Here is a 230,686-nt window from a genome sequence, read left to right as displayed (position 1 = left end):
CAGACTGAAGGAGAGATGAAGGGAGCACTTGATAAACTACAAAAGCTATTGAGCGAGAAATTAGATCGTGAAGTAAAAATTACGTCATACCCTGATTACAATGGTGTGGTTGAAGCGATGAATTACGAAAAAATTGATATGGCTTATTTCGGTCCGCTTACATATGTGGTCGCTCATGAAGAAAGTGGAGCAGAAGCTATCGTAACTCAGTTAATAAAAGGAGAACCTTTTTATTACTCTTACTTGATTACTCATCGTGACAATAAATACGAAACAATTGAAGATATGATATCTGATATAAAAAATGTTAAGTTTGCGTTTGGTGATCCTTCTTCAACATCCGGTTCGTTAATTCCGTCTATAACATTAAAAGATAAAGGCGTGTATAAAAGCGAATCCGAAAATGATTTTAATAATGTAAGATTTACGGGTTCACATGATGCAACAGCACTTGCTGTTCAAAACAAACAAGTTGATGTAGGTGCAATCGACAGTGCGATCTTTGACAAGCTTGTGGAAGAAAAGTCGATCGATGGAGATCAGTTTAAAGTGATATGGAAATCAGAGAAGCTTTTCCAATACCCATGGGCTGTTGCCAAGAAAACAGATAAAGAAACAAGAAAACAGCTTCAAGACATCTTTTTAGGAATTAAAGATAAAGAGATTTTAGATGCTTTTGGTGCGACTGCCTTTACGAAGGCAGAGAACAAAGATTATGAAAGTATTCGTGAAGCAGCAGTTAAAGAAGGTATGATCCAAGAATAGAGGGAAATAATGGTTTGGTTTAAAAAGGGCCAGTTTTTTGTCTTCTTAACCTTAATCGTTCTTGTTGGATTCAGCTTAAGAATGACGGAGTTTGATCTTTCAAAGTTTCAAGACTTTGAAAACATGGGTGATTTTTTAGCAAAATGGTTTCCGATGAACACGGAGAGTCTTCCATATTTGTTTCAGGAGAGCTTATTAACCATTGCAATCGCCTTTTTGGGGAGTTTATTCGGTCTATTATTTGCACTTCCATTAAGTTTTTTTGCGGCACGGAATACGAGCGGGCATCGCTTTATTTTTACGATAACCCGCTTCTTTCTTAGTTTTTTACGATCGGTGCCTGAATTTGTGTTTGGTTTAATCTTGTTGACTACACTAGGTCTAGGCCCTTTTCCCGCGGTGATTGCCATTGTGCTTCATAATATCGGGGTGCTTGGGAAATTGATCTCAGAACTGATAGAAGCTGCAGATAAGGGTCCTATGGAGGCGATGTCAGCAGTTGGGGCACAACGCTGGATTGGCAACTTATTTGCGATCCTGCCTCAAATTTGGCCAAATGTGCTCTCTCAATTTTTTTATCGATTCGAAGTAGCCATACGTACATCTCTCATTTTAGGATTGATTGGCGGAGGCGGAATCGGTCAACAGTTATTTATTCATTTTAAAACATTCCAATATCAACTTGTTTCCGTTGATGTCCTGCTTATCATGCTGATGGTCATTATCATCGACTACATGGGCGGAAAAATTAGGGAAAAGGTTATTTAGGTGGTAAAATGATAAAATTTGAAAATGTATCTGTAAAATATCCTGGTGCGGCAGAACCTGCCATAAAAGATTTAAATCTCTCTTTTGAAAGAGGAGAGTTTGTTTGTGTTCTTGGACGAAGCGGTGCCGGGAAATCTACGTTTATTCGTTGTATAAACGGACTTCAGCCTGTATCTGAGGGAACGGTAAAATGGAACGAAAAATCGTTATCGGATATGACTCATAAAGAGAATTTAGAGATTCGCCGGAAAACAGGTATGATATTTCAGCAATTTAATTTAATCCCAAGGATGAGCGTTGTTCAGAACATATTAACGGGGTTATTCGGTTATAAGAAATCCTATCAAAACCTTTTAGGTTTGTTTAGTTCTTCTGAAAGGATGACAGCTATAGAAGCGATCCAACAAGTTGAATTAACAGTTGAACCCACGAGAAGAGTTGAGAATTTGAGTGGGGGCCAAAAACAAAGGGTAGCCATTGCTAGAGCTCTTATTCAGAACCCGAAAGTGTTTTTAGGAGATGAACCTGTTGCAAGTTTAGACCCCGGAACAGCTGAAAGAATTTTTTCCCTTCTTAAAGAGACGCATAGTAAGCGGAATTTAGTGTCCATTATTAATGTTCATGATGTAGGTCTTGCAAAAAAGTTTGCGACAAGGATTATCGCATTAAGAGAAGGAAAGCTCATCTTTGATGGACTGCCTGAACAATTTAATGAAGAAATGTATGCGGCAATTTATAATCAATAAGTAAAAAACTCCGGAAAGTTCCCGGAGTTTTTTTAGTTCGCCATAATTGGCTTATGAGTAAGTTTTGTTACTTCCCCAATAATTGCAGCGGTGTGAATCCCTTTTTCATTTAATCTTGTAACGTATTCTTCCGCTTCTATTTTGGAGAGGCTGACTAAGAGACCTCCAGAAGTTACAGCATCACAGTAGATAAGCTGCTGCCATTCCTGTAAGTGATCATTATACGCTACGTCGTCTTGTATCCATCTGAGGTTAGCTTTTGATCCTCCGGGAACAATTCCTTCTTTAGCGAGTTCTTCTGTTCCAGGCAAGAGAGGTACCTTTTCAAAATCAAGATGAATGGTAATACCGCCTGTTCCTTTTGCCATTTCCGTTGCGTGTCCAAGCAATCCGAAACCTGTTACATCTGTAACAGCATTCGGAGAAAGTCCTGCAAGACACTCAGCAGCGGTTTTGTTTAACTGTGCCATCGTTTCACTTACAAGCTCAAGCTGCTCTTTGGTGAGTTTATCTTTTTTTATGGCCGTTGTTTGAATGCCCACACCGATTGGTTTTGTTAAAACGATAGCATCTCCAGGTTTTGCTCCTACGTTTTTAAAGACTTTTGAAGGATGCACAAGTCCAGTTACAGATAAGCCAAATTTCGGCTCAGCATCATCGATAGAGTGACCACCGACAAGCACAGCACCAGATTCTTTTACTTTATCAGCAGCACCTTTAAGTATTTCAGCAAGCACATCATGACCTAATGTAGCGATAGGAAACCCTACAATGTTCATGACAGTAGTTGGTCGACCGCCCATCGCATAAACATCACTTAATGAATTTGCTGCTGCGATCTGTCCGAACATATATGGGTCATCCACGATAGGTGTGAAGAAATCCACTGTTTGAATCATAGCAAGATCTTCTGTTAATTTGTAAACTCCGGCATCATCTGATGTATCTAAGCCGACTAACAGGTTGGGATCATGTTCTCCTTTTGGTAAATGACGCAAAACTTGCGCCAGGTCTTCTGGACCAATTTTGCATCCTCAACCACCTTTTGTTGATAAGTGGGTCAGACGTACTTTTTCTTTACTTGTCATATGCTTTAAGCACCTCCTATATGTAGTATAAACATTATTTTTGTTTCTTGGCTAAGGATATACTAAAATAAGCTTAAAAAGGAGGATGAAGAATGATGAAAGTAAGTATCGAATTTTGCATGATGTGAAACTTTGCACCAAAAGCCGCGGGTCTCGCGGAAGATATTTTTAATCATTATCGTACTCAAGTATCGTCTCTTGAACTTATTCCAAGTTCTGGCGGTGTGTTTGAAGTAACGGTGAATGGTCATAACATTTATTCAAAGAAAGAAACCGGCGAATTTCCGGAACACGAATTAATCATTAACGAACTTGAAAAATTTAAGGCATAAAAAGATGATCCTCCTTTAAGGTCATCTCTGTTTTTGCCTTTTAGGAGGAACTACATCTTGCTAAAATCAAAGCTTTTAAGGCAGCTTCCTGCTGTTCATGAATTAGTTAAAGAAATCAGTCTTGAAGTGAATGATAAACCTGAGAGGGAAATAACACGTGCTGTTCAAGACTCTATTTACACTTGGCGAAATACGATTCTTGCATCACCGAATAGCATTGACTTGAATACTGACTTGAAGACATTGATCAAAGAGACGGTCGTTACAAAGCTTAATAAGCCAGCAAACCGAATTACATCTTTAATAAATGCAAGTGGTGTAGTCATACATACCAACTTAGGTCGTTCAAGGTTAAGTGAACGTGCAGTTAAAAGAATGACGGAAACGGCCCTAATGTACTCAAACTTGGAATACAACCTTGAAGAAGGTAAAAGAGGATCAAGACATGATTTAACCGAAGACCTCATAAAACGGGTTTCGGGAGCAGAAGCTGCAATGGTCGTTAATAATAACGCTGCTGCTGTTTATCTTATCTTAAAAGCTCTTGCTAAAGATAAGGAAGTAATTGTATCCAGAGGGGAACTTGTAGAAATAGGAGGTTCATTTCGAGTATCTTCTATAATGGAAGAAAGTGGCGCGGTTTTAAAAGAAGTTGGAACAACGAACAAAACACATTATTCCGATTATGAGAACGCTATAAATGAAAACACCTCATTGGTTATGAAAGTTCATACAAGCAACTTTAAAATAGTTGGTTTTACAAAATCTATTTCTTCGAATGAGCTTATGACATTAAAAAAGAATGCTCCAGACCTTATCGTCTATGAAGATCTTGGCAGTGGTGCACTGTATCCCTTTGATCAGCATGGAATCGGAGAGGAACCTTTAGTATCTGCAGTTATTCGTCAAGGTGTAGACCTAATCACATTCAGTGGTGACAAGCTGCTTGGAGGACCCCAGGCGGGCATTATAGCCGGAAAGAAGGAGTTAATACAAAAATTAAAGAAACATCAGCTTGCACGTGTTTTAAGAGTAGATAAGTTTACAATCGCAGCGTTAAACGAAACATTAAATAGCTATTTAAATGAAGAATATCATTCGATCCCAACTGTTCGCGATATCTTAAAAACACCTGAAGAAATTAAGGCGAGAGCCATCCAGTTAAAGGAAAAAATAAAAGAAAACGCTTCTCTTACTTTAGACATTGTAGCTGATTATTCCCAAGTAGGCGGGGGAACGATGCCGGAGGTGAAGTTACCGACATATTGCCTTGGATTAAAGCATGATAAGGGTGCTGAATTTTTATCAAAAGCTTTTCGAAATTACAAAGTACCAATTATTGTGAGAATAAAAGATGACGAAATACTTTTGGATCTAAGAACGGTTACTTCCGACGAGGAAAAGGTTATAATCGAAGCAATACAAACGATTTTTACAACTTAATAAAAGTGCAAAACAAATTGAAGAGGCTGATCCCAATTTAGAATCAGCCTTTCTCCTTGCTATGGCTGTAAGTTACATCCTTATATCATATTGCTTAATGGCCTTCACCATGATTTTGCCTCGTATGATTACGTTGTTTCACTTTTTTTGAACCACTCATAGGAGCAGGTTGTCCAGGATTTTCTCCTTTAGGGGCGTTTTTTCGTATGTCCTTAAACGTGTTGCTTTCTCCCATAAAAATTACCTCCCACCTGAATAATTATTTTTTAAAATGGAAGCTTAAAGGTATATCAAACCAGAAAAGGAAGGATACCACTATGCCATATCATAAAGACAAACAACAAGCCTATCAGGCAGCTGAACAAGGGTACCATTATGCGGTCGAAGTCTCAAAAAAGCTAAATTCTTCAGATAGTGAATATGGTGTTAATTATTCACATTTTATGACTGAGAATGAAAAGGCTCGCCAACAAATCGAAAATGCATTAGAAACGGCATCTGAACATCAACATTCACAATTAAAAGATTATTTGAACGACCTTGAACAGTTAGGCACTCAATTTCCAAAGCCTTAGTGGCGTTTTTTCGTTTTTTTATTGTTTTGTCGTTCTGCTTCACTCAGTTTTTCGTTAGGTAGCGTGAGGGCTTCGTTTCCAAATTCTGTTTCATAACCGGCACCGTTCCCTTGTGCTTTTGCAGCATTCATTCCAGGACGAATATGATTTGCTTTATTTCTTCCCATGGATCATCTCACCTCCGTAATATTAGTGTGTACAATCAAAAAAAGAAGAAGCACTCCAAAAAAAGGAGTGCTTCTCTTACTTCATGATCTATATTTCGTTAAAAGCATCCACAGTCCTGATAAACCAATCAGGCTGTAAAGTACTTTTGTAATAGTGGTAGCGCTACCAAAAACTTCCGTAACAATGTTTAAATTAAAAAGACCGATGAATCCCCAGTTTAACGCTCCGACTAGCACTAGTAATGCTGCTAACTTTTTTAACCAATCCATCGTTTTCCCTCCAATCATTATTAGACGTGATTAATGAAAAATAAAGTGAAAACAAAATGATATTTCGTCATTTACTATATGATTTTTTTATTCTAATGGTGATTTACTTTTCATAAGAAAAACTTATGTCGTTTGATAACGATTTACTATTTTACTTATGAAAGGGTTTTACATATGATAAGAGAGGGAAAAAAAGATTTTGTGTGGTTTAACTGGGATATATGCACATTTTTTCGACAATTTTTCTCATAATCGTGTATGATTGTTACTGAAGGGAGAGAGTGGAACATGAAAAAGAATGATGTGTTTAAAGCCCGTTCTACCTTTGATGTTAACGGTAAGCAATATAGCTACTACCGTTTAGGAGCGTTAGAAGAAGCGGGAATCGGTAACGTATCGAAGTTGCCCTACTCTGTAAAAGTATTATTGGAGTCTGTTTTAAGACAATTTGATGGAAAAGTAATTACGAAAGAGCATGTTGAAAACCTTGCGAAATGGGGTACGGATGATCTGAAGGAAATTGATGTTCCGTTCAAGCCATCTCGCGTTATTCTTCAAGACTTTACTGGTGTTCCAGCCGTTGTTGACTTGGCATCTTTACGTAAAGCAATGAAGGATATGGGTGGAGATCCTTCCCAAATCAATCCGGATATTCCGGTTGACCTTGTAGTTGACCATTCTGTTCAGGTTGATAAAGCAGGGACTCAAGATTCATTAGCTTTTAATATGGACCTTGAATTTGCCCGTAACGAAGAACGTTACAAGCTTTTAAGCTGGGCTCAGTCTGCATTTGATAACTACCGTGCGGTTCCTCCAGCAACAGGTATCGTTCACCAGGTTAACTTAGAATACTTAGCACCCGTTGTGCTAACAAGTGAATCTGAAGGTGAGACAGTTGCTTATCCTGACTCATTAGTAGGTACTGATTCACATACGACAATGATTAATGGTCTTGGCGTACTTGGATGGGGCGTAGGAGGAATTGAAGCAGAAGCAGGAATGTTGGGACAGCCTTCTTATTTCCCAGTACCTGAAGTAATTGGTGTTAAGCTAACAGGTTCACTTCCAAATGGAACAACAGCTACAGACCTTGCACTTAAAGTTACCCAAGTGCTTCGTGAAAAGAAGGTTGTTGGTAAGTTTGTAGAATTCTTTGGACCTGGTCTTCCCCAGATGCCGCTTGCTGACCGTGCTACTATATCAAACATGGCACCAGAATATGGTGCAACATGTGGTTTCTTCCCTGTAGACAAAGAAGCATTAAACTATCTTCGTTTAACAGGAAGAACAGAAGAACAGATCGAGCTTGTAGAAGCATATTGCAAAGAGAATGGATTGTTCTACACGGCTGGTGATGCAGATCCAGAATTTACAGATGTGGTTGAGATCAATCTTTCTGAGATCGAACCAAACTTGTCAGGACCTAAACGTCCACAAGATTTGATTCCGTTATCTCAAATGAAAGACAGTTTTAATAAAGCTCTTGTTGCTCCTCAAGGAAATGCAGGTTTTGGTTTAACTGCCGATGAGATCAACAAAGAAGTAGTTGTAAAACATCCTGGTAACGAAACATCTACAATGAAAACAGGTGCTGTTGCGATCGCTGCAATCACAAGTTGTACAAACACATCCAATCCTTATGTAATGCTAGGTGCTGGATTAGTGGCTAAAAAAGCAGTTGAAAAGGGATTGAAAGTTCCTGGTTATGTGAAAACATCATTAGCACCAGGATCTAAAGTGGTTACCCGCTATTTAGAAGAAGCAGGTTTGATGAGTTACATGGATCAGCTAGGATTTAACCTAGTAGGTTATGGCTGTACAACATGCATCGGTAACTCAGGACCGTTATCTCTTGAAGTTGAAAATGCGATCTCTAAAAATGATCTAACTGTAACATCTGTCCTATCAGGTAACAGAAACTTTGAAGGTCGTATTCACCCGCTTGTAAAAGCAAACTATTTAGCATCTCCACCACTTGTAGTTGCTTATGCACTTGCTGGAACTGTCAATTTCAACCTTCAATCCGACTCGTTCGGAACAGATAAAGACGGCAATGAAGTTTACTTTAAAGATATCTGGCCGTCTACAGAAGAAATTAATGAAGCAATGAACAAAGCAGTTACTCCAGAATTGTTCAAAAAAGAGTACGAGCGTGTATTTGATGAGAACGAACGCTGGAACGAACTGAAGACTTCAGCAGATCAGCTATATGGTTTTGATGCTGCTTCAACTTACATTCAAAACCCGCCGTTCTTCGAAGAGCTTTCTGCAGAACTTAAGGAGATTCAACCTCTTAAAGATCTAAAGTTAATCGCGAAGTTTGGTGACTCTGTAACAACTGACCACATTTCTCCAGCAGGAGCCATTGGTAAAGATACGCCAGCAGGAAGATACCTTATTCAAAATGGTGTTGAGCCACGTGACTTTAACTCTTACGGATCACGACGTGGTAACCATGAAGTAATGATGCGTGGTACATTTGCAAATATCCGTATTCGTAACGGTGTTGCTCCTGGTACTGAGGGCGGATGGACAACGTATTGGCCAACAAACGAAGTAATGAGCATTTATGATGCTGCTATGAAATACAAAGAAAATGGCACTGGCCTGATGGTAATTGCAGGAAAAGATTACGGAATGGGATCATCCCGTGACTGGGCTGCAAAAGGTACTACTTTGCTGGGTATTCAAACTGTACTGGCTGAAAGTTTCGAACGAATTCACCGCAGCAACCTTGTGTTGATGGGTGTACTTCCTCTTCAATTTAAAGACGGAGAAACAGCAGAAACGCTTGGTTTGACAGGAAAAGAAGCATTTACTGTTGAAGTAGATGAAACAGTAAAACCTCGTGATCATGTTAAAGTAACAGCTGTATTTGAAGACGGAACAGAAAAGTCATTTGAAGTTGTTGCACGATTTGATAGCGAAATAGAGATCGAATATTACCGCCACGGTGGTATACTACCAATGGTTCTTCGAAATAAATTGGCTCATTCATCTCAAACTCAAAATTAATTAATTCAACAAAAATCCTTTGCCTGCAATCGGCAAAGGATTTTTTTGAACTCATATTTCTAACATTGAGATATTAGCTAGCCATTAGCCATTTTTTGTATGTTTCTCATCCAGTTTTTTTTCAAGCTGCTCGATGTAAGATTCATCTTTTAACAGTTGTCGTTTGTTCTCATTTACGAGTTCGCGAAAGTTCATTTTTCTGTTTTTTCTCATACAAGACACCTCTTATTTGGAATACTACCAATATTGCCCATTTAATTTACGAATAATCAAATAATATAAAATATCTTCCAACGTGTTCTTGAATAGAGACTTTTAATTAAAGGAAAAGTAAAAAGAAGACGAAAGGAGGTTAGACCTTTGAGTAATCCAAAACGCTTCCCAGAAGAATTTGTTCCGAACCATATTGGAACACAGCCAAGAGAGAGCAACAGCAACAAGGGTAAGAAGATGGCGAATAAATCACATGATCATGCAGATTATGTTCCTCCAAAAGGATAATACACGTAAATGAAAATATTACCTGCTCCTAATTTTCACTTTGACTCCCATAATTTTTAGATTTTGTCGAAAAAATGTATGTAGTGAAAGAATTAGGAGGGGTACGTTTGATTACGGCATCTGTCAAACCATTACCTGTATCACATAACAAAGATGATCAGGATTACTTATATCGACAACTTGAGATTGAAATGCAAAGGCTAGGCCATCTAGTCCCATTTCGTGAAGAATTAAATTGGGAAAAAGAAATTGTTTCCGTTGAACTTGGAAATGAAGACACGTTGGAAAAACTGAAAAGAGCAGCTGCTAAAAATGATGGTGTCTTTTTATTTTATGCGAAGCTTTTTAAAGGTACCGTTTACCAGCATATAATTTTACATCCAAACACAGAAGGGTTTTATTTGCCTTTTCGGTTTGAAGAACCTTTCCAGATTACAGTAAAAAATAAAAAATATTGGATCGGATCTTCTATAAGACTTGCTGAAGAACTTGCCTGGCTTGAGATAACAATGAAAAACTGTGAGGACGAAAGTATAGTTGAATATTGGAAATACCTTACTGATCTTTGTCATACCAGTATTGAAAACATGAGTCCAATATTGTTGCAAAAAAATTAAACGAATAAGATTTTTGGGTTTTTGCACACACTAGGATGAATTCAATTTTTATCTTAAAAGGAGAATGCATCATGCAAAAACAACCAAACAGAGATGACCGCAGCAATAATGTTGAGCGTTTAGAGCAGATGGTAGAAAATACTGAACACAATATGCAAGAAGCAAACGAAACGATGAATGATTCTGAACTTACAGCGAGTCAAAAAGAGCAGATCAAAGAAAAGAACCAGCATAGAGAAGAATCCATCGAACAGTTTAAAATTGAAATTCAAGAAGAAAAAGCATATCGAGAAGGAAACGATCTTCAATAAAAAAAGACCGGCATAATGCTGGTCTTTTTTTTTATTTTCTACTAAAGTGAAAGAAAACATCAAAAAGGATGATCTAAAAACTTATGAATTTTATTGAAACAATCATCGATGTACGATACGCAGAAACGGATCAAATGGGTGTTGTCTATCATGCCAATTACTTTGTTTGGTTTGAAATCGGAAGAACCAAACTGATTGAATCACTCGGGTTTAAATATGCAGACATGGAAGCAGAAGGAATACTTTCACCCGTAACAGATATCCAAGCTTCTTATAAAAAACCTTTAACGTATGGGCAGCAAGCTATAATTAGAACAGCGATCAAAGAATACTCAGGCATAAAAGTTGTCTATGCTTATGAAATCTACAACGAGAAAGAAGAGTTATGTGTAACGGGGACGTCCATTCATGTATGTGTAAAAAAAGAAAATTTCCGTCCTATATCGATTAAAAAATATTTTCCAGAATGGCATTTAGCCTATATTAACGCGATGAGTGAAGAATAATGGCGTTTGGAATTAAAAGAGTTCAATTAAAAGCATGGAAGGAAAGTGTCATTGCAGGTGAAATTGCGTTTATTACTCATTTTTGGTATGATCCACGTTTTCCAAATGAAAAGAGCGTTACAAAAGTAGGCTGCAGCAATTTGGAAACATTAATAAAGTGGGGCAGTAAATACGGCTTAAAACCGGAGTGGATTCACGAAAGAGAAGCTTATCCCCATTATGATCTTATCGGGGATAAGCAAAGAGCAATTATGGAATGTGAAGGGAGAAGTGAAGAGCTCAACAAATTTCTTTAGGTTCTTTATTCACCTTTAGAAAATTCGTACTGAATTTCTCCGTTAACGATAGAAACGTTCAAGTCGTTTTTATCAAAGAACCACTCATCTTCTTCCTCAATAAAAAACAAGTGATCCTGAAGTTTTAATGTTGCAGCCGGATGTTTAGGAGTGTCTTTTATAACTCCTAAAGAAAAACCTTGCTGAATAGAACTCGATCCACCTAATCGTGCAAAGAAACGGATGCTCTCACCTTTATCTTCCTTCAGATCTTTTATGATATGATCTGCAGTTTCTTTACTCATTTGTATATTCATATCGGTTTTCTCCTTCAGTTTTAGTTTTAGATATTGTGGCATATGGTTATTTAATAAACAATAAAAATGCCTTTTCATCTATGTTAAAATGGTTATAATAAGAATAAGCAATTCCATTTGGAAGGATTTATCAGCAAAAGGGGAAATTAAATGAGACAGCGAGTTGCACGATTAGTATTAACGTTACTGCCACAAAACAAAATATCATCGATCATTGGTAAAGCAGGACGTTCAAAATTGAGTAAACGTTATGTGAAGAGATATGCGAAACATTATAAAATTAATTTATCTGAAATTGAAAAACCGATTCATGAATATGCCCATCTTACAGAGTTCTTCTCAAGAAAACTAAAAGAAGATGCAAGACCGATCTGCGGAGATGAAATGCAAGTCATCTCACCAGTAGATGGACTTGTTACACAAATGGGACGTATTGATAAAGGGACGATTATTCAGGCGAAAGGCATCTCCTATCCTGTTCAGAAACTCCTTGCTGAGGAAAATAAGACGGGATTCGAGAGCGGCCATTTTATTACTATTTATTTAAGTCCAAAGGATTATCATCGCATCCATATGCCAATTAAAGGTGAGGTATACAGCAGCACGTATATACCTGGCCGGTTATTCCCGGTTAACGATATTGGAGTAAACCACGTTAAAGGACTTTTCACTAAAAACGAGCGGGTAGTTACGTTTGCTGAGACAGACTTCGGCAAATTAGCAATCGTTAAGGTAGGCGCATTCATCGTCGGCAGTGTTAAAGTGAAATACGATGAAAAAGTTCGGCGATGGAAAAAAATCATGAAAACTTCTGTCTCACCGGTAGTATATGAAAAAGGTGAAGAAGTAGGTCATTTCGAGTTTGGTTCAACAGTAATCCTTTTATTTGAAGATCGTGATTTTTCATTCAAACCTTCATTACAAGTTGGATCACCTTTACAGATGGGCGAAATAATCGGACAACACCCAGCTTCATCAAAAAAGGGAAAATACTCAGCTACCATATAACATTGATCCGGCAGACATCCGTTTGCCGGATTTTTCCTATATTAAATAAAAAGGAGCAACGATTTGGAAAAGATAACATTATTTTTTGAAAAAGCAAAAGAGAACTACGCTGTAGAAGATATCACAACAGAAGATACTAAAATGTTGTTTATACTTGAATCACCACATAAAGAAGAACTGAAAGCAGGCGTACCACTAGCAGGGCTATCCGGCAGGTCGATGGCGAAAGAGCTTTTTATGGAACAAAGCATAGATCCGTTTGGGAAACATTTAAAACAGCTTATTGAAAAAAACAAGCCAACGATATACGGAATCTTGAATGTATGTTCATTTCCACTCCAGTCATCTGCTTACCCAGATCAAGATTTTGTAAAAGAGTTTCAAAAGGAACTGAAAATTGCAGAAGCTTTAAGAATAAGCTCTGCAAAGCGTTTTTCCGAGCAGGAAAAAGCAATGCTTCATTCGATGATAACAGACAATTTTCAAAGCAGACTCCTAGCTGCGATAAAGGAAGATACGATCATCGTACCTTGCGGCAAGTTTGCAGAAAAATATGTAACAGCTTTATCTGACCAAATTTCACTTACTATCATAGGTGGCGTACCGCATCCTTCTTATAATTCATGGGCAAGAGAACGTTATAAGGAACTAATTCATAAAATAAGAGAGGAAGGTAAAAAACGAACCTCCTAATCAGGAGGTTAAAAGAAAAATACGGTTATACCGTACAAAAAAGCAGTAATAGCTGCAGCGATAAGAGCTGGTTTTAGTTTGTAACGAGCGTACTTTATGACGGATAGATTTAATATACGGGCAATTGTGTTAGTGTCATCACTTAAAGGAGAGGCAAATGCGCCAAATGTTCCACTAGCAAAAACGGCACCGATTACAAGAGGCAAAGATATTTCAGAAACAACCGCCATGGACACACCGAGTGGCATTAAAATACCCCATGTACCCCAAGCAGAACCAATAAAATAAGAAACAGCACAGCCGAATAAGAATAACAGGGGGACAATGACAGAAGGAGGTATCCACTCAGCATATTTTGTTACAAATGCTGAGAATCCGAGTTCTTCAGTAACGGAAGACAATCCCCATACAACAGCAAGGAGGACAATTACTCCCATCAGTTCATTGCCGCCAAAAATAAAGCCATTTAATAAATCTCCCGTTTTCATATGCTGAACCCTTAGAAAGATAAATGTAAAAATGGTAGTGAAAAGAAGTGCGATAAGCATCGCATCCATAACATCCGCAGAAATAAAGGCTTTTATAAATCCACCCGTTTTCTTGTAGCCATCCCACCAAGTTAATAAGAGAGTAAGGGCTACAACCAAGATTAAAGGAATCAATAAATTCCAAGGTTTATTAGGAAGGTCTTTTCCCACTGCAGGATCACAATTATGCCAGTCATCGTCTTCTTTTTCACCCACATCATTTGGGTCTGTTTCTTCTGTAGATTTAGAGTGGTGAAAAAAGCTTAAATACACACCCACGATGATCATAACAAAAGAAAAGAAATTAAAGGGAATGCTTTTAATAAATAGTGTATAAGGGTCACCGACTACATTTTCATTCTTTAAAGATATATCTACAATAGATGTCATATACCCAACAAATGCCGTTGCTATTGGAATTAGGACAATAATAGGGGTAGCGGTTGTTTCAATTACAAACCCAAGTTCCTGTGTAGACATTTTTACTTTTTTTAAAAGTGCTCTCATGATGGGTGCAATTGTGACAAATCTAAAACTTGGTGCAGCAAATGTTCCGATCGTTGAAACGTACGTAAGAAATAAGGCTCCCCTTTTTGTTTGTATCCTGTTAGAAGCTTCTTCAACAAATCCTCTTATTCCACCTGACAGTTTTATCATCGAAATCAGGCCGGAAAAAGCATATAAAAAGACGATAATTTTTATATTTTTAGGATCGACTAAACCTTTTACGAGGAACTGAACCATTCTCTCAAGACCTCCTACAATAGAGGGCTGAAGCAAATATGACCCGACTAATAGTCCGGCAAATAAACCGGGCAATACTTGTTTTGTTTTAATCGCGATCGGAATGACAACCAAAAACGGTATAATTGAAACCCAATTGTTTTCCATCGAAGTCCTTCTTTCCTAACAAAGTCATAATGTTAGCGTGTGATGGATTATAAAAAATATTCTTTATGATGTGTTTGATGAGAAAGATTTTTAAAGTTAATTCATGTTTCATTTCATTGAGGATTGGTTAAAATATTATCGTTATTGCTATTAATCAAAGCGTTTAAACACTAAATCACGAAAATAAAACATTTCAAAAACTTCTTCATGTATTGGAAAGAGTTGCATTTATTAGTGTTACGTGATAAGTTAAACAACGGAATATATATGGACGGAACAAGTTTGAATTACGGATAGCCTTGTAACTTTTAACTTTTAACTTTTACGCATATTCGCATGGCTAAGCATTTCCAGTCAAAAATAAGAAGGAAATGCTATTTTATGTGCAAATCATGATGTATTTTGAAAACAAATTGGCTGACATCATATAAAGATTTTTAATCTGTCAGATCCACGAGGTTATCGTAAAAACCTTTTTCGTCACAGAAAAGGAGATAGAACATTGACAACATTTCAAGAACTGGGACTAAGTCCCGAGTTGCTTCAATCCATTAATAACATGGGATTTGAGGAAGCAACACCGATTCAGCGTGACACAATTCCAACAGCATTAAAAGGTACTGACTTAATTGGTCAGGCTCAAACCGGAACAGGTAAAACAGCAGCGTTTGGTATCCCGCTAATCCAAAAAATGGACACAAAATCAAAATTAGTACAAGGGATTGTACTAGCTCCTACAAGAGAGTTAGCTGTTCAGGTTGCTGAAGAGCTTAACAAGATTGGTCAATTCAAAGGAATTAAAACGTTGCCGATTTACGGTGGACAATCCATCGTTCGTCAAATAAAAGCCCTAAAAAATGGTCCTCACATTATTGTTGGTACGCCTGGACGTGTTCAAGACCATATCAATCGAAAAACATTAAAGCTTGAAAGCGTGCATACTGTAGTGCTTGATGAAGCTGATGAAATGTTAAACATGGGGTTTGTTGAAGACATTGAAAAGATTTTAGAAAACGTTCCTACAGAACGTCATACAATGCTTTTCTCTGCAACTATGCCTAAACAAATTCAAAACCTTGCAGCGAAGTTCATGAAAGATGTGTTGATCATTAAAGTGAAAGCATCAGAAATGACTGTTCGCAGCATTGAACAAGAATATGTTGAAGTTAAGGAACGTCAAAAGTTTGATGCACTTTGCCGTTTAATGGATATTCACTCTCCAGAGCTTGCGATTGTATTTGGTCGTACGAAGCGTCGTGTAGATGAATTATCTGAAGCGTTAAACAAACGTGGTTATTCTGCAGAAGGTATCCATGGTGACCTTCCTCAAGCTAAACGTGATAAAGTATTGCGTGCATTTAAAAACAATACGATCGAAGTATTGGTGGCAACAGATGTAGCTGCACGTGGACTTGACATCTCTGGCGTATCACACGTTTATAACTTTGATATCCCACAAGACCCTGAAAGCTATGTTCACCGTATTGGACGTACAGGACGTGCTGGGAAAACTGGTTATGCTGTAACGTTTATTACACCTCGTGAGATTGACCATCTTCATACGATCGAAAAGATTACGAAACGTAAGATTGAAAAGCGTGCCATTCCTTCCGTTTCAGAAGCGATGGAAGGCCAACAGCAAATGGCTCTTGAAAAGCTAATGGAAGTTGTTCAAGAAGATGCTTTTGGTGGATATAAGCAAACAGCTGTTGAGTTATTGGAAGATAACGATTCAGTTACGTTATTGGCTGCAGCATTAAAGCTGTTAACAAAAGAACCAGACACAACGCCAATTAACTTAACAGATGAGCCGCCACTTTCATCTAAGAAGAGACGTCCTAACTCTAACCGTTTCTCAGATCGCAGACGCTCTGGCGGAACAGGGAAAAGAGAAGGCGGAAGAGACAATCGCCGTACTGGATATTCAAGAGGTGACAGACCAAACTCCTCAAGAGATGGTGCATCGAACCGCAGTGCCGGACGCCCAGATCAATCTTTCCGTTCCCAAAAACGTGTTCGTGAAGATCATAAAAACAGATAAACAATAAATAAAAAGCAAGGGGAGACCAATAGGTTTCCTTTTGCTTTTTTTTGGCTGTTTTAAAAATTTTTGCTTATGGTGATTTTTTCTCATCTTTGAAAAGTTGATTGGAGTGCAAGGTGCGAGACTCCTTGAAAATGAAAATCACATTTTCTTCGTGCGATGTGATGGTGCATAAGCCTTCCTTGTCCTGCGGAATATGAGGCTCACCGCTGCTTTCTAAAACAACTAAGGTTACGAAAAGAGCATATATTTTTCATTTAAAAGAGGTGTAGACTTTGAAGAGAGTTTTAATTATTGCCGACACTCACATGCCAAAAAAGAAGAAAGAATGGCCTTTGCCCATCATAGAAGTACTCGAAGAAGGTGTGGATATCATCATTCATGCAGGAGATTGGAGTGAAAAATCGGTTTATGACGAGTTAAAGCAATGGGCACCCGTTCACGGAGTAAGGGGTAATGTAGATAAGGATGACTGGGGTGAAAAACTGCCTGAACATCTGATCATAACGATAGAACATTTAAAGATTGGGGTTGTACATGGTCATCTTGGAAAAGGAAGAACCACACCAGAGCGAGCATTGAGATCGTTTAAGGAAGAATCTGTAGATCTCATCGTATTTGGACATTCACATATTCCATATCTAGAAAAGGAAGAGGACGTGATTTTATTTAATCCGGGCTCACCTACAGATAAAAGAAGACAAAAACAATTTTCATATGGGCTATTAACCATTCAACATAATAATGAAAAGCTCGAACATCATTATTTTTAACGTGCATGCCGAAAGTGCATTTAGACATAATAAGAAAATAATATGAAGGGAGGGAGACATAGTTGGATAGTGGGGAAGTTTTTTCGTTCAAGGCAAAAAATGAAGAGGAAATCATATTACGACCGGTAGAAGAAAAGGATGCAGAGGATATTATTAAACATGTTGAGGCGATTTTAAAGGCAGGACGATATCTTCAAAAGGAAGAACCCCGTTCATTGCAAGAAGAAATACAGTTTATCCATGACGTGAAAAGACTCGGAAACATGTATACAGCAGTTGAACGAGAGGGAAAGGTTGTGGGTATCGCACGAGTTTTAAGAGGGGAACTAGCAATGAAGAAGCATACAGGTGTGTTTAGAACATGGATTCACCCTAGCAGTCAAGGGATAGGCATAGGTAAAGAAGTCATGAACTACACCTTAAGATGGGGTAAAAAGAATAACTTACATAAATTATGGCTTACGGTCTTCTCAGGTAATGAAAAGGCGACAATGGTCTATTCTAAAGCAGGTTTTATTATAGAAGGAAAGCAACGTGATCAAGTATACATAGACAAGCGTTATGAAGATGAAATCTATATGGCTTATTTTTTTCATTGATTGTTAAATTCAAAGCTGCAGAATGACTCTGCAGTTTTTTGTTTTAGGTAAAGGGCAACTTTTAATTGGTAAAACAAAGATGAAATCGCTATCATATATATGGTAAAGTGAATAAAGATAGTTTAGATTTTAGACAGGTGGATCAAGATGAAATCAACAGAAAAAAAATTATTAGGAACTGAAAAACAACGCTTAATCGCTTTGTGTGAAGCGTTTCATAAATGGAATAACGTGCATGAAGAAGAACAGGTGAGTGAACTGTTTCTGAAGGTCGCAAAGGAAGAGTATGCCATAGCGTTTTGCGGTCATTTTTCTGCAGGGAAATCAAGTTTGATCAATACTCTTTCCAATACAGGGATATTGCCTGCTAGCCCAATCCCAACAAGTGCTAATATTGTAAAGATGAAAAAGGGGAAACCGAGAGCAGTAGTTACCTTGAAGAATAAAAAGGTCATCACTTTTCCTCACCCCTATGATGTAGAAGAAATTAAATCACTTTGTAAAGACAGTGAACATGTTAATAATATTGAAATTTATATCGAATCAGATGAAAATGCTCAGAATATTACTTTTTACGATACTCCAGGTATTGATTCAACTGATCCAGCTCATAAAAAGGCAACAGAGAATGTGGTTTACTTAGCGGATCTCATTTTCTATGTCATGGACTATAACCATATTCTCTCAGAAACAAATGTAGCGTTCATACAATCATTGCTAGAAAAAGGGAAAACGGTCCGATTGATCGTCAATCAGATCGATAAACACCGAGATGAAGAGCTTACTTTTAAAGCGTTTAAAGAAAATGTTTTCGAAAGTTTTAGATCCTATGGTATTAATAAAGAGCAGATTTTTTTTACGAGTGTAAAAGATCCTTCTCTTCCTCATAATGATATTTCAGCACTCATTGCTTATTTTAAAAAAATAGAGATGAATAAAGACCAGCTTTTATTAGATGAAACAAATCGGCAAATCAACCATCTCGTAACAGAATTTATTGAAAAAGAAGAAGAAGATAAAAATCATCATTCAAACATATCAACAATGCTTGAAGATTTAGTAAAAGAAAAGCAATTCCTTCTTTCACAAATAAACCAAGCAGAGATTACTAAAAAAGAAAGAGAAGAATCGTTACGTAGTGGTTTTGTTAAAATTGTTGAATCTGCTCAGCTCATGCCTTATGAAACGAGAGAGAAAGCAGGTTTATTTATTGAGTCTGCAAAAAAAGATTTTAAAGTAGGTTTGCTTTTTTCAAAACAAAAAACGGAGAATGAGCGAACTGTAAGAAAAGCCACTTTTCAAGAAAAACTTCAAGAATCTATCGATGCTCATATTAACTGGCATGCAGAAAACTATATAAACGATATGCAAAAACAGTTTTCAGTCGAACTGCCACATTGGGAGCCTGTAAAGCTTAAGGAAGAAATTCTTTATTCACATGTACAATCCGGACTATCAGCCCAAGGGCAAGGACTGATCAATTATTGCGATAATATTGCGGGAGAAGTGAAGAAGCTAGCTAGAAAACAAATAAGCGAATGTATGGCTGCGGCAATGTCACTCTTAAACGATGAACAAGACCAGCAATTTCGAGCGAATGAGGCTATTGAGACCGAATTGAATGAAACGATCAATAGGTTAAAGAAAGAAAAAGAAAAGGCGTTAGTTTGGGAACAACAAAAAACAGATCTTTTACATGTGGTATCTCTAGATACGACTCTTGACTATTCAGTAGATAAGTATGAAAAAAAGTACATGGCCCACTATAAGCCAATTACCATTGAAGAATTTAAAAACATGTATATAGATGAAAACAAAATGGCTCATCCGCAAAATGAGATACAAGAGGAAATCGAGAAAGAAAAAGATGTTCCAAAACCTGTACTTTCACTTCAAAAAGAGACTGAAAAACTCTATAAGACTGCGTCATTGCTTAAGCCTTTATCAGGATTTTACCATATGGCAGATGAGTTGAATGAAATGGCGAACCGACTGCAAAATCGTTCATTTACGATGGTTCTGTTCGGAGCTTTTTCTGCTGGAAAGTCGTCTTTTGCAAATGCGCTCTTTGGAGAATCGATTCTGCCATCTTCACCAAATCCGACAACGGCAGCTATAAACAAAGTATGTAAACCAGATGAAGCCCATCCACATGGTACAGTGGTTATCATGATGAAAACGGAAGAAGAAATTTTAGGTGAGATCAATCCTCTAATTCAATCTGATAGTAATGAGCTTTCAGTAATAATGAATAACTTGTTAGAAGAAAAAGAGGTTGTAAGTAATCATTTAGAAGCTTTTAAAGAAGGGTATCAGTGGGCAAAAAACCATGTGAATCAATCGATCACAACCGATTTATCAGAAATCGGAAACTATGCTGCAATAGAATCAAAAGCTTGTTATGTGAAAGAGATAACGATCTATTATAGTTGCCCATTAACAGAGAAAGGACTCGTTCTAGTAGATACACCAGGTGCGAACTCGATACATTCTCGTCATACGGATGTTGCTTTTGAATATATGAAACATGCAGACATCATCATTTATCTCACCTATTTTAATCATGCCTTTTCTTATGCAGACAGAGAGTTTTTAATTCAATTAGGAAGAATAAAAGACACCTTCGAGTCTGATAAGATGTTCTTTTCGATTAATGCAGCTGACCTTGCAAATAGTGAAGAAGACAAAATGGCGGTTGTAGATCATGTTAAAAGCAACCTCCAATCGTTCGGTATCCGGAACCCAAGATTGTTTCCTGTTTCAAGTAAAAACGAGCTTATAGAATCAAAACGTGTAAACAGCGGATTTAATATCTTTACTCAAAGTTTGTTTCATTATTTAGAGAATGAATTGGAGCAAACGATGATCTTGAGGGCTGCAGCATCACAGCGTCATGCCCAAAATGTTGTCCAACATATGCTGGATGAAACGAGAATGCGTCTTCAACAAGAAGATGACTATTTATCGGCCGTCGAAAAGAGGGAAGATGTATTGTTAGCTGCATGCAGCGAGCGAATCACTTTACCAAAGAAACAGTTAAAACAAGAAATGAAAGAACTTCTATATTATGTTAAACAAAGAGTGTTGATCCGTTATCATGATTTTTATAAAGAGACGATTCATCCAGCGGCCGTTCAATCTTCTAAAAATGAGCTTCTTGAAAGTATGAAAGAGCTATATGCAAAACTGGCTCATGATCTTCAACAAGAGTATAGAGCCTGTTCGCTGCGGTTAGACAAGTGGATCCAAATTCGCATGAAAGAAAGAGAAGAGGGTCTTATCGAGATAGCAAGTGAACAGCAAGTAAGTCTCAATCAACCTAACAATCACAAAAATCTTTATCATACTCCTATAATTCCTTCACGTTTTGACGAAAGAGCTGGTACAGATATTAAAGTCTGGGCATCTTATTTCAAGAATGCTAAACAATTTTTTGAACAAGGTGGATCAAACGATTTAAAGAATGACCTTTCTAAAAGGGTGGAGTCCGAAGTGGAAATGTGGATGGAAGATGTAAATAAAGTTCTTAATGATCATTATGAGAACCTTGCTAAGGAAGTCATAGATTACTCAAGAACGGAATTGTCCAAACAAGTTGTTCACTATTTTGCAGAACTTAAAAAACCGGGTAATCTTGAAAATCGAATTTCGGAATTAGAAGAATGCCTGAACAAATTGAAAAAAGGATAAACAAAAGACAGCACCGCCTAAGTGATTGGCGATGCTGTCTTCTTTTATAGAACAGCTTGATTTAAAGACTGAAAATATTCCACTGTTGATAAGTCTGAATCTGTTCCATATCGGTAAGTTTCTTTATACGACTCGGGGCCTTTACCTGTTATAATAACAACACTTTTTGGAGGGGCCTTTTTTAAAGCGTAAAATATGGCTTCGGTCCTGTCAGCAATTATTGTTGGGGAATTGGCTCTAACGGGAATCGCTTCTTTTGTTTCTTCAATCAACTGTTCTTGTGTAATACCATTTAGATCGTCTACAGTTAGGATTGTATGATCGCTGTATTCTAAAGAAAGGCTGATCATTTCAGTCCTTTTTGAAAGGTCTCTTTTCCCTCTGAATCCAAAAACATGGAAAAACGGACGACTTTCTGCTTTTTTTCTAGCTGCTTCTAAAACTTGAAGAACACCATCAGGCGTATGGGCATAGTCGATGATGACTTCTGTTCCATTGAAAAGCATCATTTCTTCGAATCGTCCAGGGATTCCATGAAAACTGCTCAAGTACGCTACAGAGCTCTTAATTGGAATACCATAATCAAGTGCTGCAGCAATAGCAGCTGTTGTATTCATTGCGTTATATTCTCCTGGTAAAGGAAGTGGTACGGTTACTTGAAGTGTCTCATGAACGAGGTTAAAGAAGTTTTTCCCAACATCTTCAATATAAAAATGATCCGTTTTTCTTTTCCCGTATGTCCACACTTGCAGATTATTTTTACTAGACAGGTCTGTAATTAATCTCTTTCCATATGTTCCCTCACTGCAGATAATGGCTGTGCCCTTAGGCTTTATATAAGTAAACAGCTTCGCTTTACACTGAAAGTACGATTCCATCGTTCCATGATAATCCAAGTGGTCATGCGTTAAATTTAAAAAGATGGCTTGATCGTACGTGATTCCTTCGATTCTTTTTTGTTCCAGTCCATGTGAACTCACTTCCATCACAACTGCTTCATCTTGACTCTCGTTTAACATCTTTTGCAATGTGACTGGATCAGGTGTTGTATGAGAGCTGTTTATAATGCTGGAATTGATGTAGTGATGAACCGTGCCAAATAAAGAAGAAGTGATTCCATGTGATACGAGAATGTGCTGCAGCAAAAAGGAAGTCGTTGTTTTACCGTTTGTTCCGGTTATACCTGTCATCTTATGCTTTTTATAAGGTTCTCCATAATAATAAGATGCAGCGCGACTTAATAGCCTTTTCGTATCTTCCGCATAAAAGTATAAATCATTGTTTTGGGCATTTGGATACTCACCGAATACTGCCAGAGCGCCATTCTGAAATGCTTCTTGTATGTATTGATGCCCATCTTTTTGCACACCAGAAATGGCAAAGAATAAATAACCCGGTTTTACTTTTTTAGAATGAGAAGTAATACCGGTAATCATTAGATCTTCTTCTATTTTGGCTGATATGTGCAAGTGGTTTAATAATGCTTTTAACTTCACGGAAACGTCATCCTTTAATTAAAGTATTTTTAGTGTTTTGCAAATTGTATTTCTTATGCACGGACTACAATCAACCGTAATATATTTATGTAAACTATTCGAAAAAACTGCCCAGTTTAGGGCAGTTAAGTCATACTTTTAATAAAACTTTCAATTTTGTTCATTCCGATCTCAAGCTGAGAAAGGGAAGCAGCATAAGAAATTCTAATATAACCCTCTCCAAGAGAGGAGAAAGCATCACCAGGTACAACTGCAACGCCTTCTTGCTTTAAAAGCTTTAAGGAAAAATCATAGGAAGTTAACCCGAACTGTTTAATGCTGATAAAAAGGTAAAATGCTCCGTTTGGTTTTTCAAACTTCAATCCCATCTTTTGAAGTCTGTCGTAGCAATAATCTAATCGTCTCTTATACTCTCTGGCCATGGGAAGGGCATCATCCTTACCATTTACTAATGCTTCAAGGGCGGCAGCCTGAGAGATAGTAGAGGCACAAGTCACGTTATATTGATGTATTTTTAAGACATGTTGAAGAATTTCTTTCGGTGCGAACAATAAACCGATCCTCCAACCTGTCATGCTATGTGATTTGGAGAGGCCGTTAATGACAAATGTTTTTTCTCTCATCCCTTCAAATGACGCGATTGACCGGTGCACTCCGTTATATCGAAGTTCGCTATATATTTCATCTGATAGTACAAAAATATCCTTTTTGCACAAATAATCAGCAAGCCTTGTTAATTCAGCATCTTCAAGTACTACACCTGTAGGATTAGAAGGGAATGGAAGTATGATGGCCTTTGTTTTATTTGTAATGGATTGTTCGATCTGTTCAGGAGTGACCTTGAATCCGGTGCTTGTTGTATCGATATATAGAGGTTTCGCACCGCATAACGTAATTACGGGTTCATATCCAGGATATACGGGTGAAGGAAGTAATACTTCATCGCCTTCCGACAAAATAGCTCTTAAAGAAATATCGATCGCTTCACTTGCTCCAGTTGTTACGATTACTTCATCTGCAAAATCATATTGTAAGTCATATTTTTCAAAAACATATGTACAAGCAGCTTTTCTTAAATCTTCATATCCCGCATTATGTGAATAGACCGTTTGATTATTATGTATTGCCTGAATCGCAGCTTCTTTAACATGAATAGGAGTTGGAAAATCGGGTTGTCCAAGTGTAAGAGAGATTGCATTTGGGTATTTCGCTACTTCATTAAAAAATTTGCGAATACCTGATATTTGAATGGATCTTGCTCGGCTGTTCAATAAATGTTCCAAAGAATGACTTCCTTTCTTCTTTCATTAGAGTGTATATGAACGGGAACTTTTCCACTTAGTGTAGCTTTAAATGCTTTCTGCAGTCAATGGGTGGATTTTCTCCGTATGGTTTGATTACTTTATACAATACTAAAGAATGTAATAGTACGCTTGTGGAGGAAATTATGGAAGCAAAGAAAAAGTGGGACCTACTCGCACTGGCATCAATTCCACTTGTCATGACATTGGGGAATTCAATGCTTATACCCGTACTTCCTGAAATTGAAAAGGAACTTAATATTACTTCTTTTCAAGTTTCAATGATCATTACGGTGTATTCCATTGTCGCCATTTTATTAATACCTATCGCCGGCTACCTTTCAGATCGATTTGGCCGAAAAAAAGTAATTATACCAAGTCTTTTCATTGCTGGGATAGGTGGATTGATATCAGGTTGGGCAGCTTGGCAAGCTGATAACGCCTTTATGATTATTCTTGTTGGAAGATTTCTACAAGGGGTAGGTTCATCAGGAGCTGCACCTGTTGTTCTGCCTCTTGTAGGGGATATGTTTAATAATGAGGAAGAAGTTAGTTCCGGACTTGGTCTTATTGAGACCTCTAACACGATAGGGAAGGTTATAAGTCCCATTTTAGGGGCGTTTTTAGCGACGATTATTTGGTTTTTACCTTTTTGGTTAATCCCTGTTTTTAGTTTACTTTCTATCATATTGGTTATGTTTTTGGTAAAAGTGCCAAAAAAGGAACAAGAAAAGCAGCCATTTAAAGAATTCTTAAAGAACATTAAACAAATATTTCATAATGAAGGCAGATGGCTGATGGCTATTTTTTTTATTGGTGGAATAATTATGTTTGTTCTTTTCGGCATATTGTTTTATCTCTCAACGATCCTAGAAGAAAAATACGGTATTAAAGGCATCATGAAAGGGCTGGTCTTAGCCGTTCCGCTATTAGCTTTATCCATTTCCTCTTATATAGCAGGAAAAAGGATTAAACAAAATAAAGTCGTTATGAAATGGTGTACCTTTATATCAATGGTTATATTAGGTGGATCTGTGTTTTTAATCACATTTACAGAGAACGTCTATTTTTTGTTAGGCTCGTTATTTATTGCTGGAATCGGGATTGGAGCGGCACTACCAAGTTTAGATGCCTTAATTACTGAGGGAATAGAAAAAGAAGCGAGAGGAACGATTACATCTATCTATAGCTCCATGAGATTTGTAGGGGTAGCTTTAGGACCGCCGATCTATGCTATATTAATGCGTTCTTCACATGAAATGGTCTTTTTTACATCAGCAGGGGTCAGTGTCCTAGCTGCAATTGCAGCCTTTTTTGCGATAAAGCCTGAAAAAGAAAAGGACGGGGGAGAGAAGGGGAATAAAGATAAAAAACCTTCAAGTAAGTTTAAACCAGCCCTTGATTAATGAAATGAAAAACAGCGAGGGAAGATTCCCACGCTGTTTTTTTTACTCTTGTATTAAAACGATTCGTGCAGGTGAAGCATCAAGTCCTCTTATCTTTAGGGGTGCTGCTACCATCAAATATTCACCTTCTGGAACATCCTTTAATTGCAGCCCTTCAATAATAATACAATCGTTTTGGAATAATTGTTTGTGCGTTGGGTGATTTTCCTGTGCACGTTCTACACCAAGTGCATCGATTCCTACACCTGCAACTCCGATCTCAGTAAGTGTTTTAGCTGCTTCATGATTTACATAAATAAAATCAAAATTAAATTCAGAATCCCATGAATTTTTTGTTTTAAACAATACAAAATCATCTTTTTGAATATCCTTACCGGATAAATCCGTAGCTTTTATGGAATCGACAGCACTTGTGAGGTCGATCACTTTAGCTTTTCGAACTAGTTTTTCTAACGGAAGAGTCTCGATTGTATCTCCGCCAGGCACCATATGAAGAGGTGCGTCAACATGCGTTCCGGTATGAACATCCATGGCAATTCTCGTTTCTGTCACATGTGCGTTCTGTGAGGTAGAGAATGAAGGCTGCTTTTCAGGTTTGTTTTTGTAAACGGGCATTCCCTCAAAAATAGGTAAAGATACATCATATACTTTCATTCTTATACGTCCTCTCTAACTTTTGTCGGTTCCCACCAGGAAAGTCCATCTGTATTCAAAAGATTATCTGACTCTGCTGGACCCATGCTTCCGGAAGGATAGAAAGTAATCGGTGCTCCAGTTCCATTTTGCCAAGCTGAAGTGATCCGATCAATGAATTCCCAGCTAAGTGCTACTTCATCCCAACGGGTAAAATACGTTGAATTTCCTAACAAACAATCATGCAGCAGCTTTTCATAAGCTTCAGGTGAGTTCATGTCAGTCGTCGATTTATTGTTATAAGTCATATCAATCGGCAATAGATCAGAAGTATCTCCTTTTGGTTTAGCATTTAGCGTTAAACTTACTCCTTCATCTGGCTGAACATGAATTCTGAGCAGGTTAGGCTGGTATTTTTCGGTTTTCGCATGATAGAGAGCCATTGGCCCTTGCTTAAATTGAATAACAATCTCAGTCGATTTTACTGCCATGCGTTTTCCAGTGCGAATATAAAAGGGGACACCTGTCCATCTAAAGTTATCAATAAAAAGTTTGGCTGCAACAAATGTTTCTGTTTCCGATTGTGGGTCAACATTATCTTCTTGGAGATAGCTTGGAACGTCTTCACCCTTTAATGAACCCGCTGAATATTGAGCACGAATCACATTCTTTCTAACTTCCTCTTCGTTAAAAAACCGTAATGAGCGAAGAACTTTTACTTTCTCATCACGTATATGCTCAGGTTTTAATTCTCCTGGCGGCTCCATTGCAATCATCATAACCATCTGCAACATATGGTTCTGAACCATATCTAGCAGAGCACCAGATTTTTCATAATAGGCGGCTCTGTCTTCAACTCCTAGTGTTTCACTTGAAGTAATTTGAACCGAGTCGATGTATTTATTGTTCCAGATTGACTCGAAAATGGCATTGCCAAACCTGATTACTTGTATATTTTGCACCATCTCTTTTCCAAGGTAATGATCGATGCGATAGATATCGTTTTCGCCAAAGCTCTGCTGAATTTCTTCATTCAACTTAGTAGCGGATGGTAGATCGTGTCCGAACGGCTTTTCGATTACGATACGCTGCCAGCCATCCGTATTTGTAATTCCTTCAGATTTTAAGAAAGTAGGGATGGTTCCAAAGAATCGGGGTGCCATCGCCAAATAATAGAGGCGGTTTCCGTTTGTATGGTAATCTCTGTCAAGTACATTTAAAAGTTCTTCAAGTTCGTGATAGCTTGATTCGCTCGTAACATCCATCTTAAGATAATAAAAATGGGATGCGAATGTTTTTACTTTTTCATTATCAGTCCCTGGAGTGTGCTCACTGATCGCTTCAGCAACATCTTGTTGAAATTTATCATGTGAAAAATCTTTTCTGGAAACACCTACTACAGAAAAGTTCTCTTTCATTAGTCCCTTTTGATACAATTGATATAGAGCAGGGAAGAGTTTTCGGTGAGCAAGATCACCGGTTGCTCCAAAAATAACAATAGAGGCATTAGGAATGCTATGTATCATTTTGTCAGTCACTTCTTTCTATCTGTTCTTATGATTATAAGTTTTCCCTACATGATGATAAATTAACGTTAATACATCACGATAAGGAGGTTTTATTATGTCCAATTTAGTAAGCCCTGAATGGGTGAACACTAAACTTAATGATGATCATGTTGTCATCTTGGATTGCCGCTTTTCTCTTGCCGATCCAGCAAAAGGGTACGAACAATACAAACAAGATCATATAACAGGGGCTTATTATGCTGATCTTGAAAAGCATCTATCAGGACCTGTCTTATCTCATGGTGGACGTCATCCATTACCTTCCGTAAACATACTATCACAATTTTTAAGCCGTTGTGGAGTAGACTCAGAAAAAATTATTGTCGCGTATGATGATCAATCAGGCGCATTTGCCTCTCGATTGTGGTGGCTGTTGAAATATCTTGGACATGATCAAGTGTTCGTTATGCAAGGTGGCTACACACACTATAAGGAAAAAGGGTATGCTACCTCAAGTAAAATGCCTAAGGAACGAGATGCTGAATTCATACCGAATGTAAATGATCAAATGGTGGCTTTTAAAGATAGTGTAATGAGCGTAATGAATCAAGTAAAAACGGAGATTATAGATGCAAGAGAACCAATTCGATATAAAGGGATTAAAGAACCGATCGATCATAAAGCAGGGCATATTCCAACAGCAATAAATATCCCCTGGGAATCACATTTTGTTTCTCCCGGTTGGTGGAAAGAGAAAAATGAGTTAGAGAAAATGTATAAAGATCTCATGAACCATTCTCACCATATTGTTTATTGCGGGTCTGGAGTAACAGCTTGTGTAAATGTATTGGCGATGCATGAGCTAGGCATGAAAAAAACGGTATTGTATGCAGGTAGTTGGAGCGATTGGATTAGTCATAAAGAACATGAAATCGAAACAAATTAACTACGAATAATTTCACGTACCGTACTTATTCTTTAAAAAGGAGTTATACATTTGAAACAAGTCGATCTGCATACCCACACAACCGCATCAGATGGGACGTTTTCCCCTTCAGAAAACATACAGCGAGCCATTGCAAAGGGTCTGAATGGCATTGCTATCACGGATCACGATACGATAGATGGAATTGAGGAAGCTTTGTTTGAAGCAAACAAACATGAAGGCTTTGAATGCGTTCCAGGAATTGAGATTAGTACCTTGTACAATGGCCAAGATATCCATGTGTTAGGGTTTTATATTGATTACAAAAATCAAGCGTTCTTATCCAAATTAAAAGAACTTGCGTCTGTAAGAAATAAGAGAAATAAGATGATCCTTCAAAAATTAAATGAGTTAGGGATCCACATTCATGAATCAGAGCTGGAAGATAAAAGACATGGGGAAGGTAACGTCGGAAGAGGGCATATTGCTGAAATCTTGATGGAAAAAGGTGTTGTTAACTCACTGCCTGAAGCATTTGATAAGTACTTAGGAAAAGGGAAAGCGGCTTTTGCTATTACTGAACGTATCTCACCTATTGAAGCTATTCAGATCATTCGTGATGCAAATGGAGTACCTGTTTTAGCACACCCTGGCATTTATGACGCAGATGAATTGATTCCCGAGTTATGCGAAAATGGCTTAGTTGGTCTGGAATGTTGTCATCCAGATCATACGATTGAACAAGTGACCCATTACAAAAAATTAGCAGAAGATTATTCACTAATCAAAACAGCAGGAAGTGATTTTCACGGTTTTCGAAATGGAGAAGTATTTCATGGTGATCTTGGAAGCTGCAGCGTTCCAATCAATGTTTTAGAAAAACTTAAGAATAAACGCAAATAATGCTTGCCAGGTGACTCATAACCTTATAAGATTCAATACGGAGAATGATTGAATCAAGAGAGGAAGTTACGAGTTTGACTTGGGATTTATTAAACATTATTGGTACGATCGCTTTTGCCATCTCAGGTGCTTTAGTTGCAATGGAAGAAGATTATGATTTGCTTGGCGTTTTTATATTAGGATTAGTAACCGCGTTTGGCGGAGGAATAATACGAAATGTTTTGATCGGCCTTCCTGTAGATACGATTTGGGAACAAGGCATGCTGCTGAAATCAGCTCTTGTAGCGATGGGAATCGTGTTCTTCATGCCAGAACACTTTATTCAATATTCAAAAAGAAGTTTACATTTCTTTGATGCCATAGGCCTTTCTGCATTTGCTATTCAGGGAGCAATCGCAGCATCAAATATGAATCATCCAATGAGCGCTATCATTGTTGCGGCTATTTTAACAGGAATAGGCGGCGGAATGATTCGGGATATTCTTGCTGGAAGGAAGCCTGTCGTGTTACGAGAAGAAATTTATGCAGTTTGGGCTCTTCTCGGCGGACTGATTGTAGGTCTCAACATGGTAAGCGGTACATTACAATACATGATTTTATTTGTGTGTCTCGTCTTATTCAGGATGTTATCTGTTAAATTTAATTGGAAGCTTCCGCATAGAGCATTATAAAGAGCCATCCTACGGGGTGGTTTTTTTTGTGCAGGAATAAATTGCATTCGTATGGAAGATATGTAGTTAGAGACAGGAGGGATTAACACATGCATACCACTTATTATGAAAACCATAAAATTCAGCAACCACAATTCACAGCAGAGGTTTGTTTCGACTATTACAGCGAACGTCTCCGAATTGATGATTATCGCGGGAATGCTGAAGTTTTAGAGAAATGGATGAAGGATGTTATATCAAAAAACACCTTTCATAAAGTGATTATTAAATCCCGTCAAGAAGACTATTTATATTGGCTCCAAAAAGGCTTCCATTACGAAGGTGAGTTCACGGGATACTTCAATGGTGCATCGGCTGTCGCTATGTGCAAGTATTATAGCAACGAAAGAAGAAACAGCAATTACTGGATCGAAGAAGATAAAATCTTAAATGATGTAACGAATTTATCAAAACCCACACTGTACCAGCCACTTCCTAATGGGTATTCTATGAGACTGGCTGATGAACAAGATGCAAAAGGGCTAGCAGATTTGTATGGGCATGTGTTTGAAGTATATCCGACACCGATGGATGACCCTCAATATGTCTTAAAAATGATTAGAACAGGCACTTTGTATTGTTTGATTACTCATGAAAATAAAATCGTAAGTGCGGCATCAGCAGATGTAAATGAAACCTATCACAATGCTGAATTGACTGATTGTGCAACTTTAATTGAACATCGTAAGTACGGTCTCATGAAGCACCTTATAGATCAACTGGAAAAGGAACTCTTCAATAGGGGTATTTATTGTTCGTATTCTATTGCACGCGCTTTGTCTTTCGGCATGAATGCTGTATTTTATCAAAAAGAGTATCAATATAAAGGACGATTAACAAATAATTGTAAGATCTTTAATAAATATGAAGATATGAATATCTGGGTGAAGGACTTATCAAGAACGATGTAAATGTAATGCCGATTTTTCGGCGCATAATGACAATTATTCAGCATCAAAAGGGGTGAGGCTTTATGATTTCTGGATCACTGGAAACAGCTGAAACATTAAAAGCAATATTAAGTACTATAGATGAAGGTATTCATGTTGTAGATGCAAATGGAATGACTATATTTTATAACACAATTGCTGCCTCACTTGATGGTTTAACACCTGATGAAGTTCATAATTATCATGTATTAGATGCATTTCCATCTTTGACGAAAGAAACTAGCACTTTGTTAAAAGTGATCCAAACCGGAAAACCGATTTACGATCAGCACCAATCCTACACGAATCGAAAAGGTATAAAGATTGATACCGTAAATTCAACCTTACCTCTTTGGCTGGATGGCGAACTGATTGGAGCTGTTGAAGTAGCAAAAGATATTTCCAAGATCAGAAACCTTTCACATCAGTTACTCGATTTGCAAGCGAGAATGAAAAGCACAAAAAAGAATGCAGCAAAACACACGTTTGCGTCTTATAATTTTTCGGACATCCTCACAAATGACCATGAGTTCGTTCAGTTAAAGGAACATTGTTTAAAAGCTTCTAAAACTAGCTCTCCGATCATGATTTATGGTGAGACTGGAACGGGTAAAGAAATGTTTGTCCAAGCCATTCATAATGCATCCACAAGGAAAGTAAATCCTTTTGTAGTTCAAAACTGTGCAGCTATACCTGGTCCTTTACTTGAAGGCATTCTATTCGGCACCACAAAAGGCAGTTTTACAGGAGCAGTTGACAGAGCAGGAGTATTTGAACTTGCAGATGGCGGGACCTTATTTTTAGATGAGATCAACTCCATGCCGATCGACTTACAGGCAAAACTGCTTCGTGTTGTTCAGGAAGGGGAAGTGCAAAGAATCGGAAGTGCGGCATCTCGCAAAGTTGATGTGCGTATTATATCCGCTCTTAACGAAGAACCTGAGACATGTATCGCAAAAGGAATGTTAAGACAGGACTTATTTTATAGATTAAATGTTGTATTTCTAGAGCTGCCTCCTTTGCGAATGAGAAAAAGTGATATCCTGTTTTTAACAGAACATTTTATTAACGAATTGAACGCGTCTTTTCATAAAAATATTAAAGGGCTGTCCGTTGAAACCGAGCAGGTTCTCACTGGCTATGAGTGGCCAGGCAATATACGGGAACTAAAACATGCCATCGAACATTGTATGAATTTTGCTGAAAACGACAGGTTGATAGAAGTTCATTTGTTACCAAAGCATGTGTTACGTTCACATAAATCTCTTCTACAACATACACCTCCTGAACACGTTACCGTCCCACCATTACGAAAAGCGATTGGAGAGTATGAACAACAAATTATTCAAATGGCCTTGAAACAGACGTCAGGCAACATTCAACAAGCTGCGAAAATATTACAAGTACCGAGGCAAACCCTACAATATAAAATAAAACAAAAATAAGCCGCCTAATATTGGGCGGTTTTTCTTATACCAATTTATTGAGAGAGGCTCGAAAACAACAAAGGATGCATAAACTAAAGGGCAAACACACATATTCGGAAATTTCAGTTAATTTGGCATGAAACTTGCAAGTTAGTAAAGATGTAGAAATAAAGGAGGTCATCAAAAATGCCGGTAGTTAATGGATTATTTAAACCAAAGAAACATTGGAAAGAATTTGAGTTGTGGAAAGACGTAACCGAGGATCAATGGAATGATTGGCTATGGCAGCTTACAAACACGATTAGAAACTTAAAAGACTTAAAGAAAATTATTAATCTAACCCCAGAAGAAGAGGAAGGCGTAAAAATTTCAACAATGACGATTCCGTTGAACATTACTCCTTATTATGCCTGGCTGATGGATCAAGATGATGCTAGATGCCCAATCAGAATGCAGTCCGTCCCAATCGGAAAAGAGATATTAAAAACAAAATATGATTTAGAAGATCCATTGCATGAAGATGAAGATTCTCCAGTACCAGGGCTTACTCATCGTTATCCGGACCGTGTTTTGTTTCTGGTAACTAACCAATGCTCGATGTACTGCAGATATTGTACGCGAAGAAGGTTTTCCGGCCAAATCGGAATGGGTGTTCCCAAAAAGCAGCTTGACAGAGCCATTGATTATATTCGTAATAACCCTCAAGTGAGGGATTGCCTGATATCAGGTGGCGACGGACTATTAATTAATGACAACATTTTAGAATATATATTAAAGAATCTAAGAGAAATTCCTCACCTAGAGATTATCCGCATCGGGACACGAGCACCAGTTGTGTTTCCGCAGAGAATTACTGAAAACTTGTGCAATATTTTAAAGAAATATCATCCTGTATGGTTAAATACACATTTCAATACATCCATTGAAATAACAGAAGAGTCAAAAAGAGCTTGCGAAATGCTCGCAAACGCTGGTGTTCCTGTAGGAAATCAGTCTGTCATACTAGCAGGCATCAACGATAGCGTTCCTATAATGAAAAAATTAATGCACGACTTGGTGAAGATCAGAGTACGTCCTTATTACATCTATCAATGTGATCTATCAGAAGGAATCGGACATTTCCGTGCCCCGGTTTCAAAAGGACTGGAGATTATTGAAGGATTAAGAGGCCATACCTCTGGTTATGCAGTTCCTACTTTTGTAGTCGATGCACCAGGCGGAGGAGGAAAAATAGCTGTTCAGCCAAATTATTTAATCTCTCAATCTCCTGAGAAAGTTGTACTGCGAAACTTTGAGGGAGTGATCACTTCCTATCCGGAACCGCAAAACTATCAAGCAGGAAGAGCAGATGCCTACTTTAATGAAGTGATGGGCACAGGTCATATTAAACCGGCAATCGGTGTTTCTGCTCTTATGCGGGATGAAGCATTCAACTTGGTACCACAAGGGTTGAAACGATTGGAAAGAAGAGAAGATTATGACTCTAACCCAGAACATAGTTCGTTAAAAGATAAACGAGACAAACGTGATGAGCTTAAAGAGAAAAAATATAAATTTGAACAAGAGAAAGTCGAAGGAGTTTCAGTGTCTGCTGAAGAACAAAAGAATGCATAAGGAAGGAGGATAACATGAAGTGTTTATGGTGTGAGAATGAGAAAGCAGAGCAAACTGGCTTAACAGGTTATTGGGAATTACCAGATGGATCCAGGGCCGTAGAAATAACCGTAATACCTTCTGTTTCCTGCTCTTCTTGTGGGATGGAATATCAAGAAGACCATATAGTAGATGAAATTGAAGATCAGCTTATGCTAATAGATACCAAGAAAATCGATTCAACGATATCCTACACTGAACTAATGAACATACCCAGATTTTTAAAGAAAAATTATTTTAAGCTATAACAACACTTAAGTGGAGGAAATGTCTTGTTCTTAGACATTTCCTTTCTAACCCCATGAGGAAGGAGCCTTTTTATGAGAAAGTCACATCTCATTAAACCGGTTCTCGGTAATGAATATCCCGTTATTAGCCATGGTAAAGGAATTTATTTATACGATAAAAATGGGAAGCAATATATTGACGGTTCATCAGGTGCCATTACTGCCAATATTGGTCATGGTGTTGATGAAATTGCGGAAGCGATGTGGAATCAAGCAAAGCATGTATCTTTCGTGTATCGGTCACAATTTACAAGTGATGCTGCAGAACTTCTCGCTGAAAAATTAGCTGAGAGTGCTCCTGGAGATTTAAATTCTGTCTTCTTTGTAAATAGTGGTTCAGAAGCTACAGAAACTGCTTTGAAAATTGCGATTCAATATTTTCAAGAACAAGGTACCTTTACGAAAACAAAGGTTTTATCAAGATGGACCAGTTACCATGGAATAACTTTAGGAGCATTATCCATGTCAGGCCATCAGCTAAGGAGACAGCGATTCACTCCGCTTCTACAGGATTTACCTGTAGCTCCAGCACCATATTGCTATCAATGCCCGTTAAAAGATGCTTATCCAGGCTGCAAAGTCAGATGTGCCGATGAATTGGAAAGTATTATTCAAGCTTTAGGCCCTGATCAAATCGCGGCTTTTATTGTGGAACCGGTCATCGGAGCATCAGGCGGCGCAATCGTTCCACCAGATGAATATTATCCAAAAATCAGAGCGATTTGTGACAAATATAACATTCTAATGATCGCTGATGAAGTTATGACGGGAATGGGTAGAACAGGAAAAATGTTCGCAATGGAACATTGGAATGTCGTGCCTGACATTATCGCGCTTGGAAAAGGGATGAGCGCAGGGTATACCCCTATGGCTGCGACACTTGTTTCAGACCGTATTATGAACGTAATTGAGTCTGGAAGCAAAATTGTAATGAGTGGCCATACATTTAGTGCTAATCCTCAGTCCGCAGCAGCATGTCTAGCCGTACTGCATTATATGGAAAAAAATAACTTACAAGAAAATGCAGCTATAATGGGAGACCATTTACTCGTTCAATTACAACGCTTGCAATGGAAATATTCATTAATTGGGGACGTTAGAGGCAAAGGTTTATTATGTGGGATTGAACTCGTAAAAGACCCCATGACAAGGGAACCTTTTGAACTGGCAAGCAAGATAACGGAGCGGCTCTTAGCCATTTGCTTTGAAAAAGGATTGCTCGTTTATCCGGCAGTCGGCGGTGTAACAGGTTTTTCAGGAGATTCTATACTTGTTTCTCCACCTTTGACTGTAACGAAAGAACAAATTAGTGACATGATAGATATTCTTGATCAAGCGATTAATGAATTAACGAATCAATTAATCTCTGAGGGTTTATATATAACTGAAGCCACGAGTTGAAAGAGGTGTGGAATATGCTGCAAACCGTAAATAAACAAATTTCCTTAGAGAGTGCTTCTCAATATTTTTTTAACGGAATGTCACTGATGATTGGCGGTTTTGGAGGAGTAGGTGCTCCTCCAACCCTAGTCAATCTTATATTGGAAAAAAATATACACGATATCTTTCTAATAAGCAATGACACGGGTTTTCCTTGGATAGGACCAGGAAAACTGATCACAGAAAAACGTGTAAAAAAACTCATTGCATCACATATTGGATCAAATCCTGAGGCAGGTAAACAAATGCAGGATGGATCTCTAGACGTTGAATTTGTCCCTCAAGGAACTCTTGCTGAGAAGATTAGAGCAGGAGGTATGGGACTTGGCGGCATTTTAGTTGATGTTGGATTAGGTACTGTTGTAGAAGCCAACAAACAGAAAGTTCAAGTGAATCAAAAAGAATATATGATTGAGACTGCTTTAACGGCTGATGTTTCAATTGTTTATGCAAAAAAAGCAGATTTGTATGGAAACCTTGTGTATGACAAGAGTGCGAGAAACACAAATCCATTAGTCGCTACTGCGGGACAGATCACGATTGCTGAAGTAGAAGAGATTGTGCCTGTAGGTTCTTTAAATCCTGAGGAAGTCATAACACCAGGAGTTTTTGTAGATTACATCATTCAAAGTAAAGGGGTGGACTGGAAATGGGTTTGGGAATTGAAACCAGGCACAGAATCGCGAGAAGGGCAGCACTCGAAATAAAGAATGGGATGACTGTTAATCTTGGAATCGGAATCCCGACACTAGTGGCTGATTACATTCCTCAAGAACTACATATTATGCTCCATACTGAAAATGGAATTTTAGGCATGGGCGGATCTCCCAAGAATGGAGAAGAAGATGGGAACTTGTCAAATGCTGGGGGCTATCCGGTTACCATCCAGCCAGGTGCTTCTTATTTTGACAGTGCTACCGCTTTCGGCATCATCAGAAAGGGCCTTCTTGATGTCACCATTCTAGGTGCTTTAGAAGTAAGTGAGACAGGAGACATCGCAAACTGGATCGTTCCAGGGAAAAGAGTACCTGGAATGGGCGGGGCAATTGATCTTGCTCAAAAAGCAAAAAAAGTCATCATACTGATGAACCATACGGATAAGTTCGGTAACCCAAAAATCGTTAAGGAATGCTCACTGCCTCTTACGGTAAAGAAAGGTGCACATATGATCATTACCGAAAAAGCCGTGTTTCAATGTAAGGATGGCCAATTGATCTTACGGGAAATTATGAATCCTTATACGGTTAATGATGTGGTAAACACAACAGGTGCACACATAATTGTGGATGAAAAGATTTCTGTTTTTAAATAGCAAAAAGGAGGGTTAGGAATGCTTGTAAAAGAAAAACTCTCGAATTGGCTTTTAAAAGAAAAAGAAAATGCTTTGGCTTTTTTACAAAAAACCGTCCAGGAAGCAAGTACAACAGGCAATGAATCTGGTGTTCAAAAGATTGTAGCTCAAAAGCTGGAAGAAATCGGTCTTGAGGTGGATCTATGGTATCCGGACGGTGAAGAGTTAGCGGGTCACCCAAACTTCTGTGCTAGCCGAACCGACTTTAGCCAAAGTCCTAATGTAGTAGGAATATGGCGTGGCTCGGGAAAGGGACGTTCACTCGTTTTGAACGGACATGTAGATGTTGTACCGGAAGGAGATTTAAAGCAATGGGACGATCATCCTTTTAGCGGTAAGATCATCGACGGAAAATTGTACGGTCGGGGTTCCACCGACATGAAGGGTGGTAACTTGTCACTGCTTCTTGCGATTCAAGCGTTAAAAGCAACGGGCACAACACTTAAAGGTGACTTATTTTTTCACAGTGTAATAGAAGAAGAAAGTGGAGGTGCAGGTACGCTTGCGGCAATATTAAGAGGTTATAAGGCAGACGCTGCAATTATTCCCGAACCTACGAATATGAAGATTTTCCCTGCTCAACAAGGTTCTATGTGGTTTAAGCTAACGATAAAAGGGAAAGCGGCTCATGGAGGAACACGTTATGAAGGTGTTAGTGCTATCGAAAAGGCAGCAGTCGTGCTAGAAGCAATAAAAGAACTTGAGAGTAAACGGAACAATAGAATTACCGATCCTTTATATAAAGACATACCTATTCCTGTTCCTATTAATATAGGTAAAATGGGTGGCGGAAATTGGCCTTCAAGTGTTCCCGACTTGGTCTATCTCGAAGGACGCATTGGTGTTGCACCACATGAAACACTAGAAGAGGTAAAGAAAGAACTAGAACAATATGTAATGAGAATTCAAGATCCCTGGTTAAACGAACATCCTGTATCAGTGGAATGGTTCGGAGCACAATGGCTGCCTGGTTCGATTGATCCTGAGCATCCACTGATGAACATATTAATCAGAAACTATGAACACGTTCGACGGGAAAAACCAGTAATAGAAGCTTCTCCATGGGGAACAGACGGAGGTCTCTTATCACAGGTAGGAGATACGCCTTCTATTGTTTTCGGACCAGGCGTTACAGCAGTCGCTCACTATCCGAATGAATACATTGAAATTGAAAAGATACTGGAGGCAGCGGAAATCATTGCCTTAACGATTTATGATTGGTGTGGAGGGAGCAGCGAATGAAAAAGTCGGATGAACTATTAAAAAAGAAAGAACTTAATGTGCCAAGAGGACCATTCAATACGGTATTAAATTTTGTAGATAATGCGAGCGGAAGCACAATGACAGACGTTGACGGTAAAGAGTATATTGATTTTGCCAGTGCGATTGGTACGTTAAACGTTGGACATTGTCCGCCTAGAATAGTAGAAGCTTTAAAAAATCAAATCGATAAATACATTCATCCTTGTTTTCATGTCATGATGTATGAACCTTATATCCAGTTAGCTGAAAAGCTAAACGAAATTACTCCGGGAGATCACCATAAAAAAACGTTTTTTTTAAACAGTGGGGCTGAAGCAGTAGAAAATGCAGTCAAAATTGCGCGTAAATTTACTGGCCGAAAAGCAATCATATCATTTGAAAGAGGATTTCATGGCAGAACATTGCTTGCGATGTCTCTTACGAGCAAGGTGAAACCATATAAATTTGAGTTTGGACCGTTTGCTCCTGAAACGTATAAGATGCCTTATCCTTATTATTATAGAGAAGACCGAAATGTTGAAGAAACGGATGCTGCCATTTTAAAGAAATTTGAAGATTTCTTTTTGGGAGAAGTACCTCCAGAAGAAATCGCCGCAATCATTTTAGAACCCGTCCAAGGTGAAGGTGGTTTCGTCATTCCTTCTAAAACTTTTGTTAAAGGTCTGCGAAAGATTTGTGATCAATATAACATTTTACTCATCGCTGATGAAATTCAAACCGGATTTGGCCGGACGGGGAAAATGTTTGCGATGGAACATTTTGATGTTGTTCCTGATTTGATGACCATGTCCAAATCGATTGCTGCAGGTCTCCCTATTTCAGCTGTAACGGGAAAGGCTGAGATTATGGATGCTCCTTCCCCTGGAGAGATTGGTGGAACGTATGGCGGTAGTCCTCTTGGTTGTGTGGCTGCTTTAGAAGTCATCTCAATGATAGAAGACGAACAACTTTTGAAGAGAGCCAATGAAATAGGAGACATCATCCTGAACACGTTCAAGAAATGGAAAGAGCAATATGATTTTATTGGAGATGTACGTGGAATTGGTGCTATGTGTGCACTAGAAATCGTTATCGACAAAACCTCTAAAACACCTGATGCAAATAAAGCAAAGAAAATCATTTCTCTTTGCAATCAAAATGGAGTCGCTATCATGGGAGCAGGGTTATACAGCAATGTTATTCGTATACTCTCACCACTTGTTATATCAAATGAACAACTTGAAAAGGGACTTGGCATTATGAAGAAGCAATTAACTCAAATAAGTGAAACTGTCTCTTTGTAATATTTAAAACCTTGTCAACTCGGCAAGGTTTTTTTATTCCATATTTTAGGTTGTTTTTCATGAATTTTCATAATATTGTGGTATTATTTTTTTATACAGAAAGAAAAGGGGATGTAATTCTTGCATAAATGGAAAAAGGCAATGGTGGGTGTCCTATTATTAGCTGGTTTTGCTATGTACACACAATTTAAGAAAAGTGCGGAACCTGTTTGGAAAGTTGATGAAAAGGAATTTACGATCGTACAGACACTGCAAGAAGGAATGGAAAGAGAGTACAGAAAGTTTGAAGAACTAGAAATAATAGATAACTTTGGTTTGTTACAAAATGGAAATAAAACATTGCAATTAGAAGAAATTTACCGCACCTTGAAAATTGAAAAAATATGGAATGCTGAAGGAAGGTTATATTTCTTATATAGCATCGATCTTAAAGAAAGGGATAAGGATGAACATACTGTTCCGAGACTTACTATTAAAAAGATAAAATTATCTACACCTGATGGGAAAGAAGAGGTTTTTTCAGCCAGAGAAAATACAGGAGTGCAGGGAATGATAGATGACGGGTTTGTTTATAAACATAGACTTTATCGCTCGATGATGGTATCTCCAATGATTGTAAACAATGAACAAATGGACTGGAACCTTTTAATTGATGCAAATCGTATTGAATTACAAGAATTAGAACTTGCAAATAAAGAAGGAACACGTCCTATTAAAAATATAGCCCTCAAAGTATCATCAGAAAATGTTTATGAAAAAGTATTACTATCTTCTCCAATAAACAATACGTTTACTTATGGAACTAACAAAAAAGCCGTAATACATTCATATAACATTCTTTTGTACAATAGGCAATTGTCTTTAACTATACCAAATGATGATAAAGAACTTGTAGGCTTTTCAGTCTCTTCAAATGATCAACCTAGTCCCTATTACTTGGATATTGTGGGAACTAAGGAAAAGGGATATCATCTTCCGTTTTATGAAGAAGCTACTGGAATAAGTACTGGAACAATAGAAAAATCCCTTACGTTTCATTCATCTATACATAAAAATAATCAATTGTACAGCTGGACAATTCCGAAAGAAGATATAGATAAGTTCAGTAAGAATTCAGCTCAGCCTCTAATAAAAAGTGAACTAATCGTGAATAAAAACAATACTAAAATTGTCTATGAAGGCTTATCATTGTTTAACGGAGGACCTTCTGTAAAAATTAGCATGTTAATAACTAATGATGAAACCAGGGATAGTGTAAGACTTACTCCGGAAAATTATTACTCAAACGACTCGATTCCAGAAGAATATTCCAGAAGCTATAAAAAAAATCTTGTTAGCGTTACAAATGAAAAGAAGGATAAGTTAAAAAACTTTGATATTCTTACCGACTATTCTGAGACTAAAATAACTTATTATATTACTTTTTATAACCCAGAAGAGTTAAATATAGGAGAGGGAAAACCCATTTCAATTCCGAACGAGAATTTAACGATAAGCTTATCTGACCTTGTATATTCAACACCACTATCCTCACCTGTGACCATAAGCTATGTAGTTCCAGATATGAATAAAATCAAAGAGTGAGAAAAAGGGACACGGTTCGGACAAGAAATAATAAAGCTGGAGTATTATTACGTTTTAGAACTTTATGAATAAGAGAAACCCGCATATATCATTCATTTTATTGAGGAAATGCCGGTAGAAGACCTTACAATCACATTCTCTCATTTAACACATATTGAACCATTGAAAAACGAAGTGACTGTTCCTCTATTACTGCCTCCATTAAACAAAGAGTGATAAAAAAAGCAAAGACTGACTAGCAGTCTTTGCCTTTTTTTACTGTCGAGGGTTGCTTTGAGCACGCTTAATGTACATCTCTTCTTCACCAACAACACCGCAAGCTCCACATTGAATCAATCTTTCAGAACCGTTATAAGGGAGATGAAACATATCTAATTGACCCTCTTCATACTGCTGGACTACATCTCCTGTGGCGGGATCTAGTTTTACTGAAACAGGATTTTGTTCAATTACATTGAAACGTGTACGGTTTGTTTTACAATTTGGACATAAATAAGGATTTGCCAAAGAATAGACCTCCTTTTTAGTATTAGCTTGACCAACTAAGGAAAAATTATGTAAGTTTTATTTGCAAACGTTTAAGCCATAGTAAGAAAAAGGAGGGAATAACTTTGGGTAGACAGAAAAAAGGAAATGCAAATGCACAGCGCAATAATAATGCCAAGCAGCAGGAAAACAACCATCAAGAAGAGTTTGCTTCTTATGCAGAATTGGAAGTAGAAAAAATGCGTCACGGCAAAAAAACAAAATAATTTTACTTCTGCTACAAGAGAGAGTATAATAAAAATCTGCGATGTTAGTGGCTTTCCAATGTCTTTAACCTATGTGCTAATGACGGGAATCCAATATGATCTGTCAGGCAGCCATGCCTTGCATTCGGCTTGGAAGGCTGTAACGACAGCTGCGGATACCCACCTGAGAGATCAGGTTCCAAAGGCATATAAAGTCACGGCAGAGCGGATTTTACTTAACTTTTAACAAGCGTATTTTACTTCACTGTAAAATGCGCTTTTTTCATAACTTTAGTGAACAGATACTATACCGGGGGATAACGAATAAAATGGAAAAGAAAGAAGTCTTATTATTAATTGATGGTTTTAACTTGTTAAGCCGTTGTTATTTTGCTACAGCATATGGAAAAGAAATGCATGATCTGCCTCGAAATTCGAAAGGACAGTTCACAAATGCGATTAGGGTTACCATCCAAAAATTATTAATGCTTGTTAGAGAGCATCAGCCTTCACATATTGCCGTTGCCTGGGATGTGAAACGTGATGAAACATTAAGACGAGAAAAATTTGCAGATTATAAAGGAACTCGAAATGAGCTACCTGAGCCTCTTATTCAACAGTATGAAACGCTTGTTGAATTGTTTGAGACGATCGGGGTCACGCAACTGACCATTCCAAGATACGAAGCAGACGATATCATCGGAACTCTCGTTAACCGTTGGCGCAATGAACGAAACGGGGAGTGTATTATATATAGCAACGATCGTGATCTTTTACAGTTGTTATGTGATAAGACATCTCAGCTTATTTCTGTGAAACGTGATGAATTAAAGTACACGCTGACTCATTTTCAAGAGGACTATGGCATTACACCTGCCCAATGGATAGATGTTAAAGCACTATTAGGTGACAAGAGTGATAACATTCCAGGCGTTGCTGGTGTAGGTGATAAAGCCGCTTTACCACTCATCCAGCAATACGGTGCCGTTGAATTTATTTATGAGAACTTTGAAAATCTCGATCCGAAATTTAAAAGGTATTTTAAAAAGCTAGAAGCTGGAAGAGACATGGCGATTTTAAGTAAAGATCTTTGTACGATTTTTACAGATGTACCTGACGTTATCGATAGAGATCTTGAAGAATGCAGATACGAATTGGACAAACAAGCAGTAAAAGAAGCATTACAAGCATTAGAGATACAAATAAGAGTGGGTTAATGTGCATCCCACTCTTTTTGTTTACGCCGAAAAGGCATATGACTGATTTTTAATTCAGATAGAATCATTCCAAGTAATATGAATATACAGCCCATTATGGCTTTTGACCCTAGACGTTCATCAAGCATAACGTAGGCTGTAACAGCTGCAAACACAGGCTCCATCGCAAAAATTAACGCTACTCTTGCAGGTGTTGTAAAGGACTGAAAATAGGTTTGTGCTAAAAACGCTAATGCTGTCGCAAATAAGGAAGTAATAATGAGAGCCGAAATCACTTCTTGTTTGAAGACCATTTGGGTAACAAACATCTCTTTCCAATTTTCTGTAGCAAGTGCTGTGAAAAAACTTAAAAAAGAAACAGTAGATAACTGAATGACAGTAAGACATAAAGCATCAAAATTTCTGGCAAACTTACCTGTAAAAACGATATGCAGTGCAAAAGATATGGCACACAAAAGCACATAAGCATCACCTAAATTTAAAGTGAAACTGTTATGAATGGTTAAAAAGTAAAGTCCAACTACAGCAACACCCGAACTTAATCCTATTTGCCAATTTAATTTTTGTTTTAATACGATATAGCTTAATAAGGGAACAAGTACAACACTTAAACCCGTAATAAAACCTGCTTTAGAAGAGGTAGTATATAAAAGACCAACCGTTTGAAACCCATATCCTAAAAATAGCCAAAAACCTAATAAAATTCCACTCTTCAACAAATCTCTATTTTTAAATTTTGTTAGTGAAGTGCGTTTAAAGAAGAGGATAATACATAATAAGATGGCAGCAGCAACACTAAATCGAATGGTGTTAAATGAATAAGGTTCTAAGAAAGCGTTAGCACGTTGAACAATCACAAATGTTGTTCCCCAAACAAATGCAACCATCAACAAGTTGAAGTCAGCAAACCATGATTTCTTAATCATCGAGCTGAACCTTGTTTAATTGGATGGCTTGTCTCGCCAGTTCGTCAGCTTTTTTATTTTGTTTGGATGGAATCCATTTAATAAAAAACAAATCTAGTTGATCCGCAAGGGATAATGCTTTTTCTAACAATGGTGTATACCTCTTATCCTTTGCATATCGTTTGTCTACTGCACTTTCAACAGCTTGTGAGTCTGTTCGAAATGAAACGATTCTCCAGTTATGTGTAACACAAAGCTCTAAAGCATGTATGAGGGCATTAAATTCAGCTTCATGGTTAGACATGCTGCCTATTGGGAAACGATAAGAATGAGTTGTTCCATCGCCCATTTTTACATACACACCTGCTCCAGATATTCCCGGATCACCGGCACTTGCACCATCTATGTAAACTTCAATCAATTCTTGTCTCTCCTCTATGTAAGATTATAAACGTATTATAATGTACTTTAATAAAATGAAAAAGGAGATTGCCATGAACTTCTCCATTGAATACATTTACAAACATCCAAAATCACAATTGAAAATTCGATTTGTTTCAGATCCCATATCGCTTAATGAAGCTTTATTTACGGCAATAGACCTTGAAAAAACAGGAAGAATTTCTTCTATCACTTTCATAGACAGCAAAGGAGTATCCTGGTCAAAAAAAGAGCTTTTAAAACTGACAGAAGTTAAGAAAGAAGAGCCGCAAAATATCACGATATACTTTGATGGCGGATTTAAAGCAGATAGAGGAACGAGCGGCCAAGGAATTGTAATCCACTATTCACAAAATGGGATAACATACCGAATGAAGAAAAACACAAGCTATACAAATATCGAATCCAATAATGAAGCAGAATATGCAGCCCTTTGGATAGCTGCGAGAGAATTAGAAGAGCTTGGTGTCCAATATGAAGAAGTAATAATTATGGGAGACTCCAAAGTGGTTATTGAGCAGATGAAAGGGGAATGGCCTGTTTATGAATCAAACCTCCAAACCTGGGCAGACAAAATCGAAGCACTATTTAAGAAACATCAAATCGATCCTATCTACACCTGGATTCCTAGAAACGAAAACAAAGTTGCAGATCAATTGGTGCAGCAAGCCCTTCAGGGAAAAATAATTAAAGCCAAAAAAGAAGTGATTGATAATTTCTAGCCTCAACTGGTACAATTTACTAGAATCTTTTGATTTTGGGGTTGAGTAAATGGACGAAAATAGTTTAGAGAATTATGTAACATTGCTAGCTTCCAAAGGCTTCCGTCTCTCGGATGGAGATCTTCATTTTATCTACTTTGGAAGACACTATACAGAAGCTTCAGAATCGCAGGTTATCATCGCCTTAGAAATAACACTTATCAAACAGTTAGCTTTTGATGGAAGCTATTTTATTGCATTATTAGAATCATTTGTAAAAGAAAATGTCCAATCCAAGAAAAAAGCGTATGAATTGCTTGATCAATTACAATCAAACAGAGAAAACAGCCATTCTTGTTCAGTGGGGTAAAAAGAATATATGAAACAAAGCATGATAGAGAAGACGGAGAACTTCGTAAAAGAACAGTTACAACATGAAAGCAGCGGACACGATTGGTATCATATTTATCGTGTGAGAAAATTGGCAGAAAACATCGCTGTTCAAGAAGGAGCAGATCGCTTTATCTGTGTCATGGCCGCATTGTTGCATGACATCGCCGATGAGAAAATTGCCGGCAGTGAAGAAAAAGGGATGAATGAAGTTTTACAATGGCTTCAGTCCATTGAAGTGGAGTCAGAGTACATAGAACATATACTGTCAATTATCGGTTCCATGTCATATAAGGGCGGAAATCAGACAGGAATGAAAACGATTGAAGGAAAAGTCGTTCAAGATGCTGACCGTCTAGATGCGATTGGTGCGATTGGAATTGGGAGGACTTTTGCTTATTCTGGCGCAAAAGGACAGTTGATGTACGACCCGGAAATACCTGTTCGAGAATTCATGACAAAAGATCAATATCGTAACGAAAAGAGTACTGCTGTTAACCACTTTTATGAAAAACTATTAAAATTAAAAAATACAATGAATACTTCATATGCAAAAAAGCTTGCAGATGAGCGTCATGCCTTCTTAGAGAGCTTTTTAGACCAGTTTTTTGCAGAATGGGAAGTCAATGAATCCCAATCATGAAAAATTCTTAGGTGAATCCGAAAGTTTTGTACCTTAATCCAAAAGTTTTGCACGTGAATCCAAAAATTTTCAGCATATATCCACGAGTTGTCAAATATCGACAAATTCCGACTATTAAAATAAAGAAAAAAGGGCCTACTAGAAGGCCCTTTTTTACTCACATTCTTCAGAGGGACGTGGACCAGCGTCTAATCCTTCTGAACTCACGGTTAGAACAGGTTTAATCGCTGCATCTTCAGTTACGCAGATCTGACAAGACAGTCTAACGTTTCCTGACAAACCTTTTGTCTCGATGATATTTGCTTCTTTTTCCCCGATCGGACCTAAATCTCCCGAAAGCACCTCAACACGGCAAGTTGTACATTTTGCTTTACCGCCACAACGATGGAGGATATCAATTCCATTGTCTTCTAATGCGTTCACTAGTCTTGTTCCGTTTTCAATCGAATACGTTCCATAGCCTTGTACTTCAATCTTTGCCATTAAACTACCTCCTTGGGAATATCTTACCATTCCTATTATACGATATCCTACTTGCAAGTAAACTAAACCAATGTTTTATGTAATAGAAAAACTCTTCGCATCACATACTTTTTTCATATACAATAAAAGGTGAGACAATTTTATATGATGGAGGGTTTAATCAATATGCTAGAAAAGGTTACGTTAAAAAGTGATATCGAGATTGCCCAATCAGCAAAGATGCTGCGAATTGAAGAGATTGTAGGACAACTAGGGATTGATGAAGATGATTGGGAACCTTATGGAAGATATAAAGGGAAGCTTTCATTAGATCTTTTTCAAAAGCTTCAAAATGTTGAAGATGGAAAAGTAGTCTTAGTTACTGCTATTAGTCCAACACCTGCTGGTGAAGGTAAATCTACTGTAACAGTTGGTCTTGGACAAGCACTTAATCGCGTTGGTAAGAAAACGATTATCGCTTTACGAGAACCTTCTTTAGGTCCTAGTATGGGGATTAAAGGCGGAGCTGCAGGAGGCGGGTATTCACAAGTAATGCCAATGGAGGACATTAACCTTCATTTTACAGGTGATCTCCACGCTATAACGACTGCTAACAACGCTTTAGCTGCCCTGATTGATAATCATATCCATCAAGGGAACGAATTGAATATAGACCCTCGTCGTATCGTATGGAAACGTGCGTTGGACATGAATGACCGGTCTCTAAGGAAAATTGTAATCGGTTTAGGCGGACCCGTACAAGGTGTTCCGCGTGAAGACGGATTTGACATAACGGTTGCTTCAGAAATCATGGCCATTTTCTGTTTGGCAAATAACTTAGAAGATTTAAAGCTGCGATTATCAAAAATGGTTGTTGCATTCGATTATGAAAACGAACCGGTTACGGCAGGAGACCTAAATGCACACGGAGCACTTACACTTCTCTTAAAAGACGCGATTCGGCCAAATATCGTTCAAACTTTAGAAAACACTCCTGCACTTGTTCATGGTGGTCCATTTGCAAATATCGCCCATGGATGCAACAGTGTTATTGCCACTAAGCTTGCTTCAAAACTTGGTGAAATGGTTGTAACAGAAGCTGGATTCGGTGCAGATTTAGGAGCTGAAAAGTTTTTAGATATTAAAGCGAGGTACGCAGGTATCAACCCTAGTGCTGTAGTGATAGTAGCTACAGTCAGAGCACTTAAGATGCATGGCGGGCTTTCAAAGGAATATTTAAAAACACCAGATGTTAAAGCACTTGAAAAAGGGATGCCAAACCTTGAGAAACACCTTGAAACATTGAAGCAATTTGGAGTACCAGTAGTTGTAGCCATCAATAAGTTTGTTACAGATACCGAAGAAGAAGTAGCTTTCATTAAAGATTGGTGTCAGGAAAAAGGTGTTGCAGCTGAAGTAGCTGATGTTTGGGCAAAAGGTGGAGAAGGCGGAGAAGAGCTTGCAAATAAAGTGTTAAACGTCATTGAAAACGAAAAGAATGACTATAAACCTTTATATGATCTTGACCAGTCGATACAAGACAAGATAGAAACGATCTGCAAAAAAGTATATGGTGCTGGCGAAATTCAATATTCACCAAAAACGTTAAAACAAATTAAACAATATAGTGAGTTCGGTTGGGACAAACTCCCTATCTGTATGGCAAAAACTCAGTATTCTTTTTCAGATGATCCCAAAAAACTGGGCAGACCAGAGAACTTCACCATTACGATTAGAGAACTTAAACCATCTATTGGAGCTGGCTTTTTAGTAGCTCTTACAGGAGATGTTATGACGATGCCAGGTTTACCAAAAGTTCCGGCTGCTAATAAAATGGATGTTAGTGAGGATGGCAAGGCGATTGGACTCTTTTAAAGAAAACTAGACAGGATATTCTTATCGTGTAAAATAAGAATTTCACTGTTATAATTTCTAATGGAGGGATTGCTATGAAACCTTTACAATTATCTGCTGAAACTGCTGTTAAATTAGCAAAAGAATTAAATGTTCCTCTAGAGCAGTTGATGCATATGCCACAGCATATTCTAGTTAAAAAACTAATGGAGCTAGAGGCAGCTAAAGAAAATAACGATGAATAATTAAGAACAAGAAGGCGAAAACCTACTATGTAGGTTTTTCTTTTTGTTTAATTAGGAATCTTTAAAGAAAAGGAATGAAATTATGGAATCAAAAAAACCCGGATTAGTTTATACGCTTAAAGTTAAAAGAGATTCAGATTTAGGCTATATTTTAGATCTAGAGGATGGCAAAGAAGTACTTTTGCATCGATCTGAAGCTAAGAATAAATATGAAGAAGGAAGTATGGTGGAAGTATTTTTATACCAAGACCATGAAGGAAGACTAGCTGCTACTGAAACGATTCCTAAAGTTAGATTAGATTCGCTTGCTTGGCTAGAAGTAGCAGGTGTAAATCATAAGCTAGGTGTATTTTTGAATATAGGAATCAAAAAAGATGTTCTTTTGTCAAAAGACGACCTTCCGCAATCGTGGGAAGAATGGCCACATATTGGAGACAAATTGTATTCAGGCTTAAAGCTAGATAAAAAGGGAAGAATTTTTGCCGATCTAGCCACAGAGGAAGAGATGGTGGAACAAGCAGAAGCTGCTCCTCAAGAAGCATTTAATGAACAAACTTCAGGCCATGTGTATAAAATCAATGAGGCAGGCGTATTGTTATTTACGGAATCACAATACATTGGATTTATTCACAATGACGAATTAAAAGTTAAGCCTCGTCTTGGTCAAAAGTTAGGCGCACGTGTTGCATTCGTTCGAGAAGATGGAAGAATCAATCTATCGATGAGAGCAAGAAAAGAACTAGCTTATGCTGAAGACTCTGAACGCATTTATCAATATTTACGTGAAAACAAAGGTCAGATGCCTCTAACCGATAAATCTTCTCCAGAAGAAATCAAAGAAACCTTTCAAATGAGTAAAGCTGCATTTAAACGGGCACTTGGAAAGCTCATGAAAGAAGAAAAGATTATTCAAGAAAACGGAAAAACGTATCTTCAAATATAGTTACAAAAGGGGACCTATTTTTTAGGTTTCTTTTTTTATGAAAAGGATAAAGGATTTCAATACCACACTTTGGGCAAAATATGTACTGTGAAAGGTGGTATTTCATTGAATAAGAGAAACTTTGGATTTTGGGTCTTAACAGCACTTGTAGTCGGAAACATGGTAGGTTCAGGAATTTTTATGCTTCCAAGATCTTTAGCAGAAGTAGCGAGTCCTGCTGGAGTTCTTTCCGCATGGATCATTACTGGCTTTGGAGTACTCATGACTGCTTTAGTTTTTGGTAATCTCTCTCTTATTAAGCCAGAATTAAACGGTGGACCACAAAACTATGCGAAAGCATTGTTTAAAGAAAATACACAATCTTCGTTACTCAGCGGCTATCTTGTAAGCTGGGGTTATTGGGTGGCTAACTGGTCAGGAAACGTTGCAATCATTACAACTTTTGCAAGTTATTTATCTACATTCTTTCCATTCATGACAAACCAGAAGCCCTTATTCAGTATGGCAGGGACTACGATAACAATCGGGGGCATCATTACGTTTATCGTGTGTACCATTTTGCTATGGGGGGTTCATGCATTAATTCTAAATGGAATTGAAGGTGCAGGAAAAGTAAACTTTATCGCAACCGCTGCTAAAGTTTTAGGCTTTTTATTATTCATCTTTGCTTGTTTATATGCTTTTGAGAAAAGTAACCTTATTCCTTTTTATGAACCAATAGAAGGTGAAGGTGGTGTGACTGCCGGATACTTTAATCAAATCAATCATGCTGCAATCGCAACACTTTGGGCATTTGTTGGTGTCGAGTCAGCTGTAGTCTTCTCAACCCGTGCAAAGAAAAAGAGTGACGTAAAAAAAGCTACAATACTCGGACTATTAATTGCATTAGCACTATATTTAAGTATCACATTATTGGTTATGGGAACATTGACACAGAATGAACTCGTTTCTTCTCAAAAACCGTTAGTTGATGCGTTAATGGTATCCATCGGCCCTTCAGGCAGTAAGATTATGGCTTTATTAGGAGTGATATCTCTTTTCGGTGCTACAATCGGATGGGTTCTTCTGTCAGCTGAAGTGCCGTTTCAAGCAGCCAAACAAAAAATGTTCATCCCTGCTTTTTTAAAAGAAAACAACAAAGGAGCACCTGTTTTTTCTTTGTGGGTTACAAATTTATGCACACAGCTCTTTTTATTGTCAGTCGTCTCACAATCCATGGCACAAGCATTTGATTTCATGATTTTCATTGCAACTCTTGCCTTTTTAGTTCCGTATATCGTTGCATCGCTATATCAATTAAAGCTCGTCATCAATGGCGAGACGTATAAAGGAGCTAAGAATAAACGAATAACGGATGCGATAATAGCTGCACTCGCTGCACTTTATTCAATTTGGGTTATTTACGCAGGAACCGCTGACATGAAAACCTTTTTGTTTGGAATCGCACTTCTTAGTTCAGGCATCTTATTCTATCCCTTTGTTCGTAAAAATGAGCAAAAAACAAAACCGGCTGATGAATAGCCGGTTTTTCCGTCCGTTTTCTTATGCACCTTTTCGGAGGCCTGAACCCGTATTTGCTTTCACTAATATTTCATTGTACTTTTCAACGTCAGAAGGTTTGGACACCATTGTTCCGATAAATGCTCCTAAAAATCCGAGTGGAATGGAAACAATCCCTGGATTCGCGAGGGGGAAGATTGGGTCTCCAGTTAAGATGGCCGCTCCTTCAATTGGAGACCAGACGCTCGGTGAGATCCCTACTAAAATCAGAGAACTTAAAAGTCCTACAAGCATTCCAGTAACCGCTCCAGCAGTATTAAAACGTTTCCAAAAAATGGTCAACAAAATAATGGGAAGGTTTGCGCTTGCGGCAACAGCAAATGCAAGAGAAACTAAAAAGGCAACGTTTAGTTTTTGTGCAAATAAAGCGAAAAGGATGGATACGACCGCTACACCGACAGAAGCCCATTTAGCGGCCTTCATCTGTTCCTTTTCCGAAGCATTTCCTTTTCTTACGATATGGGTATAAAAGTCATGCGCAAATGCTGATGCCGCTGATAAAACAAGACCCGCAACAACAGCTAAAATAGTGGCAAAGGCAACTGCGGAAACAAAAGCAAAAAGAAATTCTCCACCTAGAACTTGAGCTAATAGGGGAGCAGCCATATTACCTGCTGCGTTCGCAGCTACGATGTTATCTTGTCCAACAAATGCAGCAGCACCGAATCCTAAGAAAATAGTCATGATATAGAAAGCGCCAATCAACCATGTTGCGTAAACGACAGATTTTCTTGCAGTTGGGGCATCTTTAACAGTAAAGAAACGGATCAATATATGTGGAAGTCCAGCTGTGCCTAGTACAAGGGCCAGATTTAATGAAAGGGTATCAAGCGGATCCTTAAACTTATTTCCTGGATTTAAGAAAGATTCTCCAAGTGGAGTTGATGTCTTTACTTGTTGGAACATTTCTGTGAAACTAAATCCAAATTTTGCAAAGACCATAACCGAAATGATAAACGTTCCAACCATCAACAATACTGCTTTTACAATTTGTACCCATGAGGTTGCAGTCATACCTCCAAAAACAACATAAACCGTCATAAGTACACCAACGATTAATACCGAATAAAGGTAATCAATGCCAAGCAATAATTTAATTAGTGCTCCAGCTCCAACGAGTTGTGCGACCATATAGAAGGTTGATATGGCCATCGTATTTAATGCGGCAACTCCACGGACTTTTTTGTCATTAAAACGGGCTGCAATCATATCTGCCATCGTATATTTACCTAAATTCCGAAGAGGTTCAGCAACTAAATAAAGGACAACAAGATAAGCGACGAGGAAACCGATGCTATAAAAGAATCCATCAAACCCTGCTAATGCGATCGATCCTGCAATACCCAAGAAAGACGCAGCAGACATATAGTCACCGGCAATCGCTAGTCCATTCTGCATACCGGTCAGTCCGCCATCAGCTGTATAAAAATCACTCGTCGTTTTCGTCCGTTTGGATGCAAAATATGTAATTCCCAATGTCAACGCAACGATTGCAAGAAATAACGAAAATGCTGTACCATTCATGAAGAGGCCTCCTTATCCATTTCATTTACAACTTTTTCTGCTAATTCATCAAATCGTTTAGCTTTTTTCGAATAGATCATACATAACGACCATGTCATAATAAATTGACCAAAAGCAAAAATCCATGCCCACGAAATATCACCAATAGCTTTTGTGTTTAAAACTTTTGAATAAGCTGTCAGTACGGGAAGACTAAAATAAAAAACTAGAAAAAACAAGGTCATTGGCAGTATAAAACGTTTTTTCTCTTCCATTAGCTGCTTGAAATAACGGGATTTAACGACTTCACTATACCTTGTATGATCGAATTTCTGCTGTTTTTTAGGTAACAAAGGTTTCATCCTCCTTTAATGTAGTAAGTTAGGAAAATTGTAAACCTACCTCCTTTGCTGAATAGTTTTTATTTTCAGAATTTAACATTCTTTATTATAAACGGAAAACCTTTTCCATTTCAATTTAATCAACTTATGGTTTAGAAGGATTTTATGATGTCTTTTGCGTATTATTAGATAAGGGCAAAAACAGGAGAGAGGTGCAAACATCATGAGTGTTGTCTTAGTAAAACTTGGAATATCTGCATTTTTCGGTTTAATTATCGGGATAGAACGTGAGCTAAAAAACAAACCAGTAGGATTAAAAACGAGCCTTGTTATCTCCATCAGCAGTTGTTTGCTCACGATTGTAAGTATTGAATCAGCTGAACAATTTTCTTTAGCTACAGGTCAAACGGTGATGGATCCCATGCGACTTGCTGCTCAAATAGTTAGCGGAATTGGTTTTTTAGGCGCAGGTGTGATTTTGAGACGCAGCAACGATGTCATATCAGGACTTACAACAGCTGCCATGATTTGGGGAGCTTCTGGGTTAGGAATTGCAGCCGGAGCAGGCTTTTTTAAAGAAGCAGCAGCAGGGGCTTTATTAATTCTGATCAGCGTAGAATTAATTCCTCTCATCATGAAATGGATTGGTCCAAAAGCGTTAAGACAGATTGATGTTAAATTAAAGCTGATTGTAGAACCAGAAACGAACATGAGTGATGTTATGAAACAAATAAACGAACTAAAGGTCAGAATTGTTAATGTAAGAATAAAAGATCTGGAAAATAATAACCGAAAAATGGAGATGGCTGCCTCCATTTATGAAAAGCGATATACAACAGACCTTTATGATGATGTGAAAAAAATTGACGGAATAAGAAGTGTTGAGATAGAAACACTTGACTAAAGGGAGGATAATATGAAAGCGTTAGTTGTCATTGATTACACGAATGATTTCGTTGCAGATGAAGGAAAACTTACATGCGGAAAGCCTGGACAACAAATTGAAGATAGAATGGCTAACATTACAGAAGATTTTATTAAAAATGGGGAATTTGTTGTCTTTGCTGTTGATGTACATGATAAGAACGATCCTTATCACCCTGAAAGCAATTTGTTCCCTCCACATAACATCAGGCATACAGAGGGCAGAGATCTGTATGGCAGATTGAAAGATGTTTACGAGAATCACATAGATAAATTGAATAAACAGGTGATGTGGATGGATAAAACACGTTACAGTGCTTTTGCGGGAACAGACCTCGAGATCAAATTAAGAGAAAGAAAGATTACGGAAGTGCATCTAGCTGGAGTATGCACAGACATCTGCGTACTACATACAGCTGTTGATGCCTACAACAGGGGCTTTTCAATCGTAATTCATGAGGATGCTGTTCAAAGCTTTGATCAGGCAGGGCACGAATGGGCATTGTCACATTTTAAAAACACACTTGGTGCAACGATTGTCCATCAAAAAGATAGTTTAGTCTAATAAAGCATTTCAGAGGGTCTCTGAATGCTTTTTCTTTTAGGATTTAACAGAGAAGCTTCACATCTATAATTACAAAAGATACAGTGATAAGATAAAGATATTCAAGTGGTAATGTATAAGAAGCGGAAAGGACCATTGGTATGCATAAGAAAAAAGTAATTGTAGCTGGATCAAGCGGGTTGATTGGCAGAGAAGTAATAAAGCAGCTCATAATAAACCCGGCATATGAAGAAATAATTGTACTCGTAAGAAAGCCCAGTTCATTAAAGAGTTCTAAAGTAAGAGAAATCATATTTGATTTTTCCAGCGCAGAATACGAACTGGAGCCTATTCAAGCCGAAAGCATGTTAATTTGTATCGGAACAACAATGAAAAAAGCAAAAACAAAAGAAGCGTTTAAAGAAGTCGATCTTCACATACCAGTTAAACTGGCAAAATTGGCGAAGAAGCTTAACATTCATAATGTCTCAGTCATATCTGCCCTAGGCGCTCATTCACAATCTTCCTTTTTTTACAATCGAGTAAAAGGGGAAATGGAATCACAATTAATCTCAGTGAACCTGCCTAGCCTATCAATATTAAGACCTTCATTATTGATGGGTGATCGAGAGGAATTTAGACTAGGTGAAAAACTAGCAGAAAAACTGTATCAGACACTTCCTTTTGTTTATCCTAAAAAATATCAGCCGATAGAGGCAAGTCATGTAGCGAAAGTCATGATAAAGGAAAGCTCGAGACATCAAAAAAATAATATCAACATCATAGAAAATCCTATGATTCGTGAACTGAGCAGAAACAGTTAAAAAATAGTCTTGTTTACGTTATAATGTTTGTGTATGCTAATGAATCGTTATTTTGGGAGGAACCTTTATGAATGCCTATGAAGAATATATGAAGCAAATGGCACAACCTATGAGAGATGAATTGACTTCCGCTGGATTTGAAGAATTGAAAACACCAGAAGAAGTAAATTACTTTATGCAAGAAACAGAAGGTACTGCATTGGTTGTAATCAATTCGGTTTGTGGATGTGCAGCAGGACTGGCTCGTCCAGTCGCTATAGCTTCCTTAAATCACACGGTAAAGCCAAACCAATATGTAACTGTGTTCGCTGGTCAGGATAAGGATGCAACCGCAAAAATCAGAGAATACTTTGGCGAAATTCCGCCATCTTCTCCATCGATGGCTCTTTTGAAAGATGGTAAAGTAGTCCATTTTATTCACCGACATAACATTGAAAACCACGCACCTGAAGAAATATTAGAAAATCTAATTGGGGCATATGATCAGCATTGTTAAAAAACCAGCGATGCTGGTTTTTTTTGCATTTTCATTTACAACATTAGCACATGGCTATCCAGAACACCTTCCTCCTGTTTATTATAAAAAAGCTTAATAATAAACAACAAAAAAAGAGAAGCGTTTATCACTTCTCTTTTTTTGAATAATATAATTACATTAATGAGAAGAGGATGATGAAGATTCATCGTCACAGTCGTCTTTGCAATGGAATGCAGTTGCACCGATAATGATTAATAGAATAAACAGAACAACGATGATTAGGAATCCGCACCCATACCCATATCCACCATCATAACCGTGCTTATAACCTCCACCGTATCCGTGCACAGGCATGTTTGCAATTGGTTTCATATTTTCACCATAAGGCATATTCATTTTCTTATTTTCCATTTCAGTCCCTCCCAAAATTTAAGTATAGGTCAACGTCACATTACACCATATGACCGAACCACCTAAACGGACACGGACAAATGCGGAGTTTTTAATGAAATCGCCTGTACTTTTTTAGGAGAAGAGCCTATTTTCCTAAATAATTAGAAAAACCGTTCTAAAAATTTCTAGAACGGTCATTAAATCCATTTCACTTTTGGTTCTGTCTTGTTTGCAATTCTAACGATATTTTGTCTATGCCTATACACTAAGAAGAGGGTAAATCCTGCTAATATATAAGTTGTGAGTAGATCATCTGGCGGAAGAAACAGACTTATGATGATGGATCCTACTCCTGCCATAATGGAGGATAGTGATACATACTTACTTATGTATAAAGTTAAAAAGAAGGTAAGCACTACCAATATAAACAATATTGGCTCTGCAAATAACAAAACTCCTCCTGAAGTAGCAACAGCTTTCCCGCCCTTGAACTTAGCAAACAACGGATATCCATGTCCGATTACAGCAGGAATTCCGGCTATTAACGGGTGTAGATCTACACTGAACAAAAAGGGTAAGCTTGCGGCTAATGTTCCTTTTAGTACATCTGCTGCAGATACAAGAAACCCAGCCTTTTTACCTAATGTTCGAAACGTATTTGTACCGCCTAAGTTTCCGCTTCCGTGTTGTCGTATGTCTATCCCGTACCCAATTTTTCCAACTAAAAGTGCAAAGGGGATAGAGCCGAGTAAATAAGAGAAAAGCAAGATGATAATAGTTTCTGCCATATATACACCCCTAAAATAAAGACTAGCTACTACTTATTATAGGATATAATGTTTTGTTTTCCCACTATTGTTTTTCCAAAAGAAAGACACCTTTATTATCAGGTGCCTCTTTTCATTCTATTTCTTTTTGAAAAAGGCATCCACCAGTTCCAATGCCCAAGCAATTTCATTAAAGATGGGACTAAGATCATTCGGACAATGGTGGCATCAATAAAGATAGCTAATGCGATGGCAATACCTATTTGTTTAACCGGCATCACGTCTGTAAATGCAAAAGAGCCGGTAATCACGATCATTATTGCAGCTGCTGAAGTGATAATTTTGGAGGTCGACGTTAGTCCAAGTAATGTAGCATGATTATTATCTCCTGTCTCCTCATAAATCTCCTGAATTCTAGAGATAAGAAACACTTCATAATCCATACTTAATCCAAAAACGATACCGAAAGTGAATACAGGAATCATTAATCCAATCTCTACAGGATCCATTATCGTACCACTTTGAAAAATCCAGACAAGAATACCGAAAGTAGCTGCTAAACTCAGCATGTTCATAAAAATAGCTTTTAACGGAATGAGAACAGATCGAAAAGCAATCATGAGAATGAACAAAGTGGTTACAAGTACGATTGCTAAACCATAAGGTGCTTTATCGATAATCTCATCAAATATTTCTTGATTGAATTTAGTAGCACCTCCGATCGTTAAGGAAAGTCCTTCAAATTCCTTTTCCCATTCCTTCACAAATTGTTTAGCTTTTTGACCGGTCACATCTACGGAAAGATAGGCACGAATAACAGCTGTATTCTCATTTATGAATGGTTCAAGAGCGGGAGTGAGTTGCTTTTTCCCTTGCTCAGTCTGCAAGACTTGAAATAGCTCTTTGCCACTGAGTTTGTTCGTGTAATCAAAAAAGGACTCCGTTTTTATTATTTCTTTTTCATTTTCTAATTCTTTAACTAAGTCTTCTAATGAACTTAATGATTCTTCTTCGAGTAAAAAGGAATCATTGGATTCTGCAACAATTAATACAGGGTATAGTTCATCTTCTCCAAATGTTTTTTCAAACTTTTCAAATGCTGTTCGTGATTCATAATTAGGTGGAAGCGCTTCAGCTTCTGGAATTGAAAGTTTCATATCCTTAATAGGCGTAAGAGCAAAAGCTAAAAGTAGTGCTGCAAAGATTGCCATGATGACAGGGCGTCTCATTACGAAAGATGCAAAAGAATGCCAAATGGAACGGCTATTTTTTTTAGGTTTAAATAAAGTTAATGAATTTACTCGATGACCGAGCATTCCGAGCATGGCTGGTAAAAAGGTAAGAGCATTCAAAACGGATAATACGACAACAACCATTCCGCCAATTGCCACCGTTTTAAAAATATCTATATTGATAAGAAGCATGCCTGATAATCCTAAGAAAACACATAATCCTGAAAAAGCGATGGATCGCCCGGCGGTTTGAACAGAAATAACGGTCGCTTTTTCAATACCTAGGTGCAGTTCTTCACGAAACCGATTTACGAGCAATAACGCAAAGTCTATACCTAATGCCAGCCCGATCATCGGGACCACATTCAAAAGAAAAATACTAAGGTTGGCCTGCGTCCCGTAAAAGTATAACAGACCAAGAGAACTTACCACGCTAATCAAACCTACAATAATTGGCAAGCCTGCAGCAATGAGACCTCCAAATGCAAGCAAAAGAATTAGGAGAGCAGCCGGAATACCAATAGCTTCTGCTCGTGCAAGGTCTTGCTGACTGGCTGTATTCATATCTTCTGCGATTACAGGTCCACCTGTTAAGGAGACCTCTATATCACCGTCTTTGGGTAATCGTTCTCTAATTTGTTCGATTGATTCCTTCAGATCTCCAAAGCTTTTATCAAAGCGGACTGATGCAAATGAAACATTTTCTTTCACCATTTTTTCAGGTGCATCATAAGGACTTTGAACACCTACTGTATCTTTAACCCCTTCCATAGATGAAAGTGTTTCTTTTACAAATTGTTCGTAAACTTCATCACTTGGGTTATATTTTTTTGAATCAAATACTAACATAACAGATGACTTTGGCTGGTTAAATTTATCTTGAAGTATATTTTCAACCTTTGAAAAAGAACCGTCCATTTCGAATCCGCTTCCATTTAAACTGGCAGGAAGCTTAACAGCAAAAAAACCTAATAGAATGGTAGTCAGCACCCAGAATGCTATAATGTAAATACGGAATCGAAACGTGATTTTTCCTAAAAGAAGGAAAGGGGAGCTTTTCTTCATTATGTGGCCTCCTCATATGTATCTTCCCATATTTTAGGTTTGTTCCAAGAGTTATGCAAATAATACGTTATTTGTTAAAAAGCAAGTGATTAAGATAGGTGGATACTATGATTGTTACAACAGCGGGTAAAAATGCAAGTAAAATACGAAACAAAGCGAAAGGAATCGCTGAATCTTTAGGATTCCCTTTTCTGGAAAGAGGTAGCCATTCCATTGACTCAATCATTGATTATTATCAAGACGATGTATTAATGATCGGCATCGAAAAGATCTCTTTTCACCGTAAGGATAAAAGCACTCCTTTTTTCTTCCATCCTAATTCTTCTATGTTCAGAGTTAAACAGCTTCTAAGGGGTGAAGAGGATCCGTTCATTCAAGCGGCACAATTAAAAGAAGGGATGTCACTTCTAGATTGCACACTTGGATTGGGATCAGATGCCATTGTCGCAAGTTTAGTAACAGGTAAAAAGGGAGACGTGACAGGAATTGAGAGCTCAAAAGCCATTTCATTTGTTGTACAAAGCGGACTAAAGGTTTGGGAGAGCCGTCTTGAAGAGATGAATGATGCGATGCGCCGTATTTCTGTTATTCATGCTAACCACTTTGAATATTTAAAGAGTATTGATGCTAACAGCTATGATGTCGTTTATTTCGATCCTATGTTCGAGTCGAGTATAAATTCACCTGGCATAGAAGGATTAAAAGGAAGCGCAGATTATCACGTCATTACACCTGAAATCATAAATGAAGCTCTTAGAGTTGCTTCACATCGTGTCGTAATGAAAGATAACAAATCAAGCAGCAAATTTAACGAACTTGGTTTTTCTATCATAAGACGGAATGCAAGTTTTTTATATGGGGTAATTGAAAAGTAACGACAACTAACCATGAGGTGATAAAATGATTGATTTACGAAGTGATACATTGACACAACCCACCAAAAAGATGCGAGAGGCTATTTTCGAGGCAACAGTAGGGGATGATGTCTACGGAGAAGATCCTACTATTAACAGATTGGAAGAATTAGCTGCAGAAATGCTAGGAAAAGAAGCAGCACTATTCGTTACGAGCGGAACACAAGGAAATCAACTAGCTGTACTCTCCTACTGTTCTCCTGGTGATGAAATTATCGTAGAATCAGAATCGCACATCTTCTTTTATGAAGGCGGAGCCATTTCTGCATTAGCTGGTGTTCAGCCACGTGTTGTAAGGGGGATAAAAGGAGAGATGAATCCAATTGACGTGAGAAATGCAATTCGCTCACAGGACATTCACTTTCCTGACACATCCTTAATATGTCTTGAAAACACACATAATCGTTCAGGTGGGTCTATTGTTTCCTTAAATAATATGGAAGCCATTTATCAACTCGCTCAAACTTCTTCCATTCCAGTACATATAGACGGAGCACGTTTATTTAATGCGGTTGTAGCTTCTAATAAAAAAGTAAAGGACTATACACAGTTCTGTGACTCCGTTCAGATTTGTTTGTCAAAGGGACTTGGTTCTCCAGTTGGCTCCATTTTGGCAGGAAAAAAAGAAGTTATACAAAAAGCCAGAAAATGGAGAAAGCGGCTTGGCGGGGGCATGAGACAGGCAGGTTTCCTTGCAGCTAGCGGAATTGTTTCATTAACAGAAATGGTCGAAAGATTGTCAGAAGATCATGAAAAGGCAAGAAGGTTAGCCGACGCCATTGAAGATATTTCAGGACTTACTTTAGTTAACCAGCCAGAAACGAATATCGTGATTGTTAACATTGAACAAACGTATAAAACAAACGATGAATTTTTAGACCTTCTTAAAAAGGAAGGCATTCTTGCCGTTTCATTTGGAGAAGGACAAATCAGATTAACCACTCATTACGATGTAAGTTCCAACGATATTGAACAGGCCATACAAGTTTTAAAAAGAATCATTTAATGAATAAGAACCGGGAGCATCATCCCGGTTCTTATTATTTCAGTTCTACTGGCATCCTATGTTGGGTGATTTGTTCATATACATATGCCATTTCAATCAGGTTTTTTTCTGAAAATGCATTACCTGTTAGTACAATGCTTAAAGGTAAGCCATCCGTATCAAATCCGGAAGGTACAGAAACGGAAGGATAGCCTGCTTTTGCAGGAATACCATACCATACGTCATTTGGACTTATTAATGCATCTAATTGGTTTTCTTTCATTACAAGATCAATTCCTTGATCCTGCGTTTTTTGAAGATCATTTAGCCTGCTATTCAAATAATCAGGGTTTGTTAAGGTGCCGTCTGTATTGTTGCTCTCTACCAATAATTCTTGATCATATTTTAGACAATCCTTATCAAATTTCATGTTGTAAGCAATAATATCGGAAAGAGATTTTAATCCTAGGGCAGGAGAGACGGTCTTTAAATAATGATTTATTCCAGATTTAAATTCGTAAATTAAAACGTTATAATCAAAAGTTTCATTCTCTAACGGCGAAATGCATTCGACATACACTATTTCAGTACCTTCATTTTTTAATACAGAAAGTGCTTCGTCGAAAACGTTCTTTTGTACACCCGTTAATTTTTTAACACAAAACTCATAAGAAACACCGATTCGTTTCCCTTTAAGAGATGCACTCCCCAAACCGTCTATATAGGATGAAGGAAGAGAAGTGGAAAGCGTTGCAGAATCATCTGGGTCATGACCCGCTAAAGTCTCCAGTAAAATAGCAGCATCTTTCACGTTTCTAGCCATCGGACCTGCAGTATCCTGACTGATTGAAATTGGAATAATACCACTTCTTGATACAAGCCCCACTGTCGGTTTAATGCCCACTATATTATTATTTCCTGCTGGACATAAAATGGACCCCGATGTTTCTGTTCCAACAGCCAGCATTGTGAAATTACAGCTAACAGAAGCGGCAGATCCTGAGCTTGAGCCGCTAACATCGAGTTTGCCTGGACCATACGGATTTAACACTTGACCTCCTCTCGAGCTAAAGCCATTTGGCATATTGTATGCCATAAAGTTTGCCCATTCCGTCATATTTGCCTTCCCAAGAATAACAGCTCCAGCGTTTCTAAGCTTTTGAACGATGAAAGCATCTTTTGTAGCATAGTGATCTTGAAGTGCCAATGACCCTGCACTTGTATGCATCTGGTCAGCTGTGTCAATATTGTCTTTTATAATGACTGGAACACCATGTAACGCGCCGCGGATTCTTCCTGCTTTCCGCTCTTCATCAAGTTTTCGTGCAATGAATAATGCTTCAGGATTAATTTCAAGAACTGAATTAATAAGAGGACCTGATTTATCATACGTTGCTATACGTTCTAAATACTTTTTCACAAGATCAAAAGATGTCAGGTCTTCATTTTCTAAATAGGTTTGAAGTTCTTGAACCGTCAATTCTTCAATTTGTAACAGGTTAATTTGTTTCATTTTGCCGCTTCCTCTCTTATTTGCTCAATACTTATTATATAAAACTGTCGCAAAAAAAGGAATTTTCATATTATTCCTAGAATACATAATAAAAGGCCCGCATCTTGCAGACCTTTAAGGTATACTTCATTCATTTTCGACTATAATTTTGATTGGTGTCCATTCGCCAATAATGCCTTGTCCATGAAGAGAGGTACTTCCGTTTGGTGATATATCCTTCTCTGTCATTAATCCAAGTGCAACGGTGAATTCGTTAAATTTAATCGGTACATTGGACTCTCTACGTACTTCTACACCATTTACTAAAAAACGAACTTCATCATCGCGGCGATTGTATGAAATCTGGTATTCGTTCCATTCTCTTTGGTAGAAAGCTGTTTCTTCTTTAAAGATACAAAAGTATCTCGTTTTTCCCGTTTCGGGAACGTGAACACCTGGAAAAGGAAGGACCGCATACACACTTGCATATTGATCATCACCAGCAAAAAAATCTAGTGCTGCACCTGTAGAAAAATCTAACAAATTGACTGAAACAAATCCATCATATAGATCATTAGGAGTTGTACCGATCGGACGAGAACGCATTTTCCATGTAAACGATATATTTCCTTCTTCCGGGACTTTAATCGAATCGTTCGAATAATACATGTGTTTAGCATTATCCAAAAATTGAACTGAAGGGTGGGATTTTGTAAATGGATTGACTCTCACATATAGCTCATCTTTTCGAACAATTACTACTGCTTCAGGTTCTCTGAATTCATGGAACGATCCGTCTGGAAGGGGAAATCCTCCCATTTTCCAGGAGCCTGATTCCGACAGAATGGATTGAAAATTACCCAATACTATTTCTTTTTGTAGCTTTTTCATTAAACACAGCTCCCTAGTTATTTGCTTATAAAGCCATTTAATCAAATAAAAAGTATTGAGGCAAATATTGACTGTTCTACTAATACCCGTCCAATAAAACTAGATTTCTTTCTTGGACAAGTATATTTCAGAAAAAACTGAATAATAATGGTATTAAGAGCTCGCAAATTAAAGGAGGGTGTTTCTCTATGAAAACGGTATCTGATATTAATTTACGAAAAGAAAAAGAAAAAGTTTTTTCAAGTGATGATAGAATCATGCTGTTTATTACTAAATTTCATTTGAAAGCCAAAAGGGATAAATGGTTAACGCTGCGCCTGCTTTTAAGAAAAGGGTCAACAGATCTCGTTGAACAAATATTAATCAGTTCAGAATACAGAAGAGATTTCCCTGAATTACTTGAAGACGAAACCGTTAGAGCATTTTATTTAGATCTTAAGAATCCAAAAAAAGAGATGTGCCTTACCATTTAACCTTTTGGGAAACCAAAAGGTTTTCTTCTTGTCGTATGGATGTGCAACACATCTTTCTTTTGTTATAATACTGACAAGAATGTGAAGGAGCATGTGTAATGAAACGTTATACTTTAGAAGAAGCGAATCAACTGCTGCCAGTAATCACGAAAGAAATCGATTCCTTATACAATTTACAACGAGAATTTGATCTTTGGTATGAATCCTTTCAACAGGTAGAACCTCATTTAAATGCAGAAGAAAAGAAAAATTGGGAAAAAAGAATTCAGCATATGGAGTTGGAAGCAGAAATCTTCATTTCAAATATTCTGTCTCATGGAGTATGGTTTGAAGATGCTTTTTCATCTACACTTCATTTTCCGGCCATATTAAATGGTGAAAAAGGAATCTTTAAGTGGCATCCTGAAGAACCAGTAATTACAAAATATGAAAGTATTGAAGAAAAGATCATTCCACTTAATTTAGTAAATTAAGGAACCGTTATATAAATGTTGTAAAAAAGACTTGTTTTATTTTAGTTTTTTGTTTATGATATTAATCGTGACGGTAATTAGCGCCTATAGTGAAATGGATATCACACGAGATTTCGGCTCTCGTATTCTGGGTTCGAATCCTGGTGGGCGCGCCACTTTCCAATTTAATATTTCGAATATCGGTTAAATCCGGTACTCACCACGGGGATTAGGTAATTGGGACCGGTGGTTTTTTATTTGGCGTCATAAAAAAACTAACGTTGCAGGTTGGTGATTAATCATGTCAGAGAAAATGAGAGTACTTTTGTATTATAAGTATGTTTCTATTGAAGATCCTGAAAGCTTTAAAGAAGAACATTTAAAGTTTTGTAAGGAATTAGGACTTTTAGGGCGTATTATTGTTGCTCCAGAAGGAATAAACGGAACTGTTTCAGGAACATATGAGCAAACGGAGATGTACATGGATCATCTCAAGAAAGATCCTCGATTCGCAGATATCGTTTTTAAAATAGATGAAGTAGAAGAACATACTTTCAAAAAAATGTTCGTTCGTCATAAAAAAGAATTGGTAACATGGCGTTTTGATGAAGATGTTAACCCAAATCAACTTTCAGGAAGACGTCTTTCACCAAAAGAATTTTACGAAGCTCTTCAAGATGAAGATGTAATTGTCATCGACGGACGTAACGACTATGAGTATGAGATTGGCCACTTTAGAGGTGCCATCAAACCTGATGTTAAAGCTTCAAGAGATTTTCCTAAATGGGTGCGTGAAAACTTAAGCGAATTTAAAGACAAAAAGGTATTAACGTATTGCACAGGTGGAATCAGATGTGAAAAGTTTTCTGGTTTCCTTATGCAAGAAGGCTTTAAAGATGTTTCACAGCTTGAAGGCGGAATTGTCACGTATGGGAAGGACCCAGAAGTGCAAGGACGTTTATGGGATGGAAAATGTTATGTGTTCGATGAACGTATTGCAGTCCCAATCAATCGTACAGAAGAAGATACCGTTGTTTCTAAATGTTATTATTGCGGTAAACTTGAAGATCGATATGTGAATTGTGCCAATCCAGAATGTAATAAACAGCATGTTTGCTGTACGGAATGTGAAATCAAGCATAAACGTTCTTGCTCGAAAGAATGTTTAGACCATCCACGTAATCGGTACGAAACAGAGAGTAAAGAACAGCACAGCATATAATTAACAAACAAAGCCAGTGATATTTGCTGGCTTTTTCTTTTGCCCTGTTTTAAAGTAAACTTTAACTACTAGAAATTAGGGGGGACATATTTATGAGCCGTACAAATGAAATATCCGAAAAAGTAATCAGTAATTACCAAAAAGACGAGGGCATGATGATTATTATATATGCTCAATGGTGTGTAAATAATGGTTTAGACCCCAAAGCTGTATACATAAAAGCTTATCCCGATCAATTAAATAATGAGTACGTGATGCATATGCTCGAACAGACTGTTCCAAAAGAGGAAGCTGAATTCATTGCAAACGAAACATTGCTGCAAGTCTTATCCATCTTCGGGAATGAAGACCTTGCATTTGTTGTCTCAAAAGAGATTGAGGCTTTGGAGGCGAAAGAATGACAGATCAGAAATTAGTAGTTGCAAGTTATAAAACGGGGCATTATATAGGCGAGACTGAAATGGAAAGAAATGAAATGGTCCTTGTTAAAGTTCTTGCCGTTCTAACCCATCCATGGCAAGGTGATCTGCATAACCCGAAACAAGCAAACGTCCCTTTTTTTCAGGAAAGAAGAGCATTAAGCAATGGTGAACGTGCCTGGATGCCTGTACATACGGTAAAAAAATATAACGGATATCTTCCTGAATATAAGGAATCCTTAAAAACCGCACTAGAGCAATACATACAAACCCTTAAAGAAGACGAAAGTGAATGGGCAAAACGTTCATTGGACTGTTTATATCAGTTAGAAAAGGATTACAACTTAGGTTAACTGTTTAATTTTCGTGGAAAACAAATTACATCACATATTAAGGTGGCGATTATTTTGGAATTACAACAAACAATTATAAATGAATTACTTGTAAATCCCGAAATAGAACCTAAGACAGAAATTGAAAACAGGGTTCAATTCTTAAAAGATTATGTAACAAAAACAGGGATGAATGGATATGTGTTGGGAATTAGCGGCGGTCAGGATTCGAGTTTGGCTGGGAAATTAGCTCAAATGGCTATGAGCCAACTCAGAGAAGAAACAGGGGATGATTATACCTTTGTAGCTGTACGACTCCCTTATGGTGTTCAAAAGGATGAAGAAGATGCTGAGCGTGCTTTATCATTTATAAAGCCTGATGTTTCACTTACAGTAAATATAAAATCAGCAGTTGATGCATCTGTAAAAAGTTTCAATGAAGCAACAGATAAAGAGCTTTCCAACTTTTTAAAAGGCAATACAAAGGCACGTGAACGAATGAAGGTACAATATGATATCGCCGGAGCGTATCATTGCCTTGTGATCGGAACTGACCATGCAGCTGAAGCCATTACAGGTTTTTTTACAAAGCACGGAGATGGAGCATGTGATATCGTTCCTTTATTTGGTCTCAATAAACGTCAAGGAAGAGCCCTTCTTAAAGAGTTAGGAGCCGAAGAACGCATTTATTTAAAAGTCCCTACAGCTGATTTAGAAGATGACAAACCTCTTATTCCTGATGAAACAGCATTAGGTGTCACTTATGAAGAAATCGACGATTACTTAGAGGGTAAAGAAGTGTCTCGTCAAACGAAAGATAAAATAGAAAAAAGATATCTTCAAACGATGCACAAAAGGCACCTTCCTGCTTCTATTCATGATGATTGGTGGAAGTGACACGAAAGCACCTGGTAAAAAACCAGGTGTTTTTGCTTTGTCAGTAGGTTATACTAGTTTTTGGAGAAAAGGGGAAGGAGATAGGATTTTGAGTAAAACAGCAAAAACGATCATTGTATTAGGTGTTTTGTTCTTAGCTTATTTTGTATTCGATAGTATTAATCGTGAGAATACGCGTAAAGACAGATTAAACGTTATTGATGCACATTTTAATAAACCGTTTAAAATTGAGGAAGAATTGAAAGAACAATATGACGAGGATTTTCTTATTGAGATGGATAATGAATTATACATCGTTACAGTAGAAAACAACAAAGTCGTAAAGACAATTAAACAATAACCTATGGAAAAAGAACAACCGCTCATTGAGCGGTTATTTTATTGTCTACATCCAATTATCTAGGTAAATTTCCTTATAATTCTATACAAAACTTTTATAAGCCAAGTTCTTTAGTCGCAATTTTGTTAACAATGCAAATTAAGCACTTATTTCATCCATTTCCTATGCTATGATTCTTTTGGCTTCACCAAATCATTGCAAAAAAGGGGTTTGTTTTATGAAATGGAAAAATAGTTTAACAGCTTTAGCCTTGGTTACATCCGTTTTTTCTGTACAATCACCATTAAGTACTCATGTTGAAGCAGCTGCTGGGGCAGTTGAAGGTCCAGTCATTTCAGAAATAGCGTGGATGGGAACGACCGTTGATGCAAATGATGAATGGATTGAACTGTATAATCCTACTAGCCAAGCCATTTCATTAAATGGATGGACACTTAAAGCACAAGATGGAACACCAAGCATTCCACTTCAAGGTTCAATCAATCCTGGAGATACTTTTTTACTAGAACGCACGGATGATTCTACAGTACCAGGCATCGCGGCAGACCAGCTGTATTCCGGAGCGCTTTCTAATAGTGGAGAAGTTCTTGAACTTGTAAATGCAGCAAATCAAGCAAGTGATTCTATCTCGAAATGGTATGCAGGCGATTCGACATCAAGAGCTACAATGGAAAGAAAAAACACTCTAACAGCTGGAGATGATCCGCAAAATTGGAAGACTGCATCAACAAGTTATGATGCAGGATTTGGAACACCAGGTACGGTTAGCGGAACGTCAAATGGTCAACCTGAACAACTAAATAACGTAAGCAATGATGTAGGAGCCATAAACGTTTATTTTAACAAAACCGCTTTGTCGCAATTTGCAACCCCAGGAAATGTTGCTAATTACAACGTAAACTTAGAAAACAGATTATTAAATCGTATAAATGCAGCAACAAAATCGATTGACATTGCTACATATGAAATTAATTTACCGAACATTGTAGATGCTCTAATCGAAAAAGCTTCAACAGGCGTTACTGTTCGAATGATCGCAGATGCTAAGCCTCTCAGTGATCCAGAACATGATGCTAGATACGAGCTTATGAAACTTTACTTAGAAAAATTAGCAAGAGGAAAAGATGGACAAGTAAATACTTCAGATGATGTTCACATTTTTTCAGATTCCATTATATTTGCCGTTGAAAATCAAACAAAACGAGCAGAATATAATCTTCCGCAAACTGGATATCAAGACTTTACACAAAGAACAGTTACTGTCGGCAGCGGTCCTCAAACTGGGCACATGCTAGTAGAAGGGGAATCAAAGAGTACCGATGCGTACTATTCTCCTGATGATCAAATGCATAATAAATTTCTTATTATTGATGGAAAGTGGGTATTTACTGGAAGTTGGAACTTTACGACGACAGGTCTTTATGGGACTGACGAGAACAGAGCGAACGGAATTTTAGACGGCAACTCTAATCATTCTATAGAGCTACATTCTAGTGAATTGTCGACCATCTATAAAACGGAATTTGATGAGATGTGGGGTAGTGCTAGTATTACACCAAACGCAAATGTATCGAATTACGGATCTCGCAAAACAGATAACACAGCTCATCAAGTAACCGTTGGCGGTAAAATGATTCAGGTCTACTTCTCACCTGGAGATAATGCTGTGCCGAAAATGAATGAGACGATAGAGACATCTGCAGATCAAAATACGTATTTTAGCATTTTCGCCTGGTCTGATCAGTCTCTAGTCGATACTCTAAAAATGAAATGGGAAGGGTCTCGAAATGATATGGAGGGCACTCTTACCGGTTTTGATGTAAAAGGAGTATTTGATGATTCATTCTGGAATATGTGGTGGTCAGCTTCTGTTGACATGACAGGGAGAACGGCTACACAAACGAGTGTAAACAACCCAAATACTCGCTGGAAGAACCCGGCTCCTGTTTACATGGATAAAGAATCAAGAAAACTTCACCATAAATATTTTATTATTGACGCAGATACATCAAGTGATCCCCTTGTGATAACTGGTTCTACTAACTGGAGCACGAACGGAAATGACGTCAATGATGAAAATGCATTATGGATACACGATCTTTCCATAACGAATCAGTTTAAGCAAGAATTTATGGCAAGATATCAACAAGCAGGCGGAAATATTCAATAAAAAAATAGCAACGATCTAAAGTGACTCTTGAATGGAGTCACTTTTTCATTTACATTAGATGAAAGCTTAATTGACTACATACACTAAATATAGAGGTGGTAAAACAATGGGAGATTCTTATGTACTTTATCACGACCAGATTATTAAGAACGGAGCACTATCTGTTGATTTTGAAGACAGAGGATATTTATTTGGTGACGGTATTTATGAGGTCGTTTTTGTATACGATCAAAAGCCGTTCGCTTTAAATGAACATTTTGAGCGATTTATTCAAAGTGCTGCAAAATTAGAACTTGTTCTTCCTTATGACCTTCAAACCTTCAAGGAGCTAACCCAACAATTAATAAGTAAAAACAAGGTGCACGACGGTATGGTATATATTCAGATGACTAGAGGTGTCGCACCACGAAATCACTTATATGAGCGTGATATGCAGAGTGTTGTCACCGGGTTTACAAAATCAGTTTCTCTAAATACGATAGCAGAATCGCAATCAAACGGCGTTCAAACCTACTTAACAGAGGATATTCGGTGGCTGCGTTGTGATATAAAAAGTTTGAACTTGCTCGGAAATGTTATGGCAAAAAGGAAAGCAGCTGATTTTGATTGTCAAGAAGCGATTCAGCATCGAGATGGGACCGTTACGGAGGGTTCATCTTCAAACGTATTTATCGTTAAAAATGGAGTTTTACAAACGCATCCTGCCAATAACCTTATCTTAAACGGTATTACAAGACAGATTGTCCTAAAGATCGCTGATAAACTTCAAATCCCTGTATTGGAAGAATCGTTTTCTGTGGATGATTTACTCCGTGCAGATGAAGTGTTCATCACGAGTACGACGATGGAAATTACACCCGTAATCAAGCTAAAAGGTGCAAGTGATCAAACATATAAGATAGGATCTTTAACAAAACAATTACAAAAACAGTTTAAAGAACAGATCGTCACGAGTACTTCTGCTATGAAGTCATAACCAATTTAAAAAGAGGTACACATGAGAACTTTAGTAAAGTATTTTCTTAATGGCTTGTTAACCATTCTGCCGATTGTATTAGCCGTTTATATCATTTATAAAATTTTTGGGTTTTTGGACAGCATTCTTGGAAACTTATTGAGAAATGTTCTAGAAGAGGACTATATTCCAGGTATCGGTATCGTCACGACGATTATTATTATTACCGTGCTAGGGTGGATGTCTACACAATATATTTCAAGTAGAATCTTTAAACTTATCGATCGTATTCTTGAAAGGACACCGCTTGTAAAGACTGTTTATACGGTGATAAAGGAAACAATTCACTCACTTTTAGGAGAAAAAAAATCATTTTCAACCGTCGTCCTCATTGAATATCCAGAGTTAGATATGAAAAGTATAGGCTTTGTGACTACAGATCAGGTAGGCAGTCTCGGGCAAGAATTAAATGGCCATGTAGCTGTTTATATTCCTCAAACTTTTCAAATTGCAGGTTTCACATTTTTAGTACCAAAAGAAAGAGTGAAAATTCTTGATGTTAAACCCGAAGAAGCTATGAAGTTTTTGTTATCAGGTGGAGTGGCAACTAAATAGATTCCTTAAAAAGCATCCAACATGAAATGGATGCTTTCTTGTGTTATTACCGTTAACTCTTCATACATTGAGAGTAAAGGAAGGTGTTACACATTGAATCAATCAACAAGAATTCTAACAAAGTTAACACTCATTCCATTAAATTTTTTATATCGTGCCACATTTTTATTTACAAAAGAAAAAACCGTATGGGAAATTAAGAAAGAACAACAGCAAGCACTTAGTATTAAATGGGGTGCAATACAAAGTAAAACAAATGGTCCATATATAAACTTTCAGAAAGAAAAGGAACTCATCCACCGGATAAGAAAAGAAACAGAAGAAAAAAACAAAAACAATATAACGAGAACTTCAGCATATCTTTCATTTTTTAAAAAACATCCGGAGATTCATTGGTCCTTCTTAGCCCATATGGTATCAAGAAACGCTGGCTATTTCATGACAGATTTAAAAGGCGAATTTTTATCACATATCCTTGAAGAGGGGTTTTCGAGGCAGCTTTACGACGTGATTGAAAAAGGAAACAGTATCATTTTTCAAGATGCATACCCGCAATTACTTATCTATGAAGAAAGTAAAAAGAGACAAAAACCCCTGTTTTTCTTATGTAAATATTTTAATATCTCACCATTTATGGAGGGAGTATGGGATCTTTTTTTTCAAAGTGACAGGAGTCCGCTTTTACAGACAGCACTAATCATTAATGAACAAAGTCATATTGAAGAACTACTGATTAAAACAGATGAATTTCAAGCTTTAATCCGTCAACTATCTTATCGCTTGCAACAATGGCTGCACTTATCTCAAATTCTTTTTCCAGTATTTCCTTTTAAAAAAACGACAGGAAAAACCATGCAGAACTTCGAAAAGCTAGAGAAACGAATTGCATTAGGACAGAATTTATATATTCTCCTCTTTCATTCAGACCATTTTGATTCCGTTTTTCAATTTGCTTGCGATTTTCCTCACACGGGCTCACGATCGGACTACGATCCGGAGGTTTTTACCCATCAACCACTAACAAAAGCTATTTTTAAAGAAAAGCTGTCCTTATTTAAAACTAAAAATCATCAAAAACTCTATAGTCCTAGTTGGAAAGATGCGTGGGATCAAACGTATGACGGACCTTTTTCCCCCTCGAATTGGTTTACTGAAGAAAGCAAAGTATGGCCAAAAATCAGATTGGTTAAAAAAACGAGTTCTCACGTTTGGATGGCTTATTGGGCAGGTCTTCATAAAATGGAAACAGCATACCTTTTAAAGCATTATAGCCGTTTATTCAAAAAAAAATAGAAGCCTCCAAAAAAGCTTCTACTTAAAGAATGAAAGGATGTTACCCATCTGCTGCGCAAGCCCCATTACCTGATTGGCGCCGCCCATAGCTTTACTAAATGTAAATCCAGTTCCTTGGTTATTGTTTGTTTGCATAGAAGCATTTTGATTTCCTTGTTGCTGTTGTTGACCAAAAGGCATTCCCTGCATTCCTGGCATTCCGGGCATACCTTGCATCATTGGATGCGGAGCAACGCCAGGTGGCATCATTGGCGGCATATATGGCATATACGGCTGATTAAATCCTTGTGCATATGCTTGTTGAGGATTTTGAACTGGAGCTTGAGAATAAGGGGGTCTGTCTGGTGGGGTATGGGTTTGTGAAAAAACCTTGGCAGAAGGAGTGGAAAATGGATCGTACCCTCCATATGGAAACATTCTTACAGAATTGTCTTTCAAAAAAAATCACCTCATAATAGTTTCATTATAAGTATATTCATCTTTTAAAAAAGGGACATAACCAGAAGAGGGAAGTGATGAAAACGCCCTGTCCAATTTTGAGATTTTATTGTAAATTGGACATTAACAGGTGACTAGTGAAGTAAAACAAATTTATAAAAATATTAAAAAACGCACGAGCAAAAATACTCATGCGTTCTTCTCTTCCTCTTAAATTAAACCACAGGGACTTTTTCATATTCTTTTCTTAATGTTTTTGATCGCTTGGCAGCATTTTCTACTGCGGCTTCAATCGCTCTGCCACCACCATATTTATCGAGGGCATGAAGTCCTGCAGCAGTCGTTCCATTGGGAGATGTTACCTTTTTCCTAAGTTCTGCAGGGGAATCACTTGATTCCATTACCATCTTACTTGCACCATATAAGGTTTGTGCAGCAATCTCTCTTGCAAGTTCTCGGTCAAGTCCATTTTGGACAGCTACATCTTCCATATGCTCGAGAAGATAATAAAAATAAGCTGGACCACTTCCTGCGATTCCAGTGAAAACGTCCATTTGTTTCTCGGAAATGATTTTCACTCTACCGATTGCCTTCGATAATTCTTGAGCTAAATCCAAATCATCATTTCTGACAAACTTCCCAGCACTAATACCTGTTATGGATTCACCAATCATACTTGATGTATTTGGCATAATACGTATTACGGGAAGTTCTTTGCTAATTATTTCTTCAATAAATCGTGTAGAGATACCAGCAAGGACAGATAAAATGATGTGATGATTTCGCAGATGAGGACGTAACTGTTGTAATACCTCTTCTGCTTGTTTTGGTTTTACCGCAAGAATAATCACATCTGAATGTTGAAACGATACATCCTCAATTGATTCTGCACAAATTTGATACTTATCAATTAATTCAATTCTTCTTTTAACATTTGTATGGTTCGCTGCAGTAATTCTGTCTGGTGAGATTCCAGCTTTATAAATGAAACCAGAAATCATAGCTTCAGCCATTGAACCTGCGCCAATAAAAGTAATATGTTTGTATTTAAGCATGCAACCCCTCTTTCAAAATATAAGTATTATTTATAAAGTACTATGTTAACATGTTCACAAAAAGATGCAAGTTTATCTATTCTTTATTTCAAGATTGTAATATGCTTTTTACATTAACATTGAAAAGATCCTATATGGAGGGGAATTATGAAATTTTATATGGCATCAGGTTTTCAAAATAAAGAATTAGTAAAAGAAATGAGTTTACGTATTGAGGAAACATTGGGGTGGAAACTAACCTATGACTGGACTCAAAATTCAAGGGCGCAAACGGTTGAAGATCTTGCTGATATTGGTGCAAAAGAATTTAAAGCGGTCATGGAATCCAATGTTGTGATTGTGATTCTGCCCGGTGGAAAAGGGTGTCATACAGAGCTTGGAATCGCACTTGGCAATCAAAAGCATGTTTTCTTATATGACCCGAACAGAATCCTCAATCAGCTTAGCGAGGCTACTACCTTTTATTTTTTACCAGAAGTTAAACATTGGAACGGCAAACTAGATGAGTTAAAAACATTATTATGATCATTGGGCCTCTACAAAAGAATTATTTTTAAATGTGGTTATCGTCTTTTGTGCAATTCTTGTATATCCTTCATCATTGGGATGGATGGAGTCATGTAACCATTTTTCCATATCTTCCGTTAAAAGAGCATCACTGACAGGTACGACTAGTGCAGGTTTATGAGATAATGCTGTCTCATAAGCGATTAAATTCCAATCATTTAATAACTTTTCTGTGGCAGGATAGTACTTTTGCTCAGAATTAACTACATTGTATAACTCGTTTAAAACAAGAATGGCATCAGGGTTAAGTGACCGTATTTTCTTGAAGATATCTTGCAAATTTTCTTCATAATTACTCTTAACATCATCATAGCTTTGAATGGCTTTTAAAGGACCTTCTTTTTTTGCAATCTGAACAAGATCATTGCCGCCAATGTTTATTGAGATAATATCAGCTTTTTGTACTGATTCTTGAACAGCTGGTATTTGGAGCTGGTTTAATAACCCTTGACTAGTTGCTCCAGAAACACCTTGATTTTCAAGAATAAATTTCTTTGTTGTTAAATTTTCAAGGTTTGAGTTCACTCTAATGGCAAACCCGCCTTTGTCAGAACCTCTTCCTTGTGCAACAGAATCACCTAAAACTAGATGATAATAGGAGGACTTCGAACTTTCTTTTAAATAATCAATATACGTAATCTGCTTTACTTTTGTATTTTTACTTTTAACAACTACAGATTCTTTTTTAATCTGATTTATTTTATACTGTGGATAGTAATACCATCCGGCTGTGCCAATTGAAAGGAATAATAGCAACAAGAGAACAATATACCTTTTTTTCATCATTTTCTCCTCCATGATCACAATCTTATCTGTTTTTTAGGCTCTTTTCTAAAAAATTGTAGCTAATGGTCATTTTCATCTCTTCTTTGATAGTTGATTGGAGTGCAAGGTGAAAGACTCATCAAAAAGAAAAGCCGCTTGCTCACCGCTCGCCCCGGTGGAAAGCGAGCAACCTGGAGCGGAAATTAACAACTTTCAAAAACAACAAAATTTACGAAAATAGCCTTTTATTAAGAAAAGATCATCTAATTAAAATAGATAATATCATACAAAAAGAGAATAGGGTGACTATTTGGAAAACAATTCGCTTAAAATACCCATTATCATACCGATGGTCATTGGAATCATCGCCATTTCATTTTCTTCTATATTTGTAAAGTGGTCGGAGGCACCAGTTTCTGTTCAAGGCATGTATCGATTGTTATTTACGCTAATTCTCATGCTTCCATTTGTCTGGAAACACTTTGGAGCTATTAAAAGGATATCATTAAAAGAATACATATGGTTGTTTTGGTCTGGGACCTTTTTGGCACTTCATTTTTTATTCTGGATGGGATCGTTAAAATTAACGACAGTTGCAAGTTCTACGATATTACTGTCATTGCAGCCTGTTTTTGTAATGCTTGGTGCTTATATTGCCTTTCGTGAAAAAACTACAAAATCAGCGATAATTGGAATGATGGTTGCCATAATAGGAGCTATCATGATCGGTTGGGGGGATATCGGTATCTCCATGCAGCATATTCAAGGTGACATGTTATCTATATTGGGAACAGTCGTTGTCGCTGTTCATATGCTCATCGGTCAAAAGCTATTAAAGTCAATCCCTGCAACCGTATATAGTTTTATTGTCTTTTTAACTGCTGTTTTCGTTTTTGCCATGTATAATTTGCTTTTTTCGATACAGATGACAGGATACTCAGGAAGGGAGTGGGGTATATTTGTATTGCTTGCACTTGTTCCAACCCTTTTTGGACACGTATTATTTAATTGGCTCTTAAAATACGTAACAGCCGCCACCATTTCAATGGCTATTTTAGGAGAACCTGTTGGTGCAACTTTACTCGCCTATTTGTTTTTAAGTGAAGCATTAACCGCAACGCAATGGATAGGCGGTGCCATCGTCCTTTCGGGATTATATTACTTTTTACAGAATACCCGAAAACAAAAGAAGGATAAACCTCCAGCTCCAATAAAAAACCCAGTAACACCTGGTCCAATAGTAAAAAGAGGATAAAACACCTATTAAAGTTTCTTTTTCTGTTCTTTTTCATCTCGTTCTTATATGATGAAACAAATATATTATAAGGAGTTTGATTTTATGAAAAAGCCGTACGAAATTGCCACGTTCGCGGGAGGCTGTTTCTGGTGTATGGTTACACCCTTCGAGGAATGGCCAGGCATTGTTAAAGTAGAATCAGGCTATACTGGCGGTCATAAAGACAACCCTACGTACAAAGAAGTATGCAGTGAAACGACAGGACACTTCGAAGCGGTACAAATCACATTTGACCCTTCAGTGATTTCTTATGAAAAAATTGTGTCTGTTTTTTGGAAGCAGATTGATCCAACGGATGAAGGCGGCCAGTTTTACGATCGTGGAGACTCTTATCGAACAGCTATTTTTTATCATGATGAAGAACAAAAGTCGATTGCAGAGCGAACTAAAAAAGAAATAGAGGACAGTGGCCGGTTTAATAAACCCATTGCCACTTTAATACTGCCTTCTAAAAGGTTTTATAAAGCAGAAGAATATCACCAAGAGTATCATAAGAAAAATCCATTCCATTACAAACGTTATCGACAAGGTTCAGGACGCGACAAATTTATAAAATCACATTGGGTCGATAAAGAAAAAAAGGAAGAGATCCTAAAAACATTGAGTCCTGTTCAATATAACGTGACACAAAATGATGCAACAGAACCTCCTTTTCAGAATGAGTACTGGAACCATAATGAAGAAGGGATTTATGTGGATATTGTTTCAGGGGAACCCCTGTTTAGCTCTATTGATAAGTTTGACAGCAGCTGCGGTTGGCCAAGTTTTACAAGACCTGTACGTTCTTCTACTGTCGACGAAAAAGAGGACCTTTCTCACGGTATGATTCGAACAGAAGTAAGGAGTAAAGAGGCCGATTCTCATCTCGGCCATGTTTTTACAGATGGACCTAAAGACAAAGGTGGATTGCGTTATTGCATTAACTCAGCTTCCATCCGTTTCATTCCGAAAGAACAACTAAAAGAAAAGGGTTATTCTGAATATTTGACTCTATTTGAAAACAAATAAACCAGCCAATTGGCTGGTTTTATTTTTCATTTTCTGTGGAAAAGGAATGAGATTGTATAAATTTTAAACGGGTGAATAAGAAGACAGCTCCTGCTGATAATCCAGAAATGAGACCGATCCAATAACCGAATGCACCAAAAGAAGTAAAATTAGCTAAATAATATCCCACTGGCAAACCTAGAACCCAATAGGAGATAAAAGATAGCATGAATGTCACATTTACGTCTTTGTATCCACGCAAAGCTCCTTGTATAGGAGCTCCTATCGCATCAGCAAGCTGGAAAAAGACTGCGTACCATAAAAAAGAAGTCGTTAACTGAATCACTTCACGTTCATTTGAATAAATTCGTGCAACTTGTTCATCAAATATCATTAACAAGGCAGAGAGGAAAACGGCAAAGCCAATAGCTGTAAAAATACCAATATAACTATATTGAGCTGCGTCTTTGTAACGTCTCGCTCCAACTTCAAACCCAACGGCTATCGTTAATGCAAAAGAGATACTCAATGGAAGCATATATAAAAAGGATGCAAAGTTTAACGCAGCTTGATGCGCAGCAATCGTTACGGTATTAAAATCACTCATGAGTAACGTTACAGCGGCAAAAATACTCACTTCAAAAAAGATGGCGAGACCTATCGGGACTCCGATTTTTAATTGTTCTTTCCATGCTTTTAATGAGGGCTTATAAAAGGTATGAAAAATGTTGTAGTTTTTGAACGGACTCACTTTTACAACGATGATGAATGTCACAAGTGCCGTTATCCAATAGGTAATCGTTGATGCAACACCAGCACCAATCCCACCAAGTTCAGGAAAACCCCATTTTCCGAAAATGAATAAGTAGTTAAAAAAGGCATTTACGGGCAGTGCAAAAAGGGTAACGAACATCGTAATCCTTGTTTGTCCTAAGGCATCCATGAAGGATCGGAGTGCACCGTACAAAAACAGAGGCAAAATCCCAAAAGAAAGAGCAACTAAATACCCTTTAGCCACTCGGGCTACTTCTTGTTCAAGTGACATTGCTTGCAAGATGGGATCTAATACGACTGAACCAATGATGATTACAATAATTGAAATTACGACAGATAAATAAACAGCTTGAAGCACTGCTTTTGGTACAGTTTTATTATTTTTAGCGCCTTCAAGTTGAGATACAATAGGTGTAAGAGCCATTAAGATGCCGTTTAATCCCGTAAAAATGGGAACCCAAAGACTTGTTCCGATGGCAACACCTGCAAGCTGTTTAGCACCAGCATGACCACTCATTACAGTGTCAAAAAAATTCATTGCGTATAACCCGAGCTGGGTTATGAGAACCGGTATAACTAACATTAGGAAATATTTGTATTTATCTTTTAATGTATGAGTTTGGAACATGAGCATACTTCCTTTATCGTTTTGACTGACAAATCAAGCTAATGCATTATATCATAAAAAATAACGAGACGAACCTTAAGGAGTAGTTATGAGTGTACAATTTTTATTTGAAGTTCAATCGGTATCACCAGGAGCTCAAGATGATGAGAAAATAGTACTTGTTTCAACAGAACTATTATATAAAAGCAGCGGTGAAACCATTTTTACAGGTATTATTCCTGTCAGAGTTACAGAACATGGTGTCTTTGTTTCCATAAGTGCTGTATCTTCAGCTTTTACATCGAAATATTTACGGACAGAGACATTGTTCAGGCTTAAGCGTTACATCAAAAGAATGAAAGATTACTTAGATTTAGATGAAATGGAATAAGTTGACTTTTCAGTATATGCTTCATATAATATGAAAAACTAAAGAAAAGAACATTAATGAAAAAGAGAGTACTCTGTTTTGTTAGGTATAGCGAGCCAGGGACGGTGAAAGCCTGGTCCAACTTTTCAGAAGAAACGCACTTTGGAAATGTTTGCTTGAACTAAAACGTAGAGCAAACCGGGACAACCCGTTATCAATTAAAGCGGCCTTTTTAAGGCAATCAGAGTGGTACCGCGGTAAATATCCGTCTCTTCTATTATAGAAGAGGCGGTTTTTTTATTAGGAGGGAATTTTAATGAATGAGAAAAATGAATTTGCAAATTATCTAAAAAACGCCATTGGAGATGGTCTGTCCACTGAGCAAATCGAAGCAATGATTGAAAAACCAAAACAGATTCATCAAGGTGACCTTGCATTTCCATGCTTTCCATTAGCTAAAATCTACAAAGCTGCACCTCATCAAATTGCAAATACGTTGATAACAGGTAAACTGCCGACTCTTTTTGAAAAAGTGGAGACGGCTGGCGGCTATGTAAATGTCTTTTTAAATAAGAAATTAGCAGCTTTCCAGCTTTTATCAACAATATTAAAAGATAAAGAGACTTACGGAAGTCATTCATTTGGTAAGGGAAAAAGGATTGTGCTTGACTTATCCTCTCCAAATATCGCAAAACCCTTTTCGATGGGTCATCTGCGCTCTACCGTAATAGGTTCTTCCATTGCCGCGATAAGTGAAAAATGCGGTTATGACACTGTGAAGATTAACTATATTGGCGATTGGGGAACACAGTTTGGAAAATTAATATCTGCTTATTTAAGATGGGGAGAAGAAGACAAAGTAAAAGTCAATCCTATTCCAGAACTTTCAGCAATATACGTCCGCTTTCATGAGGAAGCAGAAATGAACCCATCTTTAAACGATGAAGGAAGACAATGGTTCAAGAAATTAGAGGATGGGGACCCACAAGCTACACATCTATGGATTTGGTTTAAAGACGTTTCATTAAAAGCCTTTCAAAAAATCTATGAACTTTTAGGAGTGAATTTTGATTCATACAACGGTGAAGCCTTCTTTAACGATAAGATGGATCAAACCGTAAAAGAGCTTCAAGAGAAAAATCTACTAGAACATTCCGACGGGGCATTGATTGTAAAGGTAGGCGAAGACCTTCCTCCTTGTTTAATTAAAAAATCTGATGGGGCAACTCTTTATGCAACCCGTGATTTAACAGCTGCCATCTTTAGAAAAAATGAATATGATTTTGATCAAGCTTTTTATGTAGTTGGACATGAACAATCACTCCATTTTGAACAAGTGAAACGATCGTTATGTAAAATGGGTTATGGCTGGTCAGATGACATGCATCATGTCCCTTTCGGACTGATCTTACAGAATGGTAAAAAGATGAGCACAAGGAAAGGCCGAACTGTCCTTCTTGAATCTGTTCTTTTAGATGCCATTCATTTAGCAAGAACAAACATACAAGAAAAAAATCCTGACTTAGTGGAAGTAGATGAAGTAGCGAGACAAGTGGGGGTAGGTGCAGTTATTTTTCATGACTTAAAGAATGAAAAAGGAAACGATGTGGAATTTTCTCTAGAGCAAATGTTAAAGTTCGAGGGAGACACAGGACCCTATGTTCAATATACAGCAGCAAGAATCCAAACCTTATTAGGAAAAGGAAACTTTAAGGGACATATACCTGACGACATTACAATTGAAGAAGAAAGCTGGGAGATTTTTTCTACATTAAATGAATTTCCTAACGTTATTCTCCTTGCTTTTAATCGAAAAGAACCATCTATTCTATCTAAATATCTTTTGAAGCTTTCTCATAAATTCAATCATTATTACGGAAATGTGAAAATATTAAACAGCCCAGAGACATTAGAAAGACTAGCTTTATGCGCCTGCATTCACATCGTTTTAAAAGAAGGGCTTCGTTTATTAGGAATGCAAACGCCAAATCGAATGTAGCTGGGAGTGTGAGAAATGATTGAATGGTCAGCTAGTTTAAAGGATTGGGTAATTCGAAATAGTGAACTCGATAATCTTTTTGAAGTGCAAGAGTTAAAAGGAGCTACATCTTCACTTCTCTATCTCTTGAGTGATTCCGGTCAAAAGAAAGCGGTAATTCGTTTTTATACGAACCATGAATGGCTGAAAGAGGAACCTGATCTTGCCAAACATGAAGCCTCTTCATTGATCCAAGCAGACACAAGTGAGATTAACACTCCAAAGCTGTACGCATATACTTTTAAGAAAGAGATTTCACCGTATCCAGCAGTCTTAATGAGTTATATCCCAGGGGAAGTAATGTTACCAAAACACCCTAAACAAAAGTGGTTAAAAGGTTTAGCTACATTACTTGGAACGTTTCATAGAACGGAAATAAACGATCCATTTCCTTGGCATCATAAGACTTATAACGACATTCATCTCATAACAAATCCAACATGGTCAAAGTATGAATCTTTGTTTATAGAGGCGATACAGTTTGCTAAAAACTATCATCCCAGTTCAAATATCGGGTTTATCCACCGTGACTTCCATCCTGTAAATGTTTTATGGGAAAAAGGAGAGGCTACAGGAATTGTAGATTGGCCAAATGCATGCTGGGGTCCTAAAGAAGTAGATGTCGGTCACTGCCGATTAAACCTTGCTCTTTTGTATGGGATAGAAGCTGCAGATCATTTTTTAAAGTTTTATATAGAGGAAACAAAAACACTGACTGCAGATCAACCTTACTGGGATTTGATCACTATGTTTGATTTTCTACCTGAGCCGAACGTTTATCCTCCTTGGCTTGAGTTAGGAATGAATCACTTAACTGAAGGGTTGATAAAGAGCAGGTATGATTCATATTTTTTGAGCATTCACCGATCGATTGTAAAGAAATAAAAAATGGAGTTAACTTACTGGCAAAACTTCTCGATTCCGTTATATAATCTTATAACTTAAACTCATTTGGAATCGAGGAATTCTTCATGAAAACGTACAGTGAACAAACAAAGGGTGTCTGGTATGCAGCCTTAGCATATTTGATTTGGGGAGTTCTTCCTTTATATTGGAAGCCATTAGATCAGGTGGGCTCTGCTGAAATTTTAGCTCATCGAATATTTTGGTCATTTGTTCTTATGCTAGCCGTTTTATTTTTATTAAAACGAAAAAATGATCTTAGTCGAGATGTGAGAATTCTTTTTTCAAGTAAGAAGCAATTTTTATCCGTATTCATCGCATCATTATTAATCAGCGGAAACTGGTTAATGTACATTTGGGCGGTAAATAATGATCATGTTGTGCAAGCAAGTCTAGGTTATTATATCAATCCACTTGTTAATGTTGTTTTAGGAATATTAGTGTTAAAAGAAAAGTTAAACAGTTGGCAGATTGTTTCCTTTATTATTGCGGCTTGTGGTGTTTTTTTATTAACTTTCCAATACGGAAAATTCCCCTGGGTCGCTCTAATTCTTGCGCTATCCTTTGGTCTTTACGGACTTGCTAAGAAACTTGGCAGTTTTGACTCGTTAACAGGGCTAACGTTTGAAACGATGTTTGTCGTTCCGGTCGCATTTATATATTTATCCTATCTTCAATTTAACGGGATTGGTTCTTTTATTTCTGGCGGGACAGTGACTTCTGTTCTCTTATGGGGAGCAGGACTTGTTACAGCCGTTCCGCTCGTATGTTTTGCGCTCGGTGTTAAGCGAATAACCATGACGATGACAGGTTTCTTACAATATATTGCACCCACGATCATGTTGCTGCTAGGTGTGTTCTTGTATGAAGAAACGTTTACGCCCATTCATTTACTTTCTTTTACATTGATCTGGCTTGCCCTTCTAATTTTCACCATAAGTAAAACAAAATGGGCAAATTATCTCATCAATCGTAAAAAACAAAATTCACTTTCCGCAAAAATATAGTATAATGGCAATGACCATTGCTTACAGTTGAAACCTTATCAATGATAAGGTTCTTTTCATTCATCGTTTGAGAGCGCTTTAAATAGGGAAAAATCTATTGCGAGAAATGATGAATCACCTGTTAACAGCAACAGCACAATACTTACAAAGGGAAGCAGGAGGGAACAAAAGATGAGTCATCAACGTTCCAAATCAGAAAATCCTTGGCAAGGGCTAAATGGACCAAACTTGGCCTATGTCCTTGAACTATATGATCAATATAGAGTGGATCCGGAATCTGTTGACAGTTCATTCAAAGAAAAATTTGATGCATGGGGTCCACCAAGTGAGGGACCTGCAACAAATGAACGTACTGGACAGAGTTTTGATGGAATGGATTTAGAGAAGCTTGCAGCTGCACTGAAACTAGCTGAAAATATTCGCACTTATGGGCATTTAGCAGCCAACCTATATCCAGTAGGAGAATTTCCTAAGGACACTCACCACATTGACCCGAAAGAATTTAACTTATCAATTGAAGATTTGAAAGCGATACCACCATCTTTTATTTGGAAAGAAGCTCCATCAAACGTTAAGAACGGTTGGGAAGCCATCCAAATGTTACAAGAGGTGTATACAAAAAACATTGCTTATGAATTTAGTCACGTACATGAAACAGAAGAGCGTCAATGGTTAAACACGATGGTAGAAACAAGCCAGCATTATCCTGATTTTTCGGCTAAAGATAAAAAAAATCTTTTATACCGTCTTTCAGAAGTAGAAGGCTTTGAAAAATTCCTTCACAAAACGTTTGTTGGACAAAAGCGTTTTTCCATTGAAGGGGTAGACATGCTTGTCCCAATGCTTGATGAAGCAGCTAAAGAAGGAAGCCGAGATGGTGCTGAACATGCTTTAATCGGTATGGCACACAGAGGTCGTCTGAATGTTCTTGCTCATGTATTAGGGAAGCCATATGAATTAATTTTCTCTGAGTTTCATCACTCACCAAACAAAGAATTAATTCCTTCAGAAGGGTCTAGAGGCATTAACTTTGGTTGGACAGGTGATGTAAAGTATCACTTGGGAGCTAGCCGATTGTTCGAAGCAGATCAAACGCACAAAATCAAAGTTTCATTAGCTAATAACCCAAGTCATCTGGAATATGTTGATCCTGTAGTTGAAGGGTATACAAGAGCTGCTCAAGAAACAAGGAACAGCAAAGGTTATCCAAAACAAGATACGTCAAAAGCCTTTGCAATATTGATTCATGGGGATGCTGCTTTTCCTGGAGAAGGGATTGTAGCCGAAACACTGAACTTAAGCCGTTTAAGAGGTTACCAAACAGGTGGAACACTTCATATCATAGCAAATAACTTAGTAGGTTTCACAACTGACAGTAGTGATTCTCGTTCTACAAAGTATGCGAGTGATCTTGCTAAAGGGTTTGAGATTCCAATTATTCACGTGAATGCAGATGATCCTGAAGCTTGTATAGCCGCTGTTCATCTCGCTTATGAATATCGTAAGAAGTTTCAAAAGGATGTTCTTATCGACCTTATTGGATACCGTCGATTCGGACATAACGAAATGGATGATCCTTCTGCAACACAGCCTAAATTATACAAACAAGTAAACAGTCATCCAACAGTTCGTGACGCTTATGCGAAGCAGCTCGTTAAAGAGGGTGTACTATCAGAAGAAGATGTAAAAGGAATGGAAGAAGAAGTTTTAGCAAAGCACCAAACAGAGTATGAAAAAGTACAAGGACGCAAAGAAAAATTCAAACTGGAAGACACTCGGCTTCCGGATCCATTATCGAAAGCACTTCCTGATATCGATACCACAATTTCGGTAACAGAACTGCAAGAGTTAACGGAAAAGATGCTTCAATGGCCAGAAGACTTTAACGTATATCCTAAGATCAAACGAATCCTAGAACGCAGACGCAAAGCATTCCAAGGTGAAAAAATCGATTGGGGTATGGCAGAAACACTTGCTTTTGCTTCCATTCTAAAAGAAGGTACTCCTATTCGAATCACAGGGCAAGACTCAGAGCGTGGAACATTTGCGCAAAGACATCTTGTATTGAATGATAGTGAAAATGGCAAGAAATTTTCACCTCTGCATGGGATGGATGATATCAACGTTTCATTTGCTATTCATAACAGTCCATTATCAGAATCATCGGTTGTAGGATTTGAGTATGGATACAATGTTTTCGCACCAGAAACACTTGTCATTTGGGAAGCTCAGTATGGAGACTTTGCAAACGTTGCACAAGTTCTATTTGATCAGTTCCTGTCAGCAGGTCGTGCGAAATGGGGACAAAAATCAGGTATGGTTCTTCTTCTCCCTCACGGATATGAAGGACAAGGACCTGAGCACTCCAGTGCACGATTAGAGCGTTTCTTGCAGCTTGGTGCTGAAAACAACTGGACGGTGGCCAACGTCACTACGGCAGCGCAATATTTCCACTTATTAAGACGTCAAGCTAAGCTTCTTTCGATGGATGAGGTTCGTCCTTTAGTCGTAATGACACCGAAGAGCTTGCTTCGTGATACAAAAGTGGCTTCTGTTGCGGAAAGTTTCGAGACAGATCATTTCCAGCCTTTACTTGAACAGAGTGGGCTTGGCAAGGAAAAAGAGAAAGTGAAAAAGATTCTCTTATGTTCAGGTAAAATTGCCATTGATCTAGAAAAAGCTCTAGAGCAAGATCAAGTTTCAAGAACGGAATTCCATATTGTACGCGTAGAACAAATCTACCCGTTCCCGGAAGAAGAGATGACAGCTCTATTAAAGCAATATCCAAACGTTGAAGATCTGATTTGGGTTCAAGAAGAACCGAAAAACATGGGATCATGGCTGTATATCGAACCGAAGTTGCGTTCCGTTGCACCTAAAGGAGCTCACGTATCATACATCGGCAGACAAGAACGCTCTAGTACCGCTGGTGGGGAACCAGATATCTATAAAAAAGAACAAGAACAAATCATACAAACATCGTTAGCACTTGACATACAAACGCGAGAGGGAGGCCGTGAACATGTTTGAAGTTAAAGTTCCGGAGTTAGCCGAATCAATTTCAGAAGGTACAGTTGCACAATGGCTTAAAAAAGAAGGCGAAGCAGTCGTTAAAGGTGAAGACATCGTTGAATTAGAAACAGATAAAGTCAACATTGAAATCAGTGCTGAACGTGATGGCATTTTAAAAAATATTAAAGTAGAGCCAGGTGATACGGTTTCAGTTGGCGACGTAATTGCTTCTATCGTTGAAGGTGATGCTTCATCTGAAACGAGTGAGAAACAAGAAGAAAAACCTGCTTCTGAAGCAAAAGCCGAATCTGTGCCAAAACAAGAGAAGTCTTCTGAAAAAGAAGAAACAAAAGCGGCAGACCGCCCAATCGCATCACCGGCAGCTCGCAAACTCGCGCGAGAAAAAGGCATCGATCTTTCTGAAGTAAGCTCTCGTGATCCTCTTGGGAGAGTCCGTACAGAAGATGTAAAACGTCATTCTGAAAACGGAAGCGAAAAAGCAGCAAGCACTAGCTCATCTAAGGCACCAACACAAGAAAACAAAGCGGTAGAAGCGGTAAATCCAGAAAAGCCTGTGGAACGTGTTAAAATGTCCCGCAGACGTCAGACCATCGCAAAGCGCCTTGTTGAAGCTCAACAAACGGCAGCGATGCTAACCACATTTAACGAAGTCGACATGACTGCGATTAATGAAGTCCGTGCTCGCCGTAAAGACAAGTTCTTCGAGCAAAATGGGGTTAAATTAGGCTACATGTCGTTCTTTACAAAAGCAGTAATAGGAGCTCTTAAAAAGTTCCCGGCAGTAAATGCTGAAATTCAAGGCGACGAAATGATCCTGAAGAAATTTTACGATATCGGTATCGCAGTTGGAGCAGAAGAAGGACTAGTTGTACCGGTTGTACGCAATGCAGATCGTCTAAGCTTTGCAGGTATTGAAAAAGAGATTGGTAACTTAGCTGAGAAGGCGCGTTCTAAGAAGTTATCATTAGAAGACCTTCAAGGCGGGTCATTCACGATCACAAACGGAGGGATTTTCGGTTCCATGCTTTCGACACCGATCCTTAACGCTCCTCAAGTCGGTATTCTAGGGATGCACACGATTCAATGGAGACCAGTTGCAATCGATAAAGAGAGAATGGAAAACCGTCCAATGATGTATATTGCTCTTTCATACGATCACCGAATCGTAGATGGAAAAGAGGCAGTAAGCTTCCTGACTACAGTTAAGCAATTGCTCGAAGATCCAGAGTCATTGCTTCTAGAAGGATAATTCAATGATTGAAAACACCTCTTGCTGCGGCAGGAGGTGTTTTTTGATGAATTGTAAGTTTTTAATTTGGAAACTTGGCGTACGCCAAGGGACATCATTTTTTAAGAGGGGGTTTTGGATACCATTTTCATTTGTTTGGGAGATGAATTTTGTCGAAAAGCCTATAAATATATTTGAAGGACCATAATTTTTTTATGGGCCAATAAATTTTTTTGAAGGCTCATAAACTTTTTTGAAGGCTCATAAATGGCACCAAAGGGCTCATAAATTTTCTTCATAACTCTGAATTACAGAAAAAAAGATTCATCCATTTATCAATAAGACATGGGCAAATTCCACACAACACCATCACTTGCAATCTACAAGTAACAACATTTGCAGGTTACAAGTATACTGTAGAATTTTAGTTGAACTATGCAACTATCAGCGCACTAAAAAAGCGGCTAAAGCTAGCCGCCAGATCCGTTCTATAATAAAGAGACGTTTTAAGGAATTAACAAAATTTTGCCGGTGCTTTTTCTGCTTTCAAGCATTTCGTGTGCCCTTGCTCCTTCGCTCAAAGGATATTCGGTTTGTGATAATTTTAGATTTCCATCTTTGATCCATTGAAATAACTCTTTAGAGCGGGTTACTCGTTCTTTGTGAGTCGTCAGTACGTTCCATAAGTCGCCGCCCGTTAACGTTTTCGAAGTATCCATAAGCATGCGAGGGTCAATCTTGACAGGATCACCGCCAGCCATTCCAAAGAACACAACGGTTCCTCCGATTCTAGTAACCTCAAAACTCTCCATTATCGTAGAGCCAACTGATTCATAAACAACGTCTACACCTTTTCCTGATGTCAGATCCATAATTTCGCTTTTCCAATCTTCTTTATATAGAATAACTGAATCAGCTCCAACAGAAAGAGCAGCTTGACGTTTTTCATCAGAAGAGGTTAAACCGATTGCTATTCCGCCTAACAATTTTATCATTTGGATCAATAACTGTCCCACACCGCCTGCAGCTGCATGAACTAATGCGACATCACCTTTTTTAATGGTGAAGCTGTCTTTTGTTAAATAATGAGCTGTAAGACCTTGCAGCAATAGGCTAGCTGCAGATTCGAATGAGACACCGTCTGGAATGGGTATTGCTTTTTCACATGACACAGCAACGAATTCAGCATTAGCAGCGGGTACATCTGCGAATGCCATGTGATCTCCTACTTTTATTCCTTTTACATCACTTCCTACTTCTTTAACAATTCCTGCTCCTTCATAGCCTAATATATAAGGTGGTTTGCCTTCTAAATGATAATTTCCTTTTCTTCTATATACGTCTGCAAAATTCAATCCAATTGCTTTCATTTCTAACAAAATATCATTTGGTTCGATCGTTGGAGGGGTTATTTCGCGATATTCTAGAACCTCAGGACCGCCAAAAGTATTAAATACAAGTGCTTTCATATTCATTCTCCTTTTCTTTTGATGATCTTTTCCCATTGCTATTGTAACGATATACGAGTTTAATGACTAGGGAAGAGCCTACAGAAAGCTCGGATTGACATTCGGCATACTCCACCATTATCATTTAGTGAAGAGAATGACATACTAAAAGAAACCATTTTTACAGGGGAGAGAATGCTTTGATTCATTTAGACTGGGCAAAAAGACAAACATTGCGTGAGATTAAATGCGTACATACTAACGCAAAGAAGTATATGGTAGATCGTGCATTAACAGAAGGTAAGATGTACGAGTTAAAAAACGAAACAGAAGAATTTTATTTTGTCATTGATAATACAGGTAAAATAGGAGGGTACTATAAAGAGTACTTTGAAGGATAAAACCAAAAGAAAGCCTGTCTCAGTGAGTCAGGCTTTTATCGTATCTTGGTATTAATTATGGATGTATTTAAGCTTTTTTTTATTTAACAATGAGTCCATGAAATCATCAAATTCAGGGAAATTCATTTGCTGAGCCGAGTCTGATAACGCTACAGCAGGATCAGGGTGGACTTCTGCCATGATGGCATCTGCACCAATTGCCATCGCAGCTTTAGCAGCAGGCAGGAGCAGATCTTTTCTTCCTGTTGAATGAGTGACATCTACAACTACAGGCAGATGGGTTTCTTTCTTTAAGATTGGTACAGCGGAAATATCAAGCGTATTTCGAGTAGCTCTTTCATAAGTACGAATACCTCGTTCACACAGAATAACCTGAGAGTTCCCTTGAGCTAAAATGTATTCTGCAGCATACATGAATTCTTCTATCGTTGCTGCTAAACCACGCTTGAGGAGGACTGGTTTATTAACAGATCCTGCAGCTTTTAATAAGTCAAAGTTCTGCATATTCCGAGCACCAATTTGGATCACATCAACATAATCAAGCGCCATCTCAATATCATTTGGATTTAAAATTTCACTGACAACAGCTAGTTGATGTTCATCGGCTACTTTCCTTAATATTTTTAGACCTTCAAAACCAAGCCCTTGAAAATCGTATGGAGAGGTACGCGGTTTAAAGGCACCTCCGCGAATCAAGGTTAGACCTTTAGCGGAAATGACTTCAGCTACTTGCTTTACTTGTTCATAACTTTCTACCGCACAAGGTCCCATAATGAAATGAGGATTTCCATCTCCAATCATTTCACCTTTCACATTAACAATCGTATCTTCTGGTTTCTTTTTACGGGATACTAATAATGCTTTTCGGTTATCATCTTTTTGAAGTTCTAAGCTCGCTTTGAAAATTTGTTTGAATATATGGTGCAAGGTAGAGGTTTCAAAAGGACCATCATTATGAGAAGCGATCAAATCCAGTAAATTTCTTTCTCTTACTGGGTCAAACCTTTTAACCCCTTGCATTTCTTTTAATTTGCCGATTTGTTGAGCAACATTTCCACGTTCGTTTAAAAGCTCCAAGATTTTTAAAGTAACATCATCCATCTGTTTACGTAATACTTCCAATTCGTTTGACACGTTGTTTCCTCCTCTAAATTTTCAATAGTTATCATTTCCTACAAAGCGGCCGCTAATAGGCTTTTTTATTAATCATAATCACACCGGACACTTTCGCGCTTTAAAGCGTGTGTCTCATAAAGTATTGTTTGTAACTTTAAATGGATTTTAGAATAAAGTCAATAGAAATACCTAAAAAATATTATTTTCTTTTTTGTGACCATTTCATCTCTATTGACGAATAGATGAGGGTATTGTAAATTTTAAGAAAAATGAATGAATTTTCTTTACAACAGCGCTTCAACGTGTTAAAACTGTCTATAACTTTATATTTCAAACGCTATGAAAGAACAGAAGTAATGATGGGGTTCCCTGTTGCAGAGAGCTGATGGTGGTGGAAATCAGTACACAGCCCGTCATGAATTACAATTCTTGAGCTGCTTTTTATATAAAAAGCCGGATTCTCCGTTATGACAATGAAGGTGGCAGAGCACTAGCTTTGCTGTCAGGGTGGTACCGCGAATATTTCGTCCCTGCTTATTAGCAGGGATTTTTTTGTACTTTCAAACAGGAGGAATGTGAAATGAGATACTTAACAGCAGGCGAGTCACACGGACCGCAATTAACGACTATCATTGAAGGGGTACCAGCAGGTCTGCCGCTAGTTGCAGAAGACATAAATAATGAACTTGCAAGAAGGCAAAAAGGACATGGCAGAGGCCGTCGTATGCAGATTGAAACCGATCAGGTTCAGATCCTAAGCGGTGTTAGACATGGTGTTACGTTAGGATCGCCTATCACTCTGGTAGTTGAAAACAAGGATTTTGCTCACTGGACGAAGATTATGGGTGCTGAACCACTTGAGGATGATAACGCTGAAGTGAAACGTGTCATTTCAAGACCACGTCCAGGGCATGCAGATTTAAATGGTGCGATAAAGTACAATCATCGAGATATGAGAAATGTTCTAGAACGATCTTCTGCAAGAGAGACTACCGTACGTGTAGCAGCAGGTGCAGTTGCTAAAAAAGTGTTAAAAGAACTTGGGATAGAAGTTGGCGGTCATGTGCTTGAGATCGGTGGAGTGAAAGCAGAACAAACCACTTATGAAACGTTGACTGAGCTAAGAAAAAAAACAGAGAAATCTCCCGTTAGATGCCTAGACGAAAACGCAGAAAAACAGATGATGGAAGCCATTGATCATGCAAAAGAAAACGGTGATTCAATCGGAGGAATAGTAGAAGTCATTGTAGAAGGAATGCCAGTCGCTGTTGGAAGTTACACACATTATGACAACAAATTGGATGCCAAACTTGCTGCTGCTATTATGAGCATTAATGCGTTTAAAGGTGCTGAAATAGGAATAGGATTTGACGCAGCCAGAAAACCAGGCAGTGAAGTACATGATGAAATACAATGGGATATTGAAAATGGGTACACAAGAAAAACAAATAACGCAGGTGGCTTTGAAGGTGGAATGACTACTGGCATGCCAGTTGTTGTTCGTGGAGTTATGAAGCCGATCCCCACTTTATATAAGCCTCTTCAAAGCGTTGATATTGAAACAAAAGAAGCCTTTGCAGCAAGTATTGAACGTTCTGACAGCTGTGCTGTTCCAGCTGCGAGCGTAGTAGCGGAAGCTGTTGTTGCATGGGAGTTAGCAAGTGCGCTTGTTCAGCAGTTCGGTCAAGATAACATGAATGTAATTAAAAATAACATCGTTCGGCACCAAGAGCAGGCAAGGGTGTTTTAAATGGAATACTTGAAGATTACTACACCTTCAAAAAACTATCCGGTTTATGTTGGTGAAGAGGCTATTTCAAAGTTGGTTCCAATCTTGCAGTCTTTAAAACCATCACCTAAGAACGTATTAATTATTACAGATGAAAATGTGGGGAAGCTTTATCTACGTCTTATTCAAGAGACGATTGGCAAGTCTTTCTCATATGTAACTTTTCAAATAAAAGCCGGTGATAGTCAAAAATCGTTTGAAAATTATTATGCCTGCCAAAGCTTTGCACTAGAAAAAGGACTTGATCGCTCGTCTGTCGTTTTAGCTTTAGGAGGCGGCATGATAGGGGATCTTGCAGGCTTTGTGGCCGGCACATATATGAGAGGAATTCGATTCATCCAGATCCCAACTACCATCCTTGCTCATGATAGTGCAGTAGGCGGCAAGACGGGAATAAACCATCCAGCAGGCAAGAATATGATTGGTGTTTTTCATCAGCCTGAAGCAGTAATCTATTCGACTGAATTTTTATCAACTCTCCCGGAAAATGAGATTAGATCTGGATTCGCTGAAGTGATTAAACATGCACTAATTGCAGATAAAGACTTTTATCTCTATCTGCGTAAAAACATTCAATCCTTACATGATTTAAGAGATGATCATCTGCTTTATGCACTAAAAAAAGGAATACAAATTAAAAACAGTGTAGTAACACAGGATGAAACGGAAACAGGAATAAGAGCGTATTTGAACTTTGGTCATACACTTGGCCACGCCATAGAATCAGAACTTCTCTACAAAGATATAACTCATGGTGAAGCGGTTGTCCACGGCATGATATTCGCGTTATCGCTTCACTCTGAAACGAAAGAATTAGCATGTGAATTAATGGAGTGGTTAGAAAGCTTAGGGTATCCACAACTACCAAAAGGGTTATCCGCACCTTCATTAATTAATCGGATGAAAAAAGACAAAAAAGCCTCACATGGTTCCATCCAAATGGTACTTTTACACGAAATAGGCCGGGCATTTCTATCTCCCTTCAACACTTCTGATTTAGAGGAGAAATTAACGGAGTTCTTGCAGGCCAAGTAAAAAAAGGAGCTTTTCACATGAAACACGTCTTACTGATTGGAGTTGGATTAATCGGGGGATCCATCGCTCTAACAATAAAAAAAGAGCATGAAGCCGTTATTATCGGCTATGACATCAAGGCTTCCAATTGTGATACAGCTTTAAAGCTGGGAGTAATTGATAAAATCTCAACCAATTTTGTACAAGATGCAGGAGATGCCGATCTTATCATAATCGCTACTCCTGTAGAAGAAACGTTACATGTTATGGATACTTTGTCTTCTATTCAGCCTGCCATCCAAGCTTTGGTTATGGATGTAGGAAGCACAAAGAATACCATCATGGCTAAAGCAGAAAAACTAGGTGAGAATGGAATTGTTTTTATCGGAGGACACCCCATGGCTGGTTCTCACAAAACAGGAGTGGAAAGTGCTAAACCACATCTTTTTGAAAATGCTTTTTATATGCTCACACCAAGCTCCTATACACCTGAAAATAAAATAGAGGAAGCAAAAGAATGGTTAAAAGGCACTCATGCGAAGTTTATTGTCGTACAAGCTGATGAACATGATTTCCTGACAGGTATCGTGAGTCATTTCCCGCATTTAATTGCTTCAAGTCTTGTAAGAGTCGCACAAAACCATGCTCAGGATAATCCTTTAATCCAACAGTTGGCAGCGGGTGGGTTTCGTGACATCACACGTATCGCTTCTAGCTCACCAAACATGTGGAGTGACATTGTAAGCCAAAACAAATCACATCTCCTTTCTCTTTTAACAGAATGGAAAGAAGAAATGGAAACAGTGATTGGTTTTGTGAAAAATGGAGATAAGAATGAGTTATTTCATTTCTTCGACGGTGCAAAATCGTTTCGTGATGGTTTACCAATAAAATCAAAAGGGGCGATACCACCATTTTCAGATCTTTATGTAGATGTTCTAGACAAAGTGGGAGCTTTATCAAAAGTAACAACACTTCTTGCCGATTCAAAAATCAGTATTATCAATCTCTCAATTCTTGAAGTAAGAGAAGGTTTAGATGGGGTACTGCGCGTCAGCTTTCAAAATGAAGAAGATCGGGACAAAGCAAGAGATCTATTGCAACAAGAAAACTACTTAACTCACATTACGTTGTAGAGGAGGCACTTATTATGGTTAAAAGACTTACACCCATTAAAAGCTTGAATGGAACGATTAAAGTGCCAGGAGATAAATCCATTTCCCACCGAGCCGTTATGTTTGGCTCAATTGCAGAAGGGACAACTTCAATAAATGGTTTTTTAACCGGAGAAGATTGTTTAAGTACGATATCTTGTTTTCAAAAACTAGGCGTTGCCATAAAACAAGAAAACGAACACGTCATTGTTGAAGGTAAAGGAATAAAAGGTCTACAGCCACCTTCATCAGATCTCGATGTTGGAAATTCCGGGACAACCATTCGTTTAATGTTAGGTATTTTAGCCAATACACCATTTACTTCTGTTTTAACCGGAGATGACTCTATTGCCAAGCGACCTATGAATCGCGTCACACAGCCCTTAAAACAAATGGGCGCGCGGATTGAAGGAAGAGACTCAGGAAATAAAGTGCCCCTACAAATAGAAGGCGGTACTGCAAAAGGAATCCACTATCACTCTCCAATTGCAAGTGCACAAGTGAAATCCGCCATTTTACTTGCCGGATTGGAAGGAGAAGGAACAACTTCTGTTACCGAACCGGTAAAATCAAGAGATCATACTGAACGAATGCTTGAAGCGTTTGGAGCGAATATAAAAAATGATGGATTAACAGTTTCCTTAAATGGGGGACAGCAACTCAAGGGAACGCATATTGAAGTTCCTGGCGATATTTCATCCGCAGCCTTTTTTCTAGTAGCTGGAGCCATCATTCCAGACAGTTTAATCACATTAAAAAAGGTAGGACTCAACCCAACACGAACGGGAATATTAGACGTTTTACAAGACATGGGAGCGCAAATTACGTATCAAGATGTGAATGAGGAAAGTTCAGAACCATACGGTGACCTTGTTATACACACCTCACGATTGAAGGGCACAATTATAAAAGGGAATTTAATACCAAGGCTGATTGACGAAATTCCAATCATTGCTTTGGCCGCCACCCAAGCAGAAGGTCAAACCATCATTCAAGATGCACAAGAGTTACGTGTAAAGGAAACGGACAGAATTGAGACTGTCGTAAATCAATTAAAAAAAATGGGTGCCGATATACAAGCTACTGAAGATGGCATGATTATTCATGGAAAGACACCTTTAAAAGGAGCTAACGTCGATAGTTATGGAGATCACCGCATCGGCATGATGTTAAGCGTGGCTTCATGTATTGCAGAGGGTGACACATTCCTGTCAAATAGTGAAGCCGTAGCCGTTTCGTATCCTGCATTCTTTGATCAGCTAAACGCGATTACTAAAAACAATTAATTTGGGAGGGATAAGTGTGAAAAAAGTTCATCTATATCAACAACAAAATCCACTACAAGAGGGAGTGATGGACTTTTTTAGCACCATTCCATTTCATTTAAGCTTTACACATAAACCTATATCTAAACTTGATTCCATTTTGCAAAAGGGCATTATCCGTATTGGAACGACAGGTGATTATAAGCCTTTTACTTATTACAATCCAGAAACGAATTGTTTTGAAGGATATGATATTGTTATGGGAAAAAAAATAGCCAAAGATTTAGGAGTAGAAGTAAGGTTTGTTCCTACTTCCTGGACTGATTTGATGAATGATTTAATGGCAGATCGTTTTGATATCGCTATGGGCGGAATTAGTCGAAATCTTGATCGACAAAAGCGTGCACACCTGACAGCTCCCTATTTTTCAGATGGCAAAACTCCCCTAATCAGACGGGAAGACAAAGATCGTTTCAACTCTCTTCAAGACATCGATCGCCCTGAAGTTACAATCGGTTTAAATCCAGGTGGAACAAATGAAAAATACGTAAAAGCACATATTAATAATGCTGTGATCAAGATGGTGCCTCATAATCTTGATATTCCCCAAAAAGTGGCCAGCAAAGAAGTGGATGTTATGATAACAGACTCTATTGAAGCTCTTTATTACGAAAAACAAAACCCTGTGTTATATGCAGCAATGGTAGATAAGCCTTTCATTAAGAGTCAAAAAGTATATATGATTCCGCGTGGCGATTTAGATTTCCAAAACTGGATTACCTTGTGGATGGAAGAAAACGAAATGTCCGATTTCAGTGTGAAAGAAAAGAGATTATGGGGATTAGCTCAAGCTAAATAAGTAAAACAAGGATGACACCAAAGAGATAAATCTTTAGTGTCATCTTTTTTGTACAAAACTCTTTCTAAAAGATTGTTGCTGATGGTCAAATTTTTATCTTATGTTTACAAGGGATTGAATACAACGTGCGAGACTTCGGCTAGGCTTACCGCACTAGCATCCTGAAACGGAAAACAGCTACTTTTTAAAGATTAAATGCTAAATATTAATTAAATATTCGACAAATTAAAACATATTTCACATTAGAATTATTATAAAAAAGTATTGATTATCCATTGAGAAGTGATATCATTGATAATGTGAGTACAACCATTAAACTTTTGAGGTGATATTGTATGAGTAACGATAAAAAGCATCTTACAACAAGCTGGGGTGCACCTGTTGGAGATAACCAGAATTCCATGACAGCCGGATCACGTGGTCCAACATTAATTCAGGATGTTCATCTTTTGGAAAAATTAGCGCATTTTAACAGAGAACGAGTTCCTGAAAGAGTCGTTCATGCAAAAGGAGCTGGAGCTCACGGATATTTCGAAGTAACAAACGATGTTAAGAAGTACACAAAAGCTGATTTTTTATCAGAGGTCGGAAAACGTACACCACTTTTTGTTCGATTCTCTACCGTTGCTGGTGAAAATGGTTCTTCAGATACGGTACGTGATCCGCGTGGATTTGCTGTTAAGTTTTATACAGAAGAAGGGAACTACGATTTAGTCGGAAACAATACGCCCGTTTTCTTTATTCGTGATGCTATAAAGTTTCCCGACTTTATTCATACACAAAAACGCCATCCTCAAACTCATTTGAAAAATCCAAATGCTATATGGGATTTTTGGTCGTTATCACCAGAATCACTTCATCAAGTAAGCATACTTATGTCCGACCGTGGAATACCAGCAACATTCCGTCATATGCATGGATTCGGCAGCCATACCTTTAAATGGATAAATGCTGAAGGTGATGGAGTATGGATAAAGTACCACTTCAAAACAGAGCAAGGTGTGAAAAATCTATCAAATGAGGTTGCTGCTAAACTAGCAGGAGAGAACCCTGATTATCATACTGAGGATCTTTTTAATGCGATCGAGAAGGGTGATTTTCCAGCCTGGAAAGTATATGTACAAATCATGCCTTTAGAGGACGCAGATACTTACCGTTTCGATCCATTTGATGTTACAAAAGTGTGGTCACAAAAAGATTATCCACTAATTGAAGTAGGACGCATGGTTTTAAACAAAAACCCTGAAAATTATTTTGCAGAGGTTGAGCAAGCCACTTTTTCTCCAGGTACATTAGTTCCAGGAATTGATGTATCTCCGGACAAAATGCTTCAAGGACGACTTTTCGCCTATCATGATGCACATCGGTACAGAGTAGGTGCAAATCACCAAGCACTTCCTATTAATCGTCCAAAAAAAGAAGTGAACAACTATCAGCGCGATGGCCAGATGCGATTTGACAATAACGGAGGGAGCTCTGTCTATTATGAGCCAAATAGCTATAGTGGACCTGTAGAATCCCCTGAAAACAAACAAGCTGCATATCCAGTTACAGGTATTGCAGACAGTGTTGGATATGATCATCACGACCACTATACTCAGCCCGGAGATTTATATCGTCTGTTAAGTGAAGAAGAACGACATAGACTTGTAGAAACAATAGTAGGTGCAATGAGTCCAGTTGAAAGTGACGAGATTAAATTACGACAAATTCAACACTTCTATAAAGCGGATCCAGACTATGGTATGCGTGTGGCAAAAGGACTTGGATTATCTATTACACAGGAAGTAAAATAATCTATCAAAAAAATACGTTCCCATAAAGCTTGGGAACGTTTTTCTTATTTATCGTTTTAAACACTCGCGAAAGTTCGTAAGTCCTCGATATCTGCTACTTTAAATCCATTTGCCTCAATTCGATGAACCAATTCATCAATTTCTTTACGTGAGACACACTCATTGAATGTGATAACGACTCGACGCAAGAATTGTTTCCCAGCATCTTGTGTAAAAACACCTTCAATATTGTAATCTTCATGAATTGCTGTGAACAGTTTGCGTAAGGATCCTTTGCCTTCTGTAGTAGAGACCGTTAGAGAATATCCACCTTTTTTAATTCCATATGAATCTTCTAAAATATCCATTACTTTAGAATGTGTAATAATGCCCAAGAAATTGTGATTATCGTCCACAACAGCCATAAATGGCAGTCTGCGAATGGTAAACAACACTTTGAAATAGGCAGTATTCTCATGAATAAATGCATCTTTTTCTTCAATTACTCTGCTCACTTTATCTTGAACTGAACCTACATTGTCGATGATATAGTCAGAGGTAGTCTCCTTAAACAGCAGTCCTACAAACTTTTCCTCTTTTTCATCAAGAACAGGGATACAGCGATACCCAGATTGAATGATCGTAAATCGGGCTTCACTTATTGACATATTTTCTGTGACATACGTTACTTTAGATTTACTGAGATAATTAGATTTTACTTTCATAGGACACACCCTTTTCAGAATTTTAAAATATTTAAAACTATTTCGACAAAAAATACAAAATACCTGCTTTTTCACTGCATTTACTCCAACTTTTTTCCTGGTTTGCAGAACTGAATTTTCTGTCATATAATTAAATTAGAAATTACTGAATTCGTCATGTTAAAGGAGGTGTAAGGAATGCTTGAAGGTGTACAAATATTTAGCTGGTTAGTCGTTTTCCGTTCGATTACTTACGTATTATCTCGTAATTGGTGGAGTCTGTCTAATTCTAGCTTTTCAAATATTGTACATCGATAAGTAACCTTACCCTTTCCTTTTTTCTGTTTACCGTTAAACCCATGGGCAGGTACTTTTGCTCATGGGTTTTTCTATGAAAAAGGAACAGTGATCTTACAAATTAAAGGAGATAATTACAATGATACTATGCACTGTTCAACATGCAAAAAAAATGTACGGCGGAAATGAAATTTTAAAAAATATATCATTAGAAATACATGAACAAGACCGAGTAGGTATAGTGGGCAGGAACGGGAGCGGCAAATCAACTCTGTTCAAGTTGTTGAGTGGTATAGAGCACGTCGACTCCGGTTCGATATTTATAAAAAAAGAAGCTGAAGTTGGATATCTGGCTCAGCTGGCCCAAGAAGACGATCAAAAAAGTGTGTATGAAGTCATATCTTCAACCTTTAAAGAAATTAAAGAAATCGAGAGGAACATACAAGAGATAAATCTCTTAATCAGTGACCCATCCCAATCCCATCGTCTCGAAAAGAACTTAAATAAATTATATAAGCTACAAGAATCCTATGAAGATTTGAATGGTTATTCTATAGAATCTAAAATTAATGGGGTTTTGGCTGGATTGGGTATTTCTCATCTCTCTAATCAACCTTTTTCGCACATTAGTGGGGGCGAACAAACAAAAGTTGGATTAGCCTGCTTATTACTAAAAGAGCCTGAACTGCTTTTGTTGGATGAACCGACAAACCATTTGGACATTGACACGATGAATTGGCTGGAGAATTACTTACAGAAATATAAAGGCGCTGTTTTAGTTGTTAGTCATGATCGCTATTTTTTAGACAAGGTCACAACTAAAACCATAGAAATTGAAGATGGGGAATGTACTGCCTATAATTGTCCTTACTCTTTATTTGTAAAAGAAAAAGAAAATAATCTATTATTGGAATTTGAGAAGTATCAGGAACAACAAAAGAAAGTTCGTAAAATTAAGGAATCCATCAAACAATTAAGAGAATGGGGCGCACGTTCTGGAAATGAAAAATTCTTTAGAAGGGCACGGAATATGGAAAAGGCTCTATTTCGCATCCAAAATATGAAACGACCGCAGCTTGAACGGAAAAAGGCCGCATTTGAGTTTACTATTAATAAAAGAAGCGGCCAGGACGTTGTTGTTTTTGAAAAAGTCAGGAAATCAATAGAAGACCGATTAATTTTAGACAACATTGATCTGCAGGTAAGATACGGCGAAAAGATTGCACTTGTTGGAAAGAATGGATCTGGAAAATCGACTCTTATCACTATCATTCAAAATAAAACTTATGAGAGCGGAAATATTAACCTTGGCCCCTCCGTTTCCGTTGGGTATTTATCTCAAAAAGGACTTGAGGCCGATCCAAAGCTAACTGTTCTTGATATCTTTAAAGAAAGAGTACAGATGGAAGACGGTGAAGCCAGAAATCATTTGGCAAAGTTTTTATTCTATGGTCCTTCTGTTTATAAGAAAGCGTCAGAACTTAGCGGTGGAGAACGTACACGTTTACGGCTCGCGCAACTGGTATATGAAGGATTTAATTTTCTAATACTTGATGAACCTACCAATCATTTAGACATTGATTCACGTGAAGCTTTAGAACTTGCATTAGAAGAATTTGAAGGTACGATATTGGCCGTTACACATGACCGGTATTTTATGAATAAGCTTTTTGAGCGCACTATCTGGTTAGAATCAGGCAAATTAGAAAGCTATTCTGGAAACTACAATTATGCGGTTGAAAAAAAGAACAGATAATTAAAATAGAGAACAGGCTGTTTTTTCAGCCTGTTTTTTTACTTTGTTTGATTGGTCAGTGATTATCCGGGTAATACTGACTTTTATATAACTGTTAATTAATAGGAGGTACTCTGTGAATAATCCTGAACATGATTTACCACGATTCCCAGAACCACTGTGGAGAAAAAATATTGACTTGCCAAAATATCCTTCTCTAAATGGAAATGAAAAAACAGATGCAGTTGTTGTAGGTGCAGGTATAACCGGAATCACGACAGCTTATTTACTTGCCAAAGAGGGGATGCAAGTCACGTTAATAGAAGCTGGAAAAGTGATAAACGGTACTACAGGTCATACGACAGCAAAGATAACCTCTCAACATGGCGTGATTTATGATCGCCTTATTTCACATTTAGGATTAGAACGAGCCAAACAATACTATCGGTCTAATGAAGAAGCAGGGCAATTTATTCATGATATTGTTCAACAACATCACATTCATTGTAACTATGAACCTCATGACGCTTATTTGTATGCAAGTACTGAGCAAGGAATAAAAAAACTTGAAAAGGAAGCACAGGCATATGAACAATTAGAGATTAATGGCGAATTATTAGATAAACTGCCATTTACTATCTCTCACAAAAAAGGACTTGTCATGAGAAAACAAGCTCATTTCCATCCTGTTAAATATTTAATAGCATTGTTAAAAGAGCTGGATAATCTCGGTGTTAAAATCTATGAAAATACAACAGCTACTGATATTCAAGAAGATAAAAGTGACAAGAAAGCCGTTGTAATAACCAGCGAAGGACATGAAGTAACAGCGAACAATGTAGCATGCTGTACCCATTTTCCGTTTTTTGACGGGCTTGGCTTTTATTTTACAAGAATGATGGCTGAACGTTCTTATGTCATAGCGGTTAAAACAAACGATACATTTCCTGAAGGCATGTATTTATGTGTAGATGAAACGGTTCGATCTTACAGATCCATACTTCAAGATGGAGAGAAAATCGTACTTGTTGGAGGAGAAAGTCATCAAACAGGACAGGGAATTCCAACCCATCAACATTATGAAGCATTATTAAAAGAAGCAAAAAAATCGCTGAATGTTGACAGAGTCATGTACCGTTGGTCTGCGCAAGACCTTATTACATTAGACAAAGTTCCTTTCATTGGAAAGCTAACACATAAACACGACCATATTTTTGTTGCGACAGGGTTCCGAAAATGGGGAATGACAACTGGAACACTTGCTGCCCATATTATTAAAGATCATATCCTAAATCGTGAAAATGAATATGCGGATTTGTATAAACCTCAACGTTTTCAAGCAGATCCATCTGATATTAAACAATTTGTAAAAGAAAACTCAGATGTTGCGAAGCATTTTGTCTCTGGAAAATTAGACAAACCATCTAAGAATCCACGCAGTTTAAAGAAAGATGAAGGTGGAGCTGTTACAGTTAATGGAGAACGCTGTGGAGGCTACCGTGATAATAACGGTGAACTGCATGTAATTGATACAACTTGTACCCATTTAGGATGTGAAGTGGAATGGAACAGCGGTGACAGAACTTGGGATTGCCCATGTCACGGTTCCCGATTTACGTTTGATGGCAGCGTTATAGAGGGACCAGCTACACAACCGCTAAAAAAAATGAACCCATAAACTAAGTTGTAGGGATACTAAAATGGGTTGACTAAGCCGCTAATCATGCACATAAGACATTTATATAGGGTAATTAAGAAGCTTATCATTGAATAAGCTTCTTTTTTATTTACTATTTTTATATGGTTGTGGTCAATTTAGTTCTGTCCTTATGAAACAGCCTTTCCATTTGATAATTTTTTCTTATTTTGAAAAAAATAACAAGTAAAAATAATGATAATTTTTAGAAAATGGTTTAAAATAAAGTGCTTAGGCGTGAGAGGGGGAACAAAAAATGAAGCTTTTAACAGAAACACTTAAGCACTTTAAGCCATATTGGAAAGGCTTGCTGCTAGCTTTTGCTTGCTCTTTAGTCGGAGGAGCATTTACGGTAATACCACCCATTTTAGCCGGAAAGTTAGTAGACGAAATACTTCCAAATAAGATGACAGAGATGATCGGATGGCTGGTAGCAGGAGTACTTTTTGCCTTTCTATTTAAAATTGTCTTTGAATCACTGCAAGAATTTATTCAAGTTCAAATCGGTCTGGATGTTATTACAGATATGCAGATGAGAGCTTTTGGAAGACTGCACAGGACACCGATGTCATTCTTCACAACAACCCCTCGGGGAGATATGTTATATAGGCTTACACATGATGTGGAAGCTGTTCAGAATTTGAATAACACAGTCGTTCCTCGTTTTATCCAACAAGTTGTAAGTGCAGTAGCTGCTTTTATTGCTGTGTTTGCTTTATACTGGCCAGTCGCAATCGTCATGTTTGTTGTGTTTGCCATTTATTTGTATCCTTCTTTTAAACTTGGACATACGATGAGAAAGATGAGTGCTGTTCAGCGTGACATGCGTGCTGATATCTATCATCATCTTCAAGAGAGCATTGAATCAACGAGACTCGTACGTACCTTTCAAACACAAGAGAGGGAAATACATACACAGGATGCAAAGTTAACGTCGTGGAAGAATTATTCAATCCGGGCGGCACTTATCGGTAAAGTAAACTGGCGTCTAGGAAACATGTTTAACATTGCAACACCTGGTGTGGTGATGCTCGTTGGCGGAATCGCTGTTTGGAACAATACAATCTCAGTAGGAACGTTGGTTGCTTGTCTAGGATTCATTCCAACCATGTTTTATCCCATCCGTTCCCTTGCAGAGAATGCTTTAATTATTCAGCAGGCCATTCCTGCTCTTCAACGAATCTATGAATACTTTGATTTACCTGTTGAACATGAAGAGGATCTACCTGTAATGAGACCTATTCGAGGAGATATTGATGTTCAGAATCTATGGTTCCGCTATCCTCGTAATGAAGAGTATGTTCTTAAAGGAGTTTCCCTGAACATGAAAGCTGGAGAGCATATCGGGATTGTCGGTACGAGTGGAGGCGGAAAGTCTACTCTCATCCAATTACTTATTGGACTATATGAACCTGAAGCAGGATCGATTGAGGTCGATCAGCAAAATTTGTTTGCTTATAACCGCAATTCTTTTCGTCAACAGGTTGGTGTCGTTTCGCAGGAAACCTTCCTATTAAATAATACGCTTCGTATGAATCTCTTATATGGAAGAAAAGATGCCTCTCAAGAAGACTTAGATGCAGCTTGTGCCGCTTCAGGACTGACAGAATTTATTGAAGCGTTGCCAGATGGTTATGAAACGATTGTAGGTGAGAGAGGCTTAAAATTGTCAGGAGGTCAAAGACAACGAGTCGCTCTTGCAAGAGCCATTCTACGCCATCCAGCTCTCTTAATCTTTGATGAAGCTACGTCTTCACTTGATGGCGAAACAGAAGAACGTGTTCAGGCTGCCCTGGAAACTCTCATACCTGGACGCACCACCATTACGATTGCTCATAGACTCATCACGGTAAGAGATGCTGATAAAATATTGCTTCTAGATAAAGGAATCGTTGCAGAAGAAGGAACACACGAGGAACTTCTTGCCCGTAAAGGACGTTATTTCGAACTATATATGGCGCAATACAGTGAATTGGAAAAGGAGAGAGCGATATGAGCCAACTTGCAGCTAAGCATAAAAACCGTGACGGCAGACGCGTTCTTGCCTTTTTAAAACCACATAAGAATTGGGTTTTCGCTGATGCATTCGTTATCGCCATCAGCCAGGTGTTCTCTGCGTTAATTCCCACTCTTGCGATTGGCTGGTTAGTCGATACGATTCTTCCCGGTGAATCCAACAAGCTTCTCTGGGGATTAATGTGGTTGCTCATATTTGCCGGTATTGCGGATTTAATTTTAATGGTAATCGATGAATATTTTTGTCATCAAGTCGCCAAAACGGTGACCAACTGGCAAAAACTACGGTTATTTAAACATCTTCAACTATTGCCATTCTCGTTTTACCAAAATAATCAGTCTGGTGAAATGATGGCGAGGGTATCGGATGATCCGGATACATTACATAACTTCCTTGCGTGGGAAGGTTCTACATTTATGGCATCTGTTCAGGGCGTCATCTTATATAGTATCGTTTTACTTTGGATCCATCCATACTTAATGATTACAAGTGTTGTATTAGGTATTATTTTTTACGTAACATCAAATGCAGTCGGCCAAAGAACACGTCAAGCCTCTGCTAATGCAAGAAAAGAAGCATCTCGGTACTTAGAAAGACTCCGCGAGTCAGTGACTGGCATCCACCTATCCAGGGTTCTCGGCGTTTCTGAAGGAGAAGTATCAAGCGTTGCTGAAATAAGAAAATCGTTCATTAAAGAATCACGTTACGAACTAAAAGCTCGTATGCAGTCTATTGTTGTAATTGGCAGCTACAATGGTCTTGCTTTAGCTGTTGTGTACGGTTTAAGTGCGTATTTAATATGGAATAACCATTTAACAACTGGAGAGATGCTTACCGCAGCAGGCCTTGTTGCAATAGCCGCGAATGAAATGCAGCGCATGCTTCGAAATTGGCTTTCTGTCAGAAGAACAGGACCTGCACTTGATCGTTCAGAAATTCTGTTACGTGAGAAAACATCTACAGCAGAAACTGAAAAGGGCATGGTATTACCCACAGTAGAGGGATCTATTGAATTCCGTGATGTGGTCTTCACATATCCCGAAAAAGAGGAACAAGTTTTAAAAGGATTGTCATTTTCAGTTAAACCTGGTGAAGCTATTGCATTAGTAGGTCCTAGCGGATCTGGAAAGTCTACAATTGTCGATCTTTTACTTCGTCTTTATGAACCAGAACAGGGATCCATCTACATAGATGGAAACGACATTTCAACCATTGATGCAGGGTGGCTGCGTTCACAAATTGCTATCGTATCTCAGGATGTTCAGCTTCGTAATGGCTCGCTTGCAGATAATTTACGAATCGCCAAACCTGAGGCTACTGATGAAGATTTGATAAGCGCGATTTATGATAGTGGCTTAGGTGAGTTTATTCAAACGCTTCCAGATGGACTAAACACACTTGTAGGTGAAAGAGGAAGCCTGTTGTCTGGTGGCCAAAAGCAAAGGTTATCCTTAGCTAGAGCTCTTGTTAAAGATGCTTCGATCCTTGTTTTAGATGAGGCAAGTTCTGCACTCGATCCGATTACAGAAGTTCAAGTGAACGAAGCCATTAACAAACGTAAGTCTCAACAAACGGTTTTTATCATCTCTCATCGATTATCAACTGTTTTAGCAGCCAATCGAATAATCGTTATTGAAAATGGAAGAATGATTGAGCAAGGAAGCCATGAAGTGCTTTTAGCATCTGAAAACGGAGTATACAGCCGATTGTTTAAGCGCGAAGCAGAAATCGGAACTCAAGCTTTCAGTAATTAACTCACAAAGAAGGCAGTCCACTTAGGATTGCCTTTTCTCATAATTAATCTCTAAAATTGGGTATATATGATACAAGATGTCCAAAAAGGAGGTATTTTTAATGGTAGAAAAAACGAGACCTTATTTGAATATCCTTTCATTAGCTGCTGTAATATTTGTTAATTATCTAGCCAATGCTTTACCCCTGAACGGAAATACAACAGGTGAATTATCAGCCAAGTATAACGTCCTCATCACACCAGCAGGATATGCGTTTTCAATATGGGGACTTATCTATACGATGTTAGTGATTTGGGTGATCTATCAAGCATCCCCGAGGCATATCCATAATCCCATGTTTCAAAAATTAGGTTATTGGTTTGTAGTCAATTGCATGTTGAATATAATATGGATTTTTGTATGGCATTATGAAAAGCTTTATTTATCATTGATTGTAATGATTGGTTTATTGATTTCGCTAATTGTCATTTATACCAAACTTCAGGGCAAAGACCTTCATCCTTGGTTTGTTAGAATACCATTTTCGATATATTTAGGATGGGTATCTGTCGCAACAATTGTTAACACGGCAGTTGTACTGAACTATTCAGGCTGGGACGGTTTTGGATTATCATCAGAGACATGGACATTCATTATGCTAATTGTTGCAGTTATCATCTCACTACTATTCACCGTAAAAAATGATGACTTAGCTTATCCTCTTGTTTTCGTTTGGGCATTAGTCGGGATAGGTATTAGACATATGAATAGCATGGATATACTTGCAAACACCAGCTTTTCACTTGCTGCATTCCTTTTGTTGTTTATTATTTGGAGAGGTTCAAAACGCAAAAACATTTTGCAGCCGATGAGGACATAATTTTAATTGAAGAATGTGGGGAGATAAGAAATGACTAAATTATCCATGCCAACAGGATTATTATTGGAAGCAGCTATTTCAGGTGGAGTAGCTGGAGACAAATTGGTGGAGGTTCTTTTAAAAAAAGATTTAGAATCCTTAAAACACATCGGGAAAGAAGAGACGAGCTGGAGAAACTTATTTCAATTCGCAGAGAACAACTGGGAATCAATTGTCGATGCAATTCAAAATGGGTATTCGTTTAAGTTTATTACCGTTAGAGGTTTACAAAACTTGTTACAAACCCGCTTCGCATTTATTGAAAACCAAGACTTTCAATTAAATGAATCAGGTATTAACCTTGAACTGAAAAACGATCAGCTGGAATTCCTGCGTTCACGTGTACCCACTCAATGGCAATTTATAAAACATGAACATGAAAACGGTAAATATAATTATCGAGCCGTTCTTTCTCAAACTCAGCACATTATATCTTGAATGAAACTTTGGCATCTGTATAAGGGGGCTACCCTTACATAGATGCCTTTTTAATCCTTATATGTGTTTTTTGTTCTCAACCAAGCCGTAATTCCGATCGCTTTACATACTGAAAAATAATGCAAAAGCATTAACAGAACCGAGCCTGCGTTCATTCCAATGATAATACCATGCATACCCAATGATGGCTGTGACCCGAGAATATACATAAGAGAAAAAGAGATAACCGTTGCCCAAACTGATTGGAAAAAGGCAGTAGTGATTAATCCTAATCCAATTAAATAGGCCTGAAGCGGGATTAAAAAAAAGGTGAACAAAAAACTAGGCCATAAAAGCTCTAGGTACGTTGCAGCTGAAGCTGAGTGAAAGAACCTCATAGTGAGATGCTCCGAAAAAATCAAAAAAACGATCACAGCAGGGAATCCATAAGCTGCTGTAACTCCCATTACTCTTACAAGTAGCTTTTTTAACTTTCCTCTATTTTTTTTCGCTGTCGCTTCTGAGACGGTAGGAATTAAAACGATTAATAATGAATGAGCAATAAAGGCCGGGAAAAACCCGATAGAAATTGCCACACCAGCAAGCAGTCCAAATTGCTCTGTGGCTGCAATACTTGATAGCCCTGTAAAGGAAAGGGAATATTTTATTAGGAATGGCTGAACAGCATTTGTCACAGCATGAAATAGGCGTAAACCAGTAGTTGGAATCGTTACAGCAAGTAAGCTCTTCGTGACTTCACCTGCACTCAAAAATTGATTAGATGATGCAGACTTCATTTTGCGGTATTGAATCAAATAGGCTGTAAATAGATAGACAAATACGATGAGTTCACTTCCAACAAACGTTGCTAAAGCCACGAGGATTGCTGTTTCATTATCAAATGAAAACATTTGATAGATGCCTATTAATAAAATTAATTGTGCCATCTTACGAAATAGATTTGAAAAAGCGAGTTTCCCCATCTGCTGTTTTCCCATAAAAAAACCTCGTGCGATAGAGGTTAAAGAAATAAGCGGGATCAATACGACCATTAACCATCTTATAAGAGGGTGGTAGCTGTTGAATACAGGGACAAATGGGAGTACGAATACGGCAATAATAATCATGGCAAACGTCATGATTATGGTTAATTTTGTTGCATGCTTTAACATGCTATAATGTTGGTTTTCCTCTTTTTCTGCTACAAATTTTGAGATGGAAATCGGAAGCTCCAGGCTAGCGATAATAATAATTAAAATGACGGTTGGAAAAATCGACATATAATGTCCTAAACCAAGTTCTCCTAATTCTCTTGCTAAAATCATATTTACGATGAATTCCAAACTTTCACCCACGAGGGCAGCAACCGCTAGCAACAATACTCCTCGAAAAAAGATTTTCATTTCATGCTGCATCTCCTTGTACACTTTGTCCTCCTATTCATATGCGATGATGAAACAAACAAGACCTGAAAGGACTTCTTACAAAAAAAGAGAAGAATAAGATAACGATGAAAGAGAGGACGAACATTATTTATGACCATTTATGCAGATAATCACCCATTATTGATAAAGACCTTAAAAGAAAGAGAAAGAATTTCAGATGAGTGGCTTCTGAATAGACTTCACCATTTACTGCCAGCTCTTATGAACAAATACAACATGGACATGTGGATAATTGTGGGAAGAGAATATAACGAAGATCCAATCAGTTATACTTTGTTACCTTCAGTCATTGATAGTTCTAGAAGAATTACAATTTTCGCTTTTGTTAAAGGTGAAGATGATCAATTAAACAGGTTTGTAATCCACCCCAATAAGCAATTTGAACCTTTTTATACGTGTTACGAGAATTTAAATGGAGACAGTCCCTTTGATACATTAAGAAATCTAATCAATACGTATCATCCACAAACAATTGGTATCAATAAATCCGCTCATTTTGCATTTTGTGATGGTCTAAGTCATTCATATTATAGGGAATTAGTTGATTCGATTGGCGAAAAACATTCCTCAAAGCTAATTTCATCTCAAGAACTTGCACTGGATTGGCTGCAGCTGCGTACAGAATCAGAACTAGATACTTATAAGGAATTAGCTGCTATCACGAGAGAAATTGTAAAACGAGCGTTCTCAAATGAGGTTATTTCGCCATATGTAACAACAACTCAAGATGTTGTCGATTGGGTGAGGCAATATGTTTTAGATCTAGGCTTGAAAACATCCTTTTATCCAACTGTAGATATTCAGAGGAAAGGGGCATTGTCCGATCGCTTGGAAGGAACCATTTTACCTGGAGATATTGTACACCTTGATTTTGGCATAGAATATTTAGGTCTTTGTACAGATACTCAGCAGCTTGCTTATGTTTTACATTCTGAAGAAAAAGAAGTACCTGTTGGTTTAGCTGACGCACTGAATACAGCAAATCTTTTTGAAGATATCTTTTTTTACACTTGTAATCATGGTATGACTGGTAATGAGATTTTCACAAAAGTAATGAGCAAAGCAAAGAGTGAGGGGATAAAAGCTATGCTTTACTCCCATCCAATAGGAAATCATTGTCATGCTGCTGGTCCATTAATTGGGTTATATGATAAACAAGAACCCCTTCCAGTTCGCGGTGAGCTACCGGTTCAAAATAATACGTGTTACGCTTTGGAGTTTAACATCAGACATTATATACCTGAATGGAATCAAGATATCCCTATCTATCTTGAAGAATCGATCTGTTTTAGGGAGAATAAAATGCAATATTTAACAAACAGACAAACAGAATTTTTCTTGATTGAAAATAAAAAGTAGGATTTGCCATTTGAAATCTTCTCAATCCTTTAGTAAAATGGGAAACTGTGTGTTTCTAAGAGAATTTATTAAGGGAGGGGAAGGTCATTGTTATTACTAGGAATTGAAAACGAAAACGAAAAAAAGCTCGATAGAGAAGAACTAGAATTTCAAATCCTCCGCTTACAAAATGATATGAGACATATAGCAAAAAACTATGATGTAATCGGAGTCGATCAAACAAAAGAAGACAACCTCGTTATCGTGTACAAATCTGAAGAACTAGATCAATGTAAAGTCATGTTACATGACTGTGAAACCAGATATGAGGGATGGGATTTTGCCATCGATGCTGTTTATGAAAATGATCAAACACTTCATATCGGTGATATTAAAGGTCCTGCTAATAAGGGATATGGAACCATTTGTATGCATTATTTAAAGGAAATCGCTTCAGATAATAATGTGCCTGTCATTAAAGGTGATATTGCACAAAGAGACTGGGATCATGTGGAACGTCTTATTCATTTTTATGAAAAACATGATTTTGATATCGAATTGGATTCAGAAAACAAGTGCGGAAAAATTGAATGGAAAGATTATTAAACAAGAAGATGTGTGTCATAGATACGCGTCTTTTTTTACGGGCAAAAATGCGTTTTAAAATTAACATATGAACTTTGGCTCACTTTTTTGTTTATACGCTCTCTATTATTGGGTAGATAAGGTGTATTGAATGAACAAGGAGAGATAATGCATGACTGTGACTCATTTAAAGACCAATAAGGAAAACAGTTTATCAGAACGGTTTGAAATTGCATTTAATCAGATTCACAAATGTCTCATTGATAAAGTAAAAGATACAAATGATGACCGGTTTAAAAATTTAGTTGAAGTTGGGATGAAAAAGCATTCCCTTATCAGGTCTTTTTATAATGAGCTTTGTCAGTTCGCCAAATTGAGAAATGCAATTGTTCATGAAAAAGTGGACTATGATTTTTATATTGCTGAGCCTCATTTAGAAATTGTAGAACGTATTGAGAAGATATCCGCTTATTTTATGAAACCAGAAACAGCTCTTAGTATCGCTACTAAGGAAGTACACCATTTTAAAGAAGATGATTGTTTAGCAGATGTGTTAAGTTGTATCCGTGAAACCTCTTACTCTCGATTTCCCATTTATAATGATAAAGGTGAATTCCTTTGGTTGCTAACAGCCACATATATCCTGAACTGGCTGACAGACCGTCTTGCGGATCAAGTAATTGATTTAAACAATGCAAAAATATCTGATATCGCGAACAAGAAGGAAAAACAACTGGTTGCTTTCATCTCAAAAACTTCTAGTATCTTTAAGGCAGAACAAATCTTTGAATCGTTCCATAAAGAAGGAAAAAAACTAGAAGCCATCATCATTACATTGGATGGGAGCGAAAATGAAAAACCGCTAGGAATTGTAACCTCATACGATTTGATTGAAATTGATTTGGATACTTAAAAAGACACTTTAATGAAGTGTCTTTTTTTGAAAGCACATCATTGAGGCCATTGCAGTTCTATTGATATTGCTCCAATACAGAAAAGAAATTAATAATAAACTCATAAAACACTTGTTCTGCAGGTGCAAGATCTCGACCTCGTGGTGTAATTATGCCAACGGTTCGCTTAACGTCAGGAATTTCGATAGGAATCTTAACCGTAAAGCGCTGTTTCGTTTCATAAAAGGAACTATCGGGTAAGAGTGTTACACCCATTCCTGCTGTAACTAAGCCTTTTATCGCATCCAGATCCTCACCTTCACAAGCGATTTTAGGTATGAAGCCAGATTCTTTACAAGCATTGACTACTACTTCACGTAATATATACCCATCAGGAAATAGTACGAAATGATCATTTCTTAAATCGCTTAATAAAAGGCTTCTTTTTTCAGATAAAGGGTGCTGATCAGGCAATAAAGCGGATATTTTTTCTGTAAACAAAATATGACCTTCAAGATCAGGATCATTTGTAGGGACTGGACCGAGAAACGCAAGATCAATATCGCCACTTTTGACGCTCTCCGTTAAAAACCGATAAGATCCTTGTCTTAGATGAAACGCAATATTTGGATGCTCTCTTTTAAAAGCAGATACAACTGTGGGCAGCAGGTGACTGGCAAGACTCGTAGGAAACCCGATTTTAATCGTACCTCGCTCAGGATCCAAATATTCTTCGATCTGCTTTTTAGCGTGTTCGATCGCTTTCATTGCCGTTTTAGCATGTAACAAGAACATACGTCCAACTGATGATAATTTAATATTTCTTCCTTCTCGTTCGAACAATTCTACACCTAATTCGGCTTCAAGATTTGCAATCTGACGGCTTACTGCTGATTGTGCAACATGAAGGGCAAGGGCAGCTTCAGATACATGTTCTCGCTCTGCTACTTCTATAAAATAGTGCAACTGTCGAATTTCCATCACTTATCACAACCAATCATTCTCATTTCGAGATCATTTTAATCTAAATTATATATTGTTTCGATTAATTATCCAACTTAAACTAAAAGAAAGAAAGTTTTGAACATTAAGTTTAAAACGTGAAGGGGGAGTAACCGATGACCTACAGTCATTTACCAAAACCTCAAGGGTTATATAGTCCGCAATTTGAACATGACGCTTGTGGAATTGGTCTTTACGCTCATCTAAAAGGGCATGCTACCCATCAGATTGTAAAAAAAGGACTTCATATGCTATGCCAGCTTGATCATCGGGGAGGACAAGGAAGTGATCCTCTAACAGGTGACGGAGCAGGCTTGATGACTAAAATACCACACAAATTCTTTAAAAAAGTGTTGAATTTCGAATTACCAGGGAACGGACAATATGGTGTTGGAATGGTCTTTTTCCCAAATGATAAAGAAGCACAGCAAAAACTTGAAAATAAGATTAACTACTTTATTAAAACAGAAAAACAAACGTTGTTAGGATGGAGAGAAGTACCGGTTGATACGGCATCTATCGGTAAAAAAGCCCAAGATACTTGCCCGGTCGTTAAGCAAGTATTCATTGCTTCTAATTCATCCATCACTAACAATCTTGATTTTGAACGCAAACTTTTTATCATTCGCAAACAATCTGAACATTGGGCGAGAGAGAATGGTTTGCAAACTTATTTTACGAGCCTTTCCTCTCAAACGATTGTTTACAAGGGGCTTTTGACACCTCAACAAGTTGATGCCTTTTATACAGATCTGCAGGATGAGGATTTTGTGTCCCCATTCGCTTTAGTGCATTCCCGTTTTAGTACAAATACGTTTCCGACATGGGAACGTGCACATCCGAACCGCTATTTAATTCATAATGGTGAAATCAATACTCTCCAAGGAAATATGAACTGGATGAATGCTAGAGAAAAACAGTTTGTTTCTGAAGCATTTGGTGAGGATATGGAAAAGTTACTTCCCATTCTAGATGCAGATGGCAGTGACTCCTCCATATTAGATCAAGCATTTGAGTTTTTTGTATTAGCAGGAAGAAAGCCGTCACATACTGCCATGATGATGATTCCAGAACCTTGGGATGAAAATCAGCATTTAGAAAAAGAAAGACGTGCTTTTTATGAATATCATAGCTGTCTAATGGAGCCGTGGGACGGTCCTACCGCAATCTCATTTACGGACGGAAAACAGATTGGTGCAATTTTAGACAGAAATGGATTACGTCCTGCAAGATATTACGTCACGAAAGACGATTATATTATCTTTTCTTCAGAAGTAGGGGTCATAGAGGTTCCTGAGGAGAACATCTTGTACAAAGAGCGCCTAAGTCCTGGCCGCATGTTGCTCATTGATCTAGAAGAAGGACGAATTATTACTGACAATGAAATTAAAACAGAAATGGCTAACGAGAATCCTTATGAAGAATGGCTGCAGAATGGCATTCTTCGTTTACATGACTCACAAACAGAACCTGCTGTTCAAATTGAGGATATAAGAAAAAGACAAAAAGCTTTCGGTTTTACGTATGAAGATATCCATAAATACTTGCTGCCCATTATTACAGAAGGAAAAGACCCAATAGGATCAATGGGGAATGATACACCTTTAGCTGTGTTATCAGACCGCCCTCAATCTTTATTTAACTATTTTAAGCAATTGTTTGCCCAGGTGACGAATCCGCCAATAGATGCGATTCGTGAAAAAATCGTGACCTCAACATCGACACTTTTAGGCAGTGAAGGAAATCTACTTCACCCTGGTCCAGAGAATGCAGAGAGAATTCAATTAGTTTCTCCAGTTTTAACAACTAATGAATTTAATCAAATCATTGGAAGCGAAATACCTAACTTTAAGCCAGTAACATTAAACACGATTTTCTCTAACAATCTGGGTTCAGCATTGATTACTTTGTGCAGCGAAGCCGAAAAGAGTATCGCAGAAGGCGCGTCACTCCTCATTTTATCTGATCGCAGTATGAATAAAGATCAAACGCCGATTCCTGTACTACTAGCAGTAAGTGCATTGCACCATCATCTCGTTCAAAAAGGGATGAGAACAAAAGTAAGTCTTATTGTTGATTCGGGCGAAGTAAGAGAAGTGCACCATTTTGCAGCGTTAATTGGGTACGGTGCCGATGCCATTCATCCCTATTTAACGTACAAAACTTATGAACAAGCTATTGAAGACGGTCATATCCAGCTATCATTTCAAGAAACGATAAGGACATATAAAAAAGGGGTAACAGACGGCATAGTCAAAGTTATGTCTAAAATGGGAATTTCAACGGTCCAAAGTTATCGCGGTGCTCAAATCTTTGAAGCTATTGGGATCGGTAAAGACGTAATTGACCGCTTCTTCCCAGCTACAGCTTCACAAATAGATGGAATCTCATTAAAAGAGATTGAAAGAGAAGCCCGATTACGACACGACCAAGGGTTTACAGAAACCATCGAAGACACGCTAGAACCAGGCAGTGATTTTCAATGGAGAAGCTCCGGTGAGCACCATGCCTTTAATCCAAAGACGATTCATACGTTGCAATGGGCATGCCGCAAGAATGACTATACGCTTTTTAAAACCTTTTCCAAACTTGCAGATGATGAACGAACAACTTTCTTACGTAATTTATTTACGTTTAAAAAAGAAAAAAGCATTCCACTTCAGGATGTTGAACCTGTTGATTCTATCGTTAAACGCTTTAAAACAGGTGCGATGTCATTTGGTTCACTCAGTCAAGAAGCCCATGAATCCCTTGCAATTGCCATGAACCGACTCGGTGGTAAGAGCAACAGTGGCGAAGGCGGAGAGGATCCTGACCGCTTTACTCCAGATGTCAATGGAAACAACAGACGAAGCAGCATTAAGCAAGTTGCGTCTGGACGATTCGGGGTAAAAAGTCATTACTTGGTAAATGCTGAAGAACTTCAGATTAAGATGGCACAAGGAGCTAAGCCAGGTGAGGGTGGTCAGCTGCCTGGCAATAAAGTATATCCATGGGTAGCAGATGTAAGAGGCTCAACACCAGGAGTCGGACTGATTTCACCACCTCCGCATCATGATATATATTCAATAGAAGATATGGCTCAGTTGATTCATGATCTAAAAAACGCAAATCGTCATGCAAGAATCAGCGTGAAGCTCGTAGCAAAATCAGGTGTGGGAACCATTGCGGCTGGTGTTGCAAAGGGTGCAGCCGATGTGATCGTAATTAGCGGGTATGATGGTGGAACAGGCGCATCTCCAAAAACAAGTATTAAACATACTGGGCTTCCATGGGAGCTTGGACTTGCTGAAACACATCAGACATTAATGCTGAATGGTCTTAGAGAACGAGTGACGCTAGAAACCGACGGGAAATTGATGACAGGTAAAGACGTAGTGCTCGCGGCTCTCTTAGGAGCTGAAGAATACGGTTTTGCAACAGCACCCCTCATCGTTTTAGGCTGTGTAATGATGCGCGCTTGTCATTTAGATACTTGTCCGGTAGGGATTGCTACACAAAATCCTGAACTGAGGAAAAAATATACAGGCGATCCTGACCATGTCGTGAACTATATGAGGTTTGTTGCGGAAGAGATACGCGAGATTATGGCACAGCTAGGTTTTAGAACGATGGATGAGATGGTAGGGCGTACTGATGTATTAACAGTAGGCGAACACGCTAAAAATCATTGGAAAGCGAAACATTTAGATTTGTCTAAGCTTCTTTACCAGCCTGAAGGAATTCGTACGAAACAAACGCCGCAAGATCATAAGATTGATCAAACATTAGATGTAAGAGAAATACTTCCTATATTAAGTCCAGCTTTAGATGCCAATAAATCTGTATCGATTGATCTTGCAATAAAGAATACAAACCGTGTAGTTGGTACGATTGCTGGCAGTGAGATCACAAAACGATTCGGAGAAGAAGGGCTGCCTGAAGACTCAGTGACGCTCACTTTCTCTGGATCAGCAGGGCAGAGCTTCGGTGCATTTATTCCAAAAGGAATGAGCCTTTATTTGAACGGTGATAGCAATGATTATTTAGGTAAAGGCCTTTCAGGTGGAAAAATAATCGTTTCCCCTCCAAAAACCGCTGAATACTTGGCAGATGATAATGTTATCGTTGGAAATGTTGCGTTTTATGGAGCTACAAGTGGTGAAGCTTTCATAAATGGAATAGCTGGAGAACGATTTGCAGTTAGAAACAGTGGTGCAAACATAGTTGTAGAAGGGATTGGAGATCATGGCTGTGAGTATATGACAGGTGGGCGTGTCGTCGTTTTAGGCGATGTTGGAAAGAACTTTGCTGCCGGAATGAGTGGCGGCACCGCCTATATTCATACTCATCAACCATTGCTGTTCAAAAGACTCTGCAACAATGATGGCCTTGAGCTTGAAAGATTAAGTGATTATGAGGAAACAGAATCTCTTAAACAACTTATTGAAAAGCATTTTGTTTATACAAGAAGTATAAAGGCCGCTGCTGTTTTGAAAAACTGGAAAGCAGAACAATCCTTTTTTATTAAAGTAATTCCAAAGGATTATAAAGAAATGATACAGAGGATTAATGATGAAAAGGAAGCGGGATTATCAGATGACGAAGCAATCATGAGTGCGTTTGAAGCGAGAAAATCCCCAAAAAGAAAAGCCGGCAGACCAGGTCCAACGCAAGTAATTTTAAAATAACGGCACGAAAGGAGAGATGAAAATGGGAAAGCCTACTGGATTTCTAGAATTTCCACGTGAAGAAACGAAAGACAGAAAACCACTCAAACGGCTTAACGATTGGAATGAGTATTCCGAAACACAATCAGACGAAACCCTTAAACGTCAAAGTGCACGTTGTATGGATTGTGGAACACCTTTCTGTCATATCGGTATTGAGATTAATGGGGCAGCAGCTGGTTGTCCCATTAATAATCTAATTCCTGAGTGGAATGATCTCGTTTACCGTGGAAAATGGAAAGAAGCGCTTGAGCGTCTTCTAAAAACGAACAATTTTCCTGAATTTACTGGAAGAGTTTGTCCGGCTCCTTGTGAAGGATCTTGTACCTTGGAACTAGCCGGACCGTCTGTAACGATTAAAAATATTGAACGAGCAATCATTGATAAAGGTTTTGAAAATGGCTGGATCGTCCCCCGTATTCCACAAAACCGGACGGGTAAGAAAGTAGCAATCGTAGGTTCTGGTCCTGCCGGTCTTGCTGCTGCTGATCAATTAAATCAAGCAGGACATTCGGTAACGATTTATGAGAGAGACGACCGTCCTGGCGGGTTACTGACTTACGGAATCCCAAATATGAAGCTCGATAAAGAAATTATAATGAGACGCATCCGTCTTTTAAGACAAGAAGGAATCGATTTTGTTTTGAACACAGAAATCGGAAAAGATATCGAGGCTGATGAATTAAAGAGACAGTTTGACTCTGTTATTTTATGTACTGGAGCTCAAAAACAAAGAGACCTTGTCTTAGAAGGCAGAGAGTCTCTAGGTGTTCATTATGCTATGCCTTACTTGACTCAATCAACAAAACGGTTGCTGGGAACAGATGTTTCTAACGAACAAATGATTGACGCAGGAGGAAAGAACGTTATTGTCATTGGTGGCGGGGATACAGGGGCTGACTGTGTAGCTACTGCTCTCCGTCAAAAGTGTAAAAGCGTTGTTCAGTTTGGCAAGCATGCAAGATTACCTAAAGCCCGTATCTCTTCTAACATGTGGCCAGAGCAGCCTAACATTTTTACGATGGATTATGCCTATGAAGAGGCCACTGCTCAATTTGGTTCAGACCCTAGAGAGTATTCTGTACAAACGAAGAGGATCGTCGCAGATGATTACGGCAATGTAAAAGAACTTCATACGATTCAAATGAAAAAAACATCTGATGAAAATGGAAATATCGTTTTTGAAGAAATTCCTGGTACAGAGAAAATATGGCCAGCGGATCTAGTATTTATCGCGATTGGTTTTGAAGGTCCGGAGCAGCCGGTTTTGAATAAATTTGGAGTGGATCTACACGAACGTAAAGTAAATGCGGAACATGGTAATTACAAAACGAACATAGATCGAGTGTTTGCTGCAGGGGATACGAGACGCGGACAAAGTTTAATCGTTTGGGCGATACAAGAAGGTCGTGAATGTGCTAGAGAGGTTGACAACTATTTGATGGGGAGCTCCGTTTTGCCTTAACGCTTTTTTCCATGCTACAATTAAATCCGAAAGCCAGATCTCTTCACGATGTGATAAAATAAGGGCTGGCGATGAAAATATTTTATTTATAAATAAGGAGTAGAAGCATGGAAAAAGTACTCATTTTTGGTCATAAAAATCCTGATACTGACACAATTACTTCTGCGATCGTATATGCAGACTTAAAATCAAAATTAGGGCAAAATGTGGAACCTGTAAGACTTGGCGAGATTAACGGAGAAACTCAATTTGCTCTCGACTACTTTAAGGCAGAACTTCCTCGTTTGGTAGAAACGGTTTCTAATGAAGCAGAATCTGTCATTTTAGTAGACCATAACGAACGACAACAAAGTGCTAATGACATTGATCAAGTCCGTGTTCTTGAGGTAATTGATCACCACCGAATCGCAAACTTTGAAACAAGTGATCCTTTATATTATCGTGCTGAGCCTGTTGGTTGTACAGCAACCATTTTAAACAAAATGTACAAAGAAAAAGGAATCACTGTCGAAAAGAATATAGCCGGATTGATGCTGTCTGCAATCATCTCGGATTCTCTTTTATTTAAATCCCCAACATGCACAGATGAAGATGTAGAAGCAGCTCGTGAACTCGCTGAAATTGCAGGAGTTGATTCAAAAACATATGGTCTTGATATGTTAAAAGCAGGTGCTGATCTTAGTGATAAATCAGTAGAAGAACTGATCTCACTTGATGCAAAAGAATTTAATATTGGTGCAAGCAAAGTAGAAGTAGCCCAAGTTAACACAGTGGATGCGAGTGATGTTTTAACACATCAAAATGATTTAGAAGCTGCTATCTCAAAAGTAATAAATGAAAAGGATTTAGATCTTTTCATGTTTGTGGTCACTGACATTTTAACAAATGACTCAACAGTACTAGCACTTGGAAAAAAAGCACAATCTGTCGAAGATGCTTACAATGTTAAGCTGGAAGACAACACTGCCCTATTAAAAGGTGTTGTTTCACGAAAAAAACAAATTGTTCCTGTACTAACAGAAGCAATGAGCAAATAACACTTAAAAAAGATGGAGTAATCCATCTTTTTTCTTTTCTGGAAATTTATAAAAGAATTGACAATTTCATTTTGCCTGCTATTATAAAAAGCAGATACCAACTCAATATCGAACAAAACCGCTAGGGGTGCCTTCAATAAGGCTGAGATCGAAGTGTGACTTTGAGACTCTTAGAACCTGATCTGGATTATACCAGCGTAGGGAAGTGGTGTTACGAAAACTGATGTCTGTTTAATATGTTTTCAAACAACCACTTTCCTATGTTGAAAGTGGTTTTTTTGTTGGATTAATACAAAAAACAGGAGGATTCACATGAAAGCATTTACTGAAATTTTACGGGAGAAAGCAGATCTAATCTGGGAAGCGAATTTAGAGCATCCCTTTGTTAAAGGTATAGCAAACGGTGACTTATCTCTTGAATGTTTCAAATACTATGTTTTGCAAGATTCTTACTATTTGTCACATTTTGCAAGAATACAAGCCCTCGGAGCCGCTAGAGCACATGATTTATTTACAACATCCAGATTGGCTGCACATGCACAAGGAACGAACGATGCTGAATTAGCACTTCATGAAACGTTTATTAGACAGCTAAATATCTCAGAAGAAGAATTATCAGCCTTCATGCCATCTCCTACTGCGTACAACTACACGTCACATCTATATCGCGTCGGCGAATCTGGTAGTTTAGGAGAGATTATTAGCGCAATCCTTCCATGTTATTGGATTTATTATGAAATTGGCCAAAGATTTAAAGTAGCTGTTCCTGCTGAACCGATTTACCGAGAGTGGATTGCCGCTTATGGAGGAGAGTGGTTCGGACAACTTGTTCAAGAACAAATAAATAGGCTGGATGTTTTGGCTGAAGATGCTAGTGACGAAGAGCTTAGAAGAATGACGAATCATTTTTTACTTAGCTGTCAATATGAATACCTCTTTTGGGAAATGGCTTTTACTTTAGAAAAATGGCCAATACCCATGAAAACAGTGGCAAATGACTTAAGAATTGAAAGAGGAAAGCAAAATGCGTAAAGGATTAAAGTTAACAGATATATTAGTAACGATTGTTGTTTCAATTGGCTTTGGAATCCTATATAAGTTATGGGGACCGCTCTATTACGCAGTAAAACCTTTCGGGCTGCATGTTGATCAACTCATTTATGGAATGTGGTTTATAGCTGCAACAGTAGCCTTTTTAATCATTCGCAAACCGGGTGTAGCTCTACTCGCTGAAATTGCAGCTTCATCTGGAGAATTTTTAATGGGATCTGAGTTTGGAATTGAAGTTTTAGTATACGGTATCGTTCAAGGGGTATTTGCAGAAATCATACTGATGGCTTTCAGATACAAACGTACTGACTTAATGGTTATTTCTTTGGCAGGGATAAGCTCTTGTATAGGATCATTGATTCTAGATTTTTATAAAGGATACATCGGAGATCTAGAAACATGGAACCTAGCACTTTATATAGGATTCAGATTTATAGGCGCGATACTGTTCACGGGTGTTTTAGCCATTATGATTAATAAAGCACTTGAAAGAACCGGCGTTACAAGCTTATTACGTCCAGGATCTAAAGATGATTTCGATGCATTAAATCAATAATCGAGGTGTAGAGGATGGATAATGTTTCTTTCGTTGATCATTTAAGATTGAAGTTCCCTCATGAAAAGAGTTTATTGTTTAAGGATTTGAGCCTTTCTTTTCATAAGGGTGAAAAGGTATTATTGCTTGGTCCATCAGGATGTGGAAAATCCACACTTCTGCAGGTTCTTTCTGGACTTATTCCAAAGGCGATCGAAGTCCCAATCAAACACGAGAAAATACAAATCCCCGAAGCATGGGGGTTTGTATTTCAGGATCCTGACTCACAATTTTGTATGCCATATGTTGATGAGGAGATTGCGTTTGTACTAGAAAACCTTCAAGTCCAACGAGACGAGATGATCGAAAAAATTCAGGAATTGTTAAACACAGTAGGACTACAAATAGATAACATTCATACTCCCATACAATCACTCTCCGGGGGTATGAAACAGCGATTGGCTATTGCCTCTGTTTTGGCACTTAACCCAGAAGTGCTTTTTCTAGATGAACCAACCGCTCTTTTAGATGAGCAGGGGACTGCACAAATATGGGATACGATTAAAAATATTTCTGAACATAAAACCGTAATTATAGTTGAGCATAAAGTAGATCAGATTCTGGATTTTATTGACCGTGTTATCGTATTTACCCCTGATGGAAAAATTTTGGCTGATGGTGATGTTTCTTATGTTTTTTCTAATTATCAAGAAGAACTTGATCATTATGGAATCTGGTATCCTGGGGTTTGGGACAGTTATCTGATGAGGAATAAATTAAATAAACACTACAAAAAAGACGGGAATAAGCATTCCTTGCGTCTTAAAAATTTTAAAGGTTTTCGAAATAAGGAAGTGATGATTGCCGTAGAGGATGCTGAAATATATCCAGGTGAATGGATTTCGGTTATCGGAAAAAATGGATCAGGAAAAAGCACGCTATTATTATCACTAATGCAACTATTACGTACAACAGGAACTTATACAATCCATAATCAATGCATTCATAAGATTGAAGATTTACAAGATAAAGCCTATTTTGTATTTCAGAATCCTGAATATCAGTTTATTACCAATACAGTCTATGATGAAATTACATATGCCCATCAGATTAAAAAAGCAGATCAGCAAGCAATCCGTAATAATGCAGATGAAATTCTATCCATATTTGGTCTTAAAGATAAAATTAAGCATCATCCATACCAACTCTCACATGGACAGAAACGACGGCTGAGTGTTGCTACAGCTTTCGTACAAAGTCCTAAACTATTATTATTAGATGAACCGACATTTGGACAAGATTCAAAAAACACATTTAAGCTTCTTGAAATGTTGGAGAATCAACGAAAAACCGGGACGATCATTATTATGGTTACACATGATCAACAAGTGATAAAGCATTTTGGTACAAGGGTATGGGAAGTTCAAGGAGGTAAGGTGATAAAAGATTGGAAAAACAATCAAAGAAGCAAGGAGGATAAGAATGCATACAGCTTTTCACAGTAAAGAGAACTGGCTGCATAAAGTAAACCCTTCTTTTAAATTGATTTGTATAACACTATTATTTCTTTTTGTTCTCACCATTCATAATTTGAACTTCATGATAATGTTCACGATTGCAATCGCCCTTTTATTCATACTCTTTACTGGTCAATCACTTAAGCGGATCTTATTGTTTTTGTTGCCATTTATGCTCATTTTTCTTTCTACCGCTTTATCTATGATTTTTTTCGGAAAAGGAGAAACGACACTTTTTAAGTGGGGACTCGTACATGTTACGGAAGAAAGTCTTTTTCGAGGTATTCATATAGGGTTTCGTGCTTTATCGTTTGCTCTGATGGGGTTAACATTTGCCCTTACAACGAGACCCGTCCTGCTGTTCTATTCACTCATGCAACAATTGAAGCTCCCTCCAAAATATGCCTATAGTTTTATGGCGGCTATCCGTTTAATACCGATCATGATTGAAGAGTTTCAAACCATCCGATATGCCCGTAAAGTAAGAGGATTGCAATCAACAAAAGGGATGAACAATATTTTAAAATTGTCGATATCAATACCCATTCCATTGCTCTCACAAAGCATTCGTAGAGCTTTCCGGATCGCAGTTGCGATGGAAGCTAAAAGGTTCGATTCCTCTGTAAAAAGGACATTTTATTATAAAATGAGAATTTCACCGTATGACTTTATCTTTTTATTTTATTTTATTTTGTTGATTGGTTTGGCGTATTTTATCGCATTTAATCACCCCCTTATCCCTGTAACGGATGTTCGTTATTAACCTCAAAAAAGAGCTGGCTCAAGGTAATATACACCTTTAGGAGCACGCTCTTTTTATTTGATAATAATAAGATTCTCTTTTTGTTTTATTAAAACTTTATGGTCACCTTTATGTAACTGTTTATAAATTGCATACGGGACAGATAATTCTTTTCCGTTTGAAAAAACGACCTTATATAGAGGTTGAGTTATTATGGATGACCCCACCTCAATGACTTGATCTGATTGCACTTTGTTAATGATATATCCTTTGTACTCTGTGTAGGTAAACTCTTTTTCTACAAAACCAGCCCACGCAGAGTACAGTAAAAACCCCGCTAAAAAAGGAATTAGAATGGTAATCATTCGCTTCATAAAAACACCTCTTTCTATTGTTCGTTAAAATCCTAAAAAATATAGAAAGAGGGAAGAGACTTCATAAAAAAGGGTTTATCGCTTTTTTCCATAATAATAAAAAGGAGCTATAACCTTCACGACCATTCATTATTCTTTGATTGATTCAGAAGATGGTTATGCCATCTTGTCAACAAAAGTAAAGTTAAAATTGCTCCCAACAATGTCAATGACATATCCCATTGAGCATCCCATATATCACCTTGTGCGCCCATGAAGTTTTTTGAAGTTCTATCTGATACCTTACCTGCAAGCCATTCAATTATTTCGTAAAAAGCAGACATGGCCAGGGTTATACTAATAGCAATAAACTGTAGCCACTTGCTTATAGGTAAAGACGTTTTTAAGATCAGTATCTCTCGAATCACGATAAAAGATAAACCTTTAATAAAATGCCCAAACCGATCATAGTGGTTTCTTTTCATATCATAGTTATCCTGAAGCCAATCAAATAACGGTACATCATCATACGTAAAATGACCACCAATAAACGTTAAAATGGTTAATAGGGCAATGATGGAGTAAGAAAAGGATGTAAGCCTCACCTTGTTATAAAAATAAAGAAGGACGAGGACGACAATGACAGAAGGTCCTACTTCTAAAAACCATATTCCATATCCAGCCGGTTTAATAGCAGACCAGATGAAAAAAGCAATAACGATCAGTAATAGAGTTAAATGAAATTTGTTTTTGTTCATCATATATCCCTCACAATCTACCTATAGTATTGAATTTCTTCGGTATCCATATACTTGTTTTCAGCAAATTGACCATTAAAACCTATAAAAGGATGTGTATCATCATGACGAAGAAAATTGCTGTAGCTATTCTTCACGGAATTGGAGATCAAAAAGAAGATTTTTCTGATGTGTTTTCGGAAGAGATAACAAAACGATTTTCACAAAATTTAAAACCATACTTTCCTTCACCAGAAAGTGAACTCGTTATTCAACCTATCTATTGGGGAATTGTTTTCAATGAAAGAGAAAATGAGATGTGGAGAAAGCTCTCTGCGGATTCAAGACTTGATTTTGCAAAGTTAAGGAAATTTGTTATCCACTTTTTCGGAGATGCCATCGCCTATCAGCCATCAGCAAATCATAATCCCAATTACATAAAAGTTCATGAAACGTATGCGCGAGGTCTTCAAGAATTAAGTGAGGCTGCAGGATCTGATGCACCACTTTTCGTAGTTGCTCATAGTTTAGGAACTGTAATTACGAGTAATTATTTTTACGATTTACAATATATACCATATAGAATTCCAGACAGTATAAAACAAAATATGCGTGACACTCCGTTAGAAAAGGGGGATACGTTAACAGGGTTTTATTCAGCGGGAAGTCCCCTTGCCTTATGGAGTCTCAGATTTGCGGATTTTGATTTGCCCATCCAAGTTCCATCCCCCCAATTAGGAAAGATACATACTGGACTGAGCGGAAAATGGTTAAATATGTACGATAAAGATGACGTATTCGGTTATCCGTTAAAACCACTAAATGACGCTTATGATAAAGCCGTTCATCAAGACATGGAAATCAATAGCGGTAATTGGATTAACAGTTGGACGCCATTATCGCATATGTATTATTTCACAACAAATGAGATTATTAACACGATTGGAGATGACCTAGCAGAAACTTGGAAAAAGATCAATCTAAAGAATAAGTGATTTAACATCTATTTGAGTTCAAGAATACACTAGAAAATGATCTTATGAATTGGACGGTTCTCAAATGGATAATCAGCAAAAACAACAAGTCGGATCTGTCATTCAAGCCATTGGAACAGTCATTTCAGCAATAGCTAATACTCCTAGCAGGTATTTAAATAAGGGATTACAAGATGGCTTAGATTTGATCGGAAACGCACTTCAGGCTACTGGAAATGCTTTAATCGCAGATGGACAACAACCATTAACACTGACTCGGATCGGGAATGAAGTACAAGCCCTCGGAAACACAACCGTTATAGCAGGAATGGTGATTCAATTTGAAGATACCACAAAACAAATATTGAATATAAAGGGAAACTTACTCCAAGCCTTTGGAGCAACCATAGAACTCGGAGATGAATTAGACGGAGAACCTTCATTAGAACAGTCACTTACTATCATTTCAAACTTGCTTCAGGCAGCTGGTAATTCGTTGCAAGCTTTAGGTGGAAGGTATGCTTTAGAATTTCCAGAAGGCGATGGAGCATACAGCCAATCTTTACAAGTGGCAGGAAGCTGGATTCAGGCTGCAGGAGCCGTCCTATCAGCTTTAATTGAAACTAAATGTACAGATTAATCGCTATCTTTTTTAAAAGGAGGACTTCTTAAGTGAATGAATATGATACAAAAATAACGAAAGAAATTAACAGGTTAGGAATTCACGCTCAGCACTATATTCTTAATGACTCTTGCCATTCTGTAGAAGAAGCAGCAAATGAAATGAATGTTTCTCCAAACTTGTTTGTTAAAAACATTTGTATGATTGGTGAGAAGGATGAAATAATCATAGCAATTGTAAAAGGACAAGACATGGCAAGCACTTCACACGTAGGCAAAGTCTTAAACACCATTCGTCCAAGACTTGCAAATGAAGCGGAAATCTTAGAAAAGACGGGTTTTCCTGCTGGTGGAGTTCCTTCATTTGGTTTTCCGGCTCTTTTTTTAATTGATCAGAAGGTAACAGAACTTACATACATATACACGGGTGGCGGCACCCCATATTCTTTAGTAAAAATAGCTGTAGCAGATATGATTAAAGTGAATAACGGCAGGGTGGCAAGAGTGAGGAGATAGGATTCATCTATAAACAAAAAAAGGAGTAAAAAAAATGGGATTAATCATTGCAGCAAAGGAAATGCATCTAAATAACCTTACAAAAATGGGGAAGGAATTATGGCCTGAAAATGACTTTAATGAACTGAAAAGTGAGTTTTTGAACCTTCTACATTCGGATAAGGATAAATTGTTTTTATTTTTAAAGAATGAAGAGCCTATTGGATTTATTCATGTTTCCATTAGAAGTGACTATGTAGAAGGTGCTATATCGAACCCAACCGGCTTTGTTGAAGGAGTATACGTAAGGCCAGATCTTAGAAGAAAGGGAGTTTCAAAAAAACTGCTAAAAGAAGGAGAGGAATGGCTTAAGACAAAAGGATGTAAACAGATTGGTTCAGATATCGAACTAGAAAATGAAGCGAGCTACAAGTTCCATACGAACGTTGGCTTTAAAGAAGTCAATCGAATAATCGCGTTCATTAAAGATATCCATTAAATAGTAATTATTCAGTTCGCTTGAGGTCTCTAGATTAAAGAGAAGCACTTTCAGTATGAAGAAAACATTCATGTTCTTTACCAGCGATTAATAAAATCATAAAAAACAGCAACTTTATTTTATCCATGAATGTTGATAAAGCACTGAAAGGGGCATTAATCTTATGGCGATCTTAGTGACAGGCGGAGCTGGTTATATTGGGAGTCATACTGTTTTATATTTAACACAGCAAAATGAAAAGGTAATCGTTCTTGATAGTCTCCAAACTGGCCATAAGGAAGCCATTTTGGAGACTTCCTTTTATAAAGGATCGATAGCTGATGGTTCTATCCTTGATGAGATTTTTTCGAATCATACAATAGATGCTGTTATTCACTTTGCAGCTGATTCCCTTGTTGGTGAGAGTATGAAGGATCCACTCCTATATTATGAAAACAACGTTATGGGTACCTTTACTCTTATTAAAAAAATGATGGAGTTTGATATAAAGAAAATCGTATTTTCTTCTTCTGCAGCAGTTTACGGTAATCCAGAAAAGGTTCCAATCGATGAGGAAGATTCAACCAATCCGACGAATCCTTATGGAGAGACAAAACTGGTTATTGAAAACTTTTTAAAATGGTGTGATACGAGCTACGGATTAAAAACTATCAGTCTTCGATATTTCAATGCAGCTGGGGCAGATCCAGAAGGCAGGATTGGTGAGGACCATACACCTGAATCACACCTTATACCAATCGTATTGCAAGCTGCTCTTGGTAAGAGGGAAAAGGTTGTAATCTTTGGAGATGACTATAATACGCATGATGGTACTTGTGTACGTGATTTTGTTCATGTATTGGATTTAGCGAGTGCTCATTACTTGGCGCTTATGCGATTACGAAATGGACACCCGAGTTCCATTTTAAATCTAGGCAACGGTACAGGATTTTCAGTAAACCAAGTAGTTGAAGCTTGCAGGAAAATAACAGGGAAGAACATTTTCACAGAAGTCATGTCTAGAAGACCTGGAGATCCCGCTAGGCTTATTGCTAATTCAGAAAAAGCAATAAAGGAACTGGGCTGGAAACCTGTCTATTCCACTTTGGAAACCATTGTTGAGCATGCTTGGAACTGGCATAGATTATTTCCTAATGGATTTTCACCTGTAAAAAAAAATAAAATAAAACATTGAACATAACATCATTAATGGAACGAGTTATTCAGGCACATATGTGTCTATTTTTTTTGGATTTATACAGGTGTATACATTGGTTCCATTATGTGTAACCTTATAAACGACTCTATTTAAAGATGGGGTGTTCTTATTGTCTTTTAATAAATTTGAATGGGAAGAACGAAAATTACTATACATAGCTATCTCAATGATTCTTCTCTATTTAGCCCCATTATACATTTTGGGTGAAAACGCACATATTCGTGTTCACGATAATCTCGATTCAAATCTTGCTTGGTACAAAGTGCTTAAAGAAAGCGGGCAATTATTTGGAGGCGTGGATTCAACCATCCCCCAGATCATAAATGGACTCCCTCGAAATGCGATGGGTACAGAATTTAGCGGTATCGTATGGTTATACACACTTTTCCCGACGATGACTGCTTATATGATCAACCAAACAATCACCAGATTATTCGCTTTTTTGGGAATGTATTTACTTTTAAAACAGCATTTGTTACCTCAAAAACAGCATCGTTTCATCATTATTGGTACAGCCCTTGCATTTGCACTGACTCCATTTTGGCCATCAGGAATGTTAAGTACTCTTGGTATGCCATTAGCTCTATGGGCTTTCTTACATATACGCAGTGGGAAAAAGGATTGGAAAAATTATCTCGTTCTTACACTGCTTCCTTTTTATTCAAGCTTTGTTTTAGGCTTTTTCTTCTTTTTGTTTGCAATGGGCATTTTTTGGCTAACGGATGTAATTCGAGGAAAAGGTTGGAATTTGCGCTTTTTTCTATCGATTGCCTTTATGACCTCTATTTTTCTTCTCATTGAATATCGTTTAGTTTATTCATTTATTTTTGACGACGAACCCAATACGAGAGACGAATATTTTCATGCCCGGTTGCCTTTATGGTGGGTTACAAGACTTACTTTTAAAAATTTTGTACTTGGTCATACCCATGTTATGACTGTACATGGACTATTTGTGTTGCTGACAACTTTGTTGGCTTTATTTTTAATTATTTGGAATCGACTTTGGAAACAAGAGAAAGTATTTGTTTTTCTGTTCATCCTTAACTTTTCCTTATCAGCATGGTATGCGTTTTGGTTTTTTGAAGGCTGGCTTCCTCTAACAGAACGTTTTCATTTTATGGACACATTCAATTTTGCACGTTTCCACTTTTTACGTCCGTTAGTCATATACGTTGGGTTTGCACTAGGCTTAAACATCATTTGGAACTATAGTAAAACTCTTAAAAATATTGTTCCATTCCTTTTGATTGGTCAGGTAGCTCTATTAGTTTTGTTTAATGATGAGATTATTTATCGAAAAAAACCAAGTGTTAAGGAGTTCTACGCAGAAGAACTTTTTCAAAGCATCGAAGAACATATCGGCCGTCCCTTAGAAGATTATCGAGTCGCAAGTATAGGGATCCATCCTGCAATCGCTCAGTATAACGGTTTTTATACACTTGATACGTATAACAATTTCTATCCGTTAACATACAAATATGCTTTTCGGGAAATAATGGATAAAGAATTAGCAAAAAACAAACGCATACGGACGTATTTTGATGAATGGGGAGGGCGCTGTTATCTGTTTACCGACCAATTAGGCAAGCACTATATGATTAAAAAGAACTCCAATGAACGCTTAAAAGAGGTCCAGCTAAAAATGGAACCGTTTAAAAAGCTTGGAGGAGAGTACATATTTTCAGCGCTTCCTATTGATAATGCAAAACACATGAAACTCCAGTTGGTCAATGTGTTTGAGTCAAAATCTTCTGTATGGAAAATTTACTTATACAAAGCAATGTAAACAACCAGGAGGTACTTTACATGAAACAGCCCATTTTGACGATTGTTGTACCTTGTTACAACGAAGAAGAAGTATTACCCATTACAATCGAAAGTCTGCATCTATTACTTAAACGAATGATAGCAGAAGATCTCATATCAAAAGAGAGTAAGCTGTTATTTGTTGATGATGGCAGCAAGGATCAAACATGGTCCATTATCCATAAGGAAAGTGTAAAATCTGAACAAATTAGAGGACTTAAGTTATCTCGAAATGTAGGTCATCAAAATGCTCTGCTTGCAGGCCTCTTTACAGCTAAAGAGTCTTCAGATTGTGTGTTATCTATTGATGCTGATCTGCAAGATGATATTACGGTAATTCCTCGGTTTATAGAAAAGTTCAGCAATGGCTATGACATTGTTTACGGTGTTCGAAAAAAGCGGGATTGCGATACATTCTTTAAACGCCATACAGCTGAATTCTTCTATAAATTTATGAGTAAAATGGGGGTTAACTTAATCTATAACCATGCTGATTTCCGTTTAATGAGCAAAAGAGCGTTAAGTGAACTAGAGAATTTTAAGGAAGTTAACATGTTTTTACGAGGTGTAGTGCCACTTATTGGGTTCAAATCCACTTCGGTTTATTATGATCGAAAAGAGAGATTAGCGGGTGAAACGAAATATCCGCTTAAGAAGATGCTTTATTTTGCCTTTGATGGTATTACTTCCTTTTCCGTTACTCCCATCCGGTTTGTGTTATTAACAGGGCTCATTTCATTTTTTGTCAGTCTTTTATTCGGTGTCTACTTTTTAACGTTAAAAATGACTGGCAATACAGAAACAGGCTGGACTTCACTGATTACTTCAATATGGTTGATCGGCGGTCTTCAGCTCATTGGAATTGGCTTGATCGGTGAATATATAGGAAAAATTTATAAAGAATCTAAACGACGCCCAAAATTTATTGTAGACATAGATTCAATCACTTTTCCAAAGCCGCTTCCCTTAAAAAATACACAAAGAGCTAAAGATGAGTCATATAATCTCAATCTTCGAAAACTACCTGAAACCAACTAATTCGTTTGTCCGTTTTCTATTAGTCGGAGTCGTGAATACGGCGATTGGGCTTTCGGTAATTTTTATCTTGATGAACGGTTTCCTGCTTAGCTACTGGGTATCAACCTTTACTGGCAACCTGATTGGTGCTGCTGCGAGCTTTATATTAAACCGTAACTACACCTTCAAGAGTAATACTTCTATTTTTAAGGGCAGTTTACGCTTTGGTGCAGTTGTTCTGATCTGTTATTTTCTGTCTTATCGTCTTAGTGTTCAACTTGTAAATGTACATTTATCTTCGCAAGATTTACTGTTAATTTCACAAAATGACGTATCTGTAATTCTAGGTTCGATTCTTTACACCTTGTCTAACTATGCAGGGCAAAGGTACTTTGTTTTTAAGAAATGATGTCGATGAAATTTGTTTCGTAGTTAAATCATAACTCCCTTGAAAATGGAGAGGTCCTTCATGAAAAGAAAAATACTTCTATTTCTAAGCTTGATTTACGCCATCTTTATGGCCATCCTATTCTTTATATATTTTACAAAAGGTGAAACTCATAGCTATCAAGTCGCTTTCGGAGGCATTCTTTGCGGTCTCGTACCTTTAATTCTCATTCTTTTTACAAAGATCAAATTCAATATGCCTATAATGCTTTCTTATTTTGCTTTTCTTTTTGCTTCACAGTATCTTGGTTCGATTTTAGGATTTTATCATCTTGGGTGGTGGGACACTTTTTTACATCTTCTTAGTGGAGCACTCCTGGCTTTTGTAGGCATAGCACTTTATGAACGGATGACACATCAACATGCTCGCAAGGATATATCCTATTGGCTCGTTTTTTTCTTCGTTCTGTCATTCTCGGTCTTTGGAGGGGTAGTCTGGGAAATATATGAGTTCAGTATGGATCAATTTTTTAATATGACCTTACAAGGCGGAGGAAATGTTGATACGATGGTAGACCTGCTTGCAGATACAGCAGGTGGAAGTTTAATCGCCATTATCGCCTCAATAAAAACAAAAAGAAAGTTTAACATGTCATAACAATAATTTGAATTCAATTAAAAAAATTCATGAATAGAGAATGGAGCGTTTTGCTGAGACAAGGCAAAACGTTTTTTATTTTTCTCGTTAGTTTTAAGCTCGGTAAAGGATTCTTTACAAATACATAACGTCATTCTTACTTTAACTTAATAACTCTTTAGTATGTTGAAGTAGATACATACATAAAGGGGGCAACCATGAATTTATCCGTTCATTCAACAAAGAAAAAAGGAATGAAAAAGACTGGTGTGATTACTCTTACTTCATTCCTATTTCTTACGCTGTCATCTTACTCTTATCATTCCGCTTCAAAAGCTAAAACTGTAGAAGCAGCATCACCGTCATACTTTTCAAATGTGAAATACAGAGAATCACAAATATTACAAGAAGGTGTAACGTTCTCTAGACTCGTTTTCGGGAAAGCCAATCGGTTAGATGCCTACATGGTGAACGTAGATTTTCTTACTTCCTATCATGAAGCTTTAAAACTAAAAGAAAAGCTAGCTTCAGAAGGGTATGAATCGTTTATAAAAACGATAAAAGAGAGAGCACAAGACGATCAAGAACAACAGCCTCTTGGGTATTTAGTAAGAATAGGTCCATACCAGGATGAGTCACAGGCTAAGGTGTTAAAAGACGAACTAGTTACTAAAGGATACAACGATTCTAAAGCAGTTTTTACTGGGGAAGATGGAGAAACCACTACAGGGCCTTGGGTTGTTCATGTTCTTGAGATAAATCCTAAAACGTTTAAAGGGCAAATATTACCTGTAATCGCTAATGACCAAATCCAAGGAAAAGAAAAGCTGACTGACATGTCAAAAAGGATGAATGCAATAGGCGGAATAAATGGCGGGTATTTTGTAGTGGGTACGAAAGATGGAACTGAAGGTGACCTTGCAGGTGTTTCTATGCAAGATGGTGAGCTTACTAGTGAAGCTGTAAATGGCCGGACAAGCCTTATTTTAAATGAGAGAAATGATGGCTCCATTTCCACTGTTCATACAAAACTCAATATACAAGCCTCTGATGGTAGCAAACAAGAAATGGATGGATTAAACCGGGTACCTGGCCTTATTCGTGGATGCGGGGGTATTGGAGATCAAGAAACAGATAAACCAAAACACGATTTCACTTGTACAGATTCAAGTGAATTGATTCAATATTCTGCTCACTATGGAACAAATACTCCTTCTGGTGATGGAGCTGAAGCGATAATTAACGGCAAAGGGATCATTACTGAGATTAGAGAAAGACGAGGAGGCACAATACCTGAAGGAAGTACAGTATTAGCGGGTACGAATGAATCGGCTCGTTGGATTCTTGACCATCTGCATGATGGAGAAAAAGTAAAAATTAAGAAAAAGGTGTTTGCAGAAGAACGCACAATTCCTTCACATCCAGGCACTGGAATCATTAATGGTGGGCCAAGACTTTTACTGGATGGAAAAATAAACATTCCTTCGACTGCCGAAGGATTTCACCAGCCTGATAATCCTGAGTTCTTTTACCAGTTCGGTCAGCGACGTCATCCTCGCACCATTGCAGGGATAAAAGCCGATGGTACCATTCTTTTGGCCACAATCGACGGGAGAAAAACAGGGTATAGTGTTGGAGCTAATTTTATAGAAAGTGCACAGCTATTAAAATCTTTAGGTGCTGTTGAAGGGCTAAATCTAGACGGAGGCGGCTCTACAACCATGACAGTAAATAAGAACATGATAAACACTCCTTCTGATGCGACTGGAGAACGCCCTGTTGGTGACGCGATATTAGTGTTACCTCAATAATTTTTAATAGTATAAAAAAATAATAAGAAGTTATAGGAGGATTTTATGATGAAAAAAATGATGCTGACACTAGCGGCAGCTGCCACAATCGGTTCAGTTACTACGGCTTTTGCAAATTCAGAAAATGTGCAGTTAGGGAAAGACGGAGAGCAACTTACTGAAAAATTTCAAGAACTGTCACGTAACACAGAATGGGAGCAAAAAGAAAAAATAGATCTTCAATTTAATTCCTATCATCCACAAGGAATGACTAAAATAGGGGACTTGTATTATATGTCTTCGGTACAGATTATTGAAAAACCAGTAAAATATGAAAAGCCTCGTGACGGCTACGATCGTACAACTGGTAAGGGAGTCGGCCACCTCTTTGTTTTCAATAAAGATGGAAAACTCTTAAAGGATATAGAGCTTGGCGAAGGTGATATGTATCATCCTGGAGGAATTGCATTTGATGGAAAAGCGATTTGGGTTTCCGTTGCTGAATATCGACCAAACAGTAAGTCAATCATTTATAAAGTAGATCCAAAAAAGATGGTACCTCAGGAAATGTTTAGAACGAATGATCATATCGGCGGAATTTTGAGTGATCGTAAAAAAGGAAACTTGAAAGCCGTAAGCTGGGGTTCAAGAATATTTTATGAGTTTAATCAAAAGGGTAAAATAGTAAGCAAATCAAAAAATCCAAGTCACTTTATTGATTACCAGGACTGCGAGGGTGCGGGAAAAGAGTATATGATTTGCAGCGGAATTACTGAACTTCCACAACACGGAAGTCATTCTGCAAAATATGAATTAGGCGGGCTAGCACTATTGGATATGAAAACGATGGATATGATTCATGAGTTGCCGATCTCTTTGTTTTCTTCTCAAGGACACACGATTACACGGAATCCAGTATATCTTGAAAATACGGATAGCGGAATAAACTTATATTCAGTACCTGATGATGACAAATCATCGATGCTAGTCTTTGAATCGAAAAAGAAAACAAAATAATACGTTTTTTATTTAAACACTTTGATTTGACATCAAAGTGTTTTTTCTATTTTGAAGATAAGTGTCCTATACCTACAATAAAATCAGGAAATTTTTTTAAAAAACCCATTGACCTTCACGTTGCGTAAAGGTGTAAAGTGAAATTGTCAGGAGGTGATTAACATGGAATATACCGTGCAGAAGCTCGCTCTTTTAGCTGGAGTCAGCACGAGAACGCTCCGTTATTACGATACTATTGGCATTCTTAAGCCAGCAAAAATGAATTCGTCCGGATATCGGATCTATGGTCAGGCAGAAGTTGACAGGCTGCAGCAGATTTTATTCTACAAAGAGCTCGGATTCAATCTAGTCAAAATAAAGGAAATAATAACTTCACCAGCCTTCAACGCTGTTATTGCTTTAAAAGAGCACCGGGAACAACTCCTCAGCAAACGATCACAGATAGATCAGTTAATCCACAATGTAGAAAAAACGATTGCCTCTAACGAAGGGAGAATGAAAATGACGAACCAGGAAAAATTCGAAGGTTTTAAACAAAAGCTGATAAGAGATAATGAGAAAAAGTACGGTAACGAAATTCGTGAAAAATATGGAGACGATATCGTAGACCAATCCAATCAAAAATTCTTGGATATGACAAAAGAAAAACATGATGAATTGTCTAAGCTTACCGAAGAACTCAACACCACATTAGAAGCTGCTTACAAAACTGGTGATCCTTCAAGTGATATAGCTCAAAAAACAGCAGACTTGCATAAACAATGGTTAATGTATTATTGGAAAGAATATAATGAAGAGGCACATAGTGGACTTGCAGATATGTATGTTGATGATGATCGGTTTACTGCCTATTATGATAAAAATCAACCAGGAACAGCAAAGTTCTTACGTGATGCCATTCATATTTATACAGGAAAGAAACAATAGTAGAATTTACTGAATACTTTTTAAGAGATAACGAGTGTTATCTCTTTCTTCTTTTGTTCTCCTTTAAAGATGGTTTACACTAGGATAGAAAGGGATGATTGTTATGACGCAAAAAATATACTATCACTTACCATACACTACAGACTGGGGAACGAATATCAAAAAAGCAATTGAACACGAAAAGAATTACTTTGTGATTTTAGAAGATACCGCTTTTTATCCTACTGGAGGTGGACAGCCTTGTGATACTGGTACAATAGACGGAATAGAAGTACTAGATGTTTTTATAGAAAATAACGAGGTTGTACATAAGTTGAAACGGCTGCCTGAAAGCACGAATGTCCAATGTAAGCTTAACTGGAGTAGAAGGTTTGATCATATGCAGCATCATAGTGGACAGCATCTGTTGTCTGCCGTTTGTTATTCACTTTATCAAGTACGTACTGTCAACTTTCACCTTGGTGCAGAAGATGTAACGATTGATGTAGAAACCTCTGATCTAACACGTGCACAAATAGAGAGAATTGAACAAGAAGTGAATAATGAAATATATAAAAACCGCAAAATCCATCAATATTTCGTTACCAATCAAGAGTTAAAGAACATTGATCTTCTAAAAATGCCAAAAGTGACAGAGAATATTCGCATTGTAGAAATTGAAGGGATTGAACATAATGCATGCGGGGGGACCCATGTATCAAGAACGGGTGAGATAGGATTAATTAAGGTGTTTAAAACCGAAAAACAAAAAGGATTGATACGAATTTATTTCAAGTGTGGTTCACGCGCTCTACAGGAACTCAATGAAAGTTTGAGTATTTTAAATCATATATCTGCGAAATTCAACACTAGCCGAAGAGAAGTTCTTCATCGTATAGAAAAATGGGAACAAGAACAATGGGAATTAGAAACACGATTGAACGTTCTTAAAGAGAAGAATTTTACATTTCTAGCAAATGAAATGCTAGCGCAAACTAAAGATGATAATCTATTTCATATTTTTGACGACATTTCATTTCATGATATGAAAGATCTTGCCATCAAACTTGCAAATGAAAATAGTTTGTTTATTTTGTTTGCTACAACTAGTGAAAATAAAATCGTACTTGCACATAATGAAACAAAATCCATCGCTTGTGGGAAATTCTTGACAGAACATCTTTCATCCTTTAACGGTAAAGGCGGAGGCAATGATAAAACAGCTCAAGCAGGTTTTCCATCTACTGATGATATGTTGGCTTTTTTCAAGTTTGCTTGCACTAAACTAGTAGACGTCTAGGGACAAAATTCTAATACCAAAGTTACCCAGCCTATGTAAAAGCGGAGTGAGGCACATGCATTCGCCTAAACTCCGCATTTTTTAGATTAAAAATATCGCTACAATGGTGGTTACGATTAAACCAATGGTAACGGGCTTTAGATTTCTTCTTGCAAGCTCAAATGGATCAACTCCGCAAATGGCAGCTGCTGGTATTAACGCCCAAGGGACTAGAGTTCCACCACCGACCCAAATCGCTGCAATTTGACCTAACGCAGTAAGAGTAGCTGCACCTGCACCAATTGCCGTTCCAAAAATATTGGCAACTGAACCGGCCAATGAAATACCGGAAAACCCTGACCCATCAAGTCCTGTTATTGCACCAACCGCAGTTAATGTTACAGCACCGATCTCCTTACTTAACGGGACAGCAGAAGCAAGTGCGACACCTAGATCGTTTACGATACCCATGGAAGTCTTCGGTAAAAATTCCCCAATAATCTTCGTAAAACCTGCATCACCTAAATAAAAGAAAGCGGCTATTGGAATAACAGGACCGAACACTTTAAAACCAAACTGAAAACCGTCGATCATATAGGAGGTTGCTTTTTCAAGCCCATTATTTTTATGACTGATCATGGTAATTAAAAGGAGAATAAAAACTGAGGTTCCCCCAATTAAAGCTGTTGCATCTCCGCCCTGAAGATTTAAAATAGACATTGCTGCTACGTCAAGAGCAAACATCAATGGAATAAATAGAGCAAAAAAGCGCTTTTGACCTGATGAAAGCAGCTGTGAATCAAGCTCTGTTGTTTCCTTCGGACGCTCAGCTGCAATCCCTGTTGTGGCCGTCATTTTACCCGATTTCAGATCTCGTTTTAAAAAGTAAAAAGCTGCCACTGTTGTCACTAAGCCCATAACGAATACGAGTGGAATACTGGCATCAATAACTTCACTGACAGATAGTCCAGCCGCATCTGCTGTTAATTTCGGAGCAGCTTGAATGATAAAATCACCTGATAATGCAATACCATGCCCAAAAAGGTTCATCGCCATCGCAACACCAAGTGCAGGCAGTCCCACACGAATGGCTACCGGGAGAAGGACAGCACCCATCAACGCAACAGCTGGTGAAGGCCAGAAAAACCAAGAAATTACCATCATTAAGATTCCTATCGTCCAATAAGCGAGTGCAGGTGTACGAATAAGCTTCGAAAATGGTGAGATCATAACATCATTAATTCCGGTAGTTGTTAACGTTCTACTCATCGCTACAATGATTGAAATAACAAGGATTGTAGGAAGAAGCTCTGTAATAGCATATATAAAACTATTAAAAATACTGCTGACAGAACCGCTCAAAGAACCAGTAGCGGTAATCGCTATTAAAAAGATTCCAATAACACAAATTAACGTAGTATCCCGTCTTTTTACCATAAATCCGATAATTAATCCTATAAACACAATATAAAGCCAATGCAGCGCTGTAAGTTCAACGCCCATTCCAATTCCTCCCCTGTGAAATGGGTAGTTACCCCTTTCGTAATGTAATACAGAATATGTGGGGAAGGGGAAGTGGTGAGAGGATCTATGGCTGCTTTACACGGAATTTAATTTTTTGCAGAACATGATACGTTTTATAAGAAGCAGTGAAAATAAATAACGTGTAACAGATGTTCCAAATTGCAAGATCAGATAAGTATTCTAAACCTAGATATTTAATCATCCGATTGAATACATCTAATAACAAAACATGAGTGATATAGATACCAAGTGCATTGCCACCGACTTTTGTAATCCATAACCCTTTACCCAACTTTTTATTATTCAGGGCATAGAAAAAAAGAAACGTGGTTAATAGAGTAGTGGATAAGAAGTATTCTCCATGACTTCCGGTTAACACTTTATCTAAAACATAAGCCTCAATCACTTGAAAAAGAGAAAAGAAAATAGCAAGTGCTAAAGAAGTAAACCTGCTTATTTTCCTGAATGTATCAAAATGTGTGTTTAGTTTGAAGATAACACCTAAAGTGGTATAAAACAAACCAAAGAAAAGAGCATCTCGTGTTGTGTTTACTGGAAGTTTAAAGACAAAGGTATAAGATTGCCCTAAAAGACCGATTACATTTAATACGAAACTGATTCCAAAAAGTGTATTCATTTTCTTGATTTGAAAAAACAAGAAGATGGTGACCGTACTCCATATTAATGCAGTCAAAAACCATAATTGGTATCCACTTGTTCCTTTTCCGTAATAGATCAGGTTTAATAAAGTAAAAGGTTTAAAGTATTCAATGAGTTGGTCACTAACATCATTTCCATTTAGAAAAATGAGCATCACGTCATAAAAGGTGTAGAAAATAAGCCAGCTCAAATAAATTTTAATGAGTTTCAATACGTATGTCTTAAAATATCGAAAAGAACTTTTTTGCTTGCTCATGTTTTGAGCGAAAAAATAGCCGGATGCAACAAAGAAAAAAGGAACAGCAAACCTCGCAACGTTATCAATCACGTAATAGCCCATGAAACCGTCTAAAGGAAACACATGAATGACGACTACAGCAAAAATCGCAAAAAATTTAATAAAGTCTATTGAATAGATTCTTTCCATTAGCACCCTCCCCCTAAAAACCTTAAGACTTTTAACAGTATTGACCAAGATCTGCTCATTCAACAGATCGATTAGATAGTAGTGACACGTTTTAGTAAATACTGTAAAATCATTACTGTAGAACGAAGATTCAGTTAATCAGAAAGACATAACCGGTGTTATCTCTTTCATTTTACTGGCGTAATCGTCTTGCTAGTAAATGTCTTCATTCAGACAAGACCTTATTGGGGGAATATGCCATGGTGGGTATACTTACTGCTGACAGGAATATTACTTATCGGATTTGCAAGTTATAATGAATATAAAAAGCAAAAAGGAATTGAAACACCACCTTTAAAGGAATTAGCTTTAAGAGGATGGAAAAAGTGGTTTGGAGAATGGAATTAATTTTATACTGGTCATCAAGAATGAGGAGGAGTTTTCGTGAACGCGGAGCAAGTTAAACCCAAAATTTCGATGGGTATGCTTTTTCAAAACAAGGTTATTCGAACCATTTTATTTTCAGTATTTTTCCTTCAAATCGGAATATGGGTACGGAACTATTCCATACTTTTATATGTTATCGAAAAAACGAATGAAAACCCAATAGCTGTTTCAATGATTTCTGTTGCTGAGTTTGCTCCCATCTTTTTGTTTTCTTTTATTGGGGGAACGTTCGCTGATCGATGGAAACCGAAAAAGACAATGATATGGTGCGATTTATTAAGTGCTGCATCCATTTTTGTCGTATTGCTGACTCTTTTATTTGGAAGCTGGAAAATCATATTTTTTGCTACTCTCGTTTCATCCATCTTGTCTCAATTTTCACAGCCATCAGGTATGAAGCTGTTCAAGGTTCATGTTCCAGAAGAGATGGTACAAATGGGTATGTCCATGTATCAAACACTTTTCGCCTTGTTTATGATTATAGGTCCCATTCTAGGAACATACGTTTTTCAACAATTTGGAATCTCAATGGCAATCGGAATCATGGGAGTAGCATTCATTCTATCTGCTGTTATTCTTACACTGCTGCCTCCTGATCAAGAAGTTGAAAAGAAAGAGAGTAAAACTTCCATTTTCCTTGAGATGAAAGACGGATTCAGTTATGTATGGAGCAGGCAGACACTTACGCTTTTAGGTGCTTGCTTTGCGATAGCTGGTCTTGCATTAGGGCTAACACAGCCCCTAACCGTCTTTTTGATAACAGAGCAATTAGGACTTCCTAAAGAACAACTGCAATGGCTGATGGCTGCTTTTGGTGCAGGAATGATTTTGGGAGGCGGAGTAACGATTGGGATTGCCAGCAAAGTAAAACCACAAGTACTATTGTCTTTAGGCATGGGTGCTAGTGCGCTAGGTTTTCTCATAATGGGACTCTCGACCGAATTCTGGCTGACACTTACAGCCGAGTTTATTAGCGGGTTATTTATGCCTTGTATTCATATTGGAATCAATACATTAATATTGAAAAATACCGAGTCTAATTTTATTGGACGTGTAAATGGTATTTTAAACCCATTATTTATGGGAGCGATGGTAATAACCATGTCTATCAGTGGCTGGTTAAAGGAAACTTTCTCTTTAGTACTATTGTTCGAAGGTGCTGCTTTCTTGTTTATAGTAGGAATATTAACGATGGTTCCTTTAATGAAAAAGAATAAAATGATGGTTAATACAGAATTACAAAAATTATAAATGGATAAGTAATTTAATTAAGGAGTGATTATTGTATGTGTGGGATTTGACACAAATCAAAAAGAAAGAGATAAAAGCTTAACGTCAAGATTAAATACTCTTTGTGAGAACATTCAAAATGATTTATCGACTGACCCTGATGTACTTGCCTTATTTTATGGAGGTTCAATCGGAAAAGGGAATCAAGATCTGTATTCAGACATAGATTTGCGTATTGTTGTGAAAGCAGAAGTGTTTGAAACGTTTAGAAAAAAGAAAAAAGAAAGGGCTGAAAACTGGGGAGACGTCCTTTTTTATGAAGATTACCCTTGGGCTTCTCATTCGGTTGCTCACTTTAGAAACTTTATCAAAGTGGATTCATTTTATTACACGCCAAAAGATCTTCAACCATCTCTTTATTTAAAACAAGGAACAATGATTGTTTATGATCCATTACATATCGTAAAAGAAGTAGTGAAACGATCGAATGACATTCACTATAAGTTAACTCAAGAAGAATTTGAAATATGGCGAGGCAAGTTCTTCGCTCATCTGCACGAAGTTTATAGAAGAATGAATCGAGGCGAAATGTATTATGCCTTAAGCTCTCTTGATATGTTAAGATGGTCCATTGCAGCGGGTTGGGACATGGAAAAAGACAGACTTCCTAATCAAATGAGAGAATGGTCAAAATACGAGGGCAAGAGAAGTCCCTTTGAAGAATGGCAATTATCTCTACTGGAAAATTGGGATTGTGACCGGAATCCTGAAAAAATAGCAATCGTTATGAAATCCATTTGTTCGGAATTTAAGACCATACACAAAAATCTTAGTGAAAAACTTTTCATAAAAGAAGAGCCTGAATGGGTAGATGAGATTATGAAGATGGTTCTATAAGAGTTGTTAAACGAAGACGATGAAGGATAAACCCTACGGTTCATCCTTCTTTTTGTATTGTTAAACGGAACTACGGTTTTCCATTGTAGGTAAATGGGTACTATAAAGATATTTACTATTTATCACATACACCCGAAGTAATCGAATCAAAACATAAGGGGAATCAAACAATATGAAAAACTCTCATGATCAGCACATTACTCTGCACGGCTTCAACAACCTTACGAAATCCTTAAGTTTTAATATGTATGATATTTGTTATACAAAAACGAAAGAGGAACGTGAGGCATACATAGAATATATCGATGAACAGTACAATGCAGAAAGGTTAACAAACATTCTGCAGACCGTCTCCGATACGATTGGAGCGCATGTATTAAATGTTGCAAAACAAGATTATGTTCCTCAAGGTGCAAGCGTAACATTACTTGTTTCAGAAGGACCTATTGTTGAGGTGCCTACTGATTCATTTGAAGAAACACCCACTGCAATGCCAGAATCAGTTGTCATGCAACTGGATAAAAGCCATCTAACCGTTCATACTTATCCTGAATTTCATCCTGAAGAAGGAATCAGCACATTTCGTGCAGATATTGATGTTTCCACTTGCGGAGAAATATCACCATTAAAGGCTTTGAACCATCTTATTAATTCTTTTGACACAGATATTGTTACGATGGACTATCGTGTACGTGGTTTTACAAGAGACATTAAAGGTCATAAATTATTTATTGACCACGATATTAGCTCTATACAAAATTATCTCTCTGACGATATTAAGAACACTTATCACATGATTGATACAAACATCTATCAAGAAAATATTTTCCACACCAAATGTAAGCTAAAAGAATTTAACCTAAATAATTATTTGTTTGGCTATACAAAAGATACGTTAGATTCTGAAAGCGTGGACCAGATCGCACAACGTTTGAATTTGGAAATGGATGAAATTTTTTATGGAAGAAACATGAACAAACCATTCTAATAATCAATGATAAAGCAATTCTTCAAAAGGAGAATTGCTTTTCATTTTGTTCCATAAACTCGAAACGTAAGGTGGAGTTGATGTATAATAAGTTTTATAGATTCAAAGTTGAAAGAGAGTGAACAGAATGGGTCGTAAATGGAATAACATTAAAGAAAAAAAAGCATCAAAAGACGCTAATACAAGCCGTATTTATGCAAAATTCGGAAGAGAAATATATGTAGCAGCAAAGCAGGGAGAACCAGATCCAGAATCCAATCAGTCATTAAAAGTTGTATTAGAACGAGCAAAAACATATAGCGTTCCTAAAACAATTATTGATCGAGCCATTGAAAAAGCTAAGGGTGGTTCAGATGAAAACTATGATGAGCTTCGATATGAAGGATTCGGACCAAATGGTTCCATGGTCATCGTTGACACACTGACGAATAACGTGAATCGAACGGTTGCCGAAGTTCGGTCCGCTTTTAACAAGAATGGTGGCAACATGGGAGTTTCAGGTGCTGTCGCTTATATGTTTGATGCAACAGCTGTTATCGGCCTTGAAGGCAAAACATCTGAAGAGGTGCTCGAGTTATTAATGGAAGCAGATTTGGACGTGCGTGATGTATTAGAAGAAGAGGATGCAGTAATTGTTTATGCTGAACCGGACCAATTTCATGCTGTCCAAGAAGTGTTTAAAAACGAAGGCATTACTGAATTTTCAGTAGCTGAACTTACCATGCTTGCACAAAGTGATCTTATCCTTCCGGGCGATGCTCTTATACAATTTGAAAAGTTAATTGATGCATTAGAAGATTTAGAAGATGTACAGCAAGTCTACCACAATGTAGATTTAGGAGATTAATACGAAAAAGAGCAGACCATTTAAAAGGTCTGCTTCTTTTTTGCTGACTCTTACTTTTTAATGTACAACATACAGAAAGTAATGAGTGAAAACCCAATGAACGCTACTAGTATCGTAGCTAATGTCTTCTTTATTTACAACAATCAATTGATGATATTACTCTTATTTTAATAAAGTAACATTTTACAAAAGAATAAAAAAGATGGTAAAAGAAACCTGTATCCAAAAGAATATTTTGGAAGTATAATTTTCTAGAAATTATTTTATTATACCTTTGGGGGTCAGGGATGAAACACTTATTAGCATTACTATTAGCATTTAGCATCAGCATTGGAATGATGCCTCTATCAGCTCTTGCAATTGAGCAAGATGATCCAGAATTTAAAGCATACTTAAAAGAAATTGGTTGGGAATCACAAGATTTTATCGATTTCATTGAAAGCAAAGATTGGTACTTAGAAGACTTTGAATCCATTGATGAATTTGGGACACCTCTCACAGAAGAAGGGGTTCAATCCATCCTGCAAGAATTTGAGTTAACTCGTAATGAATTAAACGATTTACTTGTGGAAAATGGTGACATAGAACAAGGAGAAGACGTATTAGATAGTGCATGGTTTTTGTTTGAAGAAGAGCTCTATGACTCAGTCGATTTCTACCTAAATGGGTGGGAAGGTACACTTATTAATGATGAAAATCTTCAACAGTTGCTTGAAGACTATGATTTTGAATCAAAAGAAGTGCTAGAAAAGTTTTTAAATGAAAATGATGACTCAATTGAAAACTATGAGTATATAGAAGATCTTGAAATGAGCGTTGATTATTATATAAACGGAGATTCATTCGAAGATATTTCAAATCTTTTTGCTGAGATTGATTTAACAGACGCAGAAATGGAGAAGCTTTTCACTCATTTTGAAACACTAAATTGGGAAGATCCTGCTTTTCTAGACAGTATGTTAGAGCTTAGTGAGAGAATGATGGCATTTGAAGATTTTGAAACAGCGGAAGAGTTATCCTCCGAACAAATTGCCGAGCTATTACAGATTTTCTCAGAAATGAAGCAGCTTTTACAGATTGAAACGAAATATTTTCTTGTAGTTGACGGAAAAAAACAACCCATTTCTTTTGACTCATTAATGACAATGGATTCAACAAACGGTCATGATTTAATCATGGAGATCTATAGCACAAATGGCGAATTCCTTGCAGATATAAAACTAACTGCTGACATGTTTGGCTCTGAACTTATTCAAGAAACAGGGAAGGATATTCAAGACGCAGAAAAAATTCTAACTGAATCTCCTTCAGCTGTGAAGCCTCCCGTTAAAACGGTTAAAGGTGGAAAACTTCCAAAAACGGCATCAAACTATGTTGCAAACACTTTAGGTGGATTAGCATTTGCCGCAGCCGGAATTCTATTGTATAGACGTATCCGAGTAAAAGGGATCTAAGGATGAAGAATACAAACAAAAAGCGAAATAAACTAAAGTTACCTCTACTTATGTTATCTATCGCATTCATTTTGTTTGGACTTTGGTTTAGCACGACTAACGCCTATAAGTTTGCTAAAGGCTATCTTATCTTTAAAACAAATCATGTTGAAGCTGTTAACGAACAGAAAAGCGACGTTCAAAAGGTTCAGACTTCTGAAGTCGAAGACGATGTACGATATCCAGTTCGTCCTAAACCGGGTGAGAATATCGGAGAGCTTATTATCCCTAAATTAGATGCATCATTACCTATATACCATGGTACAGATGAGGAAGAGTTGGAAAAAGGAGTAGGGCACTTTTCAAAGAGTGTTTTGCCTGGTGAAAAAGACAATTCCGTATTATCTGGACATCGAGACACCGTATTTCGTAAATTAGGTGAAGTGGGCAAAGGAGACATTCTAATTGTTGAAACTGCTGCAGGAAAATTTACGTACAAGGTAAAAAATGTTCGCATTGTCGATGAAGATGATCGGACTGTAATCGTACCAAAACCAAGAGCTACATTAACAATTTCAACCTGTTATCCGTTCGACTTTATTGGAGCATCACCAGAGCGCTATATCCTGGTTGCTGACTTAATCTCCAAACAACTTCGTTAAGGAATACAGAAGACAGCTGGACGTTTTTGTCAGCTGTCTTTTTATTTTTACCAAGCTGGTATATTTTCAACTTTCCGTTTACACTTAACGTAATTATAGTGAAAAAGGTGGGGTAAAACGAGATGGATGCTTATATTAAAATGATTGAACCAGCTGAAGCTGAAGGTTTGATGAAAGACTTGTACGATAAGTTTAATAACAAGATGGCAAATATATTAAAAGTGCATTCTTTGAATCCTAAGTCACTTGAAGCTCATTTGAACTATTACAAAGTCATTATGTTCGGCAAGTCACCATTAAGCCGAAAAACAAGAGAAAGCATTGCTACGGTAGTTTCATCAGCAAACGAATGTCATTACTGAATGGAACATCATGGGGCGGCGCTCCATTTATTAACGAATGACTATGAATTGGTAAAAACATTAAAAGAAAATTATACGAATGCTGTCTTAGATTCAAAAACAAAGTTCATACTCGATTACGCAGTGAAATTAACAAGGCACCCGAGCAATGTAGATCAGAATGATATAGATGTCCTAAAATCACACGGATGCTCAGATCTGGAGATCTTGGATATTTGCCAAATCATTTCTTATTTTAACTTTGTAAACAGGATGGCAGAAGGACTAGGGGTAAAACTTGAATCAGAACTAGATAAACATGTATGAAAAAAAAGGTTGATCCTCTATGGGTCAACCTTTATTGATTGAAGTAAATGATAATAAGTTCAATTATGCCGTAACATTGCTTTTCTCTTGATTTACAGAAACTACTTTATAAACGATAGCAACGATGACTGAAAAGAGAAGATGAGTGCCTAAACTCATTAATAATTGTGGTGTAAATGCATTTCCCAGATTAGTGCCCATACCCATTATTAATGGCATCACCACTAAAGGTCCCGCAACCCATATTCCGATTCCGAAAACAATCGTTAACACCCAGAGATTTTGCATCATCATCGCGAATGCACCAAATATTGCTCCAAAGATTACGCTGATTACCATATGGATAAACCATCCCATAACTAATGAATCGCTACCCATCATACTCGCTACCATGCCAAGCTGACCCATCATTTGCATAAGCAGCCCAAACAAAATACCTCCTACAATGCCACCAATTATTCCATTTGTAATTGATTTGTTCCGATTTTCCATTTAAATCACTCCTTTTTCATTTAATACTACTACCTTAACTCAAGTGCAATTTCTGTTATGTAATGAACATTACAATTTTCAGAAAAAATAAATTATTTTCGATCATTTATGTGATTTTGTAAGCTGCCTTACATACTGTGTTACATTCTTGCAACGTAAAATCTCCATATGGTACATTTCTTTTACCAACCTTTTGGAATTAAAAAAGATAGAAAAGGTATATTCCCTTCAATAGAAGGAAGTATCTTTCACTAATTTCGTTAAGATATTTATTAAGAAGATTGAATGAAAAGGAGAATTGTTAATGGCAAAAATGTTAGAAAAAATCACTGCAATTTCAAAAGGTATGAACACTGTAGGCAACTCACATAATCATTCGGTTGTTATTGATGAGCCTGCAAAATTAGGAGGAACAGACGAAGGTGCAAATCCTTTGGCAACACTGCTTATTTCATTAGCAGGGTGTGAAAATGCAATCGCTAATTTTGTTGCAAAAGAAATTGATTTTGATCTTCAAGGAATTGAATTCGAAATACATGGTGAAATGGATCCACACGGTATGATGGGCGAAGAAGGCATTCGTCCATATTTCCAAAAAATTACGGTTAATGCTAAAGTTAAAACGAGTGAATCAGAAGAACGTATTCAAGAATTGCAAAAAATTGTAGATAACCGATGCCCTGTGTATACGACTATGGTTGCTGCAGATGTAGAAATGGTACCTAACTGGGTGAAAGCGTAACTGTAATCACTTGAAAATGGAATCTTCCAAAGGGTCTATATGTCAATTGTATTATTACATGTAGATCCTTTTTTTCTATTATCTTAAAAAAATACATATGAAATAATAACGATTGATAGGATTTAACGTAAGCCTCCTTACAGATTACCGCCTTAAATTCAATTAGAATAATAGTTAGCTTAATGGAAGGTGTGTGTTATATGAAAAAAGGATTTATTCTAATCTTTGTAATTGCCTTATTCATTTTATCTGCATGTTCAAACAGTTTTGATGCAACAAAAAAAGCGGAAACCCTTTTAAACAAAAATTGGTCTGAAATTGAAAAAGAAAGCATGAATAAAACGGTGAGAATGTATATGTGGGGCGGAGATACTGGAATAAACCAGTATATTGATGAATGGGTAGCTCCACGACTAAAAAGTGATCATGGGATCACCTTGAAGCGAGTACCTATGGACGCTCCAGAATTCTTAAAAAAATTAGCAAACGAAAAAAGAGCAGACCAAGATAAAGGGAACATGGACATCATTTGGATCAATGGCGAGAATTTTAAGAATGCAAAAGAAAACGGACTTCTATTCGGACCTTTTGCGAATAAGCTGCCTAACGTTAATAAATATGTGGATACAAAAGATTTAAATGTCCAATATGATTTTGGAACAGAAGTAGAAAACATGGAAGCTCCATGGGGAAAAGTACAGTTTGCTTATCAATATGATGAAGCCAAAGTCACTAATCCTCCACAGACATTTGAAGAATTAAAAACATGGGTCAAAGATAATCCTGGGAAGTTCACTTATCCAGATCCTACAGATTTTACCGGAAATGCTTTTTTACGACAGTTGTTTTATGTATCTGTTGGAGATGTGAAAAACATTCTAGATACAGGGTACGACGAATCATATGCAAATAAAAATAGCACATACATGTGGGAGTATTTAAATGAGATCAAACCGTATTTATGGAGACAAGGTAAAACATACCCAAATGATTTAACTGAGCTTGATCGTCTTTTCAGTAAAGGGGAAGTTTATTTAACCATGGGATATAATGAAGCACGTGCTGAAAAGCTTATTGAAAAGAATATATTTCCAAGAACTACAAAATCATTTGTGATGAAGTCAGGTTCTTTAGGCAATACACATTTCTTAGCCATTCCTTATAACAGTCCAAATAAGGCTGGAGCGATGACAACTATTAATTTTTTATTATCACCAGATGCCCAACTAACGAAATTGCAGTCTACGTATTGGGGAGAAAATATGTCATTAGATCCGAATAAACTCTCCAAGAAGGATCAACAAAAACTGAAATCGATTGATAGAGGAAATTCTGTTTTACCTGCAGAAACGTTAAAACAATACTTGCAGCCAGAAGTAGATGCACAATATGTAACGTGGCTGAAGGAGAATTGGATTCATGAAGTGGTACAAAAAAAATAATCACTATTTGCTGCTTTCACCAGCATTGATATTTACAGTTTGTCTAGTAGGATGCGGATTGATAATGGCATTTTTGGAAAGTATCAGAGCTTTTGAATCACCTAGCTTTGATACTTATCAGGAATTATTAGCAGGGGAAACATTCATTACGTCACTGCTTTATAGTTTATGTATTGCGCTATTCTCAACCCTTATATCTATTATTATTGGACTTCTTTTAGTAAGGTCAACCTTTCCCGTATTAAAAAGATTGTTTCCAAAGCTGATTGCATGGACACCAATGGTTTTTCCTCATTTTGTTTGGGGATATATGCTGTTTCTCTTGTTTTCTCAGTCAGGTTATTTTTCATCTCTATTAAACTTAATAGGATTGATGGACGATAAAGTTAATTTTCCCATTTTATTCAAAGATCCATTTGGGATAGGCATCATATTAACGTATGTTTGGAAAGAAGTCCCTTTTGTTATCCTAATTCTTATGCCCGTTTATGAGCAGCTATCACGCTCACAAAAAGAACTCGTTTACACATTAGGGGGAAAATCGTGGGATGTATTTTGGCATGTTGAACGGCCCTATGTATTCCCAGTACTTTATGAAACATTTTTTATTATTTTCACATTTGTTGTATCTGCATATGAAGTACCAGCTCTTCTGGGTGCAACGTATCCAAAAATGATATCCGTCCTTACTTTCGATTGGTTTTTTGGATCGGATTGGACAAAACAACCTGATGCATTTGCTGCTATGATTCTTTTAACTTTAATGACGGTGTTCATTGTGTTCATACTGTTTACTCTTACTAAAAATAGAAGGATATTTCTTATTCAAACCAATGGAGAAAATAAGGAATATTCAAAAGCCAAAAAATATGAGAAATTATTCTTTTTATTGATTGCTATTTCGACATTTCTCCCTTTAACTCTTGTATTTATAACTAGTTTGACTAAGAAATGGGAATATGGACACCTGTTGCCAGATTTTATAAGCACGAGAGGCTGGCATGTTTTGTTGGTAAACTCTCCACAACTTCAAGAGGCTGTTCTCACATCCATGGGAATTTGTATTCTTGTATTGATCATTAACCTATTACTTGGTATTCCTGCAGCTAAAGGTTTGGCCTTCTACGAATTCAGAGGGAAATCATTAATTGAAACCATTCTTTTAACTCCGATTTTAATTCCGGCAATTGCCATAGCGATGGGTGTTCATCTTACATTTATCCGCTTAGGACTTGCAAATCATTGGAGTGGCGTTGCCCTTGTACATCTATTGCCAACACTGCCATATACCATAAAAATTCTTCGTGCGGGTTACGAAAGAATAGGGAAGCAGCAAGAGGAAGTCGCCATTTCACTCGGTGGCCATCCTTTGCGCATATTTCAATCCGTTTATTTGCCGCAGCTCATGCCAAGCATTCGCAGTCTTGTTTTTCTTGTTACCGTTATCTCACTTAGTCAATACTTTTTAACTGCTTTGATTGGGGGAGGTGCTGTAACAACAATGGCTATTCTATTTTTCCCCTACTTCAAAACGGCTGATGATAGCGTGATTGCAAGTTTTTCAATCCTTTTTGCCATCATTCCTATCGTTATCTACCTAATGGTAGAAGTCATCTTTAGATTAATACTTCCTAAACAAACGAGGTGATGTATTGAATTCCTACATTGAATTACAGAATATAACAAAGCATTTTAAAAAACAAAGCGTTCTAAACATCCCAAGCTTATCTATAAATAAAGGGGAAATTGTTTCTATTGTAGGGCCTTCTGGTACCGGTAAATCTACATTGCTTCGTATTTTAGCGGGACTCGAAGAACCGGATTCAGGACAAATATTCATAGAGAATCAATCGATGGCGGGCATCACCCCTCAAGATCGCCCTGTTGTTTATATGTTTCAGGAATCATTGTTGTTTCCGCATATGGATCTACTAGAGAACGTTGCTTTTGGTCTGAAGATGAGAAGAGTAAACAAAACGAAGCGGTACGAGCTTAGCAGAAACATGATGAAGCGAGTTGGAATTGAAGGTTTAGAATCTCGATATCCACATGAAATATCTGGTGGACAGAAACAACGAGCTGCTTTAGCTCGTTCTCTCATAGTCAATCCTAAAGTACTTTTGCTGGATGAACCTTTCTCCAATCTGGACACAGAATTGAGAAAAGAAACGAGAAGATGGATGAAGCGTTTATTAAAGGATGAAAAAATAACCGTTTTGTTCGTTACTCATGACTTAGAAGAAGCAATGGCGATGGGTGATCGGGTAGCCATATTTAGAGATGGACAGATGCAGCAATTCGCTGTTCCTGAAGATTTATATGACTCACCTGCAAATCCTTTCGTATCGTCGTTTCTTCATGCAGGTTTTTGGATGGGAGATCGCTTTATTCCTTCTTCTACATTAACAATATGTAACGAGGTGAATGATACCTTCCACCATTGGAAAGCAGAAATTGTTGAAACCTTTTTCCAAGATAGCAAAAACCATCTCGTTGTTTGTCTTAATAACTGTGAACACTTAATAACTCTTACTTCAGAAAAACATAAAAAGGTTGGAGATCAAGTCATTCTACAAGAAAAAGAAGCAGTAAATGAAAAGGGTGGAAAAGAATGAAATCTAAAACAATTCTCCAATTATTCGCAGTAGCCGTGATTATAGGAATTCTTATATACGTAAATCAAACCGTATTTAATATTACTCCAGAAACTTTAAAAAATCTGATCTTATCCATTGGAGTAGTCGCCCCACTCGTTTACGTTGTTATATACTCTGTAAGACCCTTTGTATTGTTTCCAGCTTCTGTTTTATCTTTAGCTGGCGGTCTTGCATTTGGACCCCTATATGGAACCTTATTAACGATAATTGGAGCTAGTATTGGTGCATTATTAGCCTTCCTGTTTGCAAGAAAAATTGGAGCGGGAAAGCTGGAGTCGAAATGGGGAGACAAGACTACCAAACTGCAAAAGATTTTAGAAAACAACGGATTTACCGTTATCATTTTGCTGCGTTTAATCCCCCTTTTTAATTTTGATTTAATTAGTTATGCCGCAGGTCTATCGAAAATAAAACTTAGTCATTTCTTGATTGGTACGGTACTTGGAATTATACCAGGAACTTTTGCTTACAGTTTTCTTGGAGCAAGCACTGTATCGGATAATAAAGGAATTTTCCTATTAGCGATCGTACTTTTCGGAATCGTAACAATCATTCCTGCATTATTTAGAAAACGTATCAAACAATACATTGCCGCAAAAGAAGAGAATTGAGGGAACCAGAATGCTAGACACTCATGCTCGAAAATTTGTACAACCTATAATAGAAAAAACAGCCCTAGGGTTATTAAAAGTTAAATTAACACCTAACCAGGTAACGTGGATAGCATTTATTATTGGAGCCACTTCAGGATTGTTTATTTATCTGGAGCTGCCTTATATAGCTATTCTTGTATTATGGCTATCTGGATTTTTAGATGCAGTGGATGGGACGATGGCCCGTCTAACTAAATCATCTCCTTGGGGAACAGTGCTGGATATTACTTTTGACAGAATCGTTGAAATCAGCGTTATCGTCGGATTGGCAATCGCTTTTCCCGAATCCCAACTAGCACTTTTGCTGCTTAGTGTTTCCATTATTATCTCCATGACGATCTTTTTGACAGTCGGAGCAGTGAGTGAAAAACAAGGAATGAAGTCCTTCTATTATCAAGCGGGTTTGGCAGAACGTACAGAAGGATTTATATTATTTTCACTTATGATCTTGCTTCCAGCCTATTTAACTGTGATTACTCTCCTTTTTTTCATCATTGAGTTATACACGGCTCTGCAAAGGATGCTTGAAGCAAAGCGTATTTTAACAAAAAAGGAGGGAAATTCCATTGAAAAAATATGATGTAGTTGTCATTGGTGGAGGAGCTGGTGGACTAACCGTTGCATCTGGTGCGAGCTCATTGGGAGCGAAAGTGGCCCTGATTGAGAAAGAGCAGCATCTTGGTGGAGATTGTCTTCATGTAGGGTGCGTCCCTTCAAAAGCTTTTATACAAGCAGCAAAAGAGGTTTACACTGTAAGAAAAAATGCGCAAAAGCTTGGAATAGAAATATCCGGTGAAGTGAATCTACGAAAAGTAAATGAACGCGTTCAACAATCTATAGATGTGATTCAAGAACATGACAGTGATGATAGATTTGAAAAAATGGGAGTCGACCTTTATAAGGGAGTAGGGCAGTTCACATCAGATCATACGGTATCCATTAATGGAGAAGAAATTTATGGCAAAAGAATCGTGATTTCAACGGGTTCACGTCCTTTTGTTCCACCTGTCAAAGGGCTACAAGAAGCAGGATATTGGACGAATGAGCAAATTTTCAAACAAGACAACCTCCCTATAGATCTATTGGTGATAGGAGGAGGTCCCATTGGATTAGAGCTCTCACAAGCTATGGCAAGATTGGGTTCAAACGTAACAGTAGTAGAAAGAAGCGACAAACTGCTCACTACTGAAGATGAGACGATTCAAACCGCTGCTCTTGAAGTCCTGAAGTTAGAATTATCCATACTCGTTAGCTCAGAAGTGAAATCAGTCGTGGTGACTGAAAATGGAAAAAAGCGAGTTTCCATCGATAAGAGCGGGGAGGTTATTGTTTTAGAAGTTGATGAAATGCTTATGGCCGTTGGAAGAAAGCCTAACAGTGACCAACTTGAACTAAAACGAGCAGGTGTTGAACAGGACAAGCGGGGGTATATTCCAACAAATGAAAAGCTACAAACGAATATTCCACATATTTATGCGATTGGTGATATAAATGGTAAATACCCCTTTACACATGTAGCTGGGGAAGAAGGGAAAACGGTTGTCCAAAATGCGGTTCTTGGTATTCCGAAAAAAATGAACTACAAGCAAATTCCTTGGATCATCTATACCGATCCTGAAATCTTTCATATTGGAGTAACAGAAAAGGAAGCTTCAGAAAGAGGAGAGACATTCAATGTTTATGAAGTGCCATTAAATGAAGTTGACCGGTTTATAGCTGATCATGAAACGAGTGGAATGGTAAAGATCATAACAGATAAAAAAGGAAAAATAATGGGAGCTCATGCGCTTGGTAAAGGAGCGGGAGATTGGATGCAAACCGTTATCCTTGCAATGAAAAAAGGAATAAAGATTGGGGACCTCTCACAAATGATATTCCCTTATCCCAATCATGCTGCTGCCGTTCAGCGTACAGCGGATGTCTATTGGAGAGAAAAGTTGTTTAATGGCCATGTCCCCAAAATAACGAAAAAGTATATAGAATGGTTTAGATAAGCAAAAATCCACTGTACTCATGCACAGTGGATTTTTTATAGTTCTTCCAGAATTTCAGACGTTTTATCTGCATGTATGGAAAATCTTAATCCTTTTTTTATGATTCCTTCTTTTTTTAATTGGCTCAATATCGCACTTGTAGTTTCTCGCGTAGACCCAATCATATTTGCCATATCAGCATGAGTAAGTTTCATATCAATCGTTTGCCATTCTTTTTTTCTTTTTCCCGTCTTCTCACTTAACTTCTGCAGCAAATATAAAAGCCGGTACTTCACGTCACTTAAAGCGATTTTTTCGCTGAAGCTATAGATTTCTTTTAAACGATTAGAAAGGATATTGATAAATTTCAATGCGATCTTAGGATTCTTTTCAATGAAGTTCTCGAACTCCCTTTTACCTAAGACGCATAAGTATGTATCTGCCATGGCTTCCGCGTATATTTGATCATCTGTCAGTGCAAGTGTGGATGTTTCTCCAAAAATATTCCCACCCGTCAGGACATCCACCGTAAATTGTTTCCCATGATGGTTCATTCGGTATAACCGTACCTGACCTTCCTTTAGCAAGAACAAAGCCTTCAGTGGGTTGTCTGGCGTTAAAATTAAAGTCCCTTTTCTTACAGGCTTCATTTCACTTAATTCATCAATGACTTTCAGTTCGTCCATGGGAAGTTCATCAAACAAGCTAATTTGTGACAATAACAAGAGTTTATCCACTTTAATAACCCTCCTTTCTTGAGTTAGTAATATATATAACTGTAATCTACCTTACTGATACTGTCTATGAAAAAGAGTATGATCTGTTTTAGGAGGAATAGGAGGAATTGTGATGAAACCCATATTATATATGATAGATGGTTGTATGGAATGTTATAAAGCTAAACAGCATTTAACCAATCTTCATTATTCTTTTATAGAAAAAAACATAATAAGCGATCCAAAAGCTTCATTTGAACTAAAAAAACTGATTGGAGAGATAAATACTCCAGTCTTTGTAGATGATCATGTCTTGTTAAAAGGTAGAGATATATTATTTATAGGGGACAGGTGGGATTTTGATGGATCAAGTAGCCGTTAAACAGAAAATAAGAAATGCACAAAAGGTAATGGTTTACCAAAAGGATGAAATCGAAAGTTTTTAATCAGTGCAGACATATCCTCAAGTACTTAAAGATCTCACAACCCGTACAAAAGGATAGAACCATTAAAAATAGTAAACGGCATAAAAACTTATTAACATAAGGAACCATCTGTACACCTACTGAAATAAAACAGAAACCGTTAACCTTTCTGAAAATACAGGAAAACTGCCTGGATGTTAAGGAAAAGAAGTAAAATATCATCAAACTCGCAAGATAGGTAAGAAACAGCATGACAAGTTGAGAGTAAAGAACCATAGGTCTTCTCCAATTAATATATTTTGATCTGATCTAAAAGAGCATAACCACCTATGGATAAGCAGTTATGCTCCTACAAATTATTTTTTTGAAACATATATGGAAAGAAATTCTGTTACTTGTTCTGGTGTTTTAGCATTTGCACTGTGCAAATGACCAAGTTTTTCACCATTTTGAAATACGAGTAAGCTTGGTATCCCCATTACATCCAATGATTCCGCGATATCTGGAAATTTGTCCTTATCTATTTCAAAAAATTCGATCTGAGTTAGTTCCTCAAGTACTGAAGGCAGGAATATATCCAATCTCTTACAATCTGGACACCAATCTGCAAAGAACTTAATAACAACCGGATGTTGGCTATCTATTATCTGATTAAATTGCTGTGATGAATTTATTAATTTCATTCTTTATACCTCCTAGTATGGTACATATCTTTGTTCTTCTTTACCGTACATTGATTTCTTGCTTTTTTCTGTAATCTTAATTACTTTACTTTCTTTTTAAAAGTTACATCGACTTATGCAATAAAAAACAGCAACTACATTCGCTGCTGTTTGTTGGTTATACGATTCTTTAATTGAAATAAATGATATCAGGATCTGCTGTGTTCAATTGTTTTGGAAATAGTAAACCTTTTGTATAAGGTGATGAAGTGTTGCCATTCATATAATGATAGGCTGTCTGTGCGTAAAACAGTTTAGCGTCTCTTACATTTCTCCGACCTGCTACAATGTCATTCAGTATGTTTAGAGCAAGAAAATTCATTGCTTCTTTGTCACATTTAGCAGATGCTTCTCCTTTAGTTCGATCTAAATAAACACTTCCATCGTACTGGGCAACTTCATCATACCTATTCGGTGGCACTCGGTAATCAATAACTTGTTCAATAAAATCTAAATGAGGGGTAGGAAAATTGTGTCGGACGGGATCTCTGTAAACAATTGTTCGTTTCCAGGGTCCATTGTTGTACCAAATAAGTCTACTCTCTGTTGCTTCATCAGGATAGCCATATTTTTTTATCATTGTTCGAGCACCTTCAACTTGCTTATCATTCCATGTTTGTAAGATTTCATTTACATAATTTTGATACTCCTGTGTCAACAATATCCCTCCTTAACCCTTAGAAAAGTGTATTTCTTAATTCTTTAAGCGTTCATAATCATTTTTAAATATATTCGTTTTGTTTGAAAACTTACCAAAAAAGGTATGAATACAAAATGTTGATCAAACGTGTTAGAAAACGTCATCTGCTGCAACTTAGTACGTACAACGAGAAGGTGAGTGTTAGTAATGAAGAAGAGACTATTGATTATGGTTTTAAGTGTAGTTATCATTTTGTTTGGAATTTTATTTATCAAATCACTAAATGAAAAAGAAATGGTCGTAACCGCATTGGGAGATTCATTGGCTTATGGGGTAGGCGACACAAATGATAATGGCTACCTTGGCGATGTAAAAGAGAGATATGAAGCAGACACGGGGAGAACGTTAATTGTTGAAAATTTTGGAGTACCAAACGATACAAGCACGGACCTCTTACACCGATTGGAAAACAAGAGAATAACTAAATCAGCCATGCGTTCTAATTTTGTTTTAATCAATATTGGAACAAATGATTTCTTAAAAAGCACTGATAAATTAACTACATTTAATAAGCCTGAATTAATGAAAAACGAAGAAATTTATAAAAATAATTTAAATAAAGCATTGAACATCATTCAAGATGAAAATAAACAGAAACCTATTTATATATTAGGGATATACAACCCAAAAGTAGAAGGTACAAATGATTCGCATATTAACGAAGCCATTCAAAGCTGGAACCAAACCACTAAACAAGTAACGGAGTCTAGGTCAAATGTAGCCTTTATCCCAACGAATGATATCTTTCAAAGTAAAAACAAAAAAGAATACTTTTCCGATGTACTTCACCCCAATAAAAAGGGATACCATTTAATAGCTAAAAGAGTTCACGATACCTTAACAATAAATTCAAACTACCAATAACATAAAAACTTAAAAATTATTGAAATCATTCTGCTTCTTCACAAATGGCAATAGCAGATATTTATTGATTTCTTCATGCGAAAGAAAAATGATTAGTGAATATTTTAACAAATAATTATAACAGGCATATTTTTCAATTCTGCAGAAAAACAACGTTGAAAGATTACCTCCTAGCAGCTGGTATTCATATTGCTTAAAGTTCTTAAAATCAAATTGAATATTAAGCAAGAAAGGAGCAGCCCATTGTATACGGAATCAGAAGGAAATGTACTCATTTTTATTGAAATAAACGAAGTACAAGAAATTTTGAAAGGTTAAGAAAGGAATGGCAGCTTTATATCCGCCTCCGATTTTTTCTCCAAAAATATGACGGGTGTTATCTTCATCAATTAAGGTAATCGGTCCACTCCCTGAATCAACGATTAACCATTCAAGATTTGTAATCCATCCATAGCCGAATAAACCTTTAAAAGAAGATTTTCGGCTATTATAAATTCGGGTCAGACTTACTTCATGACCACGTCCCGGAATTGTCACATCTGTTTCCTGGTAAACAAGATTTCCATTGGAAGGGTTTACACCATCTTTTGTGGTCATCCAAAATGATTCCAAACCAATAGCTGCCACCGTATAGTTAATAGTCAATCGTGGGGTGTTATTTCCACTATTAACCGTATTGAACGAGCGATAAGGAGATGATGCTTCATTCTGCTGTTTTAACATCATTCCATAGTTGGCTTGAACCCCGTTATACCAATCTCTCGCAAGTTTCGTAATATCCCATTGCCAATAAGCATTGGCCGTATTACTCGTTGTCGTTGCTTCGGGTTGGCTGGCAATCGAAGGCTGCGTATTCCAAGTAGTGTTGCTGTTCCAATCACTTGAAATTCGATAGAGATCAATCGTCGCATTCGTTTCATCAAATTTCGTTTGATATGCGTTAAAATTTGCGCTTTGAATAACGCTTTCACTTGGAAGACTTGGCAAATAAAAACGCACCAATGAACGTGTGGCTCCGTTTATACTATGGTATCCCGTCATCATATACGTTTGGCTGGACGCATACGAATCCGGATAGCCAGTAGAAATAAAGTTGTCACGCAATACATCCCAGTGATTGATCGTTGGGTCAATCGTGACCGGGTATTGTGTCTCTGAATCCTCTAAAAACGCTTGGTCAGCGATTACATCAACAAACGTTTTGCCTTTTTCTTTACGTAGCTCAAGAGAAACTTTTTCAGAATATTTGCCTTTTGCGTCCGTCCAATGGCTTTCGTGTATGACGTTTCTGGAAAATTAACAAAAGTACAGGATGCATCTGGAAGGGCAACGACCCTTGCATACGGGACAAATGGATATGTATCAAGTGTAACCGATCCCGCAGGTCGGACAAAAAGCTATGAATATGATACTTCCGGTAATCTCACAAAAGTGACCGATCCTGAAGGCAAAGCAACAACTTTTACGTATGACACGGATCATAAGGAACTACTGATTGGGATTCCGCAAATGATTTCGATAAAACGGCTGCAGACTGGCAGCATATCGCGGCAGAAGTAAATCCGAAAAAAACTTTCAATTCAATCGATGTGTACTATTACTATTACAATCAATCAGGGACAGCATTGTTTGATGCCATGCGGTTAGAAATCGGGGCGTTGATTACATCTAAAACGTATGATACTAATGGCAACTATGTGACAGGTATTAAAGATCCAATCGGTAATACTGTTTCGTTCGGCTATGATACTGTTGGGAACCAAACAAGCGTGAAAGACGCTAAAGGACAAACAACGTCGTTTGAGTACGATGGACGTAGTTTAATTACAAAATTAACAGATGCAAAACAGGGTGTCACTACATACGGTTACGACGGAAACGGAAACCGTACAACGGTAACGGATGCCAAACAAAATGTAACGAAATACGATTATAACGAGTTTAATCTTTTATCGAAAAATACGAATCCATTAAACCAGGTCACACAGTTCGAGTATGATCGTAATGGAAACCAAACGAAGATGGTCTATCCTAAGGGTGATTCCATTTCAAACACATATGATGCCTTGAACCGAATCAGCGGCTTATCCGTAAACGGCACTAAAAAATGGGATTATGGTTATGATGTAAACGGTAACATTACTTCGGTAACGGACGCATCTGGTAAACAAACAACTTTTGTGTACGACAAAAATAATCGTCTTTCCCAGGAGGCTAAAGGATCAATTAAAACCGAGTATAGTTATGATCCGAACGATAACCTGACTTCCGTGAAATTCACGGGAGGAACAACTGTTTCAACAGAATTTATCTACAACAAGCTTGACCAGCTGATCGCATTATCACGAAATGGAACCAACCAAGCGAAGTTTGTCTATGACGAGCGTGGAAACATGACGTCTGTTAAACGGGCAAATAACGCATATACTGCATTACAGTATGATGCTGTGAACCAGTTAAGCGAGTTGAAAAACTACAAGAAAGACGGAACCGTTTTGGATTCGTACAAGTACAGCTACGATCCGAACGGGAACCAGACAAGTATTGTAACAGATAGAGGCACCGTTTCGTATGAATACGATTCGTTGAACCAGTTAACCAAAGAAACATTAACGGACGGGACAACGATTTCATATGAATACGATGCAGCCGGGAACCGTACAAAGAAAACTGTGACAAAAGCAACTACGACGACCACCACGTATACGTATAATGCCGGAAATGAGTTGACAACTGTCAATGGACAGGCATATACGCATGATCAAAACGGTAACTTAACCAATGACGGTGAAAAAACATATGTATACAATGAGGAGAATCAACTCATCGAAGTGAAAGACAAAACTGGTAATTCCCTTGCGAAGTTTACTTACGACCATGAAGGTAAACGGACAAGTATGACTAAATCTAGTGGCACAACCTACTTCCATTACAATGGAGATAAGGTTATTGCTGAAACCGATGCAAACAATGCTATTATTGCAGAATATACTTGGGATGCCAATGATAATCCATTGACAATGACTAAGGGTGAAACAACGTATTATTATCATATCAATGGACATGGAGATGTCACTGCACTAACAGATTCTAACGGGTCTATTGTTGCCGAATATCAATATGACGGATGGGGGAACATCATTTCTCAAACTGGTACAATGGCATCAGCTAATCCATACCGTTATGCAGGTTACCGATTCGATGAATCAACAAAATTGTATTATTTGATGGCTCGATATTATGACTCTAATATTGGTAGATTTATTTCGAGAGATACATTCCATGGTTTTGAAAAGGATCCATTAAGTTTAAACCAATATGCTTATACAAAAAACAACCCTGTTTTGTATGTTGATCCTAGTGGACACTATTCAACAACCAAATATTGGTGGGGTTGGCGCATAAAAGTTAGCCATAAAGAAGTAGAAGATCTTGTTTTAGCAATTGAAACTGGATTTGCTGCATCTTCAGGGGTAGCATGGTTCGTTTACAGGATGGTTCCAAAACAATGGTATATCTTAGGATCGGCAATTTCAATTGCAGCTTTAAAAAGCTATGATAGACTTGGTAGTCCAGGTTTAAGATTATATGTGCCTAGAGTTGGAACTCCGTGGCTTTTACCCTAATAAATGATAATACAATAGAGAGGATGCTAATATGCATAGAAAGTTGATTGTATTATATATTTCATTGCTAATCATTTCTATTATAATTATTGGTATTCGTATTAAAAATAATATGAATAATTTAGACTGGTTAATTGTATGTATTTTTTTACTAATTGCAATAGTTACTTTTTATTTAAAAAAAGAAAAATAGTTTTAAAGGCTTTAGATTGTTGAGAAACTACTGATTTTCTACTAATATGATTTAAAAACTAACTTAGCCAACCTTTTTGAAAGAGGGTTGGCTAACTTTTTTATGTTCTGATTGAATTTGAATAAAATAAAAGAAAATGCGACATTAAAAATGCAACTCGTAAATTAAGAAGCAGTGAAAAATATCGGAGCAAAAATTTGCATTTGTTCACAAAAGAAGACGATTACTAACACGTAATCGCTCTTCACATACTTAAGAAAAAGGTACTATTTTATAATTTAGTTATTCCACGAACGGGTGTATTTCATCAAAAAGGAGAGGAATTACGAATAAAGTTCAAATACTTACAGCAGCAGTAACAGCAACTGTAATGATTGTTATAAGTGATGGATTAGATAGATGGAAAAGAGTAGCTCTTAATCTAGGAACATTTTTCCTAACTTTAGTATTGTAAAGCTGATTCAAAAGGCTAGAGCCAAAAAGTAAGTAATTTTCCTAGCATCTAACTATTATATTACTTAGTTCCTTATTCAACAATCGGGTGCATTTCTTCAATAAGAAGTGTGCTTTTTTATTTTGGATTATATATACTATATGTAAAAAAATGTTAAGATCAAAATGAAGGGGGAGAACAATTGAGCCGTTTATTAACCTATTTAGTCATTATAAGTTTTTTAGTTGTGATTACAGGTTGTTTGCAAGCTTCACCTGCAATTTCAGAAAAGAGAAAAGACCACGAACCTGAAAATAGTGGATTACCAAAGGAAGAAAATAAAGATAATAAATTTACCTACCTTGAAGATCTAACGCCAGAAAAGATAAAAAAGTATAGGTTGTTTGTAAAAGACGGGGAATTAAAGCACCTTACAAATTTTAAACCAGAAGAAATGGTTTTAATTTACTTAAATTTAGTAATGAAACACAAAGTCGAATTAATAAAATTATTAACATATGATAATGGAAAACTCCCCCAACTTGAAGAATTTAATCAGCAGTATGAGGAATATTTAGCCGAATTTTTGGAAGAAGTTTACTTAATTTATAGATACTATGATTCTATTAAAGAGACAAAACAAAATAGAAATATCAACGAACGTGTAGTACATATCAACATTAACTACGGCAGCCAATCAAAAGGTGTAGCTTTTGGCTTAAAGAAAGAAGATAACGTATGGAAAATGGACTTGTATCATCTGATTTTATCGAAAAAAACAAAAAAAGCTAAATGAGATCTTTGGAAAGTTTTTGTTCAACAATCGGGTGCTTATCTACAATAGGTAAGTGTCTTTTTTATTGAAATAAAAAGATTGAGTTAATCACCTGATTTTGAAATAATTGGTATTAAGTATTGGTGCAGGATTGTGGAATAGGTGTAGAGAGGAATGAGTTTGTGAATACGGGACGCCGATTTTTAATGATTAGCTCGCTATTATTTTTTGTTTCTATTTTACTTCTATTATCAAGTTGTTCCCTCTTACAAAATAAACGGGTTATTGTTGCCGATACACCTAGCACAGATTTATCTGAAGAAAATATTGATGGAATCTTTTTAGGTACAAACATAAAAGAAAGCAATTTTATAAAAGGATTTAAGATTAAAAATGATGGCTTAAATTCATACAATCTAGATAATGATAAGTACGGTATCCTGACTAATAATGAAAAGGAGATAACTTTTATAACAGGAAATGAAACAATTAAAACCGGCAAAGGAGTAAATCATGGAGACTCCATTAATCAAGTAATCAAAAAATATGGTAAAAACTATTATGAATACACTGTACAAGGTGTTCAAACAATAGGATACGTTGACCATAAAAATAAATGTAAAATTGACTTTTGGTATGTCAACAATAAGGTAATTGATATAACCTTATCGAATGAAGATGTTGATCCAATTCTCTAGAGGTTTGAGGATTTATATTTACCTTCTGAACAATTACTGTTTCTTCCGCAATGGGGTGCATTTCTGTAATAAGAAATGTGCCCTTGTTTTATGAAAACGGCTAGATAGTGGAATAAGACTAAATTGAAAAATTAAATTCTACGTTAAATTACTGGTAAAAAAATGTGCTAACAGACGGAGATCCAAATGATAAGATAAAAGAAATTAAAAGGATTTAGGGGCGATTTTATATGGATAACTGGAGAAACAATACAATTTGGTTCGAACAAATACCAGATAATCTTCAGGCTAACTTAGACTTAAATGAAGATAAATTTAATGAGATGCAGCTTGAAAACATTGAGTATTTAACTCTTTGGTATCATAAAAAGAATAAGCTAGGCAATTTTATTGGTATTCCTAGTAACCTCTTCTATCTTGAATTTAACTGGTCTAATATACAAGATTTCCTTGGAATAGAAAAAATGAATAACTTAAAACGTTTAGAATTACATTATTGTACTAAATTACAAAATGATATTGGTTTGTCAGGATTAGCCGATACGTTAGAACATTTACATATTAATCAATCAAAAAAATTTGTACCAAATATAGAATTATTCTCTCTGAAAAATCTTCGGGTACTGTGCCTTAATTCTTGCGGCACTCTTGAGAATTTGAATTTTTTATATCAATTACCAAACCTAATTGACTTTAGATTTGTTGATACCAATGTGTTAGACGGTAACTTATCACCAATCTTACATCATCCAACAATCCGAAGTGTAGGCTTCTTAAATAAGAGACATTACAATATTAAAGATGATAAGATGGACGCTTTATTAAAGGATAAAAATGGAGGAGAAGGATTTAAAGCTGTTATCAAGTATGGAAAATATGAGACTTTTAGATATATTTATTAACACAATTGTATTTAACGATCGAGTGCGTTTCCTCAAGAATGCGATATTTAAGTTTTAAAGAATTAAATTAAGGATGGGGAATTATCTATTAGCAATTTTAGTTGCTATTGTTGGTTGCTTTGGGGATTACTTACAAAGGATTCTGAAAAAGATTCCCTTCTTTTGTGAGTTTTCCACCTACACACTCCCAACAGTATAAACCATATATATTTTAAACCTTATAAAAGGTGGGATATCTTTGAGTAGTTTTCGTTATATTTCCAAGTTTCATCAAGTTGATATAGAGGCTGTGATTTCAATAATATTTTCGTTTTTTACTGAAAATGATATTATTTTATTCAGTTTTATCGAAACTAATTTAGAATATGAGAGCGTTGAAGATAAGGAGTTTATTATTAAAAATAAATTGTATAAAAGTAATCAGTGGATTTTCCCCGAGGAAGAACCATTTTATATTCCGAATATAATTTGGTATAAGACAAAAGGCAGAGAGGATATTAAACGAGCAATAGCAATCGAAAGTTTGTTTAGATGTATCATAATGCCAAAGGGATTAGATATCATACATTTTATTTATTTCATCTATATAATTGAAGATTATGATGGACCAGTTTTATGTGTATATGATAAAATCAATGATTTTAATGACAGAGTGCTGCCAAAAATACAATCTTATTTGGGTGATTGTAAAATAAGTAAAAGTATATAAAGCTAAATTTTAACCTTTAGGTGAATATCTCTCCACAGGTGCGTTGATCCAAGGAGGACTAACGCACTTTTTAATGGAATTTATTAAACAAACGAGCAGGATTGTTGAAGAAGGAAAAGAGGGTTAATATCGAAAAAAATAAACAAACTTAACCTTTTTTAAAGGAGATGACTTTATGACAATTGGTATTAGTATAGTTCAGGACGTCCTTGAAAATTACAAATGTGCCGTTTATGAAAAAGATGCTGAAAAATTCTTATCTACCTATGCTGCAGATGTACATATTTATGATTGCTGGGGAAATTGGGAGTGTAAGGGTATTTCTTTATGGAGAGAAAATGTGATTGAGTGGTTTAATGGTTTGAGTGAAGCCGGAGATTTATTAAAAGTAGATATTAATGATTTAACTATTGAGGAAAATACTAATGTTGCATTTGTTCATTGTGCTGTTACGTTCACTGCTTACAGAGAAAAATCTGGAGAAAAACTTCGTCAAATGACAAACCGTTTTACATTTGGCTTAAAAAAAGTAAATGAGTCTTGGCTCATAACACACCAACATTCATCATTGCCAATTGATATGCAAAGTGGAAAAGGTATGTTTGACCTAAAATAATAGATTAGAGTAGTAAGGATAAGAAATAAGAAAGTAATTTCAGATATTAACTCTTTTTATTCCAAAAAAGGGTGCATTTCTATAAAGAAATGCACCCTTTTTCCTTAAGGTGGGGCTGCTAGATACTATTGAATAATCTCGTAAAAAAGTTAGATTTAATCGACAGAAAAGTTACTAAGAGTGTCATTCTTAATGAACAAGCTTAGCAGGATTATTGAATAAATGGTATTCAGAACCTTTAGGATGGAAAGACAACACATTTTTATCAATTTAGACATAGAAACTAATGACATAAAAGTGATGTCTTAAAAACCTAGAAAAAACACGATTTTAATTCTAAAGACAATACATTTTTGTCAATTATTAATGACATAAATGTATTGTCTTTTTAAGTAAATGACAAGAAAGAGTTGTCTTTATAAGTAATGATTATACTGTTAGTTTTATATTGAAAGTAAAAATTATAAAGTGATGTATACACCGTTCAAATAAAGTAATTATTCAACAAACGGGCCATATTGTGGAATAACTCATTGCCTAAAGTTGAATAATTTGAAATAATTGGAATTGAGAACAGGTATGTCTATGTATTAAAAAAGTAGCCTTGGCAGTATTTCTGGTACATATAATTTTTGAGTCTATTACATGTGTATAAAAGGTAAGGAAATTAATTAAAGAAAAGGTGAAGAGATTGACTACAATACAAGAATTGTATAGTGGTTTTAGTGTTGATCACTGGTTTGAATACGAACCTTGGGATGCCCATTATGTTAATTTTGAGCCCAGTCTCATATATGCTGCACATAAAATCGGAGATGTATATTATGCCTTTAGTAATGCAAGATCCTATCTTTCAGATTTTGATTGTGACAATTTTGGTCAGTTGATATCTACAAACGACGATATACACCTCAAATACATAAGATCAAAGTTTCTACAAAGTGCATTATCCTTTTATAACTACGCTATTGATTTATCTTGGCAAGTTGTATGGTTTTACTTAGGAGATAACTCCTATTTATTTATGGAAAAACAAGATTACTACAATAAATATTCTGGGTTATGTACCTTTCCTAGCCTACTTGAGGTTATTGCTTTAAGGGGAAGGGAAAGTTTCAGGCAACACCTAATCTCCTTTAATAACAACCCATTAACTCTTGAAGTAAGACAATTATACAACTATGTGAAACATAGAGGTAGTCTAGACACAAGGGGGTTAGGCGAGCGGTATAATAATATGATGATGGGGTTCGTTAGTAATGGGCAAGAATTCGTCCCTAAAATGATTACGAGAAAAGAATTTGATTTAGAATTATGGAAAGAAAAATTAATTGAATTTGATAAATTGTTTTTCAATTATTTTAACCAGTTAATGTTATTAATTCTTCCACAAAATTATCAAAATGCTCAATATGATTTTGACTTATCCATGAATCACTGCCAAAAGAGGCTAGATTTTAGAAGAAATGAAATGGAAGAATATGAAAAAAGATTTATTCAAACCTTCTCTGGATAAAGCTTCTATTTGAAAGGTATCTCTAATTTCTTCTCTCAATCTTATTATTAAAGGTTTTTCCTCTTTTATTGAGGACATTTTACTTATAGGAAGATGTTAATTAATAAAAAACAATTAACTGTTTCATGAATTTAAATACAATCTTAACGGGGGCTACAGCTAAAGATTAGGCAGCTTGCCCCAATACTTTTTCTTTATTCCACAAACGTAGCAGGATTGTTGAATAAGTAGTAGAGTAATTAACGGGAGATGTAGAAAAATTGTCTAAAAACTATCAAAGATTAATTTCATATGTAGAAGAAATAATGGAGCTTAATCATAGCAGTGCTTCTTCGATTGTTGTAATAAAGGAGAACGAAATCATATTAGAGCACTATAGTGGCTATCATTCTAATTTGGTAAGTTCAACACCGATTACAGAAACCTCTGAGTTTAACGTAGCATCTGCAAGAAAGAGTTACTTAGGATTAGCGGTAGCTTTTGCTTTATATGAAAATAAAATTAAAAGTCTTGATGACTATGCAATAGATTATTTCGACGAATACGATAAGGGATTGCTTGCAAACACAACTCTAAGGCATTTAGTTACTCATTCTCACGGATTACACCAGAAAGATGATGGAACTATTTTTAGAGAGTTCGACTCAGGCGAAGGGTGGGCTTACAGAGGAATTAACATATTAATGATGACAAAATTAATAAAAAAGCTTTATGGAAAGAGTTTTCCCGAGTTACTTAAAGAAAGAGTATTTTTACCATTAGGTTTTAAAGAAACTGCTTGGTATACAAAACCTAATAAAAAACTGGTGCAAGTTATTGATAGTCCGAACGAAGCTGCAACATTTAAATTAGGTAGTTCAGATGATGGCAGTGACTCAAACCTGCATACCACAGCTCGTGAGTTTGCTTTATGGGGTAATCTTCATTTGAATAATGGATTTGTAAATGGCAAACAAATTGTACCAAAAGAAGTTATAGAATTAGCTAACCAAGTACAAAACCCAATTTACAAAGATAAAGATACACCACAAAACGGATTGTTTTGGTATGTACAAGATACACCATCCCTTAAAAGCGAAATAGGAGAGAGGGTGCCTGAAGGTTCTTATCAAATCTTAGGTATAACTGGACCAACTCTGTTAGTCATTCCTAAACATAATCTTGTCGTGGCAAAAATGTATAATAAGAGGTATAACTACGGGGGAGACAACTACCTTCATTATTTAAGAGAGTTCAGTAATATAGTAGCAGATATATTCAAATAGAAATTCACTCATTCTTTACTATATATTTTTCTTCTACTATCGGGTGCATTTCCTTAAGAAGGAGAAGTGCTCTTTTTATTGAATAAAAGTAGACTAATTAAAAAAAGGGGAGTCTTCCAACATGCCTGAACCTAGTATAAGAATGACAAAAATATGGGAAGACGTTGATTTTTATGAGATAAGAATGGAATTTGAAGGTAACTACTGCAGCGTTCTTATAGATTTTTACACCACAAATGAAGACCTTGAAGAATTTAGACAAGGGATTGAAAATTTTTCAAACCTAAACATGACTGAATTCAAATGGACATCAGGTAATGACATAGAAAATGTCACTCATTTCTTATCCCTTAGATTTTTCAAACATAATGACAGAGGACATATTGGGATAGAGATAATAGCCGATAATAAAATGGAAAAACCATATCACATGCGGTCAAATTTCTTTATTATTACTGAACTTAATCAGCTAGATGACTTTGTTAAGAAACTAAAAAGCCTAATTAATGAGGAAATTATTGAGTTAGAAAGCATAATTCCAACAAATTAAAAAAAAATTTAGTTGAGCTTGTAAACTCGCAGAGTCTTTATTCCATAAACGGGTGCATTTCTTCAAGAAGTGGAAATGCATTCTTTATTGAATTCAAATGTTTAAGCAATCATAAAAATGAGGAGAGCAATATAATGTCATCTAATGAAAGAAAGAAAATGGATGCAGCCTTAAAACAGGTAGTAATACCAATTTTGAGAGAACAACGATTCAAAGGTTCCTTACCGCATTTTAGAAGAGTCAATGAAAACAATATTGATTTGATTACCTTTCAATTTAATAGATGGGGTGGCTCATTTGTTGTTGAGCTAGCAACGTGTCCTACAGAAGGCACAACAATGTATTGGGGAGAAATTATTCCGCCCAATAAAGTAAATGCTCATCATATAGATGATCGATATAGATTAGGGGCGAGTTCTTTAGAAGAAGATGGCATATGGTTTAATTACGAAAACGTTATGACAGAGGAAGATTATGCAAAAGTTGCAGAAAATGTCCTCAAACTACTTAAAACATCAGATCAGAATTGGATTACCTCACTATTCCAATAGTTATTCGACAATAGGGTGCGATTGTTGAAGATAAACAGGAAAAAATCGTTTGATATTTGTTGATCCAAACTGAAATATATTTTATTTAGTTGGACTAAAAATCGAGCAAGATAATGAAAAAACAGTGAAAAAAAAGTAGAAAGAAAAACGCAGAGGGTGCTAAGAACTCTGCGTTTTTCTAAGTGATTTTGCTGACTAAAAGTAAGTAATTTACCCTGATATTTGCCTTGTGATTTCGGTTCGTCTATCACCGAAATAGCGTCCAATTCTTATACATTTTTGAAAGAATACTTTTAAACGCCTATACCACCTACTAAGTAAAATCGGTATTCCTTTATTTGTTTACTATAACGCTTCTTTTAAATGTTCTTCATTCCTGTTGTTAAAATTATTATGTAATATTGGTTATTTTATTTTATTATTCTCTTTTTGTTATTATAAAGTAAGAAAATATTTCCTTTGGGAAAGGAAGGATAAAGTGTCTAATCTTTTTGTTGTTGGAAATGGGTTTGATTTGGACCATGAGTTAGAAACATCCTACAATCATTTTAGAAAATATCTTCTCGCAAACTACCCAGAAATAAAAATGGACGAGTTAATCGTACCAAATGAAAGACATTTACCAGATGGTGGAGTGGAATATGATGATGAAGAAGTATTATCCATGCTCTTTTATTTAATAAATATGGCTGAGCAAAATGAGGAAAAGTGGAGTGACATTGAAACGGCATTAGGGAATTTAGATTTTAGTGAAGCATTTGATTGGTTCGATGATATATTGGACAAAGATGGGGACGTAGATATGTGGAAAACCGCATATCGAAATGAAGATATGGCTTCTCAATTAGTTATTCCTACCACAAAGATTCAAAACTTCTTTTGGGAATGGGTTAATTCAATAAGCATTCACTCAGTAAGTCCCAAAAAAGACTTTATTAAACTATTAAAAGATGAAGATCAGTTTTTATCATTCAATTATACTGAAACGTTAGAGATAGTTTATGACGTTTCCCTAGTGGATATCTGTCATATACATGGAAAACAGTATGAAGAGATTTTCTTTGGGCACGGAAACAAAGAGGACTATTATGACAAATACATGCAAAGTCATATTGGTTCACAAGACGGCTTAAGTAAAATTGATGAACAATTAAAAAAGAAGACTGAAAAAGCCCTTGAAGAAAACTTGGATTTTTTTAAAAGTATAAGAGGAGCAAATATAACCAATATATACTCATATGGTTTTTCATTTAATGAAGTGGATGCTATTTATTTTATGGAAATATGTAAAAGTATTAACACTGAGAATGTCACTTGGTATTTTAATGACTTTGACAAGTTTAATGTAGAGAAATACATGGAATATCTGAAGTGCTGTGGATTTAAAGGTGTTTTTAAGACATTTCATATTAGTGAATAACTATTTTTTTTTAACCTAAATTTCACTATTGACCGGACTCCACCTAACGGTTTTGATACTACACTGAATCTGGTCGAATTTGATATTCCACAAACGGTTGCATTTCTTCAATAAGGAGAAGTGCTTTTTTTATTGGTTAAATGATAGATTAAAAATTCAGAATAGTGGGAAAAATAAGTTTATTAAAGAGTAAGAGGAGTGTTAACGGTGTATACACCTATTTTACATAAAGGAAGAAGTCATTATGGAAGCAATTTTTGGGATGGATTTAGTCCAAAATTAAATAGGGATGTTAATCTCTATAGTAATCTTGAATACGATCATTGGGTTTTAGTGGAGACAAATTTTAATATTGTGGAATTCTGTGAACAACCTCATAAAGTATTTGGAAGTTTTGAAGGTAAAGAACACTCCAGTATTTTTGATATGTGGATAAAATGGAAAGATGGAAAGGAAGTATTTATTGAGATAAAATATCGTTCTGATTTGCAACCAGAGTGTAAACAATACAAGAAAAACATAAGACAAATAACAATACAAAAAGATTGGTGCAACAAAAAAAAGAAAATACACAGAGTTTTAACTGAACATGAAATAAGAGAAAATAGTATTTTATTAGATAACAAAAAAATAATTCTTCCTCATCTAAGAAATGTAAATAAGATAGGAGATGCTATACGTTTTAAAGTAATAAAGGAAATGAGAAAAGAAAAAATGAGCTTAGAAGAATTGTGTTTAAAGGTTGATGATATACCTACACACAAACTAAAACAGGTTGTTTACATTTTGATATATGAAGAACGAATAAATTCTAACATTGCTGATAAACCTTTGGGATTAGAAACGGAGGTTTGGATTAATGGCTAGGAAACGAATATTGGAAGATGAGTCTATAGATCATACTCATATCGATAGAAGTACATGGCCTCAAGTTCTAGTTGAAAATCTCACAGAGAAAGATCAGGAAACATTTTGGAAGAGGAAAAAAGCAGTTGATCTATATTTTGATGGTGTTTCGAGTTTAAAGGAAATTGAAGAGGTAACAGGGGTTAAAAAACAACAATTAGAAAAGTTAGTAAAAAAGTGTATCGAGTTTGATCCTATGGGATTTATTTATGGATACCGTGCATTGATTCCATATTTAAGGACTAAAAATTATACAAGAATTGCCGAATATAACGGTTTTGATGAGAATGGTGAAGAATTAAAATTTGTTGGCGCTTTTACTGCGTTGCTCGATAAGAATCCAGAAATAGAAGAAATGGTTAAAACTTATTTTTTTAATAAAATGAAGAGAGAAATAAATGAACCAGTTATCAAGGTTAAATATTTATACAGAAAATTCATCTCACTTTGCAAGTCTCTTGGTCAAGACCCAATTAAGGGAGACTATCCATTTAATACTGAAGATCAAGGAAGGAGATCGTTTTATAGATTTGTTAAAAAAATAGAGAAGGAATTTGCTAGCGATGCGATTGGACGTTATGGAAATGAAGCCAAAACACAATATCATAATACGGGTATTGGTGATCAAAGCAATATTATTATACGACCATTTCAAAGAGTCGAGTTTGATGCTCATAAAATCGATGCGATATTTGTAGTTGAATTTGAAACTCCTGAAGGAGATAAATTTACTGAGGTACTTCATAGGATATGGCTTTTAGCAGTTGTAGATGTAGCAACAAGAAACATATTATCTTATGACCTATGTTTTGATAGGGAGATATCCGCACAACACGTCCTAAGGTGCATTAGAAAAGCCATTGTACCTTGGACGCCAATGACCTTTACCATTCCAGGACTTAAGTATCCTGATTATGGTGGTTTTCCATCAGAAGTTATTCCGGAAACTAGGTATGCGGTATGGGATGAAATTGCATTTGATAATGCAAGGGCTAATCTAGCTAACAAAGTAAAAGAAAAATTGAAAAGAACTATTGGTTGTGTTGTTAATACTGGCCCTGTGGGCACGCCTCAAAGAAGACCTATCATCGAGATTTTGTTCCATATTTTAGAAGAAAATTATTTTCACAGATTTCCTAATACTACTGGTAATAATCCTAAAGATCCTAGGAGAAAAAACCCTGAAAAAGAAGCAAAACAATATGTTATTACTGTAGAAGAATTAAAGCAAGTTGTTGAAGTTGCTATTTTCGCAAGAAATGGAACTGAACAGCATGGCACTAATCAACTTACACCATTAGATGTGATGAAACAAAGAATTTTAACCAGAAAAATGGAACCGAGAATTTTGGAAGATGAATATAGAGATGAAATTAACTTACTATCATTTACAGTTGAAGTTAATGTTAGAGGAAATTTCAAAAAAGGTAATAGACCTTTTATACACTATATGGGTGTAGATTATAGAAGTGAAATTTTATCTAATAGTTGGCATTTAGTTGGAAAAAAACTCAAAATAGTAATTAATACAGAAGACTTACGTTTTTTTAAAGTATTTTCACCAAACGGGGCTGAAATGGGGTTAGTAAAAGCTAAAGGAAAATGGGGGTTACGCAAACATTCCCTTCAAATAAGAAAACAAATCAACAAACTTCTTCGCAAGAAATTAATTCGGCTTGCACATGAAGATGATCCAATCGAAATACTTTTTGAATATTTACGAACAAAATCAAAAAACAATAGAGCAGCTAGAAACCAATATGTAAGTTTAGATCAGGAATTATCCACTAATAATTTTGAGGAAGTTATTACTCACGAAGAAAATTTAGGTCATAAGGAAGAGGAATCCAACCAAGAACCGGAAATAGAAAGTGAAAAACATTCTGATAAAAAAATGGTGTATTACAATAAAAGAAAAAAAATTGAGCATCGCACAAGGATTACCTTTAATGGTTTGGGGTGATTTAATTGAATGATTCTATTAATAACTTATCGGAAGAACAAGCTTTAACGGTTGTCCCACCACAATTATCTAAAGGAAGTCATCCTGTTTTAAAAGGACAGTATCTTATTGATACTCTAGAAATTAACCGTGTTAAAGATAAGATTTTAGACTGGGCAGCTCAGAGATTGCCGGGAGCTATCATATATGGAGATACACGACTCGGAAAGACTCGTTCTATTGAATATTTAGAAAAGCTATTTGAACATGAACACCAAGGACAATTTCAAGTTTTTCGTTATAACTGCCAAATGTTCAATAATAAACCTAATGAGGATTCTTTCTTTAAATTTTTCCTAAAAGATGTCGGACATAAACTATATGATGAAGGTAAACCAAGTGTAAAACGTGATAGACTGTTTAAATACCTCATTACTAAAGGGAAAACGTCAGAAGAGCACCATATCCTTTTATTCTTTGATGATGCTCATAGACTAAATGAAATTGAATATAATTGGCTAATGGATATTTTTAATGAACTTGATAGATACGGTATTACATTAACAACTATTCTAGTAGGACAATTGGAATTGCACTATAAAAGAAATTCATTTATTGAATCAGATATGCGTCAAATAGTTGGCCGTTTCATGGCACAAAAACACATTTTTGAAGGAATTAATGATATCAGCGATTTAGAATATCTCCTTGCTGGTTTTGATTACTCAACTGAGTACCCTCAAAATAGCAATTGGAGCTATACCCGATATTTTTTTCCTAAAGGATATTCATATGGGAATAGATTAGAGGATTTTACCGAACCACTTTGGGAACTATTCACAAAATCACACGAAGGATTTAGTAAAAAAAAATCCTTAAATATACCAATGCATCATGTTATAGCAATGATAAATATGTTATTTAGAAAGTATGGTTACCACGGGGAGGGGTTGGAATGGCCAAATATGATTCATTGGAAAGAAAGCTTACAAAATACTGGTTATTTAGATTTTCAAGGAATCGATTATGGTGAACCACAAAAAAATATTTACAAAAAATGATGAAAAACAAAAAGTGTTTACATGGCAAAGCAATTGGATTTCACAGTTAGAATCTCCCTGGAGTATATTTGAAAAATTTAGGTATCTTAATTCTATTACAAATAGAGAGTTTTTCAATAATTTCTGTCTTAAAGAATTAAAGAGACCAGCTGGTTTTATTGCCAATAAACATAAAGACCTCATAACATTAAGTGCCTTTGATAAAACTAAATTATTATCAGCATTTAATATTGATTTAATCAAGTTTAATAATGAAAACTTGGAAAGACTTTTAGATGTGCAGAATAAATATATTGGATCCTATTTAGATCAAAAACTACATTATTGTCCTATTTGTATTAAAAATGGTTTCCATAGTTTGCTGCATCAATACAAAGAGTTAGAATATTGCCCTTACCACGACGTAAGACTACAAAATGCTTGTGAAAACTGTGAAAGACATTTGCCATACCAAATAGATGAAAAATACAATCGAGAACCATTTAAATGTATATGTGGTTTAAACCTGTTAATAGATAATAATAATCTTGTAATAACGGAATGGAAGACCCTTCAATTAAACGAGATTAGAAATCAAAAAATAATAACTTGGCTTAATTATGAAAACATAAGTTTAAGGCAGTTTTTGTTTAATCATTCAATCAAAACAGAGTTCGAAAAACTCTTTAATTAAAAGTATGAAATAAAAGTAATCAGCCAATTATGTAAGTATGAGAGGATATAATTGGCATTCAAACTGGATTATTAAATATGAATCACTTTGGTCAATAATTGAAAAATTTAAGTATGCAAACTCTATCTCTACCAAAGAATTTTATCACTTATTTCAAGTTTATAATCAATCAAAGGGAATTGAAAAAGTAAATACAAGCCTAGGAAATAATGTTACTTTGATTGAATTCCTATCTAATCTATTAGACTATCCCATAAGAGAACATCAAGATGAAACAAAAATTAAATTAATAAGTGAAAGAGATAAATTTAATTTAATTTTGAATGAAAAATTAAAATATTGTCCTGTATGCATACAGGATAGACATCATAGTGTATTCCACCAATTCAAATACTTTTCTTTTTGTCCATTTCATATCAACAAACCTTTAATCCAGTTTTGTTTATCGTGCTGCAACTCTATACCTTTTAAACTAATCAATGAAAACTTAGAATCATTTGACTGCAGTTGTATAGAAACAGTATATGGCTTTAAGCGTGAATTTTTACTTGATGTAAAGTACCACCAATCAATTCAAATCTCACGTATACAAAATGATTGGTTTATAAGAAACGATTTTGTTAAAAATAGGGTCTACTTTAGTACGCACCAAAAAGATATAAAAGATGTAAGTGTAGAATCTCTTAAAAGAGTTGACTTTAATATTAAAAATAGAGTCAAGATATTAAATCAAGAAAATCAGGATTATAAAAATGAATATAATTTTTATAAGGCAATATACTTTTCTATCGCTAGAAACTATAGAAAAAGAATGAATAAACAGCAATTAAAAGCCCTTTCCTTAACGAAGAAAAATCTTACCTTTAGTGAAGATCCACTTGTCCAAACTTATTTATTTTGGAGAGCAAAACTGGAGGGGAGAGAAAGTATAAATTCAATCGATAATGGAAAACCTCGAGGAAAAAATCTGACTCAATACGATAGGTACTATTCGCCACTACTTTATGAAAACTTATCTGAATTAAACAGATTTATTGAAAAATATTCTGATGTATCAAATGATTATAAACGTTATATTTTAAGTAAATGTTTTGAACTTAATCTAACAAACTTGTATGAAAATATATTTTATAAAGTAGTAAATAATCAACGATATTCTACCTTTGAAACTATAAAAAATCCATTTTATATAGGTGATGTTGAGCTTCAAAAAGAATCGCAAGTGATTACTCTTTACTACCAAAAGAAATCATAATCATTTACTTTCTTTATTAAAATGTATAAATTTAGATGTTAATTTTACATCCTTATGCCCTAAAGCATCTTTTAGTGAAACAATATCATTGTTTTGTTGAGAACATAAGACAGCGTATGAAAGTCTAAATGTTGAGCTTGTTATTGGAATATTTCTATTTTTAACGAAATCTAAATCGGCTTTATTTAAATGTCTAGTAAGGTAATTGCCAAGATATTTATATCCATATTTTTTTCCTGTAGCTGTCGTAAAAAAATATTGTGAATCATTAGAATTAAATTTAACAGACTGCCTTCTTCTAATTCTGAAGGTTATCATAGATTCAATCACAGGCGGTGGAAGAAGAGTTTTCCATCTCGTGTTTCTAATTTTCTTAAATGACAGCCAGTACTCATCCTCAATATATTCAATATCGTTTACTCTAAGTTCACATAATTCTTGGAGCTTAATCCCTGTAGTAACTAATACAGATATTAAACTATTTAATATAGGATGGTGATTAAAATACCTTATAAGTTGTTTTATTTCATCGAATGATAGAAAGTCTGAATTGTATTGAGTTTGAATTTCAGGATATTCAATTTCATCAAGAAAAGAATATTTAACATAATCGATAGAATTCAAAAATAATAAGAACCGTTTTATTATTGAGATTTTACGATAAACTGTTTTCATGGAAAAATCAGGATTTCCAATCATTATATAAGTTAGATAATCATTAACTGATTGAAAGGTAAGTTTATTTAATACTAATGTAATTGAATTCATGTTTGTATCTTTCAGTATAGACTTATAAAATAATAGAAGCTCTCTTAGATATTCGATTTTCGTATTGGTTTTTAATTCTTTTTCACTTCTTCCTGATCGAATTACATAATAATAAATAATTTCTATATCATTAAAGCATTTGAAACTTGAAATCCCATTGTTTTCGACCGGGATTTTATTAAAATCTATATTATGGTTTGGGAAGTAATATTTAACAGTAGAATGGATTTTAGAGTAATTTTCCATGATTTCATTCCTTTCTTTTTCCAAAAGAAAAGTAATTTTTTGATTGAAACTGATTGGAAATACAAAGTTACTTTTACCAAATTCAATTCTAATAATTAATTAAAAAGAGCTGCTCATGCAGTTCTTTTTAATTTTTAAAAAAGGTAGTTGGAGAAAGTAAATATATATTGATAATAGTTACATTATTAGCAATAATTGTTATTATGTGTTATTAAAATTTCAAAGGAGGTTATAAATAATTGAATATAATAGGTTTTGACGAAAAAAACATTAAACAAAAAATATACGAAAGTTACTCCGAAATTACTAAAATAATTTTAAATTCAAATCCACTTTCACTATTAATACAACTTTATTTAAACAATCACTTTGAACATCTGGAGAATATTGAAGACTCAATACTTGGGAATACAGATCCTTCACAAAACAAATCATTAGACTTTGTTCAAAGTATTATCGTTTCCTCAGAAACAACTGCTAGTAATATAATTCCTAATAGCAACCATATAGTCCTTCTTAAAGATGCATTATCAAAATTGTATATAAATTCGAGTTTGTATTTGAATAGTCTTGAAGCAGATGAATTAGTAAAGTACTCTCAAGGAATGCAGATGAATGTTTCAGGAACATTGTATCCTTATTTTGAAGAAGAACATTTTCGAGATTTGATCTCACCATACGATCAACTTCTGATATCAACTTTTGACTTAAAAGCAGATGCTGTTGTAAGTGGTTTACTTAAAATAAGCAATAGATTAAGATCGTCTGAATTCATTGAACTTCTTCTTAAATTTTCTCCAGACAATCTAGATGGTGAAGAGAAGTTATTAGGACAAACTGAATTTGAAATTGTGGCTGAATATTTTAATGTCGAAAAAATCACTAATTGGCCAAAGTCCTTTCTTAAAGCATTGTCATTAAAACCTGGAGAAAAAAGCCCATTAGAATCAACTAATATAAGTGAAATTCTACTCAAAGAATTCCCTATAAAATATAAGCCTTTTCTACTTATTGATGAAAATTATTATTGTTTCTCAATAAACAATTTAATTGATAACTTCTATAGATCTGTTCTAAGGGCATTAAGAGCAGTAGATACCAAGTTACAAAGTCAAATCAATAATATCCAACAACAACTATCTGAATCAGTTCCATTCCACTTATTTAAAAAATTAATTCCAAAATCTCAAATATTTGAAAATGTATATTATAAAGCTACTGTTGGGGCTAATGGTAGAAAAGAATGGTGTGAATGCGATGGGATAATCATATTTGATGATGTATTGATTATTTTAGAAGTAAAAGGTGGGGCATTTTCACCAGTATCTCCATTTTCTGACCAAGAAGCTTTTATAGAATCTTTAAAGAGCTTAGCTCAAAATCCATATGAACAGTCATTAAGGTTGTTTACGGAATATAAAAAAGACAACTGCCTAGATATTTATTTTAAAGAGAATAAAAAAGCATACAAACTAGTTAAAAAACTAGAACATTTCAATTTTATCTATGCATGCTGTGTCACTTTAGACGATTTTAATGAAATTGCAGCTCAGATAGAAAAAACGGAATATATAAAAGACAGTGAACTACCTGTATGGTGTATTTCAATAAATGACTTACGCGTTTATACCCAATTTTTTAATTCAACCAGTATATTTTTAAACTACATGTATCAGAGAAGTTTAGCTGGGAAAAATTCTTTAATAAAGGTAAATGATGAACTCGATCATATTGGGTTACATTTCGAATATAATAATTATTCTATGTATGTCAGTGAATTAGCAATGGAAGTTAAATCGGACAATGTATTTATACCAAGTTTTCGAGATGAAATAGATAATTATATGGCATGGATAACTCATGAAAGGTCTAGTAAGCAACACAACCATGAAAATCCAATGGAATTATTATTCGGACCTTTAAAGATTCCAGAACAAAAGATGAAAGAGACTTTTAAAAAGCTAGTGAATTTATTAGATAAAACCGGTGATGAATTAAACGTTAAGGCTGCAAGATATCTTTTATTACTTAGTACAGAAACTAGAGATAATATATGTAAATTTATCGAATCTCGAACAATGAGGTTATCTTTAAATAGAATGAGGAGGGTAATTTTAACTCCATATGCAGCTTACAATTATATAGAAAGTGAAAAAGTAAAAGAGATTCCAATAATTATGATATTTATATTGGAGGCTTCTAACAAAATATTTAAAGATATAGCAGGGAGAAAACGTTTTTTAATGGAAAGAGTTATTCATGAAAATGAAGAAACCCTGTGTATTTTGATAGGAATTAACAAAAATAATGATTTTAAAATTGTTATGACTCAAATAATCAGACCAGATCAATTTCAATCATTACCCCAAAGTAATTACAATTTGTTAATTACTACAAGGGAGAAGATAAAGAAATCAAGAACTGAACAAAAAAATTCCTGATTTTGAATTAAAAATAAACATCTCCAAATTAATCCTTATTGAGTCTTAAAAGATTACTCAGCAAACTGGCCAAATTGTAGCATGTTATTTAGTTAATTTATGTTAAAGGAGTTTTTTCGTAAATGATTGAAAAACCCGTTAAAGATAGAGAATTATTTCAGTTGTTTTCTAGAGTTGTTGAGGATGGGATAGTAAAAGTAAGTGAAGTTTTAACGAAGAAGTATTACCCTCTTAGATACAGTAATTGGCCAGAAATATCGAGCGTTAAGATGGCGAATGGACTTAAAAGTATTTCTCTAACTTCCTATGGGGAAAATCGACCTATTGTATATTCAGTATTGTTTTCAAAGTTTGGAAAAGAAGAAGCAGATGTTGATATAAATAGTATTAATGGATACAAAGAATTAGAAGTATACATGTATGAACAAAAGCGTATCACTGAATATTTAACACCTGAACAGGTTGATGATTGGGATCCAATACCTTATAAATGCAAAGAAATAACAATAAGTTTAATCGAAAGATATCTTACACTTCATGAAAAAGAAGCTTTTTCACTAGAAAAGTTCGAGGAGATTTATAAGAGAATAGAAATCCTGCTATACGACAAAGAATTATTTTTAGATATTTGTATTCCTATTCTTTTTACCACTTTCGAAAATGATGAATATTTTTTAGGTGATAATGCAGCTATTGTTAAAATAGGCGATTTATTAAACAAATCCAGAATGTATAGTACTAACAGTTATCATACTCCAATCCCTTCAGGTATCTTAGAAACAACAACACATGCTTTAATTCTTTCAGGATATTCGATAAGTAATGAGTCGTATTGGAGAATGAAAGGGACATTCGGGAATTCAAAATCTTATCCTTTGGAAAAGATTAATAATTTCTTTAATTGTTTGAGGATTGGAAGTGGGTTTATTTCAGGATATGCTCAATTATTAGCTTGTCCTGTTGATTGGACGACCACTTATAATGCAGATTTAATGCCGATTTTTGGTACAACAATTAGATCTTATCCTCCATCAGTGAATCCAACTTTAAAATATAGCAATTTACCAGTGGTTAGCGAAGAAAATTTAAAGAAAATTGGTAATATGTTCAATAAATTACAACAACAAGAGAGTAATAAAATCCTTTTAGCAAATAAAAGAATGCATCAATGTTATTTAAGGGAAGATGAAGAAGATTCTATTCTAGATGCCACAATTGCAATGGAAGCTTTATTTTCTGACGGTGAAAAAGGCGATATAACCTATAAATTAGCTCTAAGGATGTCAGCCTTATTAAAACTGAACAATAATCTAGATATGAGTCCAAGTGAAGTGTTTAAATCAGTAAAGTACATATACGGATTTAGATCATCTGTTGTTCATGGTAGTAGTAAAAGCTCTAAAAAGAGAGTGGTTGAGTTATCAGAAGGGAAGGCAATACCAACAACTGAATTAGCAATTAAGTTTTTAGAATTAGCCATTGAAGTCTTCTTAGAGAAGCCTGAATACTTAATAACTGGCCGTATTGAAGAAGAGTTAATCCTTAAAGAAGGATTACAATAATGTTAAGTCATTAACATTTCCATTCCTTTAAGATCACTAATGCTTTCAGCAGCCATACCAAACGTAAATCCTTTTTCTGAATCATTTTTTCTATTGATATCCCAATTTGGACGCATACTCAAGTTTAAGATCTGTTCTGAAATAAAAGTTCTAAGTTCACATGTGAAAGTCTACCTTGACTTAAAACTAATGATTGATGACTTATTAAGATAAATAAATTAAAAAGGTGAGTATAATGAAACTAATTTTTCCTTGCACTACATGCTTTTTAAAGGATCAGTTAAATATTGAGTCTGCAATTGATATTACTGATGATGGTGTTTATAAAGTTAAATGTAAGAATGGACATCAATCAATTCAATTAATAAGAAACGAAAAATATGAAATATTGTATGATTTGGGCTTGCTAGCTTTATATAATGGATTTTCGAGAGAATCAGTATCAAGCTTAGCCTCTTCACTTGAAAGATTTTATGAGTATTCTATTCGAGTAATCCTTAAGGGTTTTGAGATAGGAACTGTGAAAGTAGAAAAGACATGGAAGCTTGTCTCAAGTCAATCAGAGCGTCAATTAGGGGTTTTTTATTTTTTATATTTGTCTATGTTTAATGAAGAGCCTACTTCTTTTCCTAATAAGCAAACATCATTTAGAAATAATGTTATCCATAAGGGATATATTCCATCAGAAAAAGAAGTATTTGATTATGCTGAAGAAATATACAATTATATTATGAAAATCACGATAAAACTAAAAGAAAGACTTAGTGAAAGCATGGAGGAATTGTTCCAAGAGCGACTGATTAGTATAGAGGAAAAATTTGGTGAAAAAGTGTCGTCACCGAGTTATGGAACTATTTTAGATAAAAGCAGGCCAATAACTATCCTTTCAGAGAGTGATCTCTCAAAGGAATATGAATATATTAAGGCTGAATACTTAATGTATTCAAAATAGAAATAAGTAGCTCAAAACGAGAGAAAAACTAATGAGGAAAACTTTATAATTACATTTGAGCTTTTTAAAAACGACCATACAAATGTGGTCGTTTTTATTGTTCTTTTTTAAGGATAGCATGAAAAAAAGAGGAGGATGAAAAGACAACACATTTGTGTCAATTAAGACAACAGATTTATGTCATTAGTTTCATAGGGGGTTTGTGTGTATTTTAGCTTTTTCTTAGTTTACATAATATATATTCTAGGAGGCTATGCATAATATTGAAAACCAGGTCTCAATACTTAAGATTACTTAAGTTAGTGAGACGAAATTAAAAAATAACAACCAACACACGTACAGCATTATTTTTGGACCACAATTATTTTTGTATTATTCATTGTTCATCTTATATTCCTTATAGATTTGGTTGTTCATTTGTACACTTCATATTTCTTACAGTTTTTCTTATAGATCAAATCCATTGTTTATAAAACACTTCTTTATTCATATATTTAATTTCTCTTTGACATACAAATATAGATTAATCATTGCAATCCTTAGTTTTTCCAGTTTTTATGATGCGCATCTTTAAATCATTTTTTCTTTTCTTTTGAATAAGATTGATTGTATAATCAGTTTTAATTCCGATAAATTTTATGGGTTTAGGAGGTATAACATGGCTCATTCTTCTATTAACTCGCAATTGTCTCAACGACTTAAATTTCAACCTACCACTGCAGTTACAGAATTAAATCCCATTCAAAAACCATTGGTTATTTCGGGTGTTTTAGCAGCATTCTTATTGTTATTTTTCATAGTTAATACTGCCAATTGGATACAAGGATCTTTGTTTATCATTGGTATCCTTCTTGGAAACGCTCTCCTTTATGCTCGTTTTGGATTCACCTCAGCATTCCGCAGACTTGTATCCGTAGGAAATGTGCAAGGGCTTCAAGCTCATATGCTTATGCTCGCAGTAGCTTCAACTTTATTTGCATTAATATTAAGTTCTGGTTTTAGCTTCACTGGCGTTGCACCAGCTGGGTATGTTGCACCTGTAGGTATTAGTGTGGTGTTTGGTGCTTTTCTGTTCGGAATTGGGATGCAGCTTGGTAATGGATGTGCCTCTGGGACTCTTTATTCATTGGGTGGAGGATCGTCTTCCATGCTTTTAACGCTTCTTGCTTTTATTGCAGGTTCAGTACTGGGAGCTTATCACTTTACGTTTTGGGTAAAGGATATGCCATCTTTACCGCCAATCTCACTTGCTGAAACGACTGGATTCGGATATTTGGGTGCTTGGTCTATTCAAATGCTTTTATTTGCAGGTATTTATTGGATTACCATAATAATTGCTAAAAAGAAAAATCCTCCGATGATGAAACCACTCCCAACTACTGTTGGATGGAAGAAAATAATCCGTGGAGCATGGCCACTATTTGCTGCTGCTATTGTACTAGCTCTTCTTAACGCATTAGTTCTAACGATAAGAGGAAACCCTTGGGGAATTACTTCAGCGTTTGCTCTTTGGGGTGGAAAAGTACTATTGGCAACTGGTCTTGACGTTTCGAATTGGGGTTATTTTGCAGGTCCAAATGGAGCAGCTTTGACAAAAAGTGTGCTTACGGATTCTACTAGCGTATTAAATTTTGGAATTATGCTAGGAGCATTTATATCAGCAGCATTTCAAGGTACTTTTAAACCGAAGAAAATTAAAGCTGGTGTTGCCGGTGCATCTATTATCGGCGGCCTCTTAATGGGTTATGGAGCAAGGTTGGCATTTGGCTGTAATATTGGCGCATATTTCGGTGGAATTGCTTCATTCAGTGTACATGGCTGGGTCTGGGCAGTGATGGCTATGCTAGGAACTTTCTTAGCCTTATTCATTCGGCCACTATTCGGTCTGAAGAATCCAAAGTCAACGGATTCGATTTGTTAAAATATATCCCCGCTTTTTTTATTGTCAACAAGTAAAGAGCTGGCTCAATGAGGTGTATGACACCATAAAATGAGCCAGCTCTTTTTTATTCATTCATTACTCGTCACTATCATTATCCTCATCGTCATCGTCATCTGATTGCTGTAAAACTTTTAAACCTGTTCCCATATCTGAAGCGAATACATATTCCCCAGTTACAAAAACTCCCCAGATGTTAGAATTTTCAGGTACGTACTTTCCAATTTCTTTAGGTTGACTTGGATTGGAGATATCGACTGAACGAACTCCCCCTGCATAATGAGACAGATACAGTGTATTTCCTTCTACTTTTGGATCATGAACAGTATTTGCGAAGGTAAGACCGTCTTCTATATCGTCCACAAGCTCGGTTCTAAATTCGCTTAACAGCTTAGGATTCTTCTTATCTTTAATATCAAAGATTCTTGTGTAACCGTATGCTTGTTCATACCCTTCTTTTGTTGGGTTGTATACCTCACGGGTTTCCACTAAAACATTTCCGCCTTTTGCAAGTGCAGCTGAATGAGCTGATCCTTGTTGATTAGATGAAAATGTTGTTCGACCTAAATACTTGGGTTTCTCTGGATTTTTAATATCCAACATGATCGTCCCTAAATCCCAAAACGAGAGATACGCTGTTGTACCATTCACATTTGTCATCGTACTATGATTAAATACCGCTCTTTGTTTTCCATGAGGATCTGTCCAATGATACCCATTGAAATCATCAGGTACTTCTGGCAGTGAACGTGGATCGAATTGATAGATTGTAGTTGGTTTCGTTGGATCACTTACATCTACTAGCTGAAAGTCTTTTTCCTTCCCATTCGTGTAATAATCTGCGTATGGATTTGCAGTCAAGACGAGTGGTCTTCCGTTTTGAACTGTAAGATAAAGCTCATGCGTTCCTCTAACATGCTTATCTAACTCCCAAAATCCAAGTTTTTTAGGCTGATAAGGGTTTGTTACATCATATAGCAAAAAGCCCCCTACAGAACCCGGACTATGTGTTTTTAATTGCTGAACACTTACTACGGCTAGGTCACCTTTAAAGTGTTTTGTATTTACTTTTTTTACAATGACTTTTTCTTGCCATGTTCCAGGAATGTCATCTGCAAAAGCAGCTACTTCTTTAGGATTTGATGGATCCTTAAGATCCCAAACACGAACACCGCCGTTTCCGCCATTCCTCGTGTGGGTTCCTGTATAAGCAAACCCTTTATGTACGTATACATCTGCTGTGCTGTTCTGTACCCCATTCTTCTCCTGAATTTGGACAGCAGCGACTTCTTTCCAGTTAAAATTTTCAGATCCTTCGGTAGTTGGAACAATTTCGTTATAACCTCCGCCTTGTCCCTTTTCGACGATATCATTCCCTAATTCATCATGGGCGAATACATAAGAACCAATACTGCCCACGCTTAAAGCAGTTGCAAGACCAATACTAAGTACAAATCGTCTATTCATATAATACCTCCATGACCTCTCAGTCTATTAGTACAATAAATTATTTCAAAATTTAGATAATTAACACAGAGTCAAAGGAACGAATTAATACAACCTATTATCTGGTAAAAATAAGTAAATAGTTTTAAACGTTATTTTATGGGAGGGTCTATGTTACTAATATATTCCAATTGGATACCAGAAAATATTCACCTACCGGATGACGATGGCTTTTAACCTGGTATGATTTATACTAGAATGAGAAGCCTCAGTGTTTATTATGCTAGACCCTATTCTCCATCCCATATAAAATAAAAACAGAAATGTTAACACCCCTTACTGCCAGTCTACTAGAAATAAAAAACAGATATACTTTGCAAACCTAACGGGAGAATGAGACTAAATGCTAATAGGATTTCATAAAAGCGTGTTCTCCATCTATCCCTCTCTCTTTAGAAAATAGGAGGTTTTCTTATGTACACGAGCAAAATACGGCCAAAGAATCATGACAGAAAAAATGTAAATACAACATTAAGCCAATCTCTCTACAAAGAAATAAAACTGCTAGCAAAGAAAATGGATCGCCCTGCAAATGAATTGATTGAGGAAGGTATGGAATATGTATTAAATCATTATAAAAAGTCTAAGCAATAATACAACAAATAAGGCATCCTGCGAGGATGCCCTGTTTGTTTACATAAAATAATTATGATAATCTTTAGTTTTTACTTTTCCAATTCTTCTCTATGAATGTATCTCTCCCGGAAGTCTCCCGCTCTTCTTTATACGCTTTAGGGTTCTTTTTATAAAAGTCTTGATGATATTCTTCCGCTTTGTAAAAAGGTTTTGATGGTAAAATTTCCGTCACAATTGGTTTGTTAAATTTACCGCTCTCCTCTACCTTTAAACGGGAATTCTCAGCTGCTATTTTCTGTTCCTCACTGTGATAAAAGATTGCTGTACGATACTGGCTTCCTCGATCAATAAATTGCCCTCCGTCATCCGTTGGATCAATCTGTGGCCAATAAAGATCTAATAATTTTTGATAGGGAAACATTTCTGGATCAAAGGTGATCTGTACCGCTTCGAAATGTCCGGTTTCTCCCGTTTTAATTTGTTCGTATGTTGGATTCTCAATATGACCACCTGTATAACCTGACACAATGCCATGAATGCCTGGAAGTTCATCAAACGGCTTTACCATGCACCAGAAACATCCGCCAGCAAATGTAGCAATTTCTTTATTATTCAACACTTTATTCCTCCTATGACAACTAACATAACTGTTAATGAGATTTTAACTGTAATTTAAGAAAAAGGACAGTAATTAACTTCTATTCATAGGATAACCTTTCCTCTACATAAACTGAAATCACTATACAATAAAGTGGTGATAGGTATGGACTGGCGTTTGTTAGAAAAAGAAATCTATAAACGATGCAATACTCTTCTTTCTCTACAAAAACCCGATGGAACATGGCATTTTTGTTTTGAGAACTCAATCATTACAGATGCATACATGCTCATTCTGTTAAGGACGATTGGATATCAAAATGAAAAGCTTATCAAACAGCTGGCGGATAGAATTCTTTACATGCAATCCCAGGACAGTTTATGGCGTGCTTATCCTGATGAAGAACCTGCTAACCTATCCGCTACGATACAAGCCTATACGGCACTTCTCTACTCCCAACATTATAAAGAAAATGATGAAAAGCTTATAACAGCAAAGAGATTTATTTTGGAACAAGGCGGATTGAAGGAAGCAGATCTCATTACAAAAGTCTTTCTTGCGATGAACGGACTCTATGATTGGCCGGACTTTCCGATAGATCCTGCTATCCTGTTTTCTCTACAACTAACCGCTCCCATAAATCGTTACGATATCAGCAGTATTGCAAGAGCTCATTTTGTACCCGTTTTATTGATGCTTCATGAAAAAAGAAAAGTAACTTCTATATACACACCTGATTTAAATGATCTTTATGTAGACGCTGAAGAAGGTAGTCCTCATCTTCATGAACTTGAGAACTTATTTTCCATGTTAAAAATCCGCGATTCTTACCCTCTTGTTAAGAAAGATAATATAAAAGCATACATTGTAAACCATATAGAGCCGGATGGCACTCTATTAAGCTATTGTTTGACTACCATCTTTATGATCTATGGACTTCTTTCTTCAGGTTATGACCGGTACTCTTCTACTATCCAGAACGCACTCAATGGTTTGATGAAAATGATGTGTGAGATCGACGGGACAGTACATATGCAGAACTCTCCATCAACGAACTGGGACACGTCACTCATCTTATATACGCTACTTGAAGCAGGGGTCCCTATTTCCAATCGTTCCATTATAAAAGGGTCTCAGTTCCTTTTAACCCAGCAGCAAACAAGATACGGAGATTGGTCTGTCCATAATCCAGAAGCCGCTCCTGGTGGATGGGGATTCTCTTTAAACAATACTCTTCATCCTGATAACGACGATACCCATGCAGCACTGCGATCAATCATACCTCTCTATCATTCTCACTCTTCCTATCAATCAAGCTATCACCGTGGTCTTAATTGGCTATTGTCTATGCAGAACGATGATGGTGGCTGGGCTGCGTTTGAGAAAAACACAAATCGTTATTTAATCGGCAATTTACCAATCAAACATGCAAAGGACGCTTTGATTGATCCTTCTACACCTGATTTAACGGGCAGAACGTTAGAATTCTTAGGAAAATATCATGGCTTGAAAACAAATAATAACAGCATAAATAAAGGTGTAAACTGGCTACTAGCTAATCAAGAGCATGATGGTTCCTGGTATGGACGCTGGGGTGTCTGTTACGTATATGGGACATGGGCAGCCTTAACGGGGTTAATAGCTTGTGGAGTTGATCCTCAGAACAAAAAAATTCAAAAAGCGAAACAGTGGTTATTAGCCGTTCAAAATCAGGACGGGGGCTGGGGAGAATCGTGTGAAAGTGATGTTAAAAGAACGTTTGTCCGTTTAAATGAAAGTACCCCTTCCCAAACAGCCTGGGCTTTAAATGCCTTAACCGCGACTAGCCAAAAGCTTAGCCCTGAGATGGTTAAAGCTGCAGAATGGCTCATGAATGATAGCAAAAAACAAACCAACTACCCAACGGGAGTCGGTCTGCCAGGATCGTTTTATATTCGATATCATAGCTATGATTACATTTGGCCATTGTTAGCGTTGGTTCACTATTATAAACAGTTTTCCAAATAAGTGTAATTAGCCCCTAGAATGTATTTTCTAGGGGCTCTTATTTCATAAATTTATTCTGGAGTCATGACGTTTTGGGACAATTGGATTTCTTTAATTTTTTTATGCTGTTCCTCTGGCCACCAAGCGCCACAATCGTCCGACACAACACATGCTGCACATTTTTTCAGGTCGTAGACCATCATTCCGCTTATCGGGGGTGAATAAAGATGAAGCGTCACCAAATCCTTTCCACCTGCAGCCTTCATCTTATGAACACCCTTTATGGGCGCATAAAAAAACTTTCCTTTCTGATGGATTTCCTCAAATAATTCAGACGGTAAACCATTTTCCTTCACTTCATAAACCGAATTTAGCGAGCTTCCAGTTAGTACTTGTATCCACCCATGTGAATTCCCATGATCGTGGGGGGCACATTCCAATTCTGACCAATTCATTACAAGTAATTCCACATCTTCATTCTGATACAGCAGCTTTCTGTAGTACGGCTTACCTTCAGCTGACTTTAGAATGGGTTCCACATCCTCTAACTTCATGTGTAAGTTTAAAAGGGCTTTCTTTAACTCTGGTTTTGATGGTTTATTCAATGAATCTAATACGTGTTGTGCCTTTTGATTGATCATCATAAATCATCACTCCTCCTTAAAGCTTTATCACCTTATTAAAGTATAAGAAAAGGCATTGAAGGCGTTAAAGCATTAAATTGACAATAAGGACTCCCATAATAGTTATGATAATGCCCTGGATACTTATGAGAAAAAGTTTTGGAAGGAATACACAATGAAAGTTTAATTAAAAAAAGTCTAGGGTAATTCCCTAGACAGATATTAATATATGATCAAGCTTGTTATTGACCTAACACGTTCAACGACTCTCTAATAAAGGCAGGAAGATCATCGGGCTGGCGGCTAGTGACTAAGTTTCCTCCGCAAACAACCACTTCTTGATCCTTAACGTCCGCTCCTGCATTTTTTAAGTCCACATGAATGGATTTGTATCCGGTTATCTCTCTATCTTTTAATACTTCTGCAGTGATGAGCAACTGTGGTCCATGGCAGATGGCGAAAATTGGTTTATCACTTTCTGCAAAATGCTTCACAAATTTAACAAACTTTTCATCTTCTCTTAAAATATCCGGGGAAAACCCACCTGGAATAAATAAAGCATCAAAATCATCGTTTAATACTTCTGAGATTGCCGCATTCGTTGTGACCTGCGCTTCTTTCTGCTTCCCTTCCAGTGTTGCTCCTTTTTCTGTTCCAATTACGGTTACTTCATGACCTGCTTCTCTAAAAGCTTTTGCAGGTTCCGTATATTCCACATCTTCAAACATGTTTGCTAATACAGTTGCGATTTTAGCCATATCAACCACTCCTCTTTTTGGGTATACAATTGTTGTATTACCAATGAGGAAGGAATTCAAACCACTATTTCCATTTGAGAGAATTAGAATAAGGCCACTATGTATAGGTGAACCATTAAACCAGCTGCTACCAAACTGATACTTGTGCTGATATGATTTTCAGTTTTCGATCCTGTAATGGTGTACAGAGGGAAACGAAAGCGAAAAGGCAGCGGGTAGAAAAGTTGAACGCCTCTCGATGTTGCTGCATCAAGGAAGATATGGCTAACAACCCCTATGAGCAAACCTTTGGAAAAGCTATGTTCGTATGCCCAATCTAGCCATTGAGGAACCATTAGCACAAGAGCAATCATGATCCAGCTATGTGTAATCGTTCGGTGTCCAAACGTCTTAGATAGGGTTTTTGATAGAATGCTTGTTTTCTTTCCAATATAAGATCCCGGATGACACAGATCGGGAAGTAAACTGCCTATAACGGCTGCACCGAAAAAGGTAAGTTCATAAAAAAGGGATTCAGGTGGAAAATCTGTTGAAACTTTATAAAGAGCGGCTGCTGCCACTCCGCCTACTAGATGGGTGTTGCTTTTCATGATGTATCTCTCTTTTCTCTAAGTTGTCTTACATATTGTTTTATAAAGAAAAAAGAGCAGCAAATGCTACTCTTTTGAACTATCTGCTGAAATCAATGACTTCAATCTTGTAACTTCACCCGTTTCACCAGTATCAATAACAAATGATCCATTATTGTATCTGTCAGCCGGCTTAAAGTTTATGGATGAAATGGTTTCTTTTTTACCTGATTCTGTTTCAAGAACAAATTGTGTTTCGTTCTCCGTGACAAGTTTCATACCTACGATCCTGTGAGGGTTCGATTTAAGCTCTCTTACCATGACAAGTCCGCGTTTTGCGCGAGACGTTTTATCAAATTCAGAAATCTTCATTTTTTTCATCGCACCACGCTGTGTAACGACGAGTACTTGTGCTGATTCCGTATTTTCCGGAAGGGCAAACCCACTTACTAAATGATCTCCTGCTTTTAAATTTATTCCCTTAACACCAGCAGCCCGTTGACCAACGATGCTGATTTCTTCTTCATGAAACCATAAACCGTAACCGAAAAGTGTGGCGATAAAAACATCTTGACTGCCATTTGTTAATGAAACGTCAACCACTTCATCATCCGCTTTCAGCTTAACGGCCATAAGCGTCCGGTTATAACGCTGTGCTTTGTACTGACTAAGTTCCGTCTTCTTCGCCATTCCTTGTTTTGTAAAGAATATAAGGAATTGATCTTCCTTAAATTCTTTAACAGGGAAGGCTTTAATGAGCTTCTCATCTTTATCAAGGCCGACTATACTTGCGAGATGCTGACCCATGTCTTTCCAGCGTATTTCTGGCATCTCGTACACCGGGAGATAAATGTAATTCCCCTTATTTGTGAACATAAGCATTGTGTCGGTCGTGTTTAGTTGAGAAACGAGCAGAAGTGAGTCCGTATCCTTCATGCCAGGAGGTTCACCATTAGATGCACTGTATGAACGGACACTCGATCGTTTAATATATCCGTCTTCCGTTACCATCACCATGACATCTTCAGAAGGGATCATGACTTCCATATCAATCTTAATTTCTTGAATTTCTGCTTCAATTTGCGTACGCCGAGCATCCGCGTACTTTTTCTTTACTTCAGATAGTTCTTTTTTGATGACATTATACAATTTTTTATCACTTTCAAGAATGGACCGTAAATACGCGATCTTCTTTTCTAGTTCATCTGCTTCTGTTTGAAGCGTTGTAATGTCTGTGTTTGTTAGACGATAAAGCTGTAATGTCACGATCGCTTCAGCTTGTGCTTCAGTAAACTGAAACTTCTCGATAATATTGTCTTTTGCGTTTCGCTTATCTTTTGAAGCACGAATCGTCTCAATTACTTCATCCAATATAGAAATCGCTTTTATTAATCCTTCAACAATGTGAGAGCGTTCCTCAGCTTTTCTTAAATCATACTTTGTTCGTCTTGTTACTACTTCAATCTGATGTTGAATATAAGCATTCAAAATCGACTTAAGACCCATTAATTTAGGTGTCTTGTTATAGATGGCAACCATGTTGTAGTTATATGAAACTTGCAAATCAGTGTTTTTAAAGAAATAATTCAATACACCTTCAGCGTTACCATCTTTACGAAGCTCAATAACCACTCTTAAACCTGTACGATCTGTCTCGTCCCGGATTTCTGCGATCCCATCTACCTTTTTATCAAGTCGAAGTTCGTCCATCCGCTTAACAAGATTTGCCTTGTTCACTTCATAAGGGACTTCTGTAATAACAATTTGCTGACGCCCGCCCTTTAAGCTTTCGATTTCTGTTTTAGCGCGAATAATGAACCTTCCCTTACCCGTTTCGAAAGCTTTCTTAATTCCGTCCACCCCTTGAACGATACCACCGGTAGGGAAATCTGGACCTTTCATAACGGTCATCAGTTCATCGAGTGAAACATCGGGGTTGTCGATCTGCATCGTTACCGCGTCTATTACCTCTCCAAGGTGGTGTGGCGGGATTTCAGTAGCATATCCAGCAGAAATACCTGTTGAACCATTAACTAGTAAATTTGGGTACATAGAAGGCAGTACGATCGGTTCTTCTGTCGTATCATCAAAGTTTGGTGCGAATTCAACCGTTTCTTTTTCAATATCTCTCAGCAGTTCAGATGCGATGGCAGACAATCTCGCTTCGGTATAACGCATAGCAGCGGCTGGGTCACCATCGATACTACCATTGTTACCGTGCATTTGTATAAGAACATTTCGTACTTTCCAATCCTGACTCATTCGAACCATCGCTTCATAAACGGAAGTATCTCCGTGTGGGTGGAAATTACCGATTACGTTCCCGACAGTTTTAGCGGATTTACGGTACGGTTTATCATTTATATTACCTTCTGAATACATGGCATATAAAATCCGTCGTTGAACGGGTTTCAATCCATCTCTCGCATCAGGCAGTGCTCGCTCCTGAATGATGTATTTACTATATCTTCCGAAGCGGTCGCCGATTACGTCTTCTAACGGCAGCTCTCTAAATTTCTCAAGCAGTGACAATCTTTAAACCTCCTCAGAATGCAGACAAGTTCTCGTTATCTAATATATTCGTTTCTTCATTTAGACCGAACGCCACATGTTCTTCTATCCATTTACGGCGTGGCTCTACCTTGTCTCCCATTAAAACAGAGACACGTTTTTCGGCCCGGGCAGCATCATCTATGCGAACACGTATCAAAGTACGGGTATTAGGATCCATCGTAGTTTCCCAAAGCTGATCGGCATTCATTTCTCCAAGACCTTTGTAACGCTGGATAATGTAGCCTTTACCGATTTTCTTCTGTGCTTCTCGTAACTCATCTTCATCCCAAGCGTATTCGATAACTTCTTTTTTGCCAGTTCCCTTACTCACTTTATATAGAGGAGGAAGCGCGATAAACACTTTTCCTTCTTCAATGAGCGGTTTCATATAACGGTAAAAGAATGTTAACAGCAATACTTGAATATGAGCACCATCAGTATCGGCATCTGTCATGATGATGATTTTGTCATAGTTCACATCTTTCACGGTAAAATCTGAACCGACACCCGCTCCAATAGCATGGATGATGGTGTTGATTTCTTCGTTTTTAAAAATATCTGCAAGCTTTGCTTTTTCAGTATTAATTACTTTACCGCGCAGAGGCAAAATCGCCTGGAATTTACGATCCCGTCCTTGTTTAGCGGAACCGCCTGCAGAGTCACCCTCAACAAGATACAGTTCATTGCGTTCAGGGTTTTTTGATGTAGCGGGCGTTAGTTTCCCGCTTAACATCGAATCTTTACGTTTGTTCTTTTTACCGTTTCGTGCATCTTCTCTTGCACGTCTAGCCGCTTCACGTGCTTGTGCAGCTTTAATGCTTTTACGAATAAGCATTTCGCTTATTGTAGGATTTTCCTCAAGGAAATAAGCGAGCTTGCCTGCTACAACGGAGTCTACGCTTGAGCGGGCTTCACTCGTACCTAATTTGCTTTTTGTCTGGCCCTCGAACTGAAGAAATTCTTCAGGAATTCGGACTGAAACAACCGCCGTTAATCCTTCGCGAATATCAGAACCATCGAGATTCTTATCTTTTTCTTTTAATAAATTCGTTTTTCTTGCGTATTCATTAATACTTCTGGTTATTGCTGTCTTTGCACCCGACTCATGGGTACCGCCATCTTTTGTACGTACGTTGTTTACGAATGAAAGTACGTTTTCTGCATAACCGTCATTATACTGAAACGCAAAGTCTACTTCGATCTCGTTTTGTGTGCCTTCAAAACTCACAACGGGATGAAGCTCGTCTTTGTCTTCATTCAAATAGTTAACGAATGCTTCAAGACCTGTGTCGAACTGAAATTCTTCTTTTTCGCCATTTCGGGCATCCTCAAGAACTATCTTGATTCCTTTTAGAAGAAAAGCGGCTTCTCTCAATCTTTCACTTAATGTCTCGTAGTTGTAATTAATTGTTGAGAACATCGTACGATCGGGCTTGAAATGTACCGTTGTTCCTGTTTTTCGTGTATTGCCGACGACTTCTAGTGTTGTTGCAGGCTTTCCGCCATCTTCAAAACGCTGTCTATACGTTTTCCCATCGCGATAGATGGTTACTTCAAGCCATTCTGAAAGAGCGTTTACAACGGATGCACCAACACCGTGAAGGCCACCTGATGTTTTGTAGCCACCTTGGCCGAATTTCCCACCAGCATGCAATACAGTAAAAATGATTTCTGGTGTTGGTTTTCCAAGCTTATGCATTCCAGTAGGCATACCACGTCCATCATCGGATACGGAAATGCTGTTGTCTTTATGAATCTTCACATGTATGTAATCACCGAATCCGCCTAATGCTTCGTCAACGGCGTTATCTACAATTTCATATACAAGGTGATGCAAACCTCTTGCATCAGTACTGCCAATATACATACCTGGTCGCTTTCGAACAGCTTCTAAGCCCTCGAGCACCTGTATGGCATCATCGTTATAGTCAATGAATGATTTACTTGCCAAAATGTGTTGCCCCTTTCACGTAACTGCAGTACTTTCTATCATAGCAGAACGTTTGTTTCTATACTACCTTAGCTGGTACATTCTCCTCTTATTTCTCGGTATAAGTTCAAAAACCTTTAGTGCTAGCAATCGTTTCTTTTGTGACTTATGAATAAACCGGCATATGGAAAAGCAAAAGGAAAACCACCCGTATATGGCGGGCGGCTCATTACTACCGTATCATAGCATGTTCCACTTTAATGCACTTATCCATAATATAAGGAATCGTCGCACTTTGCAAAATCTCTTCTGCTTCTGGACTATATAAACCTAACTGTGCCCAGAAAAAACCCGCTTTAATAGTAATGGCTGATCGGGCAACTTCAGGCAAAAATTCACTGCGTCGAAACACATTGACGATATCGACATGCCCTTCAATATCCTCAAGAGAACGATAAGCTTTTTCTCCTAATACTTCTGTGACATTAGGATTAACAGGAATAATTTCATAACCGGCGTACTGCATATATTGAGAGACCATATAAGACGTTCGAAATGGTTGATCAGAAAGTCCTACTACAGCGATACGTTTTCTAATCTTTAAAAGGTTCTTAATATCTTCTTTCGTTGCAGCTCCCATCTTTTTTTCCTCCTAATATCGTTTATATAGATTTTAGACAAAATCAATAAAAATGAAACCTCAATAGAAAAGCCGGTTCTCAATCATTTTGAGAGCCGGCCTGAGTCAATTATCCGTTTAATCGGTAAATGTCACTGTACTTCTTCTCAAAATAAGCAATGAGATGATCAGGATTAAGCCCTTCACCTGTAACATCTTTTAAAATTTCAATCGGCTTTTTCATCTTCCCGTACTGGTGAATATTTTTAGTTAACCATTCTTTGATCGGCAGAAGATTACCAGACTCAACAAGTGAATCGAAATCCGGAATGTCATTCACCATTGCATTTTTTAATTGAGCCGCGTAAATATAGCCTAATGCATAGGAAGGGAAGTAACCAAAGCTGCCTCCTGACCAATGTACATCTTGAAGTACACCTTCCGCGTCGTTTTTCGGTGTTACTCCGATGTATTCTTGCATTTTTTCGTTCCAGATCCGTGGAAGGTCCTTCACTTCGATCTCGTCATTGAAAAGACCTTTTTCAATTTCATACCTTACAATAACATGCAGCGGATAAGTCATCTCATCTGCTTCAATACGTATAAGAGACGGCTCCACAACATTAATGGAACGATAGAAGTCATCTAACTCTACCCCATTAAACTGTGACCCTGAAACATTCTTTAATGTTGAATAATGGTTTTTCCAGAAACCAAAATGACGTCCAACAAAGTTTTCCCAGAACAGAGACTGTGATTCATGAATCCCCATTGAAGTACCTGAGCATAAAGGAGTGCCTACAAGTTCTTCAGAAATGTTTTGCTCATAAAGGGCATGTCCGCCTTCATGGATCGTACCAAATACTGCAGTACGGAAATCGTTTTCCATGTATTTCGTCGTTACACGTACATCACCAGGATTCAATCCGATAGCAAAAGGATGAACCGTCTCATCTAGTCGGCCAGAATCGAAATCATAGCCCATGTCTTTTAAAACATGAAGGCTGAATTCTTTTTGTTTGTCTTTCGGGAAATGGTCAAACAAGAATTTCGTTTCAGGCTGACCTGCTTCTTTTACTTTTTGAAGAAGAGGTACAATTCGGTCACGAAGCTTTGAGAACGTTTCGTCTAAGATCTCAACCGTAACTCCTGGCTCATACATATCTAAGAGCGTGTTATATTTATTACCTTCGTATCCCCAATAGCTGATGAATTTTTTATTGAACTCCACGAGCTTTTCTAAATAGGGCTGGAATAAAGAGAAGTCAGATTTATTCTTTGCTTCTTCCCATACGTTTTCTGCTTTAGATTGCAAAATAACATACTCTTTGAACTCAGCAGGAGGAATTTTCGCATTGCGGTCAAAGTCTTTTTTTACTTCTTCAAGTGTTTTTTTCGCAACGTCAGATAATGTGTCCTGTACTTCAGGTTTTGACAACTCTTCAATATAGTTTTTCATTTCATCTGAAGTAGACATAGCAAATACGTCTGCAGATAATGTTCCGATTACTTCTGAGCGTTGTTCTACTCCTTTTTTAGGTGCGCCTGTACGAAGATCCCAATACATCAATCCGATTGCTTCGTTAACGTGCACCATTTTTTTAACATAATCTAAAAATTCTTTTTCAACAGACAATTTGGTTTGTGTCATAAAAAATCAATCCCTTCACGTTTTCATAAAAAACATACCGTTATAGGAATTCGTGACGAAATAAAAAAGTCCTGCTGGTCAGTTTTATTTTTCTTTAAAAATCTTCTTTAAACATTTCCGCGTAAGGAGCAAATGTCGTGTCAATATTATTTACATGGCCGATGGATTGATGAAGGAGCTGATTGATTTCTTCTTTATGATGGCTTTCCAGATGTGGGTAAAGGTTATGATAGGCTTTCTTAATGCTGGATAAATGATTATAAGAAACGTACATGACGAAACCTTCTTTCGAATTCTTTTAGGTTTAGTATGTACAGAAAACGAAGCTCATTAAACGAAGAAACTTGAAAAGGAAGACGAGTTCAGCCATAAAAAAATCCCTTAAGCTAAGATCAGCTTAAGAGACGCAACTTTCGGATAAAGAGGCTATCTTGCTACATAGGTGGCTAATGCTTTTTGAACATCAAAGATACTTTTATCTTTTTTAAACTGTTTAGTAATAGGAAGTGCTGCACTTGATATCCAAATTTTTAATTCAGAATCTAGATCAAACGTGCCTGCCGTCTCAATACTAAAATGTGTAATGCTCTTGTACGGGACAGAATGATATTCAACCTTTTTACCTGTTAAGCCTTGTTTATCAATTAGGATTAAGCGAGTATTTGTAAAAACAAGATAATCTCTGATGATTTTAAATGCTTTTTCCGTTTTCTCACCCTCGGCAATAATCAATTCTAATTCTCTTTCTACTTGCTGAATATCAACTTCAGATGCATTTCCCATCATTCCACTCAAAATGCCCATTAATCCAACCCCCAATAAATTTTTATTTTCAACCTATTCTATAGGTAAACTGATATTCCTTCTTCAGAGGTTTTTACGGTATGTGTTCTTATAACTGTTACACAGTTGCTCATAGAACTTGCATATTCGCTCATAGAAATTGAATTTTTGCTCATAAAAATTGAATTTCTGCTCATTGAATGTGAATATGTGCTCTTACAACAAAAGAATTTCCTCTTAGAACTTGAACATCAACTCATTGAACGTAACAATTTTGCTCATATACTTATTTAGATGGCTTTTTCGAGACGGCTATTTTATAGTATTACGTTATCAATATGAACTTTACTTAAGAAGGAACGTATATTCGGTCAAAAAAACGTGAGAAATAAACAAAAAAGGCTGACTTTTAAGCCAGCCTTAATCAAAAAATTAAGATTCACGAGGTGGTCGTTTACCAAAGAACTGATAATAATCAGTCTTGAGATCGCCGTTATATAATTTTCGTTTTTTGGTAGCCGCTTTTCCGTAGTACTCTTCAAATTTTTCATTTGAAGTAATAACGTATACACTCCATGTATCATATGGTTTCATGGCATTCCCAAGATCACGATACATCTGTGCCACTTCTTCTCTTTCACCCAACCGTTCGCCGTATGGTGGGTTCGTAACAAGATAGCCATAGTCTTTTCTGCTCGTAAAATCACGAACTTGCATTTGTTTAAACGTAATAAAGTCTTCAAATCCTGCTTCGTTCGCATTGTTAATGGAAAGCTCAATCATCTTGTGGTCAATATCAGAGCCTTGGATATCAAGCGGCAGGTCATATTTTGCTACGTCCTGTGCTTCTCCTACTGCTTCATACCACACCTTTTTATCAATCCAATCCCATTTTTCAGATGCAAATTCCCGATTAAGTCCAGGAGCAATGTTTTGTCCAATCATTGCAGCTTCGATTGGCAAAGTACCAGAGCCGCAGAAGGGATCCACAAATGGTTTATCAGGGGTCCAATTCGTGAGCATGATAAGTGCTGCAGCCATCGTTTCTTTAATTGGGGCTCCACTATGAAGTTCTCGATATCCACGTTTATGAAGACCTGTACCACTTGTATCAATCGTTAGCGTAGCGATATCTTTATGAATCGCGACTTCAATACGATAAAGGGCACCGTCTTCTGGGAACCATGTTTTACGGTTATATTCTGTTTTAAGATTATCTACCACAGCTTTTTTAACAATTGCCTGACAATCAGATACTGAAAAAAGCTTTGACTTAACAGAACGGCCGATAACAGGAAATTCTCCATCTTCTGGAATAAAATTAGCCCAAGGCAGTGCCTTTGTTTTTTCAAATAGCTCGTCAAACGTTTCAGCTCTAAATTCTCCAACAACAAGCTTTACACGATCAGCCGTTCTTAGCCATAAATTGGCTTTAACAAGTGATTTCTCATCACCATCAAAATAAACTTTTCCATTCTCCACTTGAACGTTTTCAAAACCGAGTGCGCGTACCTCGTTTGCCACTAGCGCTTCCAAGCCCATTGCAGCCGTTGCTATCAGCCTTAATTGTGTCATCTTCATTAACTCCCTTAATGTTTCCGATTGTTATATCTATAAGTATACCCTGTTCTCTTTTATGTAAATAGAAAAAGCCCCGGTAAGCGGGGCCCTCATAGCTTTAATTAGGTACCAATAACGTTCTGTAAGCCATGTTCTGTTCCATAGTACTACAAGCGGCTGTTAGCCTCGTACACCGGTGGTAATCATCTATCTACAGAAAGCCTTGACTTCCTGTTCTCCCATTCGTTCAATTCCGAAAGGGAAACTCCCCTACCATAATTTGGGTTTCTCGCTCGTGGGGTTTACCTCGTTCCACTCCCTCTGTTTCCATCGGGACTACGTCACTGTGGCACTTTCAAGGTATTAACACCATATCCAATGGACTTAGGTGCGTTCCCTGCCGTTAACCCAGTAAGCTTTAAAAAAGCAAACCAAGCTACCCTGGCTTATTTTTTGGCCAGGCACGATCATTACGGTCATCTCAGATCCGTGCGAGCATGGACTTTCCTCTAAACTAGAAAATCTAGTCCAGCGATTACCCGAACGTTATTGATTTAAGTTTTTTAAAAGCAAGATTTATTATAGCAGTTGAAAAGGTAAAAATCAAATGGATAAAAACTGGAAATCAATCGTACAACTTGCTGCCAAATACATGTTTTTCCAGGTTGGATAAACGTTGGAGAATATCTGAATTGGTCGTACTGGATGTAACAGCAGGCATGCGGCGAGTCTGTTGTTGGTCTGAAGAACCTTGGGCTTCGCGACGCAAACGGTTATTTTCTTGAACTACTGCATCGTATTCTTTTTGGAAGTTTTCATAATCCTTGATAATTAAATCAAGAAATTTGTCTACTTCATCTTGATCATACCCACGAAAACCTTGTTTAAAGTCTTTTTCGAGTATTTCTTTCGCCGATAAATGAAAACGTTGTTCACTCATGTGAATCACCTCACATAAAAATTCTAAAGTTATTTTTTCAAATCATGAAGCAAATGTCAATTTGTTTTTGTTTCTTCATTACCTTTTTTTACTCGTTACGATTCCACTGTTCTTCCTGGACAAGAACATCCAAATCATAAGGTGTAATATAAAATATTTCGTATGAATTGTCCAATTCCTGCTTTTGCTTAGCGGCATGTAAATAATACTTCGGTGAACCATCCTTTTCTTCGTCGTAAAGAAGTAAAATGGCGTCACTTTTTTGAACGAGAAACTGATTTTTCACCCGCAACTGCTGAGGATTTTCATATGGTTTTCGACTGACTGAATCCACAAAATCTGCATTACTAAGTATTTCATGATATTTTTCTTGAACATTTTCTTTCCATCGAGTTTCTTGTTCTAAAAAGGGAGTAAGTACAGCTAATTTCAAGTCAGGGAACTCCAGTTGCATTTCCAACACCACTTCGGCTGACCACATTTCAACACCAGGTTGTCCACTGATTATGACCCACTCAAGTCCTTCATCTACTAATGAGCGAAGTCTTTGTTGAAGTGCTTTCTTTATGTAGTATACCCCTTCATGACTATCACTAAAAATTCCAAGCTCATGTGCTTTATACCCGCTTATCAGCAAAGTTTGAATCATGCAAGTCCCCCCTGCTAATGAAAACACCCGGCTTCTCATTTAGCCGGGCTTCTCATTAAAAGTTTTGTGTTGAGTGACTAATTTCATTGCCAATCATGAGCGTTAAACCAACAATTACAAAAAATAGAACGACAATCCACTGCTTCACGTACCATCTCTCCATGCCATAAAATATATCATTTCCCTCTTTGTGTTCCGCTTTATTTTGCGAAAACAATCGAAACGAGCGGATTATTGACGAAAAACACGTTGAATTATAAGGATTTGTGACGTATTTTGCGCTTACCCGGGGAATAAAAAAGAGGGGAATTTTATTTTCTCACAAACATTTTCATGTCCTCTCTTATTCTACAAAAAAGTAAGGACATTGAGAAGAGATATTTTCAATAAATTCATAAATTTGACGAATTTTTACGAATATTGGATGATGCGCTGCTCCAATCGTTCGATTCTTTTTGCAAATGCCCGTTTTTCCTGCTCTTCTTTTCTCTTCACTAACCGTTTTTTTTCCTTCCAAATCGTATGAGCAAGTTCTGCGTAATCTAAAGCCTTCTCATAATCTTTTAGTGCATGCTCATAATATTTGGAGAGTTCAATCGCAGGATCTTCATCTATATTATTTTCATTAAGCAATTCCTGCCAGTATTGAACGGAAACATCAATAATGTTTTGTTTTTTATAAAGGGAAGCAAGTGTTTTTTTAGATTGATATTGAAGTGAAGTCCCCGTTTGAAGGACTTCATGATACATGGAAATGGCCAGTTCAATCTCATTTAAAGCTTCATACCACCGAGCTGCTTCAAATGCCTCTCTCTCCGTACGAAACCCATTTCCTTGAACAAGTCCAGACATATGAGTGTAAAGAGTTATTAAAGATAAAACATCCCATTCATTGTGCTGAAAGACACCTTCAAGTAAAGAGGGATCTCCTTCTGTGCAATATTGAAAATAAAGCATTGGTGCTAAGTAGCCGGGAGTATCATGAACACGATTCACGTCAAGGATTTCTTTTTCCACAACAGAAAGCTTAACTGCTGGTAATGTTTCTTTCCAGAATCTTCTTGCCCCATGTAAAAGATCAAAATGGCCAAACTCGGGCAATGAGGGAACAAAATCTCGAATGAGTGTATGACGTGTTTTCACTTGTGGCCAATCAAAGGATTTCCCATTATAGGTCACAAGATTTTTTAATTCTTTTACGTGATTTAAAAAATAGTGATACAGAGCAACTTCAGATCCGGGTCCTGGGAGAAAAAACTGATGAACGAGGACGTGATCGTCTTTAATCTGGCTCATTCCGAGCATGAAAATCGTATTCCCCGCACCGCTGCTTAACCCGGTTGTTTCTGTATCAAAAAAAAGGAGGTCTTTAGCGTCAAGATCTTTTGCATGAAGCGGGTGTTCCGCATCAATATCTTTCCACTTATGAACCGCACCTATAACATCTGAAAAACGATATTTGCCCCATTTGTGATCAAGCGGATACTTCACCTTCCTGATGATACAATAATCCTCTTCAAAAAAATAAGGAGAAGCACCAAACTGTTCCCAATATTCTACATGATCAATGGATTTGTCTTTTTTTTCATCTGTTGTCGTTTCGGTTGGTAATGGAGTTGTCGAAACTGGGTTCACCATATGCTTTTTTAGGCGATTAAGTTTATTTTGAATCGACATGATTTGGTACTCCTTTAATCTCTGCAATCAATTTTACAGCTAGTGCTTTATTGTTGTTTCCTTCTTCAAATGTTCCTGTACAAGAAGGACAGCCTTTCTCACACGGACAATTTTTAATCATTAAAAGGGCTTGATCTAATACGGTATCCCATGAACCATACACCTTTTCGCTTAATCCAATTCCACCAGGATACCGATCATAAACAAAGATCGTCGGCTGTTCATTATGAACCGCTTTTACTTGTGGAACAACATGTAAGTCATTTGTATCACACATGACGAACAGGGGTGCAACATGACGTAATACATGAGCGATTCCTAATAAGCCGGCTTCTAACTTCTCTTCGGAAAGTTCTTCGTTTTGAAACGTTAACCAAGTCGCAGAAGTGTGGAGTTCCTCTTCTGGTAAGTGGATTGGACCTGAACCAATATTATCATGTGTTTCAAATTTGATTTTCTTGAAAATCGTTGCCTTTGCAACAACCATGACATCCCCAAATGCTTTTGCATTTTGTTCATTTTTCATCTCTTTGTCCACTTCCAGAACATTTAATGAAACAGCGAGATTGGCATCTGTAAAATAATCGACATCTACTTCACGTACAAACGCCTTTTTCTCTTCATAATCAAGCTTTTCAACTTGATATTGAGTTCCTTGATGCAGATAGATCGCCTCTTCATGCAAAAGAGTCATGGAACTAAAGCGATCCATCTCACCGATCACTTTAACATCTGCTACGTTGGTTTGGTCAATGATAATAACATTTTCCTGGGACGCAGAACGCAAACTAATAGTATGAGCAGGGAAAGAATCGTTCATCCAATAGAAATGTTTCCCTCTCTTATGAAGTACTTGTTCGTCAACTAAAAATTCAAGTACATCCTCAATTTCTTGGTCCCCAAATTTCTCATTCTCCTGAAACGGCAGTTCGTAAGCGGCACATTTTAAATGATCTACAAGGATAATCAAATTGTCCGGATTCATTCTAGCTGATTCTGGCGACCGTTCGAAAAAGTAGTCTGGATGTTGAATGACATACTGATCAAGCGGGGATGATGAGGCTACCATAATCACAATACTCTCATCTTGTCGTCTTCCCGCTCGTCCTGCTTGCTGCCATGCACTTGCTATAGATCCTGGATATCCTGTTAAAATGCAAGCATGAAGCTGACCGATGTCTACTCCAAGTTCCAGGGCATTTGTAGAAACAACTCCCATGATTTCTCCATTTCGCAGACCTTTTTCAATCGCCCGACGCTGTTTTGGTAAATAACCACCTCGATATCCTTGAATCGATTTTGTTCCAAATTCCTTTTTAGCGAGCTCTTGTAAGTACGTAAGCAAAATTTCCACCCTCACACGGCTTCTTGCAAAAACGATTGTTTGTATGTGGTTCTCTAAAAACAACTTGGCTAGATTCCTTGCTTCGAGTGTTGCGCTTCGCCTAACATTAAGCGGTTTATTCACAACAGGAGGATTATAGAAAAGAAAGTGCTTTCGACCTGATGGTGCACCATTATTGTTGATTAGTGTTATTGGATTCCCCGTAAGCTGTTCAGCTAGTTCTTTAGGATTCGCAATCGTTGCTGATGTACAAATGAAAATAGGATCGCTTCCATAAAAGTTACAGATTCGTTTTAATCGTCGGATAACATTTGCCACATGACTGCCGAAAACACCTCGATATGTATGTAACTCATCAATAACTACATACTTTAAGTTCTCAAATAACGCTACCCATTTTGTGTGATGCGGAAGAACGGCAGCATGAAGCATATCGGGGTTTGTCATAACAATATTCCCGGCTTTTCTCACGACCTGACGAATGTTAGCTGGTGTATCGCCATCATAGGTATAGCTTTTTATATCTAATCCCATTTCATCTATCAGTTCATTCATCTCGGATTTCTGATCTTGAGCAAGTGCTTTAGTTGGAAAAAGATAAAGAGCACGTGCTTCCGGATTGTTTGCGATTTCCTGAAGAACAGGAAGGTTGTAGCAAAGTGTTTTTCCAGAAGCAGTGGGTGTAACGGCTACAAAGCTTTCTGAACGCCGAGCAGTCTCATAAGCTGATAACTGATGAATATATAAGGAAGTAATCCCTCTTTTTAAAAGAGCAGATCGGATTGTAGGATGTAGTGTATCTGGGATAGGAACGGATACCGCTTCTTTTGGTTCGATCGTTTTCCAGTGTACAATTTGCTTAAATATATCAGGCTCACGTAAAACATCCATAACTTGTTGGATGGACTTTTTTCGAAACATGCTTCTCACCTCACTCTCTATTTTAACGAATATTTGTTCGTAATGAAACAGGGACTTAAACGTAATGTTCAAGTCCCGAAACTTTCTCCTGTTTTAAGTTGGATATATATTCAATGGCTTTCTTATACAAAAAGAGATCCATCATTCTTGACAGCTTGGACAATAAAATGATTTATTCGATGAGATTTCCATTTTTTCTATCTGTGTACCACACCGGTAGCAGCCTTTACCTTCTCTTCCATAGACAAGGAGCGAGTTGTTATACCCGCCCGTTTTTTGGTCTCCTTCAAACATGGGATGATCCATGTAACCACCTAACTCTATAGCCTTTCTTAATAGAGGTTTAATTGCATTAAAAAGTGCGTGAATCTGATTCCTTGATAATTCGTCTGCTTTCTTTCCAGGCTTTAATCTTGCTTCAAAGCAAATTTCATCTGAATAACAGTTTCCGATTCCTGCTAAGAACCTTTGATTTACGAGCAAGGGTTTTAGTGCTCCTTTTTTCTTACTGATTCGTTCTACAAAATCCGCTATTCTCATATCAAAAGGTTCTGGTCCTAAATCTTTAAGTTTGTTGTCTAATTCTTCCTTAGATACTAGATGAAGATAGCCCAATCGTAATCCAATAAAATAAAGCTTCAGTTCACCAAACGACAAGATGACTTGTTTTGTCCGGTCAGGAGCATTATTTTCGTTTCCTAAGAACATCCATCCTCCGAGCATTAAATGCAGCAAAAGATATTGACATGAATTCAACTCGAAGATTAGATGTTTTGCTCTTCTTTTTACCTTTGTCACAGCCTTGCCTTGTACTTGAGCTATAAAGTCGCTAACAGATCTATTTATTGATTTTTCTCTATTGATTTCCACTTTGGAAATGGGTTTATTGATTATGTTATGGTTTAAAAATATTCTGTATGTTTCCATCTCTGGCAATTCCGGCATCTTCCCAGCTCCTTAATATATCTTTCTTTATTATTGAGCTAGGTGTTATATTTATGTACAAAAATGGATGGCTTTACTAGCCATCCTCATTTATTACTATATACTTGTTCTTAATTCCCAAAGCTCAGGGAAGAAACGCTGATCTAAAACTTTTTTCAGATAGTTCACTCCTGATGAACCGCCAGTCCCTACTTTAAATCCAATGATCCTTTCTACTGTCTTCATATGGCGGAATCGCCACTGCTGAAGCCAGTCTTCAATGTCTACTAACTTTTCTGCAAGCTCGTATAGATCCCAGTACTTCTCTACATTTTTATAGACGATAAGCCAAGCTTCTTCAACACTGCTGTTGTATTCATATCGCTTCGTCACATCACGATTTAAGACTTCTTCATCAATGTGAAGGCCAGCTTTTGCCAGAGCCTGGATGGATACATCATACAGACTAGGGGTATGTAAAGCTGTTGTAAGCTGCTCGTGCAGGTCAGCATCTTTCTTATAAATTTCTAAAATATGTGGTGTTTTGTATCCAAGAGCAAATTCAATCATGCGATACTGATACGATTGAAAGCCTGATGCTTGTCCTAACTTATCTCTGAATTCCATGTACTCTGCTGGAGTAAGAGTAGAAAGAACATCCCATGATTCAATAATTTGAGATTGAATCTTAGATACACGTGAAAGCATCTTGAAGGCTGAGTGAAGATTGCCGTTTTCAATAGAAGAAATAGCTGATCTGGTTTCGTGTAAAATCAATTTCATCCAAAGCTCACTGACTTGATGAATGATAATAAAAAGCATCTCATCATGATGACCAGAAAGCCTTTTTTGACCGGATAAGATTTTGTCTAAATTGAGGTATTCACCATAAGTCATCTGATTGATAAAGTCTGTATGAATTCCTTTTTCTGATTCTTTGCTGTCCAACTTATTTTGTTCTGTCATAAGATCCACTCCCCATAATGACATTAAAACATATCATGTTAACGCTCTCATTATACATGAAATTTTCATTTTCTTTTAGCATTTCTTTGATATGACAATTTTCATGAAATTTATTGATACATTGTTATGACCGCAGAAAAGAAGACCATTTCAACCCGCAGTAAAACTTGCTGTTGATTGAATTTACGCTAATAAATAAGATAAGAAAAAGCTTGGGTTCTTTCCCCAAGCTTTTTTCTCTTATTATTTCTCTTCAAGGATAGCTTTCAATTTTTTTAAATCTTTCATATTTGCTCTTTTCATCATGTAAGACATAAATGGTGAGAAAAACTTCGAAAACCCCGTCGGTACGCCTTTGTTCCTTAATGTCATATGCGTTGCATCGTCTTCGATTGCTTCCCACGTATAGGTGGTTTCCATGGGAAAAGGTCCATTTGACGTTCTCATCACAAGCTTTTCACCAGGGATGTATTCAACAATTTCATACACATAAGCTAGCTGTCTTCCTAGGAATTCTGCCACAAAAGCTATTTTTGAACCAATCTTTATGACTTTTTCTGTTTTCCATTCTGCTGATTTAATGTTTACATACCATTCTGGAGCATGATCAGGGTTTGCAGCATATTCAGCTACTTTTTCTTTTGAACATCTTATTTTTATGTCAGTTAACACATCTACCATATGATACTCCTTCATCCTTATTTCTTTTCAACAAAATCTTTTAAGTGATTGGCAAGGAACATTGTAAGATTAAATAAGTCCAGAAAATAATAAAAACCCGGGACGAATCCCGAGTTTTTTCTTACAAGGAGGTTGCTGAATTAACGAAGTCCGCCTAACGCTTGTGCTACAAGACGCTTAGTGATTTCGCCACCAACAGATCCGTTTGCACGAGAAGTTGTGTCTGGTCCAAGATGTACTCCGAACTCAGCCGCGATCTCTTGCTTCATTGCATCAAGAGCTCCTTGTGCTCCAGGAACTACGATTTGGTTGCTGTTATTACGTGCCATGCGATTTCCCTCCTTTGGGAGATAATATGTACGGAAAAGCAGATTTGTTTTTCCGTTAAAGATAGTATGGTTTTATTTTGAAAACCTATTCATAGAAAAGTAAATTTTTTTCAAAAAAAAACAAGAACCGTTAAGAGTCCTTGTTTTCCGCATCTATGCTCATTAAATCTGTTTCTAGTAATTGAGCTTTTTTTAATTCTTTTACATGATGTCTCTTAAAAAACACTACAGTTCGCCAAGCGAAGATTGTAAAAATAGCAAGCGTGATAAAAGCAGGTATATACTCAAGTTTATTCTCTGGAAATACAATTGGAAGCATTTCTTTGCACCCTTTCGGTCAACATTACGATTTATTATATCAAATTACTGATATGATTAACATCTTATAACTCTTTTTTGTTTTCCTGAGTTCTGATTTTCTTTGCCTTTTCCAAAAATGATGCTAGTACAAGTAAACAAACACAAAGTATGCTTTCTATGCCAAACATCAGCATTTGGATTTAAAAAAACTGACACAAGAAGAGCACTTTACGTGTCCTTTTGGGTCAGTCCTTGCTCACTTTCTTCCTCTTTTACATAACGATTCCATGGATGGTCAAGGCATTCCTGGCTGCATGAACGTTTATGTTCCTTTTCACATTCTTCACACATCAACAAATGAGCATTACATTCAGGGTTCCCGCATTTCACATAACGTTCTTCAAGGTTTCCGCAATGATAACACTTGCCGACTACCTTGTCTTCTCCAGTTCTGTTGACCGGAACAGAGATTCGCTCGTCAAATACGTAGCATTTCCCGTCCCAATGTTTTCCTTTTGTTTCATCGTCATAGCCATAGCTGATAATGCCGCCCTCAAGCTGTGAAACATCTTTAAACCCTTCTTTTATTAGAAAACCAGAAAACTTTTCGCAGCGAATACCACCCGTACAATAAGTTAATATTTTCTTATCTTTATATTGACTAAAATTTTCTCTCACCCATTGTGGAAGCTCTCTAAATGTTTCTACATCGGGTCTGATGGCGTTTGAAAAATGTCCTAGGTCATATTCATACGTATTACGGGCATCTAAAATGACTACGTCTTCTTGCTGCATGGCTAGAAGCCATTCTTTTGGTGAAAGATGTTTGCCTGTTATTTCATTAGGGTTTACATCATCCTCCAAACTCAAATGAACAAGTTCAGGCCTTAATCTAATTTTCATCTTTTTAAAGGCATGTTCATTCGCTTCTTCTATTTTAAATACGGTATCTTTAAATCTAGGATCACTCTTCAAATATTCCATATACGCTTCGGTTTGTTCGATGGTACCAGAAACGGTTCCATTTATTCCTTCATGAGCTACAAGGATCCGCCCTCTTATTCCAAGGGATTTACAAAGAGCAAGGTGCTCTTCCTTAAAAGCCTCCGGGTTATCAATAGATACATACTTGTAATACAGCAAAACTCGATATTGCATTCTAATCACCTGCTTCACGTCTTAAAAACTACCTTACCTATAATAACAAATTATTAAAAAAAGAAAAATACAGGCTGCCCTGTATCTTAAATTTTGTTTAACGTATAATTTCGTAAAACACTTGCCGCATCTTCACAACCTTCTTCTTCGGCAAGCTCTAGTGCTGTTTTACCATCATCTTTTGCTGTAAACGGGTCAGCCCCATGATCAAGGTAAAATAAAAGCATTTCAGGGTCATTGTGATGGGCGGCTTGATGTAAAACCGTCCATCCTCCGCTTTGTTTTTCATTAATGCTTGCGCCATGTGATACCAATAACAAGAGCATTTCTTGTCGATTGCTTTTATTTGCTGCAGCCGCATGAAGTGGTGTATTAGCCATTTCGTTATGTGACTTTAATTGAACGTCTGCACCGTTTTTTAATAGCAGTGCCACTAGTTCAGTATGTCCGAAGTGAGCCGCAAGATGGAGCGGTGACCAGCCATCCTGTAATTCATTCACATCAACTTGTTCATCCAATAACAGACCGTGTACTTCCTCAAGATTTCCATCCATTACAGCTTTATGCAAGCTCATATGATCATCCCTTTCTATTCCTTCTACGCAAGTTAACTTCTACATTCCAACACGAAACCCTCTAACTCTTGATTACCATACATTTATTTACAAAATTTTTCTGTCATTCCCAGTTGTTTTTAGGGTGTGAATTGTGTGAATATTTACTTAGTGATAGTCGTTGGGGGAACCGGTAAATTGGGGGAAAATATGCGTTTAAAAATTGCATCTTTAAGTATGATTGTTTTTCTAATGATGGGATCTGCCGCTTACGCTTCGACACCATATACCGTTCAACAAAATGATACGCTATGGAAAATAGCTCAAAAGAACAATGTCAGCTTCAACACGTTTATCGGGATGAACCGAATAACTAGTTCTTCTATTTATCCAGGTCAAACGCTATATATTCCAACATCTTCTAAATCTTACACGGTAAAATCAGGAGATACCTTATATAAGATCGCTTCGGCGTCAAATGTTAGTTTATGGGCAATTCAACAGCTAAACCCTCAGGTTAAACAAATCAATTGGGTTTATCCAGGTCAAGTATTAGATCTGCCAGCTTCTTCGACACCTCAAACAACAGCACCTGCAGCTGCAAAACCATCCATTGGAGCATATGCAAGCCAGGTATCTGAACTTGTTAACGAAGAGCGTCAACAAGCAGGCCTTGCCCCATTAACACTTGATGCTGAATTAAGTCATGTAGCAATGGCAAAAGCTAAAGATATGATCGAAAACAATTATTTCGACCATAACTCGCCAACGTATGGATCTCCATTTGACATGATGCGGAGCTTTGGAATCGATTACACAGCTGCTGGCGAAAACATTGCAAAAGGACAAACTTCTCCTCAATCTGTCATGAACGATTGGATGAACAGTCCAGGTCATCGACAAAACATATTAAGCACAAGCTATGATTCGATCGGTGTTGCTTATTATCAAGGAGCTTGGGTACAACTATTCAAAAAATAAGGAACTTCTAAACGACTCTCACACATAAAAAAGCATGCAGCCTAATAGCTGCATGCTTTTATTTCTTCAAAAGAGAAACACGAAAAGGATAAAGCTTTCCTGTCATGATCTCATTCACAATCGCCGGATCGTTCATCATAATCGTCTGTGCTTCTTCTTCCTCTATATTTTGCAAGATTACTACACCGAAAGAGGCATCAAGACACGGCCCCGCTAGAACAAGCTTGCCTTCCTGCAAAAGATTTTGAAGATAAAAGAAATGCGCTTCTAAAGCATTTTTTTCTTCAGCCGTCTGATTACTGGTAAAGTTTTCTCTAATTGGCATAATCTGATATAAAAATTCATTCGTTTCCAATGAATATCTCCCCCTCTAGATGGAAGATTCTTTTTACTTCATGAAAAGTCCTTTTGCTATAACGTTCCTAAATTAATTTTCCTTAGAGTCTTTCCTCTTTTGAACAAACTTTGGTTTACTATTTTTTGAGGTAGCCGATTTTTTAATCGGTTCTTTTGAGCTATCTTCAAACAGAACTTGACCTCTTTCAAGATGCTGCTTTTGGAGAGGCACATTTAAGTTAGTTGTCCACTTTTTAATGGAAGAAAGCTCTGCTTTTGTAACAAGTGAGACTACTGTTCCTGATTTTCCCATACGGCCTGTTCTACCTGAACGATGAACATATTGTTTTAGATCTTCTGGCAATTCTAAATGAACAACGTGTGTAATATCGGGAATATCAAGACCTCTTGTTGCCACATCCGTAGTTAAAAGGACTGGAATCTTTCCGCGTTTAAAATCCATTATCACTTTTTGTCTTTCTTGCTTTGTAGAGTTCCCAGCTAGAACTCCGAGTTTAATTTTCTTGTATTCAAGCTTTGAAGCAAATTCATCCATTTTCATAGAACTGTTAACAAAGACCATTGCTTTTATACCTGGTGTATGCCGAATCAACTTACGCAGGTTATCTACTTTATCACGGTACTCTGACAGCATAAATGAATGGATGACTTCATTAGCAACAGCTTTCTTTTCAACTTTTATAACGATTGGATCAATGGCCAATTTTTTAGACCAATCTTCTGTTTTTTTATTGATTGTGGCAGAAACAAAAACAAGCTGTCTATCTTTTAAGGTTGCCGCGATAACTTGCTCAACATCACCATTAAATCCTGCTTCAATAATATGATCTGCTTCATCAATCACAATCGTTTTCACTTCATGCATCTTTAATTTTTTATTTTGAATTAACTCTTTTACTCGTCCTGGTGTTCCTACTATGAATTGAGGCTTTTTCTTTAACTTATCAAGCTGGCGTTGCATATTTGCTCCCCCAATTAGAGAAGCACCGCTTATGCTGCTGTTTTCAGTGAATTTTTGGCATACTTCATAGATCTGCATCGCAAGTTCACGAGTGGGTGCAAGAAATATTACTTGTGCATTTTTAATTTCTGGATCTAGCTTTGTTAGCGCTGGCAAAGCATAGGCCAATGTTTTACCAGTTCCAGTTGGTGATTCGATTACAACATCTCTGTTTGCTAATAATTCAGGAATAGCACTCTCCTGAATATCAGTTAACGATGTGAAACCACTTTTGTCCCATGCAGTTTGAATAAATTCAGGAAAGCTATGTATCAGTTGTGTCATATTCTATACCCCTTAAAATAGTCGTTCATTTCTTTTATTGATTGTATAACTTGTTCAAGCACAAGCGAAAAACGTTCTGGTTCTTCTTCAGAAACAGGCTTTTGCAATTGGATGGAGATAGAATTGTGAAAAACGTTTCTTGATTCTCCATATATATAAGTAAGTTTTTGCTGGATATCGCCTTTTAAATCTCCCTCTGTCCATTTTTTTAAAATGGCTTGAAGCTGTTTACAATCTGTTTCAATTTCATAAACGGGTGTCTCAATGTGTATGGCTAACATACTTCCAGCAGCTTCAGGATTCTCTTGAAGCTTTTCAGTAGCGTATTTTTCAAGATTCGTACTTAACGTGAGTTTGCCTTTAAAGTTTTCACTAATTCCAGCAACGATAAAATCAATTGAATACTTTCTCTCAATTACCGCAAGATCAACTATATCTTTGCGATTAATGATTTCAACTGCTCCTGAAAAATCAAGATCATATACAGCTCCTTCAAGTACAACCTTTAGATTATCATAAACGGATGGATGATACATCTTGCTCGCTCCCTAATTTAACACATTATTTTTCGTACGGTACGTGAAATTTTAATTTTGATTCTGTGATAATTGATCCTTCATTTGATTAAGAACGTAAAGAACAGATTTGACCATCTCCGTAATACGTTTATCTTTCATGTTTTTTTGAAAAACATATACACCTAAGTATCCGATATTTTCAGCTGCGGTCTTAATTTGAATGGGATACAAATATTTAGGTTTGTTCAGGATTGCCCATTCGCGCGCTACTGGTTCCCACTCTTGTACACGGTAATGGATACGATCAGCGAACGGTTTTACCTCATTATAAAAATCCGCTTCTGTCTCTCTTGTCTTTGTTTCGTTCTTATAAATATGAAACGCCTCTTCTATATCAGCGATTAATTGAATCGTTAAATCATATAAATGGTTCATAAAAAAAGTCCCTCCATTCTTTATATCGTACCAAAGAATGGCGAGACTTACACTTTTTCATTTCGTTTATAGCGTAAACAGACTGACAAACCAGTTCTTTTTAGGCTTTTCTTTCACATAAAGGGTCTCTTCTGGGTAGTTCTTTTTAAGCAATGTCACTTCTAAATCTTGCAGCCTCGACTCCATATTCTCCATTTTCTTTATCAGTTCTTCAACTTCCGAAGCATGCTGCAGCATCTGGTAGGAAACTACGGCGTCTGCTTTCTCTTCAACTTTTTTTTCTATTGACTCTATCGCTTCATTCAATCGCTTAAATTTTTCTTCAAAATGAATTGGCAGTTCGAAGGATTTTTCTGGTGTGCTAAAAGATTCAATCTGTATATCACTCATTAATAGCCCGTTATCCAACTGTATTTTTATCTCTCTTAACTGTTCAATATCTTCTTGTTTAAACAAATAATGGCCATGCTCATTTTTATCACAAGGTATGTTAAAATGTCTGACCCAACGCTGAACTGTTGTTGGATTCACCCCAAGCTCCTCAGAGACAGTTTTGGTCTTCAGTACCATTTCCACTATGAATCCCTCCCCGTTTTCTTGTAGAAACTAATTTCGGGGTACATCCTCCAATCCCCTTCAGACGTGACAAAACTAGTTTTTTTTCGGCAAAGAAAGTGATATTAGTGCTTTTCACTTACATTTCGACATCAATTTTTTTTAGGTTTGTATATTCCAACCTAACAACCGTAAAACTATGAAAGTTCGTATCTTTAAAAAGGAGGTGCTTAACTTTGAACGGAGAAAGCAAACAGCAAAAGAATCAAGATCAGTATACACAGCAAGAAGGTACTGAAAAGGCCGAGCAGAACAAAAAAACAGGTTATGGTGACAAAAAGTTAGAAGGACCAGATATTCCGAGCACTTAATTGGTTTATTAGACGGTAATCTCTTGCCGTCTTTTTTTTTATGCATTTTGCATCCATTCTTTTAAAAGAATCACCATTTTCAGCTGTCTCTGCTTTTGCTTGTACCAGTCTGTTAGACAAGGTTCATGGATAGGTTTGATCTTTTTATAGTACCCATTTAAACGCATGCCTCGCTTAAACCAGTCTTTACTAAAGTTCCTTCTATGCTGAATGACTGGGTAAACGGTCCTTAAAAGAGGTGTATCGCTTTGTTTTTGTGGATATACAAACCTTTCAAAGTCATGCCGTGACCCCGTGTGTGTCACATGGTTGGAAAACGCTAAGATCTCTTTACTCCATTCTGATTCAAATAACACCCAATAGAGTGTCTTTCCGGTTTCAATCCTGTTCTTAACTTTTTTAAAACCATGAACGGAGATCCCAAAAACCTCTCCTCTCATTATCGGAAACAAGACCGTGCTAAAGTGCATATAATCCTGTAATAAAAAAGGCAAGCCTGCAAAGATTCTTTTTCGATAAAAAGATTGCTTGATCACAGGCTCTTCAATGACATGCTGCTCATTAATGATAAGAGATGTACATAAGCGCCATACATTCTTTTCTCTCCAAAATCGATCCCATTCGTTTTTCATAAATTGAGAGACATGAAAGCAGTCCAAAAGATCAAACAATGGAATTCCCTCTTGCTTAGAATATTCATAAAGCAATAACTGTGGATACGCATCCTGAAAGATAAGCCAGTTGGCACGTTCATATGTATGAAACAAGTGTTTTCTCGTATCCGTTGACAGCATTCTTGGCAGCCAATCCCCTTGGAGGTCGCACATGCTGTAGCCTGCATTGCGCGATACCATACTTGCAAGCATCGCCCATCTTATTTCTGGGTTTCGCTTATAGAAATCAGCATAGCTTACGGTACGTGAAATATTATCTTTATTGTGTACATTTGTTTTCTTCTGTATATGATCCAACATATCCTGAAACCGCTCTTTCACACCGTTCCTCCTACGATTAGTCCTATTCTAATATCGTTCACATCAACATCATAAAATATTTGTATCAGATAGGAAAAAGGAGTAAACTATTCATTATAAAAGATGCAAAATGGAAAAAGGAGGCATAATAAATTGGAAAAAAAAGTGATTCTTTACACACAGGAAACATGCCCTCCATGCTTTGCTGAAAAAGAGTGGCTAAAAGCAAACCATATTGAATTCGAAGAACGCGATATACGAAAAAACCAATCCTATATGAAGGAAGTAATGGATCTTGGAGCTTCTGCAACCCCTGTAACTGTAATAACGAGTGAAGAAGGAAAACAAGTCATCATGGGATTTAAAGAAGACGAGCTTACTGTGCTTTTAAAAAAGTAATTCAATAGGCTATGTGTATCTATGATAGTTATAAATGCACATAGCTCTATTTGTTGTGAAAGGAGATGAATGATGGGAACCTTTCATTATCCTAACGGAAAGAAAGCGGCTTCTGCTGTTCAAACACAACGTTCGGCATCACCTTCTAGTAAGAAGGACGTTTCATACGGCAACAGAGGAATGTCATTAGAAGAAGACATCAATCAAAGCAATCAATTTTATCTCTTAACTGAACGTGCTGTTATTCATAAAAAACCAACTCCCGTTCAGATCGTGAATGTGGAATACCCAAAAAGATCAGCTGCCGTCATACGTGAAGCCTATTTCAAGCTTGCCTCAACGACCGATTATAATGGTGTTTATAAAGGTAGATATATTGATTTTGAAGCAAAAGAAACGAAAAATAAAACAAGCTTTCCACTCAAGAATTTTCACGAACATCAGATCACACATATGCAGCAAATCGTAGATCATGGCGGGATATCGTTTGTGATTCTTCGGTTCTCTTCAAGTGATGAAAGCTTTCTATTCGACAGCTCTCATCTAATTCGCTATTGGAAAGAACAAGATATCGGTAGAAAATCAATCCCAAAGGGTGAAATTGCCGAAAAAGGACATTCTATTACTATCGGGTATCAACCACGATTAGATTACTTACAAGTAATAGATTCTGTCTATTCCTTCCCTGCTCATTAATTGTTCATAAACTTGAATTGAGTAACGAATATTGATAATGTTAGTTTTTTTATGAAGTTGAAAGGTTGGTAAAACAATGTCAAAAGACTACCGAAGCCGAATGGAACGCAGACAATCTGCGGATGGATCCAAACCGGCCAATAAAACGAAAACCAAAAAGCCTAGAGGTGGACGCAACTGGAAGAAGACTCTTCTGTTGCTTATCGTTGCTTTAGGGTTATTAGGAGTTCTTACAATTGGTGTAATTGCAGCTACTTCACCAAAACTAGATCCCAAAAAATTAGAAACACCTGTATCCTCTAAAATCCTGGATATGAATGATGAGCAAGTTTCTCTCGTATCTGGTCAAGAAAAGCGGATCAGAGTGAAAATCAATGAAATACCAGAACCCGTTCAGAATGCGTTTATCGCAACGGAAGATGTACGCTTCCGCAAACATAGCGGTGTGGATATTAAACGTATCTTCGGTGCTGCCTTTGCAAACGTAACTGAAGGATTTGGAGCAGAAGGCGCAAGTACGATCTCACAGCAGGTAATTAAGAATTCTGTACTGACTAGTGATAAAACATTGACCCGTAAGATCCGTGAAGCGTATTTATCCGTTCAGCTTGAACAAAAGTATTCAAAAGACCAGATACTTGAAATGTATTTAAATAAAATCTTTTTTGGAAACCGTTCTTTTGGTATCGCAACAGCTGCAAAAACATACTTTAACAAAGATGTTAGTAAACTGGAATTACATGAAGCAGCTCTTCTTGCTGGGTTGCCAAAAGCACCAAGCTATTATAATCCACTTGAAAATCCAAAAGAAGCCGAGCATCGACGCAACGTAGTGCTAAACTTGATGGCTCAGCATAAATTCATTACAAAAGAAGAAGCAGAAAAAGCAAAAAAGATTTCTGTAAAAGATAGTATTAATCAAGGTGAAGTTAAAACAGGATCTAGCCCATATGATGCGTACATTAAACAAGTTATGGATGATATGAAAGACATCGAAGGACTTGAAGATGTAGATATTTTTTCTTCAGGATTAAAGATTCATACGAACTTAGACACAACTGCACAGCAAGTCACAGAAGATGTTTTAAAGGCAAAATTGGAAAACGAAAATAAATTTTTACAATCCGGTGTAGCCATTGTTGATACGAAAACTGGGGTAATTCGAGCTATCGGGAGTGGCCGCGGTGGACAATATAGTAACTATTATTCATCAAAAATAAAACGTCAACCAGGCTCTACGATAAAACCGATACTAGATTATGGTCCTGCGATCGAAAATAAAAAATGGAGCACAGCTCATCTATTAAAAGATGAACCCGTTAAGATTGGTGACGTAACCATTAACAACTATAATGATAAAAATGTTGGCGACATGACGATGCGTCAAGCACTTGTCGAATCTAAAAATACGACTGCTGTTCGGACGTTCCAGGATATCGGACCAGAAGAAGCGACTGACTTTGCCAATAAACTTGGGTTTGACTTAGATCCTGATACTACCTATCCTTCTTATGCGATTGGAGGATTTAAAGACGGAATCTCTCCTCTTACACTGGCAGGTTCATATGCAGCGTTTGGAAACGGCGGTGTTTACAGCAAGCCGACAACAATCCGTAAAATTGAGTTTCCTGACGGAAGAATCATCGAAGTTGATTCAGAACCAAAAGCCGCAATGAAGGATTATACCGCTTATATGATTACCGATATGCTAAAAGATGTTATGGATAGAGGGACTGGAACTCAAGCAAACGTTAGCGGATTACATCTAGCTGGTAAAACAGGAACGACAAACTTTACAAAAGAAGATCGTGATAAATTAGGTCTACCTGACAATGCCACGCAAGACGCTTGGATGGCGGGCTATACGACTTCATACACAGCATCCGTATGGACGGGTTATTCCGAAAAGCAAGATGAAGAAAAAAATCCATTGTATTTAAATGACACAAAAGATGATTACTCTAAACAGATCTTCCGTGACATTATGAGTCAGTTGAAGCATAAGAACACAGACTTTAAAAAGCCAAAATCGGTTACAGAAGTCGCGATGGAAAAAGGAACAGGAAAACGTGCAAGTGAATATACACCGGATTCTGAGAAGATCATTGAACTATTTGTAAAAGGATCCGACATTCCAGATGTGAGCGACAAGTTTGAAAAACCGTCGTCCATTGAAGGTCTAAAAGCTAAATATAACGAAGAGAAAAATGAGATTGAAGTAAATTGGAAGTTCGAGAAAAAAGAAGGTGTGACCTTTAAAATTCTCGCAAGCTACAATGATGGACCGATGCAGGAACGAGCTACAATCAATGACACACAGTTTGTAGTTCCATCACCTGCCCCTGGTAAGTACACGTTCCAAGTCATTGCTGTGGACAATGAAAACAATACGGAAAGTGAACCAGCTGAGACATCCATTACAATAGAAGCTCCAGAAGGACCTCCTGAAGAGGAACCTGGAACACCTCCTGATGAAGAAGAGCCTGAAACTCCTCCAGGTGAAGGAGAACCAGGAACTCCACCTCCAGGTCAAGAACCTGGCACTCCTCCTGGCCAAGGTGAACCAGGAACACCTCCACCTGGTGGAGGCGGAGATGGTGACGGTGATCAGGATGAAGACGGTGGAGGCATTCCGTTCCCTCCAGTTACTCAATAAATCTAAAACTAAAACCGCCAGCAATCATTGCTGGCGGTTTTATTATTTTATGTCGTAACGATCGATAAGATAGTTCCAAAACACAGGATATGCAAAAGACAAATTCCAAAAGCTCACTCCTGCAAAGCCATATTGGTCGACAATATCAAACTTGGCCTTCATGCTTCTAAGATCCTCAAACCAGACAATATGTTCTTTCTTATCTTTATCCCAATAACTAAAGTAAGGAGCCTCGTCTTTTTTGCTGTACTGGATAGCAGCCTGTCTTTTGCCAGCAAGCTGTGTGGCCTGAACCGGGTTTAATGCTTTTGCAAATTTTCCCCCTGGTTTATACGGAAGTGTCCAGTCATATCCATATAGATTGATTCCCATTAAAATCTTTTTACGATCAATCTCGCGAACCGCATAATCAAGCACTTTTTTAACAGAAGGAATCGGGCTGACAGCAAGGGGAGGACCACCGCTATATCCCCACTCATACGTCATTAAAATTACGTAATCCACAATCTCCCCATGTGCTTTATAGTCATGTGACTCATACCATTCTCCGATTTGCGTAGCACTGATCTTTGGTGCCACAGCTGTCATCACAATAAATCCTTCTTTATGCATCTTATCCGTAAGCGTCTTTAAAAATTGGTTATAGGCTTCTTTGTTCTTTTTTCCTAAAAACTCAAAATCTACCGAGATGCCTTGATATCCTTTTTGTTTCATGATTTTAATGGAGTCTTCAATCACTTTATTAGTGATATCCTCATTTGTAAGAATAGCGGTTCCGACTTCCTCGCTGAATTCTCCATCTTTAATATTGGTGATGGCCATTATCGGACGGACGTTCTCATTTTTGATCTCACTTAAAAATTCAGTATCATCTAAAGGCTTAAGTTCGCCTTTTTCGTTTACTTCATAGCTAAAAAGCGTAATATAACTTAACCCTTTCGCGGCCGCTTTAAAATTTTCTCTTGCTTTTGGAACAGGCTCTGCAAAAACGTTCGTTACGATAGAACGTTTTTTCCTTTGGGGGACGTTTAGCTGAACTCCTGCTGTTAGTGTCATGTCTGTAACACCAGGATTAGCCTGCTGCAGCTGAACGAGGTTCACTCCGATCTTATTTGCGATTCCTTGTAATGTATCACCTAGCTGAACCGTATACGTAAACGGCGTTGGAATCAGAAGTGTCTGGCCGACTGTAAGTATGTCTTTTTCGGTTATACGGTTTACGGTCGCCAGCTCTTGCCATGGCAGTCTATAGAACTGGGACAGCTTCCATAGGGAGTCCCCTTTTTTCACCACATGAATCTGCATGATACCCCTCCTCGTCACATCTCATGCTTTCATCATATGTCTACAGTCCTTGTCCTTATGATTTTCGCCTTAATGATATGACACTTTTCTTTTCCCATTCAGAAAATAATTCACTTAATTGGATATAGGAGTGATAATGATCAGGTTGTTCTTCTATAAAAGAAAGACGTTCTATCGCATTTACTGGAAGATGATGCAGTTCTTTTACGCTTTCCTTCCATTTTAACAAGTCCCATTCATTGGCAATTTTCCTGTTACCCCAAAATAGCGTCATCAAAAACTGCTGAAAAAAGTAGATCATTGGTTCTTTTGCTTTTTCTCGGTTGCGTTCTTTAAAGTTTGCAGCGATAGAAGGACTTTTTTCCTTCCACTCTTTAATGATCTCTGTCAATTGTTCTGTATTTTGCTCCATTTATGGTCCCCTCCTCTTATCAAAAAGATTTAACTTATTTAAAATCAGTCCCAATCATATAAAAACATGCGCCAATCACATAAAAATTGATGTTCATCACATAAAAAAAGATGTTCATCACATAATAACAGCCCTCCATCACATAATTTTACATTTATACCCATTTAATAAGGACTACACACTTAAAAAAACTGACTCAAGAGATGAAAATTCCCTCATTTGAGTCAGCTTCTGGTCAATTTCAAAATCATTTCTTCTTCTCTTTCTGATTCATCCGTTTCTTTCCTTCACGGCATATCGAAAGGAGCGGACATTCAGGACAGTTCGGATTTTGCGCTTTGCAATGATACCTTCCAAAGAAAATGAGGCGGTGATGCGTTGCACTCCAAAGGTGCTTTGGGATTTTCTTCATCAGCGTTTCTTCCACTTGTATGACTGAATCTTTCCACCTGCATATCCCAAGGCGTTTTGATACACGTTCCACATGTGTATCAACAGCAATCGCGGGAACATCATAGGCTACGGAAACAACGACGTTCGCTGTCTTTCTTCCTACCCCCGGAAGTTTTGTCAGTTCATCCCGATCTTTTGGTATCTGTCCATCATATTCGTTCAAAACTAGCTCGCTTAATTTTTGGATATTCTTCGCTTTATTTCGATAAAGACCTATGGAACGAATATCATCCTGCAGCTCCTCAAGAGAAACGTTTAAGTAATCTTGAGGTTCTTTATATTTTGCAAACAATTTAGGAGTCACTTTGTTTACAAGCGCATCTGTACATTGAGCAGACAACAGCACAGCTATCGTAAGCTCAAACGGATTTGTATGATGAAGTTCGCAGTGAGCATCTGGAAACATGTCCTCCATTTGTTCTAAACAAAATTGAATCTGCGTGTTATTTAACATGTTTATACGCCCCCTGTAATGAAAAAGAAGACCTAGGGGTTCGTCCCAGGTCTGTTTATTTTGTTTACGATTCCAGCCAGTTATAAGCAGGTCTTTTTAAGCCCGTATCTTTTCTTTGTTTATCAGACTGACCAGATTTTTGCAGCTGTCTTACTCTAAATTTTTCACCGTACATTTTAGCTGCTTCTGCACTTTTTATCCCGTTTTTCTTCCATTCAAATAAAATGCGGTCGATGTATCTAAAATTAAGTTTTCCCGATAAAACGGATTCTTTAAGCGCGGTTAGAATGAGCTCAGGCGATTGCTGATCTTCATCCATCCAGATCTTTAATGTTTCAAGCTCCATCGGGGAGAGAGGTCGGCCGAATTCTTTCTCAAACAATACGAATACGTTTTGTTCTTGTTGTTCTTTTTTTGATTCTTTCTGTTTCATTTCCTCTTCTTTTAAACAATTGATCAGTTTATTCCATAATGGCTGCAAGGTATATGCTTCAAAGTAGACACCTTTATCTTTATCTTCGTATTGATCCATGCCTAAAAGATTTCTGCCGATCAATGATCGAAGCATGGAAGACATCTCATCAGCTGATGTCGTCATTCTGTCTGCCAGTTCATGCGGAGTAGGAAAATAGTTTCCTGACTCTATATAAACATGTAGCTGCAAGAACAACATACATTCATTGTCCGATAAGCCAATTTTTTTATAGGATTTAAGCAGCATTTTAGGAATGCTGATTGATCCTTCCATCATCCATTTTTCAAATAACATTCCGTTCATATTCCAACACCTCTTGTACTAGTATAGCATATTACACCTGTTTAGCATTTTCGTTACCATAAGAAAAAATCTCCCTAAAAAGGGAGATTTTTTGGTTTTTAAGGGTACAGACGGTTTAGTAAACGTGGGAAAGGAATGGTTTCACGCACATGTTCAGCTCCTGAAATCCAGGCTACCGTTCGCTCAAGTCCAAGACCAAATCCTGAATGAGGCACGCTTCCGTATTTTCTAAGCTCCAGATACCATTTGTAAGCATCATCAGTAAGTCCGTGCTCTTCATAACGCTGTTCCATGAGTGCAAGGTCATCAATACGCTGACTTCCTCCGATAATCTCTCCGTATCCTTCTGGAGCAATTAAATCTGCACATAAGACAACATCATCTCGGTTCGGGTCTGGCTTCATGTAGAATGCTTTAATATCTTTTGGGTAGTTCGTGATGAAAACGGGCTTGTCAAAGCTCTCCGCGATCGCTGTTTCGTGCGGTGCACCGAAGTCCTCACCCCACTCGATATCATCAAAGCCTTTTTCTTTTAACATCTTAATCGCATCGTCATAAGAAACACGAGGGAAAGGAGCTTTCACGTTCTCTAACTTAGAGATATCGCGTCCAAGCGTCTTCAACTCGTTTTCACAGCGTTTGATAACGGATTGAACGATGTGTGAGATGAACTGCTCTTGAATCTCTAGTGATTCTTCATGTTCAACGAAAGCCATCTCGGGTTCGATCATCCAAAATTCGATCAGGTGACGGCGTGTTTTCGATTTTTCTGCACGGAACGTCGGACCGAATGAATACACTTTTCCAAGTGCCATCGCTGCCGCTTCCATATAGAGCTGCCCGCTTTGAGAAAGGTAAGCATCCTCTTCAAAATACTTTGTATGAAACAGTGATGTTGTCCCTTCAGCAGAGCTTCCTGTAAGGATAGGAGGATCTACTTTTACAAAGTCATTCGTATAGAAAAATTCATTCACTGCATGAATAATCTCGTTACGAATCTTTAAGATGCTGTGTTGACGCTTCGAACGAATCCATAGATGACGGTGATCCATCAAAAATTCTGTTCCATGTTCTTTCGGTGTGATCGGATAATCGACCGCTTGATGAAGCACTTCAACATCTGTTACATCAAGTTCTACCCCAAGAGCTGAACGCTCATCTTCTTTAACCGTTCCTGTTACGTAAAGACTGGATTCTTGTGTAAGTCCCTTCGCTTTTGCAAAGATTTCTTCGCCTACTTCACTTTTTACGACAACACCTTGCACGAAACCAGTTCCGTCGCGAAGCTGTAAGAAAGCAATCTTACCAGAAGAACGTTTATTTGAGAGCCAGGCTCCGATCGTTACGGTTTTGCCCACATGTTCACTTAGCTTTTTTATCGTTGTTTTCACTACAAGTACCTCCACTGTACTAAATATCAATATCTACCAAAAAATTATGAATGACAACATTCTAAAAATCAATCATTACTTGCGTTTTGAGTTAATAAATCGTTCGATCCTATCTAACGCTTCCATGATCGTCTCTAAACTCGTAGCATAGGAAAGTCTTACATTCTCCGGTGCTCCAAAGCCTGATCCAGGAACAAGTGCTACCTTTTCTTCTTCTAGAAGAGCTTCTACCCATTCATCTACAGAAGAGAATCCCGTCATTTTAACTGCTTCTGTTGCATTTGGAAACAGATAAAACGCGCCGTTCGGTTTCACACACGTAATCCCAGGGATGGTGATCAACCGGTCATACACCTTATTCATTCTTTCTTCAAACGCTTGACGCATTTCTTCTACCGGTTTCTGTGTTCCGCTATAAGCCGCAAGTGCACCATACTGAGAAGGAGTAGTTGGGTTTGATGTACTATGGCTATCTAAGTTTGTCATCGCTTTAATGATCTTTGCATCTCCAGCAGCGAAACCGATTCTCCATCCTGTCATTGCATGTGATTTAGATAAACCGTTAATGATGATCGTCTGTTTTTTTAACTCGGGAGATAGTTCTGCGATGGAGGTATGTTTCACTCCACCATAAACGAGTTTTTCATAGATCTCATCAGACACGATTAAGACATCATGCTCTAAACAAACTTCCCCGATCGCACGCAGCTCCTCTTCGGAATATAGAGATCCCGTCGGGTTGCTTGGAGAGTTTAAAACAAGTGCTTTCGTATGATTGGTTATCGATTTTTTAAGATCTTCCGCTGTAATCTTAAATTCGTTCTCTTCTTTTCCTTCTAGATAGACAGGCGTTCCGTCAGCTAACTTTACTTGTTCCGGGTAGCTTACCCAATATGGGATCGGGATGATGACTTCGTCGCCCTCGTCCAGAATCGCTTGGAATAATGTATACAACGAATGTTTTGCTCCCGTACTTACGATGATCTCAGAAGGATCATAGGTTAATCCTTGATCTTGATGCAGCTTGTCACTGATGGCTTTCTTAAGGGAAAGAAGTCCGCCAGAAGCCGTATATTTCGTGTGTCCTTCTTTCATAGACTGATAAGCTGCTTCTATTATATGTATTGGAGTATTAAAATCCGGCTCTCCTGCACCTAGTGCGATTACATTATGTCCTTCTGCTTTTAATGCATTTGCCTTTGCTGTAATTGCTAGTGTCGTTGAAGGAGTTAATGCCTCCACACGTTTTGCAAGCTTCATCTTGTATGATCCCTCCACTGTTATTTATTGTTCCGATTCTTTAAGACGATAGATTTCATATCGTTTCCCTGTTTCGAAATATCCATAATAATAGGTATAGCGATTTTGATCGTCTATAAACACCACTTCCCATAATGGAATCTCGTCTTCCATTCCTAAGCGGCTGTCGATGATCTTTTTAGCATTGTGGTTTTTCTTAACATAATCGATCATTTGTTCTTTTGTTAATCCTTTTTTAGCGATCTCAGAGAAAACGTCTTGATCTTCTCCCACCCAAACAATCATGTCTGTGCCATTATCGTTTTTGCCTTCTACAACATAATAAGTTTCGTTCTTATAAAAGTGCTCAACATTTGTAACAGACACAAGATTTTTTTCTTTTTTTGCGATCTCTGCCGCTTTAGCTTCATTTTCCTGCGGTTTTGCATGAACTCCGTTATAAAGATAGTAAACTTGCCAGCTGGCAATGATAAGAAGCCCAACTACAATAAGTATCCACTTTTTTCCCATATTTCAGCCTCTCTACGTGCGATAGATCGTAAAAATCATCTTGTTATTATTCTCTTCATCTAACGCCAACCCAAACATTAAATCTTGATGTTTCAATGTTTTGTTCAGTTCAGATACTACCTTATACAAATCACTAGACTTATCAACCTTAACTGTCGAAAGAACTTCAATTTTACTTTCCACTGTTCTTCCTCCCTACAATGAAACTTATCCTTGTTTACTATATCAGAATTTCGATTAAAGTGGTACTTTAGAATGCTGAAAAAACCGCGATTCATGCTTTAAATAAAGAAAAAAAGAGAAGTGTATTTCTTCTCCTTTTCCTTGTTAATCCATCCATTCTCGAAGTTCTTCTACTAGATCATTCACAGGTTTAATAGAAACCGGCAGTTTTGGCAGCGACTGAATAAATGATTTGCCATATCTCGTTTCAATTACCCGGCGATCAAAAACAAACACAGCTCCTTTGTCTCTTCCGCTTCTAACTAGACGTCCGAATCCTTGTTTAAAACGAATTATGGCTTGTGGGAGTGAGAGATCATAGAATGGATTTCCTCCCTCAGCCTTCAGTTTTTCACTTTTGGCAGCCATCACGGGCTGATCCGGAGGTGTAAACGGCAGTCGAATAATGACGAGACAAGATAGATCATCTCCTGGGATATCGATGCCTTCCCAAAAGCTGCTTGTTCCGAAAAGAATGCTGTTATCAAATCGCTGAAAGTTCTTTGTGAGACGTGCACGACTTCCGCTGTCCACTCCTTGTGCAATTAAAACAAACTCTTCTTGATTCATCAGAGCTTTAAACGCTGTATGTGTTTCTTTTAGCATATCGTATGATGTAAATAAAACGAGCATACGTCCTTTCGTCACTTTTGCTATCTCGTAAAGAGAGGACGATATTCTTTCGACGAATGTTTTCTGGTCGACTTCATTAATCAGCGGGATATCCGTTGGCACCATCAGTCTTGCCTGCTTCTCATATTCAAAAGGAGAAGGGAGCTGAGCGTTCAATGGGCCAAAATCAAGCAGTCCTAATCGTTCAGTTATATAACGGAACGATTTTTTTACACTCATCGTAGCAGAAGTCATGACAATACTGCTTTTTTTGCCAAAAAATTCATCTGCTAATAGTTGATCGATTTCAACTGGTTTGGCGTAAAGAGTAACGGCGTGTCTTGGTCCTTTTGGCTCAGCTTCCATCCAATATACTTCCTGAGAAAGCGGACAAGACAGAAGATGATGCAGATCTGTCACTTCATCATGCAGATCATTCATCAAGCCTTCAATATCCACTAGAAATCCTTTTTGTTTTACCGTTAAATGTTCTTCATATTGATCAAGACTCTTTAAAAGGCGTTTTACCGGCCGTACTAGATCGGTTATAAACTGACGTGCTCTCTCACTCATTTCAAGAACAGGCTCCCAAGCACTTGATTCCACATCTTCTTTCGTATATCGAAGGGTTAATTTCGTTAATTCTGAAGAGCGTGAAGATCTCGCTTTCGTTACACAAAT

229 protein-coding genes, 1 tRNA gene, 2 other RNA genes, 1 riboswitch and 2 other annotated features (2 of these 235 cut by a window edge) are annotated in these 230,686 nt (G+C 37.0%); of the genes, 152 read left to right on the top strand and 80 right to left on the bottom strand.

Translation table 11 applies throughout. The features are described 5' to 3' along the window. The 3 genes in view from phnD to phnC are tightly spaced (at most 9 nt apart) and all read left to right on the top strand, a layout consistent with a single transcriptional unit that may run on beyond the window. On the top strand, positions 1-765 hold the 3' portion of the coding sequence (gene phnD / locus KUV80_RS04775; protein WP_222461522.1) for a phosphate/phosphite/phosphonate ABC transporter substrate-binding protein. The gene continues 126 nt to the left of window position 1, outside the view; 765 of the gene's 891 nt are visible here — the last part of the coding sequence; its start codon lies off the left edge, out of view; its stop codon occupies positions 763-765. 9 nt (positions 766-774) lie between these two features. Continuing rightward, complete coding sequence (phnE, locus tag KUV80_RS04770; protein ID WP_222461521.1) at positions 775-1,533, top strand: phosphonate ABC transporter, permease protein PhnE; 759 nt, start codon at positions 775-777, stop codon at positions 1,531-1,533. Between the two features lie 8 nt (positions 1,534-1,541). Then, on the top strand, positions 1,542-2,279 hold the full coding sequence (gene phnC / locus KUV80_RS04765) for a phosphonate ABC transporter ATP-binding protein (protein ID WP_222461520.1): 738 nt from the start codon (positions 1,542-1,544) through the stop codon (positions 2,277-2,279). A 32-nt stretch (positions 2,280-2,311) separates the two neighbouring features. On the opposite strand, the gene selD is transcribed toward phnC, so the two are convergent. Then, a complete protein-coding gene (gene selD, locus KUV80_RS04760; RefSeq protein WP_222461519.1) occupies positions 2,312-3,367 on the bottom strand; it encodes a selenide, water dikinase SelD in 1,056 nt (351 codons plus the stop codon). Between the two features lie 92 nt (positions 3,368-3,459). On the opposite strand from selD, the gene KUV80_RS18705 reads away from it, so the two are divergent. Further along, positions 3,460-3,699 (top strand): SelT/SelW/SelH family protein, encoded by a 240-nt coding sequence (locus KUV80_RS18705; RefSeq protein WP_425308213.1) that lies wholly within the window; start codon positions 3,460-3,462, stop codon positions 3,697-3,699. Between the two features lie 57 nt (positions 3,700-3,756). Beyond that, a complete protein-coding gene (gene selA, locus KUV80_RS04750) occupies positions 3,757-5,142 on the top strand; it encodes an L-seryl-tRNA(Sec) selenium transferase (RefSeq protein WP_222461518.1) in 1,386 nt (461 codons plus the stop codon). Positions 5,143-5,236: 94 nt separating this feature from the next. On the opposite strand, the gene KUV80_RS04745 is transcribed toward selA, so the two are convergent. Beyond that, positions 5,237-5,377 (bottom strand): small acid-soluble spore protein P, encoded by a 141-nt coding sequence (locus KUV80_RS04745; RefSeq protein ID WP_222461517.1) that lies wholly within the window; start codon positions 5,375-5,377, stop codon positions 5,237-5,239. 82 nt (positions 5,378-5,459) lie between these two features. Between KUV80_RS04745 and KUV80_RS04740 the strand changes: the two genes are divergently transcribed. Continuing rightward, positions 5,460-5,717, top strand: coding sequence for a hypothetical protein (locus KUV80_RS04740; protein ID WP_222461516.1), 258 nt, complete (start codon positions 5,460-5,462; stop codon positions 5,715-5,717). On the opposite strand, the gene sspO is transcribed toward KUV80_RS04740, so the two are convergent. Then, complete coding sequence (sspO, locus tag KUV80_RS04735) at positions 5,714-5,884, bottom strand: small acid-soluble spore protein O (protein ID WP_222461515.1); 171 nt, start codon at positions 5,882-5,884, stop codon at positions 5,714-5,716. The two genes, KUV80_RS04740 and sspO, sit on opposite strands and share 4 nt — an antisense overlap. 81 nt (positions 5,885-5,965) lie before the next feature. Continuing rightward, complete coding sequence (locus KUV80_RS04730; RefSeq protein ID WP_222461514.1) at positions 5,966-6,154, bottom strand: DUF378 domain-containing protein; 189 nt, start codon at positions 6,152-6,154, stop codon at positions 5,966-5,968. A 288-nt stretch (positions 6,155-6,442) separates the two neighbouring features. Between KUV80_RS04730 and acnA the strand changes: the two genes are divergently transcribed. Beyond that, the gene (gene acnA, locus KUV80_RS04725; protein ID WP_222461513.1) at positions 6,443-9,169 is read left to right on the top strand and encodes an aconitate hydratase AcnA; all 2,727 of its coding nucleotides are present in this window, start codon (positions 6,443-6,445) and stop codon (positions 9,167-9,169) included. 84 nt (positions 9,170-9,253) lie between these two features. On the opposite strand, the gene KUV80_RS04720 is transcribed toward acnA, so the two are convergent. Next, positions 9,254-9,382: an FbpB family small basic protein gene (locus tag KUV80_RS04720; protein ID WP_222461512.1), complete on the bottom strand. Its 129-nt coding sequence runs from the start codon at positions 9,380-9,382 to the stop codon at positions 9,254-9,256. 147 nt (positions 9,383-9,529) lie between these two features. On the opposite strand from KUV80_RS04720, the gene KUV80_RS04715 reads away from it, so the two are divergent. The 5 genes from KUV80_RS04715 to KUV80_RS04695 all read left to right on the top strand — a co-directional run bounded on the left by KUV80_RS04715 (position 9,530) and on the right by KUV80_RS04695 (position 11,400). Further along, entirely contained in the window at positions 9,530-9,670 is a 141-nt protein-coding gene (locus KUV80_RS04715; RefSeq protein ID WP_222461511.1) for an acid-soluble spore protein N, read from the top strand. Positions 9,671-9,777: 107 nt separating this feature from the next. After that, a complete protein-coding gene (locus KUV80_RS04710) occupies positions 9,778-10,287 on the top strand; it encodes a hypothetical protein (RefSeq protein ID WP_222461510.1) in 510 nt (169 codons plus the stop codon). 71 nt (positions 10,288-10,358) lie between these two features. Beyond that, positions 10,359-10,598, top strand: a complete 240-nt coding sequence (gene tlp, locus KUV80_RS04705) for a small acid-soluble spore protein Tlp (RefSeq protein ID WP_222461509.1) — start codon at positions 10,359-10,361, stop codon at positions 10,596-10,598. A gap of 83 nt (positions 10,599-10,681) precedes the next feature. Then, positions 10,682-11,104: an acyl-CoA thioesterase gene (locus KUV80_RS04700; RefSeq protein WP_222461508.1), complete on the top strand. Its 423-nt coding sequence runs from the start codon at positions 10,682-10,684 to the stop codon at positions 11,102-11,104. Further along, positions 11,104-11,400: a hypothetical protein gene (locus KUV80_RS04695; protein ID WP_222461507.1), complete on the top strand. Its 297-nt coding sequence runs from the start codon at positions 11,104-11,106 to the stop codon at positions 11,398-11,400. Before KUV80_RS04700 ends, KUV80_RS04695 begins: the two co-directional genes overlap by 1 nt. Positions 11,401-11,405: 5 nt before the next feature. Here the strand turns inward: KUV80_RS04695 and KUV80_RS04690 are convergent, their stop codons facing one another. Beyond that, on the bottom strand, positions 11,406-11,696 hold the full coding sequence (locus tag KUV80_RS04690; RefSeq protein ID WP_222461506.1) for a HesB/YadR/YfhF family protein: 291 nt from the start codon (positions 11,694-11,696) through the stop codon (positions 11,406-11,408). Positions 11,697-11,846: 150 nt separating this feature from the next. Here KUV80_RS04690 and asd point away from each other — a divergent pair, with 150 nt between their 5' ends. Together asd and KUV80_RS04680 are read left to right on the top strand one after the other, a co-directional pair. Next, positions 11,847-12,704 carry an archaetidylserine decarboxylase gene (gene asd / locus KUV80_RS04685; protein ID WP_222461505.1) on the top strand — a complete coding sequence of 286 codons (858 nt, stop codon included), beginning with the start codon at positions 11,847-11,849 and terminating at the stop codon, positions 12,702-12,704. A 63-nt stretch (positions 12,705-12,767) separates the two neighbouring features. Beyond that, positions 12,768-13,397, top strand: coding sequence for a uracil-DNA glycosylase family protein (locus KUV80_RS04680; protein WP_222461504.1), 630 nt, complete (start codon positions 12,768-12,770; stop codon positions 13,395-13,397). 8 nt (positions 13,398-13,405) lie between these two features. On the opposite strand, the gene KUV80_RS04675 is transcribed toward KUV80_RS04680, so the two are convergent. Further along, entirely contained in the window at positions 13,406-14,815 is a 1,410-nt protein-coding gene (locus KUV80_RS04675; RefSeq protein ID WP_222461503.1) for a Na+/H+ antiporter NhaC family protein, read from the bottom strand. Between the two features lie 502 nt (positions 14,816-15,317). Between KUV80_RS04675 and KUV80_RS04670 the strand changes: the two genes are divergently transcribed. From KUV80_RS04670 to KUV80_RS04655, 4 genes are all read left to right on the top strand, one after another. After that, complete coding sequence (locus KUV80_RS04670; RefSeq protein ID WP_222461502.1) at positions 15,318-16,856, top strand: DEAD/DEAH box helicase; 1,539 nt, start codon at positions 15,318-15,320, stop codon at positions 16,854-16,856. A 278-nt stretch (positions 16,857-17,134) separates the two neighbouring features. Beyond that, positions 17,135-17,632: a metallophosphoesterase family protein gene (locus KUV80_RS04665; protein ID WP_222461501.1), complete on the top strand. Its 498-nt coding sequence runs from the start codon at positions 17,135-17,137 to the stop codon at positions 17,630-17,632. Between the two features lie 62 nt (positions 17,633-17,694). Continuing rightward, entirely contained in the window at positions 17,695-18,231 is a 537-nt protein-coding gene (locus tag KUV80_RS04660; RefSeq protein WP_222461500.1) for a GNAT family N-acetyltransferase, read from the top strand. A gap of 147 nt (positions 18,232-18,378) precedes the next feature. Further along, entirely contained in the window at positions 18,379-21,921 is a 3,543-nt protein-coding gene (locus tag KUV80_RS04655; protein WP_222461499.1) for a dynamin family protein, read from the top strand. 44 nt (positions 21,922-21,965) lie between these two features. On the opposite strand, the gene KUV80_RS04650 is transcribed toward KUV80_RS04655, so the two are convergent. Beyond that, positions 21,966-23,417 (bottom strand): UDP-N-acetylmuramoyl-L-alanyl-D-glutamate--2,6-diaminopimelate ligase, encoded by a 1,452-nt coding sequence (locus tag KUV80_RS04650; RefSeq protein ID WP_222461498.1) that lies wholly within the window; start codon positions 23,415-23,417, stop codon positions 21,966-21,968. A 125-nt stretch (positions 23,418-23,542) separates the two neighbouring features. After that, on the bottom strand, positions 23,543-24,700 hold the full coding sequence (locus KUV80_RS04645; protein ID WP_222461497.1) for an aminotransferase A: 1,158 nt from the start codon (positions 24,698-24,700) through the stop codon (positions 23,543-23,545). An 86-nt stretch (positions 24,701-24,786) separates the two neighbouring features. On the opposite strand from KUV80_RS04645, the gene KUV80_RS04640 reads away from it, so the two are divergent. Then, positions 24,787-26,124 (top strand): MFS transporter, encoded by a 1,338-nt coding sequence (locus KUV80_RS04640; protein WP_425308204.1) that lies wholly within the window; start codon positions 24,787-24,789, stop codon positions 26,122-26,124. Between the two features lie 42 nt (positions 26,125-26,166). Here KUV80_RS04640 and KUV80_RS04635 read toward each other — a convergent pair whose 3' ends face one another. Both KUV80_RS04635 and zwf read right to left on the bottom strand, forming a co-directional pair. After that, on the bottom strand, positions 26,167-26,778 hold the full coding sequence (locus tag KUV80_RS04635; protein WP_222461495.1) for a cyclase family protein: 612 nt from the start codon (positions 26,776-26,778) through the stop codon (positions 26,167-26,169). Between the two features lie 2 nt (positions 26,779-26,780). After that, on the bottom strand, positions 26,781-28,283 hold the full coding sequence (gene zwf / locus KUV80_RS04630) for a glucose-6-phosphate dehydrogenase (protein WP_222461494.1): 1,503 nt from the start codon (positions 28,281-28,283) through the stop codon (positions 26,781-26,783). A gap of 97 nt (positions 28,284-28,380) precedes the next feature. Here zwf and KUV80_RS04625 point away from each other — a divergent pair, with 97 nt between their 5' ends. The 13 genes from KUV80_RS04625 to KUV80_RS04565 all read left to right on the top strand — a co-directional run bounded on the left by KUV80_RS04625 (position 28,381) and on the right by KUV80_RS04565 (position 42,020). Next, the gene (locus tag KUV80_RS04625) at positions 28,381-29,211 is read left to right on the top strand and encodes a sulfurtransferase (RefSeq protein WP_222461493.1); all 831 of its coding nucleotides are present in this window, start codon (positions 28,381-28,383) and stop codon (positions 29,209-29,211) included. A gap of 51 nt (positions 29,212-29,262) precedes the next feature. Beyond that, positions 29,263-30,093: a PHP domain-containing protein gene (locus tag KUV80_RS04620; protein WP_222461492.1), complete on the top strand. Its 831-nt coding sequence runs from the start codon at positions 29,263-29,265 to the stop codon at positions 30,091-30,093. A gap of 74 nt (positions 30,094-30,167) precedes the next feature. Further along, positions 30,168-30,764, top strand: a complete 597-nt coding sequence (locus KUV80_RS04615) for a trimeric intracellular cation channel family protein (RefSeq protein ID WP_222461491.1) — start codon at positions 30,168-30,170, stop codon at positions 30,762-30,764. A gap of 89 nt (positions 30,765-30,853) precedes the next feature. Continuing rightward, positions 30,854-31,714 (top strand): putative beta-lysine N-acetyltransferase, encoded by an 861-nt coding sequence (gene ablB / locus KUV80_RS04610; protein ID WP_222461490.1) that lies wholly within the window; start codon positions 30,854-30,856, stop codon positions 31,712-31,714. A gap of 62 nt (positions 31,715-31,776) precedes the next feature. Further along, positions 31,777-33,177, top strand: a complete 1,401-nt coding sequence (locus tag KUV80_RS04605) for a sigma-54 interaction domain-containing protein (protein WP_222461489.1) — start codon at positions 31,777-31,779, stop codon at positions 33,175-33,177. A 168-nt stretch (positions 33,178-33,345) separates the two neighbouring features. Continuing rightward, positions 33,346-34,773 carry a lysine 2,3-aminomutase gene (gene ablA, locus KUV80_RS04600; RefSeq protein ID WP_222461488.1) on the top strand — a complete coding sequence of 476 codons (1,428 nt, stop codon included), beginning with the start codon at positions 33,346-33,348 and terminating at the stop codon, positions 34,771-34,773. Between the two features lie 14 nt (positions 34,774-34,787). Continuing rightward, positions 34,788-35,060, top strand: coding sequence for a YokU family protein (locus KUV80_RS04595; protein WP_222461487.1), 273 nt, complete (start codon positions 34,788-34,790; stop codon positions 35,058-35,060). 72 nt (positions 35,061-35,132) lie between these two features. Further along, complete coding sequence (locus KUV80_RS04590; RefSeq protein WP_222461486.1) at positions 35,133-36,500, top strand: aspartate aminotransferase family protein; 1,368 nt, start codon at positions 35,133-35,135, stop codon at positions 36,498-36,500. Between the two features lie 14 nt (positions 36,501-36,514). Then, positions 36,515-37,246, top strand: coding sequence for a CoA transferase subunit A (locus KUV80_RS04585; RefSeq protein WP_222461485.1), 732 nt, complete (start codon positions 36,515-36,517; stop codon positions 37,244-37,246). Next, the gene (locus KUV80_RS04580) at positions 37,189-37,851 is read left to right on the top strand and encodes a 3-oxoacid CoA-transferase subunit B (protein WP_222461484.1); all 663 of its coding nucleotides are present in this window, start codon (positions 37,189-37,191) and stop codon (positions 37,849-37,851) included. The genes KUV80_RS04585 and KUV80_RS04580 overlap by 58 nt, the downstream gene beginning before the upstream one ends. A gap of 18 nt (positions 37,852-37,869) precedes the next feature. Beyond that, a complete protein-coding gene (locus KUV80_RS04575; RefSeq protein WP_222461483.1) occupies positions 37,870-39,132 on the top strand; it encodes a peptidase in 1,263 nt (420 codons plus the stop codon). Continuing rightward, positions 39,129-40,436: a 4-aminobutyrate--2-oxoglutarate transaminase gene (gene gabT, locus KUV80_RS04570; protein ID WP_222461482.1), complete on the top strand. Its 1,308-nt coding sequence runs from the start codon at positions 39,129-39,131 to the stop codon at positions 40,434-40,436. Before KUV80_RS04575 ends, gabT begins: the two co-directional genes overlap by 4 nt. A gap of 120 nt (positions 40,437-40,556) precedes the next feature. After that, entirely contained in the window at positions 40,557-42,020 is a 1,464-nt protein-coding gene (locus KUV80_RS04565) for a hypothetical protein (protein ID WP_222461481.1), read from the top strand. 255 nt (positions 42,021-42,275) lie between these two features. On the opposite strand, the gene KUV80_RS04560 is transcribed toward KUV80_RS04565, so the two are convergent. Further along, positions 42,276-42,527, bottom strand: a complete 252-nt coding sequence (locus KUV80_RS04560) for a DNA alkylation repair protein (RefSeq protein ID WP_222461480.1) — start codon at positions 42,525-42,527, stop codon at positions 42,276-42,278. 104 nt (positions 42,528-42,631) lie between these two features. On the opposite strand from KUV80_RS04560, the gene KUV80_RS04555 reads away from it, so the two are divergent. The 3 genes from KUV80_RS04555 (at position 42,632) to KUV80_RS04545 (ending at position 43,968) form a co-directional block, all read left to right on the top strand. After that, positions 42,632-42,772 (top strand): hypothetical protein, encoded by a 141-nt coding sequence (locus KUV80_RS04555; RefSeq protein WP_222461479.1) that lies wholly within the window; start codon positions 42,632-42,634, stop codon positions 42,770-42,772. A gap of 30 nt (positions 42,773-42,802) precedes the next feature. Beyond that, positions 42,803-42,987, top strand: a non-coding RNA gene (gene ssrS / locus KUV80_RS04550) — 6S RNA. Between the two features lie 93 nt (positions 42,988-43,080). Next, complete coding sequence (locus KUV80_RS04545; protein ID WP_222461478.1) at positions 43,081-43,968, top strand: 5'-3' exonuclease; 888 nt, start codon at positions 43,081-43,083, stop codon at positions 43,966-43,968. Here the strand turns inward: KUV80_RS04545 and KUV80_RS04540 are convergent. Beyond that, on the bottom strand, positions 43,965-44,894 hold the full coding sequence (locus tag KUV80_RS04540) for a DMT family transporter (RefSeq protein WP_246625022.1): 930 nt from the start codon (positions 44,892-44,894) through the stop codon (positions 43,965-43,967). The genes KUV80_RS04545 and KUV80_RS04540 overlap by 4 nt on opposite strands. Continuing rightward, the gene (locus KUV80_RS04535) at positions 44,887-45,294 is read right to left on the bottom strand and encodes a reverse transcriptase-like protein (protein WP_222461477.1); all 408 of its coding nucleotides are present in this window, start codon (positions 45,292-45,294) and stop codon (positions 44,887-44,889) included. Before KUV80_RS04535 ends, KUV80_RS04540 begins: the two co-directional genes overlap by 8 nt. 73 nt (positions 45,295-45,367) lie before the next feature. Here KUV80_RS04535 and KUV80_RS04530 point away from each other — a divergent pair, with 73 nt between their 5' ends. The 3 genes from KUV80_RS04530 to KUV80_RS04520 are packed head-to-tail and all read left to right on the top strand — an operon-like array spanning position 45,368 to position 47,048. Continuing rightward, on the top strand, positions 45,368-46,036 hold the full coding sequence (locus tag KUV80_RS04530; protein ID WP_222461476.1) for a reverse transcriptase-like protein: 669 nt from the start codon (positions 45,368-45,370) through the stop codon (positions 46,034-46,036). A 49-nt stretch (positions 46,037-46,085) separates the two neighbouring features. Then, complete coding sequence (locus KUV80_RS04525) at positions 46,086-46,385, top strand: DUF6123 family protein (RefSeq protein WP_222461475.1); 300 nt, start codon at positions 46,086-46,088, stop codon at positions 46,383-46,385. A gap of 9 nt (positions 46,386-46,394) precedes the next feature. Next, positions 46,395-47,048, top strand: a complete 654-nt coding sequence (locus tag KUV80_RS04520; protein ID WP_222461474.1) for an HD domain-containing protein — start codon at positions 46,395-46,397, stop codon at positions 47,046-47,048. A 153-nt stretch (positions 47,049-47,201) separates the two neighbouring features. On the opposite strand, the gene KUV80_RS04515 is transcribed toward KUV80_RS04520, so the two are convergent. Further along, the gene (locus KUV80_RS04515) at positions 47,202-47,531 is read right to left on the bottom strand and encodes a 2Fe-2S iron-sulfur cluster-binding protein (RefSeq protein ID WP_222461473.1); all 330 of its coding nucleotides are present in this window, start codon (positions 47,529-47,531) and stop codon (positions 47,202-47,204) included. 165 nt (positions 47,532-47,696) lie between these two features. Between KUV80_RS04515 and KUV80_RS04510 the strand changes: the two genes are divergently transcribed. From KUV80_RS04510 to KUV80_RS04495, 4 genes are all read left to right on the top strand, one after another. Continuing rightward, entirely contained in the window at positions 47,697-49,385 is a 1,689-nt protein-coding gene (locus KUV80_RS04510) for a formate--tetrahydrofolate ligase (protein WP_222461472.1), read from the top strand. Positions 49,386-49,459: 74 nt separating this feature from the next. After that, positions 49,460-49,609, top strand: coding sequence for a YycC family protein (locus KUV80_RS04505; RefSeq protein WP_222461471.1), 150 nt, complete (start codon positions 49,460-49,462; stop codon positions 49,607-49,609). Between the two features lie 82 nt (positions 49,610-49,691). Beyond that, positions 49,692-50,552, top strand: coding sequence for a CvfB family protein (locus tag KUV80_RS04500; RefSeq protein WP_222461470.1), 861 nt, complete (start codon positions 49,692-49,694; stop codon positions 50,550-50,552). Positions 50,553-50,657: 105 nt separating this feature from the next. After that, positions 50,658-52,073: an amino acid permease gene (locus KUV80_RS04495; RefSeq protein WP_222461469.1), complete on the top strand. Its 1,416-nt coding sequence runs from the start codon at positions 50,658-50,660 to the stop codon at positions 52,071-52,073. A gap of 21 nt (positions 52,074-52,094) precedes the next feature. Here KUV80_RS04495 and KUV80_RS04490 read toward each other — a convergent pair whose 3' ends face one another. Both KUV80_RS04490 and KUV80_RS04485 read right to left on the bottom strand, forming a co-directional pair. Then, the gene (locus tag KUV80_RS04490) at positions 52,095-53,636 is read right to left on the bottom strand and encodes a solute symporter family protein (protein WP_222461468.1); all 1,542 of its coding nucleotides are present in this window, start codon (positions 53,634-53,636) and stop codon (positions 52,095-52,097) included. Beyond that, on the bottom strand, positions 53,633-53,968 hold the full coding sequence (locus KUV80_RS04485; protein ID WP_246625021.1) for a DUF485 domain-containing protein: 336 nt from the start codon (positions 53,966-53,968) through the stop codon (positions 53,633-53,635). The genes KUV80_RS04490 and KUV80_RS04485 overlap by 4 nt, the downstream gene beginning before the upstream one ends. Before the next feature lie 211 nt (positions 53,969-54,179). Here KUV80_RS04485 and KUV80_RS04480 point away from each other — a divergent pair, with 211 nt between their 5' ends. From KUV80_RS04480 to KUV80_RS04465, 4 genes are all read left to right on the top strand, one after another. Then, complete coding sequence (locus tag KUV80_RS04480; protein ID WP_222461466.1) at positions 54,180-54,860, top strand: MgtC/SapB family protein; 681 nt, start codon at positions 54,180-54,182, stop codon at positions 54,858-54,860. 12 nt (positions 54,861-54,872) lie between these two features. Next, positions 54,873-55,445: a cysteine hydrolase family protein gene (locus KUV80_RS04475; protein WP_222461465.1), complete on the top strand. Its 573-nt coding sequence runs from the start codon at positions 54,873-54,875 to the stop codon at positions 55,443-55,445. Between the two features lie 140 nt (positions 55,446-55,585). Continuing rightward, entirely contained in the window at positions 55,586-56,248 is a 663-nt protein-coding gene (locus KUV80_RS04470) for an NAD-dependent epimerase/dehydratase family protein (RefSeq protein ID WP_222461464.1), read from the top strand. A gap of 67 nt (positions 56,249-56,315) precedes the next feature. Further along, a complete protein-coding gene (locus KUV80_RS04465; RefSeq protein WP_222461463.1) occupies positions 56,316-56,744 on the top strand; it encodes a BrxA/BrxB family bacilliredoxin in 429 nt (142 codons plus the stop codon). A 159-nt stretch (positions 56,745-56,903) separates the two neighbouring features. Here KUV80_RS04465 and KUV80_RS04460 read toward each other — a convergent pair whose 3' ends face one another. The 3 genes from KUV80_RS04460 to KUV80_RS04450 form a co-directional block, all read right to left on the bottom strand. Beyond that, positions 56,904-57,080: a YjcZ family sporulation protein gene (locus tag KUV80_RS04460; RefSeq protein ID WP_222462254.1), complete on the bottom strand. Its 177-nt coding sequence runs from the start codon at positions 57,078-57,080 to the stop codon at positions 56,904-56,906. A gap of 236 nt (positions 57,081-57,316) precedes the next feature. Then, positions 57,317-57,907: a glycerol-3-phosphate 1-O-acyltransferase PlsY gene (gene plsY / locus KUV80_RS04455; protein WP_222461462.1), complete on the bottom strand. Its 591-nt coding sequence runs from the start codon at positions 57,905-57,907 to the stop codon at positions 57,317-57,319. A 98-nt stretch (positions 57,908-58,005) separates the two neighbouring features. Continuing rightward, a complete protein-coding gene (locus KUV80_RS04450) occupies positions 58,006-60,183 on the bottom strand; it encodes an MMPL family transporter (RefSeq protein WP_222461461.1) in 2,178 nt (725 codons plus the stop codon). A gap of 107 nt (positions 60,184-60,290) precedes the next feature. Here KUV80_RS04450 and KUV80_RS04445 point away from each other — a divergent pair, with 107 nt between their 5' ends. Together KUV80_RS04445 and ltaE are read left to right on the top strand one after the other, a co-directional pair. Further along, positions 60,291-61,058 (top strand): class I SAM-dependent methyltransferase, encoded by a 768-nt coding sequence (locus tag KUV80_RS04445; protein WP_222461460.1) that lies wholly within the window; start codon positions 60,291-60,293, stop codon positions 61,056-61,058. Positions 61,059-61,083: 25 nt separating this feature from the next. Then, complete coding sequence (ltaE, locus tag KUV80_RS04440; RefSeq protein ID WP_222461459.1) at positions 61,084-62,103, top strand: low-specificity L-threonine aldolase; 1,020 nt, start codon at positions 61,084-61,086, stop codon at positions 62,101-62,103. Between the two features lie 34 nt (positions 62,104-62,137). Here the strand turns inward: ltaE and KUV80_RS04435 are convergent, their stop codons facing one another. Together KUV80_RS04435 and KUV80_RS04430 are read right to left on the bottom strand one after the other, a co-directional pair. Beyond that, complete coding sequence (locus KUV80_RS04435; protein ID WP_222461458.1) at positions 62,138-63,595, bottom strand: amidase family protein; 1,458 nt, start codon at positions 63,593-63,595, stop codon at positions 62,138-62,140. A 126-nt stretch (positions 63,596-63,721) separates the two neighbouring features. Beyond that, entirely contained in the window at positions 63,722-64,465 is a 744-nt protein-coding gene (locus tag KUV80_RS04430) for a DUF6081 family protein (RefSeq protein WP_222461457.1), read from the bottom strand. A 188-nt stretch (positions 64,466-64,653) separates the two neighbouring features. Here KUV80_RS04430 and KUV80_RS04425 point away from each other — a divergent pair, with 188 nt between their 5' ends. From KUV80_RS04425 to KUV80_RS04370, 12 genes are all read left to right on the top strand, one after another. Next, on the top strand, positions 64,654-64,938 hold the full coding sequence (locus tag KUV80_RS04425; protein ID WP_222461456.1) for a hypothetical protein: 285 nt from the start codon (positions 64,654-64,656) through the stop codon (positions 64,936-64,938). A 98-nt stretch (positions 64,939-65,036) separates the two neighbouring features. Beyond that, complete coding sequence (locus KUV80_RS04420) at positions 65,037-65,411, top strand: DUF2203 domain-containing protein (RefSeq protein WP_222461455.1); 375 nt, start codon at positions 65,037-65,039, stop codon at positions 65,409-65,411. Between the two features lie 80 nt (positions 65,412-65,491). After that, positions 65,492-65,566: transfer RNA gene (locus KUV80_RS04415), tRNA-Arg, on the top strand. A 125-nt stretch (positions 65,567-65,691) separates the two neighbouring features. Beyond that, positions 65,692-66,612, top strand: a complete 921-nt coding sequence (locus tag KUV80_RS04410) for a rhodanese-related sulfurtransferase (RefSeq protein ID WP_222461454.1) — start codon at positions 65,692-65,694, stop codon at positions 66,610-66,612. 92 nt (positions 66,613-66,704) lie between these two features. After that, a complete protein-coding gene (locus KUV80_RS04405; protein WP_222461453.1) occupies positions 66,705-67,013 on the top strand; it encodes a hypothetical protein in 309 nt (102 codons plus the stop codon). Then, entirely contained in the window at positions 67,010-67,384 is a 375-nt protein-coding gene (locus KUV80_RS04400) for a kinase-associated lipoprotein B (protein ID WP_222461452.1), read from the top strand. The genes KUV80_RS04405 and KUV80_RS04400 overlap by 4 nt, the downstream gene beginning before the upstream one ends. A 51-nt stretch (positions 67,385-67,435) precedes the next feature. Next, positions 67,436-68,260 (top strand): ammonia-dependent NAD(+) synthetase, encoded by an 825-nt coding sequence (gene nadE / locus KUV80_RS04395; RefSeq protein ID WP_338083478.1) that lies wholly within the window; start codon positions 67,436-67,438, stop codon positions 68,258-68,260. 88 nt (positions 68,261-68,348) lie between these two features. Continuing rightward, positions 68,349-68,600 carry a hypothetical protein gene (locus KUV80_RS04390; RefSeq protein WP_222461450.1) on the top strand — a complete coding sequence of 84 codons (252 nt, stop codon included), beginning with the start codon at positions 68,349-68,351 and terminating at the stop codon, positions 68,598-68,600. A gap of 217 nt (positions 68,601-68,817) precedes the next feature. Further along, entirely contained in the window at positions 68,818-70,770 is a 1,953-nt protein-coding gene (locus KUV80_RS04385) for a phospholipase D-like domain-containing protein (protein ID WP_222461449.1), read from the top strand. Positions 70,771-70,876: 106 nt separating this feature from the next. Next, positions 70,877-71,746, top strand: coding sequence for a D-amino-acid transaminase (dat, locus tag KUV80_RS04380; RefSeq protein WP_222461448.1), 870 nt, complete (start codon positions 70,877-70,879; stop codon positions 71,744-71,746). A gap of 21 nt (positions 71,747-71,767) precedes the next feature. After that, positions 71,768-72,340, top strand: coding sequence for a DUF502 domain-containing protein (locus KUV80_RS04375; RefSeq protein WP_222461447.1), 573 nt, complete (start codon positions 71,768-71,770; stop codon positions 72,338-72,340). Positions 72,341-72,433: 93 nt separating this feature from the next. Beyond that, positions 72,434-73,633 carry a DUF2515 family protein gene (locus tag KUV80_RS04370; protein WP_222461446.1) on the top strand — a complete coding sequence of 400 codons (1,200 nt, stop codon included), beginning with the start codon at positions 72,434-72,436 and terminating at the stop codon, positions 73,631-73,633. Positions 73,634-73,651: 18 nt separating this feature from the next. Here KUV80_RS04370 and KUV80_RS04365 read toward each other — a convergent pair whose 3' ends face one another. Continuing rightward, a complete protein-coding gene (locus tag KUV80_RS04365) occupies positions 73,652-74,071 on the bottom strand; it encodes a hypothetical protein (RefSeq protein WP_222461445.1) in 420 nt (139 codons plus the stop codon). Positions 74,072-74,286: 215 nt separating this feature from the next. Then, positions 74,287-75,126: a pyrroline-5-carboxylate reductase gene (gene proC / locus KUV80_RS04360; protein WP_222461444.1), complete on the bottom strand. Its 840-nt coding sequence runs from the start codon at positions 75,124-75,126 to the stop codon at positions 74,287-74,289. Between the two features lie 147 nt (positions 75,127-75,273). Between proC and KUV80_RS04355 the strand changes: the two genes are divergently transcribed. Beyond that, a complete protein-coding gene (locus tag KUV80_RS04355) occupies positions 75,274-75,651 on the top strand; it encodes a group-specific protein (protein WP_222461443.1) in 378 nt (125 codons plus the stop codon). Here KUV80_RS04355 and KUV80_RS04350 read toward each other — a convergent pair whose 3' ends face one another. After that, complete coding sequence (locus KUV80_RS04350) at positions 75,652-76,476, bottom strand: GDSL-type esterase/lipase family protein (RefSeq protein ID WP_222461442.1); 825 nt, start codon at positions 76,474-76,476, stop codon at positions 75,652-75,654. It abuts the gene before it with no gap. A 292-nt stretch (positions 76,477-76,768) separates the two neighbouring features. Between KUV80_RS04350 and KUV80_RS04345 the strand changes: the two genes are divergently transcribed. After that, positions 76,769-77,713 carry a DMT family transporter gene (locus KUV80_RS04345; protein ID WP_246625020.1) on the top strand — a complete coding sequence of 315 codons (945 nt, stop codon included), beginning with the start codon at positions 76,769-76,771 and terminating at the stop codon, positions 77,711-77,713. Positions 77,714-77,797: 84 nt separating this feature from the next. After that, positions 77,798-78,763: a peptide-methionine (S)-S-oxide reductase MsrA gene (gene msrA, locus KUV80_RS04340; protein WP_222461441.1), complete on the top strand. Its 966-nt coding sequence runs from the start codon at positions 77,798-77,800 to the stop codon at positions 78,761-78,763. A 19-nt stretch (positions 78,764-78,782) separates the two neighbouring features. Here msrA (KUV80_RS04340) and KUV80_RS04335 read toward each other — a convergent pair whose 3' ends face one another. Beyond that, positions 78,783-80,144 (bottom strand): MATE family efflux transporter, encoded by a 1,362-nt coding sequence (locus KUV80_RS04335; protein WP_222461440.1) that lies wholly within the window; start codon positions 80,142-80,144, stop codon positions 78,783-78,785. A gap of 88 nt (positions 80,145-80,232) precedes the next feature. Between KUV80_RS04335 and KUV80_RS04330 the strand changes: the two genes are divergently transcribed. From KUV80_RS04330 to KUV80_RS04300, 7 genes are all read left to right on the top strand, one after another. Continuing rightward, a complete protein-coding gene (locus KUV80_RS04330) occupies positions 80,233-80,514 on the top strand; it encodes a hypothetical protein (RefSeq protein WP_222461439.1) in 282 nt (93 codons plus the stop codon). Between the two features lie 47 nt (positions 80,515-80,561). Next, positions 80,562-80,769: a binding site (T-box leader), on the top strand. Positions 80,770-80,809: 40 nt separating this feature from the next. Further along, positions 80,810-82,492, top strand: coding sequence for an arginine--tRNA ligase (gene argS / locus KUV80_RS04325; RefSeq protein WP_222461438.1), 1,683 nt, complete (start codon positions 80,810-80,812; stop codon positions 82,490-82,492). 15 nt (positions 82,493-82,507) lie between these two features. Next, complete coding sequence (locus KUV80_RS04320) at positions 82,508-83,416, top strand: aminoglycoside phosphotransferase family protein (RefSeq protein WP_222461437.1); 909 nt, start codon at positions 82,508-82,510, stop codon at positions 83,414-83,416. A gap of 86 nt (positions 83,417-83,502) precedes the next feature. After that, a complete protein-coding gene (gene rarD / locus KUV80_RS04315) occupies positions 83,503-84,441 on the top strand; it encodes an EamA family transporter RarD (RefSeq protein WP_222461436.1) in 939 nt (312 codons plus the stop codon). Between the two features lie 171 nt (positions 84,442-84,612). Continuing rightward, positions 84,613-87,471, top strand: coding sequence for a 2-oxoglutarate dehydrogenase E1 component (locus KUV80_RS04310; protein WP_222461435.1), 2,859 nt, complete (start codon positions 84,613-84,615; stop codon positions 87,469-87,471). Continuing rightward, complete coding sequence (odhB, locus tag KUV80_RS04305) at positions 87,464-88,723, top strand: 2-oxoglutarate dehydrogenase complex dihydrolipoyllysine-residue succinyltransferase (RefSeq protein ID WP_222461434.1); 1,260 nt, start codon at positions 87,464-87,466, stop codon at positions 88,721-88,723. The genes KUV80_RS04310 and odhB overlap by 8 nt, the downstream gene beginning before the upstream one ends. Positions 88,724-88,769: 46 nt before the next feature. Then, positions 88,770-88,910, top strand: a complete 141-nt coding sequence (locus KUV80_RS04300) for a hypothetical protein (RefSeq protein WP_222461433.1) — start codon at positions 88,770-88,772, stop codon at positions 88,908-88,910. Positions 88,911-89,208: 298 nt separating this feature from the next. On the opposite strand, the gene KUV80_RS04295 is transcribed toward KUV80_RS04300, so the two are convergent. Then, positions 89,209-90,171 carry a quinone oxidoreductase family protein gene (locus tag KUV80_RS04295; protein ID WP_222461432.1) on the bottom strand — a complete coding sequence of 321 codons (963 nt, stop codon included), beginning with the start codon at positions 90,169-90,171 and terminating at the stop codon, positions 89,209-89,211. 179 nt (positions 90,172-90,350) lie between these two features. Between KUV80_RS04295 and KUV80_RS04290 the strand changes: the two genes are divergently transcribed. Beyond that, positions 90,351-90,551: a DUF6501 family protein gene (locus KUV80_RS04290; RefSeq protein WP_222461431.1), complete on the top strand. Its 201-nt coding sequence runs from the start codon at positions 90,351-90,353 to the stop codon at positions 90,549-90,551. Between the two features lie 51 nt (positions 90,552-90,602). Here the strand turns inward: KUV80_RS04290 and KUV80_RS04285 are convergent, their stop codons facing one another. After that, complete coding sequence (locus KUV80_RS04285; RefSeq protein ID WP_222461430.1) at positions 90,603-91,685, bottom strand: bifunctional 3-deoxy-7-phosphoheptulonate synthase/chorismate mutase; 1,083 nt, start codon at positions 91,683-91,685, stop codon at positions 90,603-90,605. 312 nt (positions 91,686-91,997) lie between these two features. Continuing rightward, positions 91,998-92,202 (top strand) — a binding site (T-box leader). A gap of 45 nt (positions 92,203-92,247) precedes the next feature. Between KUV80_RS04285 and aroC the strand changes: the two genes are divergently transcribed. The 6 genes from aroC to katA all read left to right on the top strand — a co-directional run bounded on the left by aroC (position 92,248) and on the right by katA (position 99,544). Next, entirely contained in the window at positions 92,248-93,417 is a 1,170-nt protein-coding gene (gene aroC / locus KUV80_RS04280; protein ID WP_222461429.1) for a chorismate synthase, read from the top strand. Beyond that, complete coding sequence (aroB, locus tag KUV80_RS04275; protein WP_222461428.1) at positions 93,418-94,491, top strand: 3-dehydroquinate synthase; 1,074 nt, start codon at positions 93,418-93,420, stop codon at positions 94,489-94,491. It begins immediately after the preceding gene. Between the two features lie 17 nt (positions 94,492-94,508). Further along, positions 94,509-95,606 (top strand): prephenate dehydrogenase, encoded by a 1,098-nt coding sequence (locus KUV80_RS04270; RefSeq protein ID WP_222461427.1) that lies wholly within the window; start codon positions 94,509-94,511, stop codon positions 95,604-95,606. Positions 95,607-95,620: 14 nt separating this feature from the next. Continuing rightward, entirely contained in the window at positions 95,621-96,910 is a 1,290-nt protein-coding gene (gene aroA / locus KUV80_RS04265) for a 3-phosphoshikimate 1-carboxyvinyltransferase (RefSeq protein ID WP_222461426.1), read from the top strand. Positions 96,911-96,926: 16 nt separating this feature from the next. Beyond that, a complete protein-coding gene (locus tag KUV80_RS04260; RefSeq protein WP_222461425.1) occupies positions 96,927-97,748 on the top strand; it encodes a transporter substrate-binding domain-containing protein in 822 nt (273 codons plus the stop codon). 335 nt (positions 97,749-98,083) lie between these two features. Then, entirely contained in the window at positions 98,084-99,544 is a 1,461-nt protein-coding gene (gene katA / locus KUV80_RS04255) for a catalase KatA (protein WP_222461424.1), read from the top strand. Between the two features lie 56 nt (positions 99,545-99,600). Here katA and cbpA read toward each other — a convergent pair whose 3' ends face one another. Then, positions 99,601-100,248, bottom strand: coding sequence for a cyclic di-AMP binding protein CbpA (gene cbpA / locus KUV80_RS04250; protein ID WP_222461423.1), 648 nt, complete (start codon positions 100,246-100,248; stop codon positions 99,601-99,603). 415 nt (positions 100,249-100,663) lie between these two features. Here cbpA and abc-f point away from each other — a divergent pair, with 415 nt between their 5' ends. The 6 genes from abc-f to KUV80_RS04220 all read left to right on the top strand — a co-directional run bounded on the left by abc-f (position 100,664) and on the right by KUV80_RS04220 (position 109,062). After that, positions 100,664-102,280 carry a ribosomal protection-like ABC-F family protein gene (gene abc-f, locus KUV80_RS04245; protein ID WP_222461422.1) on the top strand — a complete coding sequence of 539 codons (1,617 nt, stop codon included), beginning with the start codon at positions 100,664-100,666 and terminating at the stop codon, positions 102,278-102,280. A 115-nt stretch (positions 102,281-102,395) separates the two neighbouring features. After that, complete coding sequence (locus KUV80_RS04240; protein WP_222461421.1) at positions 102,396-103,937, top strand: FAD-dependent oxidoreductase; 1,542 nt, start codon at positions 102,396-102,398, stop codon at positions 103,935-103,937. A 274-nt stretch (positions 103,938-104,211) separates the two neighbouring features. After that, a complete protein-coding gene (locus KUV80_RS04235; protein WP_222461420.1) occupies positions 104,212-105,951 on the top strand; it encodes an ABC transporter ATP-binding protein in 1,740 nt (579 codons plus the stop codon). After that, positions 105,948-107,726, top strand: a complete 1,779-nt coding sequence (locus KUV80_RS04230; RefSeq protein ID WP_222461419.1) for an ABC transporter ATP-binding protein — start codon at positions 105,948-105,950, stop codon at positions 107,724-107,726. The genes KUV80_RS04235 and KUV80_RS04230 overlap by 4 nt, the downstream gene beginning before the upstream one ends. 100 nt (positions 107,727-107,826) lie before the next feature. Further along, complete coding sequence (locus KUV80_RS04225; RefSeq protein WP_222461418.1) at positions 107,827-108,585, top strand: TspO/MBR family protein; 759 nt, start codon at positions 107,827-107,829, stop codon at positions 108,583-108,585. 30 nt (positions 108,586-108,615) lie between these two features. Beyond that, positions 108,616-109,062 carry a hypothetical protein gene (locus tag KUV80_RS04220; protein WP_222461417.1) on the top strand — a complete coding sequence of 149 codons (447 nt, stop codon included), beginning with the start codon at positions 108,616-108,618 and terminating at the stop codon, positions 109,060-109,062. A 50-nt stretch (positions 109,063-109,112) separates the two neighbouring features. Here the strand turns inward: KUV80_RS04220 and KUV80_RS04215 are convergent, their stop codons facing one another. After that, a complete protein-coding gene (locus KUV80_RS04215; protein WP_338083464.1) occupies positions 109,113-110,468 on the bottom strand; it encodes an oligosaccharide flippase family protein in 1,356 nt (451 codons plus the stop codon). Positions 110,469-110,576: 108 nt separating this feature from the next. Between KUV80_RS04215 and KUV80_RS04210 the strand changes: the two genes are divergently transcribed. From KUV80_RS04210 to KUV80_RS04200, 3 genes are all read left to right on the top strand, one after another. Beyond that, on the top strand, positions 110,577-111,845 hold the full coding sequence (locus KUV80_RS04210; protein ID WP_222461416.1) for a M24 family metallopeptidase: 1,269 nt from the start codon (positions 110,577-110,579) through the stop codon (positions 111,843-111,845). Between the two features lie 87 nt (positions 111,846-111,932). Continuing rightward, entirely contained in the window at positions 111,933-112,430 is a 498-nt protein-coding gene (locus tag KUV80_RS04205; protein WP_222461415.1) for a hypothetical protein, read from the top strand. A gap of 151 nt (positions 112,431-112,581) precedes the next feature. After that, positions 112,582-113,322: a CBS domain-containing protein gene (locus KUV80_RS04200; RefSeq protein WP_222461414.1), complete on the top strand. Its 741-nt coding sequence runs from the start codon at positions 112,582-112,584 to the stop codon at positions 113,320-113,322. 58 nt (positions 113,323-113,380) lie between these two features. On the opposite strand, the gene KUV80_RS04195 is transcribed toward KUV80_RS04200, so the two are convergent. Further along, entirely contained in the window at positions 113,381-114,283 is a 903-nt protein-coding gene (locus tag KUV80_RS04195) for a LysR family transcriptional regulator (protein ID WP_222461413.1), read from the bottom strand. A 137-nt stretch (positions 114,284-114,420) separates the two neighbouring features. Between KUV80_RS04195 and gltB the strand changes: the two genes are divergently transcribed. From gltB to KUV80_RS04160, 7 genes are all read left to right on the top strand, one after another. Continuing rightward, positions 114,421-118,974 carry a glutamate synthase large subunit gene (gltB, locus tag KUV80_RS04190; RefSeq protein ID WP_222461412.1) on the top strand — a complete coding sequence of 1,518 codons (4,554 nt, stop codon included), beginning with the start codon at positions 114,421-114,423 and terminating at the stop codon, positions 118,972-118,974. 22 nt (positions 118,975-118,996) lie between these two features. After that, the gene (locus tag KUV80_RS04185) at positions 118,997-120,478 is read left to right on the top strand and encodes a glutamate synthase subunit beta (RefSeq protein ID WP_222461411.1); all 1,482 of its coding nucleotides are present in this window, start codon (positions 118,997-118,999) and stop codon (positions 120,476-120,478) included. A 107-nt stretch (positions 120,479-120,585) separates the two neighbouring features. Continuing rightward, entirely contained in the window at positions 120,586-121,515 is a 930-nt protein-coding gene (locus tag KUV80_RS04180; protein ID WP_222461410.1) for a manganese-dependent inorganic pyrophosphatase, read from the top strand. Between the two features lie 113 nt (positions 121,516-121,628). Further along, positions 121,629-121,736, top strand: a riboswitch (TPP riboswitch). A 91-nt stretch (positions 121,737-121,827) separates the two neighbouring features. Beyond that, entirely contained in the window at positions 121,828-122,547 is a 720-nt protein-coding gene (gene tenA, locus KUV80_RS04175) for a thiaminase II (RefSeq protein ID WP_222461409.1), read from the top strand. Further along, a complete protein-coding gene (locus KUV80_RS04170) occupies positions 122,540-123,121 on the top strand; it encodes an ECF transporter S component (RefSeq protein ID WP_222461408.1) in 582 nt (193 codons plus the stop codon). Before tenA ends, KUV80_RS04170 begins: the two co-directional genes overlap by 8 nt. 14 nt (positions 123,122-123,135) lie before the next feature. Next, on the top strand, positions 123,136-124,605 hold the full coding sequence (locus KUV80_RS04165; protein WP_222461407.1) for an ABC transporter ATP-binding protein: 1,470 nt from the start codon (positions 123,136-123,138) through the stop codon (positions 124,603-124,605). Continuing rightward, entirely contained in the window at positions 124,583-125,380 is a 798-nt protein-coding gene (locus tag KUV80_RS04160) for an energy-coupling factor transporter transmembrane component T family protein (RefSeq protein ID WP_222461406.1), read from the top strand. The genes KUV80_RS04165 and KUV80_RS04160 overlap by 23 nt, the downstream gene beginning before the upstream one ends. 53 nt (positions 125,381-125,433) lie before the next feature. Here the strand turns inward: KUV80_RS04160 and KUV80_RS04155 are convergent, their stop codons facing one another. Beyond that, positions 125,434-125,733 carry a hypothetical protein gene (locus tag KUV80_RS04155; RefSeq protein ID WP_222461405.1) on the bottom strand — a complete coding sequence of 100 codons (300 nt, stop codon included), beginning with the start codon at positions 125,731-125,733 and terminating at the stop codon, positions 125,434-125,436. A 116-nt stretch (positions 125,734-125,849) separates the two neighbouring features. After that, positions 125,850-126,470 carry a DUF2238 domain-containing protein gene (locus KUV80_RS04150; RefSeq protein WP_222461404.1) on the bottom strand — a complete coding sequence of 207 codons (621 nt, stop codon included), beginning with the start codon at positions 126,468-126,470 and terminating at the stop codon, positions 125,850-125,852. Between the two features lie 104 nt (positions 126,471-126,574). Between KUV80_RS04150 and KUV80_RS04145 the strand changes: the two genes are divergently transcribed. From KUV80_RS04145 to KUV80_RS04085, 13 genes are all read left to right on the top strand, one after another. Further along, positions 126,575-127,444, top strand: coding sequence for a chemotaxis protein (locus KUV80_RS04145; RefSeq protein ID WP_222461403.1), 870 nt, complete (start codon positions 126,575-126,577; stop codon positions 127,442-127,444). Between the two features lie 64 nt (positions 127,445-127,508). Beyond that, entirely contained in the window at positions 127,509-128,063 is a 555-nt protein-coding gene (locus KUV80_RS04140; RefSeq protein ID WP_222461402.1) for a DUF6944 family repetitive protein, read from the top strand. Positions 128,064-128,095: 32 nt separating this feature from the next. Then, positions 128,096-128,560, top strand: a complete 465-nt coding sequence (locus KUV80_RS04135) for an aminoacyl-tRNA deacylase (RefSeq protein ID WP_222461401.1) — start codon at positions 128,096-128,098, stop codon at positions 128,558-128,560. A 34-nt stretch (positions 128,561-128,594) separates the two neighbouring features. Further along, the gene (gene aac(6') / locus KUV80_RS04130; protein ID WP_222461400.1) at positions 128,595-129,038 is read left to right on the top strand and encodes an aminoglycoside 6'-N-acetyltransferase; all 444 of its coding nucleotides are present in this window, start codon (positions 128,595-128,597) and stop codon (positions 129,036-129,038) included. A gap of 163 nt (positions 129,039-129,201) precedes the next feature. Further along, positions 129,202-130,212, top strand: coding sequence for a UDP-glucose 4-epimerase GalE (gene galE / locus KUV80_RS04125; RefSeq protein ID WP_222461399.1), 1,011 nt, complete (start codon positions 129,202-129,204; stop codon positions 130,210-130,212). Positions 130,213-130,345: 133 nt separating this feature from the next. Beyond that, a complete protein-coding gene (locus KUV80_RS04120; RefSeq protein ID WP_276516586.1) occupies positions 130,346-132,025 on the top strand; it encodes a DUF6044 family protein in 1,680 nt (559 codons plus the stop codon). A 20-nt stretch (positions 132,026-132,045) separates the two neighbouring features. After that, on the top strand, positions 132,046-133,083 hold the full coding sequence (locus KUV80_RS04115; RefSeq protein WP_222461398.1) for a glycosyltransferase family 2 protein: 1,038 nt from the start codon (positions 132,046-132,048) through the stop codon (positions 133,081-133,083). After that, complete coding sequence (locus tag KUV80_RS04110; protein WP_222461397.1) at positions 133,037-133,471, top strand: GtrA family protein; 435 nt, start codon at positions 133,037-133,039, stop codon at positions 133,469-133,471. Before KUV80_RS04115 ends, KUV80_RS04110 begins: the two co-directional genes overlap by 47 nt. Positions 133,472-133,531: 60 nt before the next feature. Beyond that, the gene (locus KUV80_RS04105) at positions 133,532-134,107 is read left to right on the top strand and encodes a hypothetical protein (RefSeq protein ID WP_222461396.1); all 576 of its coding nucleotides are present in this window, start codon (positions 133,532-133,534) and stop codon (positions 134,105-134,107) included. 197 nt (positions 134,108-134,304) lie between these two features. Continuing rightward, positions 134,305-135,897, top strand: coding sequence for a phosphodiester glycosidase family protein (locus KUV80_RS04100; protein ID WP_222461395.1), 1,593 nt, complete (start codon positions 134,305-134,307; stop codon positions 135,895-135,897). A gap of 48 nt (positions 135,898-135,945) precedes the next feature. Continuing rightward, entirely contained in the window at positions 135,946-136,893 is a 948-nt protein-coding gene (locus KUV80_RS04095) for a DUF6454 family protein (protein WP_222461394.1), read from the top strand. 162 nt (positions 136,894-137,055) lie between these two features. After that, complete coding sequence (locus tag KUV80_RS04090; RefSeq protein WP_222461393.1) at positions 137,056-137,820, top strand: MerR family transcriptional regulator; 765 nt, start codon at positions 137,056-137,058, stop codon at positions 137,818-137,820. Positions 137,821-137,923: 103 nt separating this feature from the next. Then, the gene (locus KUV80_RS04085) at positions 137,924-139,099 is read left to right on the top strand and encodes an alanyl-tRNA editing protein (RefSeq protein ID WP_222461392.1); all 1,176 of its coding nucleotides are present in this window, start codon (positions 137,924-137,926) and stop codon (positions 139,097-139,099) included. Positions 139,100-139,180: 81 nt separating this feature from the next. Here KUV80_RS04085 and KUV80_RS04080 read toward each other — a convergent pair whose 3' ends face one another. Together KUV80_RS04080 and KUV80_RS04075 are read right to left on the bottom strand one after the other, a co-directional pair. After that, positions 139,181-140,581, bottom strand: a complete 1,401-nt coding sequence (locus KUV80_RS04080) for a hypothetical protein (protein ID WP_222461391.1) — start codon at positions 140,579-140,581, stop codon at positions 139,181-139,183. An 85-nt stretch (positions 140,582-140,666) separates the two neighbouring features. Then, on the bottom strand, positions 140,667-141,689 hold the full coding sequence (locus KUV80_RS04075; protein WP_222461390.1) for an acyltransferase: 1,023 nt from the start codon (positions 141,687-141,689) through the stop codon (positions 140,667-140,669). Positions 141,690-141,923: 234 nt separating this feature from the next. Between KUV80_RS04075 and KUV80_RS04070 the strand changes: the two genes are divergently transcribed. From KUV80_RS04070 to KUV80_RS04030, 9 genes are all read left to right on the top strand, one after another. Continuing rightward, on the top strand, positions 141,924-142,076 hold the full coding sequence (locus KUV80_RS04070; protein ID WP_222461389.1) for a hypothetical protein: 153 nt from the start codon (positions 141,924-141,926) through the stop codon (positions 142,074-142,076). A gap of 69 nt (positions 142,077-142,145) precedes the next feature. Continuing rightward, positions 142,146-143,366 (top strand): MFS transporter, encoded by a 1,221-nt coding sequence (locus KUV80_RS04065; protein ID WP_222462250.1) that lies wholly within the window; start codon positions 142,146-142,148, stop codon positions 143,364-143,366. Between the two features lie 39 nt (positions 143,367-143,405). Then, complete coding sequence (locus KUV80_RS04060; protein ID WP_222461388.1) at positions 143,406-144,242, top strand: nucleotidyltransferase domain-containing protein; 837 nt, start codon at positions 143,406-143,408, stop codon at positions 144,240-144,242. 172 nt (positions 144,243-144,414) lie between these two features. Continuing rightward, entirely contained in the window at positions 144,415-145,230 is an 816-nt protein-coding gene (speD, locus tag KUV80_RS04055; protein WP_222461387.1) for an adenosylmethionine decarboxylase, read from the top strand. Positions 145,231-145,357: 127 nt separating this feature from the next. Next, positions 145,358-146,077, top strand: coding sequence for a YebC/PmpR family DNA-binding transcriptional regulator (locus KUV80_RS04050; RefSeq protein WP_222461386.1), 720 nt, complete (start codon positions 145,358-145,360; stop codon positions 146,075-146,077). A gap of 287 nt (positions 146,078-146,364) precedes the next feature. Continuing rightward, positions 146,365-147,531 (top strand): processed acidic surface protein, encoded by a 1,167-nt coding sequence (locus KUV80_RS04045; RefSeq protein WP_222461385.1) that lies wholly within the window; start codon positions 146,365-146,367, stop codon positions 147,529-147,531. A gap of 2 nt (positions 147,532-147,533) precedes the next feature. After that, the gene (locus KUV80_RS04040) at positions 147,534-148,172 is read left to right on the top strand and encodes a class D sortase (protein ID WP_222461384.1); all 639 of its coding nucleotides are present in this window, start codon (positions 147,534-147,536) and stop codon (positions 148,170-148,172) included. 122 nt (positions 148,173-148,294) lie between these two features. Beyond that, complete coding sequence (locus tag KUV80_RS04035; RefSeq protein WP_222461383.1) at positions 148,295-148,534, top strand: carboxymuconolactone decarboxylase family protein; 240 nt, start codon at positions 148,295-148,297, stop codon at positions 148,532-148,534. Beyond that, positions 148,535-148,840, top strand: a complete 306-nt coding sequence (locus KUV80_RS04030) for a peroxidase (protein WP_222461382.1) — start codon at positions 148,535-148,537, stop codon at positions 148,838-148,840. Between the two features lie 63 nt (positions 148,841-148,903). Here KUV80_RS04030 and KUV80_RS04025 read toward each other — a convergent pair whose 3' ends face one another. Further along, positions 148,904-149,332 (bottom strand): hypothetical protein, encoded by a 429-nt coding sequence (locus KUV80_RS04025; protein ID WP_222461381.1) that lies wholly within the window; start codon positions 149,330-149,332, stop codon positions 148,904-148,906. A 304-nt stretch (positions 149,333-149,636) separates the two neighbouring features. Between KUV80_RS04025 and KUV80_RS04020 the strand changes: the two genes are divergently transcribed. The 7 genes from KUV80_RS04020 to KUV80_RS03990 all read left to right on the top strand — a co-directional run bounded on the left by KUV80_RS04020 (position 149,637) and on the right by KUV80_RS03990 (position 156,820). Further along, positions 149,637-150,074, top strand: a complete 438-nt coding sequence (locus tag KUV80_RS04020) for an OsmC family protein (protein ID WP_222461380.1) — start codon at positions 149,637-149,639, stop codon at positions 150,072-150,074. Positions 150,075-150,274: 200 nt separating this feature from the next. Further along, positions 150,275-151,516, top strand: coding sequence for an ABC transporter substrate-binding protein (locus KUV80_RS04015; RefSeq protein ID WP_222461379.1), 1,242 nt, complete (start codon positions 150,275-150,277; stop codon positions 151,514-151,516). Further along, on the top strand, positions 151,494-153,164 hold the full coding sequence (locus KUV80_RS04010; RefSeq protein WP_222461378.1) for an ABC transporter permease subunit: 1,671 nt from the start codon (positions 151,494-151,496) through the stop codon (positions 153,162-153,164). Before KUV80_RS04015 ends, KUV80_RS04010 begins: the two co-directional genes overlap by 23 nt. Before the next feature lie 4 nt (positions 153,165-153,168). Continuing rightward, complete coding sequence (locus KUV80_RS04005) at positions 153,169-154,131, top strand: ABC transporter ATP-binding protein (RefSeq protein ID WP_222461377.1); 963 nt, start codon at positions 153,169-153,171, stop codon at positions 154,129-154,131. Further along, positions 154,128-154,784: a TVP38/TMEM64 family protein gene (locus KUV80_RS04000; protein ID WP_222461376.1), complete on the top strand. Its 657-nt coding sequence runs from the start codon at positions 154,128-154,130 to the stop codon at positions 154,782-154,784. The genes KUV80_RS04005 and KUV80_RS04000 overlap by 4 nt, the downstream gene beginning before the upstream one ends. Positions 154,785-154,794: 10 nt before the next feature. After that, a complete protein-coding gene (locus KUV80_RS03995) occupies positions 154,795-155,406 on the top strand; it encodes a CDP-alcohol phosphatidyltransferase family protein (protein ID WP_222461375.1) in 612 nt (203 codons plus the stop codon). Further along, on the top strand, positions 155,393-156,820 hold the full coding sequence (locus tag KUV80_RS03990; RefSeq protein ID WP_222461374.1) for a dihydrolipoyl dehydrogenase family protein: 1,428 nt from the start codon (positions 155,393-155,395) through the stop codon (positions 156,818-156,820). The genes KUV80_RS03995 and KUV80_RS03990 overlap by 14 nt, the downstream gene beginning before the upstream one ends. Positions 156,821-156,855: 35 nt before the next feature. On the opposite strand, the gene KUV80_RS03985 is transcribed toward KUV80_RS03990, so the two are convergent. Further along, entirely contained in the window at positions 156,856-157,536 is a 681-nt protein-coding gene (locus KUV80_RS03985; protein WP_222461373.1) for a Crp/Fnr family transcriptional regulator, read from the bottom strand. Positions 157,537-157,648: 112 nt separating this feature from the next. On the opposite strand from KUV80_RS03985, the gene KUV80_RS03980 reads away from it, so the two are divergent. Then, complete coding sequence (locus KUV80_RS03980; RefSeq protein ID WP_222461372.1) at positions 157,649-157,897, top strand: glutaredoxin domain-containing protein; 249 nt, start codon at positions 157,649-157,651, stop codon at positions 157,895-157,897. 399 nt (positions 157,898-158,296) lie between these two features. On the opposite strand, the gene KUV80_RS03975 is transcribed toward KUV80_RS03980, so the two are convergent. Further along, positions 158,297-158,623 carry a thioredoxin family protein gene (locus KUV80_RS03975; protein ID WP_222461371.1) on the bottom strand — a complete coding sequence of 109 codons (327 nt, stop codon included), beginning with the start codon at positions 158,621-158,623 and terminating at the stop codon, positions 158,297-158,299. A gap of 169 nt (positions 158,624-158,792) precedes the next feature. Beyond that, on the bottom strand, positions 158,793-159,320 hold the full coding sequence (locus KUV80_RS03970) for a hypothetical protein (protein WP_222461370.1): 528 nt from the start codon (positions 159,318-159,320) through the stop codon (positions 158,793-158,795). Positions 159,321-159,509: 189 nt separating this feature from the next. Between KUV80_RS03970 and KUV80_RS03965 the strand changes: the two genes are divergently transcribed. Then, complete coding sequence (locus tag KUV80_RS03965) at positions 159,510-160,226, top strand: GDSL-type esterase/lipase family protein (RefSeq protein WP_222461369.1); 717 nt, start codon at positions 159,510-159,512, stop codon at positions 160,224-160,226. A 255-nt stretch (positions 160,227-160,481) separates the two neighbouring features. Here the strand turns inward: KUV80_RS03965 and KUV80_RS03960 are convergent, their stop codons facing one another. Beyond that, a complete protein-coding gene (locus KUV80_RS03960) occupies positions 160,482-161,330 on the bottom strand; it encodes a DNRLRE domain-containing protein (protein WP_246625019.1) in 849 nt (282 codons plus the stop codon). Positions 161,331-161,492: 162 nt separating this feature from the next. Between KUV80_RS03960 and KUV80_RS03955 the strand changes: the two genes are divergently transcribed. From KUV80_RS03955 to KUV80_RS03875, 17 genes are all read left to right on the top strand, one after another. Beyond that, positions 161,493-161,786, top strand: a complete 294-nt coding sequence (locus KUV80_RS03955) for a hypothetical protein (RefSeq protein ID WP_222461368.1) — start codon at positions 161,493-161,495, stop codon at positions 161,784-161,786. A 65-nt stretch (positions 161,787-161,851) separates the two neighbouring features. Then, the gene (locus KUV80_RS03950; RefSeq protein ID WP_246625018.1) at positions 161,852-163,852 is read left to right on the top strand and encodes an RHS repeat domain-containing protein; all 2,001 of its coding nucleotides are present in this window, start codon (positions 161,852-161,854) and stop codon (positions 163,850-163,852) included. 828 nt (positions 163,853-164,680) lie between these two features. Continuing rightward, positions 164,681-165,274, top strand: coding sequence for a hypothetical protein (locus KUV80_RS03945; protein WP_222461367.1), 594 nt, complete (start codon positions 164,681-164,683; stop codon positions 165,272-165,274). A 161-nt stretch (positions 165,275-165,435) separates the two neighbouring features. Next, entirely contained in the window at positions 165,436-165,951 is a 516-nt protein-coding gene (locus KUV80_RS03940; RefSeq protein ID WP_222461366.1) for a hypothetical protein, read from the top strand. Between the two features lie 230 nt (positions 165,952-166,181). After that, positions 166,182-166,853, top strand: coding sequence for a hypothetical protein (locus tag KUV80_RS03935; RefSeq protein ID WP_222461365.1), 672 nt, complete (start codon positions 166,182-166,184; stop codon positions 166,851-166,853). A 238-nt stretch (positions 166,854-167,091) separates the two neighbouring features. Next, entirely contained in the window at positions 167,092-167,562 is a 471-nt protein-coding gene (locus tag KUV80_RS03930; RefSeq protein WP_222461364.1) for a hypothetical protein, read from the top strand. A 175-nt stretch (positions 167,563-167,737) separates the two neighbouring features. Then, the gene (locus KUV80_RS03925; protein WP_222461363.1) at positions 167,738-168,178 is read left to right on the top strand and encodes a YybH family protein; all 441 of its coding nucleotides are present in this window, start codon (positions 167,738-167,740) and stop codon (positions 168,176-168,178) included. A gap of 691 nt (positions 168,179-168,869) precedes the next feature. Further along, positions 168,870-169,694: a hypothetical protein gene (locus tag KUV80_RS03920; RefSeq protein WP_222461362.1), complete on the top strand. Its 825-nt coding sequence runs from the start codon at positions 168,870-168,872 to the stop codon at positions 169,692-169,694. Positions 169,695-169,954: 260 nt separating this feature from the next. Further along, positions 169,955-170,959 carry a serine hydrolase domain-containing protein gene (locus KUV80_RS03915; RefSeq protein ID WP_276516585.1) on the top strand — a complete coding sequence of 335 codons (1,005 nt, stop codon included), beginning with the start codon at positions 169,955-169,957 and terminating at the stop codon, positions 170,957-170,959. 121 nt (positions 170,960-171,080) lie between these two features. Then, positions 171,081-171,509 (top strand): hypothetical protein, encoded by a 429-nt coding sequence (locus KUV80_RS03910; RefSeq protein ID WP_222461361.1) that lies wholly within the window; start codon positions 171,081-171,083, stop codon positions 171,507-171,509. Positions 171,510-171,643: 134 nt separating this feature from the next. Beyond that, the gene (locus tag KUV80_RS03905; RefSeq protein WP_222461360.1) at positions 171,644-172,060 is read left to right on the top strand and encodes a DUF4304 domain-containing protein; all 417 of its coding nucleotides are present in this window, start codon (positions 171,644-171,646) and stop codon (positions 172,058-172,060) included. A gap of 478 nt (positions 172,061-172,538) precedes the next feature. Next, a complete protein-coding gene (locus tag KUV80_RS03900) occupies positions 172,539-173,480 on the top strand; it encodes a bacteriophage abortive infection AbiH family protein (RefSeq protein WP_222461359.1) in 942 nt (313 codons plus the stop codon). Positions 173,481-173,687: 207 nt separating this feature from the next. Continuing rightward, positions 173,688-174,347: a TnsA endonuclease N-terminal domain-containing protein gene (locus KUV80_RS03895; RefSeq protein WP_222461358.1), complete on the top strand. Its 660-nt coding sequence runs from the start codon at positions 173,688-173,690 to the stop codon at positions 174,345-174,347. Beyond that, positions 174,340-176,349, top strand: a complete 2,010-nt coding sequence (locus KUV80_RS03890; RefSeq protein ID WP_222461357.1) for a hypothetical protein — start codon at positions 174,340-174,342, stop codon at positions 176,347-176,349. Before KUV80_RS03895 ends, KUV80_RS03890 begins: the two co-directional genes overlap by 8 nt. A 5-nt stretch (positions 176,350-176,354) precedes the next feature. Next, the gene (locus KUV80_RS03885; protein WP_222461356.1) at positions 176,355-177,389 is read left to right on the top strand and encodes an ATP-binding protein; all 1,035 of its coding nucleotides are present in this window, start codon (positions 176,355-176,357) and stop codon (positions 177,387-177,389) included. Beyond that, positions 177,358-178,062 carry a hypothetical protein gene (locus tag KUV80_RS03880; protein WP_222461355.1) on the top strand — a complete coding sequence of 235 codons (705 nt, stop codon included), beginning with the start codon at positions 177,358-177,360 and terminating at the stop codon, positions 178,060-178,062. The genes KUV80_RS03885 and KUV80_RS03880 overlap by 32 nt, the downstream gene beginning before the upstream one ends. A 37-nt stretch (positions 178,063-178,099) precedes the next feature. After that, positions 178,100-179,317 (top strand): hypothetical protein, encoded by a 1,218-nt coding sequence (locus KUV80_RS03875; RefSeq protein ID WP_222461354.1) that lies wholly within the window; start codon positions 178,100-178,102, stop codon positions 179,315-179,317. On the opposite strand, the gene KUV80_RS03870 is transcribed toward KUV80_RS03875, so the two are convergent. After that, entirely contained in the window at positions 179,318-180,331 is a 1,014-nt protein-coding gene (locus KUV80_RS03870) for a tyrosine-type recombinase/integrase (protein ID WP_222461353.1), read from the bottom strand. It lies immediately after the preceding gene. A gap of 239 nt (positions 180,332-180,570) precedes the next feature. Here KUV80_RS03870 and KUV80_RS03865 point away from each other — a divergent pair, with 239 nt between their 5' ends. The 4 genes from KUV80_RS03865 (at position 180,571) to KUV80_RS03850 (ending at position 187,207) form a co-directional block, all read left to right on the top strand. Further along, entirely contained in the window at positions 180,571-182,772 is a 2,202-nt protein-coding gene (locus tag KUV80_RS03865; RefSeq protein ID WP_222461352.1) for a hypothetical protein, read from the top strand. A gap of 122 nt (positions 182,773-182,894) precedes the next feature. Continuing rightward, positions 182,895-184,334: a HEPN domain-containing protein gene (locus tag KUV80_RS03860; RefSeq protein WP_222461351.1), complete on the top strand. Its 1,440-nt coding sequence runs from the start codon at positions 182,895-182,897 to the stop codon at positions 184,332-184,334. A gap of 235 nt (positions 184,335-184,569) precedes the next feature. Then, positions 184,570-185,286, top strand: a complete 717-nt coding sequence (locus KUV80_RS03855; RefSeq protein WP_222461350.1) for a hypothetical protein — start codon at positions 184,570-184,572, stop codon at positions 185,284-185,286. Positions 185,287-185,944: 658 nt separating this feature from the next. Beyond that, positions 185,945-187,207 carry a YeeE/YedE family protein gene (locus KUV80_RS03850; protein WP_222461349.1) on the top strand — a complete coding sequence of 421 codons (1,263 nt, stop codon included), beginning with the start codon at positions 185,945-185,947 and terminating at the stop codon, positions 187,205-187,207. A gap of 96 nt (positions 187,208-187,303) precedes the next feature. On the opposite strand, the gene KUV80_RS03845 is transcribed toward KUV80_RS03850, so the two are convergent. Further along, a complete protein-coding gene (locus KUV80_RS03845) occupies positions 187,304-188,692 on the bottom strand; it encodes an LVIVD repeat-containing protein (RefSeq protein WP_222461348.1) in 1,389 nt (462 codons plus the stop codon). Positions 188,693-189,145: 453 nt separating this feature from the next. Between KUV80_RS03845 and KUV80_RS03840 the strand changes: the two genes are divergently transcribed. Further along, positions 189,146-189,325, top strand: a complete 180-nt coding sequence (locus KUV80_RS03840) for a hypothetical protein (protein ID WP_222461347.1) — start codon at positions 189,146-189,148, stop codon at positions 189,323-189,325. A 64-nt stretch (positions 189,326-189,389) separates the two neighbouring features. Here KUV80_RS03840 and msrA (KUV80_RS03835) read toward each other — a convergent pair whose 3' ends face one another. Beyond that, positions 189,390-189,923, bottom strand: coding sequence for a peptide-methionine (S)-S-oxide reductase MsrA (gene msrA, locus KUV80_RS03835; RefSeq protein WP_222461346.1), 534 nt, complete (start codon positions 189,921-189,923; stop codon positions 189,390-189,392). A gap of 147 nt (positions 189,924-190,070) precedes the next feature. Here msrA (KUV80_RS03835) and KUV80_RS03830 point away from each other — a divergent pair, with 147 nt between their 5' ends. Beyond that, positions 190,071-191,912, top strand: coding sequence for a terpene cyclase/mutase family protein (locus tag KUV80_RS03830; protein WP_222461345.1), 1,842 nt, complete (start codon positions 190,071-190,073; stop codon positions 191,910-191,912). Between the two features lie 50 nt (positions 191,913-191,962). Here KUV80_RS03830 and KUV80_RS03825 read toward each other — a convergent pair whose 3' ends face one another. The 22 genes from KUV80_RS03825 to KUV80_RS03720 all read right to left on the bottom strand — a co-directional run bounded on the left by KUV80_RS03825 (position 191,963) and on the right by KUV80_RS03720 (position 213,402). Then, on the bottom strand, positions 191,963-192,535 hold the full coding sequence (locus KUV80_RS03825) for a cysteine dioxygenase (RefSeq protein WP_222461344.1): 573 nt from the start codon (positions 192,533-192,535) through the stop codon (positions 191,963-191,965). Between the two features lie 221 nt (positions 192,536-192,756). Further along, complete coding sequence (locus KUV80_RS03820; RefSeq protein WP_222461343.1) at positions 192,757-193,272, bottom strand: type 1 glutamine amidotransferase domain-containing protein; 516 nt, start codon at positions 193,270-193,272, stop codon at positions 192,757-192,759. Between the two features lie 83 nt (positions 193,273-193,355). Continuing rightward, positions 193,356-193,862 carry a metal-dependent hydrolase gene (locus tag KUV80_RS03815; protein ID WP_222461342.1) on the bottom strand — a complete coding sequence of 169 codons (507 nt, stop codon included), beginning with the start codon at positions 193,860-193,862 and terminating at the stop codon, positions 193,356-193,358. Between the two features lie 66 nt (positions 193,863-193,928). Then, entirely contained in the window at positions 193,929-196,373 is a 2,445-nt protein-coding gene (parC, locus tag KUV80_RS03810; protein ID WP_222461341.1) for a DNA topoisomerase IV subunit A, read from the bottom strand. A gap of 13 nt (positions 196,374-196,386) precedes the next feature. Further along, complete coding sequence (gene parE, locus KUV80_RS03805; protein WP_222461340.1) at positions 196,387-198,345, bottom strand: DNA topoisomerase IV subunit B; 1,959 nt, start codon at positions 198,343-198,345, stop codon at positions 196,387-196,389. A 211-nt stretch (positions 198,346-198,556) separates the two neighbouring features. Continuing rightward, positions 198,557-198,964, bottom strand: coding sequence for a CoA-binding protein (locus KUV80_RS03800; RefSeq protein ID WP_222461339.1), 408 nt, complete (start codon positions 198,962-198,964; stop codon positions 198,557-198,559). Positions 198,965-199,073: 109 nt separating this feature from the next. Further along, positions 199,074-200,594 (bottom strand): carboxypeptidase M32, encoded by a 1,521-nt coding sequence (locus KUV80_RS03795; RefSeq protein WP_222461338.1) that lies wholly within the window; start codon positions 200,592-200,594, stop codon positions 199,074-199,076. A 94-nt stretch (positions 200,595-200,688) separates the two neighbouring features. Further along, positions 200,689-200,868 carry a hypothetical protein gene (locus tag KUV80_RS03790; RefSeq protein WP_222461337.1) on the bottom strand — a complete coding sequence of 60 codons (180 nt, stop codon included), beginning with the start codon at positions 200,866-200,868 and terminating at the stop codon, positions 200,689-200,691. Positions 200,869-201,020: 152 nt separating this feature from the next. After that, positions 201,021-201,398, bottom strand: coding sequence for a PH domain-containing protein (locus KUV80_RS03785; protein ID WP_222461336.1), 378 nt, complete (start codon positions 201,396-201,398; stop codon positions 201,021-201,023). 411 nt (positions 201,399-201,809) lie between these two features. Beyond that, the gene (locus tag KUV80_RS03780; RefSeq protein ID WP_222461335.1) at positions 201,810-202,952 is read right to left on the bottom strand and encodes a THUMP domain-containing class I SAM-dependent RNA methyltransferase; all 1,143 of its coding nucleotides are present in this window, start codon (positions 202,950-202,952) and stop codon (positions 201,810-201,812) included. Between the two features lie 123 nt (positions 202,953-203,075). Beyond that, positions 203,076-203,484, bottom strand: an RNA gene (gene rnpB / locus KUV80_RS03775) — RNase P RNA component class B. A 78-nt stretch (positions 203,485-203,562) separates the two neighbouring features. Next, positions 203,563-203,877, bottom strand: a complete 315-nt coding sequence (gene gpsB / locus KUV80_RS03770) for a cell division regulator GpsB (protein ID WP_222461334.1) — start codon at positions 203,875-203,877, stop codon at positions 203,563-203,565. Between the two features lie 88 nt (positions 203,878-203,965). Then, complete coding sequence (locus KUV80_RS03765; protein ID WP_222462246.1) at positions 203,966-204,523, bottom strand: DUF1273 domain-containing protein; 558 nt, start codon at positions 204,521-204,523, stop codon at positions 203,966-203,968. A gap of 414 nt (positions 204,524-204,937) precedes the next feature. Beyond that, positions 204,938-206,203, bottom strand: a complete 1,266-nt coding sequence (locus KUV80_RS03760) for a ribonuclease H-like domain-containing protein (RefSeq protein WP_222461333.1) — start codon at positions 206,201-206,203, stop codon at positions 204,938-204,940. Continuing rightward, positions 206,187-208,469 carry a DEAD/DEAH box helicase gene (locus tag KUV80_RS03755; protein ID WP_222461332.1) on the bottom strand — a complete coding sequence of 761 codons (2,283 nt, stop codon included), beginning with the start codon at positions 208,467-208,469 and terminating at the stop codon, positions 206,187-206,189. Before KUV80_RS03755 ends, KUV80_RS03760 begins: the two co-directional genes overlap by 17 nt. A 141-nt stretch (positions 208,470-208,610) precedes the next feature. Further along, positions 208,611-209,414 (bottom strand): DNA-formamidopyrimidine glycosylase, encoded by an 804-nt coding sequence (gene mutM / locus KUV80_RS03750; protein WP_222461331.1) that lies wholly within the window; start codon positions 209,412-209,414, stop codon positions 208,611-208,613. Positions 209,415-209,510: 96 nt separating this feature from the next. Further along, positions 209,511-210,359 (bottom strand): tryptophan 2,3-dioxygenase, encoded by an 849-nt coding sequence (kynA, locus tag KUV80_RS03745; RefSeq protein ID WP_222461330.1) that lies wholly within the window; start codon positions 210,357-210,359, stop codon positions 209,511-209,513. Positions 210,360-210,602: 243 nt separating this feature from the next. After that, positions 210,603-211,040: an SRPBCC family protein gene (locus KUV80_RS03740; protein WP_222461329.1), complete on the bottom strand. Its 438-nt coding sequence runs from the start codon at positions 211,038-211,040 to the stop codon at positions 210,603-210,605. A 140-nt stretch (positions 211,041-211,180) separates the two neighbouring features. Beyond that, positions 211,181-211,369, bottom strand: a complete 189-nt coding sequence (locus tag KUV80_RS03735; RefSeq protein ID WP_066395381.1) for an alpha/beta-type small acid-soluble spore protein — start codon at positions 211,367-211,369, stop codon at positions 211,181-211,183. Between the two features lie 130 nt (positions 211,370-211,499). Beyond that, on the bottom strand, positions 211,500-211,688 hold the full coding sequence (locus tag KUV80_RS03730; protein ID WP_222461328.1) for a hypothetical protein: 189 nt from the start codon (positions 211,686-211,688) through the stop codon (positions 211,500-211,502). A gap of 209 nt (positions 211,689-211,897) precedes the next feature. After that, positions 211,898-212,827 (bottom strand): rhodanese-related sulfurtransferase, encoded by a 930-nt coding sequence (locus KUV80_RS03725; protein WP_222461327.1) that lies wholly within the window; start codon positions 212,825-212,827, stop codon positions 211,898-211,900. An 86-nt stretch (positions 212,828-212,913) separates the two neighbouring features. After that, on the bottom strand, positions 212,914-213,402 hold the full coding sequence (locus KUV80_RS03720; protein WP_222461326.1) for an ankyrin repeat domain-containing protein: 489 nt from the start codon (positions 213,400-213,402) through the stop codon (positions 212,914-212,916). 189 nt (positions 213,403-213,591) lie between these two features. Here KUV80_RS03720 and KUV80_RS03715 point away from each other — a divergent pair, with 189 nt between their 5' ends. Next, positions 213,592-214,362: a LysM peptidoglycan-binding domain-containing protein gene (locus tag KUV80_RS03715; RefSeq protein WP_246625016.1), complete on the top strand. Its 771-nt coding sequence runs from the start codon at positions 213,592-213,594 to the stop codon at positions 214,360-214,362. A gap of 58 nt (positions 214,363-214,420) precedes the next feature. On the opposite strand, the gene KUV80_RS03710 is transcribed toward KUV80_RS03715, so the two are convergent. The 5 genes from KUV80_RS03710 to KUV80_RS03690 form a co-directional block, all read right to left on the bottom strand. Then, positions 214,421-214,717 (bottom strand): YciI family protein, encoded by a 297-nt coding sequence (locus tag KUV80_RS03710; RefSeq protein ID WP_222461325.1) that lies wholly within the window; start codon positions 214,715-214,717, stop codon positions 214,421-214,423. A gap of 72 nt (positions 214,718-214,789) precedes the next feature. Then, positions 214,790-215,995 carry a DEAD/DEAH box helicase gene (locus KUV80_RS03705; protein ID WP_425308469.1) on the bottom strand — a complete coding sequence of 402 codons (1,206 nt, stop codon included), beginning with the start codon at positions 215,993-215,995 and terminating at the stop codon, positions 214,790-214,792. A gap of 5 nt (positions 215,996-216,000) precedes the next feature. Next, a complete protein-coding gene (locus tag KUV80_RS03700; protein WP_222461323.1) occupies positions 216,001-216,540 on the bottom strand; it encodes a hypothetical protein in 540 nt (179 codons plus the stop codon). Between the two features lie 51 nt (positions 216,541-216,591). Continuing rightward, entirely contained in the window at positions 216,592-216,957 is a 366-nt protein-coding gene (locus KUV80_RS03695; protein ID WP_222461322.1) for a DUF1798 family protein, read from the bottom strand. A gap of 66 nt (positions 216,958-217,023) precedes the next feature. Further along, on the bottom strand, positions 217,024-217,527 hold the full coding sequence (locus KUV80_RS03690) for a MerR family transcriptional regulator (protein ID WP_246625093.1): 504 nt from the start codon (positions 217,525-217,527) through the stop codon (positions 217,024-217,026). Between the two features lie 221 nt (positions 217,528-217,748). On the opposite strand from KUV80_RS03690, the gene KUV80_RS18700 reads away from it, so the two are divergent. Then, positions 217,749-217,883: a hypothetical protein gene (locus tag KUV80_RS18700; RefSeq protein WP_276516583.1), complete on the top strand. Its 135-nt coding sequence runs from the start codon at positions 217,749-217,751 to the stop codon at positions 217,881-217,883. 38 nt (positions 217,884-217,921) lie between these two features. Here KUV80_RS18700 and KUV80_RS03685 read toward each other — a convergent pair whose 3' ends face one another. Continuing rightward, positions 217,922-218,878 (bottom strand): DUF2515 family protein, encoded by a 957-nt coding sequence (locus KUV80_RS03685; RefSeq protein WP_222461320.1) that lies wholly within the window; start codon positions 218,876-218,878, stop codon positions 217,922-217,924. Between the two features lie 132 nt (positions 218,879-219,010). Here KUV80_RS03685 and KUV80_RS03680 point away from each other — a divergent pair, with 132 nt between their 5' ends. From KUV80_RS03680 to KUV80_RS03670, 3 genes are all read left to right on the top strand, one after another. Further along, complete coding sequence (locus KUV80_RS03680; protein WP_222461319.1) at positions 219,011-219,256, top strand: glutaredoxin family protein; 246 nt, start codon at positions 219,011-219,013, stop codon at positions 219,254-219,256. Positions 219,257-219,328: 72 nt separating this feature from the next. After that, positions 219,329-219,952 carry a Holliday junction resolvase RecU gene (recU, locus tag KUV80_RS03675; protein WP_222461318.1) on the top strand — a complete coding sequence of 208 codons (624 nt, stop codon included), beginning with the start codon at positions 219,329-219,331 and terminating at the stop codon, positions 219,950-219,952. A gap of 76 nt (positions 219,953-220,028) precedes the next feature. After that, positions 220,029-222,608, top strand: coding sequence for a transglycosylase domain-containing protein (locus KUV80_RS03670; RefSeq protein ID WP_222461317.1), 2,580 nt, complete (start codon positions 220,029-220,031; stop codon positions 222,606-222,608). A 42-nt stretch (positions 222,609-222,650) separates the two neighbouring features. Here the strand turns inward: KUV80_RS03670 and KUV80_RS03665 are convergent, their stop codons facing one another. The 9 genes from KUV80_RS03665 to dinG form a co-directional block, all read right to left on the bottom strand. Continuing rightward, on the bottom strand, positions 222,651-223,913 hold the full coding sequence (locus KUV80_RS03665; RefSeq protein ID WP_222461316.1) for a glycosyl hydrolase family 18 protein: 1,263 nt from the start codon (positions 223,911-223,913) through the stop codon (positions 222,651-222,653). A gap of 55 nt (positions 223,914-223,968) precedes the next feature. Continuing rightward, positions 223,969-224,325 (bottom strand): YpoC family protein, encoded by a 357-nt coding sequence (locus KUV80_RS03660; RefSeq protein WP_222461315.1) that lies wholly within the window; start codon positions 224,323-224,325, stop codon positions 223,969-223,971. A gap of 247 nt (positions 224,326-224,572) precedes the next feature. Continuing rightward, positions 224,573-225,232 (bottom strand): endonuclease III, encoded by a 660-nt coding sequence (gene nth / locus KUV80_RS03655; protein ID WP_222461314.1) that lies wholly within the window; start codon positions 225,230-225,232, stop codon positions 224,573-224,575. Between the two features lie 64 nt (positions 225,233-225,296). Beyond that, positions 225,297-226,010 (bottom strand): DnaD domain-containing protein, encoded by a 714-nt coding sequence (locus tag KUV80_RS03650; RefSeq protein WP_246625015.1) that lies wholly within the window; start codon positions 226,008-226,010, stop codon positions 225,297-225,299. 98 nt (positions 226,011-226,108) lie between these two features. Beyond that, entirely contained in the window at positions 226,109-227,401 is a 1,293-nt protein-coding gene (gene asnS / locus KUV80_RS03645; RefSeq protein WP_222461313.1) for an asparagine--tRNA ligase, read from the bottom strand. 75 nt (positions 227,402-227,476) lie between these two features. Further along, positions 227,477-228,661: a pyridoxal phosphate-dependent aminotransferase gene (locus KUV80_RS03640; protein ID WP_222461312.1), complete on the bottom strand. Its 1,185-nt coding sequence runs from the start codon at positions 228,659-228,661 to the stop codon at positions 227,477-227,479. 24 nt (positions 228,662-228,685) lie between these two features. Then, positions 228,686-229,171, bottom strand: a complete 486-nt coding sequence (locus tag KUV80_RS03635) for a DUF5590 domain-containing protein (RefSeq protein WP_222461311.1) — start codon at positions 229,169-229,171, stop codon at positions 228,686-228,688. Positions 229,172-229,183: 12 nt separating this feature from the next. Beyond that, positions 229,184-229,354 carry a YpmA family protein gene (locus tag KUV80_RS03630; RefSeq protein WP_222461310.1) on the bottom strand — a complete coding sequence of 57 codons (171 nt, stop codon included), beginning with the start codon at positions 229,352-229,354 and terminating at the stop codon, positions 229,184-229,186. Between the two features lie 144 nt (positions 229,355-229,498). Beyond that, positions 229,499-230,686, bottom strand: the end of a protein-coding gene (gene dinG / locus KUV80_RS03625; RefSeq protein WP_222461309.1) for an ATP-dependent DNA helicase DinG. Its footprint extends 1,626 nt past the window's final position; only the last 1,188 of its 2,814 coding nucleotides appear in the window; its start codon lies beyond the right edge, outside the window; the stop codon is at positions 229,499-229,501.

This window comes from Fictibacillus nanhaiensis, assembly GCF_019801215.1.
GTDB lineage: Bacteria > Bacillota > Bacilli > Bacillales > Fictibacillaceae > Fictibacillus > Fictibacillus nanhaiensis_C.
Note: the sequence above shows the minus strand (reverse complement) of the source record. Positions and strands in the feature narration are given on the sequence as shown.

Coding starts and splice junctions, on each gene's coding strand:
- phnE (WP_222461521.1), top strand. CDS start 775: ATGGTTTGGTTTAAAAAGGGCCAGTTTTTTGTCTTCTTAACCTTAATC.
- phnC (WP_222461520.1), top strand. CDS start 1,542: ATGATAAAATTTGAAAATGTATCTGTAAAATATCCTGGTGCGGCAGAA.
- KUV80_RS04745 (WP_222461517.1), bottom strand. CDS start 5,377: ATGGGAGAAAGCAACACGTTTAAGGACATACGAAAAAACGCCCCTAAA.
- KUV80_RS04740 (WP_222461516.1), top strand. CDS start 5,460: ATGCCATATCATAAAGACAAACAACAAGCCTATCAGGCAGCTGAACAA.
- sspO (WP_222461515.1), bottom strand. CDS start 5,884: ATGGGAAGAAATAAAGCAAATCATATTCGTCCTGGAATGAATGCTGCA.
- KUV80_RS04730 (WP_222461514.1), bottom strand. CDS start 6,154: ATGGATTGGTTAAAAAAGTTAGCAGCATTACTAGTGCTAGTCGGAGCG.
- acnA (WP_222461513.1), top strand. CDS start 6,443: ATGAAAAAGAATGATGTGTTTAAAGCCCGTTCTACCTTTGATGTTAAC.
- KUV80_RS04720 (WP_222461512.1), bottom strand. CDS start 9,382: ATGAGAAAAAACAGAAAAATGAACTTTCGCGAACTCGTAAATGAGAAC.
- tlp (WP_222461509.1), top strand. CDS start 10,359: ATGCAAAAACAACCAAACAGAGATGACCGCAGCAATAATGTTGAGCGT.
- KUV80_RS04700 (WP_222461508.1), top strand. CDS start 10,682: ATGAATTTTATTGAAACAATCATCGATGTACGATACGCAGAAACGGAT.
- KUV80_RS04695 (WP_222461507.1), top strand. CDS start 11,104: ATGGCGTTTGGAATTAAAAGAGTTCAATTAAAAGCATGGAAGGAAAGT.
- KUV80_RS04690 (WP_222461506.1), bottom strand. CDS start 11,696: ATGAATATACAAATGAGTAAAGAAACTGCAGATCATATCATAAAAGAT.
- asd (WP_222461505.1), top strand. CDS start 11,847: ATGAGACAGCGAGTTGCACGATTAGTATTAACGTTACTGCCACAAAAC.
- KUV80_RS04675 (WP_222461503.1), bottom strand. CDS start 14,815: ATGGAAAACAATTGGGTTTCAATTATACCGTTTTTGGTTGTCATTCCG.
- KUV80_RS04655 (WP_222461499.1), top strand. CDS start 18,379: ATGAAATCAACAGAAAAAAAATTATTAGGAACTGAAAAACAACGCTTA.
- KUV80_RS04640 (WP_425308204.1), top strand. CDS start 24,787: ATGGGTGGATTTTCTCCGTATGGTTTGATTACTTTATACAATACTAAA.
- KUV80_RS04635 (WP_222461495.1), bottom strand. CDS start 26,778: ATGAAAGTATATGATGTATCTTTACCTATTTTTGAGGGAATGCCCGTT.
- zwf (WP_222461494.1), bottom strand. CDS start 28,283: ATGATACATAGCATTCCTAATGCCTCTATTGTTATTTTTGGAGCAACC.
- KUV80_RS04625 (WP_222461493.1), top strand. CDS start 28,381: ATGTCCAATTTAGTAAGCCCTGAATGGGTGAACACTAAACTTAATGAT.
- ablB (WP_222461490.1), top strand. CDS start 30,854: ATGCATACCACTTATTATGAAAACCATAAAATTCAGCAACCACAATTC.
- KUV80_RS04605 (WP_222461489.1), top strand. CDS start 31,777: ATGATTTCTGGATCACTGGAAACAGCTGAAACATTAAAAGCAATATTA.
- ablA (WP_222461488.1), top strand. CDS start 33,346: ATGCCGGTAGTTAATGGATTATTTAAACCAAAGAAACATTGGAAAGAA.
- KUV80_RS04595 (WP_222461487.1), top strand. CDS start 34,788: ATGAAGTGTTTATGGTGTGAGAATGAGAAAGCAGAGCAAACTGGCTTA.
- KUV80_RS04590 (WP_222461486.1), top strand. CDS start 35,133: ATGAGAAAGTCACATCTCATTAAACCGGTTCTCGGTAATGAATATCCC.
- KUV80_RS04585 (WP_222461485.1), top strand. CDS start 36,515: ATGCTGCAAACCGTAAATAAACAAATTTCCTTAGAGAGTGCTTCTCAA.
- KUV80_RS04580 (WP_222461484.1), top strand. CDS start 37,189: ATGGGTTTGGGAATTGAAACCAGGCACAGAATCGCGAGAAGGGCAGCA.
- KUV80_RS04575 (WP_222461483.1), top strand. CDS start 37,870: ATGCTTGTAAAAGAAAAACTCTCGAATTGGCTTTTAAAAGAAAAAGAA.
- gabT (WP_222461482.1), top strand. CDS start 39,129: ATGAAAAAGTCGGATGAACTATTAAAAAAGAAAGAACTTAATGTGCCA.
- KUV80_RS04545 (WP_222461478.1), top strand. CDS start 43,081: ATGGAAAAGAAAGAAGTCTTATTATTAATTGATGGTTTTAACTTGTTA.
- KUV80_RS04540 (WP_246625022.1), bottom strand. CDS start 44,894: ATGATTAAGAAATCATGGTTTGCTGACTTCAACTTGTTGATGGTTGCA.
- KUV80_RS04530 (WP_222461476.1), top strand. CDS start 45,368: ATGAACTTCTCCATTGAATACATTTACAAACATCCAAAATCACAATTG.
- KUV80_RS04525 (WP_222461475.1), top strand. CDS start 46,086: ATGGACGAAAATAGTTTAGAGAATTATGTAACATTGCTAGCTTCCAAA.
- KUV80_RS04520 (WP_222461474.1), top strand. CDS start 46,395: ATGAAACAAAGCATGATAGAGAAGACGGAGAACTTCGTAAAAGAACAG.
- KUV80_RS04515 (WP_222461473.1), bottom strand. CDS start 47,531: ATGGCAAAGATTGAAGTACAAGGCTATGGAACGTATTCGATTGAAAAC.
- KUV80_RS04510 (WP_222461472.1), top strand. CDS start 47,697: ATGCTAGAAAAGGTTACGTTAAAAAGTGATATCGAGATTGCCCAATCA.
- KUV80_RS04505 (WP_222461471.1), top strand. CDS start 49,460: ATGAAACCTTTACAATTATCTGCTGAAACTGCTGTTAAATTAGCAAAA.
- KUV80_RS04500 (WP_222461470.1), top strand. CDS start 49,692: ATGGAATCAAAAAAACCCGGATTAGTTTATACGCTTAAAGTTAAAAGA.
- KUV80_RS04490 (WP_222461468.1), bottom strand. CDS start 53,636: ATGAATGGTACAGCATTTTCGTTATTTCTTGCAATCGTTGCGTTGACA.
- KUV80_RS04480 (WP_222461466.1), top strand. CDS start 54,180: ATGAGTGTTGTCTTAGTAAAACTTGGAATATCTGCATTTTTCGGTTTA.
- KUV80_RS04475 (WP_222461465.1), top strand. CDS start 54,873: ATGAAAGCGTTAGTTGTCATTGATTACACGAATGATTTCGTTGCAGAT.
- KUV80_RS04470 (WP_222461464.1), top strand. CDS start 55,586: ATGCATAAGAAAAAAGTAATTGTAGCTGGATCAAGCGGGTTGATTGGC.
- KUV80_RS04465 (WP_222461463.1), top strand. CDS start 56,316: ATGAATGCCTATGAAGAATATATGAAGCAAATGGCACAACCTATGAGA.
- KUV80_RS04460 (WP_222462254.1), bottom strand. CDS start 57,080: ATGCCTGTGCACGGATACGGTGGAGGTTATAAGCACGGTTATGATGGT.
- plsY (WP_222461462.1), bottom strand. CDS start 57,907: ATGGCAGAAACTATTATCATCTTGCTTTTCTCTTATTTACTCGGCTCT.
- KUV80_RS04450 (WP_222461461.1), bottom strand. CDS start 60,183: ATGAAGAAAAGCTCCCCTTTCCTTCTTTTAGGAAAAATCACGTTTCGA.
- KUV80_RS04445 (WP_222461460.1), top strand. CDS start 60,291: ATGATTGTTACAACAGCGGGTAAAAATGCAAGTAAAATACGAAACAAA.
- ltaE (WP_222461459.1), top strand. CDS start 61,084: ATGATTGATTTACGAAGTGATACATTGACACAACCCACCAAAAAGATG.
- KUV80_RS04435 (WP_222461458.1), bottom strand. CDS start 63,595: ATGAAACAAATTAACCTGTTACAAATTGAAGAATTGACGGTTCAAGAA.
- KUV80_RS04430 (WP_222461457.1), bottom strand. CDS start 64,465: ATGAAAAAGCTACAAAAAGAAATAGTATTGGGTAATTTTCAATCCATT.
- KUV80_RS04425 (WP_222461456.1), top strand. CDS start 64,654: ATGAAAACGGTATCTGATATTAATTTACGAAAAGAAAAAGAAAAAGTT.
- KUV80_RS04420 (WP_222461455.1), top strand. CDS start 65,037: ATGAAACGTTATACTTTAGAAGAAGCGAATCAACTGCTGCCAGTAATC.
- KUV80_RS04410 (WP_222461454.1), top strand. CDS start 65,692: ATGTCAGAGAAAATGAGAGTACTTTTGTATTATAAGTATGTTTCTATT.
- KUV80_RS04405 (WP_222461453.1), top strand. CDS start 66,705: ATGAGCCGTACAAATGAAATATCCGAAAAAGTAATCAGTAATTACCAA.
- KUV80_RS04400 (WP_222461452.1), top strand. CDS start 67,010: ATGACAGATCAGAAATTAGTAGTTGCAAGTTATAAAACGGGGCATTAT.
- KUV80_RS04385 (WP_222461449.1), top strand. CDS start 68,818: ATGAAATGGAAAAATAGTTTAACAGCTTTAGCCTTGGTTACATCCGTT.
- dat (WP_222461448.1), top strand. CDS start 70,877: ATGGGAGATTCTTATGTACTTTATCACGACCAGATTATTAAGAACGGA.
- KUV80_RS04375 (WP_222461447.1), top strand. CDS start 71,768: ATGAGAACTTTAGTAAAGTATTTTCTTAATGGCTTGTTAACCATTCTG.
- proC (WP_222461444.1), bottom strand. CDS start 75,126: ATGCTTAAATACAAACATATTACTTTTATTGGCGCAGGTTCAATGGCT.
- KUV80_RS04355 (WP_222461443.1), top strand. CDS start 75,274: ATGAAATTTTATATGGCATCAGGTTTTCAAAATAAAGAATTAGTAAAA.
- KUV80_RS04350 (WP_222461442.1), bottom strand. CDS start 76,476: ATGAAAAAAAGGTATATTGTTCTCTTGTTGCTATTATTCCTTTCAATT.
- msrA (WP_222461441.1), top strand. CDS start 77,798: ATGAAAAAGCCGTACGAAATTGCCACGTTCGCGGGAGGCTGTTTCTGG.
- KUV80_RS04335 (WP_222461440.1), bottom strand. CDS start 80,144: ATGTTCCAAACTCATACATTAAAAGATAAATACAAATATTTCCTAATG.
- KUV80_RS04330 (WP_222461439.1), top strand. CDS start 80,233: ATGAGTGTACAATTTTTATTTGAAGTTCAATCGGTATCACCAGGAGCT.
- argS (WP_222461438.1), top strand. CDS start 80,810: ATGAATGAGAAAAATGAATTTGCAAATTATCTAAAAAACGCCATTGGA.
- KUV80_RS04320 (WP_222461437.1), top strand. CDS start 82,508: ATGATTGAATGGTCAGCTAGTTTAAAGGATTGGGTAATTCGAAATAGT.
- rarD (WP_222461436.1), top strand. CDS start 83,503: ATGAAAACGTACAGTGAACAAACAAAGGGTGTCTGGTATGCAGCCTTA.
- KUV80_RS04310 (WP_222461435.1), top strand. CDS start 84,613: ATGAGTCATCAACGTTCCAAATCAGAAAATCCTTGGCAAGGGCTAAAT.
- odhB (WP_222461434.1), top strand. CDS start 87,464: ATGTTTGAAGTTAAAGTTCCGGAGTTAGCCGAATCAATTTCAGAAGGT.
- KUV80_RS04300 (WP_222461433.1), top strand. CDS start 88,770: ATGAATTGTAAGTTTTTAATTTGGAAACTTGGCGTACGCCAAGGGACA.
- KUV80_RS04295 (WP_222461432.1), bottom strand. CDS start 90,171: ATGAAAGCACTTGTATTTAATACTTTTGGCGGTCCTGAGGTTCTAGAA.
- aroC (WP_222461429.1), top strand. CDS start 92,248: ATGAGATACTTAACAGCAGGCGAGTCACACGGACCGCAATTAACGACT.
- aroB (WP_222461428.1), top strand. CDS start 93,418: ATGGAATACTTGAAGATTACTACACCTTCAAAAAACTATCCGGTTTAT.
- KUV80_RS04270 (WP_222461427.1), top strand. CDS start 94,509: ATGAAACACGTCTTACTGATTGGAGTTGGATTAATCGGGGGATCCATC.
- aroA (WP_222461426.1), top strand. CDS start 95,621: ATGGTTAAAAGACTTACACCCATTAAAAGCTTGAATGGAACGATTAAA.
- katA (WP_222461424.1), top strand. CDS start 98,084: ATGAGTAACGATAAAAAGCATCTTACAACAAGCTGGGGTGCACCTGTT.
- cbpA (WP_222461423.1), bottom strand. CDS start 100,248: ATGAAAGTAAAATCTAATTATCTCAGTAAATCTAAAGTAACGTATGTC.
- abc-f (WP_222461422.1), top strand. CDS start 100,664: ATGATACTATGCACTGTTCAACATGCAAAAAAAATGTACGGCGGAAAT.
- KUV80_RS04235 (WP_222461420.1), top strand. CDS start 104,212: ATGAAGCTTTTAACAGAAACACTTAAGCACTTTAAGCCATATTGGAAA.
- KUV80_RS04230 (WP_222461419.1), top strand. CDS start 105,948: ATGAGCCAACTTGCAGCTAAGCATAAAAACCGTGACGGCAGACGCGTT.
- KUV80_RS04225 (WP_222461418.1), top strand. CDS start 107,827: ATGGTAGAAAAAACGAGACCTTATTTGAATATCCTTTCATTAGCTGCT.
- KUV80_RS04220 (WP_222461417.1), top strand. CDS start 108,616: ATGACTAAATTATCCATGCCAACAGGATTATTATTGGAAGCAGCTATT.
- KUV80_RS04210 (WP_222461416.1), top strand. CDS start 110,577: ATGACCATTTATGCAGATAATCACCCATTATTGATAAAGACCTTAAAA.
- KUV80_RS04200 (WP_222461414.1), top strand. CDS start 112,582: ATGACTGTGACTCATTTAAAGACCAATAAGGAAAACAGTTTATCAGAA.
- KUV80_RS04195 (WP_222461413.1), bottom strand. CDS start 114,283: ATGGAAATTCGACAGTTGCACTATTTTATAGAAGTAGCAGAGCGAGAA.
- gltB (WP_222461412.1), top strand. CDS start 114,421: ATGACCTACAGTCATTTACCAAAACCTCAAGGGTTATATAGTCCGCAA.
- KUV80_RS04185 (WP_222461411.1), top strand. CDS start 118,997: ATGGGAAAGCCTACTGGATTTCTAGAATTTCCACGTGAAGAAACGAAA.
- KUV80_RS04180 (WP_222461410.1), top strand. CDS start 120,586: ATGGAAAAAGTACTCATTTTTGGTCATAAAAATCCTGATACTGACACA.
- tenA (WP_222461409.1), top strand. CDS start 121,828: ATGAAAGCATTTACTGAAATTTTACGGGAGAAAGCAGATCTAATCTGG.
- KUV80_RS04170 (WP_222461408.1), top strand. CDS start 122,540: ATGCGTAAAGGATTAAAGTTAACAGATATATTAGTAACGATTGTTGTT.
- KUV80_RS04165 (WP_222461407.1), top strand. CDS start 123,136: ATGGATAATGTTTCTTTCGTTGATCATTTAAGATTGAAGTTCCCTCAT.
- KUV80_RS04160 (WP_222461406.1), top strand. CDS start 124,583: ATGCATACAGCTTTTCACAGTAAAGAGAACTGGCTGCATAAAGTAAAC.
- KUV80_RS04155 (WP_222461405.1), bottom strand. CDS start 125,733: ATGAAGCGAATGATTACCATTCTAATTCCTTTTTTAGCGGGGTTTTTA.
- KUV80_RS04150 (WP_222461404.1), bottom strand. CDS start 126,470: ATGAACAAAAACAAATTTCATTTAACTCTATTACTGATCGTTATTGCT.
- KUV80_RS04145 (WP_222461403.1), top strand. CDS start 126,575: ATGACGAAGAAAATTGCTGTAGCTATTCTTCACGGAATTGGAGATCAA.
- KUV80_RS04140 (WP_222461402.1), top strand. CDS start 127,509: ATGGATAATCAGCAAAAACAACAAGTCGGATCTGTCATTCAAGCCATT.
- galE (WP_222461399.1), top strand. CDS start 129,202: ATGGCGATCTTAGTGACAGGCGGAGCTGGTTATATTGGGAGTCATACT.
- KUV80_RS04115 (WP_222461398.1), top strand. CDS start 132,046: ATGAAACAGCCCATTTTGACGATTGTTGTACCTTGTTACAACGAAGAA.
- KUV80_RS04110 (WP_222461397.1), top strand. CDS start 133,037: ATGAGTCATATAATCTCAATCTTCGAAAACTACCTGAAACCAACTAAT.
- KUV80_RS04105 (WP_222461396.1), top strand. CDS start 133,532: ATGAAAAGAAAAATACTTCTATTTCTAAGCTTGATTTACGCCATCTTT.
- KUV80_RS04100 (WP_222461395.1), top strand. CDS start 134,305: ATGAATTTATCCGTTCATTCAACAAAGAAAAAAGGAATGAAAAAGACT.
- KUV80_RS04095 (WP_222461394.1), top strand. CDS start 135,946: ATGAAAAAAATGATGCTGACACTAGCGGCAGCTGCCACAATCGGTTCA.
- KUV80_RS04090 (WP_222461393.1), top strand. CDS start 137,056: ATGGAATATACCGTGCAGAAGCTCGCTCTTTTAGCTGGAGTCAGCACG.
- KUV80_RS04085 (WP_222461392.1), top strand. CDS start 137,924: ATGACGCAAAAAATATACTATCACTTACCATACACTACAGACTGGGGA.
- KUV80_RS04080 (WP_222461391.1), bottom strand. CDS start 140,581: ATGGGCGTTGAACTTACAGCGCTGCATTGGCTTTATATTGTGTTTATA.
- KUV80_RS04075 (WP_222461390.1), bottom strand. CDS start 141,689: ATGGAAAGAATCTATTCAATAGACTTTATTAAATTTTTTGCGATTTTT.
- KUV80_RS04070 (WP_222461389.1), top strand. CDS start 141,924: ATGCCATGGTGGGTATACTTACTGCTGACAGGAATATTACTTATCGGA.
- KUV80_RS04065 (WP_222462250.1), top strand. CDS start 142,146: ATGGGTATGCTTTTTCAAAACAAGGTTATTCGAACCATTTTATTTTCA.
- speD (WP_222461387.1), top strand. CDS start 144,415: ATGAAAAACTCTCATGATCAGCACATTACTCTGCACGGCTTCAACAAC.
- KUV80_RS04050 (WP_222461386.1), top strand. CDS start 145,358: ATGGGTCGTAAATGGAATAACATTAAAGAAAAAAAAGCATCAAAAGAC.
- KUV80_RS04045 (WP_222461385.1), top strand. CDS start 146,365: ATGAAACACTTATTAGCATTACTATTAGCATTTAGCATCAGCATTGGA.
- KUV80_RS04040 (WP_222461384.1), top strand. CDS start 147,534: ATGAAGAATACAAACAAAAAGCGAAATAAACTAAAGTTACCTCTACTT.
- KUV80_RS04035 (WP_222461383.1), top strand. CDS start 148,295: ATGGATGCTTATATTAAAATGATTGAACCAGCTGAAGCTGAAGGTTTG.
- KUV80_RS04030 (WP_222461382.1), top strand. CDS start 148,535: ATGGAACATCATGGGGCGGCGCTCCATTTATTAACGAATGACTATGAA.
- KUV80_RS04025 (WP_222461381.1), bottom strand. CDS start 149,332: ATGGAAAATCGGAACAAATCAATTACAAATGGAATAATTGGTGGCATT.
- KUV80_RS04020 (WP_222461380.1), top strand. CDS start 149,637: ATGGCAAAAATGTTAGAAAAAATCACTGCAATTTCAAAAGGTATGAAC.
- KUV80_RS04015 (WP_222461379.1), top strand. CDS start 150,275: ATGAAAAAAGGATTTATTCTAATCTTTGTAATTGCCTTATTCATTTTA.
- KUV80_RS04010 (WP_222461378.1), top strand. CDS start 151,494: ATGAAGTGGTACAAAAAAAATAATCACTATTTGCTGCTTTCACCAGCA.
- KUV80_RS04000 (WP_222461376.1), top strand. CDS start 154,128: ATGAAATCTAAAACAATTCTCCAATTATTCGCAGTAGCCGTGATTATA.
- KUV80_RS03995 (WP_222461375.1), top strand. CDS start 154,795: ATGCTAGACACTCATGCTCGAAAATTTGTACAACCTATAATAGAAAAA.
- KUV80_RS03980 (WP_222461372.1), top strand. CDS start 157,649: ATGAAACCCATATTATATATGATAGATGGTTGTATGGAATGTTATAAA.
- KUV80_RS03975 (WP_222461371.1), bottom strand. CDS start 158,623: ATGAAATTAATAAATTCATCACAGCAATTTAATCAGATAATAGATAGC.
- KUV80_RS03965 (WP_222461369.1), top strand. CDS start 159,510: ATGAAGAAGAGACTATTGATTATGGTTTTAAGTGTAGTTATCATTTTG.
- KUV80_RS03955 (WP_222461368.1), top strand. CDS start 161,493: ATGGCTTTCGTGTATGACGTTTCTGGAAAATTAACAAAAGTACAGGAT.
- KUV80_RS03935 (WP_222461365.1), top strand. CDS start 166,182: ATGGATAACTGGAGAAACAATACAATTTGGTTCGAACAAATACCAGAT.
- KUV80_RS03925 (WP_222461363.1), top strand. CDS start 167,738: ATGACAATTGGTATTAGTATAGTTCAGGACGTCCTTGAAAATTACAAA.
- KUV80_RS03910 (WP_222461361.1), top strand. CDS start 171,081: ATGCCTGAACCTAGTATAAGAATGACAAAAATATGGGAAGACGTTGAT.
- KUV80_RS03905 (WP_222461360.1), top strand. CDS start 171,644: ATGTCATCTAATGAAAGAAAGAAAATGGATGCAGCCTTAAAACAGGTA.
- KUV80_RS03890 (WP_222461357.1), top strand. CDS start 174,340: ATGGCTAGGAAACGAATATTGGAAGATGAGTCTATAGATCATACTCAT.
- KUV80_RS03875 (WP_222461354.1), top strand. CDS start 178,100: ATGAGAGGATATAATTGGCATTCAAACTGGATTATTAAATATGAATCA.
- KUV80_RS03870 (WP_222461353.1), bottom strand. CDS start 180,331: ATGGAAAATTACTCTAAAATCCATTCTACTGTTAAATATTACTTCCCA.
- KUV80_RS03860 (WP_222461351.1), top strand. CDS start 182,895: ATGATTGAAAAACCCGTTAAAGATAGAGAATTATTTCAGTTGTTTTCT.
- KUV80_RS03855 (WP_222461350.1), top strand. CDS start 184,570: ATGAAACTAATTTTTCCTTGCACTACATGCTTTTTAAAGGATCAGTTA.
- KUV80_RS03850 (WP_222461349.1), top strand. CDS start 185,945: ATGGCTCATTCTTCTATTAACTCGCAATTGTCTCAACGACTTAAATTT.
- KUV80_RS03845 (WP_222461348.1), bottom strand. CDS start 188,692: ATGAATAGACGATTTGTACTTAGTATTGGTCTTGCAACTGCTTTAAGC.
- KUV80_RS03840 (WP_222461347.1), top strand. CDS start 189,146: ATGTACACGAGCAAAATACGGCCAAAGAATCATGACAGAAAAAATGTA.
- KUV80_RS03830 (WP_222461345.1), top strand. CDS start 190,071: ATGGACTGGCGTTTGTTAGAAAAAGAAATCTATAAACGATGCAATACT.
- KUV80_RS03825 (WP_222461344.1), bottom strand. CDS start 192,535: ATGATGATCAATCAAAAGGCACAACACGTATTAGATTCATTGAATAAA.
- KUV80_RS03820 (WP_222461343.1), bottom strand. CDS start 193,272: ATGGCTAAAATCGCAACTGTATTAGCAAACATGTTTGAAGATGTGGAA.
- KUV80_RS03815 (WP_222461342.1), bottom strand. CDS start 193,862: ATGAAAAGCAACACCCATCTAGTAGGCGGAGTGGCAGCAGCCGCTCTT.
- KUV80_RS03800 (WP_222461339.1), bottom strand. CDS start 198,964: ATGGGAGCTGCAACGAAAGAAGATATTAAGAACCTTTTAAAGATTAGA.
- KUV80_RS03795 (WP_222461338.1), bottom strand. CDS start 200,594: ATGACACAAACCAAATTGTCTGTTGAAAAAGAATTTTTAGATTATGTT.
- KUV80_RS03790 (WP_222461337.1), bottom strand. CDS start 200,868: ATGTACGTTTCTTATAATCATTTATCCAGCATTAAGAAAGCCTATCAT.
- KUV80_RS03785 (WP_222461336.1), bottom strand. CDS start 201,398: ATGGGCATTTTGAGTGGAATGATGGGAAATGCATCTGAAGTTGATATT.
- KUV80_RS03780 (WP_222461335.1), bottom strand. CDS start 202,952: ATGACACAATTAAGGCTGATAGCAACGGCTGCAATGGGCTTGGAAGCG.
- gpsB (WP_222461334.1), bottom strand. CDS start 203,877: ATGAGTGAACAACGTTTTCATTTATCGGCGAAAGAAATACTCGAAAAA.
- KUV80_RS03760 (WP_222461333.1), bottom strand. CDS start 206,203: ATGTCGATTCAAAATAAACTTAATCGCCTAAAAAAGCATATGGTGAAC.
- KUV80_RS03755 (WP_222461332.1), bottom strand. CDS start 208,469: ATGTTTCGAAAAAAGTCCATCCAACAAGTTATGGATGTTTTACGTGAG.
- mutM (WP_222461331.1), bottom strand. CDS start 209,414: ATGCCGGAATTGCCAGAGATGGAAACATACAGAATATTTTTAAACCAT.
- kynA (WP_222461330.1), bottom strand. CDS start 210,359: ATGACAGAACAAAATAAGTTGGACAGCAAAGAATCAGAAAAAGGAATT.
- KUV80_RS03740 (WP_222461329.1), bottom strand. CDS start 211,040: ATGGTAGATGTGTTAACTGACATAAAAATAAGATGTTCAAAAGAAAAA.
- KUV80_RS03735 (WP_066395381.1), bottom strand. CDS start 211,369: ATGGCACGTAATAACAGCAACCAAATCGTAGTTCCTGGAGCACAAGGA.
- KUV80_RS03730 (WP_222461328.1), bottom strand. CDS start 211,688: ATGCTTCCAATTGTATTTCCAGAGAATAAACTTGAGTATATACCTGCT.
- KUV80_RS03725 (WP_222461327.1), bottom strand. CDS start 212,827: ATGCAATATCGAGTTTTGCTGTATTACAAGTATGTATCTATTGATAAC.
- KUV80_RS03720 (WP_222461326.1), bottom strand. CDS start 213,402: ATGAGCTTGCATAAAGCTGTAATGGATGGAAATCTTGAGGAAGTACAC.
- KUV80_RS03715 (WP_246625016.1), top strand. CDS start 213,592: ATGCGTTTAAAAATTGCATCTTTAAGTATGATTGTTTTTCTAATGATG.
- KUV80_RS03700 (WP_222461323.1), bottom strand. CDS start 216,540: ATGTATCATCCATCCGTTTATGATAATCTAAAGGTTGTACTTGAAGGA.
- KUV80_RS03695 (WP_222461322.1), bottom strand. CDS start 216,957: ATGAACCATTTATATGATTTAACGATTCAATTAATCGCTGATATAGAA.
- KUV80_RS03690 (WP_246625093.1), bottom strand. CDS start 217,527: ATGGTACTGAAGACCAAAACTGTCTCTGAGGAGCTTGGGGTGAATCCA.
- recU (WP_222461318.1), top strand. CDS start 219,329: ATGGGAACCTTTCATTATCCTAACGGAAAGAAAGCGGCTTCTGCTGTT.
- KUV80_RS03670 (WP_222461317.1), top strand. CDS start 220,029: ATGTCAAAAGACTACCGAAGCCGAATGGAACGCAGACAATCTGCGGAT.
- KUV80_RS03665 (WP_222461316.1), bottom strand. CDS start 223,913: ATGCAGATTCATGTGGTGAAAAAAGGGGACTCCCTATGGAAGCTGTCC.
- KUV80_RS03660 (WP_222461315.1), bottom strand. CDS start 224,325: ATGGAGCAAAATACAGAACAATTGACAGAGATCATTAAAGAGTGGAAG.
- nth (WP_222461314.1), bottom strand. CDS start 225,232: ATGTTAAATAACACGCAGATTCAATTTTGTTTAGAACAAATGGAGGAC.
- KUV80_RS03650 (WP_246625015.1), bottom strand. CDS start 226,010: ATGAACGGAATGTTATTTGAAAAATGGATGATGGAAGGATCAATCAGC.
- KUV80_RS03640 (WP_222461312.1), bottom strand. CDS start 228,661: ATGAAGCTTGCAAAACGTGTGGAGGCATTAACTCCTTCAACGACACTA.
- KUV80_RS03635 (WP_222461311.1), bottom strand. CDS start 229,171: ATGGGAAAAAAGTGGATACTTATTGTAGTTGGGCTTCTTATCATTGCC.